The organism is Pelomonas candidula (assembly GCF_043555985.1).
Lineage (GTDB): Bacteria > Pseudomonadota > Gammaproteobacteria > Burkholderiales > Burkholderiaceae_C > Pelomonas > Pelomonas candidula.
Window position 1 is genome coordinate 225651 of sequence record NZ_JBIGIC010000004.1, and the last position, 222458, is coordinate 448108.

202 protein-coding genes and 6 tRNA genes (2 of these 208 cut by a window edge) are annotated in these 222458 nt (G+C 68.7%); 121 read left to right on the top strand and 87 right to left on the bottom strand.

What is annotated here, in order from left to right:
• Both ACG04R_RS09810 and ACG04R_RS09815 read right to left on the bottom strand, forming a co-directional pair.
• A protein-coding gene (locus ACG04R_RS09810) for a hypothetical protein (RefSeq protein ID WP_394408892.1) crosses the window boundary here: on the bottom strand, positions 1-2209 show its start. The gene continues 5324 nt to the left of window position 1, outside the view; only the first 2209 of its 7533 coding nucleotides appear in the window; it begins with the start codon at positions 2207-2209; the stop codon falls past the left edge of the window.
• Positions 2210-2362: 153 nt separating this feature from the next.
• Positions 2363-3853 carry a Ppx/GppA phosphatase family protein gene (locus ACG04R_RS09815; protein WP_394408895.1) on the bottom strand — a complete coding sequence of 497 codons (1491 nt, stop codon included), beginning with the start codon at positions 3851-3853 and terminating at the stop codon, positions 2363-2365.
• A 53-nt stretch (positions 3854-3906) separates the two neighbouring features.
• On the opposite strand from ACG04R_RS09815, the gene ACG04R_RS09820 reads away from it, so the two are divergent.
• From ACG04R_RS09820 to ACG04R_RS09835, 4 genes are all read left to right on the top strand, one after another.
• Entirely contained in the window at positions 3907-4770 is an 864-nt protein-coding gene (locus ACG04R_RS09820) for a dienelactone hydrolase family protein (RefSeq protein WP_394408898.1), read from the top strand.
• 136 nt (positions 4771-4906) lie between these two features.
• Entirely contained in the window at positions 4907-5689 is a 783-nt protein-coding gene (locus tag ACG04R_RS09825; protein ID WP_394408901.1) for a ZIP family metal transporter, read from the top strand.
• On the top strand, positions 5676-6719 hold the full coding sequence (locus tag ACG04R_RS09830; protein ID WP_394408904.1) for an AraC family transcriptional regulator: 1044 nt from the start codon (positions 5676-5678) through the stop codon (positions 6717-6719). The genes ACG04R_RS09825 and ACG04R_RS09830 overlap by 14 nt, the downstream gene beginning before the upstream one ends.
• 96 nt (positions 6720-6815) lie before the next feature.
• Positions 6816-7892 carry an alpha/beta hydrolase family protein gene (locus tag ACG04R_RS09835; protein ID WP_394408907.1) on the top strand — a complete coding sequence of 359 codons (1077 nt, stop codon included), beginning with the start codon at positions 6816-6818 and terminating at the stop codon, positions 7890-7892.
• Here ACG04R_RS09835 and ACG04R_RS09840 read toward each other — a convergent pair.
• The 4 genes from ACG04R_RS09840 to ACG04R_RS09855 all read right to left on the bottom strand — a co-directional run bounded on the left by ACG04R_RS09840 (position 7839) and on the right by ACG04R_RS09855 (position 10780).
• Positions 7839-8189, bottom strand: coding sequence for a hypothetical protein (locus tag ACG04R_RS09840; RefSeq protein ID WP_394408910.1), 351 nt, complete (start codon positions 8187-8189; stop codon positions 7839-7841). The genes ACG04R_RS09835 and ACG04R_RS09840 overlap by 54 nt on opposite strands.
• Positions 8186-8962 carry a hypothetical protein gene (locus ACG04R_RS09845; RefSeq protein ID WP_394408913.1) on the bottom strand — a complete coding sequence of 259 codons (777 nt, stop codon included), beginning with the start codon at positions 8960-8962 and terminating at the stop codon, positions 8186-8188. The genes ACG04R_RS09840 and ACG04R_RS09845 overlap by 4 nt, the downstream gene beginning before the upstream one ends.
• On the bottom strand, positions 8959-10131 hold the full coding sequence (locus ACG04R_RS09850; protein WP_394408915.1) for a serine hydrolase domain-containing protein: 1173 nt from the start codon (positions 10129-10131) through the stop codon (positions 8959-8961). The genes ACG04R_RS09845 and ACG04R_RS09850 overlap by 4 nt, the downstream gene beginning before the upstream one ends.
• Before the next feature lie 79 nt (positions 10132-10210).
• A complete protein-coding gene (locus ACG04R_RS09855; protein WP_394408918.1) occupies positions 10211-10780 on the bottom strand; it encodes a TetR/AcrR family transcriptional regulator in 570 nt (189 codons plus the stop codon).
• 101 nt (positions 10781-10881) lie between these two features.
• Here ACG04R_RS09855 and ACG04R_RS09860 point away from each other — a divergent pair, with 101 nt between their 5' ends.
• Complete coding sequence (locus ACG04R_RS09860) at positions 10882-12168, top strand: MFS transporter (protein ID WP_394408921.1); 1287 nt, start codon at positions 10882-10884, stop codon at positions 12166-12168.
• 191 nt (positions 12169-12359) lie between these two features.
• Positions 12360-13442, top strand: a complete 1083-nt coding sequence (locus tag ACG04R_RS09865; protein ID WP_394408924.1) for a lactonase family protein — start codon at positions 12360-12362, stop codon at positions 13440-13442.
• A 21-nt stretch (positions 13443-13463) separates the two neighbouring features.
• Here the strand turns inward: ACG04R_RS09865 and ACG04R_RS09870 are convergent, their stop codons facing one another.
• From ACG04R_RS09870 to ACG04R_RS09895, 6 genes are all read right to left on the bottom strand, one after another.
• On the bottom strand, positions 13464-14795 hold the full coding sequence (locus tag ACG04R_RS09870; RefSeq protein ID WP_394408927.1) for a sensor histidine kinase: 1332 nt from the start codon (positions 14793-14795) through the stop codon (positions 13464-13466).
• Complete coding sequence (locus ACG04R_RS09875; protein WP_394408930.1) at positions 14792-15448, bottom strand: response regulator; 657 nt, start codon at positions 15446-15448, stop codon at positions 14792-14794. The genes ACG04R_RS09870 and ACG04R_RS09875 overlap by 4 nt, the downstream gene beginning before the upstream one ends.
• A gap of 123 nt (positions 15449-15571) precedes the next feature.
• Positions 15572-16006 carry a universal stress protein gene (locus ACG04R_RS09880; RefSeq protein ID WP_394408933.1) on the bottom strand — a complete coding sequence of 145 codons (435 nt, stop codon included), beginning with the start codon at positions 16004-16006 and terminating at the stop codon, positions 15572-15574.
• Between the two features lie 78 nt (positions 16007-16084).
• Positions 16085-16897 (bottom strand): sulfurtransferase, encoded by an 813-nt coding sequence (locus tag ACG04R_RS09885; protein WP_394408936.1) that lies wholly within the window; start codon positions 16895-16897, stop codon positions 16085-16087.
• The gene (locus ACG04R_RS09890) at positions 16894-17778 is read right to left on the bottom strand and encodes a DMT family transporter (protein ID WP_394408939.1); all 885 of its coding nucleotides are present in this window, start codon (positions 17776-17778) and stop codon (positions 16894-16896) included. Before ACG04R_RS09890 ends, ACG04R_RS09885 begins: the two co-directional genes overlap by 4 nt.
• 17 nt (positions 17779-17795) lie before the next feature.
• Entirely contained in the window at positions 17796-18917 is a 1122-nt protein-coding gene (locus ACG04R_RS09895; RefSeq protein ID WP_394408942.1) for an aromatic ring-hydroxylating oxygenase subunit alpha, read from the bottom strand.
• A 258-nt stretch (positions 18918-19175) separates the two neighbouring features.
• Between ACG04R_RS09895 and xseB the strand changes: the two genes are divergently transcribed.
• The 3 genes from xseB to dxs are packed head-to-tail and all read left to right on the top strand — an operon-like array spanning position 19176 to position 22241.
• Positions 19176-19427, top strand: a complete 252-nt coding sequence (xseB, locus tag ACG04R_RS09900; protein ID WP_394408945.1) for an exodeoxyribonuclease VII small subunit — start codon at positions 19176-19178, stop codon at positions 19425-19427.
• A gap of 3 nt (positions 19428-19430) precedes the next feature.
• On the top strand, positions 19431-20318 hold the full coding sequence (locus ACG04R_RS09905; RefSeq protein WP_394408948.1) for a polyprenyl synthetase family protein: 888 nt from the start codon (positions 19431-19433) through the stop codon (positions 20316-20318).
• A 15-nt stretch (positions 20319-20333) separates the two neighbouring features.
• Entirely contained in the window at positions 20334-22241 is a 1908-nt protein-coding gene (dxs, locus tag ACG04R_RS09910) for a 1-deoxy-D-xylulose-5-phosphate synthase (RefSeq protein ID WP_394408951.1), read from the top strand.
• Here the strand turns inward: dxs and ACG04R_RS09915 are convergent.
• The gene (locus ACG04R_RS09915) at positions 22189-23097 is read right to left on the bottom strand and encodes a LysR family transcriptional regulator (RefSeq protein WP_394408954.1); all 909 of its coding nucleotides are present in this window, start codon (positions 23095-23097) and stop codon (positions 22189-22191) included. The two genes, dxs and ACG04R_RS09915, sit on opposite strands and share 53 nt — an antisense overlap.
• A 70-nt stretch (positions 23098-23167) precedes the next feature.
• Between ACG04R_RS09915 and lysA the strand changes: the two genes are divergently transcribed.
• The 5 genes from lysA to ACG04R_RS09940 all read left to right on the top strand — a co-directional run bounded on the left by lysA (position 23168) and on the right by ACG04R_RS09940 (position 29169).
• Positions 23168-24412, top strand: coding sequence for a diaminopimelate decarboxylase (gene lysA, locus ACG04R_RS09920; protein WP_394408957.1), 1245 nt, complete (start codon positions 23168-23170; stop codon positions 24410-24412).
• A gap of 55 nt (positions 24413-24467) precedes the next feature.
• On the top strand, positions 24468-25598 hold the full coding sequence (locus ACG04R_RS09925; RefSeq protein WP_394408960.1) for an HD-GYP domain-containing protein: 1131 nt from the start codon (positions 24468-24470) through the stop codon (positions 25596-25598).
• Positions 25599-25716: 118 nt separating this feature from the next.
• The gene (gene ahpC, locus ACG04R_RS09930; protein ID WP_394408963.1) at positions 25717-26280 is read left to right on the top strand and encodes an alkyl hydroperoxide reductase subunit C; all 564 of its coding nucleotides are present in this window, start codon (positions 25717-25719) and stop codon (positions 26278-26280) included.
• A 196-nt stretch (positions 26281-26476) separates the two neighbouring features.
• Positions 26477-28030 (top strand): alkyl hydroperoxide reductase subunit F, encoded by a 1554-nt coding sequence (gene ahpF / locus ACG04R_RS09935; protein WP_394408966.1) that lies wholly within the window; start codon positions 26477-26479, stop codon positions 28028-28030.
• 77 nt (positions 28031-28107) lie between these two features.
• Entirely contained in the window at positions 28108-29169 is a 1062-nt protein-coding gene (locus ACG04R_RS09940; protein ID WP_394408969.1) for a hypothetical protein, read from the top strand.
• 3 nt (positions 29170-29172) lie between these two features.
• Here the strand turns inward: ACG04R_RS09940 and ACG04R_RS09945 are convergent, their stop codons facing one another.
• Together ACG04R_RS09945 and rarD are read right to left on the bottom strand one after the other, a co-directional pair.
• Positions 29173-29628 carry a hypothetical protein gene (locus tag ACG04R_RS09945; RefSeq protein ID WP_394408972.1) on the bottom strand — a complete coding sequence of 152 codons (456 nt, stop codon included), beginning with the start codon at positions 29626-29628 and terminating at the stop codon, positions 29173-29175.
• 173 nt (positions 29629-29801) lie between these two features.
• Entirely contained in the window at positions 29802-30677 is an 876-nt protein-coding gene (gene rarD / locus ACG04R_RS09950) for an EamA family transporter RarD (protein WP_394408975.1), read from the bottom strand.
• A 164-nt stretch (positions 30678-30841) separates the two neighbouring features.
• Between rarD and ACG04R_RS09955 the strand changes: the two genes are divergently transcribed.
• From ACG04R_RS09955 to ACG04R_RS09965, 3 genes are read left to right on the top strand one after another with little or no spacing between them, the layout of a single operon-like run.
• The gene (locus tag ACG04R_RS09955; RefSeq protein WP_394408978.1) at positions 30842-31111 is read left to right on the top strand and encodes a MoaD/ThiS family protein; all 270 of its coding nucleotides are present in this window, start codon (positions 30842-30844) and stop codon (positions 31109-31111) included.
• 4 nt (positions 31112-31115) lie between these two features.
• Positions 31116-32192, top strand: coding sequence for a WD40/YVTN/BNR-like repeat-containing protein (locus ACG04R_RS09960; RefSeq protein WP_394408981.1), 1077 nt, complete (start codon positions 31116-31118; stop codon positions 32190-32192).
• Between the two features lie 59 nt (positions 32193-32251).
• A complete protein-coding gene (locus tag ACG04R_RS09965) occupies positions 32252-33697 on the top strand; it encodes a methyl-accepting chemotaxis protein (protein ID WP_394408984.1) in 1446 nt (481 codons plus the stop codon).
• 152 nt (positions 33698-33849) lie between these two features.
• Here ACG04R_RS09965 and ACG04R_RS09970 read toward each other — a convergent pair whose 3' ends face one another.
• Entirely contained in the window at positions 33850-34719 is an 870-nt protein-coding gene (locus ACG04R_RS09970; protein WP_394408986.1) for an ADP-polyphosphate phosphotransferase, read from the bottom strand.
• A gap of 97 nt (positions 34720-34816) precedes the next feature.
• On the opposite strand from ACG04R_RS09970, the gene ACG04R_RS09975 reads away from it, so the two are divergent.
• A complete protein-coding gene (locus tag ACG04R_RS09975) occupies positions 34817-36742 on the top strand; it encodes a CocE/NonD family hydrolase (protein WP_394409606.1) in 1926 nt (641 codons plus the stop codon).
• Positions 36743-36773: 31 nt separating this feature from the next.
• Complete coding sequence (locus tag ACG04R_RS09980; protein WP_394408988.1) at positions 36774-37532, top strand: substrate-binding periplasmic protein; 759 nt, start codon at positions 36774-36776, stop codon at positions 37530-37532.
• Between the two features lie 9 nt (positions 37533-37541).
• Here ACG04R_RS09980 and ACG04R_RS09985 read toward each other — a convergent pair whose 3' ends face one another.
• The 4 genes from ACG04R_RS09985 to ACG04R_RS10000 all read right to left on the bottom strand — a co-directional run bounded on the left by ACG04R_RS09985 (position 37542) and on the right by ACG04R_RS10000 (position 42002).
• Positions 37542-38540 carry a zinc-dependent alcohol dehydrogenase family protein gene (locus ACG04R_RS09985; protein ID WP_394408990.1) on the bottom strand — a complete coding sequence of 333 codons (999 nt, stop codon included), beginning with the start codon at positions 38538-38540 and terminating at the stop codon, positions 37542-37544.
• 93 nt (positions 38541-38633) lie between these two features.
• A complete protein-coding gene (locus ACG04R_RS09990; RefSeq protein WP_394408992.1) occupies positions 38634-40763 on the bottom strand; it encodes a hypothetical protein in 2130 nt (709 codons plus the stop codon).
• Between the two features lie 154 nt (positions 40764-40917).
• Positions 40918-41607 carry a pseudouridine synthase gene (locus tag ACG04R_RS09995; RefSeq protein WP_394408994.1) on the bottom strand — a complete coding sequence of 230 codons (690 nt, stop codon included), beginning with the start codon at positions 41605-41607 and terminating at the stop codon, positions 40918-40920.
• A complete protein-coding gene (locus ACG04R_RS10000; RefSeq protein WP_394408996.1) occupies positions 41604-42002 on the bottom strand; it encodes a YchJ family protein in 399 nt (132 codons plus the stop codon). The genes ACG04R_RS09995 and ACG04R_RS10000 overlap by 4 nt, the downstream gene beginning before the upstream one ends.
• Positions 42003-42101: 99 nt before the next feature.
• Here ACG04R_RS10000 and ACG04R_RS10005 point away from each other — a divergent pair, with 99 nt between their 5' ends.
• Positions 42102-42716 (top strand): hypothetical protein, encoded by a 615-nt coding sequence (locus tag ACG04R_RS10005; RefSeq protein WP_394408998.1) that lies wholly within the window; start codon positions 42102-42104, stop codon positions 42714-42716.
• A gap of 23 nt (positions 42717-42739) precedes the next feature.
• On the opposite strand, the gene ACG04R_RS10010 is transcribed toward ACG04R_RS10005, so the two are convergent.
• The 4 genes from ACG04R_RS10010 to ACG04R_RS10025 all read right to left on the bottom strand — a co-directional run bounded on the left by ACG04R_RS10010 (position 42740) and on the right by ACG04R_RS10025 (position 48477).
• The gene (locus tag ACG04R_RS10010; RefSeq protein WP_394409000.1) at positions 42740-44374 is read right to left on the bottom strand and encodes a tetratricopeptide repeat protein; all 1635 of its coding nucleotides are present in this window, start codon (positions 44372-44374) and stop codon (positions 42740-42742) included.
• The gene (locus ACG04R_RS10015; RefSeq protein ID WP_394409002.1) at positions 44371-45069 is read right to left on the bottom strand and encodes a sensor histidine kinase; all 699 of its coding nucleotides are present in this window, start codon (positions 45067-45069) and stop codon (positions 44371-44373) included. Before ACG04R_RS10015 ends, ACG04R_RS10010 begins: the two co-directional genes overlap by 4 nt.
• Positions 45070-45149: 80 nt before the next feature.
• Positions 45150-47348 (bottom strand): putative bifunctional diguanylate cyclase/phosphodiesterase, encoded by a 2199-nt coding sequence (locus ACG04R_RS10020; protein ID WP_394409004.1) that lies wholly within the window; start codon positions 47346-47348, stop codon positions 45150-45152.
• A gap of 190 nt (positions 47349-47538) precedes the next feature.
• Positions 47539-48477, bottom strand: a complete 939-nt coding sequence (locus ACG04R_RS10025; RefSeq protein WP_394409007.1) for a bifunctional helix-turn-helix transcriptional regulator/GNAT family N-acetyltransferase — start codon at positions 48475-48477, stop codon at positions 47539-47541.
• 102 nt (positions 48478-48579) lie between these two features.
• On the opposite strand from ACG04R_RS10025, the gene ACG04R_RS10030 reads away from it, so the two are divergent.
• Positions 48580-48837, top strand: coding sequence for a hypothetical protein (locus ACG04R_RS10030; RefSeq protein ID WP_394409609.1), 258 nt, complete (start codon positions 48580-48582; stop codon positions 48835-48837).
• A 22-nt stretch (positions 48838-48859) separates the two neighbouring features.
• Here the strand turns inward: ACG04R_RS10030 and ACG04R_RS10035 are convergent, their stop codons facing one another.
• The gene (locus ACG04R_RS10035; protein ID WP_394409010.1) at positions 48860-49594 is read right to left on the bottom strand and encodes a DUF481 domain-containing protein; all 735 of its coding nucleotides are present in this window, start codon (positions 49592-49594) and stop codon (positions 48860-48862) included.
• Between the two features lie 105 nt (positions 49595-49699).
• Between ACG04R_RS10035 and ACG04R_RS10040 the strand changes: the two genes are divergently transcribed.
• Positions 49700-52075, top strand: coding sequence for a UvrD-helicase domain-containing protein (locus ACG04R_RS10040; protein ID WP_394409013.1), 2376 nt, complete (start codon positions 49700-49702; stop codon positions 52073-52075).
• A 225-nt stretch (positions 52076-52300) separates the two neighbouring features.
• On the opposite strand, the gene ACG04R_RS10045 is transcribed toward ACG04R_RS10040, so the two are convergent.
• Complete coding sequence (locus ACG04R_RS10045) at positions 52301-53113, bottom strand: class I SAM-dependent methyltransferase (RefSeq protein ID WP_394409016.1); 813 nt, start codon at positions 53111-53113, stop codon at positions 52301-52303.
• 63 nt (positions 53114-53176) lie between these two features.
• Between ACG04R_RS10045 and ACG04R_RS10050 the strand changes: the two genes are divergently transcribed.
• On the top strand, positions 53177-53602 hold the full coding sequence (locus tag ACG04R_RS10050) for a PaaI family thioesterase (RefSeq protein ID WP_394409019.1): 426 nt from the start codon (positions 53177-53179) through the stop codon (positions 53600-53602).
• Positions 53603-53617: 15 nt separating this feature from the next.
• On the opposite strand, the gene ACG04R_RS10055 is transcribed toward ACG04R_RS10050, so the two are convergent.
• The 3 genes from ACG04R_RS10055 to ACG04R_RS10065 form a co-directional block, all read right to left on the bottom strand.
• Entirely contained in the window at positions 53618-54433 is an 816-nt protein-coding gene (locus ACG04R_RS10055) for a BPSS1780 family membrane protein (RefSeq protein ID WP_394409022.1), read from the bottom strand.
• Positions 54434-54515: 82 nt separating this feature from the next.
• The gene (locus tag ACG04R_RS10060; protein WP_394409025.1) at positions 54516-55520 is read right to left on the bottom strand and encodes a homoserine kinase; all 1005 of its coding nucleotides are present in this window, start codon (positions 55518-55520) and stop codon (positions 54516-54518) included.
• A gap of 37 nt (positions 55521-55557) precedes the next feature.
• Complete coding sequence (locus tag ACG04R_RS10065; RefSeq protein ID WP_394409028.1) at positions 55558-55851, bottom strand: hypothetical protein; 294 nt, start codon at positions 55849-55851, stop codon at positions 55558-55560.
• Between the two features lie 42 nt (positions 55852-55893).
• On the opposite strand from ACG04R_RS10065, the gene polA reads away from it, so the two are divergent.
• From polA to ACG04R_RS10085, 4 genes are read left to right on the top strand one after another with little or no spacing between them, the layout of a single operon-like run.
• Complete coding sequence (gene polA / locus ACG04R_RS10070) at positions 55894-58653, top strand: DNA polymerase I (RefSeq protein WP_394409031.1); 2760 nt, start codon at positions 55894-55896, stop codon at positions 58651-58653.
• Positions 58654-58711: 58 nt separating this feature from the next.
• Positions 58712-59056 (top strand): type II toxin-antitoxin system prevent-host-death family antitoxin, encoded by a 345-nt coding sequence (locus ACG04R_RS10075; protein ID WP_394409034.1) that lies wholly within the window; start codon positions 58712-58714, stop codon positions 59054-59056.
• 3 nt (positions 59057-59059) lie between these two features.
• A complete protein-coding gene (locus tag ACG04R_RS10080) occupies positions 59060-59680 on the top strand; it encodes an ATPase (protein WP_394409037.1) in 621 nt (206 codons plus the stop codon).
• A gap of 35 nt (positions 59681-59715) precedes the next feature.
• Entirely contained in the window at positions 59716-60345 is a 630-nt protein-coding gene (locus ACG04R_RS10085; protein WP_394409040.1) for a LuxR C-terminal-related transcriptional regulator, read from the top strand.
• On the opposite strand, the gene ACG04R_RS10090 is transcribed toward ACG04R_RS10085, so the two are convergent.
• Genes ACG04R_RS10090 through xdhA form a run of 3 tightly spaced genes read right to left on the bottom strand, consistent with a single transcriptional unit; the run spans position 60342 to position 66984 of the window.
• A complete protein-coding gene (locus ACG04R_RS10090) occupies positions 60342-63164 on the bottom strand; it encodes a protein kinase domain-containing protein (protein ID WP_394409043.1) in 2823 nt (940 codons plus the stop codon). The two genes, ACG04R_RS10085 and ACG04R_RS10090, sit on opposite strands and share 4 nt — an antisense overlap.
• A 35-nt stretch (positions 63165-63199) precedes the next feature.
• The gene (gene xdhB / locus ACG04R_RS10095) at positions 63200-65521 is read right to left on the bottom strand and encodes a xanthine dehydrogenase molybdopterin binding subunit (protein WP_394409046.1); all 2322 of its coding nucleotides are present in this window, start codon (positions 65519-65521) and stop codon (positions 63200-63202) included.
• Positions 65518-66984 carry a xanthine dehydrogenase small subunit gene (gene xdhA, locus ACG04R_RS10100; protein WP_394409049.1) on the bottom strand — a complete coding sequence of 489 codons (1467 nt, stop codon included), beginning with the start codon at positions 66982-66984 and terminating at the stop codon, positions 65518-65520. The genes xdhB and xdhA overlap by 4 nt, the downstream gene beginning before the upstream one ends.
• Positions 66985-67023: 39 nt before the next feature.
• Between xdhA and guaD the strand changes: the two genes are divergently transcribed.
• Together guaD and ACG04R_RS10110 are read left to right on the top strand one after the other, a co-directional pair.
• On the top strand, positions 67024-68340 hold the full coding sequence (guaD, locus tag ACG04R_RS10105; RefSeq protein WP_394409052.1) for a guanine deaminase: 1317 nt from the start codon (positions 67024-67026) through the stop codon (positions 68338-68340).
• A gap of 98 nt (positions 68341-68438) precedes the next feature.
• Positions 68439-68630 carry a hypothetical protein gene (locus tag ACG04R_RS10110; RefSeq protein WP_394409055.1) on the top strand — a complete coding sequence of 64 codons (192 nt, stop codon included), beginning with the start codon at positions 68439-68441 and terminating at the stop codon, positions 68628-68630.
• 15 nt (positions 68631-68645) lie between these two features.
• Here the strand turns inward: ACG04R_RS10110 and ACG04R_RS10115 are convergent, their stop codons facing one another.
• The 4 genes from ACG04R_RS10115 to ACG04R_RS10130 form a co-directional block, all read right to left on the bottom strand.
• A complete protein-coding gene (locus ACG04R_RS10115; RefSeq protein ID WP_394409058.1) occupies positions 68646-70646 on the bottom strand; it encodes a methyl-accepting chemotaxis protein in 2001 nt (666 codons plus the stop codon).
• A gap of 193 nt (positions 70647-70839) precedes the next feature.
• Complete coding sequence (locus ACG04R_RS10120) at positions 70840-72507, bottom strand: methyl-accepting chemotaxis protein (protein ID WP_394409061.1); 1668 nt, start codon at positions 72505-72507, stop codon at positions 70840-70842.
• Positions 72508-72531: 24 nt separating this feature from the next.
• Positions 72532-73008 carry a chemotaxis protein CheW gene (locus ACG04R_RS10125; RefSeq protein ID WP_394409064.1) on the bottom strand — a complete coding sequence of 159 codons (477 nt, stop codon included), beginning with the start codon at positions 73006-73008 and terminating at the stop codon, positions 72532-72534.
• A gap of 80 nt (positions 73009-73088) precedes the next feature.
• Complete coding sequence (locus ACG04R_RS10130; protein WP_394409067.1) at positions 73089-73235, bottom strand: hypothetical protein; 147 nt, start codon at positions 73233-73235, stop codon at positions 73089-73091.
• 131 nt (positions 73236-73366) lie between these two features.
• On the opposite strand from ACG04R_RS10130, the gene ACG04R_RS10135 reads away from it, so the two are divergent.
• The 4 genes from ACG04R_RS10135 (at position 73367) to ACG04R_RS10150 (ending at position 77863) form a co-directional block, all read left to right on the top strand.
• The gene (locus ACG04R_RS10135) at positions 73367-73741 is read left to right on the top strand and encodes a response regulator transcription factor (RefSeq protein ID WP_394409070.1); all 375 of its coding nucleotides are present in this window, start codon (positions 73367-73369) and stop codon (positions 73739-73741) included.
• Between the two features lie 73 nt (positions 73742-73814).
• Positions 73815-74510 (top strand): HD-GYP domain-containing protein, encoded by a 696-nt coding sequence (locus tag ACG04R_RS10140; RefSeq protein ID WP_394409612.1) that lies wholly within the window; start codon positions 73815-73817, stop codon positions 74508-74510.
• Positions 74511-74536: 26 nt separating this feature from the next.
• Complete coding sequence (locus tag ACG04R_RS10145; protein WP_394409073.1) at positions 74537-75328, top strand: ABC transporter substrate-binding protein; 792 nt, start codon at positions 74537-74539, stop codon at positions 75326-75328.
• A 3-nt stretch (positions 75329-75331) separates the two neighbouring features.
• Entirely contained in the window at positions 75332-77863 is a 2532-nt protein-coding gene (locus ACG04R_RS10150) for a sensor histidine kinase (protein ID WP_394409076.1), read from the top strand.
• A 7-nt stretch (positions 77864-77870) separates the two neighbouring features.
• Here the strand turns inward: ACG04R_RS10150 and ACG04R_RS10155 are convergent, their stop codons facing one another.
• From ACG04R_RS10155 to ACG04R_RS10165, 3 genes are read right to left on the bottom strand one after another with little or no spacing between them, the layout of a single operon-like run.
• Positions 77871-78641, bottom strand: a complete 771-nt coding sequence (locus ACG04R_RS10155) for a substrate-binding periplasmic protein (RefSeq protein ID WP_394409079.1) — start codon at positions 78639-78641, stop codon at positions 77871-77873.
• A gap of 28 nt (positions 78642-78669) precedes the next feature.
• Positions 78670-79428 carry a substrate-binding periplasmic protein gene (locus tag ACG04R_RS10160; protein WP_394409082.1) on the bottom strand — a complete coding sequence of 253 codons (759 nt, stop codon included), beginning with the start codon at positions 79426-79428 and terminating at the stop codon, positions 78670-78672.
• 22 nt (positions 79429-79450) lie between these two features.
• Positions 79451-80005 carry an NUDIX hydrolase gene (locus tag ACG04R_RS10165; RefSeq protein WP_394409084.1) on the bottom strand — a complete coding sequence of 185 codons (555 nt, stop codon included), beginning with the start codon at positions 80003-80005 and terminating at the stop codon, positions 79451-79453.
• A gap of 33 nt (positions 80006-80038) precedes the next feature.
• Here ACG04R_RS10165 and maiA point away from each other — a divergent pair, with 33 nt between their 5' ends.
• The gene (gene maiA, locus ACG04R_RS10170) at positions 80039-80674 is read left to right on the top strand and encodes a maleylacetoacetate isomerase (protein WP_394409087.1); all 636 of its coding nucleotides are present in this window, start codon (positions 80039-80041) and stop codon (positions 80672-80674) included.
• Positions 80664-81404, top strand: coding sequence for a peptidoglycan editing factor PgeF (pgeF, locus tag ACG04R_RS10175; RefSeq protein WP_394409090.1), 741 nt, complete (start codon positions 80664-80666; stop codon positions 81402-81404). The genes maiA and pgeF overlap by 11 nt, the downstream gene beginning before the upstream one ends.
• Here pgeF and ACG04R_RS10180 read toward each other — a convergent pair.
• Positions 81324-81590, bottom strand: a complete 267-nt coding sequence (locus ACG04R_RS10180) for a hypothetical protein (protein WP_394409093.1) — start codon at positions 81588-81590, stop codon at positions 81324-81326. The genes pgeF and ACG04R_RS10180 overlap by 81 nt on opposite strands.
• Before the next feature lie 186 nt (positions 81591-81776).
• Between ACG04R_RS10180 and phaC the strand changes: the two genes are divergently transcribed.
• From phaC to phbB, 3 genes are read left to right on the top strand one after another with little or no spacing between them, the layout of a single operon-like run.
• Positions 81777-83408 carry a class I poly(R)-hydroxyalkanoic acid synthase gene (gene phaC / locus ACG04R_RS10185; protein WP_394409615.1) on the top strand — a complete coding sequence of 544 codons (1632 nt, stop codon included), beginning with the start codon at positions 81777-81779 and terminating at the stop codon, positions 83406-83408.
• Between the two features lie 11 nt (positions 83409-83419).
• Complete coding sequence (locus ACG04R_RS10190) at positions 83420-84604, top strand: acetyl-CoA C-acetyltransferase (protein ID WP_394409096.1); 1185 nt, start codon at positions 83420-83422, stop codon at positions 84602-84604.
• Between the two features lie 31 nt (positions 84605-84635).
• The gene (gene phbB / locus ACG04R_RS10195) at positions 84636-85373 is read left to right on the top strand and encodes an acetoacetyl-CoA reductase (protein ID WP_394409099.1); all 738 of its coding nucleotides are present in this window, start codon (positions 84636-84638) and stop codon (positions 85371-85373) included.
• 69 nt (positions 85374-85442) lie between these two features.
• Here the strand turns inward: phbB and ACG04R_RS10200 are convergent, their stop codons facing one another.
• Both ACG04R_RS10200 and ACG04R_RS10205 read right to left on the bottom strand, forming a co-directional pair.
• Positions 85443-85934 carry a hypothetical protein gene (locus ACG04R_RS10200; protein WP_394409102.1) on the bottom strand — a complete coding sequence of 164 codons (492 nt, stop codon included), beginning with the start codon at positions 85932-85934 and terminating at the stop codon, positions 85443-85445.
• Between the two features lie 608 nt (positions 85935-86542).
• Positions 86543-86974, bottom strand: coding sequence for a winged helix-turn-helix transcriptional regulator (locus ACG04R_RS10205; RefSeq protein ID WP_394409105.1), 432 nt, complete (start codon positions 86972-86974; stop codon positions 86543-86545).
• Between the two features lie 110 nt (positions 86975-87084).
• Here ACG04R_RS10205 and ACG04R_RS10210 point away from each other — a divergent pair, with 110 nt between their 5' ends.
• The 3 genes from ACG04R_RS10210 to ACG04R_RS10220 all read left to right on the top strand — a co-directional run bounded on the left by ACG04R_RS10210 (position 87085) and on the right by ACG04R_RS10220 (position 89220).
• Positions 87085-87705, top strand: a complete 621-nt coding sequence (locus tag ACG04R_RS10210) for an FMN-dependent NADH-azoreductase (protein ID WP_394409107.1) — start codon at positions 87085-87087, stop codon at positions 87703-87705.
• A 222-nt stretch (positions 87706-87927) separates the two neighbouring features.
• Positions 87928-88569 (top strand): NAD(P)-dependent oxidoreductase, encoded by a 642-nt coding sequence (locus ACG04R_RS10215; RefSeq protein WP_394409109.1) that lies wholly within the window; start codon positions 87928-87930, stop codon positions 88567-88569.
• A 15-nt stretch (positions 88570-88584) separates the two neighbouring features.
• Positions 88585-89220 (top strand): DsbA family oxidoreductase, encoded by a 636-nt coding sequence (locus ACG04R_RS10220; RefSeq protein WP_394409112.1) that lies wholly within the window; start codon positions 88585-88587, stop codon positions 89218-89220.
• 196 nt (positions 89221-89416) lie between these two features.
• Here the strand turns inward: ACG04R_RS10220 and ACG04R_RS10225 are convergent, their stop codons facing one another.
• The 6 genes from ACG04R_RS10225 to ACG04R_RS10250 all read right to left on the bottom strand — a co-directional run bounded on the left by ACG04R_RS10225 (position 89417) and on the right by ACG04R_RS10250 (position 92580).
• Complete coding sequence (locus ACG04R_RS10225) at positions 89417-89899, bottom strand: DUF2269 family protein (RefSeq protein WP_394409115.1); 483 nt, start codon at positions 89897-89899, stop codon at positions 89417-89419.
• Entirely contained in the window at positions 89896-90261 is a 366-nt protein-coding gene (locus ACG04R_RS10230) for a DoxX-like family protein (RefSeq protein WP_394409118.1), read from the bottom strand. The genes ACG04R_RS10225 and ACG04R_RS10230 overlap by 4 nt, the downstream gene beginning before the upstream one ends.
• Positions 90258-91076, bottom strand: a complete 819-nt coding sequence (locus tag ACG04R_RS10235; RefSeq protein ID WP_394409121.1) for an NAD-dependent epimerase/dehydratase family protein — start codon at positions 91074-91076, stop codon at positions 90258-90260. The genes ACG04R_RS10230 and ACG04R_RS10235 overlap by 4 nt, the downstream gene beginning before the upstream one ends.
• 3 nt (positions 91077-91079) lie before the next feature.
• Positions 91080-91481: a hypothetical protein gene (locus ACG04R_RS10240; protein WP_394409124.1), complete on the bottom strand. Its 402-nt coding sequence runs from the start codon at positions 91479-91481 to the stop codon at positions 91080-91082.
• A 21-nt stretch (positions 91482-91502) separates the two neighbouring features.
• The gene (locus ACG04R_RS10245) at positions 91503-91928 is read right to left on the bottom strand and encodes a thiol-disulfide oxidoreductase DCC family protein (RefSeq protein ID WP_394409127.1); all 426 of its coding nucleotides are present in this window, start codon (positions 91926-91928) and stop codon (positions 91503-91505) included.
• A 67-nt stretch (positions 91929-91995) separates the two neighbouring features.
• Positions 91996-92580 carry a GbsR/MarR family transcriptional regulator gene (locus ACG04R_RS10250; RefSeq protein ID WP_394409130.1) on the bottom strand — a complete coding sequence of 195 codons (585 nt, stop codon included), beginning with the start codon at positions 92578-92580 and terminating at the stop codon, positions 91996-91998.
• Positions 92581-92806: 226 nt separating this feature from the next.
• On the opposite strand from ACG04R_RS10250, the gene ACG04R_RS10255 reads away from it, so the two are divergent.
• The 10 genes from ACG04R_RS10255 (at position 92807) to ntrC (ending at position 103149) form a co-directional block, all read left to right on the top strand.
• On the top strand, positions 92807-93619 hold the full coding sequence (locus tag ACG04R_RS10255; RefSeq protein WP_394409133.1) for a TIGR00266 family protein: 813 nt from the start codon (positions 92807-92809) through the stop codon (positions 93617-93619).
• A 112-nt stretch (positions 93620-93731) separates the two neighbouring features.
• A complete protein-coding gene (locus ACG04R_RS10260; RefSeq protein WP_394409136.1) occupies positions 93732-94718 on the top strand; it encodes a YncE family protein in 987 nt (328 codons plus the stop codon).
• Between the two features lie 142 nt (positions 94719-94860).
• Positions 94861-95637, top strand: a complete 777-nt coding sequence (locus ACG04R_RS10265) for a polysaccharide deacetylase family protein (protein ID WP_394409139.1) — start codon at positions 94861-94863, stop codon at positions 95635-95637.
• Positions 95637-96596 carry a sterol desaturase family protein gene (locus ACG04R_RS10270; protein WP_394409618.1) on the top strand — a complete coding sequence of 320 codons (960 nt, stop codon included), beginning with the start codon at positions 95637-95639 and terminating at the stop codon, positions 96594-96596. The genes ACG04R_RS10265 and ACG04R_RS10270 overlap by 1 nt, the downstream gene beginning before the upstream one ends.
• 66 nt (positions 96597-96662) lie before the next feature.
• Positions 96663-97496, top strand: a complete 834-nt coding sequence (locus ACG04R_RS10275) for an EI24 domain-containing protein (protein ID WP_394409142.1) — start codon at positions 96663-96665, stop codon at positions 97494-97496.
• Positions 97497-97500: 4 nt separating this feature from the next.
• A complete protein-coding gene (locus tag ACG04R_RS10280) occupies positions 97501-98292 on the top strand; it encodes a competence/damage-inducible protein A (protein WP_394409145.1) in 792 nt (263 codons plus the stop codon).
• A 163-nt stretch (positions 98293-98455) separates the two neighbouring features.
• Complete coding sequence (glnA, locus tag ACG04R_RS10285; protein WP_394409148.1) at positions 98456-99871, top strand: type I glutamate--ammonia ligase; 1416 nt, start codon at positions 98456-98458, stop codon at positions 99869-99871.
• Between the two features lie 141 nt (positions 99872-100012).
• Positions 100013-100510, top strand: coding sequence for a hypothetical protein (locus tag ACG04R_RS10290; RefSeq protein WP_394409151.1), 498 nt, complete (start codon positions 100013-100015; stop codon positions 100508-100510).
• Between the two features lie 32 nt (positions 100511-100542).
• The gene (gene glnL, locus ACG04R_RS10295; RefSeq protein WP_394409154.1) at positions 100543-101640 is read left to right on the top strand and encodes a nitrogen regulation protein NR(II); all 1098 of its coding nucleotides are present in this window, start codon (positions 100543-100545) and stop codon (positions 101638-101640) included.
• 33 nt (positions 101641-101673) lie between these two features.
• Positions 101674-103149: a nitrogen regulation protein NR(I) gene (gene ntrC / locus ACG04R_RS10300; RefSeq protein WP_394409156.1), complete on the top strand. Its 1476-nt coding sequence runs from the start codon at positions 101674-101676 to the stop codon at positions 103147-103149.
• Between the two features lie 134 nt (positions 103150-103283).
• On the opposite strand, the gene ACG04R_RS10305 is transcribed toward ntrC, so the two are convergent.
• Genes ACG04R_RS10305 through nirB form a run of 5 tightly spaced genes read right to left on the bottom strand, consistent with a single transcriptional unit; the run spans position 103284 to position 109368 of the window.
• Positions 103284-103910 (bottom strand): DUF6985 domain-containing protein, encoded by a 627-nt coding sequence (locus tag ACG04R_RS10305; RefSeq protein WP_394409159.1) that lies wholly within the window; start codon positions 103908-103910, stop codon positions 103284-103286.
• Entirely contained in the window at positions 103907-105628 is a 1722-nt protein-coding gene (locus ACG04R_RS10310) for a bifunctional protein-serine/threonine kinase/phosphatase (RefSeq protein ID WP_394409162.1), read from the bottom strand. The genes ACG04R_RS10305 and ACG04R_RS10310 overlap by 4 nt, the downstream gene beginning before the upstream one ends.
• Positions 105628-106440, bottom strand: coding sequence for a formate/nitrite transporter family protein (locus tag ACG04R_RS10315; protein WP_394409165.1), 813 nt, complete (start codon positions 106438-106440; stop codon positions 105628-105630). Before ACG04R_RS10315 ends, ACG04R_RS10310 begins: the two co-directional genes overlap by 1 nt.
• Before the next feature lie 29 nt (positions 106441-106469).
• Positions 106470-106802, bottom strand: coding sequence for a nitrite reductase small subunit NirD (gene nirD, locus ACG04R_RS10320; protein WP_394409168.1), 333 nt, complete (start codon positions 106800-106802; stop codon positions 106470-106472).
• A gap of 28 nt (positions 106803-106830) precedes the next feature.
• Positions 106831-109368 (bottom strand): nitrite reductase large subunit NirB, encoded by a 2538-nt coding sequence (gene nirB, locus ACG04R_RS10325; protein ID WP_394409171.1) that lies wholly within the window; start codon positions 109366-109368, stop codon positions 106831-106833.
• A gap of 535 nt (positions 109369-109903) precedes the next feature.
• On the opposite strand from nirB, the gene ACG04R_RS10330 reads away from it, so the two are divergent.
• Positions 109904-112231 carry an ATP-binding protein gene (locus ACG04R_RS10330; protein WP_394409174.1) on the top strand — a complete coding sequence of 776 codons (2328 nt, stop codon included), beginning with the start codon at positions 109904-109906 and terminating at the stop codon, positions 112229-112231.
• 108 nt (positions 112232-112339) lie between these two features.
• Entirely contained in the window at positions 112340-114148 is a 1809-nt protein-coding gene (locus tag ACG04R_RS10335) for a hypothetical protein (RefSeq protein WP_394409177.1), read from the top strand.
• 10 nt (positions 114149-114158) lie between these two features.
• Here ACG04R_RS10335 and ACG04R_RS10340 read toward each other — a convergent pair whose 3' ends face one another.
• Both ACG04R_RS10340 and ACG04R_RS10345 read right to left on the bottom strand, forming a co-directional pair.
• Positions 114159-114779 carry a response regulator gene (locus ACG04R_RS10340; RefSeq protein WP_394409180.1) on the bottom strand — a complete coding sequence of 207 codons (621 nt, stop codon included), beginning with the start codon at positions 114777-114779 and terminating at the stop codon, positions 114159-114161.
• Positions 114776-115729 (bottom strand): MBL fold metallo-hydrolase, encoded by a 954-nt coding sequence (locus tag ACG04R_RS10345; RefSeq protein ID WP_394409183.1) that lies wholly within the window; start codon positions 115727-115729, stop codon positions 114776-114778. Before ACG04R_RS10345 ends, ACG04R_RS10340 begins: the two co-directional genes overlap by 4 nt.
• A 64-nt stretch (positions 115730-115793) precedes the next feature.
• Here ACG04R_RS10345 and def point away from each other — a divergent pair, with 64 nt between their 5' ends.
• Both def and ACG04R_RS10355 read left to right on the top strand, forming a co-directional pair.
• Entirely contained in the window at positions 115794-116333 is a 540-nt protein-coding gene (gene def / locus ACG04R_RS10350) for a peptide deformylase (RefSeq protein ID WP_394409186.1), read from the top strand.
• Between the two features lie 75 nt (positions 116334-116408).
• Positions 116409-118370 (top strand): DUF6600 domain-containing protein, encoded by a 1962-nt coding sequence (locus ACG04R_RS10355; RefSeq protein WP_394409189.1) that lies wholly within the window; start codon positions 116409-116411, stop codon positions 118368-118370.
• Positions 118371-118381: 11 nt separating this feature from the next.
• On the opposite strand, the gene ACG04R_RS10360 is transcribed toward ACG04R_RS10355, so the two are convergent.
• Positions 118382-119029 (bottom strand): arylesterase, encoded by a 648-nt coding sequence (locus tag ACG04R_RS10360; protein ID WP_394409192.1) that lies wholly within the window; start codon positions 119027-119029, stop codon positions 118382-118384.
• Here ACG04R_RS10360 and ACG04R_RS10365 point away from each other — a divergent pair.
• Entirely contained in the window at positions 119028-119702 is a 675-nt protein-coding gene (locus tag ACG04R_RS10365; protein WP_394409195.1) for an ABC transporter ATP-binding protein, read from the top strand. The two genes, ACG04R_RS10360 and ACG04R_RS10365, sit on opposite strands and share 2 nt — an antisense overlap.
• Positions 119703-119926: 224 nt before the next feature.
• On the opposite strand, the gene ACG04R_RS10370 is transcribed toward ACG04R_RS10365, so the two are convergent.
• The 6 genes from ACG04R_RS10370 to ACG04R_RS10395 all read right to left on the bottom strand — a co-directional run bounded on the left by ACG04R_RS10370 (position 119927) and on the right by ACG04R_RS10395 (position 124956).
• The gene (locus ACG04R_RS10370) at positions 119927-121156 is read right to left on the bottom strand and encodes a cystathionine gamma-synthase family protein (RefSeq protein ID WP_394409198.1); all 1230 of its coding nucleotides are present in this window, start codon (positions 121154-121156) and stop codon (positions 119927-119929) included.
• A 70-nt stretch (positions 121157-121226) separates the two neighbouring features.
• Positions 121227-122030 (bottom strand): foldase protein PrsA, encoded by an 804-nt coding sequence (locus tag ACG04R_RS10375; RefSeq protein WP_394409201.1) that lies wholly within the window; start codon positions 122028-122030, stop codon positions 121227-121229.
• Between the two features lie 74 nt (positions 122031-122104).
• The gene (locus ACG04R_RS10380) at positions 122105-122368 is read right to left on the bottom strand and encodes a BolA family protein (protein ID WP_394409205.1); all 264 of its coding nucleotides are present in this window, start codon (positions 122366-122368) and stop codon (positions 122105-122107) included.
• Positions 122365-122997 carry a septation protein A gene (locus tag ACG04R_RS10385; protein ID WP_394409208.1) on the bottom strand — a complete coding sequence of 211 codons (633 nt, stop codon included), beginning with the start codon at positions 122995-122997 and terminating at the stop codon, positions 122365-122367. The genes ACG04R_RS10380 and ACG04R_RS10385 overlap by 4 nt, the downstream gene beginning before the upstream one ends.
• A 76-nt stretch (positions 122998-123073) precedes the next feature.
• Positions 123074-123499, bottom strand: coding sequence for a peptide-methionine (R)-S-oxide reductase MsrB (msrB, locus tag ACG04R_RS10390; protein WP_394409212.1), 426 nt, complete (start codon positions 123497-123499; stop codon positions 123074-123076).
• Entirely contained in the window at positions 123496-124956 is a 1461-nt protein-coding gene (locus tag ACG04R_RS10395) for a protein adenylyltransferase SelO (protein ID WP_394409215.1), read from the bottom strand. The genes msrB and ACG04R_RS10395 overlap by 4 nt, the downstream gene beginning before the upstream one ends.
• 134 nt (positions 124957-125090) lie before the next feature.
• Between ACG04R_RS10395 and ACG04R_RS10400 the strand changes: the two genes are divergently transcribed.
• The 6 genes from ACG04R_RS10400 to ACG04R_RS10425 all read left to right on the top strand — a co-directional run bounded on the left by ACG04R_RS10400 (position 125091) and on the right by ACG04R_RS10425 (position 132046).
• Positions 125091-126737 carry a 3-(methylthio)propionyl-CoA ligase gene (locus tag ACG04R_RS10400; protein ID WP_394409218.1) on the top strand — a complete coding sequence of 549 codons (1647 nt, stop codon included), beginning with the start codon at positions 125091-125093 and terminating at the stop codon, positions 126735-126737.
• A 53-nt stretch (positions 126738-126790) separates the two neighbouring features.
• Positions 126791-128044, top strand: a complete 1254-nt coding sequence (locus ACG04R_RS10405) for a branched-chain amino acid ABC transporter substrate-binding protein (protein ID WP_394409221.1) — start codon at positions 126791-126793, stop codon at positions 128042-128044.
• A gap of 199 nt (positions 128045-128243) precedes the next feature.
• Entirely contained in the window at positions 128244-129203 is a 960-nt protein-coding gene (locus ACG04R_RS10410) for a branched-chain amino acid ABC transporter permease (RefSeq protein ID WP_394409621.1), read from the top strand.
• Complete coding sequence (locus ACG04R_RS10415; protein ID WP_394409224.1) at positions 129203-130498, top strand: branched-chain amino acid ABC transporter permease; 1296 nt, start codon at positions 129203-129205, stop codon at positions 130496-130498. The genes ACG04R_RS10410 and ACG04R_RS10415 overlap by 1 nt, the downstream gene beginning before the upstream one ends.
• Positions 130495-131256, top strand: coding sequence for an ABC transporter ATP-binding protein (locus tag ACG04R_RS10420; RefSeq protein ID WP_394409227.1), 762 nt, complete (start codon positions 130495-130497; stop codon positions 131254-131256). Before ACG04R_RS10415 ends, ACG04R_RS10420 begins: the two co-directional genes overlap by 4 nt.
• An 82-nt stretch (positions 131257-131338) precedes the next feature.
• Positions 131339-132046, top strand: coding sequence for an ABC transporter ATP-binding protein (locus ACG04R_RS10425; RefSeq protein WP_394409230.1), 708 nt, complete (start codon positions 131339-131341; stop codon positions 132044-132046).
• Positions 132047-132057: 11 nt separating this feature from the next.
• Here ACG04R_RS10425 and ACG04R_RS10430 read toward each other — a convergent pair whose 3' ends face one another.
• Complete coding sequence (locus tag ACG04R_RS10430) at positions 132058-132567, bottom strand: diguanylate cyclase (protein WP_394409233.1); 510 nt, start codon at positions 132565-132567, stop codon at positions 132058-132060.
• 207 nt (positions 132568-132774) lie between these two features.
• Here ACG04R_RS10430 and ACG04R_RS10435 point away from each other — a divergent pair, with 207 nt between their 5' ends.
• The 3 genes from ACG04R_RS10435 to ACG04R_RS10445 are packed head-to-tail and all read left to right on the top strand — an operon-like array spanning position 132775 to position 136524.
• Positions 132775-133326 carry an ECF-type sigma factor gene (locus ACG04R_RS10435; RefSeq protein ID WP_394409236.1) on the top strand — a complete coding sequence of 184 codons (552 nt, stop codon included), beginning with the start codon at positions 132775-132777 and terminating at the stop codon, positions 133324-133326.
• A gap of 1 nt (position 133327) precedes the next feature.
• Positions 133328-136066, top strand: a complete 2739-nt coding sequence (locus ACG04R_RS10440; protein ID WP_394409239.1) for a protein kinase domain-containing protein — start codon at positions 133328-133330, stop codon at positions 136064-136066.
• Entirely contained in the window at positions 136066-136524 is a 459-nt protein-coding gene (locus ACG04R_RS10445; RefSeq protein WP_394409242.1) for a hypothetical protein, read from the top strand. Before ACG04R_RS10440 ends, ACG04R_RS10445 begins: the two co-directional genes overlap by 1 nt.
• 12 nt (positions 136525-136536) lie before the next feature.
• On the opposite strand, the gene ACG04R_RS10450 is transcribed toward ACG04R_RS10445, so the two are convergent.
• Positions 136537-137388, bottom strand: a complete 852-nt coding sequence (locus ACG04R_RS10450; protein ID WP_394409245.1) for a J domain-containing protein — start codon at positions 137386-137388, stop codon at positions 136537-136539.
• Positions 137389-137462: 74 nt separating this feature from the next.
• Complete coding sequence (locus tag ACG04R_RS10455; RefSeq protein ID WP_394409248.1) at positions 137463-139640, bottom strand: sodium-translocating pyrophosphatase; 2178 nt, start codon at positions 139638-139640, stop codon at positions 137463-137465.
• A gap of 153 nt (positions 139641-139793) precedes the next feature.
• On the opposite strand from ACG04R_RS10455, the gene ppa reads away from it, so the two are divergent.
• Complete coding sequence (gene ppa / locus ACG04R_RS10460) at positions 139794-140333, top strand: inorganic diphosphatase (RefSeq protein ID WP_394409251.1); 540 nt, start codon at positions 139794-139796, stop codon at positions 140331-140333.
• A 52-nt stretch (positions 140334-140385) separates the two neighbouring features.
• Here the strand turns inward: ppa and ACG04R_RS10465 are convergent, their stop codons facing one another.
• Positions 140386-141537, bottom strand: a complete 1152-nt coding sequence (locus tag ACG04R_RS10465) for a GNAT family N-acetyltransferase (protein ID WP_394409254.1) — start codon at positions 141535-141537, stop codon at positions 140386-140388.
• Positions 141538-141604: 67 nt separating this feature from the next.
• On the opposite strand from ACG04R_RS10465, the gene ACG04R_RS10470 reads away from it, so the two are divergent.
• Both ACG04R_RS10470 and ACG04R_RS10475 read left to right on the top strand, forming a co-directional pair.
• Complete coding sequence (locus ACG04R_RS10470; protein ID WP_394409257.1) at positions 141605-143599, top strand: NAD(+) synthase; 1995 nt, start codon at positions 141605-141607, stop codon at positions 143597-143599.
• Positions 143600-143632: 33 nt separating this feature from the next.
• Positions 143633-143971, top strand: a complete 339-nt coding sequence (locus ACG04R_RS10475) for a P-II family nitrogen regulator (RefSeq protein ID WP_268151514.1) — start codon at positions 143633-143635, stop codon at positions 143969-143971.
• A gap of 151 nt (positions 143972-144122) precedes the next feature.
• Here ACG04R_RS10475 and ACG04R_RS10480 read toward each other — a convergent pair whose 3' ends face one another.
• The 7 genes from ACG04R_RS10480 to ACG04R_RS10510 form a co-directional block, all read right to left on the bottom strand.
• On the bottom strand, positions 144123-144734 hold the full coding sequence (locus ACG04R_RS10480; protein ID WP_394409261.1) for a LysE family translocator: 612 nt from the start codon (positions 144732-144734) through the stop codon (positions 144123-144125).
• 66 nt (positions 144735-144800) lie between these two features.
• Entirely contained in the window at positions 144801-145586 is a 786-nt protein-coding gene (locus tag ACG04R_RS10485; protein ID WP_394409264.1) for an AraC family transcriptional regulator, read from the bottom strand.
• A gap of 19 nt (positions 145587-145605) precedes the next feature.
• Positions 145606-145983 carry a diacylglycerol kinase gene (locus tag ACG04R_RS10490; RefSeq protein WP_394409267.1) on the bottom strand — a complete coding sequence of 126 codons (378 nt, stop codon included), beginning with the start codon at positions 145981-145983 and terminating at the stop codon, positions 145606-145608.
• Positions 145980-146492: an RDD family protein gene (locus ACG04R_RS10495; RefSeq protein ID WP_394409270.1), complete on the bottom strand. Its 513-nt coding sequence runs from the start codon at positions 146490-146492 to the stop codon at positions 145980-145982. Before ACG04R_RS10495 ends, ACG04R_RS10490 begins: the two co-directional genes overlap by 4 nt.
• A complete protein-coding gene (locus tag ACG04R_RS10500) occupies positions 146489-147301 on the bottom strand; it encodes a DUF3106 domain-containing protein (RefSeq protein ID WP_394409273.1) in 813 nt (270 codons plus the stop codon). The genes ACG04R_RS10495 and ACG04R_RS10500 overlap by 4 nt, the downstream gene beginning before the upstream one ends.
• A gap of 4 nt (positions 147302-147305) precedes the next feature.
• Positions 147306-147782, bottom strand: a complete 477-nt coding sequence (locus ACG04R_RS10505; protein WP_394409277.1) for a DUF3619 family protein — start codon at positions 147780-147782, stop codon at positions 147306-147308.
• Complete coding sequence (locus ACG04R_RS10510) at positions 147779-148345, bottom strand: RNA polymerase sigma factor (protein ID WP_394409280.1); 567 nt, start codon at positions 148343-148345, stop codon at positions 147779-147781. Before ACG04R_RS10510 ends, ACG04R_RS10505 begins: the two co-directional genes overlap by 4 nt.
• Before the next feature lie 232 nt (positions 148346-148577).
• Between ACG04R_RS10510 and ACG04R_RS10515 the strand changes: the two genes are divergently transcribed.
• The 3 genes from ACG04R_RS10515 (at position 148578) to ilvC (ending at position 152053) form a co-directional block, all read left to right on the top strand.
• The gene (locus ACG04R_RS10515) at positions 148578-150362 is read left to right on the top strand and encodes an acetolactate synthase 3 catalytic subunit (protein ID WP_394409284.1); all 1785 of its coding nucleotides are present in this window, start codon (positions 148578-148580) and stop codon (positions 150360-150362) included.
• A gap of 161 nt (positions 150363-150523) precedes the next feature.
• A complete protein-coding gene (gene ilvN, locus ACG04R_RS10520) occupies positions 150524-151015 on the top strand; it encodes an acetolactate synthase small subunit (protein ID WP_394409289.1) in 492 nt (163 codons plus the stop codon).
• 21 nt (positions 151016-151036) lie between these two features.
• Positions 151037-152053, top strand: coding sequence for a ketol-acid reductoisomerase (ilvC, locus tag ACG04R_RS10525; RefSeq protein ID WP_394409294.1), 1017 nt, complete (start codon positions 151037-151039; stop codon positions 152051-152053).
• Between the two features lie 57 nt (positions 152054-152110).
• Here ilvC and ACG04R_RS10530 read toward each other — a convergent pair whose 3' ends face one another.
• The gene (locus ACG04R_RS10530; protein WP_394409297.1) at positions 152111-152611 is read right to left on the bottom strand and encodes a DUF1579 domain-containing protein; all 501 of its coding nucleotides are present in this window, start codon (positions 152609-152611) and stop codon (positions 152111-152113) included.
• A gap of 84 nt (positions 152612-152695) precedes the next feature.
• Here ACG04R_RS10530 and pssA point away from each other — a divergent pair, with 84 nt between their 5' ends.
• The 4 genes from pssA (at position 152696) to pbpG (ending at position 158473) form a co-directional block, all read left to right on the top strand.
• Positions 152696-153520 carry a CDP-diacylglycerol--serine O-phosphatidyltransferase gene (pssA, locus tag ACG04R_RS10535; RefSeq protein WP_394409300.1) on the top strand — a complete coding sequence of 275 codons (825 nt, stop codon included), beginning with the start codon at positions 152696-152698 and terminating at the stop codon, positions 153518-153520.
• 349 nt (positions 153521-153869) lie between these two features.
• On the top strand, positions 153870-155558 hold the full coding sequence (gene leuA / locus ACG04R_RS10540) for a 2-isopropylmalate synthase (RefSeq protein ID WP_394409303.1): 1689 nt from the start codon (positions 153870-153872) through the stop codon (positions 155556-155558).
• Complete coding sequence (locus ACG04R_RS10545) at positions 155555-157096, top strand: 2-isopropylmalate synthase (protein ID WP_394409306.1); 1542 nt, start codon at positions 155555-155557, stop codon at positions 157094-157096. Before leuA ends, ACG04R_RS10545 begins: the two co-directional genes overlap by 4 nt.
• 423 nt (positions 157097-157519) lie before the next feature.
• A complete protein-coding gene (gene pbpG, locus ACG04R_RS10550; RefSeq protein ID WP_394409309.1) occupies positions 157520-158473 on the top strand; it encodes a D-alanyl-D-alanine endopeptidase in 954 nt (317 codons plus the stop codon).
• A 59-nt stretch (positions 158474-158532) separates the two neighbouring features.
• Here the strand turns inward: pbpG and ACG04R_RS10555 are convergent, their stop codons facing one another.
• Positions 158533-159303, bottom strand: coding sequence for an IclR family transcriptional regulator (locus tag ACG04R_RS10555; protein ID WP_394409312.1), 771 nt, complete (start codon positions 159301-159303; stop codon positions 158533-158535).
• Between the two features lie 73 nt (positions 159304-159376).
• On the opposite strand from ACG04R_RS10555, the gene ACG04R_RS10560 reads away from it, so the two are divergent.
• Positions 159377-160459, top strand: a complete 1083-nt coding sequence (locus ACG04R_RS10560; RefSeq protein WP_394409315.1) for a TIGR03790 family protein — start codon at positions 159377-159379, stop codon at positions 160457-160459.
• On the opposite strand, the gene hpnE is transcribed toward ACG04R_RS10560, so the two are convergent.
• The 3 genes from hpnE to hpnC are packed head-to-tail and all read right to left on the bottom strand — an operon-like array spanning position 160378 to position 163342.
• Complete coding sequence (gene hpnE, locus ACG04R_RS10565) at positions 160378-161676, bottom strand: hydroxysqualene dehydroxylase HpnE (protein WP_394409318.1); 1299 nt, start codon at positions 161674-161676, stop codon at positions 160378-160380. The two genes, ACG04R_RS10560 and hpnE, sit on opposite strands and share 82 nt — an antisense overlap.
• Entirely contained in the window at positions 161673-162521 is an 849-nt protein-coding gene (gene hpnD, locus ACG04R_RS10570) for a presqualene diphosphate synthase HpnD (RefSeq protein WP_394409321.1), read from the bottom strand. Before hpnD ends, hpnE begins: the two co-directional genes overlap by 4 nt.
• Positions 162518-163342: a squalene synthase HpnC gene (hpnC, locus tag ACG04R_RS10575; RefSeq protein WP_394409324.1), complete on the bottom strand. Its 825-nt coding sequence runs from the start codon at positions 163340-163342 to the stop codon at positions 162518-162520. Before hpnC ends, hpnD begins: the two co-directional genes overlap by 4 nt.
• A 144-nt stretch (positions 163343-163486) precedes the next feature.
• On the opposite strand from hpnC, the gene ACG04R_RS10580 reads away from it, so the two are divergent.
• The 12 genes from ACG04R_RS10580 to ACG04R_RS10635 all read left to right on the top strand — a co-directional run bounded on the left by ACG04R_RS10580 (position 163487) and on the right by ACG04R_RS10635 (position 174697).
• Entirely contained in the window at positions 163487-164608 is a 1122-nt protein-coding gene (locus tag ACG04R_RS10580) for an efflux RND transporter periplasmic adaptor subunit (RefSeq protein WP_394409327.1), read from the top strand.
• Between the two features lie 13 nt (positions 164609-164621).
• Positions 164622-167816, top strand: a complete 3195-nt coding sequence (locus tag ACG04R_RS10585) for an efflux RND transporter permease subunit (RefSeq protein ID WP_394409330.1) — start codon at positions 164622-164624, stop codon at positions 167814-167816.
• A 123-nt stretch (positions 167817-167939) separates the two neighbouring features.
• A tRNA-Leu gene (locus tag ACG04R_RS10590) sits at positions 167940-168026 on the top strand.
• Between the two features lie 31 nt (positions 168027-168057).
• Complete coding sequence (gene tig / locus ACG04R_RS10595; RefSeq protein ID WP_394409333.1) at positions 168058-169371, top strand: trigger factor; 1314 nt, start codon at positions 168058-168060, stop codon at positions 169369-169371.
• Between the two features lie 111 nt (positions 169372-169482).
• The gene (gene clpP / locus ACG04R_RS10600) at positions 169483-170091 is read left to right on the top strand and encodes an ATP-dependent Clp endopeptidase proteolytic subunit ClpP (RefSeq protein ID WP_394409336.1); all 609 of its coding nucleotides are present in this window, start codon (positions 169483-169485) and stop codon (positions 170089-170091) included.
• Between the two features lie 140 nt (positions 170092-170231).
• Positions 170232-171500 (top strand): ATP-dependent Clp protease ATP-binding subunit ClpX, encoded by a 1269-nt coding sequence (clpX, locus tag ACG04R_RS10605; RefSeq protein WP_394409339.1) that lies wholly within the window; start codon positions 170232-170234, stop codon positions 171498-171500.
• Between the two features lie 59 nt (positions 171501-171559).
• Positions 171560-173974: an endopeptidase La gene (lon, locus tag ACG04R_RS10610; RefSeq protein WP_394409342.1), complete on the top strand. Its 2415-nt coding sequence runs from the start codon at positions 171560-171562 to the stop codon at positions 173972-173974.
• Between the two features lie 117 nt (positions 173975-174091).
• Positions 174092-174167, top strand: a tRNA-Gly gene (locus ACG04R_RS10615).
• Positions 174168-174253: 86 nt separating this feature from the next.
• Positions 174254-174327, top strand: a tRNA-Cys gene (locus ACG04R_RS10620).
• A 13-nt stretch (positions 174328-174340) separates the two neighbouring features.
• A tRNA-Gly gene (locus tag ACG04R_RS10625) sits at positions 174341-174416 on the top strand.
• Positions 174417-174465: 49 nt separating this feature from the next.
• Positions 174466-174541: transfer RNA gene (locus tag ACG04R_RS10630), tRNA-Gly, on the top strand.
• 68 nt (positions 174542-174609) lie between these two features.
• A tRNA-Leu gene (locus ACG04R_RS10635) sits at positions 174610-174697 on the top strand.
• A gap of 28 nt (positions 174698-174725) precedes the next feature.
• Here ACG04R_RS10635 and ACG04R_RS10640 read toward each other — a convergent pair.
• Both ACG04R_RS10640 and murI read right to left on the bottom strand, forming a co-directional pair.
• Complete coding sequence (locus ACG04R_RS10640) at positions 174726-174941, bottom strand: putative motility protein (protein ID WP_394409345.1); 216 nt, start codon at positions 174939-174941, stop codon at positions 174726-174728.
• Positions 174942-174984: 43 nt separating this feature from the next.
• Positions 174985-175785 (bottom strand): glutamate racemase, encoded by an 801-nt coding sequence (gene murI, locus ACG04R_RS10645; protein WP_394409348.1) that lies wholly within the window; start codon positions 175783-175785, stop codon positions 174985-174987.
• Positions 175786-175956: 171 nt separating this feature from the next.
• Between murI and ACG04R_RS10650 the strand changes: the two genes are divergently transcribed.
• From ACG04R_RS10650 to ACG04R_RS10665, 4 genes are all read left to right on the top strand, one after another.
• Positions 175957-176712, top strand: a complete 756-nt coding sequence (locus tag ACG04R_RS10650; protein WP_394409351.1) for an electron transfer flavoprotein subunit beta/FixA family protein — start codon at positions 175957-175959, stop codon at positions 176710-176712.
• A 78-nt stretch (positions 176713-176790) separates the two neighbouring features.
• Positions 176791-177723: an electron transfer flavoprotein subunit alpha/FixB family protein gene (locus tag ACG04R_RS10655; RefSeq protein WP_394409354.1), complete on the top strand. Its 933-nt coding sequence runs from the start codon at positions 176791-176793 to the stop codon at positions 177721-177723.
• A gap of 75 nt (positions 177724-177798) precedes the next feature.
• Positions 177799-179586: an acyl-CoA dehydrogenase gene (locus ACG04R_RS10660; RefSeq protein ID WP_394409357.1), complete on the top strand. Its 1788-nt coding sequence runs from the start codon at positions 177799-177801 to the stop codon at positions 179584-179586.
• A gap of 13 nt (positions 179587-179599) precedes the next feature.
• The gene (locus ACG04R_RS10665; RefSeq protein WP_394409360.1) at positions 179600-180550 is read left to right on the top strand and encodes an NAD(P)H-dependent flavin oxidoreductase; all 951 of its coding nucleotides are present in this window, start codon (positions 179600-179602) and stop codon (positions 180548-180550) included.
• Positions 180551-180596: 46 nt separating this feature from the next.
• Here ACG04R_RS10665 and ACG04R_RS10670 read toward each other — a convergent pair whose 3' ends face one another.
• Entirely contained in the window at positions 180597-182888 is a 2292-nt protein-coding gene (locus ACG04R_RS10670; protein WP_394409363.1) for a heavy metal translocating P-type ATPase, read from the bottom strand.
• Between the two features lie 76 nt (positions 182889-182964).
• Here ACG04R_RS10670 and cadR point away from each other — a divergent pair, with 76 nt between their 5' ends.
• Together cadR and ACG04R_RS10680 are read left to right on the top strand one after the other, a co-directional pair.
• Positions 182965-183420, top strand: coding sequence for a Cd(II)/Pb(II)-responsive transcriptional regulator (cadR, locus tag ACG04R_RS10675; RefSeq protein WP_394409366.1), 456 nt, complete (start codon positions 182965-182967; stop codon positions 183418-183420).
• 316 nt (positions 183421-183736) lie between these two features.
• The gene (locus ACG04R_RS10680; protein WP_394409369.1) at positions 183737-185494 is read left to right on the top strand and encodes a beta-1,3-glucanase family protein; all 1758 of its coding nucleotides are present in this window, start codon (positions 183737-183739) and stop codon (positions 185492-185494) included.
• A gap of 25 nt (positions 185495-185519) precedes the next feature.
• On the opposite strand, the gene ACG04R_RS10685 is transcribed toward ACG04R_RS10680, so the two are convergent.
• The 4 genes from ACG04R_RS10685 to ACG04R_RS10700 form a co-directional block, all read right to left on the bottom strand.
• Positions 185520-186167 (bottom strand): trimeric intracellular cation channel family protein, encoded by a 648-nt coding sequence (locus ACG04R_RS10685; protein WP_394409372.1) that lies wholly within the window; start codon positions 186165-186167, stop codon positions 185520-185522.
• Complete coding sequence (locus ACG04R_RS10690; protein ID WP_394409375.1) at positions 186164-188116, bottom strand: UvrD-helicase domain-containing protein; 1953 nt, start codon at positions 188114-188116, stop codon at positions 186164-186166. Before ACG04R_RS10690 ends, ACG04R_RS10685 begins: the two co-directional genes overlap by 4 nt.
• Before the next feature lie 34 nt (positions 188117-188150).
• Entirely contained in the window at positions 188151-189722 is a 1572-nt protein-coding gene (locus ACG04R_RS10695; RefSeq protein WP_394409378.1) for an ABC transporter substrate-binding protein, read from the bottom strand.
• Between the two features lie 344 nt (positions 189723-190066).
• The gene (locus tag ACG04R_RS10700; protein ID WP_394409382.1) at positions 190067-190909 is read right to left on the bottom strand and encodes a 2OG-Fe(II) oxygenase family protein; all 843 of its coding nucleotides are present in this window, start codon (positions 190907-190909) and stop codon (positions 190067-190069) included.
• A gap of 368 nt (positions 190910-191277) precedes the next feature.
• Between ACG04R_RS10700 and ACG04R_RS10705 the strand changes: the two genes are divergently transcribed.
• The 6 genes from ACG04R_RS10705 to ACG04R_RS10730 all read left to right on the top strand — a co-directional run bounded on the left by ACG04R_RS10705 (position 191278) and on the right by ACG04R_RS10730 (position 198983).
• Complete coding sequence (locus tag ACG04R_RS10705) at positions 191278-194133, top strand: 2-oxoglutarate dehydrogenase E1 component (RefSeq protein ID WP_394409385.1); 2856 nt, start codon at positions 191278-191280, stop codon at positions 194131-194133.
• Between the two features lie 89 nt (positions 194134-194222).
• Positions 194223-195470, top strand: coding sequence for a 2-oxoglutarate dehydrogenase complex dihydrolipoyllysine-residue succinyltransferase (odhB, locus tag ACG04R_RS10710; RefSeq protein WP_394409388.1), 1248 nt, complete (start codon positions 194223-194225; stop codon positions 195468-195470).
• Between the two features lie 55 nt (positions 195471-195525).
• Positions 195526-195807, top strand: coding sequence for a hypothetical protein (locus ACG04R_RS10715; protein WP_394409391.1), 282 nt, complete (start codon positions 195526-195528; stop codon positions 195805-195807).
• Between the two features lies 1 nt (position 195808).
• Positions 195809-197227, top strand: coding sequence for a dihydrolipoyl dehydrogenase (gene lpdA / locus ACG04R_RS10720; RefSeq protein WP_394409394.1), 1419 nt, complete (start codon positions 195809-195811; stop codon positions 197225-197227).
• 65 nt (positions 197228-197292) lie between these two features.
• Positions 197293-198393, top strand: coding sequence for a cell division protein ZapE (gene zapE, locus ACG04R_RS10725; RefSeq protein ID WP_394409397.1), 1101 nt, complete (start codon positions 197293-197295; stop codon positions 198391-198393).
• The gene (locus tag ACG04R_RS10730; protein WP_394409400.1) at positions 198393-198983 is read left to right on the top strand and encodes a hypothetical protein; all 591 of its coding nucleotides are present in this window, start codon (positions 198393-198395) and stop codon (positions 198981-198983) included. Before zapE ends, ACG04R_RS10730 begins: the two co-directional genes overlap by 1 nt.
• A 12-nt stretch (positions 198984-198995) precedes the next feature.
• Here the strand turns inward: ACG04R_RS10730 and ACG04R_RS10735 are convergent, their stop codons facing one another.
• Positions 198996-199766, bottom strand: a complete 771-nt coding sequence (locus tag ACG04R_RS10735; RefSeq protein WP_394409403.1) for a PP2C family protein-serine/threonine phosphatase — start codon at positions 199764-199766, stop codon at positions 198996-198998.
• A gap of 63 nt (positions 199767-199829) precedes the next feature.
• On the opposite strand from ACG04R_RS10735, the gene ACG04R_RS10740 reads away from it, so the two are divergent.
• Both ACG04R_RS10740 and ACG04R_RS10745 read left to right on the top strand, forming a co-directional pair.
• Positions 199830-200033 (top strand): YdcH family protein, encoded by a 204-nt coding sequence (locus ACG04R_RS10740; protein ID WP_394409406.1) that lies wholly within the window; start codon positions 199830-199832, stop codon positions 200031-200033.
• A complete protein-coding gene (locus tag ACG04R_RS10745; protein WP_394409409.1) occupies positions 200020-202071 on the top strand; it encodes a DNA repair helicase YoaA in 2052 nt (683 codons plus the stop codon). The genes ACG04R_RS10740 and ACG04R_RS10745 overlap by 14 nt, the downstream gene beginning before the upstream one ends.
• A 171-nt stretch (positions 202072-202242) precedes the next feature.
• Here ACG04R_RS10745 and ACG04R_RS10750 read toward each other — a convergent pair whose 3' ends face one another.
• Positions 202243-203085 carry an outer membrane protein assembly factor BamD gene (locus ACG04R_RS10750; RefSeq protein WP_394409412.1) on the bottom strand — a complete coding sequence of 281 codons (843 nt, stop codon included), beginning with the start codon at positions 203083-203085 and terminating at the stop codon, positions 202243-202245.
• Between the two features lie 43 nt (positions 203086-203128).
• Here ACG04R_RS10750 and ACG04R_RS10755 point away from each other — a divergent pair, with 43 nt between their 5' ends.
• The 19 genes from ACG04R_RS10755 to ACG04R_RS10845 all read left to right on the top strand — a co-directional run.
• Positions 203129-204148: an RluA family pseudouridine synthase gene (locus tag ACG04R_RS10755; RefSeq protein WP_394409415.1), complete on the top strand. Its 1020-nt coding sequence runs from the start codon at positions 203129-203131 to the stop codon at positions 204146-204148.
• Between the two features lie 320 nt (positions 204149-204468).
• Entirely contained in the window at positions 204469-205290 is an 822-nt protein-coding gene (gene scpB / locus ACG04R_RS10760; RefSeq protein ID WP_394409418.1) for an SMC-Scp complex subunit ScpB, read from the top strand.
• A gap of 6 nt (positions 205291-205296) precedes the next feature.
• Positions 205297-207243, top strand: coding sequence for a pseudouridine synthase (locus ACG04R_RS10765; protein ID WP_394409421.1), 1947 nt, complete (start codon positions 205297-205299; stop codon positions 207241-207243).
• Positions 207244-207326: 83 nt separating this feature from the next.
• Positions 207327-207752: a nucleoside-diphosphate kinase gene (ndk, locus tag ACG04R_RS10770; RefSeq protein ID WP_394409424.1), complete on the top strand. Its 426-nt coding sequence runs from the start codon at positions 207327-207329 to the stop codon at positions 207750-207752.
• Between the two features lie 41 nt (positions 207753-207793).
• Positions 207794-208903, top strand: coding sequence for a dual-specificity RNA methyltransferase RlmN (gene rlmN, locus ACG04R_RS10775; protein WP_394409427.1), 1110 nt, complete (start codon positions 207794-207796; stop codon positions 208901-208903).
• Between the two features lie 20 nt (positions 208904-208923).
• Positions 208924-209709: a type IV pilus biogenesis/stability protein PilW gene (gene pilW, locus ACG04R_RS10780; RefSeq protein ID WP_394409430.1), complete on the top strand. Its 786-nt coding sequence runs from the start codon at positions 208924-208926 to the stop codon at positions 209707-209709.
• Between the two features lie 30 nt (positions 209710-209739).
• A complete protein-coding gene (locus tag ACG04R_RS10785; protein WP_394409432.1) occupies positions 209740-210654 on the top strand; it encodes a helix-turn-helix domain-containing protein in 915 nt (304 codons plus the stop codon).
• Positions 210654-211916: a flavodoxin-dependent (E)-4-hydroxy-3-methylbut-2-enyl-diphosphate synthase gene (gene ispG, locus ACG04R_RS10790; protein WP_394409435.1), complete on the top strand. Its 1263-nt coding sequence runs from the start codon at positions 210654-210656 to the stop codon at positions 211914-211916. Before ACG04R_RS10785 ends, ispG begins: the two co-directional genes overlap by 1 nt.
• Complete coding sequence (gene hisS, locus ACG04R_RS10795) at positions 211913-213232, top strand: histidine--tRNA ligase (protein WP_394409437.1); 1320 nt, start codon at positions 211913-211915, stop codon at positions 213230-213232. The genes ispG and hisS overlap by 4 nt, the downstream gene beginning before the upstream one ends.
• A gap of 35 nt (positions 213233-213267) precedes the next feature.
• On the top strand, positions 213268-213936 hold the full coding sequence (locus ACG04R_RS10800) for a YfgM family protein (RefSeq protein WP_394409440.1): 669 nt from the start codon (positions 213268-213270) through the stop codon (positions 213934-213936).
• Positions 213933-215078, top strand: a complete 1146-nt coding sequence (gene bamB / locus ACG04R_RS10805) for an outer membrane protein assembly factor BamB (RefSeq protein WP_394409443.1) — start codon at positions 213933-213935, stop codon at positions 215076-215078. The genes ACG04R_RS10800 and bamB overlap by 4 nt, the downstream gene beginning before the upstream one ends.
• A 10-nt stretch (positions 215079-215088) precedes the next feature.
• Positions 215089-216426, top strand: a complete 1338-nt coding sequence (gene der / locus ACG04R_RS10810; RefSeq protein ID WP_394409445.1) for a ribosome biogenesis GTPase Der — start codon at positions 215089-215091, stop codon at positions 216424-216426.
• A gap of 78 nt (positions 216427-216504) precedes the next feature.
• Positions 216505-216747 carry an RNA chaperone Hfq gene (gene hfq / locus ACG04R_RS10815; protein WP_056198163.1) on the top strand — a complete coding sequence of 81 codons (243 nt, stop codon included), beginning with the start codon at positions 216505-216507 and terminating at the stop codon, positions 216745-216747.
• Positions 216748-216757: 10 nt separating this feature from the next.
• A complete protein-coding gene (gene hflX / locus ACG04R_RS10820) occupies positions 216758-218002 on the top strand; it encodes a GTPase HflX (protein WP_394409448.1) in 1245 nt (414 codons plus the stop codon).
• 38 nt (positions 218003-218040) lie between these two features.
• A complete protein-coding gene (hflK, locus tag ACG04R_RS10825) occupies positions 218041-219234 on the top strand; it encodes an FtsH protease activity modulator HflK (protein WP_394409451.1) in 1194 nt (397 codons plus the stop codon).
• 15 nt (positions 219235-219249) lie between these two features.
• Positions 219250-220143, top strand: coding sequence for a protease modulator HflC (hflC, locus tag ACG04R_RS10830; RefSeq protein WP_394409454.1), 894 nt, complete (start codon positions 219250-219252; stop codon positions 220141-220143).
• Positions 220140-220322, top strand: coding sequence for a DUF2065 domain-containing protein (locus ACG04R_RS10835; RefSeq protein ID WP_394409457.1), 183 nt, complete (start codon positions 220140-220142; stop codon positions 220320-220322). Before hflC ends, ACG04R_RS10835 begins: the two co-directional genes overlap by 4 nt.
• A 63-nt stretch (positions 220323-220385) precedes the next feature.
• Positions 220386-221549, top strand: coding sequence for an ATP phosphoribosyltransferase regulatory subunit (locus ACG04R_RS10840; RefSeq protein ID WP_394409460.1), 1164 nt, complete (start codon positions 220386-220388; stop codon positions 221547-221549).
• Positions 221550-221594: 45 nt separating this feature from the next.
• A protein-coding gene (locus tag ACG04R_RS10845; protein ID WP_394409463.1) for an adenylosuccinate synthase crosses the window boundary here: on the top strand, positions 221595-222458 show its 5' portion. The gene runs 471 nt beyond the window's last position; 864 of the gene's 1335 nt are visible here — the first part of the coding sequence; the start codon lies at positions 221595-221597; its stop codon lies beyond the right edge, outside the window.

Sequence of the window (222458 nt, forward strand, 5' to 3'; positions counted from 1 at the left end):
CATCCAGCGCGGCCATCTGTGCCGGCGTCATCGCCGCGATCTGGGCGGCGCTGAAGGCGGCCACCTGCTGGGGCGTGAGCGACAGCAAGGCCGCGGTGGACAGGCCGCGGATCGCGCTGACGCTGATGGCATGCAGCTGGTCGATGTTCAGCGCATCCAGCTGGTCGGGCGTGAGCGCCGAGGCGGCCACGCTGCTCAGACCGCCCAGCGCGGCCGAACTCAGCGAGCCGAGCTGGCTGCCGTCCAGCAACTGCATCTGGTGCGAGGTCAGCCCGCTGAGCTGGGTGGCGCTCAGGTGGCTCAGCTCGTCGGCGTTCAGCGACTGGAAGGCGCTGTCGGAGAGGCCACGGATCTGGGCGCTGCCCAGCGCCTGGAACTGGTCGGCGGTCAGGGCCTGGAAGTCGGCCGCGCTCAGGCCCGCCATCTGGGCGCTGCTCAGCGCATGCAGCGCCGCGGTGGACAGCGAGGCGATCGCGTCGACGCTGAAGCTGGCGATCTGGGCGCTGCTCAGGCCGAGCATCTGGCGGCCGCCGAGGGCGGCCAGCTGGACGTCCACCAGGCCGCCGAGGGCGCTGGCGCTGAAGGCGGCCACCTGGGCGCTGGTCAGGCCGGCGAGCTGGCTGGGCGTCAAGGCGTCGGCCACGGTGGCGGTGAGGGCGCCGATCTGCGCCGTGCTCAGGCTGATCAGCTGCACGGTACTCAGGGCCTGGACCTGCTCGGCGTCGAGCAGATTGAGCTGGCTGGCCTTGAGCGCGTGCAGCGCCTGGGTGCTGACGGCGGCCCACTGCGTGGGCGTCAGCGAGGTGACCTGGTCGTCGCGCAGCGTGGGCGCGAGCGCCGCGCTCAGCCCGCGCAGGGCAGCCGTGCCGATGGCGGCGATCTGGTCATCGGACAGCACCTGCAGCTGGCGGCTGTTGAGCGCGTTGAGCTGGGTTGACGTGAGGGCACCGAGCTGGTCCGCTGTCAGCGCGGCCACGCTGGCGTCCGACAGCCCGCGCATCTGGTTGGTCGTCAGCCCGAGCAGCTGCGTCGGGTCCAGCGAGGCGATCTGCTCCGTGCTGAACGCGGCGAGCTGGGCATTGCTCAGGCCGCGCAGGCCCTGGCTGCTGAAGGCGTTGACCTGCTCGTCGCTCAGCGAGGCCAGGGCGCTGGTGCTCAGCCCCGGCGTCTGCGCCGAGCCGAGGCTGGCGAGCTGGGCGTCGCTGAGCGCGTCCACCGCGGTCAGGTTCAGCCGCGAGAGCTGGTTGGCCGTGAAGGCATGCACCTGCGCCGTCGTGAGGGCCTGCATGTCATCACTGGTGAGCGAGGCAACCTGGGCCGTGCTCAGCGAAGCGATCTGCTGCGTCGTCAGCGCCTGCAGCTGCTCATAGGCGAACGCCTGCAGCTGCTGCGTGGACAGGGAAGGCAGCGCGGCCGTGGTGATGGCCGAGAGCTGCGCGCCGCTCAGGACCTCGATCTGGTCGGTGCTGAGCCCGGCCAGGGCGCTGCCGGTCAGCCCGCCCAGGGCCTGGCTGCCGAGGGCCTGGAGCTGGTCGGAGCCCAGGGCCGCGACCTGGCCGCTGTGCAGGCCCACGGTCTGGGTGCTGACGAGGCTGCCGGCCTGGTCGCCGCCCAGCGCGTTGAGTTGTGCCGAAGTCAGGGCGCCGAGCTGGGTCGATGTCAGTGCCACGAGCTGATCGCTGCCGAGGGCGGCGATCGTCGGTGTCGAAATGGCGGCGACCTGGGCGGTCTGCAGCGCGTGCACCTGGCCCGCGGTGAGTGTCGCCAGCTCGCCGGCGCCCAGGCTGCCGATCTGGTCGGTGCTCATGGCCGCGAGGGCGGCTGTGGCGATGGCCTGGGTCTGGGTGAGGCTCAGCGTGTCGAAGACATCATTGGACAGCGCCGGGGCCTGCCGGCTCGTGAGTGCGTGCAGGCCCAGCGTGGGCAGGGCGGCCAGCTGGTCGGGCTGAAGTGCCGAGAACTGGCTTGCCGACAGCAGCGGCAACGCGTGCGCGCTCAGGCCCGCAATGCCTGCCAGGCTGAGGCTGGACACCTGGGCCGGGGTGATGATGCCCCAGCCGCCGATGGAGATGGCGGCGACCTGGGCGCTGGTCAGCGCGGCCATCTGATCGGCGCTGAATGCCTGCCAGTCGCCCGCCGTCAGCCCCGCGATGGTGGCGGCGCTGAGCTGGGAAATCTGGTCGGGAGTCAGGCTGGCGATGTCGGTCATGAGCGTTCCATGCAGGAAGCGCTAAAGACCGGCCTCGACTGCCCGATAAGCCTATGAGGCGGGCTGTGCCGGGAAAGCCGGAAAAGACGGGTCTTTTCGACCTTTTGTTAAGCAGCTTGTCGCCGAGGTGTCCGCCGCATTGCGGCGCCCGGGTCAGGCCAGCACCAGATCCAGCAGGCCCGAGCGGCCCCAGGCCTCGGCTTCTTCCTTCAGCAGGAAGCGTGTGCGGGCGTGGGCATCCGACCAGCTCTTGGGGCAGCGCAGCGTCAGCTGCCGGCCGCTGCGCTCCAGCTTGGGCGAGCCGCTGACCGGCGTGCGTGCGTGGCACAGGATGACGGCCAGGCGCAGCGCGACGATCTGGTCCAGCAACTGCGCGTCGGCCAGCTGGGACTCCAGCTTGCGCAGGCCGCCGCGCTGGCCCAGCGCCAGTGCGGCCAGGCGCTGCAGCTGGTTGGTGGAGAAGCCTGGTGCGTCGACGTGGCCGATCAGGTAGGCGCTGTGGCGGTGGTGGTCGTGGTGCGACACCAGCATGCCGATCTCGTGCAGCGCGGCGGCCCAGCGCAGCTCGCGCAGCAGCTCGGGCGCGGGCTTGTCCCCGAGCTGGCGGTACAGCTTCTCGGCCTGGGCGGCGACGCGGTCGGCCTGTGCCGAGTCGACGCCGAAGCGCTCCTGCAGCTCGGCGACCGATGCGCCGCGCGGGTCGCGTGCACCGCTGGGCTGCAGGCGCTCGGCCAGGTCGAAGATGACGCCCTGGCGCAGCGCGCCCTTGGTGGGCAGCAGCTGGTCGATGCCGAACTGCGTCAGCAGCGTGTACAGGATGCACAGGCCGCCGGCCACGACCGGGCGGCGGTCTTCCTTCAGGCCGGGCAGCTGCAGCTTGTCCTGCGAGCCGGCAGCGATGCACTGTTCGATGCACCAGCGCAGCGCGTCCTGCGTGATGCGGCCGTCGGTCCGGCCGCTGGCGGCGAGGATCTGCGACACGGCGCCCACGGTGCCCGACGATCCCAGCGCCTCCTGCCACAGCTCGGGGCGGAACAGCGTCAGCGCCTCCTCCAGCTCGGCGCCGGCGGCGACCTGTGCGGCGCGGAAGGATTCCTCCGTGTAGCGGCCATCGCCGAAGAAGCGCAGCGACAGGCCCACGCTGCCGACGCCGAACGACTCGGCCAGCACCGGCTTGCGGCCCTTGCCCAGGATCATCTCGGTGGAACGGCCGCCGATGTCGATGACCAGACGCGGCTTCTCGGACGGCTGCAGCCGCGCGACGCCGGCAAAGATCAGGCGGGCCTCCTCGCGGCCGGCGATGACCTCGATGGGATGACCCAGCACGGCCTGCGCGCGCGCCAGGAAGGCGTTGCGGTTGCGTGCCTCGCGCAGCGTCTGCGTCGCGACGGCGCGGACGCGCTCGGGTGCGATGCCGACGAGCTGCGCGCCGAAGCCCTTCAGGCAGGCGAGGCCGCGCTCGATGGCGGCCTCGGTCAGCATGCCGTTGGCGTCCAGGCCGGCCCCCAGGCGCACGCTCTCCTTGGTGTAGCTGACGCGCTGGTAGCGGTCGCCCGAGAGGTGCGCCAGCTCCAGCCGGAAGCTGTTCGAGCCGATGTCGATGGAGGCCCAGATCGGGTTGCTGGCTTGGGGGCGTGTCGTCATGGCGGGCGATTGTCCGGGCAAAATTTGACGCCCCTTCGTAACCGGGAACCCCCATGATGAAAGAAGAAATCGACAGCCTCGTGCCCGGGCGCGATTTCAGCCGCCGCGACTTCGTGCAGACGACGGTGGGCAGCGGCTTCGCGGCTGCCGTGCTGCCGGTGGCGGCGCAGACGGTCACGACCGACAGCGTGGGCCTGGAGGCCGGCAGCGTCAGCATCCCGGTGGGCGACTTCAGGATGCCCGCCTACCGCGCCCAGCCGGCCGGCAGGAAGGACCTGCCGGTCATCCTCGTGGCCAGCGAGATCTTCGGCGTGCACGAGCACATCGCCGACGTCTGCCGCCGCTTCGCCAAGCTGGGCTATCTCGCCATCGCACCGGAGCTGTTCGTGCGCCACGGCAATGCCGGCGTCTACACGGACATCCCCAAGCTCATCGCCGAGGTCGTCGGCAAGGCGTCGGACGCGCAGGTCGACGGCGACCTGGATGCCACCGTCGCCTGGGCCGCGGCCAACGGCGGCGACGTCACCCGGCTGGGCATCACCGGCTTCTGCTGGGGCGGCCGCACGACGTGGTCGTATACCGCCCACAACCCCGGCGTGAAGGCCGCGGTGGCCTGGTACGGGCCGGTGGCGCGCCCCTACTTCGCCGGAGACAAGACGGTCATCGACAAGGCCGCCAGCATCAAGGCGCCGGTCCTGGGCCTGTACGGCGCGGCCGACACGGGCATCCCGGTCGATACGCTGACGCAGCTGGAAGCGGCGCTGAAGGCCGCCGGCAACACGGCGTGCGAGTTCATCGTCTACCCGGACACGCCGCACGCCTTCCACGCCGATTACCGGCCCAGCTACCGCAAGGCGGCGGCCGAGGACGGCTGGGCGAAGTGTGTTGCCTGGTTCAGGAAAAACGGGGTGGCTTGACGGATCGGCCCACCCCCTACGCGCTTCGCGCGCCCCCTTAGAGGGGGCACTGCCAACGGCCCGGCGAAGCCGGTTCCGCGGCAGTCGCTTGATGTGTCGGCGCGCTGACGCAGCGCCTTCCAGGACAATCCGTCACATGACCCTTCTCTACATCGTGCTCGCCACCTTCGCGGGCGGGCTGCTGTCGGTGCTCGTTGCCGCGAGCCTCACCGTCGGCGTGCTGACCCGCCTCGTGAAGAGCCTGGTCAGCCTGTCGGCCGGCATCCTGCTGGGTACCTCGCTGCTGAACGTGCTGCCCGAGGCCTTCGAGAGCCGCACGGCCCAGCCGCAGACGCTGTTCGCCGTGCTGCTGGCCGGCCTGCTGTTCTTCTGGCTGCTGGAGAAGGTGGAGCTGTACCGCCACACCCACCACCACGAGGACGACGGCCACCACCATCACCACCACTTCGACGCCGAGCAGGCCGGCCGCGGCGGCCTGACCGTGCTGGTGGGCGACAGCATCCACAACTTCTGCGACGGCGCCATCATCGCGGCGGCCTTCCTGGCCGACACCAAACTGGGCTTCGCGACGGCGCTGGCCATCGTGGCCCACGAGATTCCGCAGGAGGTGGGCGACTACATCGTGCTGCTGAACGCCGGCCTGAGCCGCGCCAAGGCGCTGCTGTTCAACGCGATCTCGGGCATGGCCTCCGTCGTCGGCGGCGTGCTGGGCTATTTCCTCATCGGCGGCTTCGAGGGCGCGCTTCCCTATCTGCTGGTGGCGGCGGCGAGCAGCTTCATCTACATCTCCGTGGCTGACCTGCTGCCCCAGTTGCAGCGGCGCCTGGCTTGGCGCGACACCTTCGCGCAGGTGGCCTGGCTGGGCGTGGGCCTGGGCGTGGCCTTCGCGGTGTCGCAGATGCTGCATGGCGCTCATTGACGCAGGGCTGCGCGGCGCGCTGATCGCGCTGTTGGCCCTCGTCATCGCTGCGCTGGTGCCGCACTGGCGCCACGCCCGGCACGCCGATCTCGTGCGCGTCAGCATCGCGCTGGCGGCTTCGCTGATCGTGCAGGCGCTGTCGGCCTCGCCGTGGGTGGAACACCAGCTGAGCTGCCAGCCGCAGGCGCCCGGCATCGGCATCTCGCTGGGCTCGGCCGTGCTGTTCTGGCTGTTCGCGCGCGCCGTGTTCGAGGACGGCTTCCGGCTGCGCGCCTGGCATGGCGGGTTGTGGGCCGCCGTCGCCGCGTTCGGCGCCACCGTTTGCCAGTGGGCGCCGTGGTGGCAGGGCTGGGTGCTGATGCGCGCCATCCCCGTCGTCTTTGCGCTGCTGGGCCTGGCGTCCGTCGTCGGGCCCTGGCGGGTGGACCTCATCGAGGCCCGGCGCCGGCTGCGCGGCGTCGTCGTGGGGGGCGGCTCGATCTACGCCGTCGCGATGGTGGTGATGCGCGTGCGCTCTGCTGACGGCAGCCTCAGCAGCGACGCGGCGCTGGGCGACGTGGCCATGCTGCTGACGCTGACGGCCGTCATCGCCGGCCGGCTGCTGGCGCCGCGTGCCGAGGGGCTGTGGGGCGAGGCCGAGCCGCCCGCGTCACCGCCGCCGCCAGCGACCGATGCGCAGGATCAGCTGGTCGCCGCTGCGCTGGCGAAGCTGATGAGCGAGGGCCGCGGTTACGCGCGGGAGGGGCTGAGCCTGGCCGGCCTTGCCGAACAGCTGGGTACGCCCGAGTACCGGCTGCGCCGCGTCATCAACCAGGGCCTGGGCCACCGCAACTTCAATGCCTATGTGAACGGCCTGCGGCTGGCCGAGGCCAAGCGCCGCCTGGCCGACCCGGCCGAGCGTGCGCTGCCGGTGCTGAGCATCGCGCTGGACGTGGGCTTCGGTTCCATCGGCCCGTTCAACCGCGCCTTCAAGGCCGACACGGGCCTGACGCCCACCGAATTCCGCCAGAAAGCGCTGGCCGATTCTTGAAAAGGCGCGCCGAAACCTGCAATCGCGAGGTTTCGGCCAGACGCGGGGCCTGCGACCGCCGAGGCTGACGGCTTCTCAACCCCGAGGAGTCTCGCGATGTTCTTCAGAACCCTGCTGGCCGGCCTGGCCTTCAGCATCACGGCCCATGCCGCCACCGTCGGCACGCTGACGCTGCCCGCCGACGAGGATGGTGGCGCCGTCACGCTGTTCTATCCCACCGCCGCCGCCGGCCAGCCGGAGACGCGCGGCGATCTGCGGTTGCTGATCGCGCCCGACGCCGTGCCGGCGGCCGGCAATGGCCGGCTCATCGCCATCTCGCACGGTTCGGGCGGCGGGCCGTGGGTGCATTCGACGCTGGCGCAGGCGCTGGTCGACGCCGGCTTCACGGTCGCTGTGCCGCTGCACCGGGGCGACAACTGGACCGACCCGGCCCACCCCGGCCCCGAGAGCTGGAAGCTGCGTCCCGCCGAGATCAGCCATGCCATCGATCGCGTGGCGGCCGATCCGCGTTTCGCCGGGCTGAAGCTGGACCGCGTCGGCGGCTTCGGCATGTCGGCCGGCGGGCACACGATGCTGACGCTGGCGGGGGGCGCCTGGTCGCCCGAGCGCTTCCGCCAGCACTGCGAGCAGCACCTGGCCGATGACTTCAACGCCTGCGTGGGCCTGGCGACCGGGCTGACCGGAGGCTGGCTCGACGGCTTCAAGCTGTGGCTGGCGCGGCGTGTGCTGAGCTGGAAGTTCGGCGGCGACGACGCCCCGCAGACGCACACCGACCCACGCCTGGCTGCCATCGTCGCCGGCGTGCCGGCCGCGGCCGACTTCGACCTGGCGTCGCTGGTGCACCCGCGCGTGCCGCTGGGCCTCATCACCGCCCGCGACGACCGCTGGCTGTCGCCGCGCTTCCACAGCGAGCCGGTTCTGGCCGCCTGCCAGGGCTGCGAGCGGCTGGCCGATCTGCCCGGCGCGGGCCATGGTGCGCTGCTGGCGCCGCCGCCGCCGGCCGACCGGCTGGGCCACCTGGAGTGCTCGCTGCTGTGCGATCCGCCGGGCTTTGACCGGCCGGCGACGACGGCGCTGTGGGTGGGCCGCACGGTCGCGTTCTTCCAGCGTCACCTGCTGTCAGCCGGCACGGCGGAGCCTGAACTTGCGCAGCAGGCCTTGCCCGTCAAATAGCAGCACCAGTTCGGTCTCCGGTGTGTCGATGGCCGATGTGACGAGGCCCACCAGGGGCACGAAGTCCAGCGCGCGCGGCAGGCCGTCGCGGTAGACGTAGTGGACCGTGGTCCAGCCGCTGTCGAAGCGCAGCACCTTGCCGGCGCCCAGCAGCCGCTCGGCGTCGGCGAGCGTCGTCTGGCCGGGCCGCAGCAACTCGCTGGCCTCGGCGGGTTTCAGCGTCTGCACGCGGCCGTTGCCGACGGTGGTGCAGGCGGCCAGCGCGGCGCACAGCAGCAGGGAAAGCAGCTTGTTCATGGTGTCATCGCCTCCAGTTCGACGCGGGCATCGTTGGACCAGGACTTCCATTTGTCCGGCGGCAGCACGACGAAACGGTCGCGCAGCGCGAACGGCCAGTCCAGCAGCGCGAACATCAGGCTGCTCTGGCCCATCTCGCTGCCGTGCATCCAGCGGTAGGGCAGCTCGGCCCGGCGGGCGCCTTCGCGGATCTGCGCGGCGAACATGGGCCGGTCGGCGAAGAAGCCGTAGGCGACCAGGCTGCTCATGCAGATGTCCGTCACCGCCCGCGCCGCGTAGAAGGCCGGCGGCTTGATGCCGCGCATCAGCGCGCCGCCATAGAGGTCGGCGCGGCATTCCAGGCGCAGGTCGCCCAGCCGCCGCGTGTCGTCGGGCAGGCCGGGCGTGCGCACGTCCACGGCCCAGGCGAGGCGACCGGAAAGCAGGTGGCTGCGCACGATGGCGTCCGGCGGCAGCGCTCGCCACGCGGGCGGGATGGCGAAGCGGCCCAGCGCATCGATGGCGATAGGCTCGCGCGCGCTGCCGTGGCGCAGTTCCAGCGCGGGCACGTCCGCCAGGTCGCGGCGCGGCAGCACGCGGATGCGCAGCTCGGCTTGCGGTGCGAGCGTGGCGCGTTCGCGCTCGAACACGTCCAGCACCCGCAGCAGATCGGCCACGGTCTGTTGCTCGCGGCTGGCGGTGCTCTCGCCTTCGACCGTCACGGGAGGCAGCTCGGGAGGCGCGGCGTGGGCCGACAGCGCGGCGGCCAGCAGGAGCAGGGCGATCGTCCTCATGTCGTCGGCGGGAGTGCGCGTTCGATGGCGAGCAGCGTCTCGTTCAGCGCGGACAGCACCCACGCGCCGTCGTCGGCCTCGCTGTTGGTGAACGCGAAGCTGGCGCTGCGCCCCCGCGTGTCGACGACGAGCAGGCTGGAGAAGCCGCGGTCCGCGCCGTTGTGGACCAGCACGGCGCGGCCGTCGATGTCCGCCGCGATCCAGCCCAGCGCGTAGTCGCCGGCCTTGAGTGCCTGCAGGCGTTGCACGTAGCTGCTGGGCAGCGGCGTGACCTCGCCACGCAGCGCCCGCAGATGCCAGCGCACCCAGGTGGCGTAGCTGTCGGGGCTGATCGTGGTGCCCTGGCCGCTGGCGCGCAGCACGTCCAGCCAGGCGGCCGTGTCGGCGTCCTCCGGGGGCAGCGGCTTGAGCCCGCCCCGGGCGCCGACGTGGCCGACCGGGCGGTTGACGAAGGTCGCGTCGGCCAGCGTCCACGTCACCGTCATACCCAGCGGCTTCGCCAACTCCTGCTCGAACAGGTCGGCGAAGGCGCGGCCGGTGCGCGTCTCCAGCATCAGCGCGGCCAGCGCGTAGCCGGCGTTGGAGTAGACGAAGGTCTGCCCCGGCGTGACGCCCGTCGGCGGGTCCTGTGCCAGCAGCCACGCGGCGAAGAAGCGCTCGCGGCCGAGCGGCGTCGCCGGCAGTGGGGCGGTCTGGGCGAGCAGGTAGGCCTGGAAGCGAGCGACATCGTCGACGCCGGTGAAGGCCGGCAGCCCGCCGCGGTGCGACAGCAGCTGCTCCAGCGTGATGCCGCGGTAGACGGGCTTCATCGCGGCCGCGAGATCCGGCAGCGCGTCGGCCAGGGTCGTCGCCCATCCGATGCGGCCCTGCTCGACGAGGCGGCCGGCCAGCGCCGACGTCATCGCCTTGGTCGTCGAGCCGATCATGAAGGCGTCGCCCGCCTGCACTTTGGGCGTGGCGCCGACCTGGCGCAGGCCGGCGAGCGCCTGCGTCGTGTCGGCGGCGCTCAGGTGCTCGATGGCCACGCCGGCCAGGCCGCTGACGATGGCGCCGTCGGCGGCCTGCTGCAGCCGGGCCTGGGCCTGCGGCTGGGGGCTGGATTCGGAGTTGCCGCCGCCGCAGGCGGTGAGGGCGGCGACGGTGGACAGAACGAGGGCGCGGAACAGCATCGCGAGGGCATCGGAGTGGAGACGCTCCGCATTCTTCGCAGCCGACCCCAAGGCCAGCCAAAGATCGTGTCAGCTGCCTTCAGTTGCCGTCAGCCAGCCGCTCGATCTCGCCGCGCACCTGCTTCAGCACCTCGTTGGCGAGTTTGGGGTCGGTCTTGACGATGCCGCGCGACAAGGCCATCGCGCCGATCAGCGCGGCCACGGCCAGCGTGGCCCTGGCGGGGTCGTCACCCATCACGGCCTGCAGTCCGTCGCGCAGCTCGGCGAAACCGGCCGTGTAGCTCTGGCTGACGGCCTCGCTTTGCCGGCCGGTGTCGCAGGCCGACGTGACGACCGGGCAGCCGGCCGCCTGGTCGTCGCGCACGCGGCGGCTCAGGTACTGGTCGAGGTAGGTGGACAGCGTCGGGGCCTTGCCGCTGCCGGCCTGGGTCGTCCAGTCGAAACCCTTGCGGAAGCTGTGCGCGAAGGCTTGCGCGGCGAGGTCCTGCTTGTCGGCGAAGTGCTTGTACAGCGCGCCATGCGTCAGGCCCGCAGCCTTGCAGATGTCGGCCACGCCGACGCCGTCGATGCCGTGCTGCTTGAACAGCCGGGCCGCCGCGTCCAGCAGCGCCTGGCGGTTCAGCTCGGACTGTTCCTTGGTCACTTTCATGGCCGGAGCTCCTGAACGCCGGAATGTTGCATGGTTTTGATTGTGACTGATACCATTGATTTATTGAAATCAATCGCAATCAAAATTGCGGAGGTGCCGTGATGCTCGCTACCCGTCTTGCCCAGTTCCTGCAGCGCCGCGGCATCCACTACGCCTGGGTGGTGGCCGCGCTGACCTTCCTGGCCATGCTGATCACGTCGGCCGCGCTGGGCCTGCCCGGCGCGTTGCTGCAACCGATGACGCAGGAGTTCGGCTGGAGCACGACGGAGCTGTCGTCCGTCTTCGCGACGCGCTTTGCGCTGTTCGGGCTGCTGGGGCCCTTCGCCGCCGTCGTGCTGCTGCGCTACGGCGTGCGCCACGTCGTCACGCTGGCCGCGCTGATCATCGGCGGCACGCTGCTGGCGGGCGCGTTCATGCACAACCTGGCCCAGGCCTTCGTGCTGTGGGGCGTGGTGCTGGGATTCGGCACGGGCATGACGGCCATGGTGCTGGGCGCCACGGTCGTGAACCGCTGGTTCGTGCAGCGCAAGGGTCTGGTGATGGGGCTGCTGGCGGGCAGCAGTGCCACGGGGCAGCTGATCTTCCTGCCGCTGGCGACCTGGCTGATCGAGACGCACGGCTGGCGCTTCGCGCTGATGCCCGTCATCGCCGCGACCGGCATCCTGGCCGTGCTCGTGATGCTGTTCGTGCGCAACTCGCCGGGCGACCTGGGCCTGCTGCCCTACGGCGCCACCGAGGCGCCGCCCGCCGGCGGCGCGCCCGTGCCGACGTGGAAGCTGCCGTTCGAGACGCTGGCCAGCGCCTCGCGCGTGCCGGCCTTCTGGGCGCTGGCCGCCAGCTTCTTCATCTGCGGCCTGAGCACCAACGGCCTGGTGCAGACGCACTTCATCTCGCTGTGCGGCGACCGCGGCCTGGGCCCGGTGCCGGCGGCGTCGGTGCTGGCCATGATGGGCGTGTTCGACCTCATCGGCACGACGCTGTCGGGCTGGCTGTCCGACCGCTTCGACAACCGCAAGCTGCTGTTCTGGTACTACGGCCTGCGCGGGCTGTCGCTGTTCTGGCTGCCGTACTCGGACTTCACGGTCGCGGGCCTGTCGACGTTCGCGATGTTCTACGGGCTGGACTGGATCGCCACCGTGCCGCCCACGGTCAAGCTGGCCGCCCAGGCCTTCGGGCCGGCGCGCGCAGGTCTGGTGTTCGGCTGGGTGTTCGCCTTCCATCAGCTCGGCGCGGCCGCGGCCGCGTTCGGCGCGGGCTTCACGCGCTCGGTCATGCTGTCGTACTCGCCGGCGCTGTTCGTGGCGGGTGCCGCCTGCCTGCTGGCGGCAGGCGTGGTGCTGGGCATGCGCAGCCCGGCTGCCAGCGCGGCGCCGGCCCGGGCCGGCTGACCACGATCGGCCCCGCGCGCGCAGTCGCGCGGCGGGGCCTTCGCCTTACAGGAGCCACGTCCCTGGTTCCTGGGGCCATTCGCCTCGTAAGGACGTAGCTCCTCGACGGACCAAGCCCAGCGCTTCCGGCATCGGACGTGGAAGCGCTTCGCATCCACCGGGCCCGGCCCATCGCCAATCGAGGAGCAACCATGAACCTGCGCAAATCCTTCATCGCCACCTTCATCAGCACGCTGGCAACGGCATTCGTCGGCGCCCCCGCCTTCGCGCACGACGACCACGACCGCGGCCCGGACCGGGCCACGCTGCTGGTGACCAGCACCAACAACGCGACGGCCAACAACATCGTCGTCTTCCGGCTCGACACCAACGGCGCGGCGTCGCTGTCGTACGTGACGTCGCTGGCCACCGGCGGTGCCGGCGGCGCCGGCGGCAATGCCGGGCTGGTGCAGTTCCACGACGACATCGGTGCCGTCGCCAACTACGGCTCGAACTCGGTGACGCAGCTGGTCCGCCAGGGCGACTTCGTGCATGTGGGCCGCAGCTTCGACCTCGCGTCGGGCTGCACCCGGCCGGTGTCCATCGCGCTGAAGCACGATCACCTTTACGTGGCGGGCGCCAATTGCGTGGAGTCGCACGACTGGCCGTCGGGCCGGCTGGACGGCACGGCGGTGTCGCTGCCCGATGCGTCGTCGGCCCAGGTCGTGGCCGGCCGCAGCTGGGCGGCCGTGACGATGAAGTCGGGCTCGGTCCTGCAACTGCCGCTGAACCGCGAGGGCAGGCTGGCCGGCACGGGCAGCGTGGTGGCCTTGCCCGCCGGTGCCAACGACACGCCGCTGGGCGCCGCCTTCTGGGGCGACCTGTTGGGCTTCAACCCGGCCCACAGCCCCAACAGCCTGGCCCTCGTCAGCCCGGCCCGCACGGTCTACCCGATCGCGGGCCCGACGCCGGCCTTCCCCAATGGCAATGCGCCCTGCTGGCTGGTCAAGGGTCCGGGCAACCTCTGGTATTCGGGCAACACGCCGGCCAAGGCGATCTCGATCTTCTTCAGCGACGGCGTCGGCGGCAGCTTCTACAAGTCGGTGCCACTGCCCGGCGCGCCGACCGACCTGACCGTCTCGCCGGACGGCAAGTGGCTGGCCGTCATCTACACCGCCGCGGACGGCGGCCACATTGGCGTGTACGCGCTCGACGCCTACGGCGACCTCACGCCCGCGGCCACGACGGGCGCCATCGGCGTGCCGAGCTTCAACGGCGTGGCGTTCAGCCAGTAAGCCGCGGCGGGCGCGGCTGCATCAACGCCGCTCGAATACGAAGGTGCAGCCGCGCCCGTCCAGCCCGTCCTGGATGCTGATGTGTCCGCCCAGCCGCAGGGCGGCGTGGCGCACGATGGCCAGGCCCAGGCCGGTGCCGCTGACGTCGCTGCCAGCCGGGCCACGCCAGAAGCGCTCGAAGGCCGCCTCGCGTTGCGCGGGCGGGATGCCCGGGCCGTCGTCGGCGACGCGCAGCGTCAGCGCTTCAGCGCCGCCCGCCAGCGTGACGACGACGCGGCCGCCCCTGGGCACGTACCTCAGCGCGTTGTCGACGAGGTTGTGCAGGACCGACTCGAAGGCGCCGCGGTCGAGCTGTGCGGGCAGGGCGGGCGGGGCGTCGAGCGACAGGTCCAGCCCCAGGTCCAGCGCCCGGGGCGCCATCTGGGCGAGCGCCTGCTCGACGAGCGCGGCCACGTCCAGCGGTTCTTCCGGCGCGGCACGACCCTCGTCCAGCGCGGCCAGCGTCAACAGCTGGCGGCTAAGGTGGGAGGCGCGGCGCAGTGCGGCGTCCAGCGCTCCGGCCGCCTGGCGGCGTTCGGCCTCGTCGGCCGCGTGGGCGAGCAGGTGGGCCTGGGCCGCGACGACCGCCATCGGCGTGCGCAGCTCGTGGGCGGCGTCCTGCACGAAGGCGCGTTCGCGCTGCAGCTGGGCGCGCAGCCGCGCGAGCAGTTCGTCGAAGGCGGCCACCAGCGGCCTGAGTTCATCGTGGCGCGGCGTGAAACCCAGTGGCGACAGGTCTTGCGCGTCACGGCGCGTGACGGTGTCGGCCAGCGTGGTCAGCGGCTTCATGCCGCGCCGCACGGCGATCCACAAAGGCAGCAGCACGACCGGGAAGGCCAGCAGCAGCGACGGCAACAGCTCGCGGCCCAGCCAGCCCAGCACCGTGGCGTCGCCGATGCGGGGCTCGGCCAGCGTCAGCCGCCAGGCGCCGCCGCGGGCGTGGGCCAGCCAGTGGGTGGCGGCCGTGGCCGTGGTGGCGCCGGGCGTGGCGAACACGGTGCGGCCGCCGGTGTCGTCGAGGCGGAACTCGACGTCGCCCGGCAGTTGACCGCCCGCGCGGCGCATGCCATTCAGCTCGTCCGCGCGGACCCGCACGACGAGCGCGGCATCCCGCGCGTCCGCCACGCGGGTCAGCGATGCGGCGATGCCGTCGGCCAGCAGTTGCACGCCGGGGTGCTCGCCCATCTCTCGCTTGAACTCGATGAAGTCCAGCGCCAGCAGCGCCGTGCCGGCCAGCGCGAAGGCCAGCAGCAGCGCGCCGAGCACGCGGCGCAGCAGCGTGGGGCGCCACAGCGGCTGCAGCAGCGCCCTCATGCCACGAGCTGATAGCCGATGCCGCGCACGGTGCGGATGCGCTCGGCGCCGATCTTCTTGCGCAGGTTGCTGACGTGCATCTCCAGCGTGGCGGCGTCGACGGGTTCCTCCAGCGGCGCCAGGCGCTGCGCGATGCGGCCCTTGGCGACGACGGCGCCGGGCTCGCGGGCCAGCTCGACGAGCAGCTGGAACTCGCGCCCCGTCAGCGTCAGCGGCTGGCCGGCGAGCCTTGCCGCATGCGCGCGGGGCTCGATGACGAGGTCACCGAACTGCCAGGCCTCGTGCGCCTGCCGCGCGCTGCGGCGCACCACGGCATGGATGCGAGAGACCAGCTCGGGGATGGCGAAGGGTTTGAGGATCACGTCGTCGGCGCCGCCGTCCAGGCCGGCGAGGCGGTCCTCCAGCGCGGTGCGGGCGGTGATGATGACGATGGGCGTGGCGGCGTCAGCGCGGCGCCAGCGGGCCAGCAGGTCGAACCCGGAACCGTCGGGCAGGCCGAGGTCCAGCAGCACGCAGTCGGCGGCCACGTCGCTCAGCTGCAGCGGCGCGTCCTGCGCACGGCGCAGCCACTCGCAGCTGAGGCCTTGCTGGCGAAATGCGGCCTGCAGGCTGCGGCCGAGGTCCAGGTCGTCTTCGATGAGCAGCAGGTGCATGTCAGCACCCGCTCGGCCGCCCGGAGGGTGCTGAAGCCCCCTCGGGGGGCGGCGAACGATGTGAGCGTGGGGGCCTGAGCATCCGGCGATTTTGGCCGGCCCAAGCTCAACGGCAGCTCAAGATCACTTGACGATCAGGACGGGCAGCTCGACGTGCGTCAGCACCTTCTGTGCCTCGCTGCCCAGCAGCAGCGCGGCGAAGCCCTTGCGGCCGTGCGAGGCCATGACGATGAGGTCCACGCCCTCGGCCTTGGCGTGGTCGATGATGGCTTCCCAGGCATGCAGGGCCTCGACGGTGTGGCCCTTGCAGGACAGGCCCTGCGCGGCCGCGGCGGCGGTGACGGCCTCGACGCGCTGGGTGGCGACGCGCAGTTGCGCGTCGATGAACTCCTGCGGCGGCACGGGCTGGATCTCGGAGACCGCGCTGTAGGGGAAGGGTTCCATGACGCTGAGCGTCAGCAGCTGCGCGCCGTGGATCTTGGCGAGCTGGATGGCCGTGTCCACCGCGTGCGCGGTGATGTCGGAGCCGTCCGTGGGAACGAGGATGCGCTTGAACATTCGGTCCTCCAATCGTTGGGGAGGACTCCAGTGTGGCCGATCAGCGTGTCAGCCGCTTGTCGGAGATCAAGCCGTTGTTCATCCCCTGGCGATCGGCCGCGCGGGGTCGGCCGACCATTCGCTCCACGAGCCTGGGTAGAGCACGCCATCGCCCAGGCCCGCGTGGGCCATGGCCAGCAGGTTGTGGCAGGCGGTGACGCCGGAGCCGCATTGGTGCACGACCGTGCCGGCGGCGAACGGCTGCAGCTCGGCGCGCAGCTGGGCGGCGGGCTTGAAGCGGCCATCGGCGCCGAGGTTGTCCTTGAAGAAGCGGTTGGCGGCGCCGGGGATGTGGCCGGCGGCCTTGTCCAGCGGTTCGACGTCACCGCGGAAGCGCTCCGCGGCGCGGGCGTCGACGAGGCGGACCTTGCCCAGCTGCTTCAGCAACGAGGCGGCATCGATGTGCTGGACGAGGGAGGCACCGGGTTGCCAGTCGGTCGGCGTGGCGGTGGGCACGGCGGTCGTGCGTTCGCCGTCCCAGCCGCCGTCGAGCACGGCGACCTCGGCATGGCCCAGCCAGCGCAGCATCCACCAGGCGCGCGCGGCGTACATGCCACCCTGCGAATCGACCGTGACGACCTGTCGGCCGGCGCGCAGGCCCAGGCGGCGCAGCAGCGCGGCGAAGGCTTCGCGCTCGGGCAGCGGGTGGCGGCCGTGGAAGCTGCCGTCGGCACCGGTCTTGGGGCCGGCGAGGTCACGGTCCAGGTGCAGGTAGAACGCGCCGGGGATGTGGCCCGCTGCGTAGGCGCGCTCGCCGGCTGACGTGTCGGCGAGGTCGAAGCTGCAGTCGAGGATCAGCGGGTCGGTCAGGTCGCGCAGCTGGGCGGGAGAGATCAGCGTCGTGTAGGTCATGACTCGTTGGGGTTGAACTGGCTGTCGCGGGGCGGTGGCGCGACCTTGGCGCGCAGCAGCGTCGCGATGAGGCCGGCGCCGATGATGAGCACCATGCCGACCGTGGCGGGCCAGGTCAGCGGGTCCTTGAACAGCAGCATGCCGTAGCCGAACGAGAAGACGATGCCCAGGTACTGCAGGCAGGCGTTCACGAGCGGCCGGCCGATGGCGTAGGCGCGGGTCAGGCAGACCTGGGCGGCCGTGGCGAGCAGCCCGACCGCCAGCAGCAGCGCGGCGCCACGCAGCGTGTGCGTCTGCAGGCCGCCTTCGGTGACCGCCGTGATGAGGCCGCCAGCGATCGCGCCGCCCATCGAGAAGTAGAAGACGACGCGCAGCTCGGGCTCGCCGGCGCGGCCCAGCGACGTCACCTGCAGGTAGGCCAGCGCGGCCAGCATGCCGGAGACGAGACCGGCCAGGCCATGCCAAAGCTGCTGCTGGTCCAGCGAGGGGCGCAGGATCAGCGCGACGCCGACAAAGCCCAGCAGCACCGACGCGATCAGCCGCCAGTCCAGCTTCTGCGCGCCCATCAGCACGCCGCCGCCGAGCAGGAACAGCGCCATCCAGACGGAGGACATGTAGTTCAGCGTCATGGCCGTGGCCAGCGGCAGCTTGCCGATGGCGTAGAACCACAGGCACAACGACGCGACGCCGGAGATGCTGCGCCACACGTGCATGCCCGGCACCTTGGTGGCCAGGCTCATGCCCTGGTGGCGGGTCAGCAGGGCCATCGAGGCCATGCCGACGAGGCCGCGGTACATGACGATCTCGCTGGCCGCGTACAGATCGCTGGCCAGCTTGACGCAGACGCCCATGGTGGCGAACAGCAGGGTCGCCAGGACCATGAGCAGCGGCGCCGGCATCAGAGGTCGGCGCCGATCTCGTTGCGGTACCACTCGTGGAAGTGCTGCATGCCGTCTTCCATCGGGCTCTGGTACGGGCCCACCTCGTTGTCGCCGCGCATCATCAAGGCCTTGCGGCCGGCGTCCATGCGCTCGCCGATCTCGTCATCCTCCACGCAGGTCTCCATGTAGGCCGCCTGGTGGGCCTCGACGAACTCGCGCTCGAAGGCGACGATTTCCTCGGGGTAGTAGAACTCGACGAGGTTCAGCGTCTTCTGCGGACCTTGCGGGTGCAGCGTCGAGACGACCAGCACGTGCGGGTACCACTCGACCATGATGTGCGGGTAGTAGGTCAGCCAGATCGCGCCGGCCTCGGGCGGGCGGCCTTCGCGGTACTTCAGCAACTGGTCGTGCCAGCGCTGGTAGACCGGCGAGCCGGGGCGCTCCAGCTCCTTGTGCACGCCGACGGTCTGCACCGAGTGATGCTTGCCGAACTCCCAGGCCAGGTCGTCGCAGGTGACGAAGCCGCCCAGGCCGGGGTGGAAGGGACCGACGTGATAGTCCTCGAGGTAGACCTCGATGAAGGTCTTCCAGTTGTAGTTGCACTCGTGGGCCTGGACCTTGTCGAGCACATAGCCTGAGAAGTCCAGCTGCGCGCGCGGGCCCAGCTTGGCGAGCTCCGCGGCGACGTCATGGCCGTTGTCCTCGAACAGCAGGCCGTTCCATTCCCGAAGCTTGTAGTTGTTCAGGTTCAGGCAGGGGTCGTGGTCGAAGTGCGGCGCGCCGATCAGCTCACCCTGGTGGGAGTAGGTCCATCGGTGCAGCGGGCAGACGATGTTGGACTTCGTGTTGCCGCGCCCACGCAGCATGACCGCCTGGCGGTGGCGGCAGACGTTGGAGATCAGCTCGATCCCCTGCTTGCCTTCAGCCGATCGCACCAGCGCCCGACCTTCGCCCTCCTGCGGCAGCGCGTAGTGGTCGCCCACCTCCGGCACGGCCAGTGCATGGCCGACATAGCGGGGCCCTCGCTGAAAGATGCTGGCCTGTTCACGCTGGAACAGATCGGGATCGAAATAGGCGCTCACCGGGAGCTGGGTCTGGCTGCGTTGTAGCGCCGAGACAGGAAGGCTCAGGTCGGACATGATCCAGGCGGGTCTTTCAGGCGGGGTAGGGGTGCTGCGTCCCTCCGGCGCATCTCGGGAATGCCGAGTCGGCCAGGTTGCTGTGGTGAAGGGGCGGATCGCGCCTGCGCGCGTCCAACTGGAAGCGGCGAACGCATGCGCTGCGCCGCGGAAGAGGGTCGGGATTCTAGCCAGGGCGTCGGATGGCGGCTACAGCAGGGCCTTCGTTACACGGGATGTCAAAACCCGCTGTCTACAATTGCTGTTTCGCGTTTTGAAATGACAAAGTCCTCCTCCCGCACCAAGGCTGCCGCGTCAGACGGCAGTGATCTCAGCTACGAGCAGGCGCTCGACGAGCTGGAGCGCCTGGTAGCGGCGATGGAGGGCCAGCAACTGCCGTTGGACCAGCTCCTGCAAAGCTATCAGCGCGGGGCCCATCTGCTGGCCCTTTGTCGCGGCCGCCTGCAGGCGGTGGAGCAGCAGGTCAGGTTGCTGGACGGGGCAGAGCTGAAAGCCTGGGAGGGCTCCTGAATCATGGATGCAAAGGACTTTGACCACTGGGTCGATACGTCCCTGGCTGCCTTCGAGGCAGCCATCGACAGCCTGGTGCCTGCGGGTGCGCCGGCCGGCCTCGGCGAGGCGATGCGCTATGCCGTGCTGGGCGGTGGCAAGCGGTTGCGCCCGCTGCTGGTGCTGGCGAGCTGTGCTGCCGTCAATGGCGACAGCTTCGCCGCCATGCGCGCGGCCTGCGCCGTCGAGCTGATCCACGCCTACTCGCTGGTGCACGACGACATGCCCTGCATGGACAACGACGTGCTGCGCCGTGGCAAGCCGACGACGCACGTGGCCTTCGGCGAGGCCCAGGCCATGCTGGCCGGCGACGCGATGCAGGCGCTGGCCTTCGACGTGCTGACGCCGGATACGGGCATCGCGCCGGCGCTGCAAGCCCGGCTGTGCGCGCTGCTGGCGCGCTCGTCCGGCTACGACGGCATGGCCGGCGGCCAGGCCATCGACCTCGCCAGCATCGGCAAGACGCTGGACGAACGCACGCTGCGCGACATGCACCGCCGCAAGACCGGCGTGCTGCTGCAGGCCAGTGTGATGATGGGTGCCGCCTGCGGCCCGGCGTCGGCGCAGGCCACGAAGTCGCTGTCCGACTACGGCGCGGCGCTGGGCCTGGCCTTCCAGGTCGTCGACGACATCCTCGACGTGACGCAGGATTCCCATGTGCTGGGCAAGACGGCCGGCAAGGACCAGGATGCCAACAAGCCGACCTACGTCAGTGTGCTGGGCCTGGAGCCCGCCCGGGCGCTGGCGCAGCAGCTGCGGGTCGAGGCCAAGGCGGCGCTGGCCGCGACCGGCCTGGCCGACGTCAGCCACCTCAGCCTCCTGGCCGACTCCGTCGTCGAACGCGTGAACTAACGAGAAGGTGCCGCCATGGACTACACGCTGCTGAACGGCATCGACAGCCCGGCCGACCTGCGCCGGCTCCCCCGCACGGAGCTGCAGAAGGTTGCCGACGAGTTGCGCGCCTATGTGCTGGAGAGCGTCTCCCAGACGGGGGGGCATCTCGGGTCCAACCTCGGCACCGTCGAGCTGACCGTGGCGCTGCACTACGTCTTCAACACGCCGGAAGACCGGCTGGTGTGGGACGTGGGCCACCAGACCTATCCGCACAAGGTGCTGACGGGCCGGCGCGACCGCATGGGCTCGCTGCGCCAACTGGGCGGCATCAGCGGCTTCCCGCGCCGCGACGAGAGCGTCTACGACACCTTCGGCACGGGCCATTCGTCGACGTCGATTTCCGCTGCCCACGGCATGGCCATGGCGGCCAAGCTCAAGGGCGAGAACCGCAAGGCCGTGGCCATCATCGGCGATGGCTCGATGACGGCGGGCATGGCCTTCGAGGCGCTGAACAACGCCGGCGTGGCTCACGGCGGCCTGCTGGGCGACGTGCTGGTCATCCTGAACGACAACGACATGTCGATCAGCCCGCCGGTGGGCGCGCTGAACAAGTACCTCGCGCGGCTGATGAGCGGCAGCATCTACACCGCCGCGCGCGAGGGTGCGAAGAGTGTGCTGAAGAACACGCCGCTGTACGAGTTCGCGCGCAAGTTCGAGGAGCACACCAAGGGCATGGTCGTGCCGGGCACGATCTTCGAGGAGTTCGGCTTCAACTACGTCGGCCCCATCGACGGCCACGACCTCGACTCCCTGGTGCCGACGCTGGAGAACCTGCGCGACAAGAAGGGCCCGCAGTTCCTGCACATCGTCACGAAGAAGGGTGCCGGCTACAAGCTGGCCGAGGCCGACCCGGTCAAGTACCACGCGGCCGCTGGCAAGTTCGACCCCGCCGTCGGCTTCGTCAAGCCGGCCACGCCGGGGAAGACCACCTTCACGCAGGTGTTCGGTGAGTGGCTGTGCGACATGGCCGAGGCCGACTCGCGCCTCGTCGGCATCACGCCGGCCATGCGCGAGGGCTCGGGCATGGTGGAGTTCCACAAGCGCTTCCCGCAGCGCTATCACGACGTGGGCATCGCCGAGCAGCACTCGGTCACGTTCGCCGCCGGCCTGGCCTGCGAGGGCATCAAGCCTGTCGTCGCGATCTACTCGACCTTCCTGCAGCGCGCCTACGACCAGCTGGTCCACGACGTGGCCATCCAGAACCTGCCGGTGCTGTTCGCACTGGACCGCGCCGGCCTCGTCGGCGCCGACGGTGCGACGCATGCCGGCAACTACGACATCGCCTACACGCGCTGCATCCCGAACATGGCCGTGCTGACGCCGGCCGACGAGGACGAATGCCGGCAGGCGCTGTACACCGGCTTCATGCACGACGGCCCGGTGACGGTGCGCTACCCGCGTGGCGCGGGCGCCGGCATCACGCCGGTCAAGCAGATGACAGCCCAGGCCTGGGGTAAGGGCGAGGTGCGCCGCGAAAGCCACAACAGCGGCCAGCGCATCGCCATTCTGGCCTTCGGCACGCTGCTCTACCCGGCGCTGGAGGTGGCGGAACGCCTGGACGCGACGGTCGCCAACATGCGTTTCGTCAAGCCGCTGGACGCCGAGCTCGTTGCCGAGCTGGCGCGCACGCATGACGCGCTGGTCACCGTCGAGGACGGCTGCGTGATGGGCGGCGCCGGCAGCGCCGTGGCCGAGGCGCTGAATGCCGCCGGCATCACCGTGCCGGTGCTGCAGCTGGGCCTGCCCGACGAGTTCGTCGAGCATGGCGACCCGGCCAAGCTGATGAGCCTGTGCGGCCTGGACGCCGCCGGCATCGAGGCCAGCATCGTCAAGCGCTTCGGCGCGAAGCCGACGGTGGTGCGCTCGACCGCAGCGCGCTGAGCAGGCTGTCCACCAGCGGCTGCGCTGGCCGGTGCAGCGGGATCAGCGCAAAGACGCGGTAGGGAATCGACATGGTCAGCGGCCGCGCGACGAGGCTGTTGCTCGCACAGGCGGCCGCCGTCAGCGGATTGACGACGGCGACACCCAGTCCGGCCCGCACCAGCTCGCAGACGGCCACGGCGCTGTGTGTCTGCACGCGCAGCCGCCGCTGCACGCCGGCCGCGGCGAAGCGCGCGTCGATCTCGCGCCGGTAGGGGTCGTCCTCGGCCAAGCTGATGAAGTCCTGCGCGTCGAAGTCCTTCAGCGCCAGCCGCTGGCGCGAGGCGAGTGCATGGCCGGCCGGCAGCACCACTACCTCGTCCGCCTCCAGCACCGCCTCCACGCGCACGCCCGGCAGCGGCGTCGCCTGTTCGGCGAGGCCGAGGTCGAAGCGCTGCTCACCCATCCAGGCGTCCAGCAGCGGCGGCTCGGCCGGCGTGATGGAGACGCGCGCCGCGGGGTGGCTTGCCAGCAGCGTGGCCAGCGCACCGGGCAGCAGCGCGTGGCTGAGGGCCGGCAGGCTCAGCACGCTGAGTTCCGTGTCCTCGGATTTGCCCAGGCCTTGAGCGCGCTCGATGACGCGGGCCAGGCCCTGGAAGCTGCGCTCGACCTCATCGAACAGCGCCCGCGCCCGCGCCGTCGCCTTGAGCCGCCCGCGTGCGCGCTCGAACAGCGCATAGCCCAGCAACTGTTCCAGCCGCGCGAGGTCGCGACTCAGCGTCGGCTGCGACGTGTGCAGCAGCGCCGCGGCGGCGGTGACGCTGCCGGCCGTCATGACGGCACGGAAGACCTCGATGTGGCGGTGCTGGATGTCCATATCAGGAATGGATTGTCCAACGACAAATTGCAATTTGATTGAATGGGTGGCAGGCAGCATGCTGCGAACCATGACCAAGCCCCTGCCCACCGCCCTCACGCCCACCCGCCTGCAAGCCCTCGCTGCCGAACACGGCACGCCGCTGTGGGTCTACGACGCCGCCACGATCCGCGCCCGCGCTGCGTCGCTGAAGCGCTTCGACGTCGTGCGCTTCGCGCAGAAGGCGTGCTCCAACATCCACATCCTCAAGCTGCTGCGCGAGGCCGGCGTGAAGGTGGATTCGGTGTCGCGCGGCGAGATCCTGCGTGCGCTGGCCGCGGGCTACCCTCCAGGCGGCGACGACATCGTCTTCACGGCCGACCTGCTGGACCACGCCACGCTGGCCACCGTCGTCGAGTACCGCATCCCCGTCAACGCCGGCTCCATCGACATGCTGCATCAGCTGGGGGCGGCGTCGCCCGGCCATCCGGTGTGGCTGCGCATCAACCCCGGCTTCGGCCATGGCCACAGCCACAAGACCAACACCGGCGGCGAGCACAGCAAGCATGGCATCTGGCACGCCGACCTCGGCGCGGCGCTGGCCGCCATCCGCCAGCACGGGCTCAAGCTGGTGGGCCTGCACATGCACATCGGCTCGGGCGTGGACTACGGCCACCTGGCCCAGGTCGGCCAGGCGATGGTCGGTCTTGTCAAGCAGACCGCCGAGGCTGGCCACGACCTGCATGCGATCTCGGCCGGTGGCGGCCTGTCGATTCCCTACCGCGAGGGCGATGCGGGCATCGACGTGGACCACTACTTCGGCCTCTGGGACGCGGCACGCCGTGAGGCCGAGGCGCTGGTGGGCCACGCGGTGACGCTGGAACTCGAGCCGGGCCGCTACCTCGTCGCCGAGAGCGCCGTGCTGCTGGCCGAGGTGCGTGCCGTCAAGAACGCTGGCGCCAATCGCTTTGTTCTCGTGGACGCCGGCTTCAACGAGTTGATGCGCCCGGCCATGTACGGCAGCTTCCACGCGATGACGCTGCTGCCGCAGGACGGTGCGTTGCGGTCGGTGCGGGAGACGGTCGTGGCCGGCCCGCTGTGCGAGTCCGGCGACGTGTTCACGCAAGCTGCAGGCGGCGAGGTGCTGACGCGCGCGCTGCCTGAGGCGAAGGTGGGCGACCTGCTGGTCATCCACGACGCCGGGGCCTACGGCGCGTCCATGTCCAGCAACTACAACAGCCGGCCGCTCGCCGCCGAGGTGCTGGTGGACGGCAACGTGGCCCGGCTGATCCGCCGGCGCCAGACGGTCGAGGAATTGTTGGCGCTCGAGAACTGACCACCCCAGGTCAATCCTGACGGGAGGCGCTCATTTCTCCGGAGATCATCCGGCCATGAAGCTCGTCCCGATCCAACAGGTAGGTGGTCACATCAAGTCTGGCGCACCGCTGCCGTTCGGCGTGCGCGACGCCGAAGGCAAGCTGCTGCTGGCCAAGGGGCAGATGGTGCCCACCGACCAGACGCGCGAGGCGCTGCTGAACCGCGGCGTGTTCGTCGACCTGGACGAACTGCGCGACGCCTCGGTACGCAGCCATGACAGCGGTGCCGGCATGGAGGACTTCTTTGCGCGCTGGGAAGCGTTGCAGACCCGGCTGGGCGTGTTGCTGCGTGCGCCGCAGGAGCCGCTCTTCCTGCCGCGCGTGAAGGAATGCGCCGCCCACCTGATCGGCTGGGCCGAGCGCTTCGCGGACCAACTGTTGTTCGTCGTGATCCAGCACGACCACGCGCGCCACGAGGTCTATGGCCTCGCGCACCTGCAGCACGCGGCGGCCGTCTGCGCGCTGCTGTCGCGCCGGCTGGGCTGGGCACCCGAGCGCCAGCGCAGCATCGTCGGGGCCGCGTTGACGATGAACCTGCCCATCATCGACCTGCAGGGGCGCCTGGCGTCACGCGGCGGCAAGCTGCTGCCGCCGCAGCGGGCGGCCATCAACCGCCACCCGGACGAGGCGGTCGTGCTGCTGCGCGAGGCGGGTCTGGACGACGCGGAATGGCTGTCGGCCGTGGCCCAGCATCACGAGCAACCCGGTGGCGGTGGCTATCCGTTGGGGCTCGGCGAGCCTTCCGAGGCGGCGCAGTTGCTGCGCATGGTCGACATCTTCCTGGCCAAGCTCGCCAGCCGCGGTGGGCGGCCGGGCCTGACCGCGCCGTTGGCGGCCAAGGCGCTCTACACCGGCAGCAACGGCCATGCGTTTGCGGCGCTGCTGGTCAAGGAGTTCGGCATCTATCCGCCCGGCACGCTGGTCAGGCTGGCCAGCGGGGAGGTGGCGGTGACGGTGCGTCGTGGCGCATCAGGCAGTACGCCTGTCGTCAGCGCGGTGATGAATCGACATGGAGATGCACTAGGCTCTCCAATACGGCGCGACACCTCGTTGGCAGAACATACCATCGCGGCCGTCGCCTCGGCGCAGATGCTGCGCGTGAAGCTCAGCCCGCATCAGCTCTATGACCGTCGCTACGAGGCGTGAGCATCCGGGCCGATAGGCTGAATCAATAGCTTCGATTTGATTAAAGTTTTCAACTGAAAACCAGTCTTCGATATAGTTCTTCCTATCCCATCACCCCACCCCCAACACGGAGCGTTCCATGTCCCTGATCAACACCCAAGTCCAGCCCTTCAAGACCGAAGCCTTCCACAACGGCAAGTTCATCACCGTCAGCGACGAGACGCTGAAGGGCAAGTGGTCCGTGCTGATCTTCATGCCGGCAGCCTTCACGTTCAACTGCCCGACCGAAGTCGAAGACGCGGCCGACAACTACGCCGAGTTCCAGAAGCTGGGCGCCGAGGTCTACATCGTCACGACCGACACGCACTTCTCGCACAAGGTGTGGCACGAGACCTCGCCGGCCGTCGGCAAGGCCAAGTTCCCGCTGGTGGGCGACCCGACCCACACGCTGACCAACGCCTTCGGCGTGCACATCCCCGAGGAAGGCCTGGCGCTGCGCGGCACCTTCGTCATCAACCCGGAAGGCCAGATCAAGACGGCCGAAGTGCACTCCAACGAGATCGCCCGTGACGTCAAGGAAACGCTGCGCAAGCTGAAGGCCGCCCAGTACACCGCCGCTCACCCGGGTGAAGTCTGCCCGGCCAAGTGGAACGATGGCGCCAAGACCATCGCTCCGAGCCTGGACCTGGTCGGCAAGATCTAACTTATGAACTTGCGGGTTGGACCTTGTCGCGCAGCGGCAAGCTCCGACCTCAACTGATCAAGATGCTGTTCGCAAGGGGCCCGGGAGGGCTCCTTCCTTCCGCAGAGCCTCACAGGTTCTGCTGAAAGGGCCTCCACCCCCGGGGACCCTTTCAGCAGTGGCCCGTCTCGCCACGCCTCACTGAAAGGAAGTCACCATGTTGGACGCCGCACTGAAGACCCAGCTCCAGGGCTATCTGGACCACGTCAAGGTCCCCTTCGAGATCATCGCCTCGCTGGACAACTCCGCATCCAGCGACGAGATGCGCGAGTTGCTCGAAGAGATCGCCGGCATGAACGACAAGATCTCGTTCCGTGCCGATGGCGTTGACACGCGCACGCCGTCCTTCCTGCTGCGCCGCACCGGTACCGAGCAATCGCTGCGCTTCGCCGCCATTCCGCTGGGCCATGAATTCACGTCGCTCGTGCTTGCGCTGCTGTGGACCGGCGGCCATCCGCCCAAGGTCGAGCAGGCACAGATCGACGCCGTGAAGGCGCTGGACGTCGACCTCGACTTCGAGATCTACATGAGCCTGACCTGCCACAACTGCCCAGACGTCGTGCAGGCACTGTCGCTCATGTCCATCGTCAACCCGCGCATCCGCACGACGGTCATCGACGGCGGCTTGTTCCAGGCGGAAGTCGAGGCGCGCGACATCATGGCCGTGCCCAGCGTCTACCTGAATGGCGAGCATTTCGTCTCGGGCCGCATCAGCCTGGAAGAATTGATCGCCAAGCTCGACACCGGCTCGGCCGCGCGTGACGCGAAGAAGCTTGACGCCGAGAAGCCCTACGACATGCTCATCATCGGTGGCGGCCCGGCCGGCGCTGCGGCAGCCGTCTATGCGGCGCGCAAGGGCATCCGCACCGGCGTTGCGGCCGAGCGCTTCGGCGGCCAGGTGAACGACACGCTGGGCATCGAGAACTACATCTCGGTGTCAGTGACGGACGGCCCCAAGTTCGCCGCGGCGCTGGAAGGCCATGTGAAGGACTACCAGGTCGACATCCACAACCTGCAGCGCGCCGAGAAGCTCATTCCTGCCGCGCAGCCGGGCGGCCTCGTCGAGGTGGAACTGGCGAATGGCGCCAAGCTCAAGGGCAAGACGGTCATCCTGTCGACCGGCGCGCGCTGGCGCAACGTCAACGTGCCCGGCGAGGCCGAGTACAAGAACAAGGGCGTGGCCTACTGCCCGCACTGCGACGGCCCGTTGTTCAAGGGCAAGCCGGTGGCGGTGATCGGCGGTGGCAACTCGGGCGTCGAGGCGGCCATCGATCTGGCCGGCATCGTGCGGCACGTGACGCTGATCGAGTTCGGCGCCGAGCTGCGGGCCGACGCGGTGCTGGTCAACAAGGCCAAGAGCCTGCCCAACGTCACCATCATCACGAACGCGCAGACCACCGAGTTCACCGGCAAAAACGGCAAGCTCGACGGCCTCAACTACACCGACCGTGTGACCGGCGAAGCCAAGCGCGTGGAGGTGGACGGCTGCTTCGTGCAGATCGGCCTGGTGCCCAACACCGAGTGGTTGCGTGGCACGCTGGAGCTCAGCAAGCACGGCGAGATCATCGTGGACGCCAAGGGCGCGACCTCGCTGCCCGGCGTGTTCGCCGCGGGCGACGTGACGACCGTGCCGTTCAAGCAGATCATCATCGCCGCCGGTGACGGCGCGAAGGCGGCTCTCGGCGCCTTCGACTACCTCATGCGCAGCTGAAGCGGTACGGCGCCGGGCCCGACCCGGCGCCTACACTGCCCGACAGCGCCCGCCAAGCGGCGCGTCAGGGAGCTTCCATGGAACTGGTCCTGCGGGTCCTGCAGGTCGCGCTGCTGCTGGCGCTGCTCGGACTGCTCTTCAGCGTCTTGCGGCACCAGCGCCGCACCAAGCGTGGTCAGGATGAACTGCTGCGTGAGCTGCAGCCAACGCTGGGAGCGCGGCGGTGGTTCCGGGTCAATGTGTCGCGCCCGGCGGCCTACCGGCGCGTCCTGAAGATGTTGCCCTTCGAAGGCAAGGGCCTGCTCATCGACGAGGGGGGACAGCTGCGGCTCTTGGCCGTGCTGCCGGGCAGCGGACGCCTGGAGCGGGTATGGCCCCTGCGGACGCAGGAGCTGCGCTGGGTGGGCAATGCCAGCCTGGGTGCCGGCAATCTGCACTGGTTGGCCCTGGGCCATGGGGAGGCTGGCGTGATGGTGTGCGCCGACACGGGGATGAATGCCCTGCAGTCCCGCGAAGCCACGGCCGACATCCTGCGTGCGCTGCTGCCTGGCGAGGCGTTGGTCGCCGCTGCGCTGACCGACTTCGCGCTGGAGAAGAACCGCACGGCGCTGGTCACCTGCGCCCTGTTCCTGGCGGTGCTCTGCCTGACCCTGCTGGACATGGCCCTGAGCGAGCATGAGCTGCTGTCGCCGCGCCACCTGTACCTGATCACCGCGGCGCTGGGCCTGTCCGGGCTACTGGCTTATCCGCTGATGGTGGCCCGGCGCGTGCCTGCCCGCGAGGCCATGGTGGTCAGCGGGCTGCTGGCCATCGCGCTGTGCGGCGGCCTCACCCGTGGTGCGTTGCGGTTGGACCAGTGGCTGGCCGGTAGCGCCGTCGCCACCGACTACAGGCTGGAAGGCCGCGCGAGGCTCGTGCCGGTGCAGCCGGGGCCGCCCGCCGTGTCGCTGCCGCAGGTGCGGGACTACTGGGACCAGTTCGACCCCGGTACCGTGCACACGTTGGACATCGTCCACGGCCCGCTGGGCCTGTGGCAGCTTGACCGCAGCCGCCTCAACGCTGCCACCCGCGATTGGTACCGGCGGGACGACGCAGCAACACCGCCCGCCACCACCGGTTCGTCGGCCGCCGGGCGCTGAGGCTCAGCGCAGCGTGTAGCCGCGCGCGTCCATGCAGGCGTCGACGGCGCGGTTGAAGACGCTGGTGTCGTTCATCGCGGACGGCTGTGTGGTCGCCCAGCGATTGCAGTCGCGGTGGTCGGCCTCCAGCTGGACGTTGCTCTGACCGTTGCGCGGGTAGATGACCGGTTCAGTGGCACGGCTGGGTGCGACGTAGGCAGGGGGCGGAGCGACATAGACCGGGGGCGGCGGCAGTGGGGCCGGCGGTGGCACATAGACCACGTCGGGCGCCCGGTCGGCTTCGTGGGCCAGCGCGATCAGCGGCAGCGCCACGGCCAGGCCAAATACCAGCCCGCCGAGGCCGATGCCGTCGTGATGGTGGTAGCGCGGCGGCTCGTAATAGCCACGCGGGCCGGCGCTGGCGGCACCCGTGGCGGCCACCAGCGCGGCAACGATCAGCGTACGGGCAAGAGTTTTCACGGCGGACTCACTGAGCGGTTGAATGCATTCATTTAACGCCTTCTGCCGCCCCCGGTTTACGCCGCCGCTTGTAAAGATCCGCGCTGTTACAGCCTCGGCTCATCGGGCTCGGGCGGGCGGACTTTGAACAAACGACGGTGTCGAGCCGCGTGGCATGCTCTTGAAAGGAGTGCTCAGAGCGGCCGGACCTGCAGCGCGCGGCGCGTCTGCCACAGGCCTTCGGCGCTGTAGACCGCCAGCGCGCTCCAGATGAAGCCGAAGGCGACCAGTCGTGTGGCACTCATCGGCTCTCTGAACAGGAACACGCCCAGCAGGAACTGCAGCGATGGCGACACGTACTGCACCAGGCCCAGCGTCGCCAGCGGGATGCGCCGCGCGCCGGCCGCGAACAGCAGCAGCGCGCCGGCCGTCACCGGGCCGGTGCCGACCAGCCAGGCCCAGTCCACCGCCGTCTGCCCGGCCAGGTCGCCCGCCTGCCACCAGAAGGCCAGCCCGGCGGCCGCCAGCGGCGCGAGGATCAGGGTCTCCAGCGTCAGCCCCTCGATGGCGCCCAGCGTGGCCGTCTTGCGCATCAGGCCGTAGAGGCCGAAGCTCAGGGCCAGCACCAGCGCGATCCACGGCAGCCGCCCGGCGGCAAACGTCAGCCACAGCACGCCGAAGGCCGCCAGCCCGACGGCCAGCCACTGCACCGGCCGGGGCCGCTCATGAAGCACGGCAAACCCCAGCGCCACGTTCACCAGCGGGTTGATGAAATAGCCCAGGCTGGCGTCGATGACATGGCCGTGGCCCACGGCCCAGACGTAGGCCAGCCAGTTGACGGCGATCAGCGCCGCCGACAGCGCAAAGCGCCGCCATGTCGCCGCGCTGACGCCGCGCAGCCACTTCAGGTGACCCGTCGCCAGCAGCACGACCACCACGAAAGCCAGCGACCACAGCGTGCGGTGGGCCACGATCTGCAGTGCCGGGATGGCCGCGATCTGGCGGAAGTAGAGCGGGAACAGCCCCCAGCTCAGGTAGGCGCCGAGGGCGAAGAAGACACCGGAATTCATCGGGGCATTCTCATTGAGGGTTATTCCGGGTGCTTCAGTCGGGGCATCGCCGTCGAATTCGGCCCGTCTCGTTCGTCGTCCAGCAATGAAACCCCCACGCTCGCTCCGTTCGCTGCTCCCCGAGGGGGCGCGTCAGTGGCTTCGGATGGCCGGGCGCCACTGACATGGCCCGCATCGAATTCACACCCCAGCTGCGCCGCTTCGTCGACACCCCCGTCATCGACACGCCGGCGACCGTGCTGCGAGCGGGCCTCGATGCCGCCTTCGACATCAACCCTCGGCTGCGCGGCTACATCCTCGACGACCAGGGCCACCTGCGGGTCAACGTCGTCGTCTTCATCGACGGCCGGCGCGTGCGCGATCTGCGCGGGCTGACTGATCCCCTCGGGCCCGACAGCCGGGTCCATGTCCTGCAAGCACTCTCGGGAGGCTGATGCCATGACTCGACAAGACCGCGCCTGGGCCGCGACCCGCAAAGGCCTCTTCGAACTGCGCCGCCGCGGCGGTGCCTGGCAGGTGGAGAGGCTCAGCTTCGTCGCCGACCCCGTCACGATGCTGCTGCCGCCCGACGACTCGGGCCGCATGCTGGCGGGGCTCAACCTGGGCCACTTCGGCGCCAAGCTGCACGCCAGCGACGACGCCGGCCAGACCTGGCGTGAAGTCACCGCGCCCAGCTTCCCGCCGCAGCCGGAGGGCGCCGAGGGCCCGGCGTGGAAGCTCGACCAGGTGTTCGCGCTGGAGCGCGCCGGCGACGCGATCTGGTGCGGCAGCGTGCCGGGTGGGCTGTTCGTCAGCCGCGACGGCGGCGAGTCCTGGCAGCTCGACGAGACGCTGTGGCGCGACCCGCGGCGCGAGCAGTGGATGGGCGGCGGTAACCCCGCGCCGGCGCTGCACTCCATCTGCCCGCACCCGACACGGCCGGACGAGCTGCTGGTCGGCGTGTCCTGCGGCGGCGCCTGGCGCACGACCGACGGCGGCGCCAGCTGGCATCTTCGTGCCAAGGGTATGCGCGCCGACTTCATGCCACCCGAGCTGGCCGGCGACGAGAACTCGCAGGACCCCCACCTCATCGCCCGCTGCCGCGACCAGCCCGACGTGCTCTGGTGCCAACACCACTGTGGCATCTTCCGCTCGGCCGACAACGGCGCCACGTGGGTCGAGACGCGAGCCCTGCCGTCCAGCTTCGGCTTCGCCGTCGCCGCGCATCCCGGCGACCCCGACACCGCCTGGTTCGCGCCGGCCGTCAAGGACGAGCGCCGCATCCCCGTCGACGCCGCGCTGTGCGTGACGCGCACGCGCGACGGCGGCAAGACCTTCGATGTCTTGCGCACGGGGCTGCCGCAGCAGCACTGCTACGACCTCATCTACCGCCACGGCCTGGCCGTGGATGACAGCGGCGAGCAGCTCGTCATGGGCTCCACGACCGGCGGCTTGTGGGCCAGCGGCGACGCGGGCGACAGCTGGCAGACCGTCTCCGCCCACCTGCCGCCCATCTACGCCGTCAAGTTCGGCTGACTTGTCCGCCGCAGGCCGAACTCCTAGCATGGCCGCACGACATCTTGAGGAGACGGGTCATGGACAGCGGCACTTGGGGTGAAGGTGGGGGCGCTCGTGAGAGCGCACGTCAGGCGTCCTGGCGCGAGGCGGACCGACTGATGCTGATGGGCCTGGCTCTGCACGTGCTGATCGCACTGGCGCTGGGGTTCTATTTCGACGGCATTGGACTGGCGATCGGTGTCAGCGTCGTCGTGGTCGGCGTGGCGGCGGCGGCCTACGCGACGGCGGGCGGCACGGCGCTGGCAGCGCACACGATGGCCGTCACGTCGATGGCCATGGTGGCGCTGCAGATCCAGCTCGCGCGCGGCATGCTGGAGTTCCATTTCGGCGTCTTCGTCACGCTGGCCTTCCTGCTGACCTACCGGCACTGGGCGCCCGTCATCACCGGCGCCGCGGCCATCGCAGTGCATCACGTGCTGTTCGACCGCCTGCAGGCCGGCGGCGTGGGCGTGTACTGCCTCACCGACCCGGGCTTCTCTCGTGTGCTCATCCACGCCGGCTACGTGGTAGGGCAGACGGCCTTCGAGGTGCTGATCGCGCTGCAGATGCACCGTCGCGCGGCCGAGCAGGCGGCGCTGGTCAACCTTGTCGAGCACCTGACGGCGCACGAGCGCATCAACCTCGACACGCGTCACGTCGAGCGCGCCGATGGCACGGCCGGACTGCTGCGCGGCGCGGTGGACCGCATCCATGGCGCCGTGCACCAGGTGCAGACGGCCGCCAAGAGCATCGACGGCGCCAGCGCCGAGATCGCGTCGGGCAACCAGGATCTGTCGGTGCGCACCGAGAAGATGGCGGCCAGCCTGCAGTCCACGGCGTCGTCGATGGACTCGCTGACGCTGGCCGTGCGCCAGACGGCTGACTCGGCCCGGCAGGCCCATGCGCTGGCCAGCGGCGCGGCAGACTCGGCCTCGCGCGGCTCTGGCGTCGTGCAACAGGTCGTGACGACGATGCAGGCCATCGACGCCAGCGCCGGACGCATCGCCGACATCACCGGGCTGATCGACTCCATCGCCTTCCAGACCAACATCCTCGCGCTGAACGCGGCCGTCGAGGCGGCGCGCGCGGGCGAGGAGGGGCGCGGCTTTGCCGTTGTCGCCTCCGAGGTGCGCAGCCTGGCGCAGCGCAGTGCCGACGCGGCGAAGGACATCAAGAGCCTCATCGCGCAGTCCACCGAGCAGGTGGCGGCCGGCTCGGGGCTGGTGGCGTCGGCGGGCGATGCCATGCGAGAGATCGCCGGCGCGGCCCAGCAGGTCGCCGAGCTGATTGGTGACATCGCGCGCTCGGCGTCGGAGCAGAGCGAGGGCATCGGCCGGGTCAACCAGGCCGTGGGCCAACTGGATCAGGTCACGCAGCAGAACGCGGCGCTGGTGGAACAGTCCGCCGCGGCGGCGGAAAGCCTGCGCGATCAGGCGCAGCGTCTGGCGGATGAGGTGAGCGTCTTCAACACCCGCGCGGCTTGATTGGACAGCCCCGTCCAGGCTTGCCTGCTGAACGCGTCAAGCCTGATCGGTCCCCCGAGGGAACGCCGATGCTTGCGGCATCGAGCCGCAAGCACATCGCCCGACGGGCCGGCTCGGGAGCGACCCAGCGCTCGGCCCTCAGAAGCAAGTCGTCAGTCTTCGCTGAGTTGCTTGCGGATGCGCGTCAGCTCGGCGCCGTCCAGCGTCGGTGCGGGGTAGCTCATCTTCAGCGCGCCGAGGTGCTCGACGATGACCTGCGACACGATGAGCCGCGCGTTGCGCTTGTCGTCCGCCGGCACCACGTACCAGGGCGCGTGCTCGCTGCTCGTGTGGCTCAGGGCCTCGCCGTAGGCCTTCATGTAGCCGGGCCAGTGCTCGCGCTCGGCGATGTCGTCGCGCGTGAACTTCCAGTTCTTGGCGGGGTCGTCCAGCCGCGCGAGGAAGCGCCGACGCTGCTCGTCGCGCGAGATGTGCAAGAAGAATTTGATGACGCGCGTGCCGTTGCGATGCAGGTGCTGCTCCAGGCCGTTGATGGAGGCGTAGCGCTCGTCCCAGAGCCGGGGCGGTTTCGCCGTGGTGGCGGGCAGCGATTGCGCCGCCAGGATCTCCGGGTGCACGCGCACGATCAGCACCTCCTCGTAGTAGGAGCGGTTGAAGATGCCGATGCGCCCGCGCTCGGGCAGGCACTGCGTCGTGCGCCACAGGAAGTCATGCTCCAGCTCCTGGGCGCTCGGGTGCTTGAAGCTGAAGACCTGGCAGCCCTGCGGGTTCACGCCCGACATGACGTGCTTGATGACGCCGTCCTTGCCCGCCGCGTCCATTGCCTGGAAGATCAGCAGCAGCGAGTAGCGGTTGTGCGCGTACAGCAGGTTCTGCAGCTCGGCGAGGCGGCCGACGTGGGCGGCCAGCTGCCGCTGGTAGTCGGCGTCGTCGCGGTACAGCGGCGCCACCGCGGTCGGCCAGTGCTTGAGCTTGACCTTCTGGCTTGGCGGCACGCGGCAGGCGGAGATGTCGATGGGCATGTCAGGGACCTGCGAGCTGTCGGAACCACAGACTAACGTCATGTGGCCCAGGTCGGTGTCAGACTCCGCCCTCCCAACACTCCGCTCCTTGTCGACGATGCTGCTGCGCGCCTCACTTCTGTCGCTGCTGGCCCTGGCCGGCCCGGCCGTCCACGCTGCCGATGACGACAAGCCGCCCGCCTACGAGCCGCGCGAGCACTACACGAAGTACGAGTACCGCATCCCGGTGCGTGACGGCAGGAAGCTCTTCACCGCCGTGTACGTCCCGAAGGACCAGAGCAGGCACTACCCCTTCCTGATGGTGCGCACTCCCTATGGTTGCGGCCCTTATGGCGTGGACCGCGGCGGCGTGCAGCATCTCGCGCCCAGTGAGGACTTCCTGAAGGCGGGCTACATCTTTGTCTGCCAGGACGTGCGCGGCCGCAATCAGTCCGAGGGCGAGTTCATCGAGATGACGCCGCACAAGCCCGTCAAGAAGACGCCCGCCGACGTCGACGAGAGCAGCGACACGCACGACTCCGTGCAGTGGCTGCTGGACCACGTGGCCGGCCACAACGGCCGCGTGGGCCTGTGGGGCATTTCCTATCCGGGCTTCTACACGTCGGCGTCCATCATCGATTCGCACCCGGCCATCAAGGCCGCGTCGCCGCAGGCGCCGGTGACGGACCTTTTCAAGGGTGACGACAGCTACCACGGCGGCGCCTTCATGCTGGCGGCCAACTTCGGCTTCTACACCGGCTTCAAGCCGCAGGCCACGCCGGTGCTGCCGCCCAAGCAGTGGCCGCAGTTCGACTGGGGCACGCTGGACGGCTACGAGTTCTACCTGCAGCAGGGCAACCTCGACGCGCTGTCGGCACGGATGGCGAAGGAGGGCGGCGCCAATCGCTACTTCGACGAACAGCTGGCCCACCCTGTCTACGACGAGTTCTGGCAGAGCCGCGCGATCACGCCGCACCTGAAGAACATCCACGCCGCTGTGCTGACCGTGGGTGGCTGGTTCGACGCCGAAGACCTCGCCGGCCCGCTGGCCACCTACCGCGCCATTGGCAGGCAGAGCCCTGCGACGGACAACCGCCTCGTCATGGGCCCGTGGGTGCATGGCGGCTGGGTCGGCGCGCCGGGCCGGCAGCTGGGTCGTGTGCAGTTCCAGCAACCCACGGCCGAGCAATTCCAGAAAGACGTGCTGCTACCGTTCTTCGAGCAATACCTGCGCGACGTGCAGCCCAAGGCGCCGATCGCGCGCGCCACGGTCTTCGAGACCGGCACCAACGTCTGGCGCCGCTACGACGCCTGGCCGCCCCGGGAGGCCAAGGCGCGCACGCTGTACTTCGCGCCCGGCGGCAGGCTCAGCTTCACGCCGCCGGCCGCCACGCAGCCGGAGTTCGACAGCTGGGTCAGCGACCCGAACAAGCCGGTGCCTTTCGTGGCCTACGCGTCGCTGGATGTGCCGCAGGAATACATGGTCAGCGACCAGCGCTTCGCCGCCACGCGACCCGATGTGCTGACCTTTCGCAGCGACGTGCTGGAAGACGACGTGACCGTCGCCGGCCCTGTCGTCGCGCGGCTGTTCGCGTCCACGTCGGGCACGGATGCCGACTGGGTCGTCAAGCTCATCGACGTCTACCCGCCCGAGCTGGAGGACGAGGCCGCCAAGAAGCGCAAGCCGCGCACGGAGGACGTCGAGCCGCAGGAGGCGCCGCTGGGCGGCTACCAGCAGCTGGTGCGCGGCGACCCGCTGCGCGGCCGCTACCGCCACAGCCTCGAGAAGCCGGAGGCGATGGTGCCCGGCCAGGTGGAGGAGCTGCGCGTGGCGCTGCAGGACGTGAACCACAGCTTCCGCCGCGGCCACCGCATCATGGTGCAGGTGCAGAGCAGCTGGTTCCCGCTCATCGACCGCAACCCGCAGACCTTCGTGCCCATCCGCAGCGCGAAGCCGCAGGACTTCCAGGCGGCAACGCAGAAGCTCTACCGCTGGCAGGGTCAGGCCTCGGGGCTGGAGCTGAAGGTCGTCGAGGCGCGCTGACGCCATCTCGGCGGCGGGCTATTCTTGGCGCGTGACCCGACGTTTGCTGAGCGTGCTGCTGCTGTCGATGCCGCTGCTGGCCGCAGCGGCTTGCGGCCGGCCGTGGCGCGTGCCGTTCGAGGACTGGCGGCCTTATTCCTTCATCGATGCCAAGGGTCACCACACAGGCCTCGAGGTCGAACTGCTGGCCACCCTGGCCCGCGAACTGGGCTGCTCCGTGGAGTATGTGCAGAACGTGCCGCGCAACCGGCGCCTGCCGATGCTGGCGACGGGGGAGCTGGATCTGCTGGTGGCGGCATCCCTCGACGGGCCATCACCCGAGATTGCCTGGTTCACGCGCCCCTACCGGCATGAGGAGTTCGCCGCCTTCGTGCGTGCGGGTGCCGCACCGGTGCCCGCGCCGCAGTCCCTCGACGACGTGCTGGAGGCCGGGCTGCACCTGCTGGCGCATCGTGGTCCCCGCATCGTGCCGCTGGTCGACCAGTTTGCCGCGCGTGGCCTGCTGACGCCCTTCGAGGACTACGCCAAGGGCGTGCGTCTGCTGGCGCTGGGCCGTGGTGATGTGCTGGTGGGCGATCACCTCGCGGTGCTGGACGCAGCTGCGGCCGCCGGTGTCAGCGTGGTGGAGCTGTCGCTGCCGGTGCGCCGCGACGTCGTCGCCTACAAGCTCAGCCGCAAGCGTTTCAGCGAGGCCGACGTGGTCCGCTTCAACGAGGCCATCCTGCGGCTGGACGCACAGGGGCAGTTGCAGCGCATCCGCGCCCGCTGGCTGCCCGCCGGGGCCCGCTGACGCGGGCGGTCAGTGCCGCGGCACGACGAGGATCTTGCCGTCGCGCTCGCCCGTTGCCGCGGCGGCGACGGCGTCCTGAATCTGTTCCACCGCGTAGGTCGCGTGGATGCGCGCCTTCAGCCGGCCGCCGGCGATGAGCTTCGTCAGCTCGCCGTACAGCGCCTGCTGCGCATCGCGCGGGGCGATGCGGAACCACTTGGCCAGCCAGAAGCCGCGCAAGGTCAGGTCGTTGAAGACGAAGGATTGCGGCGACACGACGCAGGGCTCGCCGCTCATCAGCCCGTAGTTGACGACGGTGCCGCCCTCGGCCACGCAGCTGGCCAGCCGGTTGGTGGCCTTGCCGCCGACAGCGTCGATGCCCAGGCGGATGGGGGCGCCTGACACGGCGTCCTTCACGCGCGAGGCGAGGTCGTCGCCATCCACCAGCACGATGTCACCACCATCGGCTTTCACGGCCGCTGCGGCGCCCTCGCGCCGCACGATGTTGACGGTGCGCAAGCCGCGCAGCCGCGCCAACTGCGTCAGGTAGCCGCCGACGCCGGAGTTGGCGACGTTCTGGATGACCCAGTCGCCGGGCTGCAGCGTGACGAACTCCGACAGCATCAGCGACGCGGTGGCGGGGTTCACGGTCAGCATGGACAGCTGTTGCGCGTCCGCCCCGGGCGGCAGCGGTACGAGGCGCTTGGCGTCGGCGATCAGGTGGCTGGCCCAGGTGCCGCTGCCGGCGGGCAGCAGCACGGTCTGGCCGGCAGCGAGGTGGCTCATGCCCTCGCCGACAGCGACGATGCGGCCCACGCCCTCGCTGCCGCCCACCGCGGGAAGGGGCGGCAGGATGCCGTAGCCGCCGGTCAGCATCAGCACGTCCGACGGATTGATGGGCGCGGCCAGCACGGCCACCAGCGCCTGGCCGGCGGCGGGAGACGGCGGCTCGAAGGGCACGGCCCGGATGACGTCCTGCGGCACCGGGCCGCGTTGCTCGTACTGCGCCTTGATGCCTGTGATCGCCATGCCGGTCTCCTGTCGGTGTTGGAGCCGTGGATTCTCGGCATGGCGGGCCCGGCACCGCAACCTCAGTTGCGGCACCGGGGGGGCTTCACGCCATCACTTCGCCGGGCTGCGGGCCAGGTGCTGCGTGACGGTCTGCATCACCAGGCCGTCGACCATGGGCTGGCGCAGGCCGATCTCGCGCGAGCCGCTGGTGGCGGTGAACGACGGGATCTTGGCGTAGCCGCAGGTCTGGCCGTTGCCGTCGCGCTCGGCGGTGGCCTGCACGGTCAGGCTGGTGTCGCCCAGCGCCGCGACGCTGGTGTCCGCCTGCATGCGGCGGGCAATGCTGCCGTCGTAGCCAGTGCCGTACAGGTAGGCCGTACCCACTGGTGCTCCGTCGGCCGGCACGGTCCAGCTCAGTGCTGCGCTGTCGAGCGCCGCAGCCAGCGCGGTGTTGGTCGGCTTCACGTACTCCAGCGCGTTGGCCGTGGGTTCGGCCCAGGGCAGCTTGGCGGCGAAGGCGGCCGACACGGGCTTGGTGACGGCGCGCACGGCGAAGGTGTCGGCCGGCGTGCTGGAGCCGGCCTTGAACACCTCGAACACGTAGCGCGCGAGCAGCGGGATCGTCGAGAGGTCGACGCCCGGCGACGGCGCGATCATGTTGGACCTGGACGTGCTGGGCGTGCCGTCGGCATTGCGGCCGCGCCACTCGTTGTAGAAGTCCGTGCCGGTGTAGGCGCTGCCGTTCTGTGCGACGCCCAGCGTGTAGCGATTGCTCGTCGCGCTGGTGGGCAGGGGCATCACCGTCGTGCCGGCGGCCGGCGTGGTGGGCAGAGTGCCGTCGTTGGAGTAGGTCGCCAAGTAGTCGCCCGTGCCGCAGGACGATGAGCGCGCCAGCACGATGCCGTTCGCCGGCAGGCCGGGGCCCTTCACGCGCACGGCGTAGACGGCGGCGCCATTGGGCCCGCTCTGGTTGAACGTCAGGTGGATGCGTGGCGAGTAGGCGTTGAACCAGCCGACGTTCTTGCCGGCGTCCGGTCCGTTGGCCGGCGTGAACGGGTTGGTGCTGAGGTCGGTCGAGCGCGCCATGCGGATGCTGATGCCGGCGTCGTACTTGCGCTGGTTGCCTTCGAGGGCCCAGACGCCCGACAGCTTGTGCGCCGTGTCGACGTAGCTGCCGCCGCCCTTGGGGCTGCTGTAGGTGAAGCGCACGATGGCGGTGTCGTCGCCCGCGTCCGTCTTGAAGAAGCCGAGCACTTCCGGCCGGCCCATCACGGCGCCGTCGGGGATGACGTTGTGCAGCTGCTTGCCCCAGTACTGCAGCAGCGTGTAGCCGTTGTGCAGGTAGTTGGCCGTGAAGCCGCTGATCTTGGCGCAGTCGCCGAGAAAGGCGGTGGGCGCGCCGCTGGTGTCGGTGCTCACGCGCTGTGCGGCGGGCAGGGCCAGGCATTTGTTGACGCTGGCCACCCAGGGGTCGAAGGCGGTGATGCCGTCGGTGACCGTCGGTGCCGGCAGCGCGGCCGGGGCAGCGGCGGTCGCGTCCTTCACGGTGGCCACCGTGCTGCTGGCGGCGCCGTCAGCGCTGGTGGACGCGGACACGCCGACGATGCGCAGCGTGACGCCGCTCTGGTCGATGGTCAGCTTCACCATGTCCAGCAGCTTGTCGGCGCTGCTGGTGCCGTCCGCGGTGAAGGTGGCCGTCACGGGGTCGTAGCCGGTGGCACCCAGGGCCGTTGCGACGTCCTTGACGATGGTCTTGACCAGGTCCTGGGCCTTCTGCAGCCGGGCCGGGTCGAGGCTCTTGAGCTTGTCGGCGCTGGCGAACTCGCCCGGCGTGCTGCCGTCGCTGGACGCGAGGGACACGATGGCATCGGTCAGCTGCGTGACGTTGGCATGGCCGGTCGATCCGGCCGTGATGTCGCTGGCCAGCAGCGCGTGGTAGACCCGCACGGCGTCTCCCGAGGCGGCGGTGGCCGTCACGAGCAGGGGGGCCTTCAGTCCGGTGACATCGGCCTTGTAGCTGCCAGCGTCGCTGGCGGTGACCGTGACCGTCTTGCCGTTCACGTCGGTGATCGTCACCTTGGCCTGGGCCAGCGGTGCCCCGTAGGCGGCGGTGCCGTCGAGGTAGGTGCTCGTGCTCGCCGTCGATGTGGCGGGGGCGCTGCTGGTGGTGCTGGTGGTGCTGCCACCACCACCGCCGCCGCAAGCCGCCAGGGTGGCGGCTGCCACGGCGGCCAGAGTCATGCCATGTCGTTGAACATGCCGTTGAATCATCGCGATCTCTCCCTGAGATGAAGTTTTGTTGCGGACGCGATGCTAGGAGCGGCGGGTGACATGAAATCCCGTCGTTACCGCCGGGGCGTGCGCGCGATGTCACGCGCGCTCGACCGGTGCGGAGTCAGACAGTTAGCGGACAGCCTGGCTCGGGGGCGGCCTCCAGCCGCAGCGGCGCGCCGCTGACCGGATGCACCAGTTCGAGCCGCTGTGCGTGCAGCCACAGCCGGGCCTGCCCCAGGTGGGCCGCGACGGCGCGGTTCAGCGGGCCCTTGCCATGCGTGGCGTCGCCGAGGATGGGATGGGCGATGTGCTTCAGGTGGCGGCGGATCTGGTGTCGGCGACCCTGCAGCGGCTCGGCCTCCAGCAGCGCGACGCGCGTGGTCGCGAAACGCGGATCGGTGGCAACAGGCCACTCCCGCCGCTGCAGCACGCGCCAGCGCGTTTGCGCGTCCAGCATCGTCTGGCCCGCCGACGGCAGCTCCGGGTCGCGCGCCAGCGGGTGGTCCACGAGGCCTTCGTCTTCGGCCGGCCAGCCACGCACCAGCGCGAGGTAGCTTTTCGTCATGCGCCCCTGCTCGAACATCGCACCCAGCAACGATGCGATCTCCGCCGACAGCGCGAACAGCAGCACGCCCGATGTGCCGCGGTCCAGCCGATGCACGGGCCACACGGGCCGGCCCAACTGGTCGCGCAGCAACTGCAGCGCGGCTTCGTCCTCGTGCGCCGCGAGCTGCGTGCGGTGCACCAGCAGGCCTGGCGGCTTGTCGATGGCGACGAGGTGCTCGTCGACGTGCAGGACGGTCAGCGTCAAGAGAGGTCGCCGTCCACGTAGAACCACTCGCCGTGCTCACGCACGAAGCGGCTGACCTCGTGCAGCCGGTGTGCTCGCCCACCCAGCTTGCTGCGCGCGACGAACTCGACGGTGCCGTGGTCGGCGTCCTGCAGCGCGGTTTGCTTGACGTCGAGTCCCAGCCACTTCAGGCCGGGCTCGGGCGCGTCCAGCGACGCGGGGCGCGTGCTGGCGTGCCAACTGGCGAGCAGGTAGGGGCGCAGGTCCAGCACGAAGGCGGCATAGCGCGAGCGCATCAGCGCCTCGGGCGTCGGTGCTGCGAGCTTGCCACTGGCGGCGTGCTCGGCATGCCAGCGGCCGCAGCACGACGTGTAGGGCAGGGCGCTGCCGCAGGGACAGGGGAGCGAGGAAGTCATCGGGCTGAATAATGCCCGACACCGCGGTGAGACTTGGGTCAGCAGTTGATCTCACGCATTCAACCTGGCCGTCTCGAAATCATGCACCGACGAACCCTGTTGAGCGTTCCCCTTGTAGGCATCTGCCTGGCCGGCTGCGGCGCGCGCGAACGTCGGCAGGGCGAAGTCTTTGCGGCTTATCTGTGCACGCTCGCTGGTGTGCAGCCCTTTCCGGCGGCACTGCCGGATTGGGACCTGCCCAACGAGGCGTTCGAGCCGGCGCCGCGTTCGATTCATCGGTTGGTCGAGTCTCGCGTGGCAGCCGGGTGGCAGCGTTGGGGGTGGAAGAGCGCAGACGAGTTGAGAAAGACCCTGCCGGATGTCCAGCCAACGGCGGCGTTTGATCTGATGTCCCGCGTCGGCTCGACGGAGCCTGTCCACATCCCACCGGCCCTGCTGCCACCGGCCGTGAGCGTCGATTACGTCTCGCCGGCCGTTCTGAAGTCCATCTTCGACGGCACCGCGGACGGCTGGTCCAGGTTCCACGAAAGATTCCCTCGCGGCGGCCTGCTCACCGCGTTCTCGCCGGTCGGCTTCAGCGCCGATGGCAGCCAGGCCGTTTTCTACGCCGATGTGTCCTGCGGCTCGCTATGCGGCAGTGGCTACGGCGTGCTGATGCATCGGGTCAAGGCGGGTTGGCAGGTCGCCGATCACCGGCAGCTCTGGGTGAGCTGATCCGCACCAGTCGCTGCCGCCGATCAGGTCGGCTCCGTCGTCCACCTTGCCAGCTGCTGCAGCAGATCCGCCGCTCGCGCGTCGCCGGGCCTGAGCGCCTGGGCCGTCGCGATGCTGTTGCGCATCTCGGCCTCCAGCGCGGCCGAGCGGCCGTGTCGTTGCAGCACCGTCAGCGCAACGGCGGCGAAGTTCAGCAGCACGCGGGCGTTGCGCGGCATCGATGTCTTGGCGCTGCGCAGGCTCTCCAGCGCGGCTTGCGTGTCGCCCGCGGCCATCAGCTGCATGCCGTCCTTCATCGCGTTGGTGGCCTCGCGGCGCGCGGCGGCGACCAGCTCGCCGCCGGCAGCACCTTGGCCCAGGCGCTCGAAGCCGCCCTGCGTGCGCTTGAGCAGCCGCTCGTCGTCGTAGTGGTTGCGGGCCACGTGCTGCAGCAGCTGCGTGGCGGCGTCGGCCTGCTGGGACTCGATCAGCGTCTCGGCGATGCGGACTGCAGTGTCGGCCGCACCCGGCGAGCTCTCGTCCGCGCCCAGCGCCACCAGCTCGCCGGCCAGCTTCGCGGCGCCAGCCTTGTCGCCCTGCGCCTGCAGCGCGCGCACGGTCTCGGCCTTGCCCAGCAGCCGGGCGTCCTGGCTGTCGTAGCGCTGGCCCATCGTCGCGATCAGCTTCTGCGCCTCGCCGGGGTTGCCGGCCTCGGTGTGCAGCTTGGCCATGCCGAGGAAGGGTTCCAGGGCCTCCACGGCGCTGAACTCGGTCAGCTTGAGCGCGCGCGAGAAGGCCTTCGTCGCGAGGTCGTGCTGGCCCTGCGCCAGCGCCGCCACGCCCAGCGCCGACTGGCGGTGCGCGGAGTTGGGCGACAGGTTGACGGCGCGCTCCAGCACGGCGATCTGCTGCTGGCCCTGGCCTTGCGCCAACAGCACGCCGGCCAGCTCGTCGTAGGCCTCCAGGTACTGCGGGTGTTCGCGCACGGCGTCCTGCAGCAGCGCGAGTGCGCCGGCCAGGTCGCCGGCGTGCACGCGGGCCTGGGCCAGGCCCAGCTTGGCCCACGCGATGGGGCCGCGCTGCAGCACGCTCTCGTAGACGGCCTGGGCCTGGGGCCAGTCGTCCAGCTTCTGGTGCAGCTGAGCCTTCAGGCGCAGCACCTCGGACAGGCTCTTGGTGCCGGCGGCGATCTGTTCCTCGCAGAGCTGCAAGGCCTTCTTCCAGTCCTGCGCCTTCATCGCCGTAGCGATGCCGGCCAGCGCGGCCTTGCGCTCCACGAGCTTGAGCAGGCGTGTCTGCAGCAGGCTTTCGGTGATGGGCTTGAGCAGGTAGTCGTCCGGTGCCTCTTCGGCGGCGGCGGAGACCATGATGCTGGTCTTCTCGGCGGTGATCATCAGCCACACCGAGGCCGGGCCGATCCAGTTCTTGAGCCGGGCCTCTTCCAGCAGCTGCTGGCCGTTCTTGCCGGGGCCCAGGTTGTAGTCGCACATGACGACGCCGTAGCTCTTGGCGCTGAGCAGGGCGGTGGCCTCGCGGCCGTCCTTGGCGGTGTCGACCCGCGAGGCGCCGCAGCGCAGCAGCAGGCCCTTGAGCACGCTGCGCATGGCCTCGAAGTCTTCGATGAGCAGGAACTCGCTGCCGCGCAGCAGGTCCTCGGGGGCGGGGGGCTGGGGCTTCATGGCAGCTCGACGATGAAGTGGCCGCCGGCCAGGTCGTCGCCCGCCTTGCCGCCGTTTTCGAGCCGCGTGCTGCCGGTCTGCGCGCCGTGCTTGTGCATGCCGGCGGCCAGGCGGGAGAAGTACAGCCCGAGGCCCGTGCTGCCGGTGCGCGTGTCGATGCCCTGGCGCGACGGGAAGCCCTGTTCCAGCATGAAGGCGGGGAAGCCCTGGCCGTCGTCGGCAACCTCGATCTCCAGCCGGCCGTCGACCTCGCGCAGCGACAGCCGCACCGTCGTGCTCGCGTAACGCACGGCGTTGAACAGCGACTGCATGACGACGCTGCCGATCAGGTCGTGGTCGAAGATGCGGCCGTGCAGGCCGGGTTGCAGCTCGCACTGCAGCGTCAGGCCCTTGAGCTTGACGAGTGGCTGCACGCGGCCGACCAGTTCGGCGACGAACTCGTCCAGCGCCACCTCGGTCGGGTCGAAGGGATACATGCCTTCCTCGATCTTGAAGATGGCCATCAGCTGCACGAGGTTGCCGTTGACGCGCTGCGTCTCGTACAGCGCCTGGGCCGTGGACAGCGCCGCGGCGGAGGGGTGCTCGGCGTCCGTCTTGGACAGCTCGTGCAGCGCATCCTCCAGATACGCCGCGATCACGCTGACCGAGTTCTTCATGTCGTGGGCCGAGGCCGCCACGAAGGTGGAGATGTCCATCGCGCTCGCCTTTGTCGCTGCCCGCCCCGGTGGCGGCGCGGTTAGGACGACTTTACTTGCCCTGGCGGGCGCGACGCATGTCAGCGCGTGCGGGCGCGAGGGAAGGTGCGGATCAGCTCCTCCAGTGGCAGTGGCCGCCCCAGCAGAAAGCCCTGCCCGAAGCGGCAGCCGCAGGCGGCCAGCACGCCCAGCTGCGCCTGGCTCTCGATGCCCTCGGCGATGACCTCCAGCTGCAGGTGGTTGCCCAGGTTCACGATGGTCTGCGCGATGGCGCGGTCGCGGTCGCCGCTGGCGAGGTCGCGCACGAAGCTGCGGTCGATCTTCAGAGAGCTGATGGGCAGGCTCTTCAGCATGGCCAGCGACGAGTGGCCCATGCCGAAGTCGTCCAGCGAGATCTCGAAGCCGATCTCGCGCAGCTGGCGCATGACGCGCTTCACCTGCTCGGGCTGGCGCATCAGCATGCTCTCGGTCAGTTCCAGCACGACCTGCGAGGCCGGCACCGCCAGCTCGGCGGACATGGCCCGCAGCGTGTCGGGCAGCGCGCTGCTCGTGAACTCGGACGCGGCCATGTTGACGTGCACCTTCAGCGGCGCCAGCGCGCTGCCCTGCAGCGAGGCAAGGTCGCGCAGCGCCTGGCCCAGCACCCAGCGGCCGATGTCGATGATGAGGTCGCTCTGCTCGGCGATGGGGATGAAGACATCCGGCGGCACGACCTCGCCATCCGGCTTGCGCCAGCGGATCAATGCCTCCACGCCATGCAGCCCGCCCGACGCGATGTCGACGATGGGCTGGTAGGCCAGGTGCAGCTGGCCGGTCTGCAGCGCGTCGCGCAGCTCGGCCTCGATGGCCAGGCGCTGCGCCAGCCGCGCACGCTGCGCGGCCAGCGTGTCGGGGCTGCTGGTGGAGAACACGTTGCTGCCGTTGCGGCCGTTCTGCTTGACGCGGTACATGGCCGCGTCGGCGCTGCGCAGCAGCTCGGGGCCGGTCAGGCCGTTCTCCGGGAAGCGGCTGACGCCGATGCTGGCCGAGACGTTCAGCGCCACGTCCTCGTAGACGAAGGGCCGGTTCGCGGCGGCCAGCACGTTGTCCACCAGCGCGGCGAGGGCCCGTTCGTCGCCGCTGTCCGGCACCAGCACGGCGAACTCGTCGCCGCCCAGGCGGCCCACGCGGGCCGGCGGCGGCGCCAGGTCCAGCAGCCGCCGGGCGAAGCCCTGCAGCACCGCGTTGCCGGCCTCGTGGCCGAAAGCGTCGTTGATGGGCTTGAAGCGGTCCAGGTCGATGAACATCAGCGCGAAGCGCCCGCCCTGGCGCTGGCTGTGCGTGCAGTGGCGGTTGAGCTGGGCGTAGAAGTGGGCGCGGTTGTCCAGCTCGGTCATCTCGTCCACCTGGGCCAGGCGGTGGATGACGGCCTCGGTCTCCAGGCGCTGCGCGGTCTGCGCGATCAGCGCGCCGATGGTCGCCGAGACCTTGGGCAGCTGTGCATCGGGCTGGCGGGCCAGGCTGCTGTAGAACTCCAGCACGCCGGGGCGGTGGTGTTCGCCGTCGTCCGACGCGTAGGTGACCGGGAACACGTAGCCCGACCACAGGCCGCACATCTGTGCGCTGCCGCGGCGCAGGAAGCGCGCGTCGGTGCTCATGTCCTCGACCCATTCGGCCCGGCCGCTGGACCAGACGCGGCCCACCAGGCCCTCGCCCGGCGCCATGCCCAGCTCGGCGCTGACCTCGCTGAACTGCTCCAGGTCGCGGTCCGGCGGGTGCCAGAAGTGGCGGCAGCGCAGCTGGCCGTGCGCCGCGCCGCCCTCCTCCATGCTCCAGTAGGCACCCCAGTCCCAGCCGAGGTTGCGGCAGATGAGCTGGATGACGTTGGTGATGGCGTCTTCCAGCGTGTGGGTGCCGACGAGGTACTCGGTCAGCGCGTAGCCCAGGCGCTCGCGCACGGCGGCGTGGGTCAGGTCCGTGATGTCGTGCAGCAGGCCGCGGCGCCAGCGCGGGCGGGCCGGGTCCGGTGGCAGCGGCGTCACGCGCAGCCAGCGCATGCCACGCGCCAGGCCGATGACGCGGATGTCCAGCGGGCGCTCGCTCTGCACGCCGGTCCACAGGCGGATGAGCTCGGGGATGTCGTCCTCCACGACGTGGCCGAAGCAGGCGTAGAGGCTGTCCGCGGAGTCACCAGGCATCTCCAGGTACTCGGCGGCGACGGGGGACAGCAGGCTGTGGCCGGTCAGCGGGTCATGCCACCACTGGCCGAAACCGGCGGCACGTTCGAGCTCCGCCGGCAAGGCCGGGCCGGTGGCAGTTCGGTGGGACTCGGGCGGGGTGGGAACGGGAGGCGTGCGAAGTCCCTGGCGACTGGTCATGCGCGGGGACTGCGCAAGTCGCATGCCCGCGCCGGTGCCGAGTGGTGCCCCACAAGTGTGCCGCGTCGGGTGTCGTGGCGCACTGGGGTGGTGCATTGCGCCGCCTGGCGGTTCAGAGCGTCAACACCCAGGTTTCGTTGATGACGTCCTGGCCGAAGCCGTGGCCGGCTGCGCTGTGCACGAGGCGGTAGCCCTCGGCCGCGTAGAGCGCGCGCGCGGCGGTCAGTGCGCTTTGCGTCCACAGCTCGATGCGCTCGTAGCCGGCGGTGCGGGCGAAGTCGCTGCACTGGCGCACGAGGCGCTTGCCGACGCCGAGGCCGCGTGCGTGCGGCTCCAGCAGCAGCAGGCGCAGCTTGGCGATGCCGGGGCGGGGCTCGCCACTCGCCTCGTCACGCGCCTGCACGAGCATGACGCTGCCCAGCCGTTGCGGCCCGCGCGCGGCAATCCAGCAGGCTTCGCGGCCGGGCTGGAAGCGGTCGACGAAGTCGGCGCAGATGCGCGCAACCAGCGCCTCGAAGCGCTGGTCCAGCCCGTACTCCGCAGCGTAGACGGCGCCGTGACGCTCGACGATCCAGCCGAGGTCGCCGGGCAGGGGAGGACGCAGGTCGACGGCGGTGGCCGCGTCGGGCTCCAGCAGCGACTGGATGCGCGACATCGCGTCCAGCATCGCGTCGCGCTGCGGCACCGACAGCGGTGCCAGCATCGCCTCGGCGTTGGCCGTGCCCTGGCGATCCAGCGGCGCAAAGGCGCGCCTGCCGGCCGCGCTGAGCTTGAGCAGCGTCTGGCGGCCGTCGCTGGGATGGGCCTGGCTGGCCAGCAGGCCGCGGGCTTTGAGACCACGCAGCAGGCGGCTCATGTAGCCGGCGTCCAGCTGCAGGCTCTTGCTGAGCGCTGCCGCGCTGACCGGCGCATGGTGGGCCAGCTCCCACAGCACGCGGGCCTCGGGCAGCGTGAAGTCGCTGTCCGACAGCTTGGGCGCGAGCACACCAATGCGGCGCGTGTAGAAGCGGTTGAAGGCGCGGACGTCGAGGGCGGGGGAGGTCTCGGACATGGCCGGCATTGTTGGATTGATCGTTGCTTTTGGCAAGTATTTGGCTGGGGTGCGACGCGCTACGCTCGCGGCTCAGCACAGAGGGAGGCCGGCTTGGGCATCGTGGTGTATTGGCTGGAAGGCGAGGGCGAGGCCGCCGCGCCGATTTGCGAGTTCTTCGGCAGCAGGGAACTGACCCAGGCGTTGGCCTGCGCCGAGGACCGACGCCGGCAGGGGCATCGCCATGTCAGCATCTCCACCGAGCTGGAGGATCACGTCGGCCCGCCGGGCGTGTCGGCCGTCGAGGGCGGCAGGACGCCCGACGGCGAGGTCTACGAGTGGTCCAAGGCGGGGCGCGCCGGCAAGGTGCGCCGGCGTTGAGGCCAGCGCCCTTCGGACGGCTTCAGAACTTGTAGCCGAAGCCCGCCGTCAGCAGGTTGTCGGTCTTCTTCGTGCCCGCCGGCACGCGGTGCGCGTAGTGGCTGGACAGGCCGACGTTGAGCGTCCAGCCGCCGGCGATGCGCGTGGCCAGGCCGGCGTCGAGGGTGGCGCGGGCGCCGAGCTCGCCGCCGTCGGGGTAGTAGACGAAGCGCTGCTTCAGCGTGGTGGTCTCGCTGACCTTGTGGCTGGACTCCTCGCCGACCAGCACCTGGGCGCCGTTGGCCTGGCTGCCATCGGTGAAGCGGCTGTCGGTGTAGCCCAGGCCGCTGAACACGTCCCAGCTGTGGACGTCGTCCTTCAGCAGGTGGTAGCCCAGGCCGCCGTTGAGGCTGTAGCGGTCACGCACGCCGCCGGCCTTGTTGGTCTCGCCTTCCGCGCCGCCGAAGGCGAACCAGTCCGTGCCGAGGTTGAAGTCATAGCGGCCACCCACGCGCAGCAGGTCGGCCGTGGTGGTGTCGACGCCGGCGACCTTGTTGCGGCCGTAGTTGCCGACGCCGTAGAGGCTGATCTTGTCCTGGGCCGTCGCGCGGCTGCCGTCCGCGTTGGCGGCCAGCGTGCGGCTGCTGCTGTTGCCGCTGGCCAGCGTACCCGAGACGCTGAGGCCGCCGTGCCATTGGCCGTCGGGCGTGTCCTGGGCCAGCGTGGCCGGCGAAGTAAAGACGAGGGCGGCGGCGAGGGCGAGCGTGAGGCGAGTCATCAGGAGGGGGGTGATCAGGGAAAACCAGCAGTATCGCCACCAGCCCGGCACGATCCGCGGCGGGCGCCGGCGGGCTTGTCAGAGGGGGTTCCCTAAAATGCCGCGATGACATCCTTCCCTGTCGACGCCGCGGTCGACGCTGCTTCCAGCCCCCTCCTGCGCAACCTCAACCCCGAGCAACTGGCCGCCGTGACGGCGGCGCCAGAGCCCGCGCTGATCCTGGCCGGCGCCGGCTCCGGCAAGACCCGCGTGCTGACGACCCGCATCGCCTGGCTGCTGCAGACCGGCCAGGTCAGCCCCGGTGGCGTGATGGCCGTGACCTTCACGAACAAGGCCGCCAAGGAGATGCTGACGCGGCTGTCGACGATGCTGCCCTTCAACGTGCGCGGCATGTGGATCGGCACCTTCCACGGCCTGTGCAACCGCTTCCTGCGCGCGCACTGGAAGCTGGCGCACCTGCCGCAGGCCTTCCAGATCCTGGACGCGAGCGACACGACCTCGGCCGTCAAGCGCGTCATCAAGGCGATGAAGCTGGACGAGGAGCGTTTTGTCCCGAAGCAGGTGGGCTGGTTCATCGCCGGCTGCAAGGAAGACGGCCTGCGCCCCGGCGACGTGGACCAGCGAGATGAGCAGACGAAGAAGCTCGTCGAGATCTACGCCAACTACGAGGACCAGTGCCAGCGCGAAGGCGTCGTCGACTTCGCCGAGTTGATGCTGCGTTCCTACGAGCTGCTGCGCGACAACCCGGCCGTGCGCGAGCACTACCAGCACCGCTTTCGCCACATCCTCGTCGATGAGTTCCAGGACACGAACAAGCTGCAGTACGCGTGGCTGAAGATGTTCGCCCCGCCGGGCGCCGGCACCGGTCAGAGCCTGCTGGCCGTGGGCGACGACGACCAGAGCATCTACGCCTTCCGCGGCGCGCGCGTCGGCAACATGATCGACTTCGAGCGCGAGTACCGCGTGAAGAAGGTCATCAAGCTGGAGCAGAACTACCGCAGCTTCGGCCACATCCTGGACGCCGCCAACGAGCTCATCAGCCGCAACAGCCAGCGCCTGGGCAAGACGCTGCGCACCGACGCCGGCCAGGGCGACCCGATCCGCGTGCAGGAGGCGCCCAGCGACTTCGCCGAGGCACAGTGGTTGATCGAGGAGATCCAGCAGCTGCATCGCGGTGGCCTGGATCGCAAGGAGATCGCCATCCTGTACCGCAGCAACGCGCAGTCGCGGGTCATCGAGTCGGCGCTGTTCAACTCGGGCATCCCGTACCGCGTCTACGGCGGCCTGCGCTTCTTCGAGCGCGCCGAGGTGAAGCATGCGCTGGCCTATCTGCGGCTGCTGGAGAACGCGAACGACGACACCAGCTTCCTGCGCGTCGTGAACTTCCCGACGCGCGGCATCGGCGCCAAGACGCTGGAGAACCTGCAGGATGCCGCCAAGGCCACGGGCCGCAGCCTCTACCAGAGCGTCGGCGCCATCGCCGGCAAGGGTGGCGCCAACCTGCTGGCCTTCACCAACCTCATCGACTCGACGCGCAACCTTACGCAGGGCATGACGCTGCGCGAGATCATCGAGCAGGTGCTGGAGACGTCCGGCCTGCTGGACTTCTACCGCACCGACAAGGACGGTGCCGAGCGGCTGGAGAACCTGGACGAACTCGTCAACGCGGCCGAGGCCTTCGTCATGCAGGAGGGCTTCGGCAAGAACGCCGTGGGCCTGCCGGTGGACGAGGTGGCCCCTGGCCTTCAGACCGCGGGCACGCCGGGTGCGGTGCCCGATGCGGAGACGGGCGAGATCATGTCGCCGCTGGTGGCCTTTCTCACCCACGCTTCACTGGAGGCCGGCGACAACCAGGCCCAGGCCGGCCAGGACGCCGTGCAGCTGATGACGGTTCACTCCGCCAAGGGCCTGGAGTTCGATGCCGTGTTCATCACCGGCCTGGAGGAAGGCCTGTTCCCGCACGAGAACGCGATGTCCGACCACGACGGTCTGGAGGAAGAGCGCCGCCTGATGTATGTCGCCATCACGCGGGCACGCAAGAAGCTGTCGTTGAGCTTCTGCCAGACGCGCATGCTGCACGGCCAGACGCGCTATCACATCAAGAGCCGCTTCTTCGACGAGCTGCCCGAGGAGGCGTTGAAGTGGCTGACGCCGCGCAACCAGGGCTTCGGCTCGGGCTTTGCACGCGAGTACCAGCAGGCCTGGGACCGTGGTTCGGGCTTGAAGGGCATGGTGGGCGCCGGCAACGTGCAGAAGGCTGCCTGGGTGGAACCGCCCGTCCCGGCTAGCATGAAGCAGAAGGTGTCCGAGGAGCATGGCGGCCTGCGCGTCGGCAAGGGCGTGTTCCACACCAAGTTCGGCGAGGGCGTGCTGCTGACGCTGGAGGGCTCCGGCACGGATGCTCGGGCGCAAGTCAACTTCGGGCGCCACGGAACGAAGTGGCTGGCGCTCTCCGTCGCCAAGCTCACCCCGATTGATTGAGCGGGCCGAGCGCTGGGCCGCTCCCGAGCCGGCCCGGTAGGCGATGTGCTCGCGGCTCGATGCTGCGAGCATTGCCGTCCCCTCGGGGGCTGAGGCCGGATACGGCAAGTCCTGCGGACTTGGCGTGCCTGCCGAAGGGCAGCCGCTTCGTCGGCTGCGCGGTCTGCAAGACCGACCAGACTCGCTCGCGTTCAGCGACGCGAGGCTGGGCGAGGGCTGCACGCTCTAGCGGCCGACGATGACCACGTGGGCCTGGATCAACGTGTCGATGGCCCCGACGCCGAAGCGGTCGCCGATGGCTTGCGCCACGCGCGCGGTCAGCTCCGGCAGGCGGCCGGGCGCGCGGGCCTCGATCTCGCCGCGCAGCGGCGTGCCCTGGCAGTAGCCCAGCGCCGGGCCGGATGGCGATTCGGCGCAGGCGCGCAGCGGCAGCGTGACGATGTCGGCCTCGCGCTCGAAGCCGCCGGCGGCGAGGTCGGCGCGCAGTTGGCCGATGTCGTGATAGCCGTGCGGCGTGCGCGCCATGAAGCGCGGCGGGTCGTCCGGGAAGGCCTCGGCCAGCGCGGCGGTGACGGTGGCGGCCAGCTCGTTGCAGTCGATGTGGTCCCAGACGTTGAACAGGAAGAAGCCGCCGGGCTTGAGCACACGACGGATCTCGCCGTAGGCATGTGGCCTGTCGGGGAAGAACATCGCGCCGAACTGGCAGGCGACGAGGTCGAAGCTGGCGTCGGCGAAGGGCAGGTCCATCGCATCGGCCAGCCGCCATTCCACGGGGCGAGCCGTTTCCAGCGTCGCGGCCATGTCCAGCATGCCGGCGTTCAGGTCGCTGGCGATGAGGCTGCTGGCCGGTGGCAGGCCGGCCGCCAGGTGGCGGGTCAGCACGCCGGTGCCGGCGGCGATCTCGAGCACGGCGCCCGGCTGCAACGCAGCGGCGCGCGCCGCCAGATCCGCCGCGAACGGCTCGAAGATCAGCGGCACCATGTAGCGCTCGTAGAGCTGGGGGATGGAGCCCGTGAAGCCCCGGTCGGCGACGTCCATCGCCCGATTCTGAGCCAGTGCTAGGCTGGCCGGCGATTCCTTCGCAAATCCTTGCAAATCGCCATGACCCAACACCGCCCCTCACAGGCCGAGCTGACGGCCTTTCTGCAGGCAGAGTTTCCGCAAAACCGCTGCACGCTGGAGGAACTGGACGAGGTGGACGGCAGCGTGGTCGTGGCCCATCCGGTGGGCGAGTCGGAGCTGCGGCCGGGCGGCACGGTGTCGGGGCCGGTGATGATGACGCTGGCCGACGTGGCCCTGTACATCGCCATCCTGGCGCGCATCGGCATCGTGCCGCTGGCGGTGACGACCAACCTGGCCATCAATTTCCTGCGCAAGCCGCGTGCAGACCGGCGCGTCGTCGCGCGCTGCCGGCTGATGAAGCTGGGCCGCAGCCTGGCGGTCGGGGAGGTGTGGATCTTCTCGGAGGGCGAGGAGGAGCCCGTCGCCCACGCGACCGGCACCTATTCGATCCCCAAGGCCAGCTGACGCGAGGGCAACGGACTAATCGCTGAGCACGTCGTTCGGTGCACCGAACATGAAGCAGTCGACGAAGCTGAAATACAGCGAGGCGTAGAACACCGCCCACATCAGCATGCCCACCATCAGCATGACTACGGGCGCCGCCTGAATGAGGCCCAGGGCCGTGAACAGCAGCGTGACGATGCCGGACATCGTCATGAACGCCGCGAACCACAGCAGCCCGTTCAGCGCGAAGGCGGCCTTGTTGCGCCACAGGGCCAGCGTGCTGGAGAACAGCGCCTGGCCGACGCCCTGGCCGCCCCAGTGGATCAGCGCCGGCGCATGCCAGTAGGGAATGGACAGCAACGCCAGGCCGCCGAAGCGGACCAGCGCGCCGAACAGGATGCGCGAGTCGCCGGCGACCCGGGCGAAGTCCTCCGGCGTGCCGTTGTTCTTCATCAGGTCCAGCACGGCTTCCGTGGCCTCGCCATCGATGAGGTTGGCCACGAGCAGGATGAGCAGCGCGCTGAACGCAAAGCTGGCGCTGAGCACCAGCTGGTGGTTGCGGCGCTCGCGCGTCAGCTTCAGCGGCGCGAGGAACACGCCCGCCGTGGGCAGCTTCTTCTGCAGCACCAGGTGCGTGGCCAGCATGAAGCCCAGCGAGCACAGCGGGATGGCCATCAGCCCGAGCACCGGGCCGACGAAGGGCAGGACGCCCAGCAGCATGGAGCCGACCAGCGACAGCCCCATCAGGCCCATGAAGGCCAGCGGTGCGCGCTGGAAGACCTTGATGCCATGGCGAATCCACAGCCTGCCGTTGCGGGCCGGGACGTTCTGCAGATGCAGCTGCATCGTCATGTCTGCCCCTCGACCCGCGGGTACGCGGGCCGATCCCCCGAGGGGATTGCCGCTTGCTTGGGACGGCCCGGCGCCGCGCGGCTCATTCCGCGTCCTCCAGCGGCATCGCATGCCAGGGCCTGGCGATGCGTTCGCGCAGCACGCGCTCGAAGTGGCGCGGGTCGTGCGCCTTCAGCAGCGAGGCCTCGCGCGGCAGGTGCAGGTCATAGAGGCGCGACACCCAGAAGCGCAGTGCCGCGGCACGCAGCAGCGCGGGCAGCAGGCGGTGTTCGTCGCCGGACAGCGGCCGCACGCTCTCGTAGGCCGACACGAAGACGGCGGCGCGTTCGGTGATGAGGCGGCCGTCCGCCAGGTCGACGCACCAGTCGTTCAGGCACACGGCGAGGTCGAACAGAAAGGTGTCGACGCCCGCGAAATAGAAGTCGAAGAAGCCGGTCAGCCGCTCGCGGCCCGGGCCCTCGCCGGGCTCGAACATGACGTTGTCGCGGAACAGGTCGGCGTGGATGGGGCCGGTCGGCAGGCCGCGGTAGCGGGCCGATGCGGCCAGCTGCTCCTGGTAGGCCAGCTCGCTCGTGAGCAGCTCGGCCTGCGGCGCGTCCAGGAAGGGCAGCAGCTGCGGCACCACCTGCTGCCACCAGGCGAGGCCGCGCAGGTTGGGCTGGTGCAGCGGATAGTCGCGCCCGGCCAGGTGCATCTGCGCCAGCGTGGCGCCCACCTGCTGGCAGTGGAAGGCGTCCGGTGCCATCTGGTGGCCGCCGTGCAGGCGGTCGACGATGGCTGCCGGCTTGCCAGCCACCTCGAAGAGGATCTCGCCGGTTTTGTCGGCGTGCGGTTCGGGCACCAGCACGCCGCGCTGAGCAAGGTGCTGCATGAGGCGCAGGTAGAACGGCAGCTGTTCGGCCGTCAGGCGCTCGAACAGTGTCAGCACGTAGCGGTGCAGGTGGCCGTCGGCCTGCGTGCAGTCGACGAAGTAGTTGGTGTTCTCGATGCCGGCGCCAATGCCGCGCAGCGAGCTGAGCTGCCCCAGGTTGAGGTGGTCCAGCAGGGCTTGGGCCTGCGCGGGGCTGACTTCGGTGAAAACGGCCATGGAAAGGTCGGATGAGCGACCCGAGGGCCGCGCGGGATCAGAAGTTGAGGATGCGCCAGACCCGCGTGCCCGAGCCGCTCTTGCTCAGGCCCGAGCCGGTGCCGCCGGCGGACTCACGGCCCGCGTCGTTGACGACGATCTCGTAGTCAGGGGCCTTGGTCTTCTTGTTCTTGACCGTGACCTTCTTGGCTTCGCCGCGCACCTTGAGTTCCTCGATGCGCACCTGGTCGTCCTCGACCACGGTCCGCTCGACCTTGGGCTCGGGCGGCGGGTCGGCGAAGACGCGGCCACAGAGGGCAGCGAGCAGCAGGGGGACGGCAAGGCGACGCATGCTGCCGATTCTAGGTGGCGGGCTGGCCGAGAATCCCGCCCCATGAGTAAACCCATCCTGCTGCTGGTCGACGGCTCCAGCTACCTGTACCGCGCCTTCCACGCCATGCCCGACCTGCGCGGGCCGGAAGGGCAGCCGACGGGCGCCGTGCGCGGCATGATCGCCATGCTGAAGAAGCTGCAGAGCGACGTCGGCGCGGAGCACGCCGTCTGCGTGTTCGACGCGTCGGGCCCCACCTTCCGTGACGAGTGGTACCCCGAGTACAAGGCCCAGCGCGCGCCGATGCCGCCGGAGCTGCGCGCGCAGATCGAACCCATTCACGAGGTCGTCAAGCTGCTGGGCTGGCCCACGTTGACGGTGCCCGGCGTGGAGGCGGACGACGTCATCGGCACGCTGTGCAGCGTCGGTGCGGCGCAAGGCCACCGCGTCATCGTGTCGACAGGCGACAAGGACCTGTCGCAGCTGGTCAACCCCGACGTCGAGCTCATCAACACGATGAGCAACGAACGGCTGGACGAGGCCGGCGTGTTCGAGAAGTTCGGCGTGCCGCCCAACCGCATCATCGACTACCTGACGCTGATGGGCGATACGGTGGACAACGTGCCCGGCGTGACCGGCGTGGGCCCCAAGACGGCGGCGAAGTGGATCGCCGAGTACGGCTCGCTGGACGGCGTCATCGCCGCCGCGCCCACGGTGAAGGGCAAGGCCGGCGAAAACCTGCGCGCCGCGCTGGACTGGCTGCCGATGGGCCGCAAGCTCGTCACCGTGAAGCTGGACTGCGAACTGGCCGGACACGTGAAAGGCTGGCCGGCGCTGGACGAACTGGCTTTCCGGGAGCCGGACAAGGCGCCGCTGGCCGAGTTCTACACGCGCAACGGCTTCAAGGCCTGGCTGGAGGAGCTGACCGGTGCGGCGCCGGCACCCAAGGCCAAGGCGGCCGTGGCCAACCCCGGCCTGTTCGACGAGCCCGAGCCGCCGGCCGGCGCCGCGGATCTTGCACGGCAGTACGACACCATTCTCACGTTTGATCAGCTCGACGCGTGGATCGCCCGCCTGCGCGCCGCGCCGCTGTGCGCGCTGGACACCGAGACCGACTCGCTGGACCCGATGGCCGCGCACATCGTCGGCATCTCGTTTGCCGACAAGCCCGGCGAGGCCGCCTACATCCCGCTGCACCACAGCGGCCCGGACGCGCCCGAGCAGCTGCCCTTCGACGAAGTGCTGGCGCGGCTCAAGCCCTGGCTGGAGGACGAATCCGCCAAGAAGATCGGCCAGAACCTGAAGTACGACCGGCATGTCCTGCTGAACCACGGCATCCACCTGGCCGGCGTGCAGCACGACACGCTGCTGGAAAGCTACGTGCTCGAAGCCCACAAGACCCACAACCTCGAAGCGCTGGCCGAGCGCCACCTGGGCCGAAAGGGCCTGAGCTACGAAGACTTGTGCGGCAAGGGCGCGCACCAGATCCCGTTCGCGCAGGTGGCCGTCGACAAGGCGACGACCTACTCGGGCGAGGACTCCGAGATGTGCCTGCACCTGCACCAGGTGCTGTGGCCGCAGATCGAGGCGGAGGCCGGCCTGAAGCGCATATACGCCGACATCGAGATGCCGACGGCCGACCTGCTGGCGCGCATCGAGCGCCAGGGCGTGCTGATCGACCCCGACAAGCTCAAGCTGCAAAGCCACGAGATCGGCCAGCGCCTCGTGCTGCTGGAGCAGCAGTGCTATGACATCGCCGGCCAGCCCTTCAACATCGGCTCGCCGAAGCAGATCGGCGAGATCCTGTTCGGCAAGCTGGGCCTGCCGGTTGTCAAGAAGACCGCCACCGGCGCGCCGTCCACCGACGAAGAGGTGCTGACCGAGCTGGCCGCCGACTTCCCGCTGCCGGCCAAGATCCTCGAATACCGGGGGCTGTCCAAGCTCAAGAGCACCTACACCGACAAGCTGCCGCTGCAGATCAACGCCCACACTGGCCGTGTGCACACCAACTACGCGCAGGCGGTGGCGGTGACGGGGCGGCTCTCCAGCAACGAGCCCAACCTGCAGAACATCCCCATCCGCACGGCGGAAGGCCGCAAGGTGCGCGAGGCGTTCATCGCGCCCGAGGGCTGCAGAATCGTCAGCGCCGACTACTCGCAGATCGAGCTGCGCATCATGGCGCACATCAGCGAGGACCCGGGGTTGCTGAAGGCCTTCCAGGAAGGCCAGGACGTGCACAAGGCGACCGCCAGCGAGGTGTTCGGCGTGGCGCTGAACGAGGTGTCGAGCGAGCAGCGCCGCTACGCCAAGACCATCAACTTCGGCCTCATCTACGGCATGGGCGCCTTTGGCCTGGCCTCGGCGCTGGGCATCGAGCAGAAGGCGGCCAAGGATTACATCGACCGCTATTTCACCCGCTTCGCTGGCGTGAAGCGCTACATGGACGAGACCAAGGCGAGCGCGGCCGAGAAGGGCTTTGTGGAGACGCTGTTCGGGCGCCGCATCTACCTGCCGGAGATCCGCGGCGGCAACGGCCAGCGGCGCGCCGGTGCCGAGCGCCAGGCCATCAACGCGCCCATGCAGGGCACGGCGGCGGACCTCATCAAGCTGGCGATGCTGGCCGTGCAGGCCGAGCTGGAGCGGGCCGGCAAGCAGAGCAAGATCGTCATGCAGGTGCACGACGAACTGGTGTTCGAGGTGCCCGAGGCCGAGCTGGACTGGATGCGCACCGAGGTGCCGCGCTTGATGGCCGGCGTGGCCGAGCTCAAGGTGCCGCTGCTGGCCGAGGTGGGCGTGGGCAGCAACTGGGAAGAGGCCCATTGATTTCCCATTTTCCGTAAATTGGGCAAAATATCGGTATTCCGACAGACTAAGGTCGCCCATGTCCGCCGTCCTCGATCAAGCCATCGCCGATCAGCTGCCCAGCGTGTCGGCGACCGAACTCGTGGCTGGCATCCAGAAGGTCGGCCGCACCGTGGCCGCCCATGGCGCGGTACTCATCACCAAGCACGACCAGCCGGCCTTCGTGCTGATGTCGGTCGAGCGCTACCGTGAACTGCAGCGCGCTGCCGAGCCCGACCTTGGCACGTTGAACGCCGAATTCGACGCGTTGCTGGCCGGCATGCAGGGCCGGGGCGATGCGATGGCGGCAGCCTTCGCGATGGCGCCCGAAGCCATCGGCACAGCGGCGGTCAAGGCTGCCAAACCTCGCCGGAAGGCCGCCTGAGCCTTGCCGGCCCGGCTGTTCGTCCTCGCCGGTGTCAACGGCGCCGGCAAGAGCTCGCTGGGCGGCGCGGCCATTCAGGCCAGCGGCGCGGCGTTCTTCAACCCCGACGTCATCGCCGCGCGCTTGCGCGAGCAGCAGCCGCACCTGAGCGCCGAGCAGGCCAACGGCCTGGCCTGGACGCTGGGTCGCCGCGGCCTGGAGAAGGCGCTCGCCGACGGCCTGACCTACGCCTTGGAGACGACGCTGGGCGGCCACAGTATCACCAAGCTGCTGCTGGACGGCGCCCGCAACGGCGCCGAGGTGCACGTCTGGTTCGCGGGGCTGGCGACGCCGGAGCTGCACCTGAAGCGCATCGCCGCGCGCGTGGCGGCCGGCGGGCATGACATCCCGGCGGCCAAGGTGCGCGAGCGCTTCGACGCCAGCCGCGCCAATCTCGTCAAGCTGATGCCGCGCCTGGCCAGCCTGCGCGTCTACGACAACAGCATCGAGGCGGACCCGCGCGCCGGCCGCAAGCCCCAGCCGGTGCTGCTGCTGCAGATGCAGGCCGGCCGTGTCGTCACGCACGCGCCGCTGCGCAGCGTGCCTGCCTGGGCCAGGCCGCTGCTGGCCGCGGCCCTGCGTTGACTATCATCGGCCGTCACAGAGGGGGAGCTACAGAGATGAGGGTCTTGCTGGTCGACGCGTTTCCGATGGTGCGCGCGGCGCTCACCGGGCTGGTCGAGCAGCATTTCGCCGGCGCTCAGGTGCAGGGCGTCGACACCGTCGCCGCCGCGCGCGTCGCACTGGCCGAGGCCATGCCCCGCCTCGTGCTGCTGGACCTGCAGGTGGAGGGCGGCTTCGAGCTGCTACAGCAGATCCACCGCGAGCATCTGCTGCTGCCGGTCGTCGTCATCTCCGGCAGCGACGACACCGAGGACGCGCTGCAGGCGCTGGGCGCTGGCGCGATGGGTTACGTGCCCGAGCGCAGCGACCTGAACACGATGGTGCAGGCCCTGCAGCTGGTGCTGGCCGGCGGCACCTATGTGCCGCCGCTGAAGCCCTTGACCGATGACGAGCCCGCGCCGCCCGCCGTGCAGGCGCCGCAGGACTGGGACCACCTGCCGCTGACGCCGCGCCAGAAGCGTGTGCTGCAGCTGCTGACGCAGGGTTTGTCGAACAAGCTGATTGCGCGCGAACTGGGCGTCAGTGTCGACACGGTCAAGGACCACGTCGCTGCCGTGCTGAAGGCGCTGGGCGTCAGCTCCCGCACCCAGGCCGTGGTTGCAGCGACGCAGAAGGTTCGCGGCTAACCCAGCTGCCGGGCCTGCGCGAGGCGCGGGCTCAGTGGGTGTTGCGCCTGGAGTTCGGGCAGCAGGCGGCGCGCGATGGCGGCGGCGTCGGCCTCGCGGCCCAGCAACGCGAGTGCCTGGGCCTGCCGGAGTTCGATGTCTGCGCGCTCGGCCGCCGAAGCGAACGGCAGCGCCGGCAGCCCGGCCAGGCGGGCCAGCCAGCGCTGCGCGGCCGCCGGGTCGCCGGCGCGTGCCGCCGCGAGCGCGGCGACCGACAGCGCTGCCCGGTAGTTCTGGCTGGCGGTGCCCTGGGCGTTCTCGATCATCGTCACCAGCGCGACCGCCGTGTCACGCGCCGCGGCCGGCTCGTCCGCCGCCAGCTGGACCTCGGCCATCGCCTGCTCCATCTGCAGCCGCAGGCGCTTGGGCGTGTGACCGTCGGGCCAGTGCGCCAGCAGCGCCTCCAGCGGTCGGCGGGCGGCACCGGCACGCCCGTCCAGCGCGGCCGCCCTGGCGGCCAGCACGATCAGCACCTCGTTGTCGCGCACCGTGGCGGGCGACTTGAGCACTTCGTCACCCGGCAGTGCCAGGGTGCGCGACTTCTCCACGTCCCCCCGCAGCCAGGCTGCCTCGAACTCGCGCGCCCGCAGCAGCGAGTCGGTCGGTGGCGGCAGGCCAGCGGGGAGCCGCCTCAAGGCGTCGCGCTCGGCGGCGATCAGCGCCTCGGCGCGGCCTGGGTCGCGGCGTGAGACGGCCCCCATCAGCCGGCCGAACGCGCGCACGGCACTGCGGCTGTCGCGGCCGTTGCCATGCCGGTAGGCGGCGAGCGAGGCCTCCATCGCCGTCTCGGCCTCTGCCGCCCGACCGTTGGCCAGCAGCGCGTCGCCCAGTTGCCATGCCATCTGGCCGGCGGTGTCGTCGTCGATGTCGCCGTTGGCATTCAGCTCCACGCGCGCCTGCTGCAGCCGCTGCAGCGCCTGGGCGTCGTCGAAGCCGAGGTGGAACATGCCCAGCCGCAGCAGTGATTCGTAGCGCAGATGGTCCGCGGCGCCGTAGCGGATCGCGAGGTCGTCGGCCTGCGTCAGCACGCGCAAGGCCTCGTCGCGCTTGCCGCGGTTGGTCAGCAGCCCGCCGAGGTCGGCGGCCAGGGGGATGCGCTTCAGCTCGGTGTCGTGGTCGTGCGTGTCCGCCGCCCAGGCCACGCCCGCGCGCCGCATGGTCTCGCTCTCGTCCAGACGCCCCAGCTGGAACAGGGTGCGCCCGAGCGACGCGTAGGTGTTGATCACCTGTGCCGCCGGTGCCCCGTGGGCCTGCAGATGCGCCAGGTACTCCTTCCCGATGGCCAGCGACTCGGCGAAGCGGCGGTCATAGTTCAGCTGCACCATGACCGCCTCGAGCTGCGCGCCGCGATCATCGGGGCTGGCGGCCACGCGCGGCGCCAGTTCGTGCAGCTTGTCCACCAGCACCGATGTCACGGCGCCGGGCCGGGTCAGCGCCTGCGGCTCCTCGGCGGCCAGTACCGACAGCCGCGACAGCGTCTCGATGTAGAGCTCTTGCGTCGCCCGCTGGCGGCGCACCTCGGCGGAGGCGCGTTGCTGCTCCTCGCGGGCCTGGTGGGCCTGCCATGCGGCCAGCGCGCCACCGGTCAGCAGCGACACCGCAGCGGCGGCGCCCAGCGCCACGGCCAGCCGGTGCCGGCCGATGAACTTGGCCAGCTTGTACGCTCTGCCGTCCGGCCGGGCGAGCACCGGCTCGCCGCGCAGATGGCGTTGCAGGTCCTGCGCGAAGGCGTCCACGCTGGCGTAGCGTGCTGCCACGGCCTTCTTCAGCGCCTTGCCGAGTATGGCGTCGAGGTCGCCGCGCAGCGTCTTCCTCAGCGCCGGCGTGGCGGCGGTGTCGCTGGCGGCGGGCGGGTCGACGAGCGTGATGGCCTCCTCCAGCTCGGCCGCCGTGCCGCGCGTCAGCCGGTAGGGCTTGGCTCCCGCCAGCAGCTCGTAGGCCAGCACGCCCAGGCTGTAGACGTCGCTGGCGGTGCCCAGCGGCTCGCCGCGGATCTGCTCGGGGCTGGCGTAGTCGGGCGTCAGCGCGCGACCGGCGACTTCGGTCAGCGCCGTCGCGCCAGTCAGCCCGTCCTCCATCAGCTTCGCGACGCCGAAGTCGAGCAGCGTCACGCGGCCCTGGGCGTCCACGAGCACGTTGCCGGGCTTCAGGTCGCGATGCACCACCAGCCGTGCGTGCGCATGCGCGACCGCGGCCATGGCCTGCAGCAGCAGCCCGATCCGCTCGGCGGTGGCCAGCCCGTGGCGCCGGCAGTAGGCGTCGATCGGCTCACCGTCGACGTACTGCATCGCGATGAACGGCCGCCCCTGCGCGTCGGTGCCGGCGTCGTAGAGCCGGGCGATGTGTTCATGTTCCAGCCCCGCGAGAATCTCGCGCTCGCGTGCCAGCCGTTCGGCCAGCGACCGGCCCCAGGCCTGGCGGGGCAGCTTCAGGGCCACGCGCCGCGTGGCGACCCCGTCGCTGCGCTCGGCCAGCCACACCAGCCCCATGCCCCCGCGCCCCAGCTCGCGGATCAGCCGGTACGGCCCGACCTGCTCGCCCGCACGGGGCTCCGTCGCGTCGGCGCCGGCGGGCAGGCTGGGCAGCGTGTGCAGGAAGCGGTCGGCCTCCAGGTCTGCCGCGGTTTTCAGCAGGTCATGGAGGGCCTCGCGGTGCTGGGCCGCCTCGCCACTGAGCCCGTCCAGCCACGTGCCGCGGGCCTGAGGCGGCAGCGCCAGGGCCTGGTCCAGCAGCCGGCTGAGGGTGGGCCACGCGTCGGCCAGGGAGGACAGGCTGGTCATCGTGACGGCCAGTTTAGGCGGGCGCCCGCCGGCGTCTATGTCCGGACGGCGTCGATCGCGTCCAGCACTGCCTCGGCCGTGGCGGGTGCGCGCAGCGGCGGGTCGCAGCCTTCGGGCCCGGCGGCCGCGCAGGCGTCCTTGATGGCCAGCAGCGCGGCGAAGCCCAGCAGCAGCGGCGGCTCGCCGACGGCCTTGCTGCGGTGGATGGTCTCGCTGGCATTGGGCGCGCCGAACAGCGCGGTGCGGAACTCGGTCGGGCAGTCGTTGGCGGTCGGGATCTTGTAGGTGCTGGGGGCGTGCGTCGTCAGCAGGCCGGTGATGGGGTGCCACACCAGTTCTTCCATCGTCAGCCAGCCCATGCCCTGGATGAAGCCGCCTTCGACCTGGCCGACGTCCAGTGCCGGGTTCAGGCTGGTGCCCAGGTCGTGCAGCAGGTCGGCGTGCGTGATGCGGCTCTCGCCGGTCAGCGTGTCGACGAGCGCTTCGCAGACGGCGCCACCCCAGGCGTAGTAGTAGAACGGGTGGCCCTGCAGCTTGGTGCGGTCCCAGTGCAGGCCGGGCGTCGCGTAGAAGCCGTCGCTCCACAGCTGTACGCGCTTCATGTAGGCCGCGGCCACCAGGTCCTCGAACGACAGGCTTTGACCACCGCCACTGACCTGGCCGGCCTCGAAGGCGACGAGCTCAGGCGCGCAGCCGAAGCGCTCCGCGGCAAAGGCGGCCAGCCGCGACTTGATCTTGCGCGCAGCATCCTGCGCGGCCTTGCCGTTGAGGTCACTGCCGGTGGAGGCCGCCGTGGCCGACGTGTTGGCGACCTTGCTCGTGTCGGTGGCCGAGCAGCGCACGCTGCTGAACGGGATGCCCAGCTCGTGCGCCACGACCTGCGCGACTTTGGTGTTCAGCCCCTGGCCCATCTCCGTGCCGCCGTGGTTCACGAGCACCGAGCCGTCGGTGTAGACGTGCACCAGCGCGCCGGCCTGGTTCAGGTGGACGACGTTGAACGATATGCCGAACTTGACCGGCGTGAAGGCCAGGCCCTTCTTCAGCACGGGGCTGGTCGCGTTGAAGGCGGCGATCTCGGCGCGGCGTTCGGCATAGCGACTGCTGGTCAGCAGCTGGTTGGTCAGGGCCTGGGCGTGCAGTTCCTCGACCTGCTGGCCGTAGGGCGTGGTGTCGCGGCCTGGCGCATAGAAGTTGCGCTGGCGCACCTCGGCGGGATCGAGCCCCAGCCTGCGCGCGATGCCGTCCAGGATCATCTCGATGGCGATGGCGCCCTGCGGCCCACCGAAGCCGCGGAAGGCGGTGTTGCTCTGCGTGTTGGTCTTCGCGCAGAAGCCGTGCATGGCCACGTGCGGCAGCCAGTAGGCGTTGTCGAAGTGGCACAGCGCGCGGGCCATGACCGGCGCGGACAGGTCGGCGCTGTGGCCGGCGTTCGAGATCAGGTCGATGTCGGCGGCGAGGATGCGGCCCTCGTCGTCGAAGCCCACGTCCCAGCGGTAGTCGAAGCCATGGCGGCGGCCGGTGATGAGGAAGTCGTCGTCGCGGTCCACGCGCAGCTTGACGGCCTTCTTCAGCTTCAGGGCGGCCAGCGACGCGACGCAGGCGAACAGCGCCGACTGCGACTCCTTGCCGCCGAAGCCGCCGCCCATGCGCCGGCATTGCACGACGACGCGGTGGGCGTGCCAGCCCAGCGCGTGCGAGACGAGCTGCTGCATCTCGCTGGGGTGCTGCGTCGAGCAGTGCAGGAGGAGGCCGTCGCCGCCTTCCTGCGGCACGGCCAGGCTGATCTGGCCTTCCAGGTAGAACTGTTCCTGCCCGCCCAGGCTCCACGTGCCCTGCAGGCGGTGCGGTGCGGCGGCGAGGTACTCGGCCGGCTCGCCGCGTGTCAGGTGCATGGGCGGCAACACATACTGGCCCGCCTCATGCGCTTGCAAAGCCGTCAGGATCGGCGGCAGCGGCTCGGCCTGGATGACCTGCCTGGCCAGCGACGCGGCGCGGCGCGCCAGCTCGCGGTTCGTTGCGATGACGGCGAACACCGGCTGGCCGACGTAGCGAAGTTCATCGGCCGCCAGGATGGGGTCGTCGTGCAGCAACGGGCCGCAGTTGTTCTCTGCCGGGATGTCGGCCGCCGTGAAGACGGCGACGACGCCGGGCTGCTGGCGGATGCGTTCGAGGTCAATGCCCAGCAGCTTGCCGTGCGCGATGGGCGACAGGCCGAGCGCCGCGTGCAGCGTGCCGGCGGGCTCGGGCAGGTCGTCGGTGTAGGGCGCGGCGCCGCTGACGTGCAGGTGGGCCGACTCGTGCGGGCGCGACGTGCCGACGACGGGTTCGGGGATCAGCAGGGCTTCCGGCTTGTTCATGCGGCCAACCTCGCGGCACGCCAGACCGTCACCGTACGCCGATCCAGGCTTTCCAGCCAGAGCTTGCGGAACAGGTTCTGTGCGACCTTGAGCCGGTAGCCGTCGGAGGCGCGCATGTCGGTCATCGGCTTGAAGTCCTTGACCAGTGCCTGCGCGGCGGCCTCGGCCGTCGCTTCGACCCACGGCTGGCCGACGACCGCGGCTTCAGCCGCCGCTGCCCGCTTGACGATGGCGGCCATGCCGCCGAACGCGAAGCGCGCCTGCTGCACGGTGCCGTTGCGCAACTGCAAAGCCAGCACGGCGCAGACGGCGGAGATGTCGCTGTCGTGCCGCTTGGAAACCTTGTGGGCCGAGATCGCCCAGCTGGTGTCGGGCTTGGGCACGTGCAGCGCCTCGACGAACTCGCCGGGCTGCAGGTCCTTCTTCATGTAGTCGAGATAGAAGTCCTGCAGCGGCAGGCGGCGCTGCAGCGTGCCCTTGCGCAGGATGACGTCCGCGCCCAGCGCGATGAGCGCCGGTGCGCCGTCGCCGATGGGCGAGCCGTTGGCGATGTTGCCGCCCAGCGTGCCGGCGTGCCGCACCGGCGGCGACGCGAAGCGCCGCCACAGCTCGGCGAGAGACGGCGCCAGTTCGGTCAGCGCGGCCCAGGCGTCTTCCAGCGAGGCCGCCGCGCCGATCCACAGGCCGCCGTCTTCTTCGCGGATTTCCTTCAACGCGTCGACGCGGCCCGTGTAGATCAGCTCCGGCAGTACGCGGAACTGCTTGTTGACCCACAGGCCGACGTCGGTAGAGCCGGCCAGCAGCGTGGCTTGCGGGTAGGTCTCGCGCAGCAGCGCCAGGTCCGGCACGCTCTGCGGCGCGTGGAAGCGCTGGCCGGCGTGGTGGTAGTCCAGGGGCTCGTCCTGGGTCAGCTCGCGCAGTGCGTCAGCTATTGCGCCGCGGTCCAGCAGCCGGGCAGGCGCATCGAACATCTTTTCCCCAGCGTCGAGGATGGGCCGGTAGCCCGTGCAGCGGCACAGGTTGCCGGCCAGGTCGTCGGCCAGCTGCTGGCGGTCGGGCCGCGTGCCGGCGGCCTGGTGGCGTTCGTAGCAGGCGGTCAGGCTCATGACGAAGCCGGGCGTGCAGAAGCCGCACTGCGAGCCGTGGCAGTCCACCAGCGCCTGCTGGGCCGGGTTCAACGCCTCGGGGCCGCCGAGGTCCTCGACGGTCAGCAGCGCGCGGCCGTCCAGCGTGGGCAGGAATTGCGTGCAGGCATTGACATTGCGTAGCTGCAGCTGGCCGGCGGCGTCCAGCTCACCCTGGATGACGGTGCAGGCGCCGCAGTCGCCCTCGGCGCAGCCCTCCTTGGTGCCGGTGCAGGCGGCGTGCTCGCGCAGGTATTGCAGGACGGTGGTCGTGGTGGGCAGGTCGTTCACCTCGACCACCTCGCCGCGGTGGAAGAAACGGATGGGGCGGGTATTCATGCTGGCCTCGATTGTCTGACCTTGCCTCAGAATTGCCATATGAGTTTTACTAACCAGAAAAACTTTTCGTCGACCCCGCGCCGCCTGGCGCTGCGCGGCGATTTGCTGGACTTCACGGCCGCACCGCGTTGGGGCGATACGGACTCGCCCGCGGTGCGTTTCGACCGCGACCACTGGCTGCTGATCGAAGGCGGCCGCATCGTCGGGCGCCAGGCCCACGAGCCCGACGCCAGCTGGGTGCGCAAGGACCATGCCGGGCAGCTGGTGCTGCCGGGTTTCATCGACACCCACGTGCACTGCCCGCAGCTGGAGGTCATCGGCTCCTACGGCACGGAGCTGCTGGACTGGCTGGAGCGCTACACCTTCCCCAGCGAATGCGCGTTTGCCGATCCGGCGCGCAGCCGGACGGGTGCCGAGGTCTTCCTCGACGCGCTGCTGGCCAGCGGCACGACGTCGGCCGTCGTCTTCGCGACCGTGCACAAGACCTCCGCGGAGGCGCTGTTCGAGGGCGCGGCGGCGCGCGGCATGCGCCTCATCACCGGCAAGGTGCTGATGGACCGCCACGCGCCCGACGGCCTGCGCGACGATGTGGTGCATGCCGAGCGCGAATGCACCGACCTGATCCAGCGCTTTCATGGCCACGACCGGCTGGCCTACGCGGTCACCGTGCGGTTCGCGCCCACCAGCACGCCGGAGCAGCTGGCCATGGCCGGTGCGCTGTGCCGCGCCGACGCCAGCCTCTACATGCAGACCCATGTGGCCGAGAACCGCGCCGAGGTCGCCTGGGTGGCCAGGCTCTTCCCCGAGGCGCGCAGCTACCTGGATGTCTACGAGCGCGTGGGCCTGGTGCACGAGCGCGCCGTGCTGGCCCACGGCATCTGGCTGGACGAGACCGACAGGCGCCTCATCGCCGAGCGCGGCGCGCAGGTGGCGCACAGCCCGTCGAGCAACCTCTTCCTCGGCAGCGGGCTGTTCGACTGGCCCTCCGCCAATTCATCGGGGTTCAACGTCAGCCTGGCGTCCGACGTGGGCGGCGGAACGTCGCTCAACCTGCCGCGCAACATGCTGGACGCCTACAAGATCCAGGCGCTGCGCGGCGAGCGGCTGACAGCCTGGACGGCGCTGCACGCCGCCACGCGCGGCGCGGCCGAGGCGTTGCAGCTGGGCGGCGAGATCGGCGGGCTGTCGGTCGGCCAGACGGCCGACATCTGCGTGTGGGACTGGGCCAGTGGCCCCGTCGCCGAGGTGCGCGACGCCGCTGCCCGCGAGCTGCACGAGCGCGTCTTCGCGTGGATGACGCTGGCCGACGAGCGCAACCTGGCGGCCTGCTACGTGGCGGGCCGTCAGCGCGTCTGACGGCTCGTCCGGCGCAATCGTCGCTTCGTCGCCGGCCGCGCGACCGGCCGGGCGGCGCGGGCTACCGTGCGGCCTGTTCGATCACAAGGAGTCCCGCGATGCTCGGCTTTCTGCTCTGGTGCATCCTGTTCATCGTCTGCTGGCCGCTGGCCATCCTGGCCCTGCTGCTGTGGCCGCTGGTGTGGCTGATCACGCTGCCGTTCCGGCTGCTGGGCATCGCCGTGGACGGCGCGTTCGCGCTGCTGCGCGCCATCGTCATGCTGCCGGCGCGCGTGCTGGGCGGGCGCTAGCCGCGCCTGCCCGGGTCAGGCGTGCTGCGGCAGCTTGAAGCGGGCCACCTCCGCCACCAGCCCCTGGGCCTGATCGCGCAGCGATGAGGCCGCGGCGGCGGTCTGTTCGACCATGGCGGCGTTCTGCTGCGTGGCGCGGTCCAGCTCCTGCACGGCAGTGCCGACCTGGTTGATGCCCTCGCTCTGCTCGCCCGAGCCGGTGGCGATCTGCGCCAGCAGCGTGTTGATGTGGCCGGCGCTGCTGACGATGTCGCCCATGGCCCGCCCGGCCTCGCGCACGATGCCGGTGCCGTTCTCGACCTTCTCGACGCTGCTGGAGATGAGGCTCTTGATCTCGCGCGCAGCGCCGGCCGAGCGCTGTGCCAGCGCCCGCACCTCGCTGGCCACGACGGCGAAGCCGCGGCCCTGCTCGCCGGCACGGGCCGCCTCCACGGCGGCGTTCAGCGCCAGGATGTTGGTCTGGAAGGCGATGCTGTCGATGACGCCGATGATGTCGACGATCCGGCCGGACGAGGCCTGGATGTCCTCCATCGTGCTCACCATCGAGCGGATGACCTCGCCGCCGCGGCCGGCCGCGCTGGCGTTGTGCGAGGCGATGCGGGTGGCCTCCTGCGTATGGTCGGAGGTCTGGCGCACGGTGGCGCTGATCTGCTCCATCGCGGCGGCGGACTGCTGCAGGTTGGCGGCGGTCTGCTCGGTGCGGGCGGACAGGTCGTTGGAGCCGTCGGCGATCTCGGTGCTGGCGTTGACGATGCCGTCCGATGCGGCGCGCACCTTCAGCACCATGCTGCGCAGGCTCTGCTGCATGTTGGCCAGCAGCAGCATCAGCTCTGCGGCCTCGTCGCGTCCCCAAGGGCGGGGCGACGTCGTGAGATCCCCGCCGGTCATGGCAGTCAAGTGACGGCTGACCTCGCGCAGGCCGCCGTTCATGACGAGGTAGAAGGCGTAGAAGAGGTAGGCGGCAACCAGCAGCGAGCAGGCGATGACGGCCAGGATCAGGTTGCGCGTGGAGCGGGTGGCATCGATGCGGGCCTGGAGCAGTTCGCCCAGCTGCTGGCTGGCGCGCGTGCCCAGGGCGCGCAGGCTGTCCACCGCGGCCTGGCCGGGTTGGGACAGGGCTTGCACGTCGGCGTTGAACTCCCCTTTGAACCAGGCCTGCGCCGACGCGTCGTAGAAGGCTCGCGAGGCCGCGACGGCTTCCTCGGGCAACAGGCGGCGGCGCACGTCGGCGTTGGTCTCGCCGGCGCGGGCGGCGGCCTGGGTGATCGCGGCGATGCGCTCGCGCCCCTCGTACCAGACGCCGTAGAGCTCGTGCAGCTGAGCTGGAGCGGTGGCGCCTTGGCGGGCGGCGGCGCCGGCCAGCGCGCGGCTGCGCGAGACCGACTCGATGACGTCGGTCAGCACGTCGGTGGACAGGCTCATCAGGTAGTAGCTGTCCTGGTCGGGGTCCAGCGTCAGGTTGGAGTGATCCAGGGCGACGGTGCGCAGGTCGCGCAGGGCCTCGACGTAGGCCTGCAGCGGCGCCTCCAGTGCGTCCACGCCGGTCTGTGCCGACAGTGCCTTCAAGGCCTGCTGCTGCTGCTCGACCTTGGCCAGGTCCGTGCGCAGGTCCATGCCGTCGGGGAGGCTGTCCACCAGTGCACGCACGTCGGCCTGCCGCTTGGCGATGGCCTCCCAGTCGATGGTGGTGGCGGCGCCGGACAGGAGTAGCCGGCGCTGCTTCTGGGCCTCGATCAACCACGGCTCCAGCTTGCCGATCACGGCCACGCCGGCCAGCTCGCGGCGGGCGAAGTCGATGGTGGCCTGGCCTTCGCGCATGAACGCCACCGCCAGCACGGCCAGCGGCACGAGGAAGGCCAGCGAGATCAATCCCGCCTTGGCGGCGAACTTGAGATTGCGGAACAGCCGCACGCCGAGCGCCCACGGGCCGTGGTGCAGGAAGAAGCCCCCGCCCGCCGGGGCACCGGCCGTCCTGCCATGCCCGGCCTGGGTCGTGTCGAGATCAATGGTTTGCATGGTCATATCGTTGGAGTTCTGCGGGCTCACCTTGCATGGCCCGAATGGCGGGCATTGGAGGTCCGGGCCTCGTCTGTTTTCTTGAGCACGATCAAACGATTGCATCGAGGCCTGGGCCAGGGTGCGGGTTCAAACGTTGGGTGTGAAAACGATCACGGGTGGCCGAGGGCCACCCGTGATGGCGGTCGTCGGTTCAGAACGATTCCCAGGCGAGATCCGACTCGATGGACGGCTTGCTGCTGGCGCGGCGCGGCGCCGGCGACGGGACCGGCTTGCGCGGCGTCGGCGCTGCGACTGTCGTGGCCTGGTGCGTCGAGCCCACCCGGAACATCGCGACCGCTTCCGAGAGCGACCGGGCCTGGTGAGCCAGGCTGGACGCGGCAGCGGCCCCTTCCTCGACCAGCGCGGCGTTCTGCTGGGTCACCTGGTCCATCTGCGTCACCGCGGTGTTGATCTGCTCGATACCGCGGCTCTGTTCGCCGGTGGTGCCGGCAATCTCGCCGATCAGGTCGTTGACCTTGCGCACCTGTTCGACGATCTCCTGCATGGCCTGCCCGGCCTCGGCGACCTGTCGGCTGCCGGCCTCCACCCGGTCGACGCTGCTGCCGATGAGGCTCTTGATCTCCCTGGCGGCCTCGGCGCTGCGCTGGGCCAGCACCCGCACCTCGCTGGCCACGACGGCGAAGCCGCGACCCTGCTCGCCGGCACGTGCTGCTTCGACGGCGGCGTTCAGCGCCAGGATGTTGGTCTGGAACGCGATGCCGTCGATGACACCGATGATGTCTACGACCTTGTGGCTGCTGGCGCTGATCTCGTCCATCGTGCCCACCACCAGGTTCACCACGTCACCGCCGTGGCCCGCGGCCAGGCTGGCGTTGGCGGCCAGGTTGCTGGCGGCGCGGGCGGCGTCGGCACTCTGGCGCACCGTCGCGGTCAGTTCTTCCATCGAGCTGGCCGTTTCCTGCAGGCTGGAGGCCTGCTGCTCCGTGCGGCTGGACAGGTCCTGGTTGCCGGCCGCGATCTGGCTGGAGGCCGTTGTCACCGAATCGATGCCGGAGCGCACCTCGTTTACGAGCCGGCGCAGCGCAGCGACCGTCTCGCCCAGGCTGCGTTGCAGATCGCCCACCTCGTCGCCGCGGTCCACGGTCACGTCCACCGTGAGGTCGCCACTGGCCACCTGCTTCAGCGTCGCGACGATGCCGCTCACCGGGCGGGTGACCGAGCGCGTGACGATCACGCCGGCGGCGAGGGCGATGGCGATGCCCGCCAGCGTGCCGGTGAGGGTGAGTGCAGAGACCTGGGCGATGGTGGCCATCGTGGCTTCGCTAGACGCCCTCATCAGCTCTTCCTGGAAAACCGTCAGATCCTGGAGGCGCGCTTGATAGGCCAGCTGGCGGGGGCGCAGCTTGCTCAGCAGCAGCGACTTGGCGGCCGCCACGTCGCCCGCCCGTACCAGCTTCACGAGTTCGTCTGCCTCGGCAGCGAAACCGTTCCGTTCTTGCTGGATCTTCTCAAGGAGGGCCTGACCCTTCGCCAGTTGGATGCGGCTGCTCAGGTCGGCATAGGCCTTGTCGACCTTTTCGCGCGAAGCGAGCAGCGTCTTGATCTCCTGCTCGCGTTCGGCCTCACCGTCCATGATGACGAGGTTGCGAACGACGCGAGCCTGCAGGTTCACGTCGTCGCCCATGTCGTTGATGACCTTCACCTTGGCATAGCGATTGTTCAGCACCGTGTCCATGTCCTCGTGGATGCTGGACAGGCCCAACCGGGTGATGACGGCCGTCCCCACCATCAGCGCAGCCACCAGGGCGAAAGCGATGGTCAGGCGGGCGCCGATGCGGAGTTGCTTCAATGCATTCATGAGGTTTGCCTTTTGCAGACGGGGTCAGAGGTCGCGCAGCAGTGCGTCGAGATCCACCAACTGCAGCAGGCGCTGACCGTCGATGGTGTTGAGCTGGGCCAGCCCGACGATGAAGTCGATGTTCCCCTGGCCGCCCAGATGGGGCCGGGGGCGGATTTGTTCGGCGCTCAGCGCCACGACGTCGGACACCGAGTCCACCACCAGCCCCACCGTGCGCCCGGCAAGCGTCACGACCACCGTCACGGTGTTCGAGCCGTTCTCGGCCGGGAGGCCCAGCAGCCGGCGCAGGTCAACGATGGGCACGATGACGCCGCGCAGGTCCATGACGCCCAGCAGATGGCCGGAGGCGTTGGCGATGCGCGTGGGCGACTCGTAGCGACGGATCTCCTGGATGGCCAGGATGTCGATGCCGTAGTCCTCGGCACCCAGGCGCGAGCTGAGTACTTCCTGCGGCGCCACGGAGGCGACGGCTTGATGTTCGATGACGGAGAGAGCGGTCATGGTCGTTTTGCTGATCAATATGATATATTTGATATGAAATTTGATGCAAAAACGGACCGATAGGCGGCGACTCTGTGAAATCAATCACTGATCCCTGCCAACAGGCAGCCGCTCTCCGCCTCGAACGCACTGCCGATCCTGTCCGACAGCTCCCGCTCCGATTGCACCTGACGAGACTCGTCGGTGCCTTGGCTTGCAGGCTTGATATGGATCAATGCAGCGGTCATTCGTTGGTGTGTCGGCCTGGAGCGAGAACTTTTGCCCGATCGGAGGGGTGGAAATCGCCACAGGCGTTGCCTGCATCATTCGATATAAATGATAATTTCGCCGACTGCCCCAACCTCGTGAGCCAACCGCCATGAAAACCATCCTCATCGTCGATGACCACGCCGACATCCGACGTCTGATCCGCATGACGCTGGAGTTCGAGGACTACGACATCCGCGAGGCGGCCGACGGCGAGACGGCGCTGCGCATGGCGCAGGAGCAGCGGCCGGACCTGGTGCTGCTGGACGTGATGATGCCGGGGCCCGTCAACGGCCTGGAGGTGTGCCGCCGGCTGCGCGCCGACGTGCCGGCGGGGCAGGGCCCGCGCGTCATCATGCTGAGCGCCCGCGGCCAGGCCAGTGACCGCGAAGCCGGGCTGCAGGCCGGCGCGGACATCTATCTCGTCAAGCCGTTCAGCCCGTTGCAGCTGATCGACTGCATCGCCGAGCTGTGGGCCCCGGCCTGAGGATGGCGACGTGCTGAGCAGTCTCGACACGACCAGCGCCGATCTCAGCTTCGACGCTGCCGCCGCCGCGCAGATGGAGCGCATCGTCCTGGATCTGGGTCGTATGTATCAGGAGCGCAACGAGGCGCTGCGCGAGGTGACCCGGGCCCACCACGAGGTGCTGCTGCGTCTGGCACTGGCGGCCGATTTCCGCGACGACGACACCGGTGTGCACATGGTGCGCATCGGCTACCTGGCCGAGCGACTGGCGCTGGCGCTGGGCCGGCCGCCCGCGTTGGCGGCGATGCTGCGCCGCGCGGCGCCCATGCATGACGTGGGCAAGATCGGCGTGGCCGACGCGGTGCTCAAGAAGCCCGGCGGCTACACGCCGCAGGAGCGTGAGCAGATGAACCGCCACGCCGAGATGGGCGCCGACATCCTGGGCCGCTCGCGCGTGCCGCTGTTCCGGCTCGCTGCCGAGGTGGCGCTCACCCACCATGAGCGCTGGGACGGTGGCGGCTACCCGCGTGGCCTGGCCGGCGAGGCCATCCCGCTGTCGGGCCGCATCGTCGCGGTGGTGGACTTCTTCGATGCACTGACGATGGATCGCTGCTACCGCAAGGCTTTCGCGGACGACGTGGCGCTGGCCATGCTCGTCGAGCAGCGCGGCATGGCCTTCGACCCGGAGGTCGTCGACTGCTTCGTCGCCAACGTCGCCGCGATGATCGAACTGCGCGAGCAGATCAACCGCAAGCCGCCCACCTTCGAGGAACTGGCGGCGCTGGAATGAACACCACAACCCCGGGGAGACCCGTCATGACCCTGTTCCGCAGATTCGCGCTGGCGTTGGCCGGCGTGGCGCTGGCCGCCTCGGCGGCCCAGGCCCAGACGCTGGAGCGTGTGCGCGCCGCCGGCACGTTGCACGTGTGCATCTGGCCCGACTACTACGGCATCACCTACCGCAACCCGCGCACCGAGCAACTGGGCGGCATCGACATCGACCTGTCGGCCGAACTGGCGCGCGAGCTGGGCGTGAAGCTGGAGTACGTCGAGTCCTCCTTCCCGCAGCTGGTGGCCGATGTCACCGGCGGGCGGTGCGACGTGGCCATGTTTGCGGTCGGCATGCTGGCCAGCCGCAAGGAGCAGCTGGCCTTCACCGAGCCCTACCTGCAGAGCGACATCTACGGCGTGACCACCCGCGCCAGCCGCACGGTGCGGCAGTGGAGCGACATCGACCAGCCCGGCGTCGTCGTCGCCGTGCAGGCCGGCACCTTCATGGAGCCGGTCATGCGCGACGCGCTCAAGCAGGCGCGCATGGTCGTCATCCGCCCGCCGGCCACGCGCGAGCAGGAACTGGAGGCCGGCCGCGTCGACGTGTTCATGACCGACTACCCCTACAGCCGCCGGCTGCTGGACAACGCCGACTGGGCGCGTCTCGTGGCGCCGCCGAAGCCCTTCCACGTGCTGCCTTACGGCTACGCGGTCAAGCGCGGCGACGCGCGCTGGCTGGCGCGGCTGGACGAGTTCGTGGCCGCCATCAAGCGCGATGGCCGGCTGCTCGCCGCGGCGCGGCGGCACGGGCTGGCCGACATCGTCGTGGCGCGCTAGTCCATGCGTCTGCGCCGCAAGTCAGCACAGCGCCGGTTGCCCGGGCCGCTGCTGGGGCGCGCGCACCTCCTGGCCAAGCTGCTGGCGGCATTGCTGGCGCTGGCCGTGCTGGCGGCGCTGTCGTTGCTGGCGCGCTTCGAGCGGCGCGAGACGCTGAACAACGCGCAGGATCGCAGCGAGCTGATTGCCCGCACGCTGGAAGACCATGTCACGCGGACCGTTGAGTCGGCGTCGCTGATCCTGCAGACGCTGGGCGAGGGCATCGCCCGGCAGGCCTCGGCGGAGCCGGCGCGGTTGCAGCCGCTGCTGGGCCAGGGCCTGCTCAACAGCCTGCCGTTTCTGCGCGGCGCCGTCGTGCTGGACGAGCGCGGCAGCGTGCTGGCGAGCAGCATCCCGGCGGAGCAGGGCCTGCGCGTGGCGCTCGACCGGTTCGGCCCGCTGCCGCGCGAGGGGCGCGACCGGCTGCTGCCGTTGCTGCCCGGGCGCAGCCTGGCCGACCTGGCCAGCGCCGCCCCGGCGCCGCGCGCGGCAGGCGTGAGCATGCTGCCGCTGCTGCGAGCCGTGCGCGGACCCGATGGCCAGCGGCTGCTGCTGGTGGCTCTCATCAACCCGGGCGCGCTGGCCAACTTCCAGCAGGTGGCGCTGTCGGACGAGGGGGGCGTGGCCCTGCTCGCCAGCCTGGATGGTCACCTCATCGCCGCCAACGACCAGCTGGCGCTTGAGCCGGGCGCGCCACTGGGCGGTCATCCCGTGTTCGAGTCCTGGCTGCCAGCCCGCGAGCATGGCGAATACGTCGGCATCGGCGCTCAGCCGGGCAGTCAGCTGGTGGCGTTCCGCGCCTCGCGCACACGCCCGCTGGTGGTCATCGTCGAGCTGGCCGAGGCCGCCGTGCTGCAGACCTGGTACGCGCGGTTGCGCTGGCTCGCCGGCCTTGGGCTGCTGGCGCTGGTGGCCATTGCCGGCGGCCTGGCCGCGCTGCTGCGCGAGATGAATGCCCGCGACCAGGCGCGGCACGAACTGGACGGCGCGCATGACCAGGTGGCCTTGCGCGAGCGCGAGCTCAGCGTGCTGCTGAAGAGCGTGCAGGAGCTGATCTTCCGCACCGATGCCAGCGGCGCCATCACTTTCGTCAACGCGCGCTGGGCGGCCATCAGCGACGAGGGGCCGGAGCAGGCCCGCGGCCGTTGCTTCGCGAGCCTGGCCGCACCGGCCGATCGCGAGCGTGCGGTGGCCCTGTTCCGGTTGGACGACCGCGCCGGCGTGCGCCAGGCCCAGGTGTGCATCCCGGCGGCAGACGGCCGGCCGCGGCACTTCCAGCTGGCCGTGGTGCCCCTGCACGGCGAGGGTCGCATCGTCGGCTTCGCCGGCAGCGCGGTGGACGTGAGCGAGCGCGTCGCGGCCGACCAGCAACTGCAGCACCAACTGGCCTTCACCGGGCTGCTGTTGGAGATCAGCCCGCAGCCGGTGTCCATGTTCGACGCCGACGGCCGCTACGTGCTGGTCAACCAGGCCTGGGAGGATTTCGTCGGCCGGCCGCGCTCGCAGGTGATCGGCAGCGCGGTGGGGCATTTCCTGTCGCCGGCTGATGCCGCGCTGCACGCCGAGCAGGACATGCGGCTGATGGCCCAAGGTGGCCGGCTGCGCTACGAGGCCCAGGTCACGCACCGCGACGGCTCGCGCCGCGACATGGTGGTCACCAAGGTGCTGGTGCCGGACCGGCAAGGCGGGCCCGCAGGCATCCTGTGCACGCTGGTGGACGTCAGCGAGTTCCGCAACGCCGAGCGCGCCACCCGCGAGGCGCGCGACGCGGCCGAGGAGGCCTCGCGCGCCAAGTCCGAGTTCATCGCCAACATCAGCCACGAGCTGCGCACGCCGCTTCAGGCCATCATCGGGTTCTCCGAGCTCGGAGCCGCGCGCGGCACCGAGCGGCCCAAGCTGGCCTCGATGTTCGCCGACATCCACCGCTCCGGGCAGCGCATGCTGGCACTCGTGAACGACCTGCTGGACGTGTCCAAGATCGAGAGCACCGTCGGCACCTTCGAGCTGGAGCGCTGCGACCTGCGCACGCTGGTGCAGGCGGTGCTGCGCGAGCTGGACCCGTTGCTGGCCCAGCGCGGGCTGCAGTTGACGCTGCACCTGGCCGATGAGCCGCTTACGGCCAAGGTGGACCCGCTGCGCATCCACCAGGCCATCCGCAACGTCATCGCGAACGCCATCAAGTTCTCGCCCCAGGGCGGGCTGCTGCAGGTGGAGGCGGTCGCCTCCACACCGGAGGAGTTCACGCTCAGCGTGGCCGACAGCGGGCCGGGCATCCCGCCGGCGGAGCTGGAGTCCATCTTCGAGGCCTTCGTGCAGTCCAGCCAGACCAAGGACGGCTCCGGCGGCACCGGGCTGGGCCTGGCGATCTGCCGCAAGATCATCGAGGTCCACGGCGGCCAGATCTCGGCCGAGAACCGCAGCGGCGGCGGCGCGGTTTTCCGCATCCGGCTGCCCCTGCGTGTGGCCGGGGATTCGCAGCTGATGAGCTCGTATTGAGCCGCGGCTAGGACGCGATGGCGGGGCGGTCCACGTTCCAGCGCCGGTACAGGTCAGTCGCGGCCGGGCTGCGCTGCCACTGCTCGAAGGCCTGGTCGTAGCGGCGCGACAAGGCCTCGCCGCCCGCGCTGCGCGCGAACGCCATGTGGCCGTGCAGCACGTCCAGCGGCGGCGAGCAGCGTGCGACGGCGTCACCCAGTTGCAGCCGCTGCAGCACCGGCTGGCAGTTGCGGTCGTTGGCGGCAAACAGGTCGACGCGTCGCCGCGCCAGCATCTGCAGCCCGGCTTCGACGTTGTTGACCCAGGTCAGCTGGCCCAGGCTCGTCTTCATGCGCTCGAAGCGGCTGCCGTAGGCCCAGCCGCGCACGGCGGCCACGGGCACCTGGGCCAGCTCGGCGAACTCGCCGCTCCAGCGGGCCTCATCGCCGCGGCGGGCGTACCAGACCATGGCGTCGGCATAGAACGAGCGCACGCTGAACAGCATGCGCGCCTCGCGATCGGGCGTGCGGTAGGGGCCGATGAGGATGTCGGCCTCACCCTGTTCCAGCATCAGCTGCGCGCGTGGCCAGGGCAGCCACTCGCAGCGCAGGCCGTCGCCGAACAGCTGGCCCAGCAGCTCCACGGCCAGCCCCTTGGGCGGCTGGCCTTCGCTGCCCTCGAAGATGCGCGCGAACTGCGAGCCCACGGCGCGCAGCGGCGCCGCCCGCGCCGGCTCGGCCAGCGACGACAGAGCCGCCCAGCCCAGGCCGGCCCGACACCAGAAACGTCTTGTCTGCATCCTCACCTCCCTCCCCGGGCAGTCTGCCTTACGCCGCCGTGCTGGGGCGCCGGATGTTCCAGCGGCGGTACACCTCCGCCGCGGCCGGCTCGCGCAGCCAGGCCTCGAAGGCAGCGTCGTAGCGTTGTGCCAACTGTTGGCCCGCCCAGCTGAGACCGAAGGCCATGTGGCTGTGCAGCACGTCCAGCGGCATCGGGCAGCGCGTGATCTCGGCCTCCAGCCCCAGCTTCTGCAGCACGGGTTCGCAGTCGCGGTCGTTGCCGGCGAACAGCGTCACGCGCCGGCGCGCCAGCATCTGCAGGCCGGCCTCCACACTGGGCACCCAGGTCAGTTGGCGGAACAGCGGACGCGCGCGCTCGAAGTGGCTGCCGTAGGCCCAGCCACGTACGGCAGCGATGGGCAGCGGCAGCAGCGGCTGCATGTCAGCGCCGCACGTGGCTTCCTCGTCCCGCCGTGCGTACCAGAGGATGGTGTCGGAGAACAGCGGCCGTACGCTGAACAGCATGCGCGTCTCGCGCTCCGGGGTACGGTAGGGGCCGACGAGGATGTCGGCCTCGCCCTGCTCCAGCATCAGCTGCGCACGTGGCCAGGGGACGAACTCGCAGTGCAGGTCGGCGCCGAAGACGATGTTCAGCACATCGACGGCCAGGCCGTGCGGCGGTGCGCCGTCGCCGCCCTCGAAGACGCGTGCGAACTGCGTGCCGACGGCGCGCAGCGGCGCCGCATGCGCCGGCCGCGCCAGGGCCAGCGCGCCCATGCAACCCAGCCAGTGACGTCGCGTCGGCATGCCGATGATGATGCGCCGGGTCTCAGGGAATGTCGATGGAATGCAGCGGGTAGCCCTGGCCCGCGCGGCGGTCGTCGAAGAAGAAGCGCAGCGTCTCGCGTGTCGTCTTGAAGGCGATGTCGTCCCAGGGGATCTCGTCCTCGTGGAACAGCCGTGCCTCCAGCGACTCCGGGCCGGGGTTGAAGTCCGGCGAGCGCAGGTGAGCCAGGTAGAACAGATGGATCTGGCCGACGCGCACGACGTTCAGCAGCGTGTACAGCGGCCCCATCTCGATGTCGGCGCCGGCTTCCTCGCGCGTCTCGCGCCAGGCGCCTTCGGCGCAAGTCTCGCCCAGCTCCATGAAGCCGGCCGGCAGCGTCCACAGTCCGTGCCGCGGCTCGATGGCGCGGCGGCACAGCAGCACGCGGCCGTCGGCCTCCCAGACCGGCAGCGTGCCGACGACGTTCAGCGGGTTCTGGTAGTGGATGCTGGCGCAGGCGGGGCAGACGGCGCGTTCTCGGTTGTCGTCCGCCGGGATGCGGTAGTCCACGGCGTGGCCGCAGTTGGGGCAGTGCTTGAAACGGCTGGGGAAGGGCATGCGGGCAGTTTATAGAGGGCTCAAAATCGGCATATGAAGCTCTACAACTACTTCCGCTCGTCCGCCTCCTGGCGGGTCCGCATCGGCCTGGCGCTGAAGGGGCTGGACTACGACTGCGCGTCCATCCACCTCGCGAAGAATGAGCAGTTCGCCGAGCCCTTCGCGAACCAGCAGGTCTCCCACCTCGTGCCGGCGCTGGTGCTGGATGACGGGCACTGGCTGAGCCAGTCCATGGCCATCCTCGAATACCTCGACGAGGCCCACCCCGAGCCGCCGCTGCTGCCGCGTGACCCATTGGCGCGGGCGCAGGTGAGGGCGCTGGCCCAGGACATCGGCTGCGACATCCATCCGCTGAACAACCTGCGCGTGCTGCGTTACCTGAAGAACGACCTCGGTCAGGACCAGGGCACCGTGGACCGCTGGTATCGCCACTGGATCGCGACCGGCCTGGCCATCGTCGAGCAGCGGCTCGTGGCGACGGCGGGGCAGTTCAGCTTCGGCGATACGCCCGGGCTGGCCGACTGCCTGCTGGTGCCGCAGGTCTACAACGCACAGCGCTTCGAGTGCCCGCTGGAGGCCTATCCGACCGTGCTGCGCGTCAACGCCGCCTGCCTGGCGCTCCCGGCGTTTGCCGGCACCCACCCGGACACCTGCCCCGATGCGGCCTGACGCACACTGGTTGCGGCCCGCGGCCGACGAGCTGGGGGCTGGCGTGACCGCCTTCATGACGACGCGCGGGGTCAACTTCGGCCGCAAGGCGGGCGACCCTGACGAAGTCCGGGCCAACCGCGCCGGACTCGCCGAGTTGCTGGGCGCGCGCCCGGTCTTTCTCGATCAGGTCCACGGCGCCGACGTCGTGCGGCTGCGCGCCGACTGGCATGACGACAACGCCCCCAAGGCCGACGCGGCCGTCTCGACCGACCCTGGGCTGGCCGTCGCCATCCTCGTGGCCGACTGCCTGCCGGTGCTGTTCTCGGCACCGGGTGGCGTGGCCGGCGCGCACGCCGGCTGGCGCGGGCTTGCCGCCGGTGTGCTGGAGAACACCGTGGCCAGCCTCTGCACGGCCACCGGCTGCGAGCCGCGGGATGTGAAGGCCTGGCTGGGCGCCTGCATCGGGCCCGAGGCCTTCGAGGTCGGCCCCGAAGTCGTGGCCGCCTTCGGCCGCGAGCCCGTCGCGCGCGACCAGCCCGGCTTTCTCTACCGGCCCAACCCCGAGCCTCGCTGGCGCGCCGACCTGGCCTTGCTGGCTCGCGAAAGGTTGATGTCGGTCAATGTCACCCGAATCAGCGGCGGTGGCTGGTGCACGCTGACCGATGATTCACGCTTCTTCTCGTTCCGGGGCGAGTCCCTGGGCCGGCCCCGCGGGCGGATGGCTGCCTGCATCAGCCTCGGCCGCTAGTTCCGCCGCGCGTCTACGGCGCCGGCGGCCCGGCGTGCCAAGGATGTAGAGCAGCAGCCCCAGGGGCAGGATGCCGTAGAGCATCAGCGTGATGAAGGCGCCGAGGATCGTGCCCTGCGGGCTCAGGGCCTCGGCGGCCGCCATCATCAACGCGACATAGGCCCAGGCGATGGCGACGAGGTACATGGGAGGCGGGGTGTCATGGGCGCGTCAGCGCCTGCGGTTACAAAGTCGTGTCGGCAGGATGTGGCAAGCTTATTGCAACGGACCGGTTCGACCCCAGAGGCGATAGAAGTTCCTAGGAGATCCATGGCCACCCGCAAGAAGACCGAGGCACCGCCCGCCGCAGAGGCGCAGCCCTTCGCCGATCTGATGCAGCAGATGGCACACCTGCCGCAGATCTCGCCCACGACGCTGGCCGAACTGCAGTCTGACTACCTGAAGCAGGCCACGGCCCTGTGGAACTCGGCGCTGGGCCAGGGCGAGGCGCCCGCCGTCAGCGACCGGCGCTTCGCGGCGCCGGAGTGGCGCGCCCACCCCGCCGCCAGCTTCATGACGCAGCTCTACCTGCTCAATGGCCGCACGATGCAGCAGATGGCCGCGGCCATCGAGGCCGACGACAAGACCAAGGCGCGCATCCGCTTCGCCGTGCAACAGTTCGTCGACGCCGCCTCGCCCAGCAACTTCCTGGCGCTCAATCCTGAAGCACAGAAGCTGGCGCTGGACAGCCATGGTGAAACACTGGCTCGCGGGCTGCAGCACCTGTGGGGTGACGTGCAACGCGGCCATGTGTCGCAGACCGACGAGAGCGCCTTCGAGGTCGGCAAGAACGTCGCCACCACGGCCGGCAACGTCGTGTTCGAGAACGAGCTGTTCCAGCTCATCGAGTACAAGCCGCTGACCGACGCGGTCAAGGCCCGGCCGCTGCTGATGGTGCCGCCCTGCATCAACAAGTTCTACATCCTCGACCTGCAGCCGGACAACTCGCTGATCCGCTACGCCGTGGCCGAGGGCAACCGCGTCTTCGTCGTGAGCTGGCGCAACCCCGACGAGTCGGTCAAGCACCTGGGCTGGGACGACTACATCGAAACCGGCGTCATCGAGGCCATCCGCGTCGCGCAGGCCATCTCGGGCCAGGACCGGATCAACACGCTGGGCTTCTGCGTCGGCGGCACGCTGCTGGCCACGGCGCTGGCCGTGCTGGCCGCGCGCGGCGAACAGGCCGCGGCCAGCGTCACGCTGCTGACGACGCTGCTGGACTTCGCCGACAACGGCATCCTGGACATCTTTGTCGACGAGGCCTCGGTGCGGTTGCGCGAGGCCACGCTGGGCCCCGAGTCACCCAAGGGCCCGCAGTTGCTGCACGGCCAGGAGCTGGCGACGACCTTCAGCTTCCTGCGGCCCAACGACCTCGTGTGGAACTACGTCGTCGGCAACTACCTCAAGGGCGAGGCGCCGCCGCCGTTTGACCTGCTGTACTGGAACGGCGATTCCACCAACCTGCCAGGCCCGATGTACTGCTGGTACCTGCGCCACACCTACCTGCAGAACGAGCTGAAGCAGCCGGGCAAGCTGACCGTCTGCGGCGAGAAGGTGGACCTGGGCGCCATCCAGGCGCCGGTCTACATCTACGGCTCGCGCGAGGACCACATCGTGCCGTGGACCAGCGCCTACCGCAGCACGCAGCTGCTCAAGGGGCACAAGCGCTTTGTGCTGGGCGCGTCGGGCCACATCGCCGGCGTCATCAACCCGCCGCCCAAGCCGGGCAAGCCGCCCAAGCGCAGCCACTGGATTGCCGAAGGCAAGGCCGGCACGGCGCTGCCGGCCGATGCCGACACTTGGTTCAAGAGCGCCACGGAGCATGCCGGCAGCTGGTGGCCGGACTGGTCCGCCTGGCTGGCGTCGCACGCCGGCGAGGCCAGGCCCGCGCCGAAGACGCCGGGCAGCCGCAAATTCAAATCCATCGAGCCCGCGCCGGGCCGATACGTCAAGGTCAAAGCCTGAAAGGAACTGACATGAGCAAGGAAGACATCGTCATCGTCGCCGCCGCCCGCACGGCCATCGGCAAGTTCGGCGGCACGCTCGCCAAGACGCCCGCCAGCGAGCTGGGGGCCGCCGTCATCCAGGACCTGCTGCGCCGCACCGGCCTGGCCGCTGACCAGATCAACGAAGTCATCCTCGGCCAGGTACTGACGGCCGGCGTGGGCCAGAACCCGGCCCGCCAGGCGGTCATCAAGGCCGGCCTGCCGAACGTCGTGCCGGCCATGACCATCAACAAGGTCTGCGGCTCCGGCCTGAAGGCCGTCATGCTGGCTGCCCAGGCCATCCGCGACGGCGACAGCGACATCGTCATCGCCGGCGGCCAGGAGAGCATGAGCCTCAGCCCGCACGTGTTGCCGAACTCGCGCGACGGCCAGCGCATGGGCGACTGGAAGATGATCGACACGATGATCGTCGACGGCCTGTGGGACGTGTACAACCAGTACCACATGGGCATCACCGCCGAGAACGTCGCCAAGAAGTACGGCATCACGCGTGAGCAGCAGGACGCGCTGGCGCTGGGCAGCCAGCAGAAGGCCGCCGCCGCGCAGGACGCCGGCAAGTTCAAGGACGAGATCGTCCCCTTCACGATCCCGCAGAAGAAGGGTGACCCGGTCGTCTTCGCGGCCGACGAGTTCATCAACCGCAAGTCCAACGCCGAAGCGCTGGCCGGCCTGCGCCCCGCCTTCGACAAGGCCGGCAGCGTGACCGCGGGGAACGCCTCCGGCCTGAACGACGGCGCGGCCGGCGTGGTCGTCATGACCGCCGCCAAGGCCGCAGCCCTGGGCCTGACGCCGCTGGCCCGCATCGCCTCTTACGCATCCGCCGGCCTCGACCCCGCGCTGATGGGCATGGGCCCCGTGCCTGCGGCGCAGAAGGCGCTGGCGCGCGCCGGCTGGAAGGCCGCCGACCTGGACCTGCTGGAGATCAACGAGGCCTTCGCGGCCCAGGCCTGCGCCGTGCACAACGAGATGGGCTGGGACACGAGCAAGGTCAACGTCAACGGCGGCGCGATCGCTCTCGGCCACCCCATCGGCGCTAGCGGCTGCCGCGTGCTGGTCACGCTGCTGCACGAGATGGTCAAGCGCGACGCCAAGAAGGGCATCGCATCGCTGTGCATCGGCGGCGGCATGGGCGTGGCCCTGACCGTCGAGCGCTAATCATTTTTTCCACCCACCAAAGGAGACATCCATGAGCCAGAAAGTTGCCTACGTCACGGGAGGCATGGGTGGCATCGGTACCGCCATCTGCCAGAAGCTTGCCAAGGCCGGCTTCAAGGTCATCGCCGGCTGCGGCCCCAGCCGCGACTACCAGAAGTGGCTGGACGAGCAGAAGGCCCTGGGCTTCACGTTCCATGCCTCCGTCGGCAACGTGGCCGACTGGGACTCGACGGTCGAGGCCTTCCAGAAGGCCATCAACGAGCACGGCGCCATCGACGTGCTGGTCAACAACGCCGGCATCACGCGCGACCGCATGTTCCTGAAGATGACGCCCGACGACTGGAAGGCCGTCATCGACACCAACCTCAACTCCATGTTCAACGTGACCAAGCAGGTCGTGCCGGGCATGGTCGAGAAGGGCTGGGGCCGCATCATCCAGATCAGCTCTGTCAACGGCGAGAAGGGCCAGGCCGGCCAGACCAACTACTCCGCCGCCAAGGCCGGCATGCACGGCTTCACGATGGCGCTGGCGCAGGAGCTGGCGGCCAAGGGCGTGACGGTGAACACCGTCAGCCCGGGCTACATCGGTACGGACATGGTCAAGGCCATCAAGCCCGAGATCCTGGAGAAGATCGTCGCGACCATCCCGGTCAAGCGCCTGGGTACGCCGGAGGAAATCGGCTCCGTCGTGACCTGGCTGGCCGGTGAAGACAGCGGCTTCACGACCGGTGCGGACTTCTCCTGCAACGGCGGCCTGCACATGGGCTAAAGCCCGCGGCGTTATCCGCGAGGCCGGCTGTCCGACGGGGCGGCCGGCCTTTCTCGTTTTTGAGGCTGTTCAGTGAGGCCCGGACGACCCGGCCCGCGCGTGCTGCACCTGCGCGGCACGCCGGGCGAGGATGGGCAACTGGCGCAGCGTCGGCCGTGGGCCGTGCGGTGCAGCGGCCACGCCGCGCGCGGCCGGGTGTGGGCGGCGTTGCCACTGGTCCAGCGCGTCCGTGACCCGCTCCCAGGCGCGCTGGTCGTAGGCGACGGCCGAGAACAGGTTGGCACGACAGGGCGTTTGCCGCGTGGCCGACGCGACGAGGTCGCGCAGCGCCCCGGCGGCCGTCTTCACGCAGCTGCGCAGGTCGTGGAAGCCGGCGCCCACCGGGTGGAACAGCACGCCGCGCTGCAGCTCGGTGGCCTTGCGCGAGGATGAAACGACCATCCGCGTGAAGATGCGGACGCGGCCGTCGCCCAGCAGTTCGACGCAGAACTCGCGTCGCCAGCCGGTCAAGGCCTGAACCGGTGTCAGGGCGGGCAGTTGGGAGTCGATCTGGATATCCATGGGGGCGGAGTGTGTTCGCGCTACCGATGGGCTGGACGGCGCTTCTGTATCGCGATGCTTCCGGCGTGAGGGCAGCCGATGCATCAGGACACAACTGCAAGCGGGCGACGCGCAACGCTGACGTCTCGCAACGGGTGGCGTGTGTCTGGCGGGGCCCCGCGTCGGCTCGGGCCTCAAACCCATGCCCGGGCCACACGTGTGGGCTGCCGCCGGCCATCCATGGGCTCGCCGGTCAGGTCAGGAGCCAGCTCAACGCATCCGCCGGGTGGCGCCCATCATGGGTGACATCACCCGTCAGTCCAACCCGCAGGCCGACCTGATCAGCCGATCGTCTGCGGCCAGCCGCGAGGTAGACACGACGACGCGGCATAACACCATGCCTGTCGAGCAGACCGCCGCGTCGGCCTCGCTGCCGGAAGGGCGGGTTGGGCAGTTGAGCGTTCGGCGGGGAAGTTCAGGACAGCGGCAGCTTGATCTCAGCTTTGCAGCGGCCGCGGTCGGTAAGGTGGTGGTGATTGCTGGGCGGCGGCGCCCCGTGTTTAAAGGTCTGCTTCTGCGCACATTGCTGCCTTGCAGTGCACGCGGCTATCGACCGCGACCTGAGCTCGTCAAAGCTGCCGGTGCACCGTGCCTAGACCAGAGGCTTGCAGCGGTTCGGGTGCCTTGTCGAAGCGCTTCTGCGCTTCTGCGATGGCCGGCTTGTTCTTCTCTGCCCAGGCCACCAGCGCCATCACCGGCTCCAGCAGTGTCCCTCCCAGTTCGGTGAGCTCGTAGTCCACGCGAGGAGGAATGGTCGGGAATATCGTCCGAGTGACAAGGCCGTCGCGCTCGAGTCCACGCAATGTCAGCGTCAGCATGCGCTGGGAGATGCCTTCGACCTCGCGCCGCAGCTCATTGAACCGTCGTGTTCCGCTGCGCAACGTCGCAATGATGTACAGGCTCCACTTGTCGGCGATGCGATCGAGGATCTCGCGCGTCGCCTCGCACGCTGGCTCGGAGGGCTTCGGAATCTCGGAACGATCAATGTGACTCGGTGACATGCGTGTGCCTTCTTGTGGGGCCCCTGTAGGAACCATACCATCCTTCGTATCGAAGGGTAATCAAGTTCTTATTGATTGCCTGGTTCTCATTTTATCCTTTAAATAAGATCATGAGCCACATCCTGCTCGTCACCTCCAGCCCGCGGGGATCGGAGGGCCTGTCCACTCGGTACGCCAGCCAGTTGGCGAAGCGGCTTGCCGCGCAGCGCCCGGGCACCACGCTCACCGTCCGCGATCTGACGGCAGCCCCGTTGAACCACATCGGCGAGGCCTACGTGGTGGGCCGCGTCACGCCTCCGAATGCGCGAACCGCTGCGCAGGGCGAGGCTGTCCAGTTGGCCGAAAGCCTGGTCGCTGAACTGGCTGCCGCGGACACGGTCGTGATCGGCTCGGCCATGATCAACTTTGGGCCGCCATCGCCCCTGAAGGCGTGGTTCGACCACGTGGTCTGGCCCGGCGTCACCTTCCGGTACGCGAACGACTCAGTCGAAGGTCTGCTCAAGGGCAAGAAGGTCTACCTCGTCACTGCGGCCGGAGGCAACTTCTCCGAAGAGCCACTGGCCGCATGGGACTACCAATCCCGCTATCTCAAGCACCTGCTCAGGTTTCTAGGAATGACCGATATCGAGCACATCCGAGTCGAGGGCGTAGCGTACGGCCCCGAAGCGCTCCAGGCCGCAGTCGCGTCGGCGGACGAGGCCTTGAATTCCCTTCTGAAGCACGCCGCCTGACCCTGAGCCTTCCAGCGCCATGCGCTTGATCGATCAGTCTGTCTCGTCCCGCAGCGCCAACGGGCGGTCGAGTTGCCGGTCGGTCCGCCACGTGCGCGTGGCACACATATCACGTCACCTTGACTACTCCATGCCCGAACTGAAGACGAACGCGCCTCCCGGCATACGCGCTGAACGCGCCTGCCCTTTCACCGCGCATGCCGACAGCGTGGAGGTAGGGCGATGAGGATTGCCCTGTTTGGAGCCACCGGATACACCGGCCCGTTCGTGATCGAGGAAGCGCTGCGACAGGGGCACAGCCTATCGGTCTACACGCGCGACGCCAGAAAGCTTCAGGCTTTCAACGGGCAGATCGAGATTGTTGTGGGCACCCTGCAAGACAAGGGGGCGATCGCCAAGTGCTTGCACGGCAGCGACGCCGTCATCAGCGCGCTGGGCCCCAACAGTCTCAAGGTGCAGGGCGACAGGCCCGTGATGCACGGCATGGCCAACATCATCGAGGCCATGAAGCAGTCGAATGTCCGCCGCCTGATACAGATCTCCACTTCGGCCTATCGAGACCCAAAAGACGGTTTCGCCTTCAACGTGCGCGCCTTCGCACTGCTGTTCAAGGTCATTGCCCGCAAGGGCGTCAAGGACATCAGGGCGACCGCCGAACTGATCGCGAGGTCGGACCTCGATTGGACGCTGGTGCGAATTCCGAAACTCAAGAATGGCCACGCGGCAGGCGCGGTCGACACGGGTTGGTACGGCAAGACCAGACTCGGCATGAAGTTGTCGCGAGGCAACCTGGCCAAGTTTTTGATCGAGCAGGTCGATGACGTCAGATTCATTCGAGAAGCCCCGGGCGTCGCAGACCACTGAGAAGCAAAGGCGATCATGCTTCACATCGACCTCTACGCCGAAATCACGTGCCCGTGGTGCTTCGTCGGCCTCCATCGGCTCGACAAGGTTTTGCAGGAGCACTTCGACGATCTACCCGTGGACATCCGGCACCGTCCGGTCGTGTTGCTTCCCGACGCACCTGCCACGGGGCTCTACATACCCGACCTGCTTCGTGCCCGCTATGGCGTGACCGATCCGAAGGCGTCGTTTGCGCGCCCCGAGGCCGAGGCGCGCGCCTCCGGCTTCGGTCTCGATCTCAGCCGACAACTGTGGACGTATCCGACCCAGCCGGCTCACGCGCTCATCCTTGCCGCGGGTGAACGCGGCACCCAGCATCAACTCGCGATCGCCATCACCGACGCCTATTTCCTCGATGCGCGCAACATCAGTGACGGCGACGTCCTCGCGGACCTCGCCGTCAACCATGGATTCGATCGCCAGGAAGCCCGTGACTTGGCGTTGGGTCCCGCGATGCGCCAACAAGTCGCAGAGGAAGTCACCAGATCCACAGTTGCGGGCATCCGATCGGTTCCTCACTTTGATTTCGGTTCTAGAGTGGCCATCAGCGGCGGCCGCAGCGAAGTTGAGATGGCGTCGGCCATTCGCGAAGCGACGCGTCGACGCGGCTAGCTTTGCATCCCAACACTTCGGCAACGCGATCGCGAGCTGTCGTTGCCAAAAGGGGTGGACACTCCTTTTGCGCCGGAGCCGTCCTGTGCCGTTCACTGTTGCGAGCGACCGAGGTGGGGCTATCAGTCTCCCGGCAGGACTGCCGTGAGCGACAGCCGCTGGCCTGAAGGCGTCGCTTTCGTCCATGGGATGGAAGCTACGTCCCCGCCCACAGCGCCGGCTTGTTCACCATCAGGAAGAACACCGCCAGCATCGCCGCGAAGGCGGGGTAGCCCAGCCATTCCCAGGCACGTTGCCAACGCCGGTATTGCGCTGACAGCGGCCGGCCCGCGGCCAGCGCGGCCTCGACCTCGCGAGCCATCTTCAGCTGCAGCCACAGCACCGGCAGCCAGCAGGCGCCGGCCAGCGCGTAGAGCAGCACCGAGGCCAGCAACCAAGGTGCGGTCAGCGGCCAGCAGGCGGTGTGGGCGAGCCAGAGGCCCGTTGCCGGCTGCACGATGACGGCCGGTGTCGTGAACCACAGGTCGGCGCGCACGACCAGCCGCGCGACGACGGCGCGGGCTTCCAGGCTGGCGCTGCGGTTGGCGAAGAACAGGTAGAAGGCCGAACCGAAGCCGGTGCCGGCCAGCAGCACGCTGGACACGATGTGCAGCCATTTGACGAGCAGGTAGCTGTTCATGTCCTGCCCTCCTCGCGGGCCAGAAGTGCCAGCAGCGCCAGCACGGGCAGGTTCTTCAGCAGCGGGCCGAGCGGGTCCAGCCACAGCGCGGGCACGAGGGCGGTGGCGGCGAGCGTCATGCCGACGACGCCGGCGGCGGCGAGGCGACAGGTGAGGGCACCGGGGCGCAGCAGCAGGAGCAGGCCGACGGCGGCATCCCAGGCGCTGCCCAGCAGCACGAGCGCCAGCGCCGCCTGTGTGCTCATGCCGGTCGCGTTCCGCAGCAGCGCGACGCCGGCCGCGCCGCCGTCGTGCAGGCTGGCGGCCACGGTGCCCCACCACAGCAGCACGAGGGAGGCGCGGGCAGCGTCGGGCGTCTTCATGCCCAGGCCCCTTCCATCGCGTCGCGCAGCGGCCGGCCCAGCGGCGATACGGTCTGCGGTTCGGCGCTGTCGTGGGCCAGCAGTTCCAGCGCGGTGCTGCACCAGGGGCCCAGCGGCACGAGGTCGCCCAGCCGCGCCGACATGAGTGTCAGCGCGCGCGGCAGTTCGATGTGAAGGGCGGGCTTCAGGCCGCGCGCAGCGCGGCGGCGGGCGATCCATTCGGCCACCGGCGCCGCCTCGGGGCCGACGGCCGTCCACGAGGCGGGTGGCTGTGGCGACGCCAGCGCCGCGACGATGCCGGCGGCCAGGTCCTCCACGCGGATGGGCTGCACGCGGCAACGCGCCACCTCGGCCGGCAGCGGCAGCCAGGGCAGGCGGGCGAGCAGGTCCAGCATGCGGCTGCTGACGCCACCTGTGCCGACGACCAGGCTGGGCCGCACGATGCAGGCGCGGCCGGCCAGCGCGATCTCACCGGCGTGCTTGCTGCGTGCGTAGGCGCTGACGCCACCGCACAGTGCCGACACGTGGACGAAGCGCCGCATGCCGGCGGCCTCGCAGGCATCGGCCAGTGCGACCGGGGCGCGGTGATGCAGCAGGTCCAGCAGGTCGGTCAGTCCGTCGGCGTGGTCGCGCAGGCAGCCGGCGGCGTAGACGACGCCCTGCACGCCTGCCAGCAGCGGCTGCCAGGCCTCGGGCCGCTCCCAGTCCGTGACCGGGCGCAGTCGGGCATTTGCGGCCTCATGCCCGGCTGCGGCCAGCGCGTCGCAGACATGCCGTCCGATGAAGCCACCGGCGCCGATGACGAGGATCTTCATGGCTCAGACCCACCTGTCCGAAGGCGCGGCGGCCGTTGCGGCGGCGTGGGCCCGGGGCGCTGTCACCGCAGGCGTTGCCAGTCGCTGCTGCACGGGCGCCCAGACGCGGCGCGTGATGATGGCGATGCTGACGAAGCAGCCCGCTGCCGTCAGCCACAGCGCGCGGTGCACGGCGGCCAGCAGGCTGCTGGAGAACTCGCCGAAGGTCAGTGCCAGCACCAGCGTGCCGGCGATGGCCAGCACGTAGGCGCTGCGCACCCAGAAGTGCGCGCCGACCTTGCCCGGCAAGGGCTCCACGCACAGCGAATCCAGCACCACCAGCAGGATGGGCTTCAGGTAGCCGATGGCGACGATGGGGCCGAGGACGGCGATGAACAGGGTGACGGTGAAGTTCAGCTCGGACATGGGGCTCTCCTTGGGTTGAATTCAGCGGACACGGCAGGCGCCGTCGGCGGGGCAGGCGCGTTCCTGGACGCGGAAGAGCGTGCGGATCAGCGTGTGCGGCATGCGGTAGCGGTTGCGTACGAGCCAGGGGTAGGCCTGGGCGGCCAGCCGCGCGAACCAGGGCTTGGCCAGCCAGCGCGCGATGGCGTGGAAGCCGGTGGCGGCGTAGATGACCTCGAAGGCCGGGACGCCGATGAGCCAGCCGCCGTCGCGGCGGCGCACGTGCATCAGCTGCAGCATCGCGTCCCGGCTGACGCCCAGCGGTGCGGCGTCGAAGCCGGGCGTGGCGATGTCGACGAACTCCAGCAGGCCGGCCACGTTGCGTTGCATCAGCAGTTCCATCTCACCGCGGCACAGCGGGCAGGCGCCGTCGTAGTAGACCGTGTGGGTGGGTTGTTTTGCATTCATGGCGGTTATTTCTGTTGAAAGTGAAATTTAGGGACAAAAAAAGGGGCGGCGCGACGCCCCCCGGTGGTTACCCCATCGGCGGCATGGGCGGGGTGACGGGAAAGACGCTGGCCGTGGCGTTGGCGGCATCGGCCGGGCGCACGAAGCGCTGGACCTGGGCGCCCAGGCGCAGGATCTTCTCCAGCGTGGCCGGGGAGAGGCGCAGCATCTCGTCGCTCCAGCTGCCCAGGGTCTGCATGAAGTCCAGCGTGTTGCGCAGCCGGTCCTGCATCGCGGGCGATTCCTTCTCCAGCGCCGGGTCGCCGGCCAGATCCCTCAGCAGCGCGACGGTGGGGTCGAACTCGCGCTCCTTGCGCTCGCGCACGATGGTGCGGAACAGCTCCCACACGTCGCCCGAGGTCTCGTAGTAGTCGCGCCGGTCGCCCAGCACATGGGTCACGCGGATGAGCCGCCAGTTCAGCAGCTCCTTCAGGCTGTTGCTGACGTTGGAGCGCGCGAGCGCCAACGTGTCGGCAATGTCCTCGGCGTGCAGCGGCTGGCCGTGCACGTAGAGCAGCGCGTGGATCTGCGCGACGCTGCGGTTGACGCCCCAGTTGGAGCCCATCTCGCCCCAGTGGACGATGAAGCGGCGGCTGATGTCAGTGAGTTCCATGGCTCGCAGCGTACGCCGTCTGAAATTTCTGTCAACAGAGAAATTTGCAGTCGACAGTTGGCTTCGCGGGTCGAGAGCCGGGCCGTCCCCAAGCCGGCCCGTCATGGCGATGCGCTGACGGGTCAACGCCGCAAGCATCGCCGTCCCTCGGGGGAGGCGTATCAGGTATTCCTTGGACGAGGGCGCTAGCATTCAGCCCGCCTTTTTTCTAGCCTGGGGAGCCGGCATGGCAATGGATGTGGTGGATTTCGAAATCAAGGGTGCCGAGATGCAGTTCGTCGAGATCGAGCTCGATCCCGGCGAGGCGGCCATCGGCGAGGCGGGGTCGATGTTCTTCATGGACTCGGCCATCAGCATGGACGCCGTCTTCGGCGACGGCTCGGCCAACCAGGGAGGCTTCTTCGGCAAGCTGCTGGGCGCCGGCAAGCGGCTGCTGACGGGCGAGTCGCTGTTCACGACGATCTACACGAACCAGGGCACCGGCAAGCAGCGCGTGGCATTCGCCGCGCCCTATCCGGGCAAGATCATCCCGATGGACCTGCGCCAGTTGGGCGGCACGCTGATCTGCCAGAAGGACGCCTTCCTGTGCGCGGCGCGCGGCGTCTCCCTGGGCATCGCCTTCCAGCAGAAGCTGTCGACCGGTTTCTTCGGTGGCGAGGGTTTCATCATGGAGCGGCTGGACGGCGACGGCCTGGCCTTCGTGCATGCCGGCGGCACCATCGTGCGCCGCAGCCTGCAGCCCGGGCAGACGCTGCTGGTGGACACCGGCTGCGTGGTGGCCTACACGCCCAGCGTGAACTTCGAGATCCAGTACGTCGGCAAGATCAAGACGGCGCTGTTCGGCGGCGAGGGTCTGTTCCTGGCCAAGCTGACCGGCCCTGGCGAGGTGTGGCTGCAGAGCCTGCCGTTCTCGCGCCTGGCCTCGCGCATCTTCGCGGCGGCGCCGCAGAACGGTGGCCACAAGGAGGAGGGCTCGGTGCTGGGCGGCTTCGGCGCTGGCGGCTTGCTGGGCGGCATCCTCGGTGGCGACGACGAGTAAGCCTCGTTGCCACGTTTGACCTGGGTCAGGGACTGGACAGACCCCCCGGGTAAACTGGGTGTTGTGCAGGGCGGCGAAGTGCCGCCCTTTCCTTTTTCAGTTGGAGACCCGGATGTTGCGCAGTTGGTCGGTGGCCTTGGGATTGGTGGTGGCTCTCGGAGCCCAGGCCCAGCAGGCGCGTCCGCCGGTCTTCGTGCTGAACTCCCTGGATGCTGACATCTCCGTCGTCGACCCCGCCAGCTTCAAGGTCGTCAAGCGCATCCCGACGGGCAAGGAGCCTCATCACCTCTACCTGTCGCCCGACGAGAAGAGCCTGATCGTCGCCAATGCGCTCGGTGATTCGCTGACCTTCCTGAACCCGCGCACGGCGGAAGTGCAGCGCGTGGTGCGCGGCGTCTCCGACCCCTACCACCTGCGCTTCTCGCCCGACATGAAGTGGTTCGTAACGGCGTCCAACCGGCTCGACTACGTCAGCCTCTACCGCTGGCAGGGCAGCGAGGCCCAGGAGCCGCTGCAACTCGTCAAGCGCATCCCCGCGCCCAAGACGCCCAGCCACCTGAATATCGACAGCAAGAGCACGGTGGTCTATGCCAGCCTGCAGGACAGCAGCGAGCTGCTCGCCATCGACCTGGCGACGCAGACCGTGCGCTGGAAGCAGCCGGTCGGCAAGCTGCCGGCCGACATCTTCCTGACGCCGGACGACAAGTTCCTGCTGGTCGCGCTGACGGGCGACAAGTTCGTCGAGGTCTGGGACGTGTCGGGCAAGCTGCCCCAGCTCGTCAAGCGCCTCCCGACCGGGGACGGTACGCACTCCTTCCGTGGCTGGGGTGACAAGCGCCATGTCCTCGTCAGCAACCGCGCCGGCAACACCATCAGCAAGATCGACTACAGCAACCTCACGGTCGTTGACCAGTTCCCCGGCCCCTCGGGCCCGGACGACATGGAAGTGCTGGGCGACGGCAAGACCCTGCTCGTGACGTCGCGCTGGGCCGGCAAGCTCACCGAGATCGACACGACGACGCACAAGGTCGTGCGCCAGGTGAAAGTCGGCAAGTCGCCCCACGGTCTGTGGACGCTGGATCACCAGCCGCGCCAATAGACATGGTGCCCCTCGTCCAAGGAGTACCTTGGCCGGTCCCCCGCGGGGACGGCGATGCTTGCGGCGTTGAGCCGCAAGCTCATCGCCATGGCGGGCCGGCTTGGGAGCGGCCCGGCGCTCGGCCCGGTAAAAGAAAACAAACATGAAAGCTTGGCTCCTGGCGCTTGCGGTCGGCACGGCCGCGGCGCAGCCGGCTTGCGACAAGCCGGTCTACCTCACGTTCGACACCGGCCACATGGGCGTGGCGCCGCTGATCGCCGAGACGCTTCAGCGCCACAACGCGAAGGCGACGTTCTTCCTCGCCAACGAGCCCACGAAGACCGGCGGCACGACGCTGGACGACAGCTGGGCGCCCTGGTGGCGCGAGCGCGTCGCCGAGGGCCATGACTTCGGCGCCCACACCTGGGACCACGACGTGTTCCTGGAGGACCTGCCCGATGCCGACGGCAAGGTCACGCGCTTCCGGTTCCGCACGCAGGCGGGCATCAACCCGCCGGTTGTGCGGGAGCTGACGGCGGAGCAGTACTGCGAGAGCTTGAAGAAGGTCGCCACGCGCTTCACGGCGATGACGGGCAAGGCCCTGGCGCCCATCTTCCGCGCGCCGGCAGGCCGCACGTCCGCGGCGCTGCTGAACGCGGCCAAGGCCTGCGGCTTCACGCACGTGGGCTGGAGCCGTGCCGGCTTCCTCGGCGACGAGCTGCCCAGCCAGACCCACCCCAACGCGCAGTTGCTGGAGAAGGCGCTGCGCGACATCAAGCCCGGCGACATCCTCATCGCCCACCTGGGCATCTGGGAGCGGCAGGACCCCTGGGCGCCTGCGGTGCTGGAGCCGCTGATGACGGGGCTGGAGCAGCGCGGCATGTGCTTCGCGCCGCTGCGCGATCATCCGAGGTACGCGCCCCTCTTCAAGAAGCCGTGATCGACTGGATCTCCAACCTCTTCGACAGCCTGCAACTGGCGCTGTACGAGAACGTCGTGCAGCCGGTCGTCTTCGGCCTGGGCTTCGGCAACCTGCTGGAAGATGCCTTCGATGCGACGGGCTGGCTGCTGTGGGGCTTCATCCAGGTCGCCGTGCTGCTGCTGGGCATCCGCCTGCTCGAGAAGCGCTGGCCCGTCGAGCCGGTGGCCGACCGTGCGGCCGTGCGCACCGACGTCATCTACACGCTGATCCACCGCCTGGGCCTGGTGCGGCTGGTGATGTTCTTCACCATCGAGCCGGCCTGGGATGCCATCGCCGGCCAGTTGCGCCTGGCGGGCCTGCCGACCTGGCAACTGGACGCCATGTGGCCCGGCGTGACGGACATCGCCTGGATCAGCCTGCTGCTTTACCTCGTCGTCTTCGACTTCGTCGGCTACTGGCTGCACCGCGCCCAGCATCAATTCAACTGGTGGTGGGCCCTGCACAGCCTGCACCACAGCCAACGCCAGATGACGATGTGGAGCGACAACCGCAACCACCTGCTGGACGACGTCATCATCGCCACGGCGTTCGCGCTGCTGGCCCGCCTCATCGGCGTGGAGCCCGGCCAGTTCGTCGCCATCACCGTCATCACGCAGTTGCTGGAGAGCCTGCAGCACGCCAACCTGCGGCTGAGCTTCGGTGCGGTCGGCGAGCGGCTGCTGATCAGCCCGCGCTTCCACCGGCTGCACCACAGCATCGGCATCGGCCACGAGACCAACGGCCGCGGCACGCTGGGCGGCCACAACTTCGGCGTGCTGCTGCCGGTGTGGGACATGCTGTTCCGAACCAGCAGCTTCGCGAACCGCTTCGACGCCACCGGCGTGCGCGACCAGCTGCCCGACGAGGGCGGGCGCGACTACGGCCGCGGCTTCTGGCGCCAGCAATGGCTGGGGCTGAGGCGGCTCGTCGGGCGCTGACACGGGGCCGGTCGCCGGCGGGTACCTTCAGTCACGGCGCTGCCGGCCGGGGATACTCGCTCCCCGATGAACAGCTTGATCGATTCCTTCTGGCGCGCCGTCGCCTACTGCCTGCACCCGCGCGTCATCGGCCTGTCGCTGCTGCCCCTGGTTGTCTCGGGCGTTCTGGTGTTCGGCTTCATGTTCTTCTTCTGGGAAGGCGCCATCGCGGCCGTGCGCTCGACGCTGGAGAGCTGGATGCTCGTCGAGAGCCTGCTGCACTGGCTGGACTCGTTCGGCCTGCAGTCCTTCCGCAGCGCGCTGGCGGCCATCGTCGTGCTGGCCGGTGTGCTGCCGGTCGTCATCCTGCTGAGCCTGTTGATGGTCGCGCTGTGCATGACGCCGGCCATCGTGCGGCTGGTGGCCGAGCGGCGCTTCCCGCTGCTGGAGAAGAAGCGTGGTGGCACGCTGGCGCAGAGCATCGCCGCGTCGCTGGGCGCCACGTTGCTGGCACTCGTGCTCATCGTGCTGTCGATGCCGCTGTGGCTGATCCCGCCGCTGGTGATGGTGCTGCCGCCGCTGATCTGGGGCTGGCTGACCTACCGCGTGTTCGGCTTCGACGTGTTAGCCGAGCACGCCTCGGCCGACGAGCGCCGCGGCATCCTGAAGGAGCACCGCATCCCCATGCTGACCATGGGCGTCATCTGCGGCTACCTGGGGGCCGTGCCCTCGCTGATCTGGGCCATCTCGGGCGTGACGGGCATCATCTTCGCGCCCTTCGTCGTGCTGGTCGCGATCTGGCTCTACACGCTGGTGTTCGCCTTCTCCACCGCCTGGTTCACGCACTACGCGCTCGCGGCCCTGCAGGCGCGGCGGGCCGGCGAGCCGGTCGTCATCTCCGAAGTTCTCCCCGAGGCCTGAAGTCATGCAAGTCGGTCTGATCATCATTGGCGACGAAATCCTGTCCGGCAAGCGCAAGGACTCGCACCTCGCGAAGTTCATCGAGCTGCTGACCGAGCGCGGCATGCAGCTGAGCTGGGCGCAGTACCTGGGCGACGACCGGGAGCAGCTGACCGCCAGACTGCGCGAGGCCTTCGCCAGCGGCGACCTCGTCGTCAGCTGCGGCGGCATCGGCGCGACGCCGGACGACCACACCCGCCAGGCTGCCGCCGCCGCGCTTGGCCAGCCGCTGGCGCTGCATCCCGAGGCCCGAGAGCTGATCTGGCAACGCATCCAGCAGATGGCGGCCGAGCAGGGGCAGACGGTCACGCAGGATCACCCGGATTCGGTGCGCCGCTTCGAGATGGGCGTGTTCCCCGAGGGCGCAGGCATCGTTCCCAACCCCTTCAACAAGATTCCGGGTTTCTTCGTCGGCAACGCCCACTTCGTGCCGGGCTTCCCCGTCATGGCCCATCCGATGATGGCCTGGGTGCTGGATCGCTACCCGCAGCTGCATCGGAAGGTCGGTGTCATCGAGCGCTCGCTGATCGTCCAGGGTGCCATGGAAGCCAGCCTCACGCCTCTGATGGAGCGCGTCGAGAGCCAGTTCGCCGGCATCAAGGTTTTCAGCCTGCCGAGCGTCGATCACCCGCAGTGGGGGCGCTGTATCGAGCTGGGTGTGAAGGGTGACGCCGAACGGCTCGAAGCCGCCTATTCCGCACTAAAACAGGGCGTGATCCAGTTTGGTGCATCAATCAGCACGGAGCTGGTGCGTTAGAACCCTGGCGGTAACCACCCCCGCAACGATAATGTTTCGAGCAGCCAAGCTGCAACCCATGTCGGTGCATGCTGGCATGCAAACTGCTTTGCTTTCCCCCGTGGCTGAAGCGCGTGTGCGCTCTCAGCGGCAACCACCCCCCTCGATCCCGTAGGAGCAATTGATGGCCAAGACCGTCGCCGATGTGATGAACCTGGTGAAGGAGAACGAAGTCAAGTTCGTCGACTTCCGCTTCACCGATACCCGTGGCAAGGAACAGCACGTCACCGTGCCGGTGTCCCATTTCGATGAAGACAAGTTCACGTCGGGCCACGCCTTCGACGGTTCCTCGATCGCCGGCTGGAAGGGCATCGAAGCGTCGGACATGCTGCTCATGCCCGATCCCAACACGGCCAACGTCGACCCCTTCTTCGAAGAGCCGACGCTGATCCTGACCTGCGACGTCATCGACCCGACCGATGGCAAGGCCTATGAGCGCGACCCGCGCTCGCTGGCCAAGCGCGCCGAGGCCTACCTGAAGTCGTCCGGCCTGGGCGACACCGCCTACTTCGGCCCGGAACCCGAATTCTTCGTGTTCGACAGCGTCCGCTGGGGCAACGAAATGTCCGGCTCGTTCTTCAAGATCGAATCGGAAGAAGGCGCCTGGAACTCCTCCAAGGAATACGAGCACGGCAACAGCGGCTACCGTCCCACCGTCAAGGGCGGCTACTTCCCCGTGCCCCCGGTCGACAGCGGCCAGGACATGCGCTCGGAGATGTGCCTGATCCTTGAACAGATGGGCATCCCCGTCGAAGTTCACCACCACGAAGTGGCGAACGCCGGCCAGATGGAAATCGGCACGAAGTTCAGCTCGCTGGTCGAGCGCGCCGACTGGACGCAGCTGCAGAAGTACATCGTCCAGAACGTCGCCCACGCCTACGGCAAGACCGCGACCTTCATGCCCAAGCCCCTGGTGGGCGACAACGGCTCCGGCATGCACGTTCACCAGTCCGTCTGGAAGGACGGCAAGAACCTGTTCGCCGGTGATGGCTACGCCGGCCTGAGCGACTTCGCGCTGTACTACATCGGCGGCATCATCAAGCACGCCCGCGCGCTGAACGCCATCACCAACCCCGGCACCAACAGCTACAAGCGTCTGGTCCCCGGCTTCGAAGCCCCGGTCAAGCTGGCCTACTCGGCCAAGAACCGCTCGGCCTCGATCCGCATTCCGTACGTCGCGAACCCCAAGGGCCGCCGCGTCGAAGCGCGCTTCCCGGACCCCTCCGCCAACCCCTACCTGGCCTTCGCAGCGCTGCTGATGGCCGGTCTGGACGGCGTGGAAAACAAGATCCATCCGGGCGAAGCCGCCACGAAGGACCTGTACCACCTGCCGCCGGAAGAAGACGCGAAGATCCCGACCGTCTGCCACAGCCTCGACCAGGCCCTGGACTACCTGGACAAGGACCGCGCGTTCCTGACCAAGGGTGGCGTGTTCACCGATGCCTACATCGACGCCTACATCGACCTGAAGATGCAGGAAGTGACCCGCTTCCGCATGGCCACGCACCCGGTCGAGTTCGACATGTACTACGCGCTGTGATGGCCCAAGGCAGCAAGCTTGCTGCCGCCCGCCAGGGCCGCAGCTTCAACGCTGCCTTGTTCATCCCCAGCAAAGGGGGCCGCAGCTGCGGCCCCTTTTTCATGGTCACTGCACCTGCTGCTCCTGGTCCACAATGCCGCCATGCTGAACCGACTGCTGGCCCCGTTGTTCGCCACCGCGCTTGTCGTTGCCAGCCTGGGCGCGCAAGCCCAGGGCACGGTCTACCGCTGCCCCGGCCCGCCGGTGCTGTACACCGATGCGCTGTCCGCCAAGGAGGCCAGCGACAAGGGCTGCCGCACGATCGAGGGCACGCCCATCACCGTCGTGCAGACCGCCAGGCCACGCCCCGCCGCGCCGGCCGCGGAAGGAGCGCGCGGTGCTGAGAGCCGTGTCGACGCCGGCCAGCAGCGCGTGCGCGACGACGAACGCCGCCGCGTGCTGCAGAACGAGCTGCGCCAGGCCGAGGACCGCCTCGCCAGTGCGCAGAAGGAATTCAACAACGGCCAGGGCGAACGCCGCGGCGACGAGCGCAACTACCAGCGCTACCTCGACCGCATGGCCGAGCTCAAGGACAACATCGCCCGCTACGAGGCCGATGTGCAAGCGCTCAAGCGCGAGATCGCCAAACTTCCCTCCTAGGGCGCCTGGCGCCATGGGAGTTCCCAAGCGCCATGACTGATACCCCCTTGCTGCCGGCCGAGTTTGCCGGCCTGGACCTGCTGGCGACGATGGTCGTCGTCGTCAGCGCCGACGGCGAATGCCTGTTCGCCAACGCGGCCTTCGAGAACACCATGCGGCTGTCGCGCCGCGCCGTGCAGAAGGCCCAGCTGCCCGACTGGTTCGATGACGGCCAGCGCCTCATCGACACGCTGGCCGGCGTGGCCGCCAACCAGTACTCCAGCAGCCGCTTCGACGCCGTGCTGCGCCGTGGTGCCTGGGCCCACGAGGACGGCCTGCCGGTCCACGTCATCGTGTCGCAACTGGACGCGGCCGACGACGGAACGCCGCGCGTGCTGGTCGAGCTGATCGAGATCGCCCAACTGACCCGCCAGGACCGCGACGAACGCAATCTCGACCAGGTGCAGGCCACCAAGGAACTCACGCGCAACCTGGCGCACGAGATCAAGAACCCGCTGGGCGGCATCCGCGGCGCGGCACAACTGCTGGCGCTGGAACTGCAGGACGACAACCCCGAGCTGACCGAGTACACGCAGGTCATCGTCCACGAGGTCGACCGGCTGCAGAGCCTCGTCGACCGGCTGCTCGCGCCGCACCGCAAGGCGCAGGTCGTCGGCGACGTCAACATCCACGAGATCTGCGAGCGCGTGCGGGCACTGGTGCTCATCGAGCATCCGAAGGGCCTCGTCATCCAGCGCGACTACGACACCTCGCTGCCCGACTTCCGCGGCGACCGTGAGCAGCTGATCCAGATGGTGTTGAACATCGTGCAGAACGCCGCTCAGGTGCTGGGTTCGCGCATCGCCGCCGGTGACGCGCAGATCGCGCTGCGCACTCGCGTCGCCCGCCAGGTCACGATCGGCAAGCAGCGCTGGCGCTTGGCACTGGAATTGCATATCGAGGACAACGGTCCCGGCGTCCCCGCCGAGATCCGGGATCGCATCTTCTTCCCCCTGGTCTCAGGACGAGAAGGCGGCTCGGGCCTCGGACTCACGCTTGCACAGACGATCGCCCAGCAACACCAAGGCATGATCGACTGCGAAAGCGAGCCGGGCCTGACGAACTTTCGAATCACGCTGCCGTTGCCCTAACCCACAAGGTGTGGGGTGCGGCTGAGGAACCTCATGAAATCCATCTGGGTTGTAGACGACGACCACTCGATCCGCTTCGTGCTCGAGAAGGCCCTGGCCCGCGAAGGGCTGCCGGTGCGCAGCTTCAGCAATGCGCGCGACATGCTCGCCGCGCTGGAAGACGACTCGCCGCAGGTGCTCGTCTCCGACATCCGCATGCCGGGCGGCTCGGGGCTGGAGCTGCTGGCCAAGGTGAAGGCGCGCCTGCCGGCGCTGCCCGTCATCATCATGACGGCCTACTCCGACCTCGACAGCGCCGTGTCCGCCTTCCAGGGCGGCGCGTTCGAGTACCTGCCCAAGCCTTTCGACCTGCCGCGCGCCGTTGAGCTGATCCGCCGCGCGCAGGAAGAAAGCCAGCGCGAGGCCGGCGCCCAGGAGGCAGCTGCCGAAGTGCCCGAGATGCTGGGCCAGGCGCCGGCGATGCAGGACGTGTTCCGCGCCATCGGCCGGTTATCGCAGAGCAACGTGACGGTCATGATCACGGGCGAGAGCGGCTCGGGCAAGGAACTCGTCGCCCGCGCGCTGCACAAGCACAGCCCGCGTGGCGAAGGCCCGTTCGTCGCCATCAACACCGCGGCCATCCCCAAGGACCTGCTGGAGAGCGAACTCTTCGGCCACGAGCGCGGCGCCTTCACCGGCGCACAGGCCTCGCGGCGCGGCCGCTTCGAGCAGGCCGACGGCGGCACGCTCTTCCTCGACGAAATCGGCGACATGCCGTTCGAGTTGCAGACCCGCCTGCTGCGCGTGCTGTCCGACGGGCAGTTCTACCGCGTCGGCGGCCACAGCCCGATGCGCAGCAACGTGCGCGTCATCGCCGCCACCCACCAGAACCTGGAAGAGCGCGTGCGCCAGGGCGTGTTCCGCGAGGACTTGTTCCACCGCCTCAACGTCATCCGCCTGCGCCTGCCGCCGCTGCGCGAGCGCAAGGAAGACGTGCCCGCACTGGCCCGCCACTTCCTGCAGCGCAGCGCGACGGAGCTGGGCGTCGAACCCAAGCGCCTGAGCGACGCCGCGCTGGCCGTGCTGAGCAACTTCGAGTTCCCCGGCAACGTGCGCCAGCTGGAGAACATCTGCCACTGGCTCAGCGTCATGGCGCCCAGCCAGGTCGTCGAGCCCAAGGACCTGCCGGACGAACTGCAGCCCGGCTACGTGCCGGCGCCCTCGGTGTCAGCGCTGGCGAGCACGCCCACGACGCTGCAGCCCAGCGCCGCCGCGCCGCTGCCCGCCGCCGCGCCCGCCAGCACCAGCAGCGGCGAAGGCTGGCTGGCCGACATGGCCGCCGACGCCCGCGCCCGCCTGGCCGCCGGCGAGACGGACGTGTGGGACGCGCTGACCAAGCGCTTCGAGGCCCAGCTCATCCTGACCGCGCTGGACATCACCCGCGGCCGCCGCATCGAAGCCGCGCAGAAGCTCGGCATCGGGCGGAACACGATCACGCGGAAGATTCAGGAACTCGGGCTGGACGTCTGACGTCCAAGCCGGGCCGCACGTCGTAGGTTGGGGTGAGCGAGGCGAACCCCAACATCGAGACGGCACACCGAATCAGGTGATGCACCCCATCGCGGGAGGCGTTGGGGTTCACTACGTTCACCTCGACCTACGGGCTACGCGTCCTTGTAGACGACATTCTCAAGGGCGCTGTCGGCATAGGCGTCGCTGTTCGTAAGGTGGCCATCGTAGGGGCCTACCTTGGTGACCTCCGAGCCATTCTTCAGAACGATTTGAAGCCCATGCTCGGGCTCCCAATCGCAGTTGCACTCGATGGACACGTAGACACCTTTGTCTCCGTAAGCGCGGCGCGAAACCATTGGCTCGCTGCCCAGCTGAATGTGCTGCCAAACATCTTTAGGCGCAGCGATGGACACGTACTCAGGGTCGTCAGGTGACCAGTACGAATTCATGTCTTGGTAGTACCTGAAGATGTGGCGCGACGCCTTTTGCAAGATGTCGCGTTCCCCCTCCAAGAGATTAGCTATTGCAACGTGAAAGTCGCCAGGGTTGTCATCTTCAGCGTAACCATCGACCAATACGAAGCACTCTCTGCCTAGCATTGGCACGGCGACAAAGTCGCAGCTGCGATACCAGCCGAATTGAGAGTCGAGATGAACTTCGCCGAGGCCGGGAATATGCATGGTGGCAGTCGTGGTCGTGAGAGGGGTAGATGCCTTCTGTTTGCGCATTTTGGTGGAAGCTTTATCTTCGTCCAACTGCACGCGCGCAGCGGTCTTCAACGTCCGCTGATCCGCAGCCCAATCAGCACCACCGTCGCCACCCCAAACGCCACCGTCAGCCCTCGCCAGAACAGCAGCGGATGCCGCTGCTGCAGCGGTGTTCGGTCCCGCGTCATGAACTCCGGCCCCGGTGCGTGCAGGTCGTGCAGGAACTCCGACAGCGCCTGCTGCCGCCGTGCGGCCTGCGGTTGCAGCGCCTTGCGCAGCACGCGGTCCAGCCACTCCGGCAGGTCGGGGCGGCGCGTGCGCAGCGGCACGTACTGCAGCTTGTGCAGGTCGCGGTCGCCGCGCACGTGCGGCACCTGCAGGCCGTAGGGCAGGGCGCCGGTCAGCATCTGATAGACCAGCACGGCCAGCGAGAACAGCTCGGCGACCGGTGTGCCGCCATCGCCGGTGAAGTACTCCGGCGCCGTGTACTGCAGCGTGCCCGCCAGCTCCAGCGCGCGGGCATCGCCCAGCCCTTCGCTCAGCCCCGCCACATGGGCCGAGGCCAGGTCGATGAGGATGACCGTGCCCTGGCGGTCGAGCATCAGGTTCTCGGGCCGCAGATCCTGGTGCAGCATCTCCTTGCGGTGCAGCGCCTGCAAGCCGCGGCCGATCTGTTCGGCGAGGCTGCGCACTTCGTCGAGCCCGGGCCGTGGGTGATCGGTCATCCACTGCGCCAGCGTCTGGCCGTGGATGAACTCGACGGCGGTGAAGAGGTGCTCGCGCTTCGTCTCGGCCGATGCAGCCTTGATGACGTGCGGGCTGTCGACGCGCCGCGCTACCCATTCCTCGCTCGCGAAGCGGTCCAGCTCGCGCGCATTGCCGGCCAGCTCGGCGGTGGGCAGCTTGAGCGCCCATTCGCGGCCGTCGGTGTCGACGGCCATGACGACCTGGCTGCGTGCCGTCTGCTGCAGCTCGCGCACGATGCGGTAGCCCTCGAACTGCTGGCGTGGAGCGAGGCGCGGCGGCAGGCGCAACTCGTCGCGGTTGACGGGCGGTGCTGTCCGCGTCGGCAGTGACTCGACGCGGACCAGCATGATCGTCACGTTGTCCTCGCTGCCGCGAGCCAGCGCCGCGGCCACGAGCGCCTTGGCGGCGGTCTGCAGGTCGGCGCCGTGCGTGGTCAACGCTTCCTGCACAGCGTCAGCATCGAGGAATTCGTAGGCGCCGTCGGTCGCCAGCAGGAAGGTGTCGCCGACCTCGACAGGCCAGCTCGCGTGGTCGATGTCCAGGTGCGCGTTGATGCCCAACGCGCGGCCGAGGTAGGTCTGGCCGCCGTAGAGCCGCACGCGGTGGTCCTGGCTCAGCTGCTCCAGCGCGTTGGCGTGGACGCGATAGACGCGCGTATCGCCGACGTGCAGCAGGTGCACCTCGCGGCCCTTGAAGACGAGGGCGCTGAAGGTGCAGACGTGGCCGCGGTCCTTGTCGAAGCGGCCCTCGCCCCGCTGGCTCTCGGCGTGCAGCCAGCCGTTGGTGGCGGACAGCACGCAGTGCGCGGCGCGGCGCACCGTCCAGGCCTCGGAGGTGCCGTAGTAGTCCTCCAGGAAGCCGCGCACGGCGGCGGCGCTGGCGATCTGGCTGACCGGGCTGCTGCTGATGCCATCGGCGATGGCCAGCGCGATGCCGCGTGAGCGGCGCTGCGCATCGGTGGGCTGCGCAACGCCGTGGAAGTCCTGGTTGAGCGGCTTGCGGCCGGCCTCGGAATGCTGGCCGACGGCAAGCCGCAGAGTCATCAGCCGACCACCCGCTTCGGGGCGGTCTTGTAGTGCGTCGAGTACAGCGTCAGGCCCACGAAGGTGATGCCGCCCACGAGATTGCCGACGACGGTGGGGATCTCGTTCCAGATCAGGTAGTCCAGCAGCGTGAACTTGCCGCCCAGCATCAGGCCCGACGGGAACAGGAACATGTTGACGATGCTGTGCTCGAAGCCCATGTAGAAGAACACCATGACCGGCATCCACATGCCGATGGCCTTGCCGGAGACGGATGTGGACATCATCGCCGCGACGACGCCGCTGGAGACCATCCAGTTGCACATCACGCCGCGGATGAAGAGGGTCAGCATGCCGGCGGCGCCGTGGGCGGCGTAGCCAATCGTGCGGCTTTCGCCGATGGTGCCGATCTTCTGGCCGATGGCGTTGGGTGCCTCGCTGAAGCCGAAGGTGAAGACGATGGCCATGAAGACGGCCACCGTCAGCGCGCCGGCGAAGTTGCCGGTGAACACCAGGCCCCAGTTGCGGAACACGCCGCGCCACGTCGCCCCCGGCCGCTTGTCGAGCACGGCCAACGGCGCCAGCGTGAACACGCCGGTCAGCAGATCGAACCCCATCAGGTAGAGCAGGATGAAGCCCACGGGAAACAGCATCGCGCCGATGAGCGGATTGCCCGTGTTGACGTTGATCGACACCGCGAACGCGGCACCCAGCGCCAGGATGGCGCCGGCCATGTAGGAGCGGATCAGCGTGTCGCGGGTGGACATCAGCAGCTTGGATTCACCGGCGTCCACCATCTTGGTGACGAACTCGGTCGGGACGACGTAGGCCATGGCTTGTCTCTCGTTGTGTGTGAGGAGCTTCAGTTCAGCGCGACGAGCACGCGACCATCCTGGACCTGGACGGAATGCGCCCTAACCGATTGCTCGGGTGCCTCCAGGCATTCGCCCGTGCTCAGGTCGAAATGGTTCTTGTAGAGCGGCGACGCGACGACGATGCGCTCGCCGAGGTTGCCGACCAGGCCGCGGGCCAGCACGCTGGCGCCGGAGCGCGGGTCGATGTTGTCGATGGCGTGGAAACGGTCGCTGCCGACGCGGAACACGGCCACGTGGCGGCCGTCCACCAGCGCGGCGACGCCGGTGTTGGGCAGGATCTGGTCGATGCTGCAGATGGGGGTGAAGGTCCCTTTGCTCATGCGGTACTCCTTGATTGCAGGGTCAGGCTCAGGCAGGTTGGGCTTCGGTGTCTTCGGCGCGCTCTTCCGGCCGGGCCGGGCGGATCTGGCCGCGCTCTTCCACGAAGATGATTTGCTCGTCCGGCTTGTCGCTGTTGACGAAGCTGCGGAAGCGCTGGCGCACGGAGGGTGTCTCCACGGCGGTCTTCCACTCGCACTGGTAGGTGTCGACGACGGCCTGCATCTGCGACTCCAGCTCGGCACCCAGGCCCAGGCTGTCGTTGATGATCACGTCCTTCAGGTAGTCCAGGCCGCCTTCGAGGTTGTCGCGCCAGGTGCTGGTGCGCTGCAGGCGGTCGGCCGTGCGGACGTAGAACATCAGGAAGCGGTCGACGAACTTGATCAGGTCGGCCTTGGACAGGTCGCTGGCGATCAGCTCGGCGTGGCGCGGCTTCATGCCGCCGTTGCCGCAGACGTAGAGGTTCCAGCCCTTGTCGGTGGCGATGATGCCGACGTCCTTGCCCTGGGCCTCGGCGCACTCGCGGGTGCAGCCTGAGACGCCGAACTTGATCTTGTGGGGCGCGCGCAGGCCCTTGTAGCGGTTCTCGATCTCGACGGCCAGGCCGACCGAGTCGTCCACGCCGTAGCGGCACCACGTGCTGCCGACGCAGCTCTTCACCGTGCGCAGCGACTTGCCGTAGGCGTGGCCGGATTCAAACCCGGCGGCGATCAGTTCCTCCCAGATCAGCGGCAACTGCTCGACGCGGGCGCCGAACATGTCCACGCGTGCGCCGCCGGTGATCTTGGTGTACAGGCCGTACTTCTTCGCGATCTGGCCCACGGCGATAAGGCCGTCGGGCGTGACCTCGCCACCCGGCATGCGCGGCACGACGGAGTAGCTGCCGTCCTTCTGGATGTTGCCGAGGTAGTAGTCGTTGCTGTCCTGCAGCGCGGCGAGTTCGGGCTTCAACACGAAGTCGTTCCAGCACGACGCGAAGATGCTCGCGGCGGCGGGCTTGCAGATGTCGCAACCCAGGCCCTTGCCGTGCTTGGCCAGCAGGTCGCCGAAGGTCTTGATGCCGCCGACGCGGATCAGGTGATACAGCTCCTGGCGCGAATGCGGGAAGTGCTCGCAGATGTGGTTGTTCACGGCCATGCCGCGCTTGCCCATCTCCAGCTTCATGACCTGCGTGACCAGCGGCACGCAGCCGCCGCAGGTGGCACCGGCCTTGGTGCAGGCTTTGATGTCGCCGATGGTCGTGCAGCCTTCGCCGACGGCCGCGCAGATCTGGCCCTTGGTGACGTTGTTGCACGAGCACAGCTGGGCGCTGTCGGGCAGCGCATCGGGGCCGATGCCGACCTTGGCCTTGCCGTCGCTGCTCGGGAGGATCAGGAACTCGGGGTCGGCCGGCAGCTTGATGCCGTTCAGCGCCATCTGCAGCAGCGTGCCGTACTCCTCGGCGTCGCCCACCAGCACGGCACCCAGCAGGAACTGGCCATCCTCGCTGACGACGATCTTCTTGTAGACCTGCTTGCGCTCGTCCACGTACTGGTAGCTGCGGCACTTGGGCGTCTTGCCGTGCGCGTCGCCGATGCTGGCCACGTCCACGCCCATCAGCTTGAGCTTGGTGCTCATGTCGGCGCCGGGGAAGGCGGCTTCGGCATCGCCGGCGATATGGCGGGCGGCCACGCGGGCCATCTCGTAGCCGGGGGCCACCAGGCCGTAGGTCTGCTCGTTCCACGACGCGACCTCACCGATGGCGTAGACGTTGCGGTCGCTGGTGCGGCAGTGGTCGTCGATGACGACGCCGCCGCGCGGGCCGATGGCCAGCACGCACTGGCGGCCCAGTTCGTCACGCGGGCGGATGCCGGCGGAGAACACCAGCATGTCGGTCTCCAGCCAGGTGCCGTCGGTGAAGACGAGGCGGTGGCGGGCCGACACGCCGTCGGTGATCTCGACGGTGTTGCGGTTGGTGTGGACGGTCACGCCCAGCGCCTCGATCTTCTCGCGCAGCACGCGGCCGCCGGTCTCGTCGATCTGCACGGCCATCAGGCGCGGCGCGAACTCGACGACATGGGTCTGCAGGCCCATGTCGCGCAGCGCCTTGGCGCATTCCAGCCCCAGCAGGCCGCCGCCGATGACGACGCCGCTCTTGCTGACCTTGCCGCTGGCCTGCATGCCTTCCAGGTCTTCGATGGTGCGGTAGACATGGCAGTGCCCGCGGTCACGGCCGGGCACCGACGGCACGAAGGGGTAGGAGCCGGTGGCGATGACCAGCTTGTCGTAGTGGATGACCTCGCCGTCGGCGAGCTTCAGCGTGTGGTCGCGGCGCTCGATGGAGACGACCCTGGCGCCCAGACGCAGCGTGAAGCCGGTCTTCTCGAAAAAGCCTTCGGGCACCAGCGACAGGTCCTCGGCCGACTTGCCCGAGAAGAACTCGGACAGGTGGACGCGGTCGTACGCCGGGCGCGGTTCCTCGCACAGCACCGTCACCTGCACCTGCACCTGGCCGGCGGCATGGCCTTCAGCGAGGGATTCGAGAAATTTCTGGCCCACCATTCCGTGGCCGATGAGGACGATGTGCATGGTCTGTTCTTGCGAAGCAGGCGCCGCCGGCCGGAGTCGCGAACGACAGGATCGGAGGCACCAAAAAGAAAAGCCCCGCAAGCAGCTGTCTGCTCGGTCGGGGCCGGTCGTATGGGAGTCGCCACCTTTGGCGAATGTCCCAAGGGGCCAGCGCATGCGCGACCTCTCGCACCGTTCATCGCAAGACGCATGCCTGCTGTGTCGCCTGCGTCATCCGAGGGATTGACCGGCCCCATCCCGGGGCCGGCGGCGGTGAGGCGCCCCGCTGCGGTGTCCGCCGCACCGCCGTGGGGCGGTTTGCCCCGTCAACGAGCCGGGCGGTCCGGCCGGACTCCAGGCCTGGCGCATTCGGGCTGGTGTCCACCGAAGAGCGTCGGCACCGCATGGGTGCTCACGCGCACGCAAACGAGCCAGGCGCCGGCCTTGTCGTGCGCGTTCGGGGCGGTCATGCAGCCGTTTGCATCGGCCGAATGGCCGAGGGTGGTCCGTGGTGGAACGTCTACATTGCGCGGGCTTCCCAGATCAGCGCCCGCCCATGCCGCCATCCCTGCACTCATCCGGTCACCGCAGCAAGTGGTATCGGGTGCTGCTGTGTGCCTGGCTGTGCTGCGGGTGGGCCGGGCAGGTGCTGGCGCAGCCCTGGCCGCATCTCGTCACCCAATTGGAGTGGCAGCGACCCGACGGCGGGTGGATGCCCCAGGCGCTGCCCGACGACTGGGGCCAGCGCGGTGTTCCGAGGCCAGGGCTGGGGCGCTATCGCCTGCGCGTGACGCTGTCGCAGGTCGATGCCGACGAGCTCTGGGCGCTGTGGTCGGCGCGCTTCCCGATGCATTACCGCGCCTGGCTCAACGGCGTGCCGGTCGGCGACACGCTGGACGTGCCCGACGCGATGCAGCCACGCACGACGCCGCTGCTGATTGCCCTGCCGCGTGGCGTGCTGCGGGCGGGCGAGAACGAGCTGCTGATCGAGGAGAAGGGCGGGCCGCGATCCGGGCTGGGCGAGCTGTGGCTGGGCCCGGCCGCGCAGGTCGAGCGGCAGGCGTCCAAGTACCTCCGCGCGTTCGTCGACGTGCCGCGCGCCCTCAACGGCCTGGCCGGCGGTGCGGCGCTGTTTGCGCTGCTGCTGTGGGCGCGGCGGCGCGGCGAGGTCACGATGGGTTGGTTCGGCGTGCTGGCCCTCGTGCTGACGCTGCGCAACATCGCCTTCGTCGAGCCGGGCGCGCCGTCACCGGCCGGTGCCGGGCTGGCGATGTACCTGCTCATCGTCGCGATCAACGCGGCCTACGGTTTCTTCGGCCTGTCGCTGGGCGCACCGGGTTGGCGGGCGTGGCGCTACTGGATCATTGCCGTGGCAGCGGGCGCCACGGCGGCTGGTCTGCTCGCGCCGCCCGACCCTGTTGCGCTGGACCGGCTGCGGCACTGGGTCTATCCGCTGCTGTCGGTCAACGCGCTGGTGGCGACGGCGCTGCTGGTGCGCGCGGCCTGGCGGCAGCAGCGCCGCGGTTTCTGGCTGCTGGCCGGCCTGGGGCTGGCCTTCGTCGTGGGCGGCGTCTACGACATGCTGCTGCAGGCCGGCCGATTGCCGCAGCAGTGGGAGTTCCTGCTGCCCTGGCTGAGCCCGCTGCTGGTGCTGATCTACGGCGGCATGCTGGGCGCGCGGCTGGTGCGGGCGCTGGCCGAGTCCGAGCGCGCTGGCCAGGTGCTGGAGCAGCGCGTCCGTGAGCGCACCGCCGCGCTGGAAGCCGCCAACCTGGCCAAGACGCGCTTCCTCGCCGCCGCCAGCCACGATCTGCGCCAGCCCATGGTGACCATTGGCGTGCTCATCGGCGTGCTGCGCGAGCAGCTCGCGTCGCCAGCGCAGCAGCGGCTGATCGGCCGCGTCGACGAGGCCGTCGCGGCGATGGAGGGGCTGCTGGCCGGGCTGCTGGACCTCTCGAGGCTGGACTCCGGCGGTCTGCGCGTCGCCCGAGAGCCCGTGGCGCTGGCGCTGCTGCTGGAGGCCATGGCTGCCCACGAGCGCGAGGCCGCCGCGCGCCAGGGTCTGCGGTTGCGGCTGCGCGTGCCGCCCGGCGCCGCCGTGCTGGGCGACGCGGTGCTGATCGAGCAGGTGCTGCGCAACCTCGTCGCCAACGCGCTGCGCTACACCGAGCGTGGCGGCGTGCTGGTGGGCGTGCAGCGGCGCGGCGCGAACTGGCGCATCGCGGTGTGGGACACCGGGCGCGGCATCCCGGCGGACCAGCAGGCGCGCGTCTTCGAGGACTTCGTCCAGCTCGACAACCCGCAGCGCGAACGTGCCCAGGGGCTGGGCCTCGGGCTGGCCATCGTGCGCCGCGCCGCCAGCCTGCTCGACACCACCGTGGCGCTGCGCTCGACGCCGGGGCGCGGCTCCTGCTTCAGCTTCGAGCTGCCTGCCTGCCGGCTTGCCGGCCCCGCGGTACCGCAGGGCGGCTTGGCCGCACCTGGCGACCTGCCCGCGCTCCAAGGGCTGAGCGTCGTGCTTGTCGAGGACGACGAGGGCGCCCGCGAGGCGCTGCGGCTGCGCCTGCAGGCCTGGGGCGCCGACGTGCTGGCACTGGCCTCGCCGGCGGCGCTTGGCGATCGCATCGCCGCCGGCTTGCCGGCGCCGGACCTGCTGGTGACCGACATGCGCCTGCCCGGTGGCAGTGGGCTGGATGTCGTCGCCCGCGTGCGCGCGTTGAGCGCTGACGTGCCGGCCGTCATCGTCACCGGCAACACCGCGCCCGACGACCTGGCGGAGCTGGCCGCCAGCGGCCTGCCGGTCGTGCACAAGCCCTTCCGCGCCGAGCAGCTGGCGCAGGCCATTCGCAGCCAGTTGCCGGCGCGCGCGGTGGGCGCGGGCTGAAGCGTGCGAAACGCCACAACTGTGTAGGGGGCGTTCGGCTGTTTGGCCGATGGGCGGGGCGGACCGGTCTCCCTAGAGTCCGCGGCGTCATCACGTCAAGGAGTTCCCATGAAGCCCAGTCCTGCGCCCCGTCCCACCGTCGCCCGCCTGTTGCCCGCCGCCTCCGCGCTGGTGGCAGCATTCGGCCTGAGTGCCTGTGGAGGCGGCGACAGCAGCACGCCGGCCCCCGCGCCGGCACCGGCGCCGGCGGCGCTGTCGCTGACCGGCGTCGTCGCCAAGGGAGCGGCGCTGTCCGGTGCGACCGTGTCCGCCAAGTGCGCCACCGGCACGGGCACGGCGACGTCGGGCACCGACGGCAGCTACTCGCTGAGCATCACGGGTGGCGCGCTGCCCTGCGTGCTGGAGGCCGTGGCCGGCACCGACAAACTGCATTCGGCCGCCACCACCACCAAGGCCAACATCACGCCGCTGACCGAGCTGATGGTGGCGCAACTGACCGGGCAGGCACCGGCCACGTGGTTCACGACTGCGGCCTCGCTGAGCGACAGCGTCACCACGGCCAAACTCGCCGACGCACAGACTGCCGTGCTGACCGTGCTGACGGCCGCTGGCGTGGACACCAGCAAGGCCGGCGACTTCGTCAGCGGCACACTCGTCGCCGCCAATGGCAGCACCACCGGCAGCGACCAGGACAAGGTGCTCGACGCCATCGCCGGCAAGCTCTCCACCGCCGGCTCGACGCTGGCGCAACTGACCGAGACCGTGGCCAGCAGCGGCAGCGCCACCACCACCGCGTCCACCAGCGCGCTGGCGCCCGAGCTGCTGCTCAAGCCGGCTGCGGCCACCTGCAGTGCATTGCGGGCCACGGACTACTGGCTCGTCATCACCGGCGTGACTGGCGGCGACGCGGTGCAGAAGGGCAGGATCGTGCTCGACGCCAACAAGGCCGCCAGCTTCCAGCCCTACACCAGCGCCGACGGCAGCACGCTGGGCAGCGCTGTGAGCCTCACGGCCAACGGCAACTGCCGCTTCACCAGCAGCCAGGGAGACGACGTGATGGTGGCGCCGTCGGGCGTGATCGTCGGCACCAATCCGCAGTCCCGTGCCTTCGTCGCGGTGCCGGTGCAGAGCCACACGCTGGCCGAGCTGGTGGGCGACTGGAACACGTTGGCCAGCGACACGGCCGATGACGCCGTGAACGGCATCGGCTGGACCTTCGGCTACGGCACGGTCACGATCAACGCCGGCGGCTACGAGCAGTTCACGCAGGGCTGCTGGTTCGGCGGCCTCACCGCCACCACCTGCACCGCGCTGCCCGACGCCATCAAGGCCCGCAAGCGCCCGGTGGTCGTGCTGGCCGACGGCAGCTTCACCAACCACTCCGATGACACCACCACCGCCGACGGCGGCCCGTGGATGGACCGCAGCTTCGTCTACCGCAGCGGCCAGGGAGACTACTTCGCCGTCGGAGCCAACGTTCTGACGCCGGGCGGGGGCAAAGGCGACGGCAGCGTCAGCTATGCCACCAAGGTGCGCACGCTGGCGCTGCCCAAGGTGGGCGACACCAACAACAACTGGAACGTGTACTGGAACTGGGCCAGCGGCACGTCCGTCACGGCCACCGACGTCAACACGCACAAGATCCAGTCGGTGGACAGCACGGCGGTCAGCTTCGTGCGCGTCTCCGGCGTCGTCGGGGCCGCCACGCATGCCGAGACGCTGCTCGTCAACAAGCCGTTCACCGGCTTCTGGCAACGCGATGCGGCCAGCGGCGTCGCCACCAGCGATGGCAAGACCACCAACGTGCGCGCGGGCATCTTCCTGAAGGCGGGCAGCGGCATCAGTGTCGTGCTGCAGCCCTACCAGGACAGCAGCCGCCCGGCCCGCATCGTGGTGTCGGCCGCCCAGCCCAGCTAAACGGGGCGTTTCAGGGCGCGTTGAGCTTCAGCCCCAGCCGGGCCGCGGCGACGACGGCCTGGGTGCGGCTGGCCACGCCCAGGCGGCGGTAGACCGCCTCGAGGTGCGTCTTCACCGACGACTCCGACAGCCCCAGGCTGCGGCAGATGAGCTTGTTGGACTGCCCCTCGACGAGCAGGCGCAGCACGTCCAGCTGGCGCGGCGTCAGCTCCACGGCGGGCTCTGGCGTGGCGGCCGGCCAGGTGGCCAGCAGCGTCGGTGGCAGCGTGACGCCGCCCTGCAGCGTGGCCGACAGCGCCTGGATCAGCAGCCGGCTGTCGGCCTGCTTGGGCACGAAGCCGCTGGCGCCCAGTTCGATGGCGGCCTGCACGGTCTCGGGCCGGTCGTCGGCCGACAGCACGACGATGCGCACCTCCGGCGCGTGGGCGCGCACGGCCTGCACGGCCTCCAGCCCGCTGGCGTCGGGAAGGCCCAGGTCCAGCAGCACGAGGCCCGTGCGCTCGTCCAGCCGGGCCAGCGCCTCGGCCAGGCTGGCGGCGTGCTCGACGGTGCAGGCCGGAAAGCGCGCTTCGATCAGCCCGCTCAGTGCGTCCGCCAGCAGGCGGTGGTCGTCGACGAGCAGGACCTTCATGCGTCGCGATCCAGCCAGACCTCCAGCCCCTGCGCGTTCAGCTCCGCATCCAGCGCCAGCCACTCGGCGGCACCGGCTCCGGCCGCATGGCCGTGGGCGCGCAACCGCGCCAGGTAGCCGTCCAGCAGCGCGGCCTTCAGCAGCTCGTGCCGTGCCGGCGCCTCCCGAAGTGAGCGGGCCAGCGCGACCATCTCATCCACCTGGGCCAGCATCTCCGCCGCCAGGCGCCGCACCTCGTCGACGGAGCCACCGATGCGGCCGTAGTGCGTGACCTGCATCGCCAGCGGCTCGGCGGCCAGCAGACGGGCGACGGTGGCCTTCAGCGCATCGGGCTCGAACTGCACCGGCGTGCTGGTGGGCAGTATCCAGGCGCGGCCGTCGACGTCGAAGGCGCGGTAGGACAGGCCGAAGGTGTCGCCGGTGAACCAGCTGCGGCTGCGCTCATCCCAGATCGCGTGGTGATGCCGGGCGTGGCCGGGTGTGTCGATGAGGCGCAGCGGCCGGCCGGCGAGGTGGATGAACTGCTCGTCGTGCGAGGCCTCGGCGCGCTCGGCCGGCACCGGCACCAGCTTGCCGTAGCTGCGCTGCATCTCCTCCTCGCCGTAGACGCCCAGCGCGCTCAGCCACAGTGCGGTCGGGTTCACCAGGTGGCGCAGGCCGCGCGGGTGCACCAGCGCCCTGGCATGCGGCAGGGCTTCCATCAGCAGGCCCACGCCGCCGGCATGGTCGAGGTGCACGTGTGTGGGGATGACCCAGTCGACGGCGTCGGCGTGTAGGCCCAGCGCGTTCAGCGCCGCCAGCAGCCGCGGCACGGCGTGGTTGGTGCCGGTGTCGATGAAGGCGGCACGGCCGTCCTCGACCATCAGGTAGGCGGCGTCGAAGCGTGGGCGCTGGAAGCCGGTGTCGATGGCGTAGATGCCGTGGCCGAGGTCGTCGATGAAATCAAGCATGCAGAGGTGACGCGGCGAAGGCGCTTCCTAGAATCACCGCTCACGATAGCCGAAGGAGGCCGCGGTGGCGGTTCACGAGATTCTGAAGATGGGCGACCCACGCTTGCTGCGCATCGCCAAGCCGGTCACCGAGTTCGGCACGCCCGAGCTCAAGGCCTTGATTGCCGACATGTTCGAGACGATGGCCGCGGCCAACGGTGCGGGCCTCGCGGCGCCGCAGATCGGCGTGGACCTGCGGCTGGTCATCTTCGGCTACACGAAGAACGTGCGCTACCCGGAGGCGCCGCCCGTGCCTCCCACGGTGCTGATCAACCCGACCATCGAGGTGCTGGACGGGGGGCGCACCGAGGGCTGGGAGGGCTGCCTGTCCGTGCCGGGGCTGCGTGGCGTCGTTGCGCGCGACGAGCGCATCCACTACACCGGCTTCGATGCTGACGGCCAGCCGATCGACCGCATCGCCGACGGCTTCCATGCCCGCGTCGTGCAGCACGAGTGCGACCACCTGGATGGCATCCTCTACCCGATGCGTGTCACCGACTTCACCCGCTTCGGCTTCACGTCCGTGCTGTTTCCCGAGATCGACCCGAACTCGGACGACGATTGAAACTGAAAAACTTGTAAGCGCGGTCCACCGCGCGGACGCCGGCAACGTTGCTCTGGCGTAAAGGAGCATCGGCTCATGACCACGTCCCTCGAATCCAAGCTCGTTCTCTCCCGCCGTCGCTGGCGCATGCTGGCGCTGGCCCTGCTTGTGGCCGCGGCCCCGGCCGTCAAGGCGCAGGACGCCGACCGCGACCCGCCCACGCGCGCGGCACGCGTCGTCGACGTGATCGGCGACGCCTGGCTGTTCGACCACGATTCCCGCGAGTGGACGCGGCTGACGCGCAACCAGACCGTCGGCGAGGGTGACCGCGTGCGCACCGACGACCGTGGCCGCGTGTCGCTGCGCGTCGGCTCGACGACCGTCTGGGTCGACGAGCGCAGCGACCTGGAGCTGAGCCAGCTCGACGAGGGTCAGACGCTGCTGCAGCTGGACCGCGGCGATCTCGCCCTGCGCCTGCGCAGCGCCGAGAACGCCGCCGAGACGCGCGTGCGCACCCGCGAGGGATCGGCCCAGGCCGAGCGCGAGGGCCTGTACCGCGTCGAGCAGCTGGACCGCGGCAGCAAGGTCTACGTGTTCCAGGGCCGCCTGCGCTTCGACTGGGCACGTGCCGCATCGCCCGTCGTGGTGGGTACCGGCGAGCAGGTCGAGCTGTGGTGGCCCGACGGCCCGCGCGCCGAGCGCGGCCCGCTGTACAGCGACGGCTTCGGCGACTGGGTGCTGGCCGAGAACCGCGAGGAGGGTGACCGCCCGGTGGCCCGCTACGTGTCGCCCGAGATGACCGGCGCCGAGGACCTGGACCGTTATGGCCGCTGGGAGACCGCGCCCGACTACGGCGCCGTGTGGATTCCGACCACCGTCGTCGCCGTCGACTGGGCGCCCTACCGCTACGGCCACTGGGCTTGGTCGCGCCTGTGGGGTTGGACCTGGGTGGACGACGCGCCGTGGGGCTTTGCGCCCTTCCACTATGGCCGCTGGGTCAACTGGGGTGGCCGCTGGTGCTGGGCGCCGGGCGCCTACGTGCACCGTCCCGTCTACGCGCCGGCGCTGGTCGGCTGGGTGGGTGGCGGCTCGGTCAGCGTCGGCATCAGCATCGGTGGCGGCCGCACGCCGCCGCCGCGCTACGGTTGGTACCCGCTGGCGCCGCGCGAGGTCTTCGTGCCGGCCTACCACCACAGCCCGCGCTACGAGACGCGCGTCAACGACCCGCGCGACCTGCGCGACCCGGTCACCGTGCAGCGCCCGCACCGCTACCGCGACGTGCCCACGGCCGTCAGCGTGCTGCCCGCCACCGGTGGTGCCATCCAACCCATGCCCGTGGTGCGCGGCCCCGATCGGAAGGCCGAGCCGGGTTGGGTCCGCCCGCTGCCGGTCGCGCCGGGTCGAGGCGAGCTGGCCGGCGCGCTGCCGGCGGTGCCGGTGCGGCCGGTCGGTGCCGACGTGCAGCGCCCCCGCGAGCGTGAGCGCGACGCCGCGACGGGCTGGCGCAGCGACAACCAGCTGCCGGTGCGCCGCGATCCGCCGAACCGTGGTGCCGAGGTGACCCGGCCCGGCGTGCCGGTCGTCGCGCCGCAGGTGCAGCAGCAGCCCCAGCAGCCGGTGCGGCCGGCCGTTGAGCAGCCGCAGCGCGGCACGCCGGAGAACTGGGGCGCACAGCGCGAACAGCAGCGCCGCGACGAGATGCTGCAGCGGGAGCAGGCCCAGCGTGCCGCGCAGCAGCGCGATGCCCAGCAACGCGAGATCGAGCGGCAACAGCAGCAGCGTGAAGCGCAACAGCGGGATCAGCTGCAGCGCGACGCCCAGCAGCGCGACATGCAGCAGCGCCGCGAGGCCTTCCAGCAACAACAGCAGCAGCAACAGCGCGAGATGCCGCAGCGCCGCGAGGAGCCGCGGGTGCAGATACCGCAGCCGCAGGCCCAGATGCCGCAGCAGCGCGGCAACGACGGCCCGCAGCGGGGCCGCCAGGACGGCGTGCCGGCACGTCAGGACAAGCCGCGCGAGCGCGAAGCCCGCCCCAACGAGCGGCAGCAGGAGCGCTGAGGCCGGGCGCGTTACAGCAGCGGTTTCAGCGCCGGCCAGACGTTGTCCAGCATCTGCGGGTGCGCCTTGGCCAGCGGATGGATGCGGTCGGGCTGGAACCAGTCCATCGCGTCTGCCCGGTCTGCCACGCCTTTCAGCAGGAAGGGCACGAGGCCGGTCTTGGCCTGCTTCGCGACATCGGCGAACAGGCCCTCGAACTCGCGCCCGTAGGCGGCGCCGTAGTTCGGCGGCACCTGCATGCCGACGACGACGACCTTGGCGCCGGCCTCCTGCGCTGCCTTGGCCATCGCCATCAGGTTGTCGCGCGTGCTGGCCAGCGGCAGGCCGCGCAAGGCGTCGTTGCCACCCAGCTCGATGACGACGACGGCCGGCTTGTGCGTGCGCAGCGCCGTGGGCAGCCGGCTGCGGCCGCCGGCGGTCGTGTCGCCGCTGATGCTGGCGTTGACGACGCGGTAGGGCTTCTTCTGCTCGGCCAGGCGCTTCTGCAGCAGCGCCACCCAGCCGTCGCCGGCCTTCAGGCCGTACTCGGCCGAGAGGCTGTCGCCGACGACGAGGACGACCGGCTCTTGCGCCGCCGCAGCCGCCGACCCTGACGTCCAGCTGGCCAACACCCCCAGGCTAAAGTGCGCCACCACCCAACGCCGCCGCAGTCCCGACATGCCCGAAGCCCTTGTCCAAGTTGATCAGATCACCAAGCGCGTGCGCGACGCGACCGGGGAGCTGACGATTCTGCATGACATCAGTTTCGAGCTGACGGCGCGGGAGTCGGTCGCCATCGTCGGCGCGTCGGGCTCGGGCAAGAGCACGCTGCTGGCCATCCTCGCCGGTCTGGACGTGCCCAGCGGCGGCACCGTCAAGCTGCGCGGGCAGGACCTGTTCACGCTGAACGAGGACGAGCGCGCCGCCGTGCGGGCGAAGGAGCTGGGCTTCGTATTCCAGAGCTTCCAGCTGCTGCCCAACCTGACGGCGCTGGAGAACGTCATGCTGCCGCTGGAGCTTCGCGGCGCGCGCGATGCCCGTGAGCAGGCGGCGGCCATGCTGGACCGCGTGGGCCTGGGCGAACGCTTGAGCCACTACCCGCGCGTGCTGTCCGGCGGCGAGCAGCAGCGCGTGGCGCTGGCGCGCGCCTTCGTGCAGCGCCCGGCGTTGCTGCTGGCCGACGAGCCGACCGGCAGCCTGGACTTCGCCACCGGTGCGTCGGTGATGGAGTTGATGTTCGAGCTGAACCGCGAGGCCGGGACCACGCTGGTACTCGTCACGCACGACCGCGAGATCGCGGCGCGTTGCGAGCGGCAGCTCAGGATCGAAGCGGGTCGGCTGGCTGTCGCCTGAGCCCCTCGCCCGGTCTTGCCTCGCTGAACGCGGGCGAGCCCGGTCGGTCTTGCAGACCGCGCTGCGGCAATGCCACAGCTCTTCAGCAGGCACGGCGAGTCCACTGGACTCACCGTGTCCGGCCTCAGCCCCCGAGGGGACGGCGATGCTCGCGGCATCGAGCCGCGAGCACATCGCCAGACGGGCCGGCTTGGGGCGGCCCGGCGCTCGGCCCGGGCAGTCAGTCAGGCTATCAGCGCCTGGTCGAAGTCGGCGATCAGGTCTTCTGCGGCTTCCAGGCCGACCGACAGCCGCACCAGCCCTTCGGCGATGCCCATCGCGGCGCGGGCGTCCCGGCCCATTTCCCAGAAGATCGTCGGTGCGACCGGGATGATCAGCGTGCGCGTGTCGGCCAGGCCGGTGGCCTTCAGCGGCAGGCGCAGGCGGTTGAGGACCTCGACGAGGCGCTCGGTGTCGCGCAGCTCGAAGCTCATCATCCACGAGCCGCCGCCGAACCAGTCGCGGGCGCGTTCGTACTCGGGGTGAGTCTCCAGCAGCGGGTAGTGCACGCGCCCGATGGCGGGGTGGGCGGCCAGGTGGCGGGCCAGCGTGAGGGCCGTGGCGCTGCTGCGCTGCAGGCGCAGCTCCAACGTCTCGGCACCGACGAGGATGCGGTGCGCGGCCTCGCTGGACAGCGTGCCGCCCATGTCGCGCAGCCCCTTCTTGCGGATCTGCTGCAGGCCCCAACCGCGCGCGTCACCCTGGCGGTAGGCAGGGAAGATGTTGGGGTAGGCGGCCCAGTCGAAGCAGCCCGTGTCGGTGACGGCACCGCCCAGTGCCTCGCCGTGGCCGGCCAGCGTCTTGGTCAGCGAGTTCATGACGAGGCCGGCACCGAAGCGCTTGGGCTGGCACAGCGCCGGCGACGTCACGGTGTTGTCGACGACGTAGAGCAGGCCCAGCTCGCGGCACAGCGCGCCGATGCCTTCGAGGTCGGGGATGCGCGTGCTGGGGTTGGCGATGGTCTCGACGAAGACCATGCGGGTCTCGGGCCGCAGTGCGGCGCGCACGGCGGCGGCATCGCCGGCATCGACGCGGCTGACCGCGATGCCCAGGCCCTCCAGCGTCTGGAAGAAGCTGTTGGTGTTGCCGAACACGCGCGAACTGGTGACGAGATGGTCGCCGGCCTTCAGCAGGGTCAGGAACAGCGCACTCAGCGCCGCCATGCCGGTCGAGAAGCTGACCGTGCCGACGCCGCCCTCCAGCTCGGTGATGACGGCCTCCAGCGCCGCCGTCGTCGGCGTGCCCTGGCGGGCGTAGTTGAAGCTGCCCTTGACGCGACCCTGGAAGACGCCGATCAGGTCTTCCACGTTCTCGTAGGCGTACTGCACCGACGGATGGACGGGCACGTGGACACCGCCAAAGGAACGATCGCCGCCGGCGGCGTGGACGAGGCGGGTGCTGAGGGAGTCGGTCATGGTCTTCTTCGATCCAGATGGCAAAAGACCCGCCGAGGCGGGTCTTGCTGGGTGATCCTGCTGGGGAGGATCAGCGGCTGAACGTGTAGTCCGTCTTGGCCTTCTTGATCAGGCTTTCCTGGTACTCGGCCATCTTCTGCTGCTCGATGCGCTGCTTGATCTGGGCCTTGACGTCGTCGAAGGCCGGGAAGGTCGCGGGGCGCACGTCTTCCAGCTTGATGATGTGGTAGCCGAACTGGCTCTTCACCGGTTCCTGCGTCATCTCGCCCTTTTGCAGCGCGGTCATGGCCTTGCTGAACTCGGGCACGAAGTTGTTCGGGTTGGCGAAGTCCAGGTCGCCGCCGTTCTGCGCGGAGCCGGTGTCCTTGGAGTTCTTCTTGGCCAGTTCCTCGAAGCTGGCGCCAGCCTTGATCTGGGCGATCAGGGCCTTGGCGTCTTCTTCCTTCTCGACCAGGATGTGGCGGGCACGGTATTCATTGCCGGTGTTGGCGGCCTTGAACTTGTCGTACTCGGCCTGCGCGTCGGCGTCGCTGACGGGGTTCTTGGCGCGGAAGTCGTCCATCAGGCCGCGGATCAGCAGCATCTGGCGGGCCAGATCCATCTGCGTCTTGTAGTCGGCGGTCTGCGGGATGCCCTTGGCCTCGGCGGCCTGGATGAAGATCTCGCGGCGGACAACTTCGTCCTTCACCTGGGCTTCCAGCTCGGGCGAGCGTTGTTGCTGGCCGCTCTTGGTGACTTGCTGGATCAGCGCCTCGACGCGTGCCTTGGGCACGGGCTTGCCGTTCACCGTGGTGATGTTCTGCGCGATTGCGGCAGCCGGCAGCAAGGCCGAGATGGTGGCCGCGACGACGGCGGCGAGCGCAAACTTCTTCATGGGTTGGGGGAGTGATTCAGGCTAAAAAAATCGCGCCCGTAGCGGGGCGCGCGGTTCGATCACGCTCGACCTGATCAGGGTTCGCCCGGAGCGCGGGCGTCAATTGCCAGCGCGTGGATTCCGCGCTGCATCAGGTCGGACAAAGAATGATAAACGAGGCGGTGACGAGCCAATCTTTGCAGACCCGTAAAGCGATCCGACACGACAGCCACATGAAAGTGCCCACCCTCGCGGGCGCCGGCGTGCCCGGCGTGATCGGCGCTGTCGTCGCGGATGCTGAGTGAAAGCGGCGCCAGCTCGGCACGCAGCCGGGATTCGATCTCGGTGGCGATGCTCATGACTTGCCGTCCTCTTCCGGCGGCAGGTATTTGCTGGCGTACAGGCCCAGCCCCAGCATGAAGACGAACATCAGTGCCGTCATGCCAAAGACCTTGAAGTTGGCCCAGGTCGATGTCGAGAAGTTGTAGGCCACGTACAGGTTGGCGACACCGATCGCTGCGAAGAACAGCACCGACGCACGGTTGAGCCGCAGCCAGATCGCGTCGGGCAAGGTCATGTCGCCGCCCAACGTGGACTGGATGAGGTTCTTGCCAAACCAGGCCTGCGAGATCCAGAACGTCAGCGCCGTGCCCCAGTACAGACCCGTGGGCTTCCACTTGATGAAGGTCTCGTTGTGGAACCAGACGGTGGCCGCGCCCAGCGTGACGACCAGCACGAGGCTGATCCACAGCATCAGGTCGATCTTCTTGCCGCGCAGCTTCAGGACTGCCACCTGGGCCAGCGTTGCGACCATGACGACCAATGTCGCCAGCAGCACCGGAGCTTCCTGTGCGCCGACAACACCGCCCTGCACGAGGAAGCCGAAATGCTGCGTCGCGAACGCGGCGGCCGCGTCGGCGTGGCCTTCGGCGCCTTTGAAGACGGCGAAGAAGAGGATCAGCGGGAGAAAGTCGAGCAGCAGCTTCATGGTCAGCGACGCTCGGCCGCCCGGAGGCGCTGACGCGCGCCCTCGGGGGGCAGCGAATGCAATGAGCGTGGGGGTTTCATTGACCGGGATTTTCTCCGACGAAATCGATGGCGGCCGAATTGATGCAGTAACGCTCACCGGTCGGCTCGGGACCGTCCGGGAAGACATGACCCAGGTGCGAGCCGCACTTGTTGCAGCGCACCTCCACGCGGACCATGCCGTGGCTGCGGTCGACAACGCGCTCGATGACCTCGCTGTTGACCGGCGCCCAGTAGCTGGGCCAGCCGCAGCCGGCGTCGAACTTGGTGTCGGACTCGAACAGCGGCGTGCCGCAGCCGATGCAGTTGTAGTGGCCGTCCTTGAAATGGTCCCAGTACTTGCCGGTGAAGGCGCGTTCCGTCGCCGCGTGGCGGGCGACCTGGTACTGCATCGGGTCCAGCTGCTCGCGCCATTCGGCGTCGGTCTTCTGGACGGGGTAGGGCTTGCCGGTGTCGTGATTCATGATGAGCAGGAGACTTCGAGGGACTGGGCCCAGTCGGGCGGCAGGGCCGCGTCGCCGGGGTTCTCGGGTTCGTCGAACGGGCGGCTCAGAACTTTCAGCAGCCGCTCGATTTCGCTGAAGTCGCCTTGTGCGGCGGCGCGGATCGCGCCCTCGGCGAGATGGTTGCGCAGCACGACGGCCGGGTTGGCGGCCAGCATGCGAGGCTCGGCGTCGGGCGCCGTGCGTGGGCGCCAGCGGGCCAGCCAGGCGTCCAGCGCGTCGCGGTCGATGAAGTGGTCGCGCAGCGGCTCGGGGTCGGTCAGTGCGCGGGACAGGCGGCGGAACGTGATCGTGAAGTCGGCGCTGGACGCGGCCATCAGCTTCAGGAAGTCGTCGGCCAGCGTCTGGTCGTCGGCGTGCTCGCCGTCCAGCCCCAGCTTGGCGCGCATGCGGCCCAGCATCTGGCTGGCGAAGCGGTCGCGGAAACTCTCCACGGCTTCGATGAGCCGCTCGCCCGAGGCCTCGGCTTCCTCATCCGTGGCGATGGGCATCAGCGGCAGCAGCGCCTGCGCCAGTGCGTGCAGGTTCCAGAACGCGACGGCAGGTTGCCGTGCGTAGGCGTAGCGGCCGCGGTCGTCGCTGTGGTTGCAGATGTGACCGGGATCGAAGGCGTCCATGAAGCCGAACGGGCCGTAGTCCAGCGTCAGGCCCAGCATGGACATGTTGTCGGTGTTCATGACGCCGTGGCAGAAGCCGATGGCCTGCCAGTGCGCGACGAGGTCGGCGGTCTGTTCCGACACCTTCTTCAGCAGTGCGACCGGCGGCTCGGCCGCGTCGGCGCACTCGGGCGCGTGGTGCGTGACGAACCAGTCGAACAGGCGGCGCAGCGCGTCGAGCTGCTGGTGGTGGGCGAAGTGCTCGAAGTGGCCGAAGCGCACGAAGCTGGGCGCCACACGCGTGACGACGGCGGCCGTCTCAATGGTCTCGCGCCGCACCGGCAGCCGCGAACCGGTGATGCACAGCGCGCGCGTTGTCGGCACGCCCAAAGCGGCCATCGCCTCGGAGCACAGGAACTCGCGGATCGACGAGCGCAGCACGGCGCGGCCGTCGGCGCGGCGGGAGTAGGGCGTCATGCCGGCCCCCTTCAACTGCAGCTCCAGCGGGCCGTTCGGGGTGTCGACCTCGCCCAGCCACAGCGCGCGGCCGTCGCCCAACTGGCCCGCCCAGACGCCGAACTGGTGGCCGCTGTAGACGCTGGCCAACGGCTGCATGCCAGGCCAGACAGCGTTGCCGGAGAAGGCGGCCAGCGCATCGCCGCGCGAAGCCCAGTCGGCGGGCCAGCCGAGCAAGGTGGCGCAGGCGGGGCTCTGCGCCACCCAGTGCGGATCGGGCAGGCCCTGGGCGGGCAGCTCGGTGAAGAAATCGGGCCCCAGCGCCGCGAAGCGGTTGGTCCAGGCGAGGCCGTCCAGAGGTTTCATCGCGCCAGTTTAGTGAGGCCGGCTTTTGCCCCGCTGTCTTGGGTGTTTCCCCGGGGGGCGAGGGTCGCGGGTGTGACGTTCCACGCTTGAAACCGCGGGCTAGACTGGGCCGATAAGACAGCCAGGAGACAGGCATGGCATTGACGGGCCGGATGATGTCGGAGCCGTTGTTGATCTCGTCGTTGCTGAAGCACGCCGAGCGGCATTCGGGTGAGACCGAGATCGTCAGCAAGCGGGTCGAGGGCGACCTGCACCGCAGCAACTGGCGCGAGGTCGCGCGCCGTTCGCGCCAGGCCGCGCAGGCCTTTGCGCGGCTGGGTTGCGTGGCGGGTGACCGCGTCGGCACGCTGGCCTGGAACGGCCACCGGCACCTCGAGATCTATTACGGCACGTCAGGATCGGGCCTGGTCTGCCACACGATCAACCCGCGCCTGTTCCCCGAGCAGATCGTCTGGATCGCCAGCGATGCCGAGGACCGCGTCTTGTGCTTCGACGCGACCTTCCTGCCACTGGTCGAGAAGATCGCGCCACTGCTCAAGAGCGTGCAGCACTTCGTGCTGATGACATCGCGCGCCCACATGCCGGCGAGCAGCAGCATTCCCGACCTGTTGTGCTTCGACGACCTGCTGGACGCCGAGACCGGTGACTACACCTGGCCGCAGTTCGACGAGAACACGGCCTCCAGCATCTGCTACACGTCCGGCACCACGGGCAATCCCAAGGGCGCCGTCTACAGCCATCGCTCGACGTTGCTGCATGCCTACGCCGCTGCGCTGCCGGATGCGATGGATTGCTCCAGCCGCGATGTCGTGCTGCCGGTGGTGCCGATGTTCCACGTCAACGCCTGGGGCCTGCCGTACACGGCGGCGCTGGTGGGCTTCAAACTGGTGTTCCCCGGCCCGCACCTGGACGGCAAGAGCCTGTACGAGCTGTTCGAGGGTGAGAAGATCAGCTTCAGCGCCGGTGTGCCGACCGTGTGGCTGGGCCTCTTGAACTACGTGAAGGCCAACAACCTCAAGTTCTCGACCTTCAAGCGCACCGTCATCGGCGGTTCGGCCTGTCCGCCGGCGATGATGGCCTCGCTGCAGCATGACTTCGGCATCGAGGTCATCCACGCCTGGGGCATGACGGAGATGTCGCCGCTGGGCACGCTGTCCAAGCTGACGACGCGCCAGCTCGGCCTGCCGCCCGAGGCGCAGCAGCGCCTGCTGGAAAAGCAGGGCCGCGTGATCTACGGCGTGGACATGGCCATCATCGATGACGACGGGCGCTCGCTGCCGTGGGACGGAGAGGCTTCGGGCAATCTCGTCGTGCGCGGCCACTGGGTCATCAGCCAGTACTTCAAGCACGACGAATCGCCGCTGATCAGCGTGGACGGCGAGCCCGGCTGGTTCCCGACCGGCGACGTCGCCACCATCGACGCCGACGGCTTCATGCAGATCACCGACCGCAGCAAGGACGTCATCAAGTCCGGTGGCGAATGGATCAGCTCCATCGACCTCGAGAACATCGCCATGGCCCACCCGGCCGTGCACGAGGCGGCCGTCATCGCGGCGCGCCATCCGAAGTGGGACGAGCGCCCGCTGCTGGTCGTCGTGAAGAAGCCCGACGCCGCGCTGACGCGCGAGGAGCTGCTGGCTTTCTACGAAGGCCGCATCGCCAAGTGGCAGGTTCCGGACGACGTCGTCTTCGTCGCCGAGCTGCCCCACACCGCCACCGGCAAGCTGCAGAAGCTCAAGCTGCGCGAACAGTTCCTCAGCCACAAGCTGCCGACCGCCTGAATCGCCGTTCCGTCAAACCAGAGCCCCAAGGCCTTTACCCCCAGGAGACAAGCATGTTCGACTTCACTTCGGCCCGCTTCCCCGTGCGTGCGCTGAGCGCCGCCGCCGTCCTCGCGCTGGCGGCCGGTGCCGCCCACGCCCAGAAGGGCGAGACGGTCAAGCTGGCCTACATCGACGCGCTCTCCGGCCTGATGGGCCCGGTGGGCCAGAACCAGGTCAAGACCTTCCAGTTCCTCGGCGAGAAGACCAACAAGAGCAACCCGGCCGGCGTCAAGTTCGAGATCGTCACCTTCGACAACAAGCTCAGCCCCGCCGAGTCGCTGAACCTGCTGAAGGCCGCGGCCGACCAGGGCATCCGCTACATCATGCAGGGCAATGGTTCCAGCGTCGCACTGGCGTTGAGCGACGCGGTCACCAAGCACAACGAGCGCAATCCCGGCAAGGAAATCCTCTACCTGAACTATTCGGCGGTGGACCCCGACCTGACCAACAGCAAGTGCAGCTACTGGCACTTCCGCTTCGACGCCGACACGTCCATGAAGATGGAGGCGCTGACGACCTTCATGAAGGACCAGCCCGACGTCAAGAAGGTCTTCCTGCTGAACCAGAACTACGCCCACGGCCACCAGGTCGCCAAGTTCGCCAAGGAGATGCTGGCCCGCAAGCGCCCGGACATCCAGATCGTCGGCGAAGACCTGCACCCGCTGGCCCAGGTGCGCGACTTCGCGCCTTACGTCGCCAAGATCAAGGCCAGCGGCGCCGACACCGTCATCACCGGCAACTGGGGCTCGGACCTGGCGCTGCTGGTCAAGGCCGCCAACGAGGCCGGCTACAACGGCAAGTTCTTCACCTACTACACCGGCGTGACCGGCACGCCGACGGCACTGGGCACCGGCGGCGCAGGCCGCGTGTTCCAGGTGGCCTACAGCCACTACAACATGGGCGGTCAGGTTCAGAAGGACGCCGAGGAGTTCAACAAGAAGTTCAACGACGACATGTACACGCTCAGCGTGCAGCACATCTACACGATGCTGAGCCAGGCCATGGCCAACGCCAAGTCGACGGACCCGGTCAAGGTCGCCGCGGCGATGGAGGGCCTGAGCGTCAAGAGCTTCAACGGCGAGGTGACGATGCGCAAGAGCGACCACCAGCTGCAGCAGCCGCTGTTCATCTCGGTCTGGCAGAAGGCCGATGCCAAGTACCCCTACAGCCCCGAGAAGACGGGCATGACGCTGGCGCCGGTGAAGATGTACGACAGCTACGTCTCGTCGACTCCCACGTCCTGCCAGATGAAGCGGCCCGGCTAAGCCGTCTTGCTGCTGCGCAAGCCAATCTTGGGCCTGCAGTGCTCGCCGTACGGGTGTACGGCTCCGCGCTTCGACCCAACCTTGGCTTGCTCGCGACGCAATCCGGCTCAGCCCGGAGCGTGGTTTTGCTGAGGGTCGCTTCTTGGATCAAGTCTTCATCAACCTGCTGAACGGCCTGTCGTCCGGCCTGCTGCTGTTCATGCTCAGCTCGGGCCTCACGCTGATCTTCAGCATGATGGGCGTGCTGAACTTCGCGCATGCCAGCTTCTACATGGTGGGGGCCTACGTGGCCTACGCGCTGGTGGGCGTTGTCGGCTTCTGGGCGGCGCTGCTGCTGGCGCCGTTGATGGTGGGGCTGATGGGGGCGGGCTTCGAGCGCTTCGCGCTGCGGCGAGTGCACAAGTTCGGCCACGTGCCGGAGCTGCTCATCACCTTCGGCCTGTCCTACGTCATCCTGGAGTTGGTGCAGCTCGTCTGGGGACGCACGGCCGTGCCGTTCACGCCGCCGGAGGCGCTGCAGGGTTCGGCGTTCACGATCATCTCGTCGCCGACGCAGGGCATGTCCTTCGCGCTCGGCAAGGCCGCGCCGGAGCTGTGCACCGCCGCGCTGTGCTCGACCTTCCCGGTCACGCGTGCCTTCATGATGTTCGTTGCGCTGCTGATGCTGCTGGCACTGTGGCTGTTGTTGACGCGCACGCGCGTCGGCCTCGTCATCCAGGCGTCGCTGACGCATCCGGAGATGGTCGAGTCGCTGGGGCACAACGTGCCGCGCGTGCTGATGCTGGTGTTCGGCAGCGGCTGCGCGCTGGCCGCGCTGGCCGGCGTCATCGGGGGCATCACCTTCGTGACCGAGCCCAACATGGCGGCCATCGTCGGCTCCATCATCTTCGTCGTCGTGGTGGTTGGCGGCATCGGCTCGCTGGCGGGGGCCTTCGTCGGCTCCATCGTCATCGGCCTGCTGCAGACGCTGCCGCTGACGGTGGACGCGTCGCTCGCATCGGCGCTGACGGCCATCGGCTTCACCGTCACGCCTGACACGCCCGGCTACCCGGTCCTGCGTCTGGCGCTGAAGGACGTCGCCCAGATCCTGCCCTATCTGCTGATGGTGCTGATCCTGATCTTCCGGCCCAAGGGCCTGCTCGGGACGAGAGAAGACTGATGGCAACGGCGAAGGAATTCCACTTCAAGCCCTACAACGTCGGGCGCTGGGTCGTCTGGAGCGCGTTCGCGCTGATCCTGTTCGTCGCGCCGCGCATCTGGACCAGCGGCCTCGCGCAGACCATGCTCACGCAGATGGGCATCGGCATCATTGCCTGCCTGGCCTACAACATCCTGCTGGGGCAGGGCGGCATGCTGAGTTTCGGCCACGCGGTCTACAGCGGCCTGGGCGCCTTCCTGGCCATCCATGCGTTGAACCAGGTGGGCGCCGGCACGCTGGGCCTGCCGGTCAGCCTGGTGCCGCTGGTGGGCGGCCTGGCCGGCATGGTGGCGGCTGCGTTGCTGGGCTACGTGTCCACCAAGAAGGCCGGCACGCCGTTCGCGATGATCACGCTGGGCATCGGCGAGCTGGTGTATGCGCTGGCGCTGATGCTGCCGGAGTTCTCAGGCGGCGAGGGCGGCGTGTCCAGCAACCGCGTCGTCGGTCAGGCGGTCATGGGCATCACGTTCGGGCCGCAGATCCAGGTCTACTACCTCGTCGCGATCTACTGCTTCGTCTGCACGGCGGCCATGTTCGCGCTGACGCGCACGCCGTTGGGCCGCATGCTGAACGCGGTGCGCGACAACCCCGAGCGGGTGGAGTTCATCGGCTACGACACGCACTGGGTGCGCTTCCTCGCGTTCACGATCTCCGGCTTCTTCGCCGGCATCGCGGGCGGCCTGGGTGCCATCAACACCGAGATTGTCAACGGCGAGGTGCTGCACGCGGCGCGCTCCGGCGCCTACCTGCTGTTCACCTTCCTGGGCGGCGCGATGTTCTTCTTCGGCCCCGTCATCGGCGCGGTGCTGATGGTCATCTGCGGCGTGCTGCTGTCGGAGCTGACCCAGGCCTGGCTGCTGTACCTGGGCCTGATCTTCCTGTTCATGGTCATGTACGCGCCGGGTGGCGTCGCCAGCCTCATCCTGATGAACCTGCGCGTGGCAGCGTTCGGCAGGCTCGGCAAGATCTGGACGTCCTACCTGGCGCTGGCCGGCTCGGCGCTGGCGGCGCTGGTGGGCGTGGCGGCCATGATCGAGATGGTCTACCACCGACAGCTCAACGAGGCGCTGGGCCCCGAGTTGCGCTTCATGGGCGCGACGCTGAACAGTGCCGGCGTGGACGCCTGGTTCGGCGCTGGCTGGCTGATGGTCGTCGGCATCGGGCTCTTCGAGGTCGCGCGCCGGCACTATGTGCAGCAGTGGGGCGAGATCCAGGAAGACATCGAAAAGGAAATCAAGCGCAGGGAGGCCCTATGAGTTTTGCGCTTGAACTGCGCGACGTGCGCAAGAGCTTTGGCAAGAGCGAGATCATCCGCGGCGCCAACCTGGCCGTGCAGGCCAGCGAGCGCGTGGCCATCATCGGCCCCAACGGCGCCGGCAAGAGCACGCTGTTCAACCTCATCAGCGGCCGCTTCGCGCCGACGTCGGGTGAGATCCACCTGCATGGCGCGCGCATCGATGGCCGCAAGCCCTACGAGATCAACCGCCAGGGTCTGTCGCGCAGCTTCCAGGTGTCCAACCTGTTCACGCGGCTGTCGGTGTTCGAGAACATCCGGTGCGCCGTGCTGTGGAGCCTGGGCCACCGCTACGCGTTCTGGAAGTTCCTCGCCGACCTGCGCGACGCGAACGACCGTGCCGAGCAGATCCTGGAGATGATCAAGCTCGACAAGCGCCGTGACGTGCTGGCCATGAACCTGACCTATGCCGAGGCGCGCGCGCTGGAGATCGGCATCACCATCGCCGGCGGCTCCAGCGTCATCCTGCTGGACGAACCCACGGCCGGCATGAGCAAGAGCGAAACCAAGCGCTTCATCCAGCTGATCCGTGACGTGACGGTGGGCAAGACGCTGCTGACCGTGGAACATGACATGGGCGTCGTCTTCGGCCTGGCCGACAAGATCGCCGTGCTGGTCTACGGCGAGGTCATCGCCTTCGACACCCCGGACGCGGTGCGCGCGAATGCGCGCGTGCAGGAGGCCTATCTGGGCTCTGTTCTCGCCGAGGTGCACGCATGAGCGCCGAGCGCAGGGCCGCTCCCAAGCCGGCGCGCGTCCGCTCGGGGGACCGCCTGGCGTACCCGCAAGGCGAGGGGCATCTATGACGGGACGCACGCTGCGGCTGGAGAACCTCCACGCCTTCTACGGCAAGAGCCATGTGCTGCATGGCGTCAGCCTGCAGGTGAACCCGGGCGAGATCGTCAGCCTGCTGGGCCGCAACGGTGCGGGCCGCTCGACGATGGTCAAGACCATCATGGGCCAGGTCGATGCCAAGGGCTCGGTCAAGTTCGGCGACACGGAGCTGGTGGGCCGCAAGGCCTACGAGATCGCCCACCTCGGCATCGGCTACGTGCCCGAGAACCGCGACATCTTCCCCAAGCTGACCGTCCACCAGAACCTGCTGCTGGGCGAGAAGTCCGGGGCCAAGAAGCCTCGGTGGAGCTTTGACGACATGTACCGCATGTTCCCGCGGCTCAAGGAGCGCCAGCACACCGAGGCCGGCGTGCTGTCAGGCGGCGAGCAGCAGATGCTGACGCTGTGCCGCACGCTGATGGGCGACCCCGACCTCATCATGATCGACGAACCCACCGAGGGCCTGGCGCCCAAGATCGTCGAGCTGGTGGCCGAGTACCTGAAGGAGCTGCAGCGCCGCGGCATCGCTGTGCTGCTGGTCGAGCAGAAGCTCGCCATCGCGCTGGAGATCTCCGAGCGCTGCTACGTGATGGGCCACGGCCGCATCGTCTTCGAGGGCACGCCGGCTGAGCTGCGCGGCAACGCCTACATCCGCAAGGAGTGGCTGGAGGTCTGAAGCCGCCGGCTTCAGGCCCCGCCGGCTTGGCGGCGGGCCACTTCCGCCAGCTCCGTGCCGTTGCGGCCATGCTCCGGGAACAGCGCGCGGCCCATCCGCACGCCGACGTGCATGACGCGCTCGTCCACGCCGTAGGTGCCGCGCATGGCCTGCATCAGTCGTTCCTCGACGATGTCTGCCTCCAGCGAGCCGGCCGCCATCAACAGCACGGCAAAGCTGTGCTCGCCCACGCGCAGCACCTCGTCAGCGCCGCGGACGCGGTTGCGCAGGCGCTGGCTGACGGCCTGGATCAGGCTGTCACGCGGCTCGCCGGTCAGGGCCTCGCCAGGCCGGGCCAGCATGTCGACATCGACCCACAGCATCGCCATCTGCCCGCTCTCGCGGCGGCACTGGGCGAACAGTCGCGACACGCGCAGCCCCAATGAGGCGAGCGAGTCCACGCGGGGCAGGGGGGCGGTGAAGCAGCCGCGGGCGGAGGCGGAGGCGGTCGGGTCACTGGCAATCATCTGGGCTTGGGACATGGTGTCGGGCGCAGTAGGGAAGGGATGAGAGCCGGGCGCGGCACAGGCTTTGCCTGCCTCCCTGATCCGCTTTGCGCGGCTCTCCCTTTCAAGAACGACGTCCTCGCGCCGAATACGACATCGCGCACGAAAAAAATTCTTCGCCTTTCCGGAAACCCCCTGCCCGGCGGCGCTGCCCCGACACCCTGAACCGTTAGAGTCCGGCCGGTGCAAGAGATCACCCAACTGCTGCAGTCCGCCCGCCAGGGCGACCGAGCCGCCGCCGACCAGGTGGTGGCGCAGCTCTATGCGGATCTCCAGCGCCTGGCGCGCCGGCACGTGCGGCAGGCGGGTCACCTCACGCTGCTGGACACCACCGCCTTGGTGCACGAGGCCTGGATGCGCCTGGCTGGTGCCAACGGCGCGGATTTCCCGGACCGGCGCCACTTCCTCGCCTATGCCGCCCAGGCCATGCGTTCCGTCGTCATCGACCTCGTGCGCGCCCGCCAGGCCGAGCGCCGGGGCGGCGGCCAGCAACACCTGACACTGGACACCGCCATCGCCGAGCAGATCCCCCAGGGCGACGCCGACCTGCTGCGTGTGCACGAGGCGCTGGACGAGCTGGCGCGGGTCGAGCCGCGCCTGGCGCAGGTTGTCGAGATGCGCTACTTCGCCGGCCTGCGCGAGCAGGAGATTGCCGAGGCGCTGGGCGTCACCGAGCGCACTGTGCAGCGCGACTGGCAGAAGGCACGGCTGTTTCTTTCCATGAGCCTGAGTTGACATGGGCGCGCTCGACAAGCAACGCTGGCTGTCGCTGAGCCCCTTGCTGGACGAGTTGCTGGACCTGGACCCGCCCGCGCGCGACGCGCGCCTGGCCCGGCTGCAGGCCGACGACGCCGACACCGCCAACCAGCTGCGCCAGCTGCTGGCCCATGCCGACGGGCTGGAGGAGCAGGGGTTCATGAACGAGCCGGTCGTTGCCCAATGGCACGAGGCGCTGGCCTCCGCGCCCGGCGACGAGCCCGAGGCGCCGCCCGACCTCACAGGCCAGGCCGTCGGCCCCTACGTGCTGGAGCGTCCGCTGGGGCAGGGCGGCATGGGCACCGTCTGGCTGGCGCGGCGCGCCGACGGCCGCTTCGAGGGCCGGGTGGCGGTCAAGTTCCTCACGTCGGGCCTGCTCGGCAGCGGCGACGCGGGCCGCTTCGCCCGCGAGGGCGAGATCCTCGCGCGGCTGTCCCACCCGCACATCGCCCGGTTGCTGGATGCCGGCGTGCACCGCGGCGACCAGCCCTACCTCGTGCTGGAGTACGTGGACGGCCGGCCCATCGACGTCTACTGCCGGCTGCGCAAGCTCGATGTCGAGTCCCGCGTGCGCCTCTTCCTGGACGTGCTGGCCGCCGTGGCCCACGCCCACGCGAGGCTCATCCTGCACCGCGACCTGAAGCCCAGCAACATCCTCGTCACCGAGCAGGGCGACGTGAAGCTGCTGGACTTCGGCATCGCCAAGCTGCTGGCCGACGCCGCCGAAGCGAGCGAGGGCGCAGCCGCCACCGAGCTGACGCAGCGCGCCGGCAGCGCCTTCACGCCGCAGTTCGCCGCGCCCGAGCAGGTGCAGCAGGCCGACGTGACGACGGCCACCGACGTCTACGCGCTAGGCGTGCTGCTCTACCTGCTGCTGGGCGGCAGCCACCCGACGGCCGACGACACGCAGACCCAGCTCGACCGCCTCAAGGCCGTGGTCGAACTGGTGCCCAAGCGGCTGTCCGATGTGGCGGCTCGCCAGGACGACGAGGTCATCGCCCGTCAGGCCCGCCAGCTCAGCGGCGACCTCGACACCATCGTCGCCAAGGCGCTGAAGAAGTCACCCGCCGAGCGCTACGCCAACGCCCAGGCGCTGGCCGACGACCTGCAGCGCTGGCTGGCCCACGAACCCATCCGGGCGCGGCGCGACAGCCGGCTCTATGTGCTGAACCGCTTCGTGCGACGGCACCGGCTGGCGGTGGCTGCCGGCTCGGTGGCGGTGCTGGCGCTGGTGGGCCTGACGACCGTCAGCGCGCTGCAGGCGCGGCGCGCGGAAGCCGCCGAACAACAAGCCCAGGTCCGCCGCCACCAGGCCGAAGACCTGCTGAGCTACATGCTCGGCGAGTTCGCCGACAAGCTCCGCCCCATTGGCCGACTGGAACTGCTGGACAGCGTGGGCAGCAAGTCGCTGAGCTTCCTGGCCGAAGACCCGCAGGCCGGGCCGGTGGAACGGTTGCAGCGGGCCAAGGCGCTGACAGTCATCGGCGAGGTCAGGGTGTCCAAGCGCGAGCTGGATTCAGCCATCGAGCCGCTGAAGGCCGCCAATGCCTTGCTGCAAGCAGACCCGCCGAGGCCCGGGATGCTGGCCGACTGGCGCAAGGCTCAGGGGCAGGCGGCGTTCTGGTTGGGGCATGTGGCGTATACGCAGAGGCGGTTTGACGCGGCGACGGAGGTTTGGGGCCGTTACCGGGAAGTCAGCGAGAAGTGGTTGACTGCCGACCCCAAGAGCCTGGATGCGCAGGCCGAGCTGGCCTATGCAGACAACAACCTTGGCATCTTGTCGCTGGATCAAGGACGACTTGCCGATGCTGAAGAGCGGTTTGAGCACTCGGCGGCAGAGATGACGCGCGTACTGCTGCGGCGCCCGGAGGATGCGGATCTGCAATCGGCGCGGGTGGAGACATTGAGCTGGCTTGGTTCGACCTTGACCCAGCGCGGGCGCCTCGTGCAGGCGGAGCACGTGTTCCGGCAAGCGCTGGATCAGGCCAGAAGTCTGTTGGTCCGCCCATCCGCGGGTCAAGCCTGGCAGGAGAGCTTGGGCAACAGCGCCAGGACGCTGGCCGACGTGCTGGTGCGAGCGAAGCGCTCCAGCGAGGCCGAGCCATTTGCAGAGCAGGCGGTTCGCACATTTCGCAGCTTGACGGAACTTGATCCGAACAACCGGTCCTGGGCGTTCGGATTGATCCGCGCTGAATCCACCCGGCTGCTTGCCAACCCTGCCCCTTCGTCGCGAGCCGTTGGCGAATTGGTGAATCGATTGGCGTTGCTGGAAGGGGACAGGCCGCCGTCGCCCCGCCTGCATCCGTTGCGTGCCGAGTTGGCCGGATTGAACGCGCGCGCGCTGCTGCTGATTGGAGACCGCCACGCTGCGCGAGCGAGCGTGGACGCCCCCCTTGCGCTCATCAAGGCGGATTGGGCGAAAACGCCAGGCGATCTCAAGGTCGCCGTCTCCATGGCCGAGCTCCTGGCGCTGCAGGCCACAGAGCTGACCGACGACGCTTCCGAGCGGTGGCAACGGTGCTCCGCGTTGCAAACGACCTTGCAGGCCGCACCGCTCGGGCCATTGCTGCGAGTGCATGCCGGACTCACCAGCGTTGCGGCCAAGGCGCATGCCTGCCTTCATCAGGAGGCTGAGGCGCGTGCGCTGCAGGACTGGCTGGCCTCGCAGGCCCGGCTCCCACCCACTTCCCCACCACCCCCTGAACCAGGAGTTTCTTGATGCCGACCCAAAACGCAAAGACCCCCAAGGATCCGAAGGCCAAAGCCAAAGTTAAGGCCAAAGCCAAAGCCAAGAACCAGGCGAGCACGAACGTCTTCTACGTTCAGGCAACCCAGGACCCGTTGGACCCCAAGCGAGCAGTCTGTGCCTTCTTCACTGACTTCGAATGTCGCAATCCGGCCAAGCGGCCACTGAGCATTCCGCAGGACGCCGGTGAGGTCATCTTTGTGCATGTGCCTACGCTTGATCACTGGTTGCTGGTCGGAGCCGTTGCCGACCGGGTCGATACCACGATCATTGACCCCAGCTTCTTGCCTGCCACCTTCAATCAAGTCGCCGTGGAAATGCCTACCGAGGAGATCATTACCCAGGGAATCCTGCTGATCTTCTCGAGTCAGGGCACTGAGACCTGCCTTTACTCAAGCGCTGATCCTGTCGTGCACAACAACGACGTCTGATACGGCAACGGATCAGCCCAGACCGAGCCCGGTCACCCGCTGATACCGCTTCCTCAAGAAATCCGCCGCCAGCCTCGCATCGCCGCCCACGCGTTCGCCGATGTAGAGCTCCTGGCGGCGTTCCGCGATCTGGGCGCGCAGCCGGTTGGCCATGATGTCCAGCGGCTTCATGCCGCCGGCTTCGGCCCGTTCGATGGCAACGCGCAGCTGGTGCATCTGCAGGTTCTGCAGCACCAGCGTCTGCGCCTGCACGATGCGGATGCGGCCTTGCACCATGTGCTCGCACAGGCCCAGCCAGGCGCGCACGGCGTCGGCGGGGCCGCCGATGACTTTCTCCGGCAGTTCGCCTGCGGCCAGCAGCAGGCTTTCCAGCCTGGCGCGGTCGCCGTTGGCGTAGGCCTCGTTGACGACCATCATGCGTTGCTCGCAGACCTCGCGCTCGGGGCCCGAGGGCGCCAGGTCGGGGTGGAAGCGCATCGCGGCGCGCCGGTACAGCGTCTTCAGGCTGGGCGGCGGCAGATCGGTCATCGGGCCTGTGGGTTCGGGCGGCAGCGGCACCGGGTCAGGCAGGGCTGGGATGTCAGGCCAGGCTCTGGCCTTCGGCACGCTAGGTAGCGGGGCGTCCACGCCCTGGCGTTGCAGCGCCTCGGACAGCAGGGTGGTGGCCTGCTGCAGTTGCGCTTCCAGCTCGTCCAGCTCGCGCATCAGCGGGCCTAACGCCTCCAGGTAGCGCAGCCGGAAGCCCAGCAGCTTGGCGCGGGCGCCGTCATGGTCAGCCTCGACGACGGCGAGGTAGCGCTGGAGATCCTGCAACTGCTCGCGTCGTCGCGTCAGTTCATGCCTTGTGATCGCCGTACTCGCCATGGGCCCGATTCTGCCCTGCGCCCCAATGCAAATCGGCCTGCGAGCAGGCCGATCTGGGAGGGATTTACCTCGATTTACTGCGACGCGGCCGAGGCCGGCAGCTCGGCCATGCTGGCGGCCGGCGCGGCAGGCTCCGCGGCCACGGTGGCCGCCGCCGGTGCGGGCGTGGGTTCGTGGCTGCCGGCCGACATGGGCAGCAGCGGCACGATCAGCAGGGCCACGATGTTGATGATCTTGATCAGCGGATTGACGGCCGGGCCCGCGGTGTCCTTGTAGGGGTCGCCCACGGTGTCGCCGGTGACGGCGGCCTTGTGCGCCTCGCCGCCCTTCTTGTGCAGTTGGCCCTTGTCGTCGGTGAAGCCTTCCTCGATGAGCTTCTTGGCGTTGTCCCAGGCGCCGCCGCCGGTGCACATCGAGATGCCGACGAACAGGCCGGTGACGATGGTGCCCATCAGCAGGCCGCCCAGCGCGGCCGGGCCGAGGACGAGGCCCACGATGATGGGCGCGGCCACGGGCAGCAGCGACGGGACGATCATTTCCTTGATGGCCGCCGTGGTCAGCATGTCGACCGCCGCGCCGTACTCGGGCTTGCGCTGGCCGGCCATGATGGCGCCATCGGCGAATTGCTTGCGCACCTCTATGACGACGGCACCCGCCGCGCGCCCCACGGCTTCCATGGCCATCGCGCCGAAGAGGTAGGGGATGAGGCCGCCGATGAACAGGCCCAGGATGACGTAGTGGTCCGACAGGTCGAAGCGCACATGCATGCCGCGCGCTTCCAGCGCGTGCGTGTAGTCTGCGAACAGCACCAGCGCCGCGAGGCCGGCCGAGCCGATCGCGTAGCCCTTGGTGACGGCCTTGGTCGTGTTGCCGACGGCGTCCAGCGGGTCGGTGATGTCGCGCACGCTGTCAGGCAGCTCTGCCATCTCGGCGATGCCGCCGGCGTTGTCGGTGATGGGGCCGTAGGCGTCCAGCGCGACGACGATGCCGGCCATGCTGAGCATGGACGTGGCCGCGACGGCGATGCCGTACAGGCCCGCCAGCGCGTAGGCTGCGTAGATGGCGGCGCAGACGAACAGCACCGGAAAGGCGGTGGACTTCATCGACACGCCCAGGCCCGCGATGACGTTGGTGCCGTGGCCGGTGGTGGAGGCCTGTGCGACGTGCTGCACCGGGTGGTACTGCGTGCCGGTGTAGTACTCGGTGATCCACACCATCGCCGCCGTCAGCACCAGGCCCACGGTGCAGGCGCCGAACAGCGCCATCGCGCTGGTGGTGCCGCCGTTGCTCAGCTCGATGTCGCCGGGGAACATCGCCCGGGTCACGAAGAAGAACGCGATCAGGCTCAGCACGCCGGCGACGATGAGGCCCTTGTAGAGGGCCGGCATCACGTTCTTCATGCCCTCGCTGGCCTTGACGAAGTAGCAGCCGATGATGGACGCGATGATGGACACGCCGCCCAGCGCCAGCGGGTAGATGACCCCGGCCGCGGCCGAAGCGCCCGTCACCATCAGCGCGCCGAGCGCCATGGCGGCGATCAGCGTGACGGCGTAGGTCTCGAACAGGTCGGCGGCCATGCCGGCGCAGTCGCCGACGTTGTCGCCCACGTTGTCGGCGATGACAGCCGGGTTGCGCGGGTCGTCCTCGGGGATGCCGGCCTCGACCTTGCCCACCAAGTCGGCGCCGACGTCCGCGCCCTTCGTGAAGATGCCGCCGCCCAGGCGGGCGAAGATCGAGATCAAGGACGAGCCGAAGGCCAGGCCCAGCATGGGCTTGAGCGCCGTGCTGTCATGTCCGCCGCCGATGGCCAGGTAGAAGCCGCCGACGCCCAGCAGGCCCAGGCCCACCACCAGCATGCCGGTGATGGCGCCGCCCTTGAAGGCCACGTCCAGCGCCGGGCCGATGCCCTTGGTGGCGGCCTGCGCGGTACGCACGTTGGCGCGCACCGAGATGTTCATGCCGATGAAGCCGCAGATGCCCGAGAGCACCGCGCCGACGACGAAGCCGATGGCCGTCGTCGTGCCCAGGCCCGACACCGCGATGGCGATGGCCAGCACGACGCCGACGATGGCGATGGTGCGGTACTGCCGGCCCAGGTAGGCGGCAGCACCTTGCTGGATCGCCGTGGCGATCTCCTGCATGCGGGCATTGCCCGCGTCTTGGCTCAAGATCCAGCTGCGCTGGATGAAGCCATAAAGAACGGCCGCGAGGCCACAAGCCAGCGCGAAATACAGCGCCATCTCCGTCGACATGTATTCGTCTCCTCAGGTGCGTGTGATCTGGTGGGCCCACGCGGGCTGCGAGGGGCCTGCGCGGCGGAGCTTAAGGGCGGGTCTTGCGCCGTAAGGGGAGCGTTTACCAGCAAAACTAGAATGCGGGTTTTCCTTGACCCCTAGAAGACGACCATGAGCCTGCACAACGTGACCCCCGGCGCCAAGGCGCCCGACGAGTTCAACGTCATCATCGAGATCCCGATGAATGCCGACCCGATCAAGTACGAGGTCGACAAGGACAGCGGGGCCCTGTTCGTGGACCGTTTCCTGACCACGCCGATGTACTACCCGTGCAACTACGGCTACATCCCCCGCACGCTGGCCGACGATGGCGACCCGGTCGATGTGCTGGTCATCACCCCGTTCGCGCTGACGCCTGGCGTCGTCGTGACCTGCCGCCCGCTGGGCGTGTTGATGATGGACGACGAAGCCGGTGGCGACGCCAAGCTGCTGGCTGTGCCGACCAACAAGATCCTGCCCATGTACAGCCACTGGGAGAAGATCGAGGACGTGAACCAGATGCGCCTGAAGGCCATCCAGCACTTCTTCGAGCACTACAAGGATCTGGAGCCCAACAAGTGGGTCAAGGTCAAGGGCTGGGAAGGCCCGGAGAAGGCTAAGTCGGAAATCGCCGAGGGCATGGCCAACTACGCCAAGGCCGAGCAGAAGTAAGCGGCTCGCCGCCCTTGCGCACGAAGACGCCGCCTCCGCGGCGTTTTTGTTTTTACGAGCCCGATGGCGCGGCCTTGAAGGGCGCGTGCTCGTTCAGCTCGCCGAGGTAGCCGGCCATGGCCTCGCCCTCGCGGGCCAGGAACTCGTTCACGGCGTCGGCAAACGCCGGGTGTGCCAGCCAGTGGCTGGAGGCGGTGGGCGTGGGCATCAGCCCGCGCGCCATCTTGTGCTCGCCCTGCGCACCGCCCTCGAAGCGCTGGTAGCCATTGGCGATGCACCAGGCCAGTGGCTGGTAGTAGCAGGCGTCGAAGTGCACGTTGGGGATGTGCTCGGTCGCGCCCCAGTAGCGGCCGAAGGCGGCGCGGCGGGCCGGGTCCAGCGCGATGAGTGAAGCGGCGACGCGCTCGCCGTCACGCAGGGCCGTGAACATCAGCCAGTGCCCGGGCATGTCGCTGGCCATGCGGGCAAAGAAGTCGCGGCGCAGATAGGGCGTGCTGTGGTGTTCGCGGTAGGTCTGCTGGTAGCAGCGGTAGAAGTGGTCCCAGTGCTCGGCCGTGATGCCCGCGCCCTCGCGGGCCTCGAACACGACGCCCGCCTCGCGCACGCGGCGCTGCTCCTGCTGGATCTTCTTGCGCTTGTCGCGCTGCAGGCGGGCGAGGAAGGCAATGAAGTCCGCGTCGCCCTCGGCAGTCCAGTGGAACTGCACGCCGTGCCGCGCCGTGCAGCCCGCTGCGGCCAGCGCGGCCTGGTCGGCCGCGTCGCCGAAGAGCACATGCAGGGACGAGGCGTCGGTCTCCTTCGCCAGCGCGCGCAGCCCCTGGGCCAGCAGCGCCCGCGCGTCGTCGTCCACGGCCAGCAAGCGGCTGCCCGGCACCGGTGTGAAAGGCACGGCCACCAGCAGCTTGGGGTAGTAGTTCAGGCCGTGGCGGCGGTAGGCGTCGGCCCAGGCCCAGTCGAACACGTACTCGCCGTATGAGTGGCTCTTCAGCCAGGCCGGGCAGGCGGCGAGCAACCGGTCTTCGTTCCAGACGCTGAGGAACATCGGCTGCCAGCCGGTGTCGGCGGTGGCCGAGCCCGAGTCCTGCAGGGCCTGCAGGTACTCGTGGCGCATGAAGGGCGTGGGCCGGGGTGACGCCTCCAGCAGGCGGTTCCAGGCTTCGCGAGGCAGCGCGGCGGGCGAGTCGTCAACGCGGATGGTGGGCATGGCGGGCATTTGAATGCACTTTGCATTCACGCATGGCGCGCCGGCTTCTTGATGGCAGGATGCGGCCATGCGTTTCGACAACCTTTACAGCCACGACTTCGCCCGCCTCGCCGTCGGCGTGCCCCAGTGCCGTGTGGCCGATCCGGCATTCAACGCCGAGCAGACCATCGCGCTGCTGAAGCAGGCCGCGGCCGAAGGCGCCGCCGTCGTGGCCTTTCCCGAGCTGGGCCTGTCGGCCTACAGCTGCGACGACCTGTTCCACCAGCGCGCACTGCTCGACGCCTGCGAGGCTTCACTGGCCGCCGTTCTGGCAGCCACGACCGAATTGGCGACCGTCGCCATCGTCGGCCTGCCGCTGCGCGTGGAGCAGCGCCTGTTCAACTGTGCGGTCGTGCTGCTGCGTGGCCGCATCCTCGGCATCGTGCCCAAGACCTATCTGCCGAACTACGGCGAGTTCTACGAGGCGCGCCAGTTCTGCTCGGGCGAGGAGGCGACGGTCGACAGCGTGTCGCTGCTGGGCCAGCAGGTGCCGTTCGGCAGCCGGCAGGTGTTCGCGGCCGAGGACCTGCCGCTGCTGCGCCTGCACGTGGAGATCTGCGAGGATGTCTGGACGCCGATCCCGCCGTCGTCCTTCGCAGCGCTGGCCGGTGCGACGGTGCTGGTCAACCTGTCGGCGTCCAACGTCGTCATCGGCAAAGCCGGCTACCGGCGCCAGTTGGTGTCGCAGCAGTCCGCGCGCTGCCTGGCGGCCTACGTCTATTCGTCGGCGGGTGCCGGCGAGTCGACGACCGACCTGGCCTGGGACGGGCAGGCGCTGATCTGCGAGAACGGCGAGCTGCTCGTCGAGTCGGAGCGTTTCCAGCGTCGCTCGCAGCTCGTGACGGCGGACGTGGACCTGGAGCGCCTTGCCCGCGAGCGCATGCGGCAGACGAGCTTTGGCGACTCGGTGCGGCTGCATGCCGCCTACGTGAACGCTTTCCGGCAGGTGCCCTTCAAGCTGGACCTCGACCGCGACCAGCCGCTGGCCTTGCGCCGCCGCGTCGAGCGCTTCCCCTATGTGCCCGCGGACCCCAGCCGCCGCGACGAGCGCTGCCAGGAGGTCTACAACATCCAGGTCCAGGGACTGACCCAGCGCCTTGCATCGAGCGGCATCCACAAGCTCGTCGTCGGCATCTCGGGCGGGTTGGACTCCACGCACGCGCTGCTTGTGGCCGCCCGCGCGATGGATGCGCTGGGCCTGCCGCGCACGAACATCATCGGCGTGACCATGCCCGGCTTTGCCACCGGCGAGCGCACACGCGCGCAGGCGCTGCGCCTGATGGCTGCCGTCGGCTGCGAGGCGCGCGAGATCGACATCCGGCCCAGCTGCGCGCAGATGCTGGCCGACATCGGCCACCCGCACCGCGAGGCCGCGCCGGTCTACGACATCACCTTCGAGAACGTGCAGGCCGGCGAGCGCACCAACCATCTGTTCCGCCTGGCCAACCTGACGGGCGGGCTGGTGCTTGGCACGGGTGACCTGTCCGAGCTGGCGCTGGGCTGGTGCACCTACGGCGTGGGCGACCATATGTCGCACTACAACGTCAATGCCAGCGTGCCCAAGACGCTGATCCAGCACCTGGTGCGCTGGGTCGCCGAGACCCATCAGCTGGGGGAAGGTACCGACACGCAGGTGCTGCTGGACATCCTCGACACCGAGATCAGCCCCGAGCTGATCCCGGGCAGCCTGCAGAGCACGGAGGCGACGGTGGGTGCCTATGCGCTGCAGGACTTCAACCTGTTCTACACGCTGCGCCATGGCTACGCACCGGCCAAGATCGCCTTCCTGGCGCGGCATGCCTGGAACGAGGTTTACGCGCTGGGCGAGATCAAGCGCGTGCTGCGCATCTTCGTGCAGCGTTTCTTCAAGGGCAGCCAGTTCAAGCGCAGCTGCGTGCCCAACGCGCCGAAGGTGGGCAGCGGCGGCTCGCTGTCGCCGCGCGGCGACTGGCGCGCGCCCAGCGATTCCGAAGCCGCTGTCTGGCTTGCCGACCTCGACAGGGTGCCGGACGAACGTGCTTAAATCGACGCCAAACGAAACCAGGAGCCTCGCACCATGAAGCAGATCACCGCCATCATCAAACCCTTCAAGCTCGACGAGGTCCGCGAGGCGCTGGCCGAGGTGGGCGCCTCGGGCCTGACGGTCACCGAGGTCAAGGGCTTCGGCCGCCAGAAGGGCCACACCGAGCTGTACCGCGGCGCCGAGTACGTCGTGGACTTCCTGCCCAAGGTCAAGGTCGAGGTCGTCGTGAAGGACGACGAGGTCGACCGCTGCATCGACGCCATCCTGAAGGCCGCCAAGACCGGCAAGATCGGCGACGGCAAGATCTTTGTCGTGCCGGTGGAGCAGGTGATCCGCATCCGCACGGGCGAAACCGACGAAGCCGCGGTGTGATGTGCCCCTCGCCCAGCCTTGCCTGCTGAACGCGGCAAGTCTGGTCGGTCCCCCGAGGGGACGGCGATGCTCGCGGCATTGAGCCGCTCGCACATCGCCAGACGGGCCGGCTGAGCGGCCCGGCGCTCGGCCCGAAATACGCTGGATCGCTTCAACGCGACGTGAAAGCCAACTTCGCCCCGAGAGCCACGAACGTGGCCGCGAAGCTGCGCCGCAGCCATGCCATCGCCGTCGGGTTGCCCAGCACCCGCTCGCGCATGCGCGCCGCGAAGGCGCCGTAGAGCGCGAAGACCGCGAAGGTCATGGCCATGAAGATGGCCGACAGCTGCAGCATCGCCAGTGTCGGCGCCGCGTCGTCCCTGGCGATGAACTGCGGCAAGAAGGCCAGGAAGAACATCGACAGCTTGGGGTTGAGCAGGTTGACCAGCACGGCGTGCCGGATGACTTGCCAGTTCGACCGCGCCGCGCTGTCGGCTTCGATCTTCATCACGCCTTGCTCGCGCCACGTCATCCACGCGATGTAGAGCAAGTAGGCCACACCGGCGAACTTCACTGCTTCGAAGGCGATGGCGCTGGCATTCAGCAGTGCAGCCAGGCCCGTCACGGCCGCCAGCATGTGCGGCACGATGCCCAGCGTGCAGCCCAGTGCCGCGACGGTGGCGGTGCGCGAGCCGCGCGACAGGCCGGTGGCGATGGTCACGGCTGCGCCCGTGCCGGGCGAGGCGACGACCAGCAGCGAGACGGTCAGGAATTCGAAATTCATGCAAGCGCTCCTTGTTGGGAGTGCTCATGCTGTGGCGCGAGCCTCGGTGCCGTCTTGAATGAAATTTCAGCGCGGCGCGAAGGCGCCCGGCGTCAGGCCGAAGCTGCGCACGAAGCAGCGCGTCATGTGGCTCTGGTCCGCAAAGCCGCTGGCCGCAGCGGCCTCGGCCAACGGCAGGCCGTCGCGCACGAGCTGGCGGGCGTGCTGCACGCGGCGCTGCAGCAGGTAGGCGTGCGGCGGCAGGCCGGTGAGATGCGTGAAGGCGCGCAGGAACTGGTAGCGGCTCAAGCCGGCTCTGGCGGCCAGATCGCGGAGGGTGGGGCTCGCTGCCGGGTCGTCGTCGATATGCTCGCGTGCTGCGGCGACGCCCGCGTTCACGGCAGGCTTGCCGGCGCGGGAGGGCTTCATCAATTGCACCGCCAGCGTCAGCAGCGCGGTCTCTGACCGCAGGGCATCCTCCGTCGTCACGGCGTTGAACAGCGTCCTGAAGCGGGCCGACAACCTTGCGTCACGGATGACCGGCGCCTCGAACTCGAACGACGCGCCGGGCTCGATGTCTGCCGCCGCGTCCAGCAACCGGTCCGGCGCGATGTAGAGCATGCGCCAGCGCCGCCCGCTCGCGTCGAACGGCTTGCCGTCGTGCACCTCGCCCGGGTTGACGGTGATGAGGTCACCCGCGCCGGCCTCGACGATGCCGCGCCCGCTGGCCGACTTCTGCGCACCGCGCTCGATGAGGCCGATGCCGAACTCGTCATGCGTGTGGCGGCCGAAAGCCCGCGCGGAGTCGGCCATCATCACGTCGATGCCGTCGACGTGGCTGGGAATCAGGTTGAAGTCGCGGGCCGTCTTCATCGGCCCGACTTTGTCACGCTCAGCGCAGGTGCTGCCAGGCCGCCGCGCCCCAGATGCCGGCTGCCAGCACCAGTGCCATCAGCACCGCGGCGCTGGCGATGTCCTTGGCCCGCTTGGAGAGTTCGTGCCTTTCGAAGGACACGCGATCGACGACGGCCTCGATGGCGGAGTTCAGCAGCTCGACGATGAGCACCAGCAGCAGCGATCCCAGCAGCAGCGCGGCCTGTTCCCAGGTCTTGGCCAGCCAGAACGTCAGCGGCGCGGCGATGACGCACAGCCAGGTCTCCTGGCGGAAGGCGCTTTCTCCGGTGTAGGCGGCCTTCAGGCCAGCCCAGGAATAGCCGGCGGCGTGGATGACGCGATCCAGGCCGGTCCGGCCCTTGTGCGGGTTGCTCATGGGCGCACGGAAGGTTGGGTGATGACTCGCGAGCCGCAGATCGCGTCGTGCAGGAATTGTCGCTGCGGGTGCAGCCGTGCGACGAGCAGGTAGCCGGCCAGGCCTGCCAGCAGGCTGCCGGCGAGTGCGGCCCAGCCGTGCAGGTTCAGGGCCCAGACGCTGACCAGCGCGGGCAGGAACCACAGCCAGCTGAAGCAGTAGCGCAGCAGTGCGCGGCCCCAGCCCAGCGGGCGGCCGCTGGCGTCGGTGACGCGCAGATGCCAGGTCTTCATGGCGAGCGTTTGGCCCGAGCGCGTCCAGAAGCCGACGAAGTACAGGCCCATCACGGCGAACAGGAACAGGCCCAGGCCGACGCGGCCTTCGCGGGCATGTTGCTGGTTCGTCAGCACCGAGTACAGGAAGCTGGCGGGGAAGAGAACGCCAAAGAGCAGCACGCCCTCGTAGAGCAAGGCCGCGAAGCGTCGCGCCAGGCCCGGAGGCGTGGCGACCAGGTCGGCCGGCTCGCTCATGGACGCGGGGCGGAGGCGGGTAAGGGCGCCTTCAGCGACCGGGGCAGCAGCGTCTGCGGGTCCACCAGTGCCGGGTCGGCGACGATCTTGGTCTCGCCGGCCGAATGGTGGCTGGGCAGCCTCGTCGTGCGAGTGATCAGCACCGTCGTCGCACCCGGCTTGGCCTGGACAAGGCTGCCCGTCACCGGCGTCGGCGATACGAGCTTGGGCGCGGCGGGGACGATGTTGGACTTCGGTACCGCAGTCATAGGCTTGGCGACCGGGCCGGGCGCCGTGGCCTGGGCCTGGGCCTGGCGGCGCGCCTGGGCCTTGGCGGCCAGCGCCTGGCGTTTCTCGGGCGACAGGGCCTGATAGGCCTCCCACTTGGCCTGGCGCTGCTCGGCGTCCACCTGCTTGGCGACCTGGAAGCCGATGCGGGCGTTGGTACGCTCGGCCGGCGACAACTGGGCCCAGGCGCGCATGCGCTCATGCACGCGTGCCAGTTCGGGTGCCGGCAGCGTGGCCAGTGTCGGCGTGGCGCTCAGCCACTTGCTGCGCTGAGATTCGCTCATGCCGGCCCAGTCGCGCTCCAGCGGTGCCAGCATCTCGCGCTGTTTCAGCGTCAGGCCGGCCCAGGTGGCGGGCGGCGCCGCGAGAGGCGGCACCGCAGGCTTGGCGAGATGCAGCGGCTTGGGGGCCGGTGCTGGCACGGCGGCGCTGGCGGCGACGACGGGTGCCGACGCGGCGGCCTCGGGGGCTTGCGCAAAAGCAGAAAGCCCCGCTGCGCCGAGCAGCAGGGCCATCAGCAGACGGGGGCAGGTCAGGCGCATCCGGTCATTCTTCCCCATCTCTGAGGAACTCCGCGAAGCCGGGGTCGCTGAATGCGGACGGCGGCAGGTTGTCGCTGAGCAGCGCGGTGTCGACCTCGGCGGCCGCGGCGATCTGCTGGTTGTACCGGCTGTGCTGCATCAGCAGCAGGCCGCCCAGCAGCAGCAGCAGCGGCAACGCGGAGACCAGCTTGGCCCACAGGCCGTTGTCTGCGCCGCCACGCGGGCCGCCGCTCAGCGCCAGCGTGGACCCCATGTGCACCACACCGGCGCTGGCGGGGCTTGTGGCGAGCTTGGTGGCGCGTGCCGCGCGGGCCTGCGCGGCACGCGCCAGTGCCTGCTCGCGGGCGAAGCGCAGGCGTTCGGTCACGTCATGCGGCAGCGCGGCGCTGCTCTCGGTCAGGCCGGCGGCAATGCGCAGGCCGAACCGGGTGACGCGCGCGTCCAGTTCAGCAGACGGGGCAGAAAATTGAGGCGACTTCATAGCGTGATCCCCTTGGCCTTGAGCGCTTTTGCCAGTGCATGAACGGCCCGGGAGCAGTGCGTTTTCACGCTGCCCTCGGAACAGCCCATCACGGAGGCGGTCTCGGCAACATCCAGTTCCTCCCAGTAACGCAGCAGGAAGGCTTCCCGTTGACGTGCTGGCAACTGCTCCACCTCTGCCTCGATACGTTGCAAGATTTGCGCCCGGCTGACCTCGTCGGCGGCGCTCAAAGCGCCCAGAGCGCCATCCTGGGATTCGAGGATTTCCAGCAGGTCGAAGTCCTCGTCCGAGGATGCGCCCTCGAAGTCGGACATGTTGGTCATGACCGCCTTGCGCACCTTCTGACGACGGAAGTAGTCCATCGTCGCGTTCGACAGGATGCGCTGGAACAGCAGCGGCAGTTCGGCCGCGGGGCGGTCGAAGTAGTTTTCTGCCAGCTTGATCATGGCGTCCTGCACGATGTCCAGGGCGGCATCGTCGTCTCGAACCAGGTAGGCCGTGCGCTTGAAGGCGCGGCGGTCCACGGTGCGCAGGAAATCGTTGAGTTCTTTGTCGGTGGCCAAGGCTTGGGCGGGGTCCGGACGGCAGCGCGGGATTATGGCATTCGCCTGATACGAAGGCTAAGGCGTTTTTGCCCGGCATAATCCAAGCTCGCATAAAGCGTCATCTGGTCTTTCGGTGGCCACCCGACTGGGGTCCCATCTTTTGACCGCGCAGGTTCCGAATCCACCTCATGAGGGTGAGAAGAGGAGCACCAATGGTTTTTCGTTAGAGAAATTCACAAAGGTTCTAAAAATGGACATGTCTGCCGCGGAACTCAAGCGCGCCTCCCTGGCGCAGCCGCAATCCTCCCCCTCCCAAACACCGACGGAGCTCAATGGCTCCGAGATCCTCGTTCGCTGCCTGCAGGCCGAAGGGGTGCGCCATCTCTGGGGTTACCCCGGCGGCGCGGTGCTCTACATCTACGACGCGCTCTACAAGCAGGACAGCATCCAGCATGTGCTGGTGCGTCACGAGCAGGCCGCCGTGCATGCCGCTGACGGCTTTGCCCGCGCCTCCGGCGAAGTCGGCGTCGCGCTGGTCACTTCGGGCCCGGGCGTCACGAATGCCGTGACCGGCATCGCGACGGCCTACATGGACTCGATCCCGATGGTCATCATCACGGGTCAGGTCCCCACGCCGGCGATCGGCCTGGACGCCTTCCAGGAGTGCGACACGGTCGGCATCACGCGCCCCATCGTCAAGCACAACTTCCTCGTGAAGGATGTGCGCGACCTGGCGCTGACGCTGAAGAAGGCCTTCCACATCGCCCGCACCGGTCGCCCCGGCCCGGTCGTCGTGGACATCCCCAAGGACGTGTCGCTCGCCAAGACGACCTTCAGCTACCCGGACCGCGTCGAGATGCGCTCGTACACGCCGGCGAAGAAGGGCCACAGCGGCCAGATCCGCAAGGCCGTTCAGTTGCTGCTGCAGGCCAAGCGCCCCTACATCTACACGGGCGGTGGCGTCATCCTCGGTGAAGCGACGGCTGAACTGCGGCAACTGGTCGACCTGCTGGGCTTCCCCTGCACGAACACGCTGATGGGCCTGGGCGCGATGCCTGGCACCGACCCGCGGTTCCTGGGCATGCTGGGCATGCACGGCACCTACGAAGCCAACATGACCATGCAGCACTGCGACGTGCTGCTGGCCGTGGGCGCGCGCTTCGACGACCGCGTCATCGGCAACCCCAAGCACTTCGCTCAAGTGGAGCGCAAGATCATCCACGTGGACATCGACCCGTCGTCGATCTCCAAGCGCGTGCGCGTCGACATCCCCATCGTGGGTGATGTGAAGGACGTGCTGCAGGAGCTGATCGCCCAGCTGAAGGAGGCGCAGGCCAAGCCGGACGCGACGTCCGTCAACGCCTGGTGGAGCCAGATCAACGAATGGCGCCGCAAGGACTGCCTGTCGTTCAAGGACTCCACCGAGGTCATCAAGCCGCAGATGGTCGTCGACAAGCTGTGGCAGCTGACCCGCGACCGCGACACCTACATCACGTCGGACGTCGGCCAGCACCAGATGTGGGCCGCGCAGTACTACAAGTTCGACGAGCCGCGCCGCTGGATCAACTCCGGCGGCCTGGGCACGATGGGCGTGGGCCTGCCGTACGCGATGGGCATCAAGCTCGCCAAGCCGGAGTCCGATGTGTTCTGCATCACTGGCGAAGGCAGCATCCAGATGTGCATCCAGGAACTGTCGACCTGCTTCCAGTACAAGACGCCGGTCAAGATCGTCTCGCTGAACAACCGCTACCTGGGCATGGTGCGCCAGTGGCAGCAGCTCGACTATGAAGGCCGCTACTCGCACAGCTACATGGACGCGCTGCCCGACTTCGTGAAGCTGGCCGAGGCCTATGGCCACGTCGGCATCCTGGTCGAGAAGCCGAGTGACGTGGAGCCCGCGCTGAAGGAAGCCATGCGCCTGAAGGACCGTACGGTGTTTCTCGACATCCGCACCGATCCGACCGAGAACGTCTGGCCCATGGTCAAGGCGGGCAAGGGCATCTCGGAAATGCTGCTGGGCTCGGAAGACCTGTGATCGGCTGAAGCCGCGGACTTTGGCGAGGGTTGCCGCCCTCGTTGAGGTCTGCGGCGAATGACGAGTACAGCCGACGAAGGCACTCCCTCAACGATTCGAACCCGCTGCCAAGGCTCGCTGGTTACCGCCAGCGGCGCTGAAGAGCGCGAAGGACGAGATCCATGAAACACATCATTGCTTTGCTCCTCGAAAACGAGCCCGGTGCGCTGTCGCGCGTCGTCGGCCTGTTCTCCGCCCGCGGCTACAACATCGAGAGCTTGACTGTCGCGCCGACGGAAGACCCCTCGCTGTCGCGCATGACCATCGTCACGACGGGCAGCGACGAGATCATCGAGCAGATCACCAAGCACCTGAACCGCCTCATCGAGGTCGTCAAGGTCGTCGACCTGACCGAAGGCAACTACACCGAGCGTGAGCTGATGCTCATCAAGGTGCGCGCCGTCGGCAAGGAACGCGAGGAGATGAAGCGCACCGCCGACATCTTCCGCGGCCGCATCATCGACGTGACCGAGAAGACCTACACCATCGAGCTGACCGGCGACGCCGGCAAGCTCGACGCTTTCATCGACGCGATCGACCGCGCCGCCATCCTCGAAACCGTCCGCACCGGCGCCAGCGGCATTGGCCGCGGCGAGCGCATCCTGCGCGTCTAACCCCTTCCCCTGGAGAGAACCATGAACGTTTACTACGACAAAGACGCCGACCTGAGCCTCATCAAGGGCAAGAACGTCACCATCATCGGCTACGGCTCGCAAGGTCATGCCCACGCGCAGAACCTGAACGACAGCGGCTGCAAGGTCACCGTCGCGCTGCGTCGCAACGGCGCATCCTGGGCCAAGGCCGAAGGCGCTGGCCTGAAGGTTGCCGAGATCGCTGAAGCCGTGAAGTCGGCCGACGTCGTCATGATCCTGCTGCCTGACGAGCAGATCGCCGACGTCTACAAGAACGAAGTCGAACCCAACATCAAGCAAGGCGCTTCGCTGGCCTTTGCGCACGGCTTCAACGTGCACTACGGTCAGGTCACGCCGCGCGCCGACCTGGACGTCTGGATGGTCGCTCCCAAGGCCCCCGGCCACACCGTGCGCGGCACCTACCGCCAAGGTGGCGGCGTGCCCCACCTGATCGCCGTCCACGCCGACAAGTCCGGCAAGGCCCGTGACCTGGCCCTGAGCTACGCCGCTGCCAACGGCGGCGGCAAGGCCGGCATCATCGAGACCAACTTCCGTGAGGAAACCGAGACCGACCTGTTCGGCGAACAAGCGGTTCTGTGCGGCGGCACGGTCGAGCTGATCAAGGCCGGCTTCGAGACGCTGGTGGAAGCCGGCTACGCGCCCGAAATGGCCTACTTCGAGTGCTTGCACGAGCTCAAGCTCATCGTGGACCTGATCTACGAAGGCGGCATCGCGAACATGAACTACTCGATCTCGAACAACGCCGAGTACGGCGAGTACGTGACGGGTGTCCGTGTCGTGACCGAAGACACCAAGAACGCGATGCGCCAGTGCCTGAAGGACATCCAGACCGGCGACTACGCCAAGTCCTTCATCCTGGAAAACAAGGCCGGCGCCCCGACACTGCTGAGCCGCCGTCGCCTGACCGCCGAGCACCCCATCGAAGTCGTCGGCGAGAAGCTGCGCGCGATGATGCCCTGGATCAAGGCCAACAAGCTGGTCGACAAGTCCAAGAACTGAATCGTCGCCTTCGGGCGATGAAAGGCCGGTGCCGCGAGGCGCCGGCCTTTTCTGCTTTCAGGGGACGATGCGGATGAACTGCATGCGCCAGTTCGTCTCCCACGTCGTGCCACCGTCCGGTGAGAAGGCCTGCTCCCAGCGCGGACGGCCGTCGGCGCCGATGAGCCAGGTGAAGCGCACGCGGATGGGCCGGCCGTCGAGCAGGTCGTCCGCGTAGAAGTGGCCAACGCCGTGCTCGAAGGCGCCAAGCACCGGTACGTCCAGTGCATGCGGCGAACGGTTGTCCAGCCACCAGATCGCCCACTGGCCCGTGGCCTTGTTGAAGGAGCGCATCGCCACGGCGCGGTAGTCGCCCCCTTGGTCATGGGGCAGGTGCAGCAGGTTGTCCTCCAGATTGCCCCAGCCGCCGAGGATCTTGCGCGTCGACGTGTGGCCCTCGAATCGCGTCCATTCCGTGCAGCCGGCGAGCCGCGAGTTCAGTCGTTCGTGCAGCACGCGCCAGTCGCCGATGATGAAGTCGAAATCGGCGGGCGCGTCGGGGTCGAGGTCTTGCAGCATGGGGGGGCTTTCAAAGGGGCGGTCCATGCTAGGTTTGGCACGCTCCCGGTCTTGTCAGCAGGCCCCTGCGCTATCCTGCCGCCCATGACCCATGATCCCATCGAGGACGACGAGCCCAGCACGGCCGTCCGCCCCCGCCGCAAAGGCATCTACGCGCTGCCCAACGCCATCACGCTGGGTGCGCTGTTCAGCGCCTTCTACGCCATCGTCATGGCCATGAACGGCCGCTTCGAGGTGGCCTGCGTGGCCATCTTCGCCGCCGCCATTCTCGACAGCCTGGATGGCCGCGTCGCGCGCATGACCAACACGCAATCCGCCTTCGGCGAACAGATGGACAGCCTGTCCGACATGGTTGCCTTCGGCGCCGCGCCGGCGCTGATCGTCTACATGTGGGCGCTGAAGGACATGGGCAAGCCGGGCTGGATTCCGGCCTTCGTCTACATCGCCGGCGCCGCGCTCAGGCTGGCGCGCTTCAACGTCAACATCGGCGTCGTCGACAAGCGCTACTTCCAGGGCCTGCCCAGCCCGGCCGCGGCGGCCATCGTCATGGGCATGATCTGGGCCGTCGTGGACGGTGCCGAAAGCCCGCGCCCGGTACCTGGTAGCTGGATCGCCTGGGCGGCTTACGGCGTGACGCTGTTCGCCGGCCTTTCGATGGTCACGAATGCGCCCTTCTACAGCTTCAAAGTCTTCGACCGCCGGCGCAGCGTGCCCTTCATCGTGCTGGTCGTCATCATGCTGGGCATCGGCCTTGCGGCGCTGGACCCGGCACGCGTGCTCTTCGGCGTGTTCTGTGTCTACGGGCTGTCGGGCTACGTCATCTACGGCTGGCGCAAGGCCAAGGGCAAGCCGGTCAGCGTGATTTCCACGAGCACCGACGAGCCCGATGAACGTGGCTTGCATCAGTAGGAAGCGCTCAACAAGCCCTCCGCGCGCAGCGCATCCCTGCTTTGGGCGGTCGGCTGCGTTGCAAATCCTCGCCATGGTGAAACCATGGCTGCGGTTTGCGCCTTGCCGCCCATCCCAAACCAGGGCGCGCAGCATCGCGAGGGCTTGCTCAACGCTTCCGCTTTCGTGCTAGATTCCGTCCCCATGAATTTCGCGATCGGCCTGCTGCTACTAGCCCTAGAGGAACCACGGGTTCGCTAGTCAGTCACGCCTTCGCACATCTGACCCCAACGGCCCGTATGCAACCGCAGCGGGCCGTTCGTGTTTTCAAAGGCTGCCGGTTGCGCCACCCCACTCACGGATGGACACCATGTTGAAGCAACCGCAGCGCAAGTACCGCGCCTTCGCCCCGATCGCCTTGCCGGACCGCACCTGGCCCGACACCGTGCTGACCCGCGCGCCGATCTGGCTGAGCACCGACCTGCGTGACGGCAACCAGGCGCTCATCGAGCCGATGGACATCGCCCGCAAGCTGCGCATGTTCCAGCAGCTGGTGAAGATCGGCTTCAAGGAGATCGAGGTCGGTTTCCCGTCGGCGTCGCAGACCGAGTTCGACTTCCTCCGCCTGCTCATCGACGGCGGCCACATCCCCGACGACGTGACCATCCAGGTGCTGACGCAGGCGCGCGCCCACCTGATCGACCGCACCTTCGAGTCGCTGGACGGCGCCAAGCGTGTCATCGTCCACGTCTACAACGCCGTCGCGCCCATCATGCGTCGCGTCGTGCTCGGTTCGGACGAAGACGGCATCGTGGAACTCGCGTCGTCGCACGCCCGCCAGATCAAGGAGCTCGCCGCCGCGCGACCGAACACCGACTGGCGCTTCGAGTATTCGCCCGAGATGTTCTCCGGCACGGAGCTGGCATTCAGCAAGCGCATCGTCGATGCGGTGACGGCGGTCTGGGAGCCGACGCCCGAGCGCAAGTGCATCATCAACCTGCCGTCCACCGTCGAGCACAGCACGCCCAACATCTTCGCGGACATGATCGAGTGGATGCATCGCCACCTCGAGCGCCGCGACTGCATCGTGCTGTCGGTCCACCCGCACAACGACCGTGGCACCGGCACGGCGGCCGGTGAGTTGGCGCTGATGGCCGGCGCCGACCGCATCGAGGGCTGCCTGTTCGGCAACGGCGAGCGCACCGGCAACGTCGACCTCGTCAACATCGCACTGAATCTCTACACCCAGGGTGTGGACCCGCAGCTGGACTTCTCGGACATCGACGAGGTGCGCCGCTGCGTTGAACACTGCACGCAGATCCCGGTCCACCCACGCCATCCGTACGTGGGCGATCTCGTGTACACCTCCTTCTCCGGCTCCCACCAGGACGCCATCAAGAAGGCCTTCGCGGCGCGCAAGGACGGCGACATCTGGGACATGCCCTACCTGCCCGTCGACCCCAAGGATCTGGGCCGCAGCTACGATGCCGTCATCCGCGTGAACAGCCAGTCGGGCAAGGGCGGCATCGCCTACCTGCTGGAGGCCGAGTACGGCCTGGAGATGCCGCGCCGCCTGCAGATCGAGTTCAGCCAGGTCGTGCAGCGCGTCATGGACGATGCCGGCAAGGAGCTGACGGCCGCCGATCTCTACGCGATCTTCGAGCGTGAGTACGGCATCGGCGATGCTGCCGTGTCCGTCGTGCAGCCGCAGATGACCGAGGTCGCCGGTGGCGCCATGCGCTTGTCCACCGAGGTCGTGCTGGGCGGCTGGATGGGCCATGTGCAGGGCGAGGGCAACGGCCCCATCGACGCCTTCGTCAACGCACTGTCGGCGCGCATCGGCCAGGAAGTCCGCGTGCTGGACTACCACGAGCATTCCATCGGCAGCGGTGCCGACGCCCGCGCGGTGGCCTACCTGGAACTGCGCGTCGGCAACGAGACGCGCCACGGCGTCGGCATCGATGGCAGCATCGTGCGTGCGTCCATGCAGGCCATCCTGTCCGGCCTGTCGCGTGCCGAACTGACCGTGCCCCAACAACGTGAGGAGAACGTGCGATGACCGACAAGCTCATCATCTTCGACACCACGCTGCGCGACGGCGAGCAGTCGCCCGGCGCATCCATGACGCGCGAGGAGAAGCTGCGCATCGCCCGCCAACTGGAGCGCATGAAGGTCGACGTCATCGAGGCCGGCTTTGCGGCGTCGAGCAATGGCGACTTCGAGGCCGTGAAGGCCATCGCTGCTGCCGTCAAGGACAGCACCATCTGCTCGCTGGCCCGCGCCAACGACCGCGACATCTCGCGCGCCGCCGAGGCGCTGGCCGGCGCGAACAGTGCGCGTATCCACACCTTCATCGCCACCAGCGAACTCCACATGGAGAAGAAGCTGCGCATGACGCGCGAACAGGTGCTGGAGCAGGCGACGCTGGCCGTGCGCTTTGCGCGCAACCTGTGCGGCGACATCGAGTTCTCGCCCGAGGACGGCTACCGTTCCGACATCGACTTCCTGGCCCGCGTCTGCGAGTCCGTCATCCAGGAAGGCGCCGGCACGATCAACATCCCCGACACCGTCGGCTACGGCATCCCCGAGCTGTATGGCGACTTCATCCGCCGCCTGCGCGAGAAGGTGCCGAACAGCGACAAGGCGATCTGGAGCGTGCACTGCCACAACGACCTGGGCATGGCAGTCGCCAACTCGCTGGCCGGCGTGAAGATCGGTGGTGCGCGGCAGATCGAGTGCACGATCAATGGCCTGGGCGAACGCGCCGGTAACTGTTCTCTGGAAGAAGTCGTCATGGCCGTGCGCACGCGGCGCGACTACTTCGGCCTGGACGTCGGCATCGAGACGTCGCAGATCGTGCCGGCCTCCAAGCTTGTGTCGCAGACCACCGGCTTCGTCGTGCAGCCCAACAAGGCGGTCGTCGGCGCCAACGCGTTCGCGCATGCGTCCGGCATCCACCAGGACGGCGTGCTGAAGGCGCGCGACACCTACGAGATCATGCGTGCCGAGGACGTGGGCTGGGCGGCCAACAAGATCGTGCTGGGCAAGCTGTCGGGTCGCAACGCCTTCAAGCAGCGCCTGCAGGAGCTGGGCATCCAGCTGGAGAGCGAGGCCGAGGTCAACGCCGCCTTCGTGCGCTTCAAGGACCTGGCCGACCGCAAGAACGAGATCTTCGACGAGGACATCATCGCCCTGGTCATGGACGAGTCCGTGACGGCCGAGCAGGAGCATTTCCGCCTGCTGTCGCTGTCGCAGCGCTCCGAGACCGGCGAGCGCCCGCACGCCGCCGTCGTGTTTGCCGTCGGTTCGCAGGAGCATCGTGCCGAGAGCGACGGCAACGGCCCGGTGGACGCCACGCTGCGCGCCATCGAGAGCGTCGTCGAGTCGGGGGCGGAGCTGCTGCTGTACTCGGTCAATGCCATCACCGGCGGCAGCACCGAGTCCCAGGGCGAGGTGACGGTGCGGTTGCAGCACGCCGGTCGCGTCGTCAACGGCGTGGGTGCGGACCCGGACATCGTCGTCGCGTCCGCCAAGGCCTACCTCTCCGCGCTGAACAAGCTGCAGAGCAAGATCGAGCGGGTCGCCGCCCAGGGCTGAGCTGGCCGTGCACCGCCGGGAGGCGGTGTAACCGGCGTGATGCGCGTCACGCCGGGTGCAACCGTTACCAAGCCACGTGCAATCTGGCGCGGAATCGCCCCGCTGCTTGAGGTTCGCGCGGCGTGGCGCGACCTCAGAATCGGGCCCAGGTCACCCGCTGGCAGCGCGCGGGAGCGGCCGGCCAGGTGGCTTTCGGGCTGATCCCGATACCCCTACCTTGTCAGCCAAGGCCTACTTCCGTGCGTTTGAGCCGCTGCAAAGCGACAGAACCGACGGCGGTGGCATCGGTGAGGTCGCCCGGAAACGGGCCGGATTTCACTTGAGATATCGCATTTAAGTTCTTATCTTGTCAGTGATTTTGGCGTCACGTACACTGCCGCCCTGCTGTTGGGGATTCCGTTGAAGACTTTTGCCGTTGCACTCTTGAGCCTCGCCCTGCTGTCCGTGGGCACCGCCGAGGCCGCCACTGCCAGCAAGTCCACCAAAGCCAAGCCAGCCGCCACGCAGACCCGCAAGGTCAAGTCCGTCGTGCTGCGCAAGCCGGTCGCGTTCACGCCGGCCGTCGCCACGTTCGGCATGGCTGCCGGTCTGCATGCGGTGGATGACCCGCTGTCGCTGAAGTCCAGCGTTGCCTATGTGCTGGACCAGAACACCAACGAGGTGCTCTTTTCCAAGAACCCTCAGGCCGTGCTGCCCATCGCGTCCATCACGAAGCTGATGACGGCGCTGGTCGTCGTCGAGTCGGGCCTGCCGATGGACGAAAAGCTGACGGTCACCGAGGACGACAAGGACACCGAGAAGAACACCGGCTCGCGCCTGGCCTTCGGTACGACGCTGACGCGTGGCGACATGCTGCACCTGGCGCTGATGTCCAGCGAGAACCGCGCGGCCCATGCATTGGGCCGCAACTATCCTGGCGGCCTGGAGGCTTTCGTGGCTGCCATGAATGCCAAGGCGCAGAGCCTTGGCATGGCCGACACGCACTATGTCGAACCCACCGGCCTTTCCAGCCGCAACCAGAGCAGCGCGGCCGACCTGGCCAAGCTCGTCAACGTGACCAGCCAGGTGCCGCTGCTGCGCGACCTGTCGACGTCCCGCGAGGCCCGTGTTGCGCTGGGCAAGCGCCTGGTGCAATTCCGCTCGACGAACGGCCTGCTGTCCAACCCGCTGTGGGACATCGGGCTGCAGAAGACCGGTTTCATCAACGAGGCTGGCAAGTGCCTGGTCATGCAGGCCCGCATGGCCGGTCGCCAGCTGATCATGGTGTTCCTGGACTCCAGCGGCAAGGCGTCGCGGATCGCCGATGCCGAGCGCATGCGCAAGTGGCTGACCTCGCTGCCGGGTGAGGCAACGCCGGCGGCTTCGGGCAAGCTCTGACGGCAGCTTCGATCCTCAAAGAACAAGCGGCGCTTAGGCGCCGCTTTTGTTTTTGTCGCCTAGGCCCGGTAGCCCAGCGCCGTGGAGATCTGCGCCGCGGTCTCCTTGAGCCGCACGACCCAACCTTCCTCCAGCCGGTCAGCCGGGGCCGAGATGGACAGGCCGGCGACCAGCTTGGCCTGGTCGTCGTAGATGCCGGCGGCCATGCAGCGCACGCCCAGTTCCAGCTCCTCGTCGTCGCGGGCGATGCCGCGCTGGCGCACCATGGCCAGCTCGCGCTCCAGCGCGCCGACGTCGGTCAGGCTGTTGCGCGTGTGGCCTGAGAGGCCCGTGCGCGTGGCGTACGCGCGCACGCGCGGGCTGTCGTCGCTGGCCAGGAAGAGCTTGCCCACGGATGTGAGGTGCAGCGGCGCGCGGCCACCGACGGCGCGCACGACCTGCATGCCGGAGCGCTCGGAATAGGTGCGCTCGATGTAGACGATCTCGTCGCCCTGGCGCACCGACAGGTTGACCGGCTGATGGGTGAACTTGTGCAGCTCGCGCATCGCGGGCAGCGCGGCGTCGCGCACGTCCAGCCTTGCCTTGACGAGGTTGCCCAGCTCCAGCATGCGCATGCCCAGGCGATAGCTGCCCGCCTCGGGCCGGTCCACATAACGGCCGATCGTCAGGTCATTGAGAATGCGGTGGGCCGTGGACGGATGCAGGCCGGTGGCCTCGGACAAGGCCTTCAGCGAGACCGGGTCCTGGTGGCTGGCCAGCACATCCAGCAGCGCGAACATGCGCTCCAGCACCTGGATCGCCGGGGTTTGCTGCGCCTCTTTGGATTTCATGGCTTCATTGTGGGGGAGATTGCCGGTGTTTTGTATGGCGAAAGCAGTGTTCAGCAGGTGGCAAGCCCTAGGAATGCTGTTGCTGGCGTGCGCCGGCGCCGCCCCGGCGGCCGAGCCGGCGGCGCAAGAGCGCTGGGGCCGCATGCCCAAGCTCTATGGCCGCATCACGGCCAATGAGCTGGGGCTGGTCATCAACACGGCCGACCCGTACTCGGTGGCCATCGGCGAGTACTACGCGCGGCGTCGCGGCATCCCGGAGGCCAACGTCGTGCGCGTGCAACTGCCCAGGCGGAACAGCCTCACGCATGAGGAGTTCGTGGCGCTGGACCAGGCCATCCGCAGCCAGATGCCCGAGGGCGTCAATGGCCTGGCGCTGGCCTGGGTGCAGCCCTATGCCGTGGAATGCAACTCGCTGACGAGCGCGCTGGGCATGGGTCTGCAGCCGGACGTCTGCGCAAACAGCTGCGCGGCGACACGCGCCAGCCCCTACGGGAGCTATTTCGGCGCGCGGCCTTGGATCGTGCTGGGCCTGCGCCCGTCAATGCAACTGGCCGCCCGCTCGGTGCCGGCTGCGATGGCCATGATCGAGCGCGGCATCGCGTCGGACCACACGTTGGCGGCGGGCGCTGCCGATCCGGCGATGGCCTGGCTGGCCGTGACGCCCGATGCCAACCGCAATGTGCGCGAGCGCCTGTTCCCGCCAGCGGGGCCGGTGCCGGGCGTGGCCGGCTTCGAGGTCGCGCGGGTGAAGAGCGACGCGCTGCCGTCGCTGCGCCGCACGCTGATCTACGAGACCGGCCTGGCCCGCGTGCCGGCGCCGCTGGGCGGTGAATGGCTGCCCGGTGCGCTGGCGGATCACCTGACGTCCTTCGGTGGCCAGCTCGACCGGGGTGTGGGCGATGGCCAGATGAACATCCTGGACTGGATCGATGCCGGCGCGACGGCCAGCTATGGCACGGTCAGCGAGCCGTGCAACCATTTGCAGAAGTTCCCGCACCCGCAGGTGCTGATCCAAGCCTACGCGCAGGGCGTCAGCGCGCTGGAGGCCTACTGGCACAGCGTCGCGTGGCCGGGTCAGGGGGTGTTCGTCGGCGAGCCGCTGGCGGCGCCCTTCGCGCCGGTTCCGGTGCCGCCGGCCTCGGCGCCCACGCCCTGAGCGGCCACGCGGCCGGCGCGCACGGCGCCTTCGAGCGTGGCGGGGTAGGGGCCTTCGACGTAGTCGCCGGCGGCCCACAGGCCGGTTGCGATGAAGGCCGGCGGTCGGACGAGACCGGGCGTGCAGGCGAAGGTGGCGCGCTTCTCGGTCAGCACCTTGTCGATCACGGGCGGCGAGGCCCAGCGCAGCTCGCGCACCGCCTGCGCGAGCACGGCCTCCGCACAGCCGCCCCGGGCGACCCACGGCGCGGCGCCGCTGACGACGAAGGCGAAGCGCCCTGGGGCGCCGCCCAGCGCGCCGTGATCGAAGACGAACTGTGCCGGCGCGTCCGGTCCTTCACGCAGTGCCAGCATCGGCGACGGCAGCGCGCTGCCGGGGCTGTGCAGGTAGACGGTGACGATGGGCTCGAAGCCCAGGCCTTGCGCGGTGGCGGACCAGGCAGGCGCGACGTCGGCCGTCAGCCGTGCGGTCTCGACGCTGGTGCAGGCCAGCACGACGGCGTCGAAGCGTTCGCCGTCGACGCGCCAGCCGGGCTCGACGGCCTGCACGCGCGTGCCCAGCCTCAGCCGGTCACCCAGCCAGGCCGCCGCCGGCCCTGCCAGCAGGTCGGACAGCGGCCGGCGCGGCAGCAGCAGGTCGGCGCTGCCGGGGCCGCTGAACAGCGCATCCTTCAGCACGCGCAAGAAGACGCGGGCGCTGGCCTGCGGTGCGGGTGTGTTCAGCGCGGCGACGCACAGCGGCTCGACGAGGTCGCGCTTGACGGCGGCGGGCAGTCCGGCGCACAGCTCGGCGACGCTCAAGGCCGCGTCGCAGCGAAAGCCCCGGGCCAGCCAGCCGCCGGCCGCGGCCAGCAGGCCCAGCCGAGCGCCCAGCGGCCAGCCGCGGTGGGCCAGCACGCCGCGCGTGAAGGCGACCAGCGGCGAACCGGGCGGCAGCCGCAGCCCCGGCTCGCCGGGGTAGGGCAGGGCCAGCGGCAGGCGCTTCAACACTTGCTCGGGATCGACACCCAGCCGGCGCATCAGCGCGAGGCTGTCGCGATAGGCACCGATGAGGATGTGCTGGCCGTTGTCGTAGTCCGGCTGGCCGGCAACGCTGCGCGCCCGGCCGCCGAGCTGTGGCGCCATTTCGAAGACGGCGATGTCGTGGCCCGCGTCGGCCAGCGCGACCGCCGCGGCAATGCCGGCCCAGCCGCCGCCGATGACGGCGACCTTGCTCACCGGCCGCGCCAGTTGGTTTTCATCGCGATCCAGAGCTTGCGCAGCGGCGTCAACGCGATGCGCTGGTGCAGCACCTGGAAGTCCTCGCGCTCGATCTCGACGAGCAGCGCGCGGTAGATGTTGGCCATCATGAGGCCGGGCTTCTGCGCGGCACGGTCGACGTCGGGCAGCAGCGCCAGCGCCTCGTCGTACAGGCGGTGCGCCCGCTCCGCCTGGAACTTCATCAGCGCCGTGAAGCGCTCGCTGTAGCCCCAGGGCTTGCTGCGCAGCAGGATCTCGTTGGCCTTCACGCCGAATTGCTGCAGCTCGTTCACCGGCAGGTAGATGCGGCCACGCCGCGCGTCGTCGCCGACGTCTCGCACGATGTTGGTCAGCTGCATGGCCAGCCCGAGCTTGTGCGCGTACTCGATGGTCTGCGGCTGCGTGCGGCCGAAGATGCCGCTGGCCACCTCGCCGACGATGCCGGCGACCAGGTGGCAGTAGCGGGCCAGGCCGGCGTAGTCGAGGTAGCGCGTCTGCTGCAGGTCCATCTCGCAGCCCTCGATGACGGCCAGCAGGTGTTCCAGCCGGATGTCGTAGGCCTGCACGTGCGGCATCAGCGCCTTCATCGCGGGGTGGCTGGGCTGGCCGGCAAAGGCCGCGGCGGCTTCCTTGCGCCACCAGGCCAGCTTGGTGGCGGCGACGCCGGCGTCCTGCGTCTCGTCGACGACGTCGTCGACCTCGCGGCAGAACGCGTAGAAGGCCGTGATGGCTGCGCGCCGGGGGGGCGGCAGGAACAGGAAGGCGTAGTAGAAGCTCGAACCGCTCGCGGCGGCCTTCTCCTGGACGTATTGCTCGGGACTCATGATGTGGCGCGCATTGTCAGCGCACGCCAGACCAGGCGTGGCAGGTCCCAGGCCTTGATTGCGGGGCGGCGCAGCAGGCTGTCGTAGGAAGACGCGGCGATCTTGTCGAGGATGAGCAGGCCGCCCTGCACGACGAGGCGCAGCTCCCAGCCGGCACGGCCGGGCAGGGTCAGGGCCAGCGGCGCACCCTCTCGCATCAGCTCGTGGGCCCAGGCGCAGAGGTCGCGGATCAGGGCGCGGGCCGCAGGGCTGTCGTGGCAGGCGAGCACGGCCTCGGCGGTCACGCCACGGCGGTCAAGGTCGTCCTGCGGCACGTAGAGCCGGCCGTTGGGACCATCGCGGGTGAAGTCCTGCCAGAAGTTGATGAGTTGCAGTGCCGAGCAGATGGCGTCCGAGCGGCGCAGCGAGTCGGCGTCGCCCACGCCGTACAGCCCCAGCAGCAGGCGGCCGACGGGGTTGGCCGAGCGGCGGCAGTAGTCCAGCAGGTGGGCGCGGTCTCGGTAGCGCGGCGGGGTCAGGTCCTGCTCGAACGCGTCCAGCAGGTCGTGCAGCAGTGCGGGCTGCAGGCGATACGTCTCGCGCGCCAGTGGCGTGAAGACCTGTGGCCAGCGCGGGGAGGGCGGCCGGCCGGCGACGACGGCGCCGAGGTCGGCCCGGTAGTCGCGCAAGGCCTGGACCCGCTCGCTGGTGGAGGCCGTTCCCTCGTCGGCCAGGTCGTCGGCCGTGCGGGCGAAGTGGTAGATGGCCACCACCGCCGGCCGCAGCGCGGGCGGGCACAGCAGCGAAGCAACGGGAAAGTTTTCGTAGTGGTCGACGCTCAAGCTTTTTCTCAAGTTCCGCTTGCAAAGCCGCGCTGTTCAAGCGAAATTCTGCGAGGTTTGACAGTTGTCACCGGGTCTGAATACATTACTGACCCGCCGGTCATTAAGTTTGAAGCCGGCTGCCCATCCCTTGCCGAGGTCTGCATGCCCCATCTTCTGCGTCTCGCGTCGCCCTTGCTGCTGGCCGCGCTGCTTTCGGCCTGCGGCAAGCAGGCCGCCGCGCCCGAGCCGGAGCGCGCCGTGCGCACGCAGCTCGTCAGCGTGGGCGCCGCGAGCGCCAGCCATGAGTATGCGGCCGAGGTGAAGCCGCGCATCGAGTCGCGCCTGTCCTTCCGCGTCGGCGGCAAACTGTTGAGCCGCGCGGTGAACCTGGGAGATACGGTCAAGGCCGGTCAGGTGCTGGCCCGCATGGACGCGCAGGACCTCAAGCTCGCCGAAGCCGCCGCCAGCGCCGCCGTGCGGGCCGCGCGCACCAACCGCGACCAGGCCGGCCAGGATTACAAGCGCTTCGTCGATCTGGAGCGCCAGGGCTTCATCAGCGCTGCCGAACTCGAGCGGCGCGACTCGGCCTTCAAGGCCGCGCAGGCGCAGCTGGAGCAGGCCAAGGCCCAGGCCGACGTGCAAGGAAACCAGGCTGCCTACGCCCAGCTGGTGGCCGACGGCGCCGGTGTCGTCACCGGCATCAACGCCGAGCCCGGCCAGGTGCTGGCCGCCGGCACGCCGGTCTTCAGCGTGGCGCTGGACGGCCCTCGCGACATCGTCTTCTCCGTCCCCGAGGACCAGATCGAGCGCGTGAAGGCCGCCGCTGCCAAGCCCGGTGCGCTGAAGGTGCGGCTGTGGGCCGGCGACAAGACCGCGCCGCTGACGCTGCGCGAGGTGTCGGCCGCGGCCGACCCGGCCACGAGAACGTTTCTCATCAAGGCCGATGCCGGCAAGCTGGACGTGCGGCTGGGCCAGTCCGCCACGGTCGTGCTGGACCTGCCGGCGCAGCAGGGCGTCATCAAGGTGCCCCTGGCTGCGGTGCTGCAGCAGGCGGGCAAGACGTCGGTGTGGGTGCTGGACGGCGGGTCGATGACGGTCAAGCCCGTGTCCGTGCAGGTGGCCGGCGCCGACGGCAACGACGTGGCCATCGCCAGCGGCCTGAATCCGGGGCAGGAGGTGGTCATCGCCGGCGTGCACGTGCTGTCGCCGGGCCAGAAGGTCAAGCGCTATGTGCCGCCGCGGTCCGACACCGCGCCGGCCGTCGCTCCTGCCGCCTCTCGCTGAGCCGGGAGCGCGCATGAACATCCCCCCGAACAAGGCCGCGACGGGCGAGCGCTTCAACGTCTCGCGCTGGGCGCTGGAGCACCCGGCGCTGACGCGCTACCTGATGGTCGTGCTGATGCTGATGGGCTTCGCGGCCTACTTCCAGCTGGGCCAGGACGAAGACCCGCCCTTTACGTTCCGCGTCATGGTCATCCAGGCCTACTGGCCCGGCGCCACGGCGCAGCAGATGGCCGACCAGGTCGCCGACAAGATCGAGAAGACGCTTCAGGAGGTGAACTATGCGGACAAGATCCGCTCGTCCACCAAGCCCGGCGAGTCGCTGACGGTCTTCCAGCTCAAGGACGAGACGCCGCCCAAGGAGGTGGCCGACATCTGGTACCAGGTTCGCAAGAAGGTCGGCGACATGCGCGCCACGCTGCCGCAGGGGGTGCTGGGGCCGTTCTTCAACGACGAGTTCGGCGACGTCTACGGCTCCATCTATGCGCTGTCCGCCGACGGTTTCAGCCGCGAGGAGTTGCGTGAGCATGCCGACCGCGTGCGACAGGCGCTGCTGCAGGTGCGGGACGTGGCCAAGGTCGAGATCTTCGGCATCCAGGCCGAGAAGCTCTACGTCGAGATCTCGCAGAAGCGCCTGGCCCAGCTGGGCCTGGACTTCAACCAGGTCATCAGCCAGATCGGCGCGCAGAACGCCGTCGAGGGCGCGGGCGTCTTGAACGCCGGCAGCGCGAACTTCCAGATCCGCGTGCAGGGCCAGTTCACGACGGCGCAGGCGCTGGCCGAGGTGCCCATCCGCGCGACCAACCCGCAGACCGGGGTGGCCAGCCAGATGCGGCTGGGCGACATCGCCGAGATCAAGCGCGACTACGTCGACCCGCCGACCACCAAGGTGCGCTACCAGGGCAAGGAGGTGCTGGCGCTGGGCGTCTCGATGGCCAAGGGCGGCGACATCATTGCGATGGGCAAGGCGCTGGGCGTGGCGACCAAGGCCATCGAGCGCGACCTGCCGGCCGGCATCCGGCTAGAGCAGATCCAGGATCAGCCCAAGGCCGTCACGACTTCAGTGGGTGAGTTCGTGCATGTGCTCATCGAGGCCGTTGTCATCGTGCTGGCGGTGAGCTTCCTCTCGCTGGGGCTGCACGTGCGGCCGGGCTGGAAGTTCAGCATCGATGTCTGGCCCGGCCTCGTCGTCGGCATCACCATCCCGTTGGTGCTGGCCATCACCTTCGTGGCGATGTTCTATTGGGGCGTGGGCCTGCACAAGATCTCGCTGGGCTCGCTGATCATCGCGCTGGGCCTGCTGGTGGACGACGCCATCATTGCCGTCGAGATGATGGTGCGCAAGCTCGAAGAGGGCTACGACAAGATGCACGCCGCCACCTACGCCTACGACGTGACGGCCATGCCCATGCTGACCGGCACGCTGATCACGGCGGTGGGTTTCCTGCCCATCGGCCTGGCCAAGTCGACGACCGGCGAATACACCTTCGCCATCTTTGCCGTGACGGCCGCGGCGCTGGTCATCTCCTGGGCCGTGTCGGTCTATTTCGTGCCTTACCTCGGCGCGCTGCTGCTCAAGAGCAAGCCCGCGCCCGAGGGCGAGGTGCACGAGCTGTTCGACACGCCGTTCTACAACCGCTTCCGCGGCCTCGTGCGCTGGTGCGTCGAGAACCGCTGGAAGACCATCGCCATGACGCTGCTGGTGTTCGCGCTCGGCATCTTCGGCATGACGCACGTGCAGCAGCAGTTCTTCCCGGACTCCAGCCGCCCGGAGGTGCTGGTCGACCTGACGCTGCCCGAGGGTTCGACGATGCAGGAGACCGAGGCGCTGGCGAAGCGCTTCGAGGCCCGCATGATGAAGGAGTCCGGCATTGCCAGTGTGACGACCTGGGTCGGCTCCGGCGTGCCGCGGTTCTATCTGCCGCTGGACACGATCTTCCCGGCGACCAACGTGCTGCAGACGATCCTGTTGTCCAAGAACCTGGACGAGCGCGAGGCGCTGCGCATGAAGCTGCCGGCGTTGCTGGCCGAGGAGTTCCCCGAGGCGCGGGGCCGCGTCAAGCTGCTGCCCAACGGGCCGCCGGTGACCTACCCGGTGCAGTTCCGCGTCGTGGGCACCGACCCCAAGGTCGTCCGCGACTGGGCCGACAAGGCCAAGGACATCCTGCGCGCCAGCCCCAACATGCGCGGCGTCAACGACAACTGGAACGAGAACATCAAGACGCTGCGCCTGACCGTCGACCAGGACAAGGCGCGGGCGCTGGGTGTGTCCAGCCAGGTGCTGGCGCAGTCGGCGCATACGTTGCTGTCGGGCACCACCATCGGCCAGTACCGTGAGGCCGACAAGCTCGTCGACATCGTGCTGCGCCAGCCCGCGGACGAGCGCGCCGTCATCACCGACATCGCCAACGCCTACGTGCCGTCGACGACGGGCCGCGCGATCCCGCTGACGCAGATCGCCAAGGTCGAGTTCGCCTGGGAGCCGGGCGTCATGTGGCGCGACTCGCGCAACTACGCCGTCACCGTGCAGGGTGACGTTGCCGAGGGCCTGCAGGGCGCCACCGTCACCAAGGAGGTCTGGCCCAAGCTCGACGAACTGCAGAAGCAGATGCCCACCGGCTACAGCATCCAGATCGCCGGCGCGGTGGAGGAGAGCAGCAAGGGGCAGACGTCGATCTTCGTTGGCGTGCCGGTCATGCTGTTCATCACCTTCACGCTGCTGATGCTGCAATTGCACAGCTTCTCGCGCGCGCTGCTGGCCTTCATGACCGGCTTCCTGGGCATTGCCGGGGTCGCGATGGCGCTGCTGCTGCTCGGGCGGCCGTTCGGCTTCGTGGCCATGCTGGGCGTCATTGCGCTCAACGGCATGATCATCCGGAACTCCGTGATCCTCATCGATCAGATCGAGCAGGACCGCGCCCGCGGCGTGCCGGACTGGTCGGCCATCGTCGAGTCCGCCGTGCGGCGCTTCCGTCCCATCGTGCTGACGGCGGCGGCGGCGGTGCTGGCCATGATCCCGCTGTCGCGCAGCGTGTTCTGGGGGCCGATGGCCGTGGCCATCATGGGCGGGCTCATCGTGGCCACCGTGCTGACGCTGCTCGCGCTGCCGGCCATGTACGCGGCCTGGTTCCGTGTCGTGCGCCCCGCGGAGGAGGAGCACACGCGCATGATGAGCCAGTTCCACGACACCGAAGCCGCCGAGCCGACGTGACCCTCGGTTGAGGGTTTTGCCGCCCCGCAGGCCGGGGCGGCGGGCAGGCCGCGCGGCATCGCTACAATCGCCGGTTTGCCGAATCGCCTACGGGGTTGCTCCTGAAGCAGCCCAACCCAAATTGCGCGGGTGGCGAAATTGGTAGACGCACCAGGTTTAGGTCCTGACGCCTTCACGGGCGTGCCGGTTCGAGTCCGGCCCCGCGCACCACTACTGTCCTTCAACTGTTCCCGAGTCCATCATGGCCGTCACCGTCGAAACCCTCGAAAAGCTGGAACGCCGCATCACCCTGCACGTGGCGGCCGCTGACATCAACAGCGAAGTCGAAGCCCGTCTGAAGAAGCTGGCCCGCACCGTCAAGGCCGACGGCTTCCGCCCCGGCAAGGTGCCGATGAACGTCGTCGCCCAGCGCTACGGCTACTCGGTGCAATACGAAGTCGTCAACGACAAGCTCGGCGCCGCCTTCAACAATGCCGCCAACGAAGCGCAACTGCGCGTCGCTGGCCAGCCCCGCATCGAGCAGAAGGACCAGGCCCCCGAAGGCCAGATGGCCTTCGACGCCACGTTCGAGGTCTATCCCGAAGTCAAGATCGGCGACCTGGCCGCTGCTGAAGTCGAGCGCGTCACCAGCGATGTGACCGAGGAAGCCATCGACAAGACCGTCGAGATCCTGCGCAAGCAGCGCCGCAGCTTCGCCCAGCGCGCCGCTGCCGACGTGGCCGCCGCCGGCGACCGCGTCACCATCGACTTCGAAGGCAAGATTGACGGCGAGCCCTTCCAGGGTGGCAAGGCCGAAGGCTTCCAGTTCCTGATCGGCGAAGGCCAGATGCTGGAGCAGTTCGATGCCGCCGTGCGCGGCATGAAGGCCGGCGAGAGCAAGACCTTCCCGCTGCAGTTCCCCGAGGACTATCACGGCAAGGACGTGGCCGGCAAGGAAGCCGACTTCCTCGTCACGGTCAAGAAGATCGAGGCCCAGCACCTGCCCGAAGTGAACGAGGCGTTCGCCAAGTCGCTCGGCATCAAGGACGCGACCGTCGAAGCCCTGCGTGCCGACATCAAGAAGAACCTCGAGCGCGAAGTGAAGTTCCGCGTGCTGGCCCGCAACAAGGGTGCGGTCATGGACGCGCTGGTGGCCGTGTCGGAACTCGACGTGCCCAACGCGCTGGTGCAGGGCGAGGCCGAGCGCATGGTTGGCCAGGCCCGCGAGGACCTGAAGAAGCGCGGCGTCAAGGATGCCGACAAGGCCGAGATCCCCGCCGACATCTTCAAGCCGCAGGCCGAGCGCCGCGTGCGCCTGGGCCTGGTGGTTGCCGAGCTGGTGCGCTCGAACAATCTGCAAGCCAAGCCGGCCCAGCTGCAGGCCCACATCGAAGAGCTGTCGCAGAGCTACGAGAAGCCGGCCGAAGTGCTGCGCTGGTACCTGAGCGACCGCGAGCGCATGGCCGAAGTGGAAGCCGTCGTCGTCGAGAACAATGTCACGGACTTCGTGCTGGCGACCGCCAAGGTCACCGACAAGGCCCTGCCGTTCGACGAGCTGATGGCCGCCGGCAACTGAGAGCCCCTCGCCTGACGAAGGCGCCGTGCCGCAAGGCCCGGCGCCTTTTTACTTGCGTGGCCATAATCCGTCCCCATAACAGCTGCTACCGCTTTGTCTTCAAGGATCTGAATGAGCGCTCTCGACACCAGCAATCTCGGCCTCGTGCCCATGGTCATCGAACAGTCCGGCCGTGGCGAGCGCGCCTACGACATCTACTCGCGCCTGCTGCGCGAGCGCATCGTCTTCCTGGTCGGGCCGGTCAATGACGCGGTCGCCAACCTCGTCGTCGCCCAACTGCTGTTCCTGGAGAGCGAGAACCCCGACAAGGAGATCTCGCTGTACATCAACAGCCCGGGCGGCAGCGTGTCGGCTGGCATGTCCATCTTCGACACGATGAACTTCATCAAGCCCGAGGTGTCGACGCTGTGCATGGGCATGGCGGCCAGCATGGGTGCCTTCCTGCTGTCGGCCGGCGCCAAGGGCAAGCGCTTCTCGCTGCCCAACGCCAAGGTCATGATCCATCAGCCGTTGGGTGGCGCGCAGGGGCAGGCCACGGATATTGAAATCCATGCGCGTGAAATCCTGAAGACTCGCGAGACCCTGAATCGCATCCTGGCCGAGCGCACCGGCCAGACGCTGGAGAAAATCCAGTCGGATACCGAGCGCGACTACTTCATGTCCGCGGCCGAGGCCCAGAACTACGGCCTGATCGACCAGGTGCTGGAACACCGGCCCTGAGCCGGTGAGGGGCTGTAACCAGCCCCCGGATTCGCAGCGAAATCGGGGCCCTTATCCCCACGAGGGCCCCGAGATCGTTTGGACTATCATCATTCGAGGCATCCCGCCCCGACCCCTTTAGTTTCTATCGAGCAGTTCTCATGGCCGACAAAAAAGGCACCTCCAGCGAGAAAGTTCTGTACTGCTCCTTCTGCGGCAAGAGCCAGCACGAGGTCAAGAAGCTGATCGCCGGCCCGTCCGTCTTCATCTGCGACGAGTGCATCGAGCTGTGCAACGACATCGTCCGTGACGAGATTCCCGCGCCGGCCCCTGCCGCGCGGGCCGGCAAGTCCGACCTGCCCGTGCCCAGCGAGATCAAGGCCAGCCTGGACCAGTACGTCATCGGCCAGGACGTGGCCAAGCGCACGCTGGCCGTGGCCGTGTACAACCACTACAAGCGCCTGCGCCACATGGCGACGGCCAAGGAGTCGGTCGAGCTGTCCAAGAGCAACATCCTCCTGATCGGCCCCACCGGTTCCGGCAAGACGCTGCTGGCACAGACACTGGCGCGCCTGCTGAACGTGCCCTTCGTGATCGCCGACGCGACGACGCTGACCGAAGCCGGCTACGTCGGCGAGGACGTCGAGAACATCATCCAGAAGCTGCTGCAGAACTGCAATTACGACGTCGAGCGTGCGCAGCGCGGCATCGTCTACATCGACGAGATCGACAAGATCTCGCGCAAGGCCGATAACCCGTCCATCACGCGCGACGTGTCCGGCGAAGGGGTGCAGCAGGCGCTGCTCAAGCTCGTCGAAGGCACGATGGCCTCGGTGCCGCCGCAGGGCGGCCGAAAGCACCCGAACCAGGACTTCCTGCAGATCGACACGACGAACATCCTGTTCATCTGTGGTGGCGCCTTCGACGGCCTGGAGAAGGTCATCCAGAACCGCAGCGAAAAGTCCGGCATCGGCTTTGGCGCAACCGTGAAGAGCAAGTCCGACAAGAAGGTCGGCGAGGTCTTCCGCGAGTGCGAGCCCGAGGACATCATCAAGTTTGGTCTCATCCCCGAGCTGGTCGGTCGCCTGCCCGTCGTCGCGACGTTGGGTGAGCTGACCGAGGACGCGCTGGTGCAGATCCTCACCGAGCCCAAGAACGCATTGGTCAAGCAGTACCAGCAGCTGTTCGAGATGGACGGCGTCGAGCTCGAAATCCGCAAGCCGGCGCTCGCCGCCATTGCCCGCAAGGCACTGGCGCGCAAGACCGGCGCCCGCGGCCTGCGCAGCATCATGGAGCAATCGCTGATCGACACCATGTTCGACCTGCCGGCGCTGGAAGGCGTCGAGAAGGTCGTGCTGGACGAGCACAACATCGAGGACGCATCGGCACGTCCCTTGCTGGTCTATCGCGAACAAAAGGCCAGCGCCTAAGCCCTCAACTTGCAATCGCCCCCTCAGGCCGCACATCGGCCTGAGAAAGAGAGGTCTTCATGTCCGGACACCCCATCCTCCCCGCCGACCCGATCACGCTGCCGCTGCTGCCGTTGCGTGACGTCGTCGTGTTCCCGCACATGGTCATCCCGCTGTTCGTCGGGCGCCCCAAGTCCATCAAGGCCCTGGAAGCCGCGATGGAAGCCGGTCGCCAGATCATGCTGGTCGCCCAAAAGGCCGCCGGCAAGGACGAGCCCAAGCCCGAGGACATGTTCGAGGTCGGCTGCGTCTCCAGCATTCTGCAGATGCTGAAGCTGCCCGACGGCACCGTGAAGGTGCTCGTCGAAGGCCTGCAGCGCGCCACCACCAGCTCGATCACCGAGCCGGGAGAGCACTTCGTCGCCGAAGTCACGCCCATCCCGCCCGAGACCGAGCACGCCCCTGAAGTCGAAGCCCTGCGCCGCGCCGTGACGCAGCAGTTCGACCAGTACGTCAAGCTCAACAAGAAGATCCCGCCCGAGATCCTCACGTCCATCGGCGGCATCGACGATCCGGGCCGCCTCGCCGACACCATCGCTGCTCACCTGCCGCTCAAGCTCGATGCCAAGCAGGCCGTGCTGGACCTGTCCGACGTGGCCAAGCGCCTCGAAAAGCTACTCGACCTGCTCGAGCACGAAGTCGACATCCTGCAGGTCGAGAAGCGCATTCGTGGTCGCGTCAAGCGCCAGATGGAGAAGAGCCAGCGCGAGTACTACCTGAACGAGCAGGTCAAGGCCATCCAGAAGGAACTGGGCGACGGCGAAGAAGGCGCCGACATGGAGGAGCTCGAGAAGAAGATCCTCGCCGCCAAGATGCCCAAGGAGGCGCGCAAGAAGGCCGACGCCGAGCTGAAGAAGCTCAAGCTGATGTCGCCCATGTCCGCCGAAGCCACGGTGGTGCGCAACTACATCGACACGCTGGTCAACCTGCCCTGGAGCAAGAAGACCAAGATCAAGCACGACCTCAAGAACGCCGAGGACGTGCTGAACGAAGACCACTACGGCCTCGAGAAGGTCAAGGACCGCATCCTTGAATATCTCGCGGTGCAGCAGCGCGTCGACAAGGTCAAGGCGCCGATCCTGTGCCTGGTCGGCCCTCCGGGTGTCGGCAAGACCTCGCTCGGCCAGAGCGTGGCGCGCGCCACCGGCCGCAAGTTCATCCGCATGGCGCTGGGCGGCGTGCGCGATGAAGCCGAGATCCGCGGCCACCGCCGCACCTACATCGGCTCCATGCCGGGCAAGGTGCTGCAGTCGCTGACCAAGGTCGGCACGCGCAACCCGTTGTTCCTGCTCGACGAGATCGACAAGCTGGGCATGGACTTCCGCGGCGACCCGTCGTCGGCGCTGCTGGAGGTGCTGGACCCCGAGCAGAACCACACCTTCGGTGACCACTACATCGAGGTCGACTTCGACCTGTCCGATGTGATGTTCGTCGCCACGTCGAACTCGATGAACATCCCTCCGGCGCTGCTGGACCGGATGGAGGTGATCCGCCTGTCAGGCTACACCGAGGACGAGAAGGTCAACATCGCGCAGACCTACCTGCTGCCCAAGCAACGCAAGAACAACGGCGTGCTGGACGAGGAACTGGAAGTGACCGAGTCGGCCGTGCGCGGTGTGATCCGCTACTACACGCGGGAAGCCGGCGTGCGCTCGCTGGAACGCGAGATGTCCAAGATCTGCCGCAAGGTCGTGAAGGGCATCCAGCTCAAGACCTACGACAGCAAGGTCGTCGTCACGGAGGACAACCTCCACGACTTCCTCGGCGTGCGCAAGTACGACTTCGGTCGTGCCGAGAAGAAGAACCAGGTCGGCCAGGTCGTCGGCCTCGCGTGGACCGAAGTGGGCGGCGATCTGCTGACCATCGAAGCCACCGCAATGCCGGGCAAGGGCAACATCATCCGCACGGGCTCGCTCGGCGACGTGATGAAGGAGTCCGTTGAGGCGGCTCGCACGGTGGTGCGCTCGCGCGCCCGCCGCCTGGGCATCAAGGACGAGGTCTTCGAGAAGCGCGACGTGCACGTGCACGTGCCTGACGGCGCCACGCCCAAGGACGGCCCGAGCGCGGGCGCGGCGATGACCACTGCCTTTGTGTCTGCATTGACCGGCATCCCGGTGCGTGCCGACGTTGCGATGACGGGCGAAATCACGCTGCGTGGTGAAGTCACCGCCATCGGTGGCCTGAAGGAGAAGCTGCTCGCGGCGCACCGCGGCGGTATCAAGACCGTGATGATTCCGGAAGAGAACGTCAAGGACCTGCAGGACATTCCGGAGAACGTGAAGAACCAGCTCGAGATCGTGCCCGTGCGCTGGATCGAGCGCGTGCTGGAAGTGGCGCTGGAGTCCATGCCGGCGTCGCTGCCCGATGAGGAAGTCCCCGTCGCCGCGGCCAAGCCGGAAGAGGGTGCCACCAAGAGCACGGCGGTGCCTCACTGAAAGAAGTGCGACTGGCTTGTCTTCCGACCAAAAATTGGATTACAATGCCAGCTTCGCTAGATCGCGAGATTGCTCTAAAGAGTAGCCAAGCGGTCCAGAGAAAATTGCGCAAGCAATGCGGGTGTAGCTCAGTTGGTAGAGCGCAACCTTGCCAAGGTTGAGGTCACGAGTTCGAGCCTCGTTACCCGCTCCAGTTTTTCAAAAGGGAAGCCCCGGCTTCCCTTTTTCATCAGTAAGCGTCAACGTCGCACCAACGACTTTGATTTTGGGTTTTACGGCGGCGCGGTAGCAAAGCGGTTATGCCCCGGATTGCAAATCCGGTTAGTCCGGTTCGACTCCGGACCGCGCCTCCAAAATAAACACCATGCGGGTGTAGCTCAGTTGGTAGAGCGCAACCTTGCCAAGGTTGAGGTCACGAGTTCGAGCCTCGTTACCCGCTCCAGTACAAATCGGTCGCACCGATGTTTGGCACACCATGCCAGGCGAAATGCGCGGGTGTAGCTCAGTTGGTAGAGCGCAACCTTGCCAAGGTTGAGGTCACGAGTTCGAGCCTCGTTACCCGCTCCAAATTCACGGGAGATTCGAGCAATCGAGTCTCCCGTTTTCTTTTGTGCGGCCCGGATAATGCGGCCCGCGCGCGGGTGGCGAAATCGGTAAACGCAGCGGACTTAAAATCCGCCGCCCTCAACAGGCGTACGGGTTCAAGTCCCGTCCCGCGCACCAGGATCAAACTCAGTCGGGAGACTGGGTATCAGGCAAACGTGTTGACGTTGCGACCGACGCTGCCCTCTGTCGCAAGTGCAGGCTGTTGCGGCAGCGCCTCAAGCAGCGCGGCAGCACCGGCGGCCTGAACATCCAACGCTTTCCGGAGCATCAGCGTGCTCGCAGCGCCTTGAACCGTGCCCAGGTCACCATTGGATGCGCTGTTGACAGCCGCGCCGACGACGGCGGAGTTGACGATGTTCATATCCGGCCTATCGGCCGTTGCAGCGCCGACTTGAGCGGAATTTTCAGAGCGCTGCCGGCCAGCTGCGTACGTCCGGCTCACGCCAGCCCAGCACGCGCTCGATCCATGTGCGCAGCGCGGCCGGATCACCGCTCGTTTCAATGTGCAGTGCTGGCGAATCGGACGCTGGCGTCCACAGATCGACGGCCCGGCGGGCAACGGCGGTCTCGATGCGCAGCAACTTCACGTCGGGACCCAACGCCGCCTGCCACAGCGGCTCGATCAGCGGGTAGTGCGTGCAGCCCAGAAGTGCAGTGTCCACGCCGGCTGCACGCAGCGGTTCGCAGTGGCGGGCGACCAGCGAACGCAGCTCCGCGCTGTCCAGATCGCCGGCTTCGATGTGATCGACGATGCCCGGGCAGCCTTGGACGACGACCTCGCGGCCGTTCGCATGGCGCTCGATGAGTGCGCGCAATCGGGCGCTCGCAGCCGTCGCCGGCGTGGCCAGCAGACCGATGCGGCCATTGCGCGTGGCGGCGACGGCAGGCTTGATGCCGGGCTCGGTGCCGACGAAGGGCAGGGTGGGCCAGCGTGCGCGCAAGGCCTCGATCGCGTGGGCCGTGGCCGTATTGCAGGCAATGATGATCAGCTCGGCGCCCTGGGCGATCAGGTGCTCGGAGATTGCCATGCTGCGCGCCCGGATCTCGTCGGGGCTGCGGTTGCCGTAGGGCGCATACGCCGTGTCGGCCAGGTAGCGCAGCCGGGCCGTCGGCAGCTGCTCGCGCAACTCGTGCAGCACCGTGAAGCCGCCGACGCCGGAATCGAAGACGCCGATTTCGCGGCGCGGGGAAGGGTCAGTCTGCATAGGACGCGGCAGTCTAGCTTCACGATTCGAGAGGCCTCTCCAAAAAGACTTTTGCCGACGCCGCCGGACCTCTGGCTAGAATCGAACGATCGTGCTTTTTTGCGCACGGCTCCTCGCGGAGCGCCCCGTAGAATCTGATTAACGTATACGTCAATCCAGCTGGAGTTTTCGATGAAGGTCTTGGTCCCTGTCAAACGCGTCGTGGACTACAACGTCAAGGTGCGCGTGAAGAGCGATGGCACGGGCGTTGACATCGCCAACGTGAAGATGTCGATGAACCCCTTCGACGAGATCGCCGTCGAAGAGGCCGTGCGCCTGAAGGAGAAGGGTGCCGTCACCGAGGTGATCGCCGTGTCCTGCGGCGTCACGCAGTGCCAGGAAACGCTGCGCACGGCCATGGCCATCGGCGCGGACCGTGCCATCCTGGTCGAGACGCCCGCCGACGTCGAACTGCAGCCGCTGGCCGTCGCCAAGCTGCTGAAGGCGCTGGTGGACAAGGAAGGTCCGAGCCTGGTCATCCTCGGCAAGCAGGCCATCGATGACGATTGCAACCAGACCGGCCAGATGCTGGCCGCGCTGGCCGGCCTGCCGCAGGGCACGTTCGCTTCCAAGGTGGAAGTGGCCGGCGACAAGGTCATCGTGACCCGTGAAGTAGACGGCGGCCTGGAGACGGTGTCCCTGAGCCTGCCGGCCGTCATCACGACCGACCTGCGCCTGAACGAGCCGCGCTACGTGACGCTGCCCAACATCATGAAGGCCAAGAAGAAGCAGCTCGACATCGTCAAGCCGGCCGATCTGGGCGTGGACGTGACGCCTCGCATCAAGACGCTGAAGGTCAGCGAGCCGCCCAAGCGGGGTGCTGGCGTGAAGGTGCCGGACGTCGCTACCCTGGTGACCAAGCTCAAGACCGAAGCCAAGGTCATCTAAGCCATCTAAGAACTTTGCGGGACGGACCGCTGCGGCGCAGTCGCAAGCTCTGTCCTCAACTGATCAGGAACCATTGAGATGACCGCACTCGTCATTGCCGAACACGACAACGCCTCGATCAAGGGCGCCACGCTGAACACCGTCACCGCCGCTGCCGCCCTGGGTGGCGACGTGCACGTGCTGGTGGCCGGCCACAACGCTGGCGCCGCCGTGGCCGCCGCCGCGCAGATTGCTGGCGTCGCCAAGGTGCTGCACGCCGATGCCGCCGCGCTGGGCGAAGGCCTGGCCGAGAACGTCGCCGCCCAGGTGATCGCACTGGCCTCGGGCTACAGCCACCTGCTGTTCCCCGCCACGGCGTCGGGCAAGAACGTCGCGCCGCGCGTCGCTGCGCTGCTGGACGTGGGCCAGCTGAGCGACGTGACCAAGGTTGTCAGCGCCGACACCTTCGAGCGCCCGATCTACGCTGGCAACGCCATCGCCACGGTGCAGAGCGCCGATGCGACCAAGGTGCTGACCGTGCGCACGACCGGCTTCGACCCGGCCGCCGCGACCGGTGGCTCCGCCGCCGTCGAGACCGTCGCGGCTTCGGCCGACAGCGGCAAGAGCAGCTTCGTCGGTCGTGAGGTGACGAAGAGCGACCGCCCCGAGCTGACCGCCGCCAAGATCATCGTGTCGGGCGGCCGCGCGCTGGGTTCGAACGAGAAGTTCATGGAAGTGCTGACGCCGCTGGCCGACAAGCTGGGCGCTGCACTGGGCGCCTCGCGTGCTGCCGTCGATGCTGGCTACGCGCCCAACGACTGGCAGGTCGGCCAGACCGGCAAGATCGTCGCGCCGCAGCTCTACGTGGCCTGCGGCATCTCCGGCGCCATCCAGCACCTGGCCGGCATGAAGGACTCCAAGGTCATCGTCGCGATCAACAAGGACCCGGAAGCGCCGATCTTCTCGGTGGCCGACTACGGCCTGGAAGCCGATCTGTTCACGGCCGTGCCAGAACTCGTGTCCGCGCTGTAAGCCGCACGCCGACTGCACCGGGCGCCCCGACTCCGGTCGTTGCGGCGCCCTTTTTGCATCCGCCTGGAGGAACAAATGAGTTACCAAGCCCCCGTCAAGGACATGCTTTTCAACCTTCAGCACCTCGCCGGGCTGGAGACGCTGACGCAACAAGTCCCCGCGTTTGAAGACTTCGGCCTGGACACCGCCGCCGCCGTGCTGGAGGAGTGCGCCAAGCTGACGCAGGACGTCATCGCGCCGCTGAACTGGGAAGGCGACAAGAACCCGTCGAGCTGGAAGGACGGCGTGGTCACGACGACGCCCGGCTTCAAGCAGGCCTTCCGCGCCTACGCCGAGGGCGGCTGGCAGGGGCTGGTGCATCCGGCCGAGTTCGGCGGACAGGGGGCACCCAAGGCCATCGCATCGGCCTGCAACGAGATGCTGCAGGCAGCCAACATGAGCTTCGCGCTGTGCCCGCTGCTGACCGACGGTGCCGTCGAGGCGCTGCTGACGGCCGGCAGCGACGAGCAGCGTGCCGTGTTCATCCCCAAGCTGCTGGACGGCTCGTGGACCGGCACGATGAACCTCACCGAGCCGCAGGCCGGATCGGACCTGGCGCTGGTGCGCACGCGCGCCGAGCCGCAGGGCGACGGCACGTACAAGATCTTCGGCACCAAGATCTTCATCACCTACGGTGAGCACGACATGGCCGAGAACATCGTCCACCTCGTGCTGGCCCGCGTGGCCGGCGCGCCGGAGGGCGTGAAGGGCATCAGCCTGTTCCTGGTGCCGAAGTTCATGGTCAACGCCGATGGCTCGCTCGGCGCGCGCAACGATGCGCACTGCGTGTCCATCGAGCACAAGATGGGCATCAAGGCCAGCCCGACGGCCGTGTTGCAGTTCGGCGACCACGGTGGTGCCATCGGCACGCTGATCGGCCAGGAGAACCGCGGCCTGGAGTACATGTTCATCATGATGAACGCCGCCCGCTACGGCGTGGGCGTGCAAGGCATCGGCATTGCCGACCGCGCCTACCAGAAGGCCGTGGCGTACGCGAAGGACCGCGTGCAGTCGCGCCCCGTCGACGGTTCGGTGGCAGGCAGCGCGGCCATCATCCATCACCCCGACGTGCGCCGCATGCTGATGACGATGCGCTCGCTGACCGAGGGCTGCCGCGCGATGGCCAGCATGGCGGCCGCCGCGTTTGACGCGGCCCATCACCATCCCGACGCCGACGCACGCAAGCAGAACCAGGTCTTCTACGAGTTCATGGTGCCGCTGGTGAAGGGCTACAGCACCGAGATGAGCCTGGAGGTCACCTCCTTGGGCGTGCAGGTGCACGGCGGCATGGGCTTCATCGAGGAGACCGGCGCGGCGCAGTACTACCGCGACGCCAAGATCCTGACGATCTACGAAGGCACGACGGCCATCCAGGCCAACGACTTGGTCGGTCGCAAGACGGCGCGTGACGGCGGCCAGCTGGCGCGCGCTATTGCGGGCCAGATCGAGGTGACGGAGGGCGAACTCGCCAAGCGCGACAGCGCCGCCGCGCGCGCGATGCTGAAGGCGCTGCGTGCGTCGCGCGAGGACTACCTCGCCGCGGTCGACTTCATCGCCGGCTCGGCCAAGGGCAACCCCAACGCGGCCTACGCGGGCTCGGTGCCCTACCTGATGCTGGCGGGCAACCTCGTCGCCGGCTGGCAACTCGCCCGCGCGCTGATGGCTGCGGAAGACGCGTTGGCGACTGACAAGGCGTTCATGGACGCCAAGATCGCGACGGCGCGTTTCTACGCCGAGCACATCCTGTCGCGCACCGCCTCGCTGCGCTCGGCCATCGTCGATGGTGCCGACAGCGTGACCGCCCTCGAACTCGAAGCCTTCTGACGGAGACCCCACCTTGGCCCTGCCTCCCATCCTGCAGAACCTGCCGCTGCCCGTCATCGGCTCGCCGCTGTTCATCATCAGCAACCCCAAGCTCGTCATCGAGCAGTGCAAGGCCGGCGTCGTCGGCTCCATGCCGGCGCTGAACGCGCGTCCGGCCGAGCTGCTGGACGAGTGGCTGGCCGAGATCACCGAGACGCTGGCCGCCTACAACCGCGCCAACCCGGACAAGCCGGCCGCGCCGTTCGCCATCAACCAGATCGTGCACAAGAGCAACGAGCGGCTCGAGCACGACATGCAGGTCTGCGCCAAGTACAAGGTGCCCATCGTCATCACGAGCCTGGGCGCGCGCGAGGACGTGAACCAGGCCGTGCATGCCTGGGGTGGCGTCGTGCTGCACGACATCATCAACAACAAGTTCGCGAAGAAGGCCATCGAGAAGGGCGCCGACGGCCTCATCGCCGTGGCGGCCGGCGCGGGCGGCCATGCGGGCGTGAAGAGCCCGTTCGCGCTGATCCAGGAGATCCGCGAGTGGTTCGACGGCCCGCTGGCGCTGTCGGGCTCGATGGCCACCGGCGATGCCGTGCTGGCGGCGCAGGCGATGGGCGCGGACTTCGCCTACATCGGCTCGGCCTTCATCGCGACCGAAGAAGCGCGTGCGAGCGACGCGTACAAGCAGATGATCGTCGCCAGCAACAGTGACGACATCGTCTACAGCAACCTCTTCACCGGCGTGCACGGCAACTACCTGCGCGGCTCGGTGGTGGCGGCCGGCCTGGACCCGGAGAACCTGCCCGAGAGCGACCCGAGCAAGATGAACTTCGGCGGCGGCGCGGCCAAGGCCTGGAAGGACATCTGGGGCAGTGGACAGGGCATCGGCGCCGTCAAGCAGGTCGTGCCGGCCGCGGAGCTGGTGGCGCGCTTGAAGCGCGAGTACGCGGCGGCTCGCCAACGCCTGGCGCTCTGATCCCAGCGTGCTTCATCGGACGGCCACCTTCGGGCGGCCGTTTTGCTTAGCGCCCCGAGCTGCGCAGCAACCGCAGCCCGTTGAACACGACCAGCAGGCTGGCGCCAATGTCGGCGAACACGGCCATCCACATCGTCGCGCTGCCGAACACGGCCAGCACGAAGAACACGGCCTTGATGCCCAGCGCGAGCACGATGTTCTGCCACAGCACGGCGTAGGTGCGCTGGGACAGCCGGATCGTTTCCGGCACCTTGCGCAGGTCGTCGTTCATGATGAGCACGTCGGCCGCCTCCTTGGCGGTGTCGGTGCCCGCGGCGCCCATCGAGAAGCCCACCGCTGCGGCGGCGAGGCTGGGCGAGTCGTTGACGCCGTCGCCCACCATGCCCACCGCGCCTTGCGCGCCCAGCGCGGTGACGGCTTGCTGCTTGTCCTGCGGCAACAGGTTGGCCCGCACGTCAGCGATGCCCACCTGGCTCGCGATGGCCTGCGCCGTTGACGGGTTGTCGCCCGTCAGCATGACGGGGTGCACGCCCAACGCCTTCAACGCGGCGATCGCCTCGCGGCTGCTCGCCTTGGTCGTGTCGGCCACGGCGAACAGGGCCAGCACCTGGCGCTCATCGGCCAGCAGCGACACGGTACGGCCTTGCGCCTCGTGTTCCTGCATCAGCGCTTCCAGCTCGGGTGAGCACTGGCCGCGGTCATGAATCCAGCGGTGGTTGCCGAGCACCACGTTCAACCCCTCGACGTGGCCATGGACGCCGCGGCCCAGCTCGGCACCAAAGCCTTCCACCGGCAGCGTGTCGCCCACCAGCCCGGATGCGACGGCCTTCGAGACGGGATGGTCCGAGCGCGCCGCCAGGCTGCGGGCGATGCCCAGCACGCGGGCCTCGTCAACGCCCTCAGCGAGCACGCGCTGCGCGACCAGCCGGGGACGGCCTTCGGTCAGCGTGCCGGTCTTGTCCAGCGCCAGTACCGTGAGCTTGCGGGCCTGCTCCAGATGCACGCCGCCCTTGATGAGGATGCCGCGTCGCGCGGCCGCCGCCAGCCCGCTGACGATGGTCACCGGCGTGGAGATGACCAGCGCACAGGGGCAGGCGATGACCAGCAGCACCAGAGCCTTGTAGACGCCGGTGAGCCAGGGCCAGCCCAGCAGCAGCGGCGTGCCGATGGCCACGGCCAGCGCCAGCACGAAGACGGCGGGGGTGTAGACGGCGGCGAAGCGGTCGACGAAGCGCTGCGTCGGCGCGCGCTGGCCTTGTGCTGCCTCGACGGCGTGGATGATGCCGGCCAGCACCGTGTCGCTGGCCGGCTTGGTGACCTCGAACTCCAGCGAACCGCTCTGGTTGATGGTGCCGGCAAAGACCGCGTCGCCCGGCGCCTTGTCGACCGGGATGCTCTCGCCGGTGACGGGTGACTGGTCCACCGCGCCCTGGCCGGCCGTGACGGTACCGTCCAGCGCAAAGCGCTCGCCCGGCTTCACGCGCACCGTGGCGCCCACCACCACGGCCTTGGCTTCCATGCGGGCCCAGCTGCCATCCGGCTGGCGCACCTCGGCCTGCTCGGGCGACAGCGCCAGCAGCCCCGTGATGGCGTTTCGCGCGCGGGCCACTGAGCGGGCCTCGATCAGCTCGGCCAGCGAGTACAGCGCCATCACCATCGCAGCCTCGGGCCATTGGCCGATGGCGAACGCGCCGATGACGGCGACCGACATCAGCGCGTTGATGTTGAGCTGGCCGCGCACCAGCGACGCGAGCCCCTTGCGGAACACCATCAGGCCGGACAGCGCGATGGCGACGGCGGCCACGGCCATGCCGGCGACGTGCCACGTCGTGCTGTCGGGCGCGAAGAAGTGCAGCAGCTCGGCGCCGATGGCGACGACCAGCGCGGCGCTCAGCTTGATGAGCTCGGCGCGCTGCGCCTTCGCGGTGTCCGCGGCGGCGGGCGGGGCGGACAGCGTTTCGGTCTTGAAGCCCAGTCGGTTGATGGCCGCCGTCACGGTGTCCCACGACGCGGCTGGCGCGTCGACCGTCAACGCCCGGGCCGGCAGATCGAAGTGCAGGCCGCGCACGTCGCCGAAACTCTCGAGCGCGCGGCGGATCTGGCCCTCTTCGGTGGGGCAGTCCATCGCGGGAATGCGCAGCAGCAGTGCCCCGGCTGGCGCGGGTGTGGCCAGTGGTGCGGCAGCGGTGGCGCAGGCGCTCCCGTGGCAGCAGGCGGCGGCGTGCGAGTGGCCGTGGCCGTGGTCGTGTCCATGACCGTGGTGGTCATGGTCGTCGTGCGAATCGTGGTGGGAATGGCCGTGCGCGTGGCCGGTGTGAGCGTGGTCGTGGGAACTCATGCGGCTATTGGATTCCCTGGAGCAGCTCCAGAGTCAAGTGCCTACACTCGGCCAACGCCAACCCCGGAAAGCCGCCGTGAAGATCGGAGACCTCGCCACCGCCTCGTCGACCGCCGTCGACACCATCCGCTACTACGAGCGCGAGGGCCTGCTGCCCGCGCCGGGGCGCACGCAGGGTGGGTTCCGGGTGTACGAGCCGGCGCACCTGGAGCGGCTGCAGTTCATCCGCTACTGCCGGGGCCTGGACATGTCGCTCGACGAGGTGCGCGTGCTGCTGCGCGTGAAGGATGCCCCGGGCGGCGATTGCGGCGACGTGAACGCGCTGCTGGACGAGCACATCGGCCATGTGTCGCGGTGCATCAAGGAGCTGCGGGCGCTGGAGAAGCAGCTGAAGGAGCTGCGCCAGCGCTGTGCCGCGGCGCAGAGCGCGGACCAGTGCGGCATCCTCAGCGGCCTGGCCGCTGCCGCGCAGGAAGGCACGGCGCCGGCCGTCGCACCGGGGTCGCACCTGCGCTCGGTGCATTCGCACTGAGGCCGAGCATCTTCACCTGCGCCGCCCCGGTCACGGCGGACGGAGGGCAGGGATCGACCGTCCCTGAAGCCGGCGACGCATGAAAACGGCTCGCACGGGTTATCCATGAAACCGCTTTCTCGCATCTCCCAGGACGATGCGCGGCAAATTTGAAAGCGCTTTCAGATTTCCTGTGAATGCGGCCTGACGTCGGCGGCGACTGCCCGCGGCGTGTGCAGTAGGCCTTCCGCAGTCGGGACGCGGGCCTCCTTCCATGCATCGTTGGGGCCTCTGAACGACCCGCCCGCCTCCAGGGCGAGCGGGCAAGGAGACAAAGGTGAATCCTGTTTTGCGTTGCTTGCGCCTGCTGGGCGCTTGCGTCCTCTTGGCGCTGGGCCTGCTCGGCACCGCGAGCGCCGCGGACTACGACCAGGGCGTCGACGTGAGTGGCACGGCGGCCACGATCTGGTTCAAGTCCAATGTGTCGACCACCTGGGTCGACGTCCACTACACCGTCAATAACGGCGCGCAGCAGAACGTGCGCATGACCGCGGCCAACGGCCGCTACGAGCAGAAGCTGACGGTCGCCACCGGCAACGTCATCGGCTACTGGTTCACCTACAACAACGGCACGCCCGCCTACGACACGCCCAAGTTCACGTACACGGTGAACGGCGACACGGCGGCCAGTGGCCCGGTCTGCTTCTACGCCGACATCAACTACGGCGGCGCCAGCTTCTGCGCCAGCGCCGATTCGAGCTGGATCGGCACGGCATGGAACGATCGCGTGTCGTCGGTGAAGGTGCAGGCCGGCTACCAGGTCACGCTGTTCAACGACATCAACTACGGAGGCAGCTCGGTCGTGCTGACGGCCGACGAGCCCAACCTCGTCAACCGCGCCTTCAATGACCTGACCTCGTCCTACAAGGTGGGCCAGGCCTCGGGCAGCTGGAACGGCCGCACCACCTTCAACATCGTCAACCAGACGGGCGGCCGCTGGACCGACGATCAGGTCTACTGGGCCATCATCGGCAAGGACTGGAGCACCGGCAAGTTCGTGCGTGTGGACGCCGCGGGCAACTTCATCCCGATGTCCACCGCCGACAACGGCGCGCTGACGAAGAACGGCGTGACCTACACGAACTACTTCAACAAGCTCAGCGCCACGCGCTCCATCACCATCCCGGCGCTGAACTCGGCGCGCGTGCTGATGTCGGTGGGCTCGCCGATGTACATCCGCGTCGTCGTCGATGGCAACGGCAACATCGGCTATGCCGGCGCCAACATCGAGAACCCGACAGACCCGAACATCGACGTCACCTTCGACTTCGGCGAGATGGCCATCATTCCGCAAGGCCAGGCCGACCCCGGCATCTTCATCAACACGACGCGCGTGGACCATTTCGGTTTCCCGCTGAAGCTGCGCGTGCAAGGCCTGGGCGGCTACGACCAGACCGTCGGCGAGGCGCTGGCCGAGACGCGCGACCAGCTCTTCAGCAAGTTCATCGCCGAGATGCCGGCCGAGTTCCGTCCGCTGGCGGCCGCGCCGTACTCGCCGTACCGCATCATTGCCCCCGCCCACGGTACGTTCAAGCCGGGTGCGGCCAACGCCAACTACCTGCAGCCTTATATCGACGCCGTCTGGGCCCGCTACCGCAATGAAGACCTCGTCTTCACGTTGCAGAACCTGGGCACCTTCCGCGGCCGCGTCAGCGGGGACCGCTGGACCTTCACCGGCGGCTCGCCGGCCGGCACGTTCTACATCAACGGCAAGCCCGACACGGCCAGCGTGCTGCTGGGCGCGGGCCTGCTGGCGGACGCCAGCGGCAACCCGACCAACACCGGCACGCAGCTGCAGATCCAGGCGCAGATCTGCGCGGCGTTGAACCGCCACGTGCTGGAGACGCCGGCCAACTGGTACGTGCAATCCGCGCACTATCCGTCGGGCACGCTGGGCAACTGGTATGCCAAGTTCTGGCACGACCACAGCATCAACCAGAAGGCCTACGGCTTCGCGTACGACGACGTGGGCGACTTCAGCCCGTCGCTGCACACGCAGGCGCCGACGACGGTGACCTACACCATCGGCTGGTAAGCCGTGAGGACTGCCGGCCTCGCGATCAGCGCTTGTTGATGCGCCAGGCCGGCAGCGTCCAGCCCCGCCACAAGGCCAGGGCGCGCAGCGCCACCGCTGTCGCGGCCGCGGCGCTGATGGCCACCCATTCGGGCGCCTCCAGCCGCACGGCCGCCACCAGCATCCAGGCACCGGCGAAGCTGCACAGCGCGTAGGGCCGGTGGTCGTGGAAGGCGGCGGGGATCTCGTTGCAGACGATGTCCCGCAGCACGCCGCCGAACGTGGCGGTGATGACGCCCATCAGCACCGCGACGATGGCCGGCTGGCCGGTCTGCAGCGCCAGCAGCGCGCCGTTGGCCGTGAACAGGCCCAGGCCGAGCGCATCGGGCCACTGGATGGCCTTCTCGGTCAGCGCCAGATGACGCCGGCGCAGGAACAGCATCGCGGCGAACGACAGGCCCATGAGCGCCCACAGCCAGTCCGCGTGCTCGACCCAGAAGAACGGGCGGCGGTCCAGCAGCACGTCGCGCAGCGTGCCGCCGCCGAAGGCCGACAGGCCGGCCACGATGCACAGGCCCACCATGTCGAGGTGCTTGCGCGCGCCGGCCAGCAGGCCGGACAGCGCGAAGGCGAGGGTGGCAGCGATCTCGATGGCGGATTGCAGCGTCGAGAAATTGATGATGGGCGGCTTCATGTCGGTCCGGTCATCTCGGCGTCTTTCAGGAAGCGGGACGGGCGGCCGGTGTCGTGCATCACCGTGAGGCGGCACCTGGCGCGCGTCATCGCCACGTACAGCAGGTTGCGGTTCTCGGCCGAGCCGTCGCCGAACTCGCCTTGGGACAGATGTGGAATGACGACGTGGTCGAACTCCAGCCCCTTGGCCGCCTCGATGCCGGACAGCACCACGCGCTCGTTGGCGCGCAGCCGACGTCGTGCCTGGGCCATGGCCGAGAACAGGCGGAACGCGCCGTCCACGCCGGTGCCTTCGGCTACCGCGACCCGGTGCAGTTGCGCGATGTTGTCGGCCACCTGCTCGGCGTCCTGCCGGCGCACGAACACGCGGGTGGCCAGCGCGAGCGCGTCCAGCGCCGTCAGGAACGAGGCCTCGAACGCATCGATGTCGTTGCTGCGCAGCACGGCCATGGCCGCCTCCAGCCGGCGCCGGGCGCCCGCGTTGGCGCTGCGCAGCACGTGGGCTTCGATGAAGGTCCTCGTCGAGTCCAGGCTGGCCGATGCCTCGCCGACGGCGGCGCGTTGCGCCTCGGTGCTGTCCAGGTGGCGCAGTTCGATGCTGTCCACCTTGGCGCCGGAGAACAGCAGCAGCGCGTCCAGCAACCCGGCGCGCTGCGCGGCGTCCTCGAAGCCGGTGAAGTCATCGCAGGCGTAGGCGTACAGGCCGCGCACCAGCAGCGTTTCGGCGCGTTCGAGGTAAGGCGCGAAGCCGACGGCACCGTAGGGCACGCCCAGGCGCAGCAGCTCATGCTCGATGAGCACGGACTGTGCGGGATGGCGCAGCAGCACCCGCAAGCTGGCAAGCGCCTGCTGCTGGTGATGCGACTGCGCCAGGCGGGCGATGAAGGCGGCGGCGAGCCGGTGCGACTCGCAAGGTGCCAGCTGGATGGCGGTGTGCAGCGCCGCATCCGCCGCGTATGGCTTGCGCGCCAGCGCGCCCACGTGGCGTGCCAGCTGCGGGCTGAAGCGGCGGCTCTGCGTCAGCGGCAGCACGGTCGGTTGGCCGATCTCGGCGGTGAAGTGCTCACCCATGAAGCCGGCCTCGGCGCCCGTCTGCGAGTGGATGACCTGGTCGCGGTCGCCCACGCCGACGAAGCCCGCCCGCGGATGGGCCGCCAGCACGGCCTTCAGCACGGTGAAGGCGGCGCGGTTCACGTCGTGCATCTCGTCGACGCAGATCAACGACAGGCCGAGCTGCAGCGCCGTGTCGCCTGCGTCGATCTCGCCGGTCAGCAGCATCCGGGCCAGGTCGTAGACGCCGTCGCCGTCAAAGCGGAACTCGGGGCGGTCCGGATGCCCGCCCTTGCGGATGAACTCGTTGCAGCGCCACGCGCGCATCGTCAGGTAGCCGAAGCCGAGCTCGTCTGCCAGCTGCGGCGTCAGGCCTTCCTCGGGATCGAGGTGCTCGAACACCATGCGCCCCTTGAGCACGTCGAACGACTTCAGCAGCCCTTCGACAAGGTTGCCCGGCGTCGCGTCGGTCATCAGCTCTTCCGGGTAACGCTCCTCCGGCATGGACTGCGCCATGTCGATGGCGCGCACCACGTAGGGCCTGACCTGCTCGTGCGACGTGACGACCTGCGTCTTCGTGCCCTCGGCCTGTGTCAGCACGCCCAGCGCGAACGCCTCGAAGGTCTGGATGCGCAGCTGCTGCACGGTCGCCCTGGGCACGCCGACGTGGGCCAGCCGCTCCTTCAACGCGGCGACGGCCGGCGCCGTGTAGGTCAGTGCGAGCACGGTCTGCGGCTCGGCGCCACGTTGCAGCGCCTGGGCAATGCGCAGCGCCAGCGTCGTCGTCTTTGCCGCGCCCGCGTTGGCCTCGACGAGCAGCAGGCGGCCTCGGTGCCGCTGGATGGCGATTTGCTCTTCGCTCGGCGTGATGTGGGTGGGCTGGAACGCAGGGTCGCTCATGAGGTGGATTGGAACCCACCCCGTGGACACCCCATCACCTGATGGTCGTGTAGCGCGCCTCGAAGTAGTCGTTCGAGCGGTGCAGCGTGTCGACGGTCTTCTTCATCGCCCAGGGGCGGATCTGGTGGTGGATGGGGATGAACAGGAACTCGTCGCGGATGCGCAGCAGCGCCTCCTTGATGAGTGCGTTGCGCTTGGGCACGTCCGGCTCGAACTTGATCTTCTGGATCAGCTCGTCGAGCTTGGCATCGCTGACCTTGCCGAAGTTGAAATTGCCGTCCGCGCCACTGGTGCGCGTGTGGCCCCAGGCCTGCATCGCGTACAGCGCGTCATAGGTGGAAACGCCCCAGCCCAGCATGTAGAACGGCGACTCGCCGCGCTGGAAGGTCTGGCTGTGAGTTGCGAACGGCGTGGCGACGAGGCGCGCCTTCACGCCGATCTTGGCCCACATCGACACGGCTGCCTGGCAGACCTGTTCGTCGTTCACATAGCGGTTGTTGGGGCAGTGCAGCGGCAGCTCGAAGCCCTGCGGATAGCCGGCATCGGCCAGCAGTTTGCGGGCCTTGTCCAGATCGGGCTTGGCCACCTTGTCGAGCTCTGCGTCGTAGCCGTTGACGCCCGGCGGCACCATCAGCGCGGCCGGCACCGACAGGCCGCGCATGATCCGGGTCTTGATGGCCTCGCGGTCCAGCGCCAGGTTCAGCGCCTCGCGCACGCGCTTGTCCTTGAAGGGGTTGCGGCCCTTGACGCTCGAGTCCCGAAGTTCGTCGCTGCCCTCGTCCATGACGAAGAAGACGGTGCGGATCTCGGCTCCCTCCAGCAACTTGACCTTGCCCTCCTCTTTGAGCTTGAAGAAGTCCTGCGGCGGCAGGTCGGTGACGATGTCCACGTCCCCAGACAGCAGCGCCGCCACGCGCGTCGGCGCGCTCTTGATCGGCAGGTAGCTCAGTTCGGTGATGTTGCCCGGGTTCTTGTCCCACCAGTCCTTGTTGGCCACCATCTTCACGGCCTGGTCGGGCTGCCAGCTGACGAGCTTGTACGGCCCGGTGCCGTTGGCGTTGCGCGACGCGTAGTTCTCTTCCTTGGCCTTGTAGTCCTGCGTGTTGGTCGTGTTGTTCTTGGTCGACCAGACCTTGCTCATGATCGGGAAGCTGATGATGTTCTGCAGCAGCATCGGTGTGGGCGATTCCAGGATGAAGTCGACGGTGTAGTCGTCGATCTTCTTCACCTCCTTGATGCCGGACACATAGGTCTGCTTGGTGCCTTGCGGCTGCGTGATGCGGCCGAAGCTGAAGACCACGTCGTCGGCCGTGAACGGCGAGCCGTCGTGGAACTTGACGCCGCGGCGCAGGTCGAAGCGCACCTGGGTCGGCGAGAGGTGGGTCCACTTCGTCGCGAGCGCCGGCTCGGGCCGGTATTCCTTGCTCAGCCGCGTGAGCCCCTCGTAGATGTGGGCGCCGATGGCGTTGGACGTGGTGTGGTCCTGCGAGTGCGGGTCCAGCGTCAGGATGTCGTTCTGCGCGGCCCAGCGTAGGGCTGCGGCCTGGGCGGCGGTGCTGAAGGCGAGGGCGGCCAGCAGCGGCAGGAGTCGGAGCAGAGGTTTCACGCGGCGTCCTTGTGGGAGGGCAGAAGCCAAAAATGCTAGCCGTGATGGTCGCCGACCTGGCTAGGGCTTGCCCGCGACTTCCAGAGAGCAGTCGCAACCGCTGCCGGACGAGATCCAGCGCTTCACGAGCCAGCCACGCAGCCCGCGCGGTTGCGCCGTCAGCGCGCCGCACACATAGCGGGCGCCATCCCATTTCAGGGCGACGCACGCACCCTTGAGGCGCCGGCTCAACAGCACGCCCAGTGGGCAGGGCTCGGCCAGGCAGCAGACGCCGCAGCCGTTGCAGTCGGCCCCGAGCGCCGGCTTGGGCGGCGCGTCGGGGTGGATCTGGATGATCCGCTGGGTCAGGTCTTCACGCCCAGCTCGCGCAGGCGCTCGTTGAGGTAGCTCTCCGCCGTGTAGCGGTCGCTCAGCACGACGTCATCGCGCGGGTGCAGGAACAGCGGCAGCGACACACGGCTCTTCTTCGCGCCCTCGCCGGTCGGGTTGACGACGCGGTGCTGCGTCGACGGGTAGTAGCCCTCGGAGGCTTCCTGCAGCATGTCGCCGATGTTGATCGTCAGCGTGCCGAAGTCGCAGGGCACGTCGTGCCAGGCGCCGTCGGTGCCCAGCACTTGCAGGCCCGGCTCGTTGGCGGCGGGCAGGATGGTCAGCAGGTTGATGTCGCCGTGCGGCGCGGCGCGCAGCGAGCCCTCGGGCTCGTGGCCGGTCAGCGGCGGGTAGCGCAGCACGCGCAGCAGCGTCTTGCTGCTGCCGGTGATCATGTTGGACAGCGGCTCGCGGTACCTGGCCGCGATCTCCGGCGGCGTGTAGCGCTCGACCCAGCTCAGCAGTTCTTCGGCCAGCGCGTTGGCCTCGCGGTAGTAGGTGAGGGCGTCTTCCTTCAGCGACTCGGGGATGCGGCCCCAGGGGTAGATGTGGAAGTACTCCTTGATGTCCTTCTGCTTGAAACCCTTCGCGGTTTCGGAAATCTCGGTCGAGAAATATCCATCCTGCGTTTCCTTGGAAAACGCGTAGCCGTGCTTGGCCTCGCCGTTGAAGAACGCCAGCCAGTCGCCGTAGATCTTCTCGACGAGGGCCTGGCGGATCGGGTGGTTGGTGAGGACGCCGAACCCGGTTTCGTGCAGGGAACGGGTGAACTTCTCGGCGGCGTCGGGGGCGCGGTAGTCGACGACCTGGACTTGCATGGGGATCTCCTGAATGTCCCGTGGCGCAGCCATTCAATCGCGGGGCTGTCGCGGACGCAAGTCTACGGGTCAGTCAACTTTTCTTGAGCCTGATCAGTGCACTTTGTCGCAACCCGTCCCCCTTGTCGGGCAAACCCGCAGTGCTAGAGTTCGGCCCCTGATGGAACCCGTCTGTTACTCAGAAGGCCTGCACCGAGTTGGGCCGGTCTTTCGAGCAGCGGAGGGGTTTTTCGGTCCTTCCCGTCCCTTTTTCGGTTGCTCCGGCAACAGCAAAGGTGGGTCGCAATCCGCCAATCGGTCGAGCCGTGTCGCGGAAGGTTCTTCAACCAGCCAACTCCCTGGAAACCGGGGCATGAGGTGAGCGAAAGATGATGCAGCAATACAGGTCGAACTCCTACCTGTTCGGTGGCAATGCCCCGTATGTGGAGGAGATGTACGAGGCTTACCTCGACAACCCGGGCTCGGTGCCCGACAACTGGCGCGACTACTTCGACGCGCTCCAGCACGTTCCCGCCGTTGACGGCAGCGAGGCCCGTGACGTGGCCCATGCGCCGGTCATCGAGTCGTTCGCGCAACGTGCCAAGGCCAACGCCTTCGCCAACAAGGCCTCCAGCGCCGACCTCGCCGTCGCCCGCAAGCAGGTCCATGTCCAGTCGCTGATCGCGGCCTACCGCTTCCTCGGCAACCGCTGGGCGGAGTTGGACCCCCTCAAGCGCGCCGAGCGCCCCAAGATTCCCGAACTCGACCCCGCGTTCTACGACCTGACCGAGTCCGACATGGACATTTCGTTCAGCGCCGTGAACAGCTATTTCGGTGGCGAGACGATGACGCTGCGCCAGATCGTGCAGGCCCTGCGCGAGACCTACTGCGGCAGCATCGGTTCCGAATTCATGCACGGCTCCGACCCGGCCGAGAAGCGTTGGTGGCAGGAGCGCCTGGAGAAGGCGCGCGGCAAGCCCACGTTCACGGCCGAAGAGAAGAAGCACATCCTCGAGCGCCTGACGGCCGCCGAGGGCCTGGAGCGCTTCCTCCACACCAAGTACGTCGGCCAGAAGCGTTTCTCGCTGGAAGGCGGCGAAAGCTTCATCGCGGCGATGGACGAGCTGATCCAGCGCGGCGGCGAGCGCGGCGTGCAGGAAATCGTCATTGGCATGGCCCACCGCGGTCGCCTGAACGTGCTGGTCAACACGCTGGGCAAGATGCCCGGCGACCTGTTCGCCGAGTTCGAGCACAAGGCTGCCGAGGACCTGCCCGCCGGTGACGTGAAGTACCACCAGGGCTTCAGCTCCGACGTGTCGACCAAGGGTGGCCCGGTTCACCTGTCGCTGGCCTTCAACCCGTCCCACCTCGAAATCGTCAACCCGGTCGTCGAAGGCAGCGTGCGCGCCCGCCAGGACCGCCGCGGCGACAACGTCGGCGCGCAAGTGCTGCCGGTGCTGGTGCACGGTGACGCGGCCTTCGGTGGCCAGGGCGTCGTGCAGGAAACGCTGGCCATGGCCCAGACCCGCGGCTACCGCACGGGTGGCACGGTCCACATCGTCATCAACAACCAGATCGGCTTCACGACCAGCGACCCGCGCGACCTGCGCTCCACCTGGTACTGCTCCGACGTCGTCAAGATGATCGAAGCCCCGGTGCTGCACGTGAACGGCGACGATCCCGAAGCCGTCGTGTGGGCCACGCAGCTGTGCATGGATTACCGTGCCGAGTTCAAGAAGGACGTCGTCCTGGACATCGTCTGCTTCCGCAAGCTGGGCCACAACGAGCAGGACACGCCGGCGCTGACGCAGCCGCTGATGTACAAGAAGATCGGCGCCCACCCCGGCACCCGCAAGGTCTACGGCGACAAGCTGGTCGCCCAGGGCGTGCTGCCCGCCGACGGCCCCGACGAGATGGTCAAGACCTATCGCGCCGCCATGGACGAGGGTCGCCACACGGTCGACCCGGTGCTGACCAACTTCAAGAGCAAGTTCGCCACCGACTGGTCGCCCTTCCTCGGCAAGAAGTGGACGGACAGCTGCGACACCGCCATCCCCGTCACCGAGTGGAAGCGCCTCGCGGACAAGCTGACGACGCTGCCCAAGGATTTCGCGCCGCACAACCTCGTGGCCAAGCTCTACACTGACCGCGCCGCCATGGGCCGGGGCGAGGTCAACGTCGACTGGGGCATGGGCGAGTCCATGGCCTTCGCGTCGCTGGTCGCGTCGGGCTACCCGGTGCGCCTGTCCGGTGAGGACAGCGGCCGCGGCACGTTCACGCACCGCCACGCCGTGCTGCACGACCAGAACCGCAGCAGCTGGGACGACGGCACCTACATCCCGCTGCAGAACGTTGCCGACGGCCAGGCGCCGTTCACCGTCATCGACTCCATCCTGTCGGAAGAGGCGGTGCTGGGCTTCGAGTACGGCTATGCGGCCGCCGAGCCCAACACGCTGACCATCTGGGAAGCGCAGTTCGGTGACTTCGTCAACGGCGCGCAGGTCGTCATCGACCAGTTCATCGCCTCCGGCGAAGTGAAGTGGGGCCGCTCCAACGGCCTGACGATGATGCTGCCGCACGGCTACGAAGGCCAGGGCCCCGAGCACAGCTCGGCCCGCCTGGAGCGCTTCATGCAGCTGGCCGCGGACAACAACATGCAGATCGTGCAGCCGACCAATGCCGCGCAGATCTTCCACGTGCTGCGCCGCCAGATGCTGCGCATGTTCCGCAAGCCGCTGGTCATCATGACGCCCAAGAGCCTGCTGCGTGCGAAGGATGCGACGTCGCCGCTGTCCGACTTCACCAAGGGCGAGTTCAAGACCGTCATCGGTGAGCAGGACGCGACCATCGTGGCCGACAAGGTCAAGCGCGTCATCGTCTGCTCGGGCAAGGTCTACTACGACCTCGTCAAGACCCGTGCCGAGAAGAAGCACAGCGACGTGGCCATCGTCCGCGTCGAGCAGCTGTACCCCTTCCCGCACAAGGCCTTCGCGGCCGAGCTGAAGAAGTACCCGAACGCGACCGACATCGTCTGGTGCCAGGACGAGCCGCAGAACCAGGGTGCCTGGTTCTTCGTGCAGCACTACGTGCACGAGAACATGGTCGAAGGCCAGAAGCTCGGCTACGCCGGCCGCCCGGCCAGCGCCAGTCCGGCCTGTGGCTACGCGCACCTGCACCAGGAGCAGCAGAAGGCGCTGCTGGATCAGGCCTTCGCCAAGCTCAAGGGCTTCGTCCTCACCAAATAAGACCGCATCGCGCAGCGCCCTGTTGACCGGCGCTGCGCGCTTTCGCGCCTGTACATCACACCCGAATAAAAGACACGGAGCCTCACATCATGGCCATCGTTGACGTCCAAGTTCCCCAGTTCTCCGAATCCGTTTCCGAAGGCACGCTGCTGACCTGGAAGAAGAAGCCCGGCGAAGCCGTCACTGTCGACGAGACCCTCGTCGAAATCGAGACCGACAAGGTTGTGCTCGAAGTTCCGGCCCCCGCCTCCGGCGTGCTGGCCGAGATCGGCGTCGCTGACGGCAGCACCGTCACCAGCCAGCAACTGCTCGCCAAGATCGACACGGAAGGCAAGGCCGGCGTCGCCGCCCCCGCCACGACCGCGTCGGTCGCCGCCCCGGCCGCCGCTGCTGCTGCACCCGCCGCTGCCGTCAACAAGGGCGACGTGGCCATGCCCGCCGCCGCCAAGATCCTGGCCGAGAAGGGCCTGGCCGCTACCGACGTCGCCGGTTCCGGCAAGGACGGCCGCGTGACCAAGGGCGATGCCCTGGCCGCACAGGCCAAGCCTGCCGCTGCACCGCTGGTCGTGCCCGCCACGCCCGCAGTCGCCAAGCCGCTGCCCGCCGTGGCCGCGCCTGTCGCGCAGAACCTGGGCGACCGCCCGGAGCAGCGCGTGCCCATGACCCGCCTGCGCGCCCGCATCGCCGAGCGCCTGCTGCAGTCGCAAGCCACCAACGCCATCCTGACCACCTTCAACGAAGTCAACATGGCTCCGGTCATGGAGATGCGCAAGAAGTTCCAGGAGAAGTTCGAGAAGGAACACGGCGTGAAGCTGGGCTTCATGAGCTTCTTCGTGAAGGCCGCTGTCGCCGCGCTGAAGAAGTACCCGGTGCTGAACGCCTCGGTCGACGGCAACGACATCGTCTACCACGGGTACTTCGACATCGGCATCGCCGTCGGCTCGCCGCGCGGCCTCGTCGTGCCGGTGCTGCGCAACGTCGACCAGATGAGCTTCGCCGACATCGAGAAGAAGATCGCCGAGTTCGGCCAGAAGGCCAAGGAAGGCAAGCTGTCGCTGGACGAACTGTCGGGCGGCACCTTCTCCATCTCCAACGGCGGCGTCTTCGGCTCCATGCTGTCCACGCCCATCATCAACCCGCCGCAGTCGGCCATCCTGGGCGTGCACGCCACCAAGGACCGCGCGGTGGTGGAGAACGGCCAAGTCGTCGTGCGCCCGATCAACTACCTCGCCATGTCGTACGACCACCGCATCATCGACGGCCGCGAGGCCGTGCTGGGCTTGGTGACGATGAAGGAAGCGCTGGAAGACCCGGCGCGCCTGCTGTTCGACATCTAAGTCGGCGTTTGCCATGTGGCTGTCCACTTCTGCGCAGCGGTACCTAGAAGGTCCGGTGACTGACCGTAAGTGGGCGGCTGCGTTGGCCGAGGTGTCGCAACACTGGGGGCTCTGTCCTTGGCCCGAAGACCTCGTGAAGGCCTGTGTCGACGAGGGCATTGCTAAAGCTGCGTGGCACGTTTTTCGGGAAGGCTCGCTAGAGTGGGCTCGTAACCCGGTTCCTGAGCTTGACGGCAAGACGATTCGTGAGCTGCAGCGTGACGCTGTCTTTGGTAAGGCTGTGAAGGGCTTTTTGGCCGAACAGCGCCCCCTCAAACTCATCATCATCAAGAGCTGATATGTCTAAATCTTTTGACGTCGTCGTGATCGGCGGCGGCCCCGGCGGTTACATCGCGGCCATCCGCGCAGCCCAGTTGGGCATGAACGTTGCCTGCGTCGACGAGTGGAAGAACGAGAAGGGCGGCCCGGCACCGGGCGGCACCTGCACCAACGTCGGCTGCATCCCCTCGAAGGCGCTGCTGCAGTCGTCGGAACACTTCGACCACGCCGGCCACCACTTCGCCGACCACGGCATCAGCCTGGACAACCTGAAGATCGACATCGCCAAGATGGTCGGCCGCAAGGATGCCGTCGTGAAGCAGAACAACGACGGCATCCTCTACCTGTTCAAGAAGAACAAGGTCACGTTCTTCCACGGCCGCGGCAGCTTTGTCGCCGCCAAGGACGGCGGCTACGAGCTCAAGGCCGGCGACGAGACCGTGTTCGCCAAGCAGGTTATCCTGGCCACCGGCTCCAATGCCCGCCAGTTGCCCGGCGCGGAGTTCGACGAAGAGCTGATCCTGTCCAACGACGGCGCGCTGCGCATTCCGGCCGTGCCGGCCAAGCTGGGCGTTATCGGCTCCGGCGTCATCGGCCTGGAAATGGGCTCGGTCTGGCGCCGCCTGGGTTCCGAAGTGACCATCCTCGAAGCCATGCCGGCCTTCCTGGCCGCCGCCGACGAGAGCGTGGCCAAGGAAGCCGCCAAGGTCTTCAAGAAGCAGGGCCTGGACATCCAGCTCAGCGTCAAGATCTCCAAGGTCACCAAGGGCAAGAAGGACGTCACCGTCGCCTACACCGACGCCAAGGGCGCCGAGCAGACGCTGGTGGTGGACAAGCTCATCGTCTCCATCGGCCGCGTGCCCAACACCATCGGCCTGAACCCCGAGGCCGTGGGCCTGAAGCTCGACGAGCGCGGCGCCATCGTCGTCGACGACGAGTGCAAGACCAACCTGCCCGGCGTCTGGGCCGTGGGTGACGTCGTGCGCGGCCCCATGCTCGCGCACAAGGCGGAGGAAGAGGGCGTCGCGGTGGCCGAGCGCATGGCCGGCCAGCATGGCCACGTCAACTTCAACACCATCCCCTGGGTCATCTACACCAGCCCCGAGATCGCCTGGGTCGGCAAGACCGAGCAGCAGCTCAAGGCCGAGGGTGTGGCCTACAAGGCGGGCCAGTTCCCCTTCCTGGCCAACGGCCGCGCCCGCGCGCTGGGCGACACGACCGGCTTCGTCAAGTTCCTGGCCGACGCCACGACCGACGAGATCCTGGGCGTGCACATCATCGGCCCGTTCGCGTCCGAGCTGATCTCGGAAGCCGTCGTCGCGATGGAGTTCAAGGCTTCGGCCGAGGACATCGCCCGCATCTGCCACGCCCACCCGTCGCTGTCCGAGGCGACCAAGGAAGCCGCGCTGGCCGTCGACAAGCGCACGCTGAACTTCTGATCACGCAGCGCAAACCACAAGGGGCGGCCGAACAGTCGCCCCTTTTTTCGTGATGACCTCTCCGAATGACGTCCGTTAGCGACCTCTACCAGCAGACCCTCGCCGAGCGCGGCTTCACCGCCGACGAGGCACAGCTGCGCGCCATCACGGCCTTGCAGCGCTGCCAGGACGAATGGGAAGCCTACAAGGCCCGCCGCAGCAACGCGGTGACCAAGTTGCTCGTGCGCCCCCCCATCCCGCGCGGCGTCTACATGTACGGCGGCGTGGGCCGCGGCAAGAGCTTCCTGATGGACTGCTTCTTCCAGGCCGTGCCGCTGACGCGCAAGACGCGGCTGCACTTCCACGAGTTCATGCGCGAGGTGCACCGCGAGCTGCAGGAGTTGAAGGGCATCGCCGACCCGCTGGAGGAACTCGGCAAGCGCATCGCGCGGCGCTTCCGGCTCATCTGCTTCGACGAGTTCCACGTCGCCGACGTGACCGACGCGATGATCCTGCACCGGCTGCTGGACGCGCTGTTCCGCAACCGCGTCAGTATTGTCACGACGTCCAACTTCCACCCCGACGAGCTGTATCCGAACGGCCTGCACCGTGACCGCATCCTGCCCGCCATCGAGCTGCTGAAGGCCAACCTGGAAGTCATCAACGTCGACGCCGGCACCGACTACCGCCGCCGCACGCTGGAGGACATGAACCTCTACCTGACGCCGCTGAACGAGGCCAACGAAGCCGCACTGACCGCCGCCTTCGACTCGCTGGCCGAGGCGCAGGACGAGGACCGCAAGCTGATGATCGAGCACCGCGCGATCTACGCGCGGCGCCGCGCCGGCGGTGTCGTCTGGTTCGATTTCGCCACGCTCTGTGGTGGCCCGCGCTCGCAGAACGACTACCTGGAGCTGGCCAGCCAGTTCCACACCGTCATCCTGTCCGACGTCCCCGAGATGCCTGTGCGCCTGGCCAGCGAGGCACGCCGCTTCACGTGGCTGGTGGACGTGCTGTACGACCGCCGCGTGAAGCTCATCATTTCGGCGGCGGTGCCCGCCGAAGCGCTTTACACCGAAGGACCGCTGGCGCACGAGTTCCCGCGCACCGTGTCGCGCTTGCAGGAAATGCGCTCCGCGGAGTACCTTGCGCTGGCCCGACGCGAAGTCGATACCTCGCTGACCTGATGAGCCCGCTGCTGATCCTGCTTGCCGCCACTGCCGCCTCGGCCCCGCTGAGCCCGCCCGCCACCCGCGCCGAGGTTGCGGCCCAGCGCGCTGCCGTGGAGCAGCAGTTCGTCCGTGAGAAGGCCGAGTGCGAGCAGCGCTTTGCGGTCAGCGCCTGCCTGGACGAGCTGCGCCAACGCCGCCGCGACGCGCTCGCGCCGCTGGTCAGGCACGAGCACGAACTGGCTGCCGAGGAGCGCCGCGACCGCGCCGCTGCCCAGGCGCAGCGCGTGAAGGAGCGCGAGCTCGCAGCGGACCAGGGCCAGCACCACGAGCGCTTGGTGACCGCGCAGCCCGCTGTACCTCCGAAGACGCCGGCGTCGCACGCGGTCCGGGCGCGCAGCGAGGAAGAGGTGGCGCGCGAGCAGGCGCGAGCGGCCAACCAGGCCGCGGCCGAGGCGGCTCAACGTCGGGAGCGCGCGCAGGCGCGCGAGGAGGCCATGCGCCAGCGCATCGCCGAGCACGAGGCCCGGCAGAAGAACCGCACCAAGCCGCTTGCCAAGCCGTTGCCGCTGCCCAGCGCTTCGGCGGCTTCTACGCCGGCGAATTAGGGCAGGCCCTGGTCAGTCGAGGTTCTCGAGCTTGACGATGGCGAGGGAGAGGTTGTCGCCGCCGCCACGCGCGCGCTGACGCGCCTTGCTCACCAGCAGCTCGGCCGCTTCGCGCGGTGGCAGGCTGTAGAGCACGCTGCCCAGTTCCTGGGCGGTGAAGTAGTGCCACAGCCCGTCGCTGCAGCACATCAGCGTGTCGCCCACCTCCAGGCCTTCGAAGTGCTCCGACGTGGACGTCGGGTCCTGCACGGTACCCAGGCAGGCGGTCAGCAGGTTGCTCTGCGGGTGCGAGCTGGCTTCGGCTTCGGTCAGCTGGCCCTCGTCGACGAGGCGCTGAACGTAGGAGTGGTCCATCGAGCGCTTCACGAGGCGCGCGCCGCGGAACCAGTAGATGCGGGAGTCGCCGGAGTGAATCCAGTGCGCGCTGCGGTCGCTGCTGACGACGAAGCCGGCGATGGTGCTGTGCGGCTCCTCCTCGGCGGAGATGGCCGTCAGCTTGATCATCAGATGCGCTTCGGACGTGATCTGGCCCAGCAGCTCGGCGGGCGATTCGTCGTCGGGCGAGTAGCGCTCGAACAGCTGGCGTGCGGTCAGGATGACCTGGTCGGCGGCCTTGCGCCCGCCGCTCTTGCCGCCCATGCCGTCGGCCACGATGCCCATCACGCAGCCCTCGATGCGGGGGTGGGCGATGACGGCGACCTGATCCTGCTGATAGGCGCGGTCGCCGCGATGCGTGCCGGTGGCGGCGGTGAGTCGGAATCCGACGGCGGAGGAGGTAGCCATGACGAAAACTATACTGGCCCGCTCGTTTCGGCTCCCTGGCGCCCCGCTCTCGTAAACCCCGCAATGGATGAACAACTTCACTCGTTGACGCGGCGGCTCATCGAGTTGCGCATCGAGCACGCCGACCTCGACGCGATGATCGACCGCTTGGTCGAGCAGGCGCCCGTGGACGAGTTGGCACTCCAGCGGCTGAAGAAGCGCCGGCTGGCGCTGCGCGACATGATTTCCCGGCTCGAAAACACCGTGGAGCCCGATGACCGAGCCTGACCTCGACGACTGGCTCGACGCCCTCGATCAGGCCACCCCGCCCGCACCGCCCGACGCTGACGAACTTGAGCAGGCCGTGCTGGCCGCGTTCGACTTCGACGGTCCGCTGGCGCGGCTGGATGCCGGCTACAAGCCGCGCCAGCCGCAGCTGCAGATGACCCGTGCCGTCGCGCGCGCGCTGAGCCGCCGCCAGCCGCTGGTCGTCGAGGCCGGCACCGGCGTCGGCAAGACTTTCGCCTACCTCGTGCCGACGCTGCTGGCCGGCAGCCGTGCGCTGATCAGCACGGCGACGAAAAGCCTGCAGGACCAGCTGTTCCTACGCGACCTGCCGCGTCTCACCAAGGCGCTGAACACGCCCACGCGGTTGGCACTGCTGAAGGGGCGCAGCAGCTATCTATGCCTGCACCGCATGAAGGAGGCGCGCGTGTCCGGCGAGTTCCCGGACCGCCGCACGGCGCTGTCCCTGGCGCGCATCGAGCGCTGGGCGCTCGGCACGGCGACCGGCGACTTCGCCGAGATCGATGGCCTGGACGAGCGCTCGCCCATCATCCCCATTGTTAGCTCCAGCCGCGAGAACTGCCTGGGCCAGGAGTGCCCGGACTGGAAGGGCTGCTTCGTCGTCAAGGCGCGGCGCGAGGCGATGGAGGCCGACGTCGTCGTCGTCAACCACCACCTGTTCTTCGCCGATGTGACGCTGCGCGACACCGGCGTGGCCGAGCTGCTGCCCAGCGTCGAGATCGCCGTGTTCGACGAGGCCCACCAGCTCGCCGAGGCTGGCGTGCAGTTCCTCGGCACGCTGCTGGGCACGGCGGCGCTGATCGACTTTGCGCGCGACATGCTGGCCCAAGGGCTGGCCCACGCGCGCGGCGTGCACGACTGGCAGGGCCTGCACGCCGGCGTCGAGAAAGCTGCGCGCGAACTGCGCCTGGCCGCGGCCGGCCCGCTGGCCACGGCCGGCCGCGAGCTGCGCGGCACGCTGAAACTGGGCTGGAAGGAGCGGGCCTCACAGCCGGCCTTCGGTGCGGCGCTGGCAGGCGTGCAGGCGGCCTGCGAACAGGCGCTCGAGGCACTGACCGCCGTGAAGGAAGCGGCGCCGGACTTCGCGCGGCTGTGCGAGCGGGCCCAGCAGCTGCGCGACCTGGCCAAGCAGTTCTCCGTCGACCCCGACCCCGGTGACGTGCGCTGGATCGACATCAGCCCGCACGCGGCCCGCCTCGTCGAGTCGCCGTTGGACATCCGCGATGCGATGCAGCAGCAGCTGGAAGGTCCTTCCAAGGCCTGGGTGTTCACATCGGCGACTCTTGGGGACGACGAGGGGTTGACGTGGTTCACCGAGCCGGCCGGCCTCACTGGCGCCGAGATCCTGCGCGTCGGCAGTCCGTTCGACTACCCGGCCAACGCGCGGCTGTACGTGCCGCGCGGCTTTCCCAAACCATCCGAGCCGACGCATCCGCCCAGCGTCGCTCTGCTCGCGTCACGCCTCGCGCGCGCGCTGGGTGGCCGCACCTTCGTGCTGACGACGACGCTGCGCAACCTGCAGACCGTGGCCGACGCGCTGCGCGAGCGCTTCGAGGAGGCGGGCGACGCCATCGCCGTGCTGCAGCAGGGCGCCGCGCCCAAGCGCGTGCTGCTGCAGCGTTTCATCGACAACCCGGCGTCGGTGCTGGTCGGCTCGGCCAGCTTCTGGGAAGGCATCGACGTGCCCGGAGACGCGCTGCAGTGCGTCGTCATCGACAAGCTGCCCTTCCCGCCGCCCAACGATCCGCTCGTCGAGGCGCGCGTGCAGCGCCTGGAGGCCGAGGGCCGCAATGCCTTCTCCGAGTATTTCGTCGCCGAGGCCGCGATCGCGCTGAAGCAGGGGGCAGGACGCTTGATCCGCACCGAGACCGACCGGGGCCTGCTGGTGGTGTGTGACCCGCGCATGGCCGGCATGAACTACGGCCGCCGCCTGCGCGCCGCGCTGCCGCCGATGACGCCGGTGGCCAATGAGGCCGAGGCGCTCGAGTGGCTGCAGCGCTTGAATGCAGAACGGGCCTAGCAGGCCCGTTTGATGTCCTCGGCTGGCTTTCGGGCCGAGCGCCGGGCCGCTCCCAAGCCGGCCCGTCAGGCGATGTGCTTGCGGCTCAACGCCGCGAGCATCGTCGTCCCCTCGGGGGACCGACTGGGCTTGCCCGCGTTCAGCGCGGCAAGACCAGGCGAGGGGCTCACATCAACCCCAGAACTTCCAGAGCATGTACCAGGGCTTCTTTTTCTTCGCGCCGCCGTTGGAGGCGAACTCGCTGTCGGGGAAGTTCTTGTCCAGCACGCGGCGCGCGTCGTCGCGCAGCTGGGTCAGGCCGAGCTTGTCATAGCTCTCGCTCATGATGAAGAGCGCTTCCTCGATACCAGGTGCGTACTGGAACTCGGACACCGCCGCTTGCGCGCGGTTGGCCGCGGCGACGTAGGCCTTGCGGTTGTAGTAGTAGCGCGCCACGTGGATCTCGTAGGCGGCCAGCGTGTTGGTGATGAAGTTGATGCGCGTCGTCGCTTCGGCCGCGTACTTGGAGTCGGGGAACTGCTCGACGAGCTGGCGGAAGGCCAGCAGCGCTTCACGCGAGGCCTGCTGGTCGCGCTCGGCGACGTCCTGGTTGGCCAGGCGGCCGAACAGGCCCAGGTCTTCGTTGAAGTTGACGATGCCCTTCAGGTAGAGCGCGTAGTCCATCGCCGGGCTGGACGGGTTGAGCTTGATGAAGCGGTCCAGCGTCGTCACGGCCTGGGCGCGCTCGTTGGTCTTGTAGTAGGCCCAGGCGACGTCCAGCGTGGCCTGCTGGCCCATCGTCGTGCCGGCGGCGCGGCCTTCGATCTTCTCCAGCGTCTTGATGGCGCGGTCGTAGCTGCCGGAATTCAGGTCGTCCTTGGCGTCTGCATACAATTTGTCCAGAGCGGCCTGGGAGTTCGGGTCCTCTTTCGGCGAGGAGCCGCAACCGCTCAAGCCCAGTGCAAGAGCCATGGTGAAGGCGCCGAGAAGGGCGCTGGAGTACGCGCGGCCGGCCTGGAATTTCTCAACAAACATGGCTGAAGCTGGGGCGGCGGTGCCGGCCCGGTCACACTGAACAATGGACGCGGAGTATAGGGCGGGGGGTCTGCCGGACCCGGAAGACGAGTCGGGCGAGTTTGCGTCCGAGGTGCCGGAGCGCCGTGCCGCCGAGGTGGACGCCGCAGGCCATGGAGAACGCCTGGATCGCTGGCTGACCGGCCTGGCGCCGGAGTTCTCGCGCAACCACCTGCAGGCGCTCATCGAGCGCGGCTGCGTTACGGCCGATGGCAAAACTTTACTCAAGCCGGCCCTCAAGCTGCGCGCCGGTCAGCGTGTCGAGGTCGAACTGCAGCCGACCGACGAGAGCCGCGCCTTCCGCGCCGAGGCGATGGCGTTGGCTGTCGTCTTCGAGGACGAGCATCTGGCCGTCATCGACAAGCCGGTCGGCCTGGTCGTGCATCCGGCGCCGGGCAACTGGTCCGGCACGCTGATGAACGGCCTGCTGGCCCGCCACCCGGCCGCCGCGACGCTGCCGCGCGCGGGCATCGTGCATCGCCTGGACAAGGACACCAGCGGGCTGATGGTCGTCGGCAAGACGCTGGAGGCCGTCACCGCGCTGAGCCGCCAGATCGCCGCCCGCGAGGTACACCGCGAATACCTGGCGCTGGCCTGGGGCCGCGCCGAGGAGGCCTTCGTCGTCGAGCAGGCATTGCGCCGTGACCCGGTGTCGCGCGTGAAGATGGCCATCGCGCCGGCCAACCTCGGCAAGCCGGCGCGTACGGACGTCTTCCCGCTGGGCGTGGGCGAGGTGAAGGTGGGTGTGCAGAGCCGGCCCGTCAGCGCCGTGCATTGCGTGCTGCACACCGGCCGCACGCATCAGATCCGCGTGCACCTGACCCACAGCGGCCACCCGCTCGTGGCGGACACGCTGTACGGTGGCGTGCCCGCGCTGGGCCTGACCCGCCAGGCGCTGCACGCGGCGCGGCTGTCGTTCGAGCATCCGGTTACGGGCGAGGCGCTCGCGCTGGTCGCGCCGCTGCCCGCCGACATGGCCGCGGCGTGGGCCGAGATCGGCGCCGGAGCGCTTCCTGAAGGATGACAGGCCCCCACGCGAACTGCCCCCGAGGGGGCGCTTCGGAGACCACGGGCGGCCGGGCGCCGCCGACATGGCTACAATGTGCCTCGGTTGATGTGCCCAAGCGCTGTTGTCCGAAGTGGCTGCAGCCCGTCGCGGGATCGAAGTCCTCCCGGAAGCCGCCAACCATCACAGGTGCGCCCGCCTGGCCCGTTGGAGGCCACAGGCCGCGCCCAGTGCAAGCAAAGACCCGCTCCGCCCGCCTGACGAACGCTTGATGGATAAGCGTCCAGACCCGGGGCCAACGCCAGAGCTCTACCCATTGAGGGTGCGAAGTTGAGTTCATGAACACCCAGGATGCCAAGCGCGTCCTTGAAACCGCGCTGATCTGTGCCTCGCAGCCGCTGACGCTGCGCGAGATGCGCAGCCTGTTTGCCGACGAGCTGGGCGCCGACAGCGTGCGCAGCCTGCTCGATGAGCTGTCCCGTGACTGGGATGGTCGCGGCGTGGAGCTGGTGGCGCTGGCCTCGGGCTGGCGCTTCCAGAGCCGCCCGGAGCTGCGCGAGTTCCTCGATCGGCTGCATCCCGAGAAGCCGCCGCGCTACTCGCGCGCCGTGCTCGAGACGCTGGCCATCATTGCCTACCGCCAGCCGGTCACGCGCGGCGACATCGAGGACATCCGCGGTGTCGTCGTCGCCAGCCAGATCGTCAAGCAGCTCGAGGACCGTGGCTGGATCGAGGCGATCGGCCACCGCGAGACGCCCGGCCGCCCGGCGCTGTACGCGACGACCAAGTCCTTCCTCGATGACCTCGGCCTGGCCAGCCTGGAACAGCTGCCGGCCCTGGAAGTCGGCAGCGAACCGCCGGCCTTCGAGGCGCTGCAAGGCCAGTTGCTGGCCGATGCCGACGAGACGCCGGTCGAAGCGCCTGCCGAGCTGCCGGCAGAAGCGCCTGCCGAAGCACCGGTCGAAATGCCGGTCGCCTTGCAGGCCGAAGCAGCGCCCGAGGTGCCGGCTGAAACCCCGGCCGATGTGCCCGTCGAAGCCGTTGAGCCCGCCGAGGCGCCTGCGATGTCGCAGAGCCTGTTCGGTGCCGACGGTACCCCCGCCCTCCCGAATTCCGATCCCTTCGATCCCCTCCCTTCCGCCCCCGCAACACCTGCCTGAATCCGCATGAACGACGCCGCCGATCAAGACAAGCCCCTGTCCAACGCCGCTGACGCTGAAGCGCCCGCCGCACCCAAGCGCCGCCGCACGACGGCCAAGGCCGCCACCGAGGCGGTCACGCCCGAGGCTGCAGTGGAAGCCGCCGAGCCTGCTGCTCCGGTGAAGCGCACGCGCCGCAAGGCCGAGCCGGTGGCGGAAGCCGCCCCTGCCGAGGAGGCCTCGGCGCCGGCCCGCAAGCGCGCGCCGCGCAAGACGGCCGCTGCTGCGACGGTGGAAGAGGCCGCGCAGGCGCCGTTGTTCGAGACGCCCGCGCCTGAAGCTGCGCCGGCACCTGCGCCGATCTTCACGCTGGGCGAGGAAGCGCCCGCCGTGGGGGCGGATGCGGGCGGGGATGACGGCGAGGATGGCGAAGGTGAAGGCGATGGCGGCGAGGACGGCGAACGTGGCGGCCGCAGCCGCAACCGCCGCCGCAACCGCAAGGAGCGAGCCGAGCGCCAGGCGGATGCGCCTGCAGCTGCCGGTGGTGCGAACGATCTGTCCGGCCCGATCCTGGCGCCGGAACTGGTGGAAGCCGCGGGGGCGCGCTTCGCTGACGTGCTGTCGGGCAACCTGGACGCCGAGTCCGAAGGCCCGGTGGGTGAGTTGCCGACGCTGCGGCCCGAGCCGGACGAGCAGGCCGAGGGCGACACCAAGCGCGTGCTGGCGCCCGACGCCGATGCGCCCAAGCTGCAGAAGGTGCTGGCGCAGTCCGGCATCGGCTCGCGCCGAGACATCGAGGAGTGGATCGCCGAGGGCAAGATCGAGGTGAACGGCGAGGTCGCCCACGTCGGCCAGCGCATCTCGTTCGGCGACCGTGTGAAGGTCAACGGCAAGGACGTGCGCGTGCGCATCTCGCCGCCCAACCCGCGCATCCTGGCGTATCACAAGCCTACCGGCGAGGTATCGACCTTCAATGACCCCGAAGGCCGCCCGACCGTGTTCCGCACGCTGCCGCGCGTGCAGGGCCAGAAGTGGCAATCCGTTGGTCGCCTGGACATCAACACCGAAGGCCTGCTGCTGTTCACGAACTCCGGCGAACTGGCCAACCAGCTGATGCATCCGCGCTTCGGCGTCGAGCGCGAGTACGCGGCCCGCGTGCTGGGCTCGCTGAGCGACGAACAGCGAGCCAAGCTGCTGGAAGGCGTCAGCGTCGACGGCCAGACGGCCGCGTTCAAGGCCATCGAGGACGGCGGCGGCGAAGGCGCCAACCGCTGGTACCGCGTGACGATCACCGAAGGCCGCAACCGCGAGGTGCGCAAGCTGTTCGAGGCGGTCGGCATGGTGGTCAGCCGGCTGATCCGCATCCGCTACGGCACCGTCGTGCTGCCGCGCGGCCTCAAGCGCGGCGTCTGGGTGGAGCTGGGGGACGACGACGTGCGTGTCATCCGCCGCCTGGCGGGTCACACGTCCAACAGTGGCCAGGGGCAGGTCCAGCAAGGCCAGGGCAAGGGCCAGCAGCAGCAACAGGGCGGCAAGAACGACCGCAACAAGCGTCGCAACGATGACCGCCATGCCGGCGTCGGCCCGCGTCCCAGCCGTCCGCAGGAGCCGCAGCAGCCGCGCCCGCAACGCGAGGAGCGCGCCCAGCGCCGGGATGACGACGACGAGGACGACGGCTTCATCCCGCACCACGTCAATCCGCTGGAGCAGACTTTCGACCGCCGTCATGCGACCGGCGGCAAGCGCGGCCTGCCGATGGGCTTCGGCGCCGGTGGCAGCCAGCAGAACGACCGGCCCAGCAAGGGTGGTAACAAGGGCAATGGCCCGCGCGAGCCCGATCCGATGCAGACCTCGATCGGTTACATCGGCGGCGATGCCTACCTGCGCCGCGGTGGTGGTGGCGGCGGCAACCGTGGTGGCAAGGGCGGTGGCGGTGGAGGCCGTTCCGGCGGTGGCTACGGCGGCCGCCGCTGACGCGGACCGCAAGGCGCAACTGGGGTCATCCCCGAGCGCTACAATCGCAGGTTTTGTCCAATACACCTCATCAGGAGAACTCCATGGCCATCGAACGCACCCTGTCCATCATCAAGCCCGATGCCGTGGCGAAGAACGTCATCGGCCAGATCTACGCCCGCTTTGAAGGCGCCGGCCTGAAGATCGCCGCTGCCAAGCTGGTCCAGCTGTCGCGCGGTGAAGCCGAGCAGTTCTACGCTGTCCACAAGGCTCGTCCGTTCTTCAACGACCTGGTGAACTTCATGATCTCCGGTCCGGTCATGATCCAGGTGCTGGAAGGCGAGAACGCCATCCTGAAGAACCGTGAGCTGATGGGCGCCACCGACCCGAAGAAGGCCGAGAAGGGCACGATCCGCGCCGACTTCGCCGACAGCATCGACGCCAACGCCGTGCACGGCTCCGACGCCGCCGAAACGGCTGCCGTCGAAGTGGCGTTCTTCTTCCCCGGCCTGAACGTTTACAGCCGTTAAACCCCTAACGGGGTCGGGAGACCCCGGCCCAGGAAGTTCGTATGGACGCGGTCAACCTGCTCGGTTTTGATCTGCCAGGCTTGGCCGCCTACTGCGAGCAACTGGGCGAGAAGAAATTCCGTGCGACCCAGCTGTTCCGCTGGGTCCACCAGAAGGGCGCGTCGGACTTCGACCAGATGTCCGACCTCGCCAAGTCCCTGCGCGACAAGCTCAAGGGCCGCGCCCGGATCGCCGCGCTGCCGGTGATCTCGGAGCACGTGTCGAGCGACGGCACGATCAAGTGGCTGTTCGATGTCGGCGCCGGCAATGCCGTCGAGGCGGTTTTCATTCCCGAAGACGATCGCGGCACCCTCTGCATCTCCAGCCAGGCGGGTTGCGCCGTTGGCTGCCGTTTCTGCTCCACCGGCCACCAGGGCTTCAGCCGCAATCTGACGACGGCCGAGATCACGGCCCAACTGTGGTTCGCCGAGCATTCACTGCGCAAGCGCCAGAACACCGACGAGCGCGTCATCTCCAACGTGGTGATGATGGGCATGGGCGAGCCGCTGCAGAACTACGACCAGCTCGTGCCGGCGCTCAAGACGATGCTGGACGACCACGGCTATGGCCTGAGCCGCCGCCGCGTGACTGTGTCGACTTCCGGCGTCGTGCCGATGATCGACCGGCTGCGGGAGGACTGCCCCGTTGCGCTGGCCGTCAGTCTGCATGCACCGACCGACCCGCTGCGCGACCAGCTCGTGCCGCTGAACAAGAAATACCCGATCACCGAGTTGCTGGACGCCTGCAACCGCTACCTCGAGAAGGCGCCGCGCGACTTCATCACCTTCGAGTACTGCATGCTGCAGGAGGTGAACGACTCGCCCGAGCAGGCCCGCGAGCTGGTGAAGCTGGTAAAGAACCGTGTCAATTGCAAGATCAATCTGATCCCGTTCAACCCGTTCCCGGCGTCGGGGCTTACGCGCAGCACCAACCCGCGCGTGCAGGCCTTCGCCGAGGTGCTGATCCAGGCGGGCATCGTGACCACCGTGCGCAAGACGCGCGGTGACGACATCGATGCCGCCTGCGGCCAGTTGGCCGGTGAGGTGCAGGACCGCACCCGCGCGCATATCCGCATGGTCAGGGCACCCGTGACGGTGGCCAAATCCAGTTGATGCCACCCGTCGAGGATTTGATGAAGCGACTGCTGATCGTTCTGTCCGCCGCCCTGCTCGCCGCCTGCGCCAGCAACGGCGCCGCGCCCACCGCCGACCGCGAGATCAAGACCGACTCCGACCGGACCGACGCCGACCGCCGCGCGGCGATCCACCTGGAGCTGGCTCAGGGCTATTTCTCGCGTGGCCAGTTCCCGACGGCGCTGGACTCGCTCAAGCTCGCGCTGCAGGCCAAGCCCGACATGCGCGAGGCCGTCAACCTGCGCGGCCTGATCTATGCCGCGATGGGCGATCTCCAGCTTGCCGAGGACACCTTCCGCCGCGCGCTGGCCATCTACCCGAACGACCCCGACACGCTGCACAACTACGGCTGGTTCATGTGCCAGCAGCAGCGCTGGCAGGCGGCCGACTCGCTGTTCGACCAGGCGCTGGCCCAGTCCACCTACCGCGCACCGGCGCGCACGCTGCTGGCCAAGGGCGTCTGCGAGGCCCGCTCGGGCCGCATGCTGCTGGCCGAGAAGACGCTGCTGCGCGCCTTCGAGCTGGACCCCGCCAGCCCGGTCGTGGCCGTCAACCTGTCCGAAGTGCTGTATCGCAACCACGAGCTGGAGCGCGCGCGCTTCTACATCAAGCGCGTCAACGACCAGCCCGAGCAGGTCAATGCGCAGAGCCTGTGGCTGCAGCTGCGCGTGGAGCGCCAACTGGGTCACGCCGGCATCGTCGACGACCTGGCCCTGCTGTTGCGCCGCAAGTACCCTCAGGCCCCCGAAACCCAGGCGCTGGACGCCGGCCGGTACGAAGACTGAGCCGCTTCGCGGCCCCACAAGAACAAGACGATGCAACCCAATCCCGAGGGACGAGCCCAAGAGCCGACCACCGCCGGCGCCTGGCTGAGGAACGCGCGCCAGCAGCGTGGCCTGCACATCGCGGCGCTGGCCGTCATGCTCAAGGTGCCTCAGTCCAAGCTGGAGGCCCTGGAGGCCGACCGCTACACCGAGCTGCCCGATGCGACCTTCGCCCGCGCGCTGGCCACGGCCGTCTGCCGCGCGCTGAAGGTGGACGCCGCGCCGGTGCTGGCGCTGCTGCCGCGCACCAGCGAGCTGGGCTTCGACGTGCGTCCGGGCTTGAACCAGCCCTTCCGCGAGCGCAGCGCCAGCCCCATTGACGGCGGCGTGCTGGCCCTGCTGAAGCGGCCCGGTGTCTGGGGCCTGGGCCTGCTGCTGATCGCCGCGGCGGCCATCTACTGGGTGCCGGCCGGCTGGCTGCCCGAGCGCGACAGTGGCGCGCCGACCGCTGCCTTCCCGCCGTCGCCGGCATCTGGCGTCGTGACGGCGGCGGCCAGTGCGCCGGCCGTCGACTACGTGCCCGCACCGCCGGCGGCGTCCGAGCCCGCAGCCTCTGCACCCGCGCCCGTCGTCCTGCCGGTCGTGGCGCCTGTCGCCGCGGCCTCGGCGCCCACGGTGGTCGCCTCGGCGCCGCTGCAGGTGCGCGACGTCGCACCGCCTGCCGGCGTCAGCTCGGGCCTGCGCGTGACGGCCAGCGCCGACAGCTGGATCGAGATCGCCGACGCCAAGGGCCAGATCGTGCTGTCGCGCGTGCTGCGGGCCGGCGAGCAGCAGGAATTCAATGGCGCCGCGCCTTACAAGGTGCGCGTCGGCAACGTGGGTGGCACCAAGATCGAATGGCGCGGCAGCACCGTCGACCTGGCCGCCCGCGCCAGCAACAACGTCGCCCGTCTGGAGTTGAATTGATGAGCGAATGGATCATTCCCGAAGCCACTCCCGCAGCGCGCAAGAGCCGCCAGGCCCGTGTGGTCTGGGGCAATCGCGTCGTCACCGTCGGCGGTGACGCGCCGGTGCGCGTGCAGTCGATGACCAACACCGACACGGTGGACGCCATCGGCACGGCCATCCAGGTCAAGGAGCTGGCCATTGCCGGCTCGGAGATGGTGCGCATCACCGTCAACACGCCCGAGGCGGCCGAGCAGGTGCCCTACATCCGCGAGCAGCTGGATCGCATGGGCATCGACGTGCCGCTGGTGGGTGACTTCCACTACAACGGCCACCGCCTGCTGACCGAGTACCCGGCCATGGCGCAGGCGCTGTCCAAGTACCGCATCAACCCCGGCAACGTCGGCAAGGGCGAGAAGAAGGACAAGCAGTTCGCGCAGATGATCGAGGCGGCGATGAAGTACGACAAGGTCGTGCGCATCGGCGTCAACTGGGGCAGCCTGGACCAGGAGCTGCTCGCGCAGTTCATGGACGAGAACGCAAAGCGCGCCCAGCCGTGGGACGCCAAGCCGGTCATGTACCAGGCGCTCGTCGAGTCCGCGCTGACGTCGGCCGCCTATGCCCGCGAACTGGGCTTCAACCCCGACAACATCATCATCAGCTGCAAGGTCAGCGGCGTGCAGGACCTGATCTCGGTCTACCGCGAACTGGCCCGCCGCTGCGACTACGCGCTGCACCTGGGCCTGACCGAGGCCGGCATGGGTACCAAGGGCACGGTGGCGTCCTCCGTCGCGCTGGGCATCCTGGCGCAAGAGGGCATCGGCGACACCATCCGCGTCAGCCTCACGCCCCAGCCGGGCGAGTCGCGCACGCAGGAAGTCGTCGTCGCGCTGGAGATCCTGCAGGCGCTGGGCCTGCGCCACTTCAACCCGAGCGTCACGGCCTGCCCCGGCTGCGGCCGCACGACCAGCACCACCTTCCAGGAACTGGCCAAGCAGATCGACGATTTCCTGCGTCTGCAGATGCCGGTCTGGCGCAACAAATACCCCGGCGTCGAGGAGATGAAGGTGGCCGTCATGGGCTGCATCGTCAACGGCCCCGGCGAGAGCAAGCATGCCGACATCGGCATCAGCCTGCCCGGCACCGGCGAGGCGCCGGCGGCGCCCGTCTTCATCGACGGCGAGAAGGCCGTGACGCTGCGCGGTGACAACATCGCGCAGGAGTTCCACGCGCTGGTCGAGGACTACATCGAGAAGCGCTTCGGCGCGACCGCTACTGCATGAGTGACACCAAGAAGGTTCAGCCGCTTCAGGCGGTGAAGGGCATGAACGACATCCTGCCGCCCGAGTCGGCGCGCTGGGAGCAACTCGAAGCCACGATGCGCGGCGTGCTGGCGCGCTACGGCTACAGCAACGTGCGCGTGCCCATCGTCGAGCCGACGGCGCTGTTCGTGCGCGGCATCGGCGAGGTGACGGACATCGTCGAGAAGGAGATGTACGCCTTCGAGGACCGTGCCGACAAGCATGGGCAGGCCGAGCACTTGGCGCTGCGCCCCGAGGGCACGGCCGGCGTCGTGCGGGCGATGATCGAGCACAGCTATCTGCGCGACAGCCCGCGCCGGCTCTACTACGTCGGCCCGATGTTCCGCCGCGAGAAGCCGCAGAAGGGCCGCTACCGTCAGTTCCACCAGATGGGCATCGAGGCGCTGGGCTTCGCCGGCCCGGACGTTGACGCCGAGGTCATCCTGCTGGCCCGCACGCTGTGGCGCGAGCTGGGCCTGAAGGAGGGCGAGGACGTCTCGCTGGAGATCAACTGCCTGGGCCAGCCCGACGAGCGGCGTGCGCACCGCGAGGCGCTGGTCGCCTACTTCGAGCAGCACAAGGACGTGCTGGACGAGGAGGCCAAGGCCCGCATGTACAGCAACCCGCTGCGGGTGCTGGACACCAAGAACCCCACCATGCAGGCGATGGCCGAGGGCGCGCCCAAGCTGCTGGACTTCCTCGGCGAAGCGTCGCTGGCCCACTTCAACGGCGTGAAGGCACTGCTGGACGCGGTGGGCCTGGCCTATCGCATCAACCCTCGCCTCGTGCGCGGGCTGGACTACTACAACCTCACCGTGTTCGAGTGGGTCACCGACAAGCTGGGCGCTCAGGGCACCGTCTGCGCCGGTGGCCGCTACGACGGCCTCATCGAGCAGCTGGGCGGCAAGCCCGCGCCGGCCGTGGGCTTCGGCATGGGCCTGGAGCGGCTGTTGTTGTTGCTCGAGACGCTGGGCCTGCAGTCGCCGGCCGCGGCACCGGATGCCTATGCCGTCGTGCCGGACCCGACCGAGCTGCCGCGCATCCTGCCCACGCTGGAGGCGCTGCGAGCCGCAGGCGTCAGCGTGCAGATGCACGCCGGCGGTGGTTCGTTCAAATCGCAGTTCAAGAAGGCCGACGGCTCCGGCGCCCGCTACGCGTTGGTGTTCGGCGCCGATGAACTGGCGCGCGGCGAAGTGGCCGTGAAGCCGTTGCGCCTGAGTAAAGACGGGACGGCCGAACAGGTCGCCCGCCCGCTCGCCGACGTGGCCGCCTGGGCGGCCGATCTGCGCACCGCATAATCCCGGGCCCCGCCCGTCCACGCTGACTTCCTCTCATGGCATCGCATCTCGACCTCGAAGAACAAGAACAACTTGACCAGCTCAAGGCCTTCTGGAAGCGCTGGGGCAATCTCATCACCTGGGTGCTGACTGCCGTGCTGGCCGTTTTTGCCGGCTGGCAGTACTGGCAGTACCGCGAACGCAATCAGGCCGCCGAAGCTGCAGCCATGTACAGCGAGTTCGATCGCGCGCTGACGGCCCAGGACGTCGACAAGGCCGCCGCCGCCGCCGCCGACCTGCGTAACAGCTACGCCAAGACCGGCTACGCATCGCAGGCCAGCCTGCAGGTCGCCAAGCTGCAGTTCGACAAGAGCAAGGCCGACGACGCCAAGGCCAGCCTGAGCTGGGTCGCCGAGCAGGGCTCCGAGACGTCCTACCGTGACCTGGCCCGCCTGCGCCTAGCAGGCTTGCAACTCGATGCCAAGGCCTACGACGAAGCGAACAAGACGCTGGACGCGATCAAGTCGCCCGAGTTCGCGGCCCTCGTCGCCGACCGCCGCGGCGATGCGCTGCTGCTTCAGGACAAGCGCGACGCCGCCAAGGCCGAGTACCAGAAGGCGCTGGCCGGCATCGAGAAGACCCAGGATTACCGCCGTGTCGTCGAGGCCAAGCTGGCCACGCTGGGCGTGCCCACGGCCGTCGAAACCACCGGAGCCGCGCAATGAAGCGCCTCGTTCAGATCACCCTGATTTCGCTGGCTGCGGCATCGCTGTCCGGCTGCTCCACGATCAGCTCGACGTGGAACTCCTGGTTCGGCAGCGACAAGGACAAGCCCGCCGCGCTGGAGACGCTGTCCGGCCCGGCCACCGGCCGCCTGCTGTGGAGCAGCAGGGGCAACGACATCACGTTCCCGCTGAGCATTGCGACGCCGGGTGACCGCTTCGTCGTTGCCAGCACCGACGGCAGCGTGCGCGCGCTGGCCGCCGCGGACGGCCGTGAGCTGTGGCGCGGCGATGCCGGCGCCAAGCTGCTGGCCGGTGTCGGCAGCGACGGCCGATTCGCCGCCGTCGTCAACCGCGACAACGAACTGGTCGTGCTGGACAACGGCAAGGTGGCCTGGAAGAAGGCGCTGCCGACGCCCGTCGTCGCCGCGCCGCTGGTGGCCGGCGAACGCGTCTTCGCGCTGACGCTGGACCGCCAGGTGCTGGCCTACGACGTGCTGGATGGCCGCAAGATCTGGGAACTCAAGCGCCCCGGCGAGCCGCTGACGCTGGCCAAGGCCGGTGTGCTGACGTCCTACAAGGACACGCTGATCGTCGGCCAGGGCGCACGCCTGGCGGGCGTGGACCCGGTCAACGGCCAGCTGCGCTGGGAAGCCAGCGTGGCCACGCCGCGCGGCACCAATGAGGTCGAGCGCCTGGCCGATCTCGTCGGCCCGGCCGTACGCCAGGGCGACTTGATCTGTGCACGCGCCTTCCAGTCCTCCGTCGGCTGCGTGAATGCCGAACGCGGCAGCGCGCTGTGGAACCGCATCGTCGGCGGCACCAACGGCATCGGTGCCGATGAGCAGGTCGTCGTCGCCGGCGACGCGTCGGACCGCCTGTCGGCATGGAAGCTCTCCAACGGCGACCTGGCCTGGTCTGCGGACCAATTCCAGCGCCGCAAGCTGTCCGCCCCCGTGCTGCTGAACAAGCAGGTGCTGGTGGGCGACTTCGAAGGCCAGGTCCACCTGCTGGACCGCGAGACCGGCAAGACCCGCTCCCGTATCGCCACCGACGGTTCGCCCGTCGCCGTCATCGCGCTGCAAGGCGAGACGGCTCTGGTGGCGACCAAGAACGGCGGCCTGTTCGCCATCAAGGCCGAATGAAGCCCGCGAAATGAAACCTGTGATCGCCCTGGTCGGCCGCCCCAACGTGGGCAAGTCGACGCTGTTCAACCGCCTGACGAAGTCGCGCGACGCCATCGTGGCCGACTTCGCCGGCCTGACGCGCGACCGCCACTACGGTGACGGCCGCCTGGGCGACCGCGAGTTCATCGTCATCGACACTGGCGGCTTCGAGCCCGACAGCTCCACCGGCATCGTCAAGGAAATGGCCAAGCAGACCAAGCAGGCCGTCGCCGAGGCCGATGCGGTCATCTTCGTCGTAGACGTCCGCCTGGGCCTGTCGGCCCACGACAGCGACATCGCCCGCTACCTGCGCAGCGTCAACAAGCGCGTGCACCTGGCCGTCAACAAGGCCGAAGGCATGAGCGACTCGCCGCTGCTGGCCGAGTTCCACGAACTGGGCATGGGCGAGCCGCACCCGATCTCGTCGGCTCACGGCCAGGGCATCCGCAGTCTGCTGGACGCCGTGCTGGAGCCGTTCGAGGACACCAGCGAAGAGTTCGGCGCCGGCCCGCAGCAGGACGGCGTCATCCGCCTTGCCGTGGCCGGCCGCCCCAACGTCGGCAAGAGTACGCTGATCAACACCTGGCTCGGTGAGGAGCGCCTCGTCGCCTTCGACATGCCGGGCACCACGCGCGATGCGATTGCCGTGGACTTCGAGCGCAACGGCCAGAAGTTCAAGCTCATCGACACGGCCGGCCTGCGCCGCAAGGGCAAGGTCTTCGAAGCCATCGAGAAGTTCTCGGTCGTCAAGACGCTGCAGGCCATCGCCGATGCCCACGTCGTGCTGCTGCTGCTGGACGCCACGCAGGGCGTGACGGATCAGGACGCCCACATCGCCGGCTACATCCTCGACAGTGGCCGTGCCGTCGTGCTGGCCTGCAACAAGTGGGACGCCGTTGACAGCTACCAGCGCGAGACGCTGAAGCGCCAGATCGAGCAGCGCCTGGCCTTCCTGAAGTTCGCGCCGATGCACAACATCTCGGCGCTGAAGCGGCAGGGCCTGAGCAGCCTGTGGAACGCGATGGCCGATGCCTACGCGTCCGCCTACCGCAAGATGACCACGCCGGTGCTGACCCGCCTCATCCTGGAGGCCGTGGAGCATCAGCAGCCCAAGCGCTCCGGCGTCTCGCGCCCCAAGCTGCGCTACGCCCACCAGGGCGGCCAGAACCCGCCCATCGTCGTCATCCATGGCAACGCGCTGGACGGCGTCACCGAGGTCTACAAGCGCTACCTGGAAGGCCGCATCCGTGCCCACTACAAGCTGGTCGGCACGCCGCTGAAGATAGAGCTACGTTCTTCGAAGAATCCCTTCGACGAAAAGACCTAGGGTGACCGCCAGCACGGCGGAGACCCTGTGTTAAGGTCTTACCCGTAGTCCCCACCCCCGATAACTCGGAGCATACCGATGAGCAACAAAGGCCAACTTTTGCAGGACCCCTTTTTGAACCTGCTGCGCAAAGAGCATGTGCCGGTCTCCATCTATCTGGTCAACGGCATCAAGCTGCAAGGCCATATCGAATCCTTTGACCAGTACGTCGTGCTGCTCCGCAACACCGTGACCCAGATGGTCTACAAGCACGCGATCTCCACCGTCGTGCCGGGCCGCGCGGTCAACTTCCACGCCGGCGACGCTCCCGCGGACGCCTGATCCCGCCCCCTTGTCCTCGACCTCTGCCAACACCGCGACGCCGCCCTCCGAGGCGGCGCGCGCCATTCTTGTGGGCGTCGATTTCGGTCGACAGTCCGCCAAACAGGGCTTTGACGAAAGCCTGGACGAACTGGCGCTGCTGGCCGAATCGGCGGGCGACACGCCGGTCGCCAAGGTCATCGCGCGCCGCCAGGCGCCGGACGCGGCGCTGTTCGTCGGCTCCGGCAAGGCCGACGAGATCAAGCTGCTCGTGCAGGCCCACCAGGCCCACACGGTGCTGTTCGACCAGGCCATCTCGCCGGCGCAGCAGCGCAACCTCGAGAAGGTGCTGGGCGTGCCGGTCGCCGACCGGACGGCGCTGATCCTCGAGATCTTCGCTGCCCGTGCCCAGAGCCACGAGGGCAAGCTGCAGGTCGAACTGGCGCGGCTGCAATACCTGGCCACGCGGCTGGTGCGTCGCTGGAGCCACCTGGAGCGGCAGAGCGGTGGTATCGGCATGCGCGGCGGCCCCGGCGAAGCGCAGATCGAGCTGGACCGTCGCATGATCGACGACCGCATCAAGAAGACCAAGGAGCGCCTGAAGCAGGTGCAGAAGCAGCGCAGCACGCAGCGCCGCTCCCGCTCGCGCAACGGCGTCTTCAAGGTCTCGCTGGTCGGCTACACGAACGCGGGCAAGAGCACGCTGTTCAATGCGCTGACCAAGGCGCGTGCCTACGCCGCCAACCAGCTGTTCGCGACGCTGGACACGACGACGCGCTCGCTCTACCTCGAGCAGGCCGGCGCCAGCGTGTCGCTGTCCGACACGGTGGGCTTCATCCGTGACCTGCCGCACAAGCTTGTGGAGGCCTTCCGCGCGACGCTGCAGGAGGCGGCCGATGCCGACCTGCTGCTGCATGTCGTCGATGCCGCCAGCCCCGTGCTGGACGAGCAGATGGCCGAGGTCGAGCGCGTGCTGGAGGAAATCGGTGCCGGCCACGTGCCGCAGATCCTGGTCTACAACAAACAGGATCTGCTGGCCGACGACCAGCGCCCGCGCGAGGTCGTCGACGCCGTGCTGCGCCCCAACGGTTCCACCGAGCCCACGCCACGCGTCTTCGTCAGCGCCGTCCAAGGCGACGGGCTGGCCGAGCTTCGGCAACTGATCGCGACGGCCATGCAGGCCCAGCCCTTGATTCCCGACGAGCGGGACCCACGTTTCGACGTTGATCCGTCGGACCTCGAAGAACCCTCTTCCTCAGACCCTACCCAGGCATGAGCAGCACTTCCCAAACACGCCCTTGGGCGCATCGTCTGATGACGCCCATCGCACGAGCCGCGGGCCGGCTGCTGAACAACGGCCGCAACGACGGCCCACCCGATCTCGACGAGCTCTGGCGTGACTTCAACCGCAAGCTGTCGGGTCTGTTCGGTGGCAAGGGCGGCGGGTCGTCCAGCGGTGGTGCCGGCGGCTCGCCGGACATGAAGGGTGCCGGCATCGGCCTGGGCCTCATCGCCGGCGTCGTTGCGCTGGGCTGGCTGGCCAGCGGCTTCTTCATCGTGCAGGAAGGCCAGCAGGGCGTCGTCACGTCGTTCGGCAAGTACAGCAAGACGGTGGATGCCGGCTTCCAGTGGCGCCTGCCTTACCCGTTCCAGGCGCATGAGGTGCAGCCGGTCTCGCAGCTGCGCCAGGTCGAGGTGGGCCGCACGTCGGTGGTCGCGGCCACGGGCCTGCGCGACTCGTCGATGCTGACGCAGGACGAGAACATCGTCGACATCCGCTTCACGGTGCAGTTCACGATCCGTGACCTGAAGGACTTCCTGTTCGAGAACCGCGATCCCGAGCAGGCCGTGATGCTGGCCGCCGAATCGGCCGTGCGCGAGATCGTCGGCAAGAGCACGATGGACTCGGTGCTCTACGAGCAGCGCGACGCGGTCGCGGCCGATCTCGTCAAGTCCATCCAGGCACAGCTCGACCGGCTCAAGGCGGGCATCCAGGTCAAGAACGTCAATCTGCAGAGCGTGCAGGCGCCGGAACAGGTGCAGGCTGCATTCGACGACGTGCAGAAGGCCAACGCCGACCGCGAGCGCGCGAAGAACGACGCCCAGGCCTACGCCAACCAGGTGATTCCTCAGGCGCAGGGCGAAGCCGCCAAGCTGCACGAGCGCTCCGAGGGCTACCGGGCCCGCGTCATCGCGACGGCCGAAGGTGATGCGCAGCGCTTCAAGAGCGTGCAGGCCGAGTACCAGAAGGCACCGCAGGTCACGCGCGACCGTATCTACATCGACACGATGCGCCAGGTCTACAGCAACGTCAGCAAGGTCATGGTGGATGGCCGCAGCGGCTCCAACATGCTGTACCTGCCGCTGGACAAGCTGCTGCAGCAGGGTGGCAACGGCACCGTGACCGTGTCCACGCCGCAGCCCACCACGCTGCCCGAGCCGCAGACCGTGCCCGGCGCCAATGACCCGCGCAGCCGCGACAACCAGCGCAGCCGTGACGGCCGCTGATCGAGGACCCATCGAATGAACCGTATTGCCGCCATCGTCGCCGGCGCCCTCGTCGCCCTGATGCTGCTGTCGTCCATGCTCTTCATCGTCGACCAGCGCCAGTTCGCTGCCGTCTACGCGCTGGGCGAGATCAAGGAAGTGATCACCGAGCCCGGCCTGAAGTTCAAGCTGCCACCGCCGCTGCAGAACGTCGTGCTGCTGGACCGCCGCGTGCAGACGCTGGACAGCCCCGAGTCGCGCGCCATCTTCACGGCCGAGAAGAAGAGCCTGGTCATCGACTGGCTCATCAAGTGGCGCATCACCGACCCGCGCCAGTTCATCCGCAACAGCGGGCCTGACACGCGTAACGTCGAGAACCGCCTTGCGCCGGTCGTGCAGGCTGCCTTCAACGAGGAAGTGACCAAGCGCACCGTCATCGCCGTGCTGGCCACCGAGCGCGAGAAGATCATGCAGGACGTGCGTACGCGTCTGGCCGACGAGGCCAAGCAGTTCGGCATCGAGGTCGTGGACGTGCGCATCAAGCGCGTGGACTTCGCCTCCAGCATCACCGAGTCGGTCTACCGCCGCATGGACTCCGAGCGCAAGCGCGTGGCCGCCGAGGCACGCTCCACCGGCGCCGCCGAGGGCGAGAAGATCAAGGCCGATGCCGATCGCCAGGCCGAAATCATCGTCGCCGAAGCCACCCGTGACGCGCAGAAGATCATGGGCGAGGGCGATGCCAAGGCCTCGGCGATCTACGCCGACGCCTTCGGCCGCGACCCGCAGTTCGCGCAGTTCTATCGTTCGCTGGAGGCCTACCGCGCCAGCTTCGCGAAGAAGAGCGACGTGATGGTCGTCGACCCCAGCAGCGACTTCTTCAAGGCCATGCGGGGCTCCGGTGCCACGCCTGCCGCACCTGGACACAAGTGAGCGATCTGTGGGCCGCGCTGGCGCTGGTGCTGGTCATCGAGGGGCTGATGCCCCTGATCAGCCCTGCGCGCTGGCGTGAGGTCTTCAGCCGCATCCTGGCCCTGAGCGACGGGCAGATCCGCTTCATGGGCCTGGCCAGCATCGTGCTGGGTCTGCTGGGATTGCTGTGGTTGCGCTGATCTGAAGGCTCGGTCGGAAAGGGCATAGGTACAATGCCGTTTTTAACCGCCTAGCCTGCGCCCATGTCCTCTGCTTGGCTGCTGCCCGAGCACATCGCCGATGTCCTGCCTTCCCAGGCGCGCCGCATCGAAGAGCTGCGTAGAGAGCTGCTCGACATGGCCCGCAGCTATGGCTGCGAGCTCGTCATCCCTCCGCTGCTGGAGCACCTCGACTCCCTGCTGTCCGGCACGGGCAGCGGCTCCGAGATCAAGCTCTTCAAGCTTGTCGACCAGCTCTCCGGCCGCTCTCTCGGTGTGCGCGCCGACACGACGCCGCAGGTCGCCCGCATCGACGCACACCTGCTGAACCGCCAGGGCGTGACGCGTCTGTGCTACTGCGGCCCCGTCGCGCACACGCGGCCCGACGGCCTCAACACCAGCCGCGAGCCGCTGCAGTTCGGCGTCGAGGTCTACGGCCATGCCGGCCTGGAGGCCGACCTCGAAGTGCAGGACCTCGCGCTGGACGCGCTGCGCCGCGCCGGCCTGACGGGCGTCATGATGGACCTGGGCGACGCGCGTCTGCTGCAGGGCGTGCTGGACGGCGTCAAGCTCACGCCTGAGGGGCTGGACGCGCTGACCGCGGCGCTGGCGGCCAAGGACGTGGCTGCGCTGACCGCGTTGACCGCCGACATGCCCGTCACGGCGCGCGATGCGCTACTGGCGCTGCCGAGCCTGTTCGGCGGCCGCGAGGTGCTGGCCGAGGCGGCCCGCCGCCTGCCCGCTCATCCGCTGGTCCAAGCGGCACTGGCTGACCTGGGCTGGCTGGCGGGTCATCTGTCGGCCGTCCACCCCGAGGTCAGCCTGGGCTTCGACCTGGCCGACCTGCAGGGCTACGCCTACTACACCGGCATCCGCTTCGCGGCCTACGCGTCGGGCTGCTCCGACGCCGTGCTGCGCGGTGGCCGATACGACGAGGTAGGGGCGGTCTTCGGCCGTCGCCGCCCGGCCGTCGGCTTCAGCCTGGACCTGAAGACGCTGGTGACGCTGGTGCCCGCCACGCCGTTGCGCGCTGCCGTGCGTGCGCCCTGGGGCGAGGATGCCTCGCTGCGCCAGGCCGTGCGCGCGCTGCGCGAGCAGGGCGAGACGGTGGTCTGTGTGCTGCCCGGCCATGAGCACGAGGCCGATGAATTCGACTGTGACCGCGAACTGGTTCGCGAGCACACTGAGTGGGTTGTCCGGGCGCTCTGAGGCGCGACGACCCCTTTCCAATCCCAAGCAAAGCAGGCAAATCAAATGCAGAGCCAAACCGCGCGCGGACGCAATGTGGTCGTCGTCGGCACCCAGTGGGGTGACGAGGGCAAGGGCAAGGTCGTCGACTGGATGACCGATCACGCCGAAGGCGTCGTGCGTTTCCAGGGTGGCCACAACGCCGGCCATACGCTGGTCATCAAGGGCGTGAAGACGGCGCTCCAGCTCATCCCCAGCGGCATCATGCGCGACGGCGTGGCCTGCTACATCGGCAACGGTGTCGTGCTGGACCCGACGCACCTGCTGAGCGAGATCGAGCGCCTGGAGAAGGCCGGTGTCGAGGTGCGTTCGCGCCTGTTCATCAGCGAGTCCTGCCCGCTGATCCTGCCGTTCCACGTCGCCGTGGACAAAGCCCGCGAGGCGTTGCGCGAGACCAGCGGCAGCGGCAAGATCGGCACGACCGGCAAGGGCATCGGCCCTGCCTACGAGGACAAGGTCGCGCGCCGCGCGCTGCGCGCCCAGGACCTGAAGCACCCCGAGCGCTTCGCCAAGAAGCTGCGCGAGCTGCTGGAACTGCACAACTTCGCACTGCGTGGCTACCTGAAGGGCGAAGAGCTGACCTTCGAGCCCATCTTCGAGCAGGCGATGAAGATGGCCGAGGCCATCAAGCCCATGCTGGCCGACGTCGGCTACATGATCCACAAAGCCCACCAGGCTGGCCAGAACATCCTGTTTGAAGGCGCGCAGGGCACGCTGCTGGACATCGACCACGGCACCTACCCCTACGTGACGTCCAGCAACTGCGTGGCCGGCAACGCCGCCGCGGGTGCCGGCGTGGGCCCGCAGATGCTGCACTACATGCTGGGCATCACCAAGGCCTACACCACGCGTGTCGGCTCCGGTCCGTTC

Bases quoted from the DNA above. Each gene is read 5' to 3' on its own strand.
- ACG04R_RS09815 (WP_394408895.1), bottom strand. From the start codon at position 3,853: ATGACGACACGCCCCCAAGCCAGCAACCCGATCTGGGCCTCCATCGAC.
- ACG04R_RS09820 (WP_394408898.1), top strand. From the start codon at position 3,907: ATGATGAAAGAAGAAATCGACAGCCTCGTGCCCGGGCGCGATTTCAGC.
- ACG04R_RS09825 (WP_394408901.1), top strand. From the start codon at position 4,907: ATGACCCTTCTCTACATCGTGCTCGCCACCTTCGCGGGCGGGCTGCTG.
- ACG04R_RS09830 (WP_394408904.1), top strand. From the start codon at position 5,676: ATGGCGCTCATTGACGCAGGGCTGCGCGGCGCGCTGATCGCGCTGTTG.
- ACG04R_RS09835 (WP_394408907.1), top strand. From the start codon at position 6,816: ATGTTCTTCAGAACCCTGCTGGCCGGCCTGGCCTTCAGCATCACGGCC.
- ACG04R_RS09840 (WP_394408910.1), bottom strand. From the start codon at position 8,189: ATGAACAAGCTGCTTTCCCTGCTGCTGTGCGCCGCGCTGGCCGCCTGC.
- ACG04R_RS09845 (WP_394408913.1), bottom strand. From the start codon at position 8,962: ATGAGGACGATCGCCCTGCTCCTGCTGGCCGCCGCGCTGTCGGCCCAC.
- ACG04R_RS09850 (WP_394408915.1), bottom strand. From the start codon at position 10,131: ATGCTGTTCCGCGCCCTCGTTCTGTCCACCGTCGCCGCCCTCACCGCC.
- ACG04R_RS09855 (WP_394408918.1), bottom strand. From the start codon at position 10,780: ATGAAAGTGACCAAGGAACAGTCCGAGCTGAACCGCCAGGCGCTGCTG.
- ACG04R_RS09860 (WP_394408921.1), top strand. From the start codon at position 10,882: ATGCTCGCTACCCGTCTTGCCCAGTTCCTGCAGCGCCGCGGCATCCAC.
- ACG04R_RS09865 (WP_394408924.1), top strand. From the start codon at position 12,360: ATGAACCTGCGCAAATCCTTCATCGCCACCTTCATCAGCACGCTGGCA.
- ACG04R_RS09870 (WP_394408927.1), bottom strand. From the start codon at position 14,795: ATGAGGGCGCTGCTGCAGCCGCTGTGGCGCCCCACGCTGCTGCGCCGC.
- ACG04R_RS09875 (WP_394408930.1), bottom strand. From the start codon at position 15,448: ATGCACCTGCTGCTCATCGAAGACGACCTGGACCTCGGCCGCAGCCTG.
- ACG04R_RS09880 (WP_394408933.1), bottom strand. From the start codon at position 16,006: ATGTTCAAGCGCATCCTCGTTCCCACGGACGGCTCCGACATCACCGCG.
- ACG04R_RS09885 (WP_394408936.1), bottom strand. From the start codon at position 16,897: ATGACCTACACGACGCTGATCTCTCCCGCCCAGCTGCGCGACCTGACC.
- ACG04R_RS09890 (WP_394408939.1), bottom strand. From the start codon at position 17,778: ATGGTCCTGGCGACCCTGCTGTTCGCCACCATGGGCGTCTGCGTCAAG.
- ACG04R_RS09895 (WP_394408942.1), bottom strand. From the start codon at position 18,917: ATGTCCGACCTGAGCCTTCCTGTCTCGGCGCTACAACGCAGCCAGACC.
- xseB (WP_394408945.1), top strand. From the start codon at position 19,176: ATGACAAAGTCCTCCTCCCGCACCAAGGCTGCCGCGTCAGACGGCAGT.
- ACG04R_RS09905 (WP_394408948.1), top strand. From the start codon at position 19,431: ATGGATGCAAAGGACTTTGACCACTGGGTCGATACGTCCCTGGCTGCC.
- dxs (WP_394408951.1), top strand. From the start codon at position 20,334: ATGGACTACACGCTGCTGAACGGCATCGACAGCCCGGCCGACCTGCGC.
- ACG04R_RS09915 (WP_394408954.1), bottom strand. From the start codon at position 23,097: ATGGACATCCAGCACCGCCACATCGAGGTCTTCCGTGCCGTCATGACG.
- lysA (WP_394408957.1), top strand. From the start codon at position 23,168: ATGACCAAGCCCCTGCCCACCGCCCTCACGCCCACCCGCCTGCAAGCC.
- ACG04R_RS09925 (WP_394408960.1), top strand. From the start codon at position 24,468: ATGAAGCTCGTCCCGATCCAACAGGTAGGTGGTCACATCAAGTCTGGC.
- ahpC (WP_394408963.1), top strand. From the start codon at position 25,717: ATGTCCCTGATCAACACCCAAGTCCAGCCCTTCAAGACCGAAGCCTTC.
- ahpF (WP_394408966.1), top strand. From the start codon at position 26,477: ATGTTGGACGCCGCACTGAAGACCCAGCTCCAGGGCTATCTGGACCAC.
- ACG04R_RS09940 (WP_394408969.1), top strand. From the start codon at position 28,108: ATGGAACTGGTCCTGCGGGTCCTGCAGGTCGCGCTGCTGCTGGCGCTG.
- rarD (WP_394408975.1), bottom strand. From the start codon at position 30,677: ATGAATTCCGGTGTCTTCTTCGCCCTCGGCGCCTACCTGAGCTGGGGG.
- ACG04R_RS09955 (WP_394408978.1), top strand. From the start codon at position 30,842: ATGGCCCGCATCGAATTCACACCCCAGCTGCGCCGCTTCGTCGACACC.
- ACG04R_RS09960 (WP_394408981.1), top strand. From the start codon at position 31,116: ATGACTCGACAAGACCGCGCCTGGGCCGCGACCCGCAAAGGCCTCTTC.
- ACG04R_RS09965 (WP_394408984.1), top strand. From the start codon at position 32,252: ATGGACAGCGGCACTTGGGGTGAAGGTGGGGGCGCTCGTGAGAGCGCA.
- ACG04R_RS09970 (WP_394408986.1), bottom strand. From the start codon at position 34,719: ATGCCCATCGACATCTCCGCCTGCCGCGTGCCGCCAAGCCAGAAGGTC.
- ACG04R_RS09975 (WP_394409606.1), top strand. From the start codon at position 34,817: ATGCTGCTGCGCGCCTCACTTCTGTCGCTGCTGGCCCTGGCCGGCCCG.
- ACG04R_RS09985 (WP_394408990.1), bottom strand. From the start codon at position 38,540: ATGGCGATCACAGGCATCAAGGCGCAGTACGAGCAACGCGGCCCGGTG.
- ACG04R_RS09990 (WP_394408992.1), bottom strand. From the start codon at position 40,763: ATGACTCTGGCCGCCGTGGCAGCCGCCACCCTGGCGGCTTGCGGCGGC.
- ACG04R_RS10000 (WP_394408996.1), bottom strand. From the start codon at position 42,002: ATGACTTCCTCGCTCCCCTGTCCCTGCGGCAGCGCCCTGCCCTACACG.
- ACG04R_RS10010 (WP_394409000.1), bottom strand. From the start codon at position 44,374: ATGAAGCCCCAGCCCCCCGCCCCCGAGGACCTGCTGCGCGGCAGCGAG.
- ACG04R_RS10015 (WP_394409002.1), bottom strand. From the start codon at position 45,069: ATGGACATCTCCACCTTCGTGGCGGCCTCGGCCCACGACATGAAGAAC.
- ACG04R_RS10025 (WP_394409007.1), bottom strand. From the start codon at position 48,477: ATGTCCGAGACCTCCCCCGCCCTCGACGTCCGCGCCTTCAACCGCTTC.
- ACG04R_RS10035 (WP_394409010.1), bottom strand. From the start codon at position 49,594: ATGACTCGCCTCACGCTCGCCCTCGCCGCCGCCCTCGTCTTTACTTCG.
- ACG04R_RS10040 (WP_394409013.1), top strand. From the start codon at position 49,700: ATGACATCCTTCCCTGTCGACGCCGCGGTCGACGCTGCTTCCAGCCCC.
- ACG04R_RS10045 (WP_394409016.1), bottom strand. From the start codon at position 53,113: ATGGACGTCGCCGACCGGGGCTTCACGGGCTCCATCCCCCAGCTCTAC.
- ACG04R_RS10050 (WP_394409019.1), top strand. From the start codon at position 53,177: ATGACCCAACACCGCCCCTCACAGGCCGAGCTGACGGCCTTTCTGCAG.
- ACG04R_RS10055 (WP_394409022.1), bottom strand. From the start codon at position 54,433: ATGACGATGCAGCTGCATCTGCAGAACGTCCCGGCCCGCAACGGCAGG.
- ACG04R_RS10060 (WP_394409025.1), bottom strand. From the start codon at position 55,520: ATGGCCGTTTTCACCGAAGTCAGCCCCGCGCAGGCCCAAGCCCTGCTG.
- ACG04R_RS10065 (WP_394409028.1), bottom strand. From the start codon at position 55,851: ATGCGTCGCCTTGCCGTCCCCCTGCTGCTCGCTGCCCTCTGTGGCCGC.
- polA (WP_394409031.1), top strand. From the start codon at position 55,894: ATGAGTAAACCCATCCTGCTGCTGGTCGACGGCTCCAGCTACCTGTAC.
- ACG04R_RS10075 (WP_394409034.1), top strand. From the start codon at position 58,712: ATGTCCGCCGTCCTCGATCAAGCCATCGCCGATCAGCTGCCCAGCGTG.
- ACG04R_RS10085 (WP_394409040.1), top strand. From the start codon at position 59,716: ATGAGGGTCTTGCTGGTCGACGCGTTTCCGATGGTGCGCGCGGCGCTC.
- ACG04R_RS10090 (WP_394409043.1), bottom strand. From the start codon at position 63,164: ATGACCAGCCTGTCCTCCCTGGCCGACGCGTGGCCCACCCTCAGCCGG.
- xdhB (WP_394409046.1), bottom strand. From the start codon at position 65,521: ATGAACAAGCCGGAAGCCCTGCTGATCCCCGAACCCGTCGTCGGCACG.
- xdhA (WP_394409049.1), bottom strand. From the start codon at position 66,984: ATGAATACCCGCCCCATCCGTTTCTTCCACCGCGGCGAGGTGGTCGAG.
- guaD (WP_394409052.1), top strand. From the start codon at position 67,024: ATGAGTTTTACTAACCAGAAAAACTTTTCGTCGACCCCGCGCCGCCTG.
- ACG04R_RS10110 (WP_394409055.1), top strand. From the start codon at position 68,439: ATGCTCGGCTTTCTGCTCTGGTGCATCCTGTTCATCGTCTGCTGGCCG.
- ACG04R_RS10115 (WP_394409058.1), bottom strand. From the start codon at position 70,646: ATGCAAACCATTGATCTCGACACGACCCAGGCCGGGCATGGCAGGACG.
- ACG04R_RS10120 (WP_394409061.1), bottom strand. From the start codon at position 72,507: ATGAATGCATTGAAGCAACTCCGCATCGGCGCCCGCCTGACCATCGCT.
- ACG04R_RS10125 (WP_394409064.1), bottom strand. From the start codon at position 73,008: ATGACCGCTCTCTCCGTCATCGAACATCAAGCCGTCGCCTCCGTGGCG.
- ACG04R_RS10130 (WP_394409067.1), bottom strand. From the start codon at position 73,235: ATGACCGCTGCATTGATCCATATCAAGCCTGCAAGCCAAGGCACCGAC.
- ACG04R_RS10135 (WP_394409070.1), top strand. From the start codon at position 73,367: ATGAAAACCATCCTCATCGTCGATGACCACGCCGACATCCGACGTCTG.
- ACG04R_RS10140 (WP_394409612.1), top strand. From the start codon at position 73,815: ATGGAGCGCATCGTCCTGGATCTGGGTCGTATGTATCAGGAGCGCAAC.
- ACG04R_RS10145 (WP_394409073.1), top strand. From the start codon at position 74,537: ATGACCCTGTTCCGCAGATTCGCGCTGGCGTTGGCCGGCGTGGCGCTG.
- ACG04R_RS10150 (WP_394409076.1), top strand. From the start codon at position 75,332: ATGCGTCTGCGCCGCAAGTCAGCACAGCGCCGGTTGCCCGGGCCGCTG.
- ACG04R_RS10155 (WP_394409079.1), bottom strand. From the start codon at position 78,641: ATGCAGACAAGACGTTTCTGGTGTCGGGCCGGCCTGGGCTGGGCGGCT.
- ACG04R_RS10160 (WP_394409082.1), bottom strand. From the start codon at position 79,428: ATGCCGACGCGACGTCACTGGCTGGGTTGCATGGGCGCGCTGGCCCTG.
- ACG04R_RS10165 (WP_394409084.1), bottom strand. From the start codon at position 80,005: ATGCCCTTCCCCAGCCGTTTCAAGCACTGCCCCAACTGCGGCCACGCC.
- maiA (WP_394409087.1), top strand. From the start codon at position 80,039: ATGAAGCTCTACAACTACTTCCGCTCGTCCGCCTCCTGGCGGGTCCGC.
- pgeF (WP_394409090.1), top strand. From the start codon at position 80,664: ATGCGGCCTGACGCACACTGGTTGCGGCCCGCGGCCGACGAGCTGGGG.
- ACG04R_RS10180 (WP_394409093.1), bottom strand. From the start codon at position 81,590: ATGTACCTCGTCGCCATCGCCTGGGCCTATGTCGCGTTGATGATGGCG.
- phaC (WP_394409615.1), top strand. From the start codon at position 81,777: ATGCAGCAGATGGCACACCTGCCGCAGATCTCGCCCACGACGCTGGCC.
- ACG04R_RS10190 (WP_394409096.1), top strand. From the start codon at position 83,420: ATGAGCAAGGAAGACATCGTCATCGTCGCCGCCGCCCGCACGGCCATC.
- phbB (WP_394409099.1), top strand. From the start codon at position 84,636: ATGAGCCAGAAAGTTGCCTACGTCACGGGAGGCATGGGTGGCATCGGT.
- ACG04R_RS10200 (WP_394409102.1), bottom strand. From the start codon at position 85,934: ATGGATATCCAGATCGACTCCCAACTGCCCGCCCTGACACCGGTTCAG.
- ACG04R_RS10205 (WP_394409105.1), bottom strand. From the start codon at position 86,974: ATGTCACCGAGTCACATTGATCGTTCCGAGATTCCGAAGCCCTCCGAG.
- ACG04R_RS10210 (WP_394409107.1), top strand. From the start codon at position 87,085: ATGAGCCACATCCTGCTCGTCACCTCCAGCCCGCGGGGATCGGAGGGC.
- ACG04R_RS10215 (WP_394409109.1), top strand. From the start codon at position 87,928: ATGAGGATTGCCCTGTTTGGAGCCACCGGATACACCGGCCCGTTCGTG.
- ACG04R_RS10220 (WP_394409112.1), top strand. From the start codon at position 88,585: ATGCTTCACATCGACCTCTACGCCGAAATCACGTGCCCGTGGTGCTTC.
- ACG04R_RS10225 (WP_394409115.1), bottom strand. From the start codon at position 89,899: ATGAACAGCTACCTGCTCGTCAAATGGCTGCACATCGTGTCCAGCGTG.
- ACG04R_RS10230 (WP_394409118.1), bottom strand. From the start codon at position 90,261: ATGAAGACGCCCGACGCTGCCCGCGCCTCCCTCGTGCTGCTGTGGTGG.
- ACG04R_RS10235 (WP_394409121.1), bottom strand. From the start codon at position 91,076: ATGAAGATCCTCGTCATCGGCGCCGGTGGCTTCATCGGACGGCATGTC.
- ACG04R_RS10240 (WP_394409124.1), bottom strand. From the start codon at position 91,481: ATGTCCGAGCTGAACTTCACCGTCACCCTGTTCATCGCCGTCCTCGGC.
- ACG04R_RS10245 (WP_394409127.1), bottom strand. From the start codon at position 91,928: ATGAATGCAAAACAACCCACCCACACGGTCTACTACGACGGCGCCTGC.
- ACG04R_RS10250 (WP_394409130.1), bottom strand. From the start codon at position 92,580: ATGGAACTCACTGACATCAGCCGCCGCTTCATCGTCCACTGGGGCGAG.
- ACG04R_RS10255 (WP_394409133.1), top strand. From the start codon at position 92,807: ATGGCAATGGATGTGGTGGATTTCGAAATCAAGGGTGCCGAGATGCAG.
- ACG04R_RS10260 (WP_394409136.1), top strand. From the start codon at position 93,732: ATGTTGCGCAGTTGGTCGGTGGCCTTGGGATTGGTGGTGGCTCTCGGA.
- ACG04R_RS10265 (WP_394409139.1), top strand. From the start codon at position 94,861: ATGAAAGCTTGGCTCCTGGCGCTTGCGGTCGGCACGGCCGCGGCGCAG.
- ACG04R_RS10275 (WP_394409142.1), top strand. From the start codon at position 96,663: ATGAACAGCTTGATCGATTCCTTCTGGCGCGCCGTCGCCTACTGCCTG.
- ACG04R_RS10280 (WP_394409145.1), top strand. From the start codon at position 97,501: ATGCAAGTCGGTCTGATCATCATTGGCGACGAAATCCTGTCCGGCAAG.
- glnA (WP_394409148.1), top strand. From the start codon at position 98,456: ATGGCCAAGACCGTCGCCGATGTGATGAACCTGGTGAAGGAGAACGAA.
- ACG04R_RS10290 (WP_394409151.1), top strand. From the start codon at position 100,013: ATGCTGAACCGACTGCTGGCCCCGTTGTTCGCCACCGCGCTTGTCGTT.
- glnL (WP_394409154.1), top strand. From the start codon at position 100,543: ATGACTGATACCCCCTTGCTGCCGGCCGAGTTTGCCGGCCTGGACCTG.
- ntrC (WP_394409156.1), top strand. From the start codon at position 101,674: ATGAAATCCATCTGGGTTGTAGACGACGACCACTCGATCCGCTTCGTG.
- ACG04R_RS10310 (WP_394409162.1), bottom strand. From the start codon at position 105,628: ATGACTCTGCGGCTTGCCGTCGGCCAGCATTCCGAGGCCGGCCGCAAG.
- ACG04R_RS10315 (WP_394409165.1), bottom strand. From the start codon at position 106,440: ATGGCCTACGTCGTCCCGACCGAGTTCGTCACCAAGATGGTGGACGCC.
- nirD (WP_394409168.1), bottom strand. From the start codon at position 106,802: ATGAGCAAAGGGACCTTCACCCCCATCTGCAGCATCGACCAGATCCTG.
- nirB (WP_394409171.1), bottom strand. From the start codon at position 109,368: ATGCACATCGTCCTCATCGGCCACGGAATGGTGGGCCAGAAATTTCTC.
- ACG04R_RS10330 (WP_394409174.1), top strand. From the start codon at position 109,904: ATGCCGCCATCCCTGCACTCATCCGGTCACCGCAGCAAGTGGTATCGG.
- ACG04R_RS10335 (WP_394409177.1), top strand. From the start codon at position 112,340: ATGAAGCCCAGTCCTGCGCCCCGTCCCACCGTCGCCCGCCTGTTGCCC.
- ACG04R_RS10340 (WP_394409180.1), bottom strand. From the start codon at position 114,779: ATGAAGGTCCTGCTCGTCGACGACCACCGCCTGCTGGCGGACGCACTG.
- ACG04R_RS10345 (WP_394409183.1), bottom strand. From the start codon at position 115,729: ATGCTTGATTTCATCGACGACCTCGGCCACGGCATCTACGCCATCGAC.
- ACG04R_RS10355 (WP_394409189.1), top strand. From the start codon at position 116,409: ATGACCACGTCCCTCGAATCCAAGCTCGTTCTCTCCCGCCGTCGCTGG.
- ACG04R_RS10365 (WP_394409195.1), top strand. From the start codon at position 119,028: ATGCCCGAAGCCCTTGTCCAAGTTGATCAGATCACCAAGCGCGTGCGC.
- ACG04R_RS10360 (WP_394409192.1), bottom strand. From the start codon at position 119,029: ATGTCGGGACTGCGGCGGCGTTGGGTGGTGGCGCACTTTAGCCTGGGG.
- ACG04R_RS10370 (WP_394409198.1), bottom strand. From the start codon at position 121,156: ATGACCGACTCCCTCAGCACCCGCCTCGTCCACGCCGCCGGCGGCGAT.
- ACG04R_RS10375 (WP_394409201.1), bottom strand. From the start codon at position 122,030: ATGAAGAAGTTTGCGCTCGCCGCCGTCGTCGCGGCCACCATCTCGGCC.
- ACG04R_RS10380 (WP_394409205.1), bottom strand. From the start codon at position 122,368: ATGAGCATCGCCACCGAGATCGAATCCCGGCTGCGTGCCGAGCTGGCG.
- ACG04R_RS10385 (WP_394409208.1), bottom strand. From the start codon at position 122,997: ATGAAGCTGCTGCTCGACTTTCTCCCGCTGATCCTCTTCTTCGCCGTC.
- msrB (WP_394409212.1), bottom strand. From the start codon at position 123,499: ATGAATCACGACACCGGCAAGCCCTACCCCGTCCAGAAGACCGACGCC.
- ACG04R_RS10395 (WP_394409215.1), bottom strand. From the start codon at position 124,956: ATGAAACCTCTGGACGGCCTCGCCTGGACCAACCGCTTCGCGGCGCTG.
- ACG04R_RS10400 (WP_394409218.1), top strand. From the start codon at position 125,091: ATGGCATTGACGGGCCGGATGATGTCGGAGCCGTTGTTGATCTCGTCG.
- ACG04R_RS10405 (WP_394409221.1), top strand. From the start codon at position 126,791: ATGTTCGACTTCACTTCGGCCCGCTTCCCCGTGCGTGCGCTGAGCGCC.
- ACG04R_RS10410 (WP_394409621.1), top strand. From the start codon at position 128,244: ATGCTCAGCTCGGGCCTCACGCTGATCTTCAGCATGATGGGCGTGCTG.
- ACG04R_RS10415 (WP_394409224.1), top strand. From the start codon at position 129,203: ATGGCAACGGCGAAGGAATTCCACTTCAAGCCCTACAACGTCGGGCGC.
- ACG04R_RS10420 (WP_394409227.1), top strand. From the start codon at position 130,495: ATGAGTTTTGCGCTTGAACTGCGCGACGTGCGCAAGAGCTTTGGCAAG.
- ACG04R_RS10425 (WP_394409230.1), top strand. From the start codon at position 131,339: ATGACGGGACGCACGCTGCGGCTGGAGAACCTCCACGCCTTCTACGGC.
- ACG04R_RS10430 (WP_394409233.1), bottom strand. From the start codon at position 132,567: ATGTCCCAAGCCCAGATGATTGCCAGTGACCCGACCGCCTCCGCCTCC.
- ACG04R_RS10440 (WP_394409239.1), top strand. From the start codon at position 133,328: ATGGGCGCGCTCGACAAGCAACGCTGGCTGTCGCTGAGCCCCTTGCTG.
- ACG04R_RS10445 (WP_394409242.1), top strand. From the start codon at position 136,066: ATGCCGACCCAAAACGCAAAGACCCCCAAGGATCCGAAGGCCAAAGCC.
- ACG04R_RS10450 (WP_394409245.1), bottom strand. From the start codon at position 137,388: ATGGCGAGTACGGCGATCACAAGGCATGAACTGACGCGACGACGCGAG.
- ACG04R_RS10455 (WP_394409248.1), bottom strand. From the start codon at position 139,640: ATGTCGACGGAGATGGCGCTGTATTTCGCGCTGGCTTGTGGCCTCGCG.
- ppa (WP_394409251.1), top strand. From the start codon at position 139,794: ATGAGCCTGCACAACGTGACCCCCGGCGCCAAGGCGCCCGACGAGTTC.
- ACG04R_RS10465 (WP_394409254.1), bottom strand. From the start codon at position 141,537: ATGCCCACCATCCGCGTTGACGACTCGCCCGCCGCGCTGCCTCGCGAA.
- ACG04R_RS10470 (WP_394409257.1), top strand. From the start codon at position 141,605: ATGCGTTTCGACAACCTTTACAGCCACGACTTCGCCCGCCTCGCCGTC.
- ACG04R_RS10475 (WP_268151514.1), top strand. From the start codon at position 143,633: ATGAAGCAGATCACCGCCATCATCAAACCCTTCAAGCTCGACGAGGTC.
- ACG04R_RS10480 (WP_394409261.1), bottom strand. From the start codon at position 144,734: ATGAATTTCGAATTCCTGACCGTCTCGCTGCTGGTCGTCGCCTCGCCC.
- ACG04R_RS10485 (WP_394409264.1), bottom strand. From the start codon at position 145,586: ATGAAGACGGCCCGCGACTTCAACCTGATTCCCAGCCACGTCGACGGC.
- ACG04R_RS10490 (WP_394409267.1), bottom strand. From the start codon at position 145,983: ATGAGCAACCCGCACAAGGGCCGGACCGGCCTGGATCGCGTCATCCAC.
- ACG04R_RS10495 (WP_394409270.1), bottom strand. From the start codon at position 146,492: ATGAGCGAGCCGGCCGACCTGGTCGCCACGCCTCCGGGCCTGGCGCGA.
- ACG04R_RS10500 (WP_394409273.1), bottom strand. From the start codon at position 147,301: ATGCGCCTGACCTGCCCCCGTCTGCTGATGGCCCTGCTGCTCGGCGCA.
- ACG04R_RS10505 (WP_394409277.1), bottom strand. From the start codon at position 147,782: ATGAAGTCGCCTCAATTTTCTGCCCCGTCTGCTGAACTGGACGCGCGC.
- ACG04R_RS10515 (WP_394409284.1), top strand. From the start codon at position 148,578: ATGGACATGTCTGCCGCGGAACTCAAGCGCGCCTCCCTGGCGCAGCCG.
- ilvN (WP_394409289.1), top strand. From the start codon at position 150,524: ATGAAACACATCATTGCTTTGCTCCTCGAAAACGAGCCCGGTGCGCTG.
- ilvC (WP_394409294.1), top strand. From the start codon at position 151,037: ATGAACGTTTACTACGACAAAGACGCCGACCTGAGCCTCATCAAGGGC.
- ACG04R_RS10530 (WP_394409297.1), bottom strand. From the start codon at position 152,611: ATGCTGCAAGACCTCGACCCCGACGCGCCCGCCGATTTCGACTTCATC.
- pssA (WP_394409300.1), top strand. From the start codon at position 152,696: ATGACCCATGATCCCATCGAGGACGACGAGCCCAGCACGGCCGTCCGC.
- leuA (WP_394409303.1), top strand. From the start codon at position 153,870: ATGTTGAAGCAACCGCAGCGCAAGTACCGCGCCTTCGCCCCGATCGCC.
- ACG04R_RS10545 (WP_394409306.1), top strand. From the start codon at position 155,555: ATGACCGACAAGCTCATCATCTTCGACACCACGCTGCGCGACGGCGAG.
- ACG04R_RS10555 (WP_394409312.1), bottom strand. From the start codon at position 159,303: ATGAAATCCAAAGAGGCGCAGCAAACCCCGGCGATCCAGGTGCTGGAG.
- ACG04R_RS10560 (WP_394409315.1), top strand. From the start codon at position 159,377: ATGCTGTTGCTGGCGTGCGCCGGCGCCGCCCCGGCGGCCGAGCCGGCG.
- hpnD (WP_394409321.1), bottom strand. From the start codon at position 162,521: ATGAGTCCCGAGCAATACGTCCAGGAGAAGGCCGCCGCGAGCGGTTCG.
- ACG04R_RS10580 (WP_394409327.1), top strand. From the start codon at position 163,487: ATGCCCCATCTTCTGCGTCTCGCGTCGCCCTTGCTGCTGGCCGCGCTG.
- ACG04R_RS10585 (WP_394409330.1), top strand. From the start codon at position 164,622: ATGAACATCCCCCCGAACAAGGCCGCGACGGGCGAGCGCTTCAACGTC.
- tig (WP_394409333.1), top strand. From the start codon at position 168,058: ATGGCCGTCACCGTCGAAACCCTCGAAAAGCTGGAACGCCGCATCACC.
- clpP (WP_394409336.1), top strand. From the start codon at position 169,483: ATGAGCGCTCTCGACACCAGCAATCTCGGCCTCGTGCCCATGGTCATC.
- clpX (WP_394409339.1), top strand. From the start codon at position 170,232: ATGGCCGACAAAAAAGGCACCTCCAGCGAGAAAGTTCTGTACTGCTCC.
- lon (WP_394409342.1), top strand. From the start codon at position 171,560: ATGTCCGGACACCCCATCCTCCCCGCCGACCCGATCACGCTGCCGCTG.
- ACG04R_RS10640 (WP_394409345.1), bottom strand. From the start codon at position 174,941: ATGAACATCGTCAACTCCGCCGTCGTCGGCGCGGCTGTCAACAGCGCA.
- murI (WP_394409348.1), bottom strand. From the start codon at position 175,785: ATGCAGACTGACCCTTCCCCGCGCCGCGAAATCGGCGTCTTCGATTCC.
- ACG04R_RS10650 (WP_394409351.1), top strand. From the start codon at position 175,957: ATGAAGGTCTTGGTCCCTGTCAAACGCGTCGTGGACTACAACGTCAAG.
- ACG04R_RS10655 (WP_394409354.1), top strand. From the start codon at position 176,791: ATGACCGCACTCGTCATTGCCGAACACGACAACGCCTCGATCAAGGGC.
- ACG04R_RS10660 (WP_394409357.1), top strand. From the start codon at position 177,799: ATGAGTTACCAAGCCCCCGTCAAGGACATGCTTTTCAACCTTCAGCAC.
- ACG04R_RS10670 (WP_394409363.1), bottom strand. From the start codon at position 182,888: ATGAGTTCCCACGACCACGCTCACACCGGCCACGCGCACGGCCATTCC.
- ACG04R_RS10685 (WP_394409372.1), bottom strand. From the start codon at position 186,167: ATGAAGCCGCCCATCATCAATTTCTCGACGCTGCAATCCGCCATCGAG.
- ACG04R_RS10690 (WP_394409375.1), bottom strand. From the start codon at position 188,116: ATGAGCGACCCTGCGTTCCAGCCCACCCACATCACGCCGAGCGAAGAG.
- ACG04R_RS10700 (WP_394409382.1), bottom strand. From the start codon at position 190,909: ATGCAAGTCCAGGTCGTCGACTACCGCGCCCCCGACGCCGCCGAGAAG.
- ACG04R_RS10705 (WP_394409385.1), top strand. From the start codon at position 191,278: ATGATGCAGCAATACAGGTCGAACTCCTACCTGTTCGGTGGCAATGCC.
- odhB (WP_394409388.1), top strand. From the start codon at position 194,223: ATGGCCATCGTTGACGTCCAAGTTCCCCAGTTCTCCGAATCCGTTTCC.
- lpdA (WP_394409394.1), top strand. From the start codon at position 195,809: ATGTCTAAATCTTTTGACGTCGTCGTGATCGGCGGCGGCCCCGGCGGT.
- zapE (WP_394409397.1), top strand. From the start codon at position 197,293: ATGACGTCCGTTAGCGACCTCTACCAGCAGACCCTCGCCGAGCGCGGC.
- ACG04R_RS10730 (WP_394409400.1), top strand. From the start codon at position 198,393: ATGAGCCCGCTGCTGATCCTGCTTGCCGCCACTGCCGCCTCGGCCCCG.
- ACG04R_RS10735 (WP_394409403.1), bottom strand. From the start codon at position 199,766: ATGGCTACCTCCTCCGCCGTCGGATTCCGACTCACCGCCGCCACCGGC.
- ACG04R_RS10740 (WP_394409406.1), top strand. From the start codon at position 199,830: ATGGATGAACAACTTCACTCGTTGACGCGGCGGCTCATCGAGTTGCGC.
- ACG04R_RS10745 (WP_394409409.1), top strand. From the start codon at position 200,020: ATGACCGAGCCTGACCTCGACGACTGGCTCGACGCCCTCGATCAGGCC.
- ACG04R_RS10750 (WP_394409412.1), bottom strand. From the start codon at position 203,085: ATGTTTGTTGAGAAATTCCAGGCCGGCCGCGCGTACTCCAGCGCCCTT.
- ACG04R_RS10755 (WP_394409415.1), top strand. From the start codon at position 203,129: ATGGACGCGGAGTATAGGGCGGGGGGTCTGCCGGACCCGGAAGACGAG.
- scpB (WP_394409418.1), top strand. From the start codon at position 204,469: ATGAACACCCAGGATGCCAAGCGCGTCCTTGAAACCGCGCTGATCTGT.
- ACG04R_RS10765 (WP_394409421.1), top strand. From the start codon at position 205,297: ATGAACGACGCCGCCGATCAAGACAAGCCCCTGTCCAACGCCGCTGAC.
- ndk (WP_394409424.1), top strand. From the start codon at position 207,327: ATGGCCATCGAACGCACCCTGTCCATCATCAAGCCCGATGCCGTGGCG.
- rlmN (WP_394409427.1), top strand. From the start codon at position 207,794: ATGGACGCGGTCAACCTGCTCGGTTTTGATCTGCCAGGCTTGGCCGCC.
- pilW (WP_394409430.1), top strand. From the start codon at position 208,924: ATGAAGCGACTGCTGATCGTTCTGTCCGCCGCCCTGCTCGCCGCCTGC.
- ACG04R_RS10785 (WP_394409432.1), top strand. From the start codon at position 209,740: ATGCAACCCAATCCCGAGGGACGAGCCCAAGAGCCGACCACCGCCGGC.
- ispG (WP_394409435.1), top strand. From the start codon at position 210,654: ATGAGCGAATGGATCATTCCCGAAGCCACTCCCGCAGCGCGCAAGAGC.
- hisS (WP_394409437.1), top strand. From the start codon at position 211,913: ATGAGTGACACCAAGAAGGTTCAGCCGCTTCAGGCGGTGAAGGGCATG.
- ACG04R_RS10800 (WP_394409440.1), top strand. From the start codon at position 213,268: ATGGCATCGCATCTCGACCTCGAAGAACAAGAACAACTTGACCAGCTC.
- bamB (WP_394409443.1), top strand. From the start codon at position 213,933: ATGAAGCGCCTCGTTCAGATCACCCTGATTTCGCTGGCTGCGGCATCG.
- der (WP_394409445.1), top strand. From the start codon at position 215,089: ATGAAACCTGTGATCGCCCTGGTCGGCCGCCCCAACGTGGGCAAGTCG.
- hfq (WP_056198163.1), top strand. From the start codon at position 216,505: ATGAGCAACAAAGGCCAACTTTTGCAGGACCCCTTTTTGAACCTGCTG.
- hflK (WP_394409451.1), top strand. From the start codon at position 218,041: ATGACGCCCATCGCACGAGCCGCGGGCCGGCTGCTGAACAACGGCCGC.
- hflC (WP_394409454.1), top strand. From the start codon at position 219,250: ATGAACCGTATTGCCGCCATCGTCGCCGGCGCCCTCGTCGCCCTGATG.
- ACG04R_RS10840 (WP_394409460.1), top strand. From the start codon at position 220,386: ATGTCCTCTGCTTGGCTGCTGCCCGAGCACATCGCCGATGTCCTGCCT.